At 62.1% G+C, this 230,686-nt stretch carries 200 protein-coding genes, 1 tRNA gene and 3 pseudogenes (1 of these 204 cut by a window edge); 103 read left to right on the top strand and 101 right to left on the bottom strand.

Annotated elements, in window-relative coordinates; genetic code table 11:
* The 4 genes and pseudogenes from ACR0LD_RS16745 to ACR0LD_RS16730 all read right to left on the bottom strand — a co-directional run.
* Positions 1 to 901 carry the 5' portion of a carbohydrate kinase family protein gene (locus ACR0LD_RS16745; protein WP_170367402.1) on the bottom strand. The gene continues 26 nt to the left of window position 1, outside the view, so 901 of the gene's 927 nt are visible here — the first part of the coding sequence; the start codon lies at positions 899 to 901; its stop codon lies off the left edge, out of view.
* Between the two features lie 39 nt (positions 902 to 940).
* Complete coding sequence (locus tag ACR0LD_RS16740; protein WP_480638238.1) at positions 941 to 1,921, bottom strand: glucokinase; 981 nt, start codon at positions 1,919 to 1,921, stop codon at positions 941 to 943.
* A 48-nt stretch (positions 1,922 to 1,969) separates the two neighbouring features.
* Positions 1,970 to 3,268 (bottom strand): annotated as a pseudogene (locus tag ACR0LD_RS16735) (GH1 family beta-glucosidase); the annotation flags it as partial.
* 2 nt (positions 3,269 to 3,270) lie between these two features.
* Positions 3,271 to 4,302, bottom strand: a complete 1,032-nt coding sequence (locus ACR0LD_RS16730; protein ID WP_480638089.1) for a LacI family DNA-binding transcriptional regulator — start codon at positions 4,300 to 4,302, stop codon at positions 3,271 to 3,273.
* Positions 4,303 to 4,533: 231 nt separating this feature from the next.
* Between ACR0LD_RS16730 and ACR0LD_RS16725 the strand changes: the two genes are divergently transcribed.
* The 9 genes from ACR0LD_RS16725 (at position 4,534) to ACR0LD_RS16685 (ending at position 15,683) form a co-directional block, all read left to right on the top strand.
* Complete coding sequence (locus ACR0LD_RS16725) at positions 4,534 to 5,802, top strand: ABC transporter substrate-binding protein (protein WP_480638087.1); 1,269 nt, start codon at positions 4,534 to 4,536, stop codon at positions 5,800 to 5,802.
* 63 nt (positions 5,803 to 5,865) lie between these two features.
* Complete coding sequence (locus ACR0LD_RS16720) at positions 5,866 to 6,873, top strand: carbohydrate ABC transporter permease (RefSeq protein ID WP_170359279.1); 1,008 nt, start codon at positions 5,866 to 5,868, stop codon at positions 6,871 to 6,873.
* Between the two features lie 11 nt (positions 6,874 to 6,884).
* Positions 6,885 to 8,033 carry a carbohydrate ABC transporter permease gene (locus ACR0LD_RS16715; RefSeq protein ID WP_480638085.1) on the top strand — a complete coding sequence of 383 codons (1,149 nt, stop codon included), beginning with the start codon at positions 6,885 to 6,887 and terminating at the stop codon, positions 8,031 to 8,033.
* Positions 8,034 to 8,042: 9 nt separating this feature from the next.
* Entirely contained in the window at positions 8,043 to 9,698 is a 1,656-nt protein-coding gene (locus ACR0LD_RS16710; protein ID WP_480638083.1) for an alpha-glucosidase, read from the top strand.
* A 3-nt stretch (positions 9,699 to 9,701) separates the two neighbouring features.
* Positions 9,702 to 10,784 (top strand): ABC transporter ATP-binding protein, encoded by a 1,083-nt coding sequence (locus tag ACR0LD_RS16705; protein WP_170372742.1) that lies wholly within the window; start codon positions 9,702 to 9,704, stop codon positions 10,782 to 10,784.
* A 351-nt stretch (positions 10,785 to 11,135) separates the two neighbouring features.
* The gene (locus tag ACR0LD_RS16700; RefSeq protein ID WP_170341827.1) at positions 11,136 to 12,260 is read left to right on the top strand and encodes an extracellular solute-binding protein; all 1,125 of its coding nucleotides are present in this window, start codon (positions 11,136 to 11,138) and stop codon (positions 12,258 to 12,260) included.
* Between the two features lie 124 nt (positions 12,261 to 12,384).
* Complete coding sequence (locus tag ACR0LD_RS16695; protein ID WP_170341232.1) at positions 12,385 to 13,497, top strand: ABC transporter ATP-binding protein; 1,113 nt, start codon at positions 12,385 to 12,387, stop codon at positions 13,495 to 13,497.
* 12 nt (positions 13,498 to 13,509) lie between these two features.
* Complete coding sequence (locus ACR0LD_RS16690) at positions 13,510 to 14,430, top strand: ABC transporter permease (RefSeq protein WP_170391631.1); 921 nt, start codon at positions 13,510 to 13,512, stop codon at positions 14,428 to 14,430.
* A complete protein-coding gene (locus ACR0LD_RS16685) occupies positions 14,427 to 15,683 on the top strand; it encodes an ABC transporter permease (RefSeq protein WP_170359288.1) in 1,257 nt (418 codons plus the stop codon). The genes ACR0LD_RS16690 and ACR0LD_RS16685 overlap by 4 nt, the downstream gene beginning before the upstream one ends.
* Positions 15,684 to 15,725: 42 nt before the next feature.
* Here the strand turns inward: ACR0LD_RS16685 and ACR0LD_RS16680 are convergent, their stop codons facing one another.
* The 10 genes from ACR0LD_RS16680 to ACR0LD_RS16635 form a co-directional block, all read right to left on the bottom strand.
* Positions 15,726 to 17,645 (bottom strand): beta-galactosidase, encoded by a 1,920-nt coding sequence (locus ACR0LD_RS16680; protein WP_480638080.1) that lies wholly within the window; start codon positions 17,643 to 17,645, stop codon positions 15,726 to 15,728.
* Positions 17,642 to 18,502, bottom strand: coding sequence for an SMP-30/gluconolactonase/LRE family protein (locus ACR0LD_RS16675; protein ID WP_170452783.1), 861 nt, complete (start codon positions 18,500 to 18,502; stop codon positions 17,642 to 17,644). Before ACR0LD_RS16675 ends, ACR0LD_RS16680 begins: the two co-directional genes overlap by 4 nt.
* Positions 18,499 to 19,104, bottom strand: coding sequence for a 2-dehydro-3-deoxy-6-phosphogalactonate aldolase (locus ACR0LD_RS16670; RefSeq protein ID WP_480638078.1), 606 nt, complete (start codon positions 19,102 to 19,104; stop codon positions 18,499 to 18,501). Before ACR0LD_RS16670 ends, ACR0LD_RS16675 begins: the two co-directional genes overlap by 4 nt.
* Entirely contained in the window at positions 19,101 to 19,994 is an 894-nt protein-coding gene (locus ACR0LD_RS16665; protein WP_170391636.1) for a 2-dehydro-3-deoxygalactonokinase, read from the bottom strand. Before ACR0LD_RS16665 ends, ACR0LD_RS16670 begins: the two co-directional genes overlap by 4 nt.
* Positions 19,995 to 19,998: 4 nt before the next feature.
* Positions 19,999 to 20,766, bottom strand: coding sequence for an SDR family NAD(P)-dependent oxidoreductase (locus tag ACR0LD_RS16660; protein WP_480638076.1), 768 nt, complete (start codon positions 20,764 to 20,766; stop codon positions 19,999 to 20,001).
* Entirely contained in the window at positions 20,766 to 22,472 is a 1,707-nt protein-coding gene (locus ACR0LD_RS16655) for an IlvD/Edd family dehydratase (protein WP_480638075.1), read from the bottom strand. The genes ACR0LD_RS16660 and ACR0LD_RS16655 overlap by 1 nt, the downstream gene beginning before the upstream one ends.
* A gap of 55 nt (positions 22,473 to 22,527) precedes the next feature.
* Positions 22,528 to 23,868 carry an alpha-glucosidase/alpha-galactosidase gene (gene melA / locus ACR0LD_RS16650; protein ID WP_170367391.1) on the bottom strand — a complete coding sequence of 447 codons (1,341 nt, stop codon included), beginning with the start codon at positions 23,866 to 23,868 and terminating at the stop codon, positions 22,528 to 22,530.
* Positions 23,869 to 23,890: 22 nt separating this feature from the next.
* Positions 23,891 to 24,739 carry a carbohydrate ABC transporter permease gene (locus ACR0LD_RS16645; protein ID WP_093963150.1) on the bottom strand — a complete coding sequence of 283 codons (849 nt, stop codon included), beginning with the start codon at positions 24,737 to 24,739 and terminating at the stop codon, positions 23,891 to 23,893.
* A gap of 1 nt (position 24,740) precedes the next feature.
* Positions 24,741 to 25,664, bottom strand: coding sequence for a carbohydrate ABC transporter permease (locus ACR0LD_RS16640; RefSeq protein ID WP_093963149.1), 924 nt, complete (start codon positions 25,662 to 25,664; stop codon positions 24,741 to 24,743).
* A 91-nt stretch (positions 25,665 to 25,755) separates the two neighbouring features.
* Positions 25,756 to 27,015, bottom strand: coding sequence for an ABC transporter substrate-binding protein (locus tag ACR0LD_RS16635; protein ID WP_480638072.1), 1,260 nt, complete (start codon positions 27,013 to 27,015; stop codon positions 25,756 to 25,758).
* A 142-nt stretch (positions 27,016 to 27,157) separates the two neighbouring features.
* Between ACR0LD_RS16635 and ACR0LD_RS16630 the strand changes: the two genes are divergently transcribed.
* From ACR0LD_RS16630 to ACR0LD_RS16605, 6 genes are all read left to right on the top strand, one after another.
* The gene (locus ACR0LD_RS16630; RefSeq protein WP_170367390.1) at positions 27,158 to 27,952 is read left to right on the top strand and encodes an IclR family transcriptional regulator; all 795 of its coding nucleotides are present in this window, start codon (positions 27,158 to 27,160) and stop codon (positions 27,950 to 27,952) included.
* On the top strand, positions 27,949 to 29,007 hold the full coding sequence (locus ACR0LD_RS16625) for an ABC transporter ATP-binding protein (protein ID WP_170367389.1): 1,059 nt from the start codon (positions 27,949 to 27,951) through the stop codon (positions 29,005 to 29,007). The genes ACR0LD_RS16630 and ACR0LD_RS16625 overlap by 4 nt, the downstream gene beginning before the upstream one ends.
* Before the next feature lie 170 nt (positions 29,008 to 29,177).
* On the top strand, positions 29,178 to 30,137 hold the full coding sequence (locus ACR0LD_RS16620) for a dihydrodipicolinate synthase family protein (RefSeq protein ID WP_480638069.1): 960 nt from the start codon (positions 29,178 to 29,180) through the stop codon (positions 30,135 to 30,137).
* Positions 30,128 to 31,063: a 4-hydroxyproline epimerase gene (locus ACR0LD_RS16615; RefSeq protein WP_170359311.1), complete on the top strand. Its 936-nt coding sequence runs from the start codon at positions 30,128 to 30,130 to the stop codon at positions 31,061 to 31,063. The genes ACR0LD_RS16620 and ACR0LD_RS16615 overlap by 10 nt, the downstream gene beginning before the upstream one ends.
* Positions 31,060 to 32,298 (top strand): NAD(P)/FAD-dependent oxidoreductase, encoded by a 1,239-nt coding sequence (locus tag ACR0LD_RS16610; RefSeq protein WP_170367387.1) that lies wholly within the window; start codon positions 31,060 to 31,062, stop codon positions 32,296 to 32,298. Before ACR0LD_RS16615 ends, ACR0LD_RS16610 begins: the two co-directional genes overlap by 4 nt.
* 7 nt (positions 32,299 to 32,305) lie before the next feature.
* The gene (locus ACR0LD_RS16605; protein ID WP_480638067.1) at positions 32,306 to 33,331 is read left to right on the top strand and encodes a trans-3-hydroxy-L-proline dehydratase; all 1,026 of its coding nucleotides are present in this window, start codon (positions 32,306 to 32,308) and stop codon (positions 33,329 to 33,331) included.
* Here the strand turns inward: ACR0LD_RS16605 and ACR0LD_RS16600 are convergent.
* Complete coding sequence (locus ACR0LD_RS16600; RefSeq protein WP_480638065.1) at positions 33,328 to 34,344, bottom strand: Ldh family oxidoreductase; 1,017 nt, start codon at positions 34,342 to 34,344, stop codon at positions 33,328 to 33,330. The two genes, ACR0LD_RS16605 and ACR0LD_RS16600, sit on opposite strands and share 4 nt — an antisense overlap.
* A gap of 132 nt (positions 34,345 to 34,476) precedes the next feature.
* On the opposite strand from ACR0LD_RS16600, the gene ACR0LD_RS16595 reads away from it, so the two are divergent.
* The 4 genes from ACR0LD_RS16595 (at position 34,477) to ACR0LD_RS16580 (ending at position 37,666) form a co-directional block, all read left to right on the top strand.
* Complete coding sequence (locus ACR0LD_RS16595; RefSeq protein WP_480638063.1) at positions 34,477 to 35,166, top strand: GntR family transcriptional regulator; 690 nt, start codon at positions 34,477 to 34,479, stop codon at positions 35,164 to 35,166.
* Between the two features lie 66 nt (positions 35,167 to 35,232).
* On the top strand, positions 35,233 to 35,802 hold the full coding sequence (locus tag ACR0LD_RS16590; protein ID WP_170452817.1) for an RNA polymerase sigma factor: 570 nt from the start codon (positions 35,233 to 35,235) through the stop codon (positions 35,800 to 35,802).
* Positions 35,799 to 36,530 carry a hypothetical protein gene (locus ACR0LD_RS16585; RefSeq protein WP_480638061.1) on the top strand — a complete coding sequence of 244 codons (732 nt, stop codon included), beginning with the start codon at positions 35,799 to 35,801 and terminating at the stop codon, positions 36,528 to 36,530. Before ACR0LD_RS16590 ends, ACR0LD_RS16585 begins: the two co-directional genes overlap by 4 nt.
* A gap of 56 nt (positions 36,531 to 36,586) precedes the next feature.
* Positions 36,587 to 37,666 carry a helix-turn-helix domain-containing protein gene (locus ACR0LD_RS16580; RefSeq protein WP_480638059.1) on the top strand — a complete coding sequence of 360 codons (1,080 nt, stop codon included), beginning with the start codon at positions 36,587 to 36,589 and terminating at the stop codon, positions 37,664 to 37,666.
* On the opposite strand, the gene ACR0LD_RS16575 is transcribed toward ACR0LD_RS16580, so the two are convergent.
* Entirely contained in the window at positions 37,639 to 38,529 is an 891-nt protein-coding gene (locus ACR0LD_RS16575) for a LysR substrate-binding domain-containing protein (RefSeq protein ID WP_480638057.1), read from the bottom strand. The genes ACR0LD_RS16580 and ACR0LD_RS16575 overlap by 28 nt on opposite strands.
* Positions 38,530 to 38,635: 106 nt before the next feature.
* On the opposite strand from ACR0LD_RS16575, the gene ACR0LD_RS16570 reads away from it, so the two are divergent.
* Positions 38,636 to 39,514 carry a phytanoyl-CoA dioxygenase family protein gene (locus ACR0LD_RS16570; protein ID WP_480638055.1) on the top strand — a complete coding sequence of 293 codons (879 nt, stop codon included), beginning with the start codon at positions 38,636 to 38,638 and terminating at the stop codon, positions 39,512 to 39,514.
* 37 nt (positions 39,515 to 39,551) lie between these two features.
* Here ACR0LD_RS16570 and ACR0LD_RS16565 read toward each other — a convergent pair whose 3' ends face one another.
* On the bottom strand, positions 39,552 to 40,856 hold the full coding sequence (locus tag ACR0LD_RS16565) for a UDP-glucose dehydrogenase family protein (protein ID WP_170367380.1): 1,305 nt from the start codon (positions 40,854 to 40,856) through the stop codon (positions 39,552 to 39,554).
* Positions 40,857 to 41,017: 161 nt separating this feature from the next.
* Between ACR0LD_RS16565 and gmd the strand changes: the two genes are divergently transcribed.
* Both gmd and fcl read left to right on the top strand, forming a co-directional pair.
* A complete protein-coding gene (gmd, locus tag ACR0LD_RS16560; RefSeq protein ID WP_170367379.1) occupies positions 41,018 to 42,142 on the top strand; it encodes a GDP-mannose 4,6-dehydratase in 1,125 nt (374 codons plus the stop codon).
* 10 nt (positions 42,143 to 42,152) lie between these two features.
* Positions 42,153 to 43,130 carry a GDP-L-fucose synthase gene (gene fcl / locus ACR0LD_RS16555; RefSeq protein ID WP_480638052.1) on the top strand — a complete coding sequence of 326 codons (978 nt, stop codon included), beginning with the start codon at positions 42,153 to 42,155 and terminating at the stop codon, positions 43,128 to 43,130.
* A gap of 33 nt (positions 43,131 to 43,163) precedes the next feature.
* Here fcl and ACR0LD_RS16550 read toward each other — a convergent pair whose 3' ends face one another.
* The 8 genes from ACR0LD_RS16550 to ACR0LD_RS16515 form a co-directional block, all read right to left on the bottom strand.
* Complete coding sequence (locus tag ACR0LD_RS16550) at positions 43,164 to 44,240, bottom strand: DUF2793 domain-containing protein (protein WP_480638051.1); 1,077 nt, start codon at positions 44,238 to 44,240, stop codon at positions 43,164 to 43,166.
* A gap of 256 nt (positions 44,241 to 44,496) precedes the next feature.
* Complete coding sequence (locus ACR0LD_RS16545; protein ID WP_480638050.1) at positions 44,497 to 45,933, bottom strand: mannose-1-phosphate guanylyltransferase/mannose-6-phosphate isomerase; 1,437 nt, start codon at positions 45,931 to 45,933, stop codon at positions 44,497 to 44,499.
* Between the two features lie 72 nt (positions 45,934 to 46,005).
* A complete protein-coding gene (galU, locus tag ACR0LD_RS16540; RefSeq protein ID WP_093963131.1) occupies positions 46,006 to 46,899 on the bottom strand; it encodes a UTP--glucose-1-phosphate uridylyltransferase GalU in 894 nt (297 codons plus the stop codon).
* Positions 46,900 to 47,117: 218 nt separating this feature from the next.
* Complete coding sequence (locus tag ACR0LD_RS16535; RefSeq protein ID WP_480638048.1) at positions 47,118 to 48,923, bottom strand: ABC transporter ATP-binding protein; 1,806 nt, start codon at positions 48,921 to 48,923, stop codon at positions 47,118 to 47,120.
* A gap of 1 nt (position 48,924) precedes the next feature.
* Positions 48,925 to 49,854 (bottom strand): ABC transporter permease subunit, encoded by a 930-nt coding sequence (locus tag ACR0LD_RS16530; RefSeq protein ID WP_480638046.1) that lies wholly within the window; start codon positions 49,852 to 49,854, stop codon positions 48,925 to 48,927.
* 12 nt (positions 49,855 to 49,866) lie between these two features.
* Entirely contained in the window at positions 49,867 to 50,790 is a 924-nt protein-coding gene (oppB, locus tag ACR0LD_RS16525; RefSeq protein ID WP_093963128.1) for an oligopeptide ABC transporter permease OppB, read from the bottom strand.
* Between the two features lie 68 nt (positions 50,791 to 50,858).
* Entirely contained in the window at positions 50,859 to 52,487 is a 1,629-nt protein-coding gene (locus ACR0LD_RS16520) for a peptide ABC transporter substrate-binding protein (RefSeq protein WP_093963729.1), read from the bottom strand.
* A gap of 418 nt (positions 52,488 to 52,905) precedes the next feature.
* Positions 52,906 to 54,141, bottom strand: coding sequence for a lytic murein transglycosylase (locus tag ACR0LD_RS16515; RefSeq protein ID WP_480638043.1), 1,236 nt, complete (start codon positions 54,139 to 54,141; stop codon positions 52,906 to 52,908).
* 139 nt (positions 54,142 to 54,280) lie between these two features.
* Here ACR0LD_RS16515 and ACR0LD_RS16510 point away from each other — a divergent pair, with 139 nt between their 5' ends.
* From ACR0LD_RS16510 to ACR0LD_RS16495, 4 genes are read left to right on the top strand one after another with little or no spacing between them, the layout of a single operon-like run.
* The gene (locus tag ACR0LD_RS16510; protein ID WP_480638041.1) at positions 54,281 to 55,243 is read left to right on the top strand and encodes a cytochrome ubiquinol oxidase subunit II; all 963 of its coding nucleotides are present in this window, start codon (positions 54,281 to 54,283) and stop codon (positions 55,241 to 55,243) included.
* Positions 55,240 to 57,330, top strand: coding sequence for a cbb3-type cytochrome c oxidase subunit I (locus tag ACR0LD_RS16505; RefSeq protein WP_480638040.1), 2,091 nt, complete (start codon positions 55,240 to 55,242; stop codon positions 57,328 to 57,330). Before ACR0LD_RS16510 ends, ACR0LD_RS16505 begins: the two co-directional genes overlap by 4 nt.
* Positions 57,327 to 57,959, top strand: coding sequence for a cytochrome c oxidase subunit 3 (locus tag ACR0LD_RS16500; RefSeq protein WP_170341891.1), 633 nt, complete (start codon positions 57,327 to 57,329; stop codon positions 57,957 to 57,959). Before ACR0LD_RS16505 ends, ACR0LD_RS16500 begins: the two co-directional genes overlap by 4 nt.
* Positions 57,952 to 58,278: a cytochrome o ubiquinol oxidase subunit IV gene (locus ACR0LD_RS16495; protein WP_244952445.1), complete on the top strand. Its 327-nt coding sequence runs from the start codon at positions 57,952 to 57,954 to the stop codon at positions 58,276 to 58,278. The genes ACR0LD_RS16500 and ACR0LD_RS16495 overlap by 8 nt, the downstream gene beginning before the upstream one ends.
* A 7-nt stretch (positions 58,279 to 58,285) precedes the next feature.
* On the opposite strand, the gene ACR0LD_RS16490 is transcribed toward ACR0LD_RS16495, so the two are convergent.
* Together ACR0LD_RS16490 and ACR0LD_RS16485 are read right to left on the bottom strand one after the other, a co-directional pair.
* Complete coding sequence (locus ACR0LD_RS16490; RefSeq protein ID WP_170341325.1) at positions 58,286 to 58,648, bottom strand: fluoride efflux transporter FluC; 363 nt, start codon at positions 58,646 to 58,648, stop codon at positions 58,286 to 58,288.
* A complete protein-coding gene (locus ACR0LD_RS16485) occupies positions 58,645 to 59,016 on the bottom strand; it encodes a fluoride efflux transporter FluC (RefSeq protein ID WP_254430357.1) in 372 nt (123 codons plus the stop codon). Before ACR0LD_RS16485 ends, ACR0LD_RS16490 begins: the two co-directional genes overlap by 4 nt.
* Positions 59,017 to 59,240: 224 nt before the next feature.
* Between ACR0LD_RS16485 and ACR0LD_RS16480 the strand changes: the two genes are divergently transcribed.
* From ACR0LD_RS16480 to ACR0LD_RS16465, 4 genes are read left to right on the top strand one after another with little or no spacing between them, the layout of a single operon-like run.
* The gene (locus tag ACR0LD_RS16480) at positions 59,241 to 60,986 is read left to right on the top strand and encodes a thiamine pyrophosphate-dependent enzyme (protein WP_480434439.1); all 1,746 of its coding nucleotides are present in this window, start codon (positions 59,241 to 59,243) and stop codon (positions 60,984 to 60,986) included.
* Positions 60,987 to 61,010: 24 nt separating this feature from the next.
* A complete protein-coding gene (locus ACR0LD_RS16475; RefSeq protein WP_170359345.1) occupies positions 61,011 to 62,591 on the top strand; it encodes an FMN-binding glutamate synthase family protein in 1,581 nt (526 codons plus the stop codon).
* Between the two features lie 54 nt (positions 62,592 to 62,645).
* Complete coding sequence (locus ACR0LD_RS16470; RefSeq protein ID WP_480638036.1) at positions 62,646 to 63,191, top strand: RNA polymerase sigma factor; 546 nt, start codon at positions 62,646 to 62,648, stop codon at positions 63,189 to 63,191.
* Complete coding sequence (locus tag ACR0LD_RS16465) at positions 63,188 to 65,119, top strand: vWA domain-containing protein (RefSeq protein WP_480638035.1); 1,932 nt, start codon at positions 63,188 to 63,190, stop codon at positions 65,117 to 65,119. The genes ACR0LD_RS16470 and ACR0LD_RS16465 overlap by 4 nt, the downstream gene beginning before the upstream one ends.
* A 17-nt stretch (positions 65,120 to 65,136) precedes the next feature.
* Here ACR0LD_RS16465 and ACR0LD_RS16460 read toward each other — a convergent pair whose 3' ends face one another.
* Genes ACR0LD_RS16460 through ACR0LD_RS16445 form a run of 4 tightly spaced genes read right to left on the bottom strand, consistent with a single transcriptional unit; the run spans position 65,137 to position 69,053 of the window.
* Positions 65,137 to 65,793 (bottom strand): ABC-type transport auxiliary lipoprotein family protein, encoded by a 657-nt coding sequence (locus ACR0LD_RS16460; protein WP_170365932.1) that lies wholly within the window; start codon positions 65,791 to 65,793, stop codon positions 65,137 to 65,139.
* Entirely contained in the window at positions 65,790 to 67,106 is a 1,317-nt protein-coding gene (locus ACR0LD_RS16455; protein WP_480638033.1) for an MlaD family protein, read from the bottom strand. Before ACR0LD_RS16455 ends, ACR0LD_RS16460 begins: the two co-directional genes overlap by 4 nt.
* Before the next feature lie 5 nt (positions 67,107 to 67,111).
* On the bottom strand, positions 67,112 to 67,927 hold the full coding sequence (locus ACR0LD_RS16450) for an ABC transporter ATP-binding protein (RefSeq protein ID WP_170341340.1): 816 nt from the start codon (positions 67,925 to 67,927) through the stop codon (positions 67,112 to 67,114).
* Between the two features lies 1 nt (position 67,928).
* Complete coding sequence (locus ACR0LD_RS16445; RefSeq protein WP_170444979.1) at positions 67,929 to 69,053, bottom strand: ABC transporter permease; 1,125 nt, start codon at positions 69,051 to 69,053, stop codon at positions 67,929 to 67,931.
* Positions 69,054 to 69,250: 197 nt separating this feature from the next.
* Between ACR0LD_RS16445 and ACR0LD_RS16440 the strand changes: the two genes are divergently transcribed.
* The 12 genes from ACR0LD_RS16440 (at position 69,251) to ACR0LD_RS16385 (ending at position 84,476) form a co-directional block, all read left to right on the top strand.
* Positions 69,251 to 70,786, top strand: a complete 1,536-nt coding sequence (locus ACR0LD_RS16440; RefSeq protein ID WP_480638030.1) for a sulfatase-like hydrolase/transferase — start codon at positions 69,251 to 69,253, stop codon at positions 70,784 to 70,786.
* Positions 70,787 to 71,006: 220 nt separating this feature from the next.
* Positions 71,007 to 72,692: an aspartate-alanine antiporter gene (aspT, locus tag ACR0LD_RS16435; RefSeq protein WP_480638028.1), complete on the top strand. Its 1,686-nt coding sequence runs from the start codon at positions 71,007 to 71,009 to the stop codon at positions 72,690 to 72,692.
* A gap of 20 nt (positions 72,693 to 72,712) precedes the next feature.
* Complete coding sequence (locus ACR0LD_RS16430) at positions 72,713 to 74,329, top strand: bifunctional aspartate transaminase/aspartate 4-decarboxylase (protein ID WP_480638026.1); 1,617 nt, start codon at positions 72,713 to 72,715, stop codon at positions 74,327 to 74,329.
* 116 nt (positions 74,330 to 74,445) lie between these two features.
* Entirely contained in the window at positions 74,446 to 75,426 is a 981-nt protein-coding gene (bioB, locus tag ACR0LD_RS16425; protein WP_480638024.1) for a biotin synthase BioB, read from the top strand.
* Positions 75,423 to 76,553 carry an 8-amino-7-oxononanoate synthase gene (locus ACR0LD_RS16420; RefSeq protein ID WP_480638022.1) on the top strand — a complete coding sequence of 377 codons (1,131 nt, stop codon included), beginning with the start codon at positions 75,423 to 75,425 and terminating at the stop codon, positions 76,551 to 76,553. The genes bioB and ACR0LD_RS16420 overlap by 4 nt, the downstream gene beginning before the upstream one ends.
* Positions 76,550 to 77,170 carry a dethiobiotin synthase gene (bioD, locus tag ACR0LD_RS16415; RefSeq protein ID WP_480638020.1) on the top strand — a complete coding sequence of 207 codons (621 nt, stop codon included), beginning with the start codon at positions 76,550 to 76,552 and terminating at the stop codon, positions 77,168 to 77,170. Before ACR0LD_RS16420 ends, bioD begins: the two co-directional genes overlap by 4 nt.
* A complete protein-coding gene (gene bioA / locus ACR0LD_RS16410) occupies positions 77,167 to 78,453 on the top strand; it encodes an adenosylmethionine--8-amino-7-oxononanoate transaminase (protein ID WP_480638018.1) in 1,287 nt (428 codons plus the stop codon). The genes bioD and bioA overlap by 4 nt, the downstream gene beginning before the upstream one ends.
* Positions 78,450 to 79,067 (top strand): pimeloyl-ACP methyl esterase BioG family protein, encoded by a 618-nt coding sequence (locus ACR0LD_RS16405; protein ID WP_170367358.1) that lies wholly within the window; start codon positions 78,450 to 78,452, stop codon positions 79,065 to 79,067. The genes bioA and ACR0LD_RS16405 overlap by 4 nt, the downstream gene beginning before the upstream one ends.
* Entirely contained in the window at positions 79,064 to 79,822 is a 759-nt protein-coding gene (locus ACR0LD_RS16400) for a methyltransferase domain-containing protein (RefSeq protein WP_480638017.1), read from the top strand. The genes ACR0LD_RS16405 and ACR0LD_RS16400 overlap by 4 nt, the downstream gene beginning before the upstream one ends.
* A 107-nt stretch (positions 79,823 to 79,929) precedes the next feature.
* A complete protein-coding gene (locus ACR0LD_RS16395) occupies positions 79,930 to 81,795 on the top strand; it encodes a PAS-domain containing protein (protein ID WP_480638236.1) in 1,866 nt (621 codons plus the stop codon).
* Complete coding sequence (locus ACR0LD_RS16390) at positions 81,795 to 82,496, top strand: response regulator transcription factor (protein ID WP_170359365.1); 702 nt, start codon at positions 81,795 to 81,797, stop codon at positions 82,494 to 82,496. Before ACR0LD_RS16395 ends, ACR0LD_RS16390 begins: the two co-directional genes overlap by 1 nt.
* 213 nt (positions 82,497 to 82,709) lie before the next feature.
* A complete protein-coding gene (locus ACR0LD_RS16385; protein WP_170445006.1) occupies positions 82,710 to 84,476 on the top strand; it encodes an ABC transporter ATP-binding protein in 1,767 nt (588 codons plus the stop codon).
* Here the strand turns inward: ACR0LD_RS16385 and ACR0LD_RS16380 are convergent, their stop codons facing one another.
* From ACR0LD_RS16380 to ACR0LD_RS16360, 5 genes are all read right to left on the bottom strand, one after another.
* Positions 84,477 to 85,787, bottom strand: coding sequence for an HlyD family type I secretion periplasmic adaptor subunit (locus tag ACR0LD_RS16380; protein ID WP_480638014.1), 1,311 nt, complete (start codon positions 85,785 to 85,787; stop codon positions 84,477 to 84,479).
* Positions 85,771 to 87,918 carry a type I secretion system permease/ATPase gene (locus ACR0LD_RS16375; RefSeq protein WP_480638013.1) on the bottom strand — a complete coding sequence of 716 codons (2,148 nt, stop codon included), beginning with the start codon at positions 87,916 to 87,918 and terminating at the stop codon, positions 85,771 to 85,773. The genes ACR0LD_RS16380 and ACR0LD_RS16375 overlap by 17 nt, the downstream gene beginning before the upstream one ends.
* A gap of 2 nt (positions 87,919 to 87,920) precedes the next feature.
* Entirely contained in the window at positions 87,921 to 89,258 is a 1,338-nt protein-coding gene (locus ACR0LD_RS16370; protein ID WP_480638011.1) for a TolC family protein, read from the bottom strand.
* Complete coding sequence (locus ACR0LD_RS16365; protein WP_480638010.1) at positions 89,245 to 90,069, bottom strand: SapC family protein; 825 nt, start codon at positions 90,067 to 90,069, stop codon at positions 89,245 to 89,247. Before ACR0LD_RS16365 ends, ACR0LD_RS16370 begins: the two co-directional genes overlap by 14 nt.
* Positions 90,070 to 90,133: 64 nt before the next feature.
* Positions 90,134 to 93,958 carry a beta strand repeat-containing protein gene (locus tag ACR0LD_RS16360; RefSeq protein WP_480638008.1) on the bottom strand — a complete coding sequence of 1,275 codons (3,825 nt, stop codon included), beginning with the start codon at positions 93,956 to 93,958 and terminating at the stop codon, positions 90,134 to 90,136.
* Positions 93,959 to 94,187: 229 nt separating this feature from the next.
* Here ACR0LD_RS16360 and ACR0LD_RS16355 point away from each other — a divergent pair, with 229 nt between their 5' ends.
* Entirely contained in the window at positions 94,188 to 96,227 is a 2,040-nt protein-coding gene (locus tag ACR0LD_RS16355) for a dockerin type I domain-containing protein (protein WP_480638007.1), read from the top strand.
* A 5-nt stretch (positions 96,228 to 96,232) separates the two neighbouring features.
* Here ACR0LD_RS16355 and ACR0LD_RS16350 read toward each other — a convergent pair whose 3' ends face one another.
* The 3 genes and pseudogenes from ACR0LD_RS16350 to ACR0LD_RS16340 form a co-directional block, all read right to left on the bottom strand.
* Positions 96,233 to 97,540, bottom strand: coding sequence for an HlyD family type I secretion periplasmic adaptor subunit (locus ACR0LD_RS16350; protein ID WP_170367349.1), 1,308 nt, complete (start codon positions 97,538 to 97,540; stop codon positions 96,233 to 96,235).
* A pseudogene (locus tag ACR0LD_RS16345) lies at positions 97,537 to 99,261 on the bottom strand (type I secretion system permease/ATPase). Before ACR0LD_RS16345 ends, ACR0LD_RS16350 begins: the two are co-directional and overlap by 4 nt.
* Positions 99,262 to 99,462: 201 nt before the next feature.
* The gene (locus ACR0LD_RS16340; protein ID WP_093963099.1) at positions 99,463 to 100,338 is read right to left on the bottom strand and encodes a MurR/RpiR family transcriptional regulator; all 876 of its coding nucleotides are present in this window, start codon (positions 100,336 to 100,338) and stop codon (positions 99,463 to 99,465) included.
* A gap of 95 nt (positions 100,339 to 100,433) precedes the next feature.
* Here ACR0LD_RS16340 and ACR0LD_RS16335 point away from each other — a divergent pair, with 95 nt between their 5' ends.
* The 7 genes from ACR0LD_RS16335 to ACR0LD_RS16305 all read left to right on the top strand — a co-directional run bounded on the left by ACR0LD_RS16335 (position 100,434) and on the right by ACR0LD_RS16305 (position 108,318).
* A complete protein-coding gene (locus ACR0LD_RS16335) occupies positions 100,434 to 101,228 on the top strand; it encodes an N-formylglutamate amidohydrolase (protein ID WP_480638004.1) in 795 nt (264 codons plus the stop codon).
* A 16-nt stretch (positions 101,229 to 101,244) separates the two neighbouring features.
* Positions 101,245 to 101,763 (top strand): TRAP transporter small permease subunit, encoded by a 519-nt coding sequence (locus ACR0LD_RS16330; protein ID WP_170341388.1) that lies wholly within the window; start codon positions 101,245 to 101,247, stop codon positions 101,761 to 101,763.
* Positions 101,763 to 103,088 (top strand): TRAP transporter large permease, encoded by a 1,326-nt coding sequence (locus ACR0LD_RS16325; protein WP_170369364.1) that lies wholly within the window; start codon positions 101,763 to 101,765, stop codon positions 103,086 to 103,088. Before ACR0LD_RS16330 ends, ACR0LD_RS16325 begins: the two co-directional genes overlap by 1 nt.
* A 70-nt stretch (positions 103,089 to 103,158) precedes the next feature.
* On the top strand, positions 103,159 to 104,190 hold the full coding sequence (locus ACR0LD_RS16320; protein WP_093963096.1) for a TRAP transporter substrate-binding protein: 1,032 nt from the start codon (positions 103,159 to 103,161) through the stop codon (positions 104,188 to 104,190).
* A gap of 86 nt (positions 104,191 to 104,276) precedes the next feature.
* On the top strand, positions 104,277 to 105,629 hold the full coding sequence (locus ACR0LD_RS16315) for a glutamine synthetase family protein (RefSeq protein WP_480638002.1): 1,353 nt from the start codon (positions 104,277 to 104,279) through the stop codon (positions 105,627 to 105,629).
* 94 nt (positions 105,630 to 105,723) lie between these two features.
* Positions 105,724 to 107,106: an aldehyde dehydrogenase family protein gene (locus ACR0LD_RS16310; protein ID WP_480638001.1), complete on the top strand. Its 1,383-nt coding sequence runs from the start codon at positions 105,724 to 105,726 to the stop codon at positions 107,104 to 107,106.
* 66 nt (positions 107,107 to 107,172) lie between these two features.
* A complete protein-coding gene (locus ACR0LD_RS16305; protein WP_480637999.1) occupies positions 107,173 to 108,318 on the top strand; it encodes an iron-containing alcohol dehydrogenase in 1,146 nt (381 codons plus the stop codon).
* Positions 108,319 to 108,361: 43 nt separating this feature from the next.
* On the opposite strand, the gene ACR0LD_RS16300 is transcribed toward ACR0LD_RS16305, so the two are convergent.
* Entirely contained in the window at positions 108,362 to 110,329 is a 1,968-nt protein-coding gene (locus ACR0LD_RS16300; RefSeq protein WP_480637997.1) for a RiPP maturation radical SAM C-methyltransferase, read from the bottom strand.
* Between the two features lie 6 nt (positions 110,330 to 110,335).
* Positions 110,336 to 110,617, bottom strand: coding sequence for an Os1348 family NHLP clan protein (locus tag ACR0LD_RS16295; protein ID WP_170341400.1), 282 nt, complete (start codon positions 110,615 to 110,617; stop codon positions 110,336 to 110,338).
* A gap of 151 nt (positions 110,618 to 110,768) precedes the next feature.
* Here ACR0LD_RS16295 and ACR0LD_RS16290 point away from each other — a divergent pair, with 151 nt between their 5' ends.
* On the top strand, positions 110,769 to 113,645 hold the full coding sequence (locus ACR0LD_RS16290; protein WP_480637996.1) for an ATP-binding protein: 2,877 nt from the start codon (positions 110,769 to 110,771) through the stop codon (positions 113,643 to 113,645).
* 50 nt (positions 113,646 to 113,695) lie between these two features.
* On the opposite strand, the gene ACR0LD_RS16285 is transcribed toward ACR0LD_RS16290, so the two are convergent.
* From ACR0LD_RS16285 to ACR0LD_RS16220, 14 genes are all read right to left on the bottom strand, one after another.
* Positions 113,696 to 114,454, bottom strand: coding sequence for a maleate cis-trans isomerase family protein (locus ACR0LD_RS16285; protein ID WP_480637994.1), 759 nt, complete (start codon positions 114,452 to 114,454; stop codon positions 113,696 to 113,698).
* Positions 114,451 to 115,533 (bottom strand): pyridoxal phosphate-dependent aminotransferase, encoded by a 1,083-nt coding sequence (locus ACR0LD_RS16280; protein ID WP_170391480.1) that lies wholly within the window; start codon positions 115,531 to 115,533, stop codon positions 114,451 to 114,453. Before ACR0LD_RS16280 ends, ACR0LD_RS16285 begins: the two co-directional genes overlap by 4 nt.
* Positions 115,530 to 117,179: a hydantoinase B/oxoprolinase family protein gene (locus tag ACR0LD_RS16275; RefSeq protein WP_480637992.1), complete on the bottom strand. Its 1,650-nt coding sequence runs from the start codon at positions 117,177 to 117,179 to the stop codon at positions 115,530 to 115,532. Before ACR0LD_RS16275 ends, ACR0LD_RS16280 begins: the two co-directional genes overlap by 4 nt.
* A complete protein-coding gene (locus ACR0LD_RS16270) occupies positions 117,176 to 119,275 on the bottom strand; it encodes a hydantoinase/oxoprolinase family protein (RefSeq protein WP_480637991.1) in 2,100 nt (699 codons plus the stop codon). Before ACR0LD_RS16270 ends, ACR0LD_RS16275 begins: the two co-directional genes overlap by 4 nt.
* Positions 119,276 to 119,501: 226 nt before the next feature.
* Complete coding sequence (locus ACR0LD_RS16265) at positions 119,502 to 122,162, bottom strand: molybdopterin-dependent oxidoreductase (protein ID WP_480637990.1); 2,661 nt, start codon at positions 122,160 to 122,162, stop codon at positions 119,502 to 119,504.
* Positions 122,162 to 122,494, bottom strand: a complete 333-nt coding sequence (gene nirD, locus ACR0LD_RS16260; protein WP_480637988.1) for a nitrite reductase small subunit NirD — start codon at positions 122,492 to 122,494, stop codon at positions 122,162 to 122,164. The genes ACR0LD_RS16265 and nirD overlap by 1 nt, the downstream gene beginning before the upstream one ends.
* Positions 122,491 to 124,926, bottom strand: a complete 2,436-nt coding sequence (nirB, locus tag ACR0LD_RS16255; protein ID WP_480637986.1) for a nitrite reductase large subunit NirB — start codon at positions 124,924 to 124,926, stop codon at positions 122,491 to 122,493. Before nirB ends, nirD begins: the two co-directional genes overlap by 4 nt.
* A gap of 4 nt (positions 124,927 to 124,930) precedes the next feature.
* Complete coding sequence (locus ACR0LD_RS16250; RefSeq protein ID WP_480637984.1) at positions 124,931 to 126,610, bottom strand: ABC transporter ATP-binding protein; 1,680 nt, start codon at positions 126,608 to 126,610, stop codon at positions 124,931 to 124,933.
* A 5-nt stretch (positions 126,611 to 126,615) separates the two neighbouring features.
* Positions 126,616 to 127,698, bottom strand: a complete 1,083-nt coding sequence (locus tag ACR0LD_RS16245; RefSeq protein WP_068345377.1) for an ABC transporter permease — start codon at positions 127,696 to 127,698, stop codon at positions 126,616 to 126,618.
* Between the two features lie 72 nt (positions 127,699 to 127,770).
* Positions 127,771 to 129,138: a CmpA/NrtA family ABC transporter substrate-binding protein gene (locus ACR0LD_RS16240; protein ID WP_480637981.1), complete on the bottom strand. Its 1,368-nt coding sequence runs from the start codon at positions 129,136 to 129,138 to the stop codon at positions 127,771 to 127,773.
* Positions 129,139 to 129,432: 294 nt separating this feature from the next.
* On the bottom strand, positions 129,433 to 130,602 hold the full coding sequence (locus ACR0LD_RS16235; RefSeq protein ID WP_170367335.1) for an ABC transporter substrate-binding protein: 1,170 nt from the start codon (positions 130,600 to 130,602) through the stop codon (positions 129,433 to 129,435).
* Complete coding sequence (locus tag ACR0LD_RS16230) at positions 130,599 to 131,183, bottom strand: ANTAR domain-containing response regulator (protein ID WP_170367334.1); 585 nt, start codon at positions 131,181 to 131,183, stop codon at positions 130,599 to 130,601. The genes ACR0LD_RS16235 and ACR0LD_RS16230 overlap by 4 nt, the downstream gene beginning before the upstream one ends.
* Before the next feature lie 191 nt (positions 131,184 to 131,374).
* Positions 131,375 to 131,451 (bottom strand) — tRNA-Pro (locus tag ACR0LD_RS16225).
* Positions 131,452 to 131,556: 105 nt separating this feature from the next.
* On the bottom strand, positions 131,557 to 132,669 hold the full coding sequence (locus ACR0LD_RS16220) for a THUMP domain-containing class I SAM-dependent RNA methyltransferase (protein ID WP_480637978.1): 1,113 nt from the start codon (positions 132,667 to 132,669) through the stop codon (positions 131,557 to 131,559).
* 298 nt (positions 132,670 to 132,967) lie between these two features.
* Between ACR0LD_RS16220 and ACR0LD_RS16215 the strand changes: the two genes are divergently transcribed.
* Genes ACR0LD_RS16215 through nqrF form a run of 6 tightly spaced genes read left to right on the top strand, consistent with a single transcriptional unit; the run spans position 132,968 to position 138,827 of the window.
* The gene (locus tag ACR0LD_RS16215) at positions 132,968 to 134,311 is read left to right on the top strand and encodes a Na(+)-translocating NADH-quinone reductase subunit A (RefSeq protein WP_480637977.1); all 1,344 of its coding nucleotides are present in this window, start codon (positions 132,968 to 132,970) and stop codon (positions 134,309 to 134,311) included.
* Positions 134,312 to 134,316: 5 nt separating this feature from the next.
* On the top strand, positions 134,317 to 135,525 hold the full coding sequence (locus tag ACR0LD_RS16210) for an NADH:ubiquinone reductase (Na(+)-transporting) subunit B (protein WP_170359418.1): 1,209 nt from the start codon (positions 134,317 to 134,319) through the stop codon (positions 135,523 to 135,525).
* Positions 135,518 to 136,333: a Na(+)-translocating NADH-quinone reductase subunit C gene (locus ACR0LD_RS16205; protein ID WP_480637975.1), complete on the top strand. Its 816-nt coding sequence runs from the start codon at positions 135,518 to 135,520 to the stop codon at positions 136,331 to 136,333. The genes ACR0LD_RS16210 and ACR0LD_RS16205 overlap by 8 nt, the downstream gene beginning before the upstream one ends.
* Positions 136,333 to 136,986 (top strand): NADH:ubiquinone reductase (Na(+)-transporting) subunit D, encoded by a 654-nt coding sequence (locus tag ACR0LD_RS16200; protein WP_170341437.1) that lies wholly within the window; start codon positions 136,333 to 136,335, stop codon positions 136,984 to 136,986. The genes ACR0LD_RS16205 and ACR0LD_RS16200 overlap by 1 nt, the downstream gene beginning before the upstream one ends.
* Positions 136,986 to 137,594, top strand: a complete 609-nt coding sequence (nqrE, locus tag ACR0LD_RS16195) for an NADH:ubiquinone reductase (Na(+)-transporting) subunit E (protein ID WP_050603817.1) — start codon at positions 136,986 to 136,988, stop codon at positions 137,592 to 137,594. The genes ACR0LD_RS16200 and nqrE overlap by 1 nt, the downstream gene beginning before the upstream one ends.
* A 12-nt stretch (positions 137,595 to 137,606) precedes the next feature.
* Complete coding sequence (nqrF, locus tag ACR0LD_RS16190; protein WP_170341483.1) at positions 137,607 to 138,827, top strand: NADH:ubiquinone reductase (Na(+)-transporting) subunit F; 1,221 nt, start codon at positions 137,607 to 137,609, stop codon at positions 138,825 to 138,827.
* A 465-nt stretch (positions 138,828 to 139,292) separates the two neighbouring features.
* Here the strand turns inward: nqrF and tviB are convergent, their stop codons facing one another.
* The 6 genes from tviB to ACR0LD_RS16160 all read right to left on the bottom strand — a co-directional run bounded on the left by tviB (position 139,293) and on the right by ACR0LD_RS16160 (position 142,997).
* Positions 139,293 to 140,576, bottom strand: a complete 1,284-nt coding sequence (gene tviB, locus ACR0LD_RS16185) for a Vi polysaccharide biosynthesis UDP-N-acetylglucosamine C-6 dehydrogenase TviB (RefSeq protein WP_170448160.1) — start codon at positions 140,574 to 140,576, stop codon at positions 139,293 to 139,295.
* 22 nt (positions 140,577 to 140,598) lie between these two features.
* Positions 140,599 to 141,612 (bottom strand): GDP-mannose 4,6-dehydratase, encoded by a 1,014-nt coding sequence (locus ACR0LD_RS16180; RefSeq protein WP_260066455.1) that lies wholly within the window; start codon positions 141,610 to 141,612, stop codon positions 140,599 to 140,601.
* A gap of 113 nt (positions 141,613 to 141,725) precedes the next feature.
* Positions 141,726 to 142,181 carry a hypothetical protein gene (locus ACR0LD_RS16175; protein WP_480637972.1) on the bottom strand — a complete coding sequence of 152 codons (456 nt, stop codon included), beginning with the start codon at positions 142,179 to 142,181 and terminating at the stop codon, positions 141,726 to 141,728.
* A complete protein-coding gene (locus tag ACR0LD_RS16170) occupies positions 142,168 to 142,506 on the bottom strand; it encodes a hypothetical protein (protein WP_480637970.1) in 339 nt (112 codons plus the stop codon). The genes ACR0LD_RS16175 and ACR0LD_RS16170 overlap by 14 nt, the downstream gene beginning before the upstream one ends.
* A 21-nt stretch (positions 142,507 to 142,527) precedes the next feature.
* Positions 142,528 to 142,716, bottom strand: coding sequence for a hypothetical protein (locus ACR0LD_RS16165; protein ID WP_480637968.1), 189 nt, complete (start codon positions 142,714 to 142,716; stop codon positions 142,528 to 142,530).
* Entirely contained in the window at positions 142,710 to 142,997 is a 288-nt protein-coding gene (locus tag ACR0LD_RS16160; protein ID WP_480637966.1) for a hypothetical protein, read from the bottom strand. The genes ACR0LD_RS16165 and ACR0LD_RS16160 overlap by 7 nt, the downstream gene beginning before the upstream one ends.
* A 158-nt stretch (positions 142,998 to 143,155) precedes the next feature.
* Here ACR0LD_RS16160 and ACR0LD_RS16155 point away from each other — a divergent pair, with 158 nt between their 5' ends.
* The 3 genes and pseudogenes from ACR0LD_RS16155 to ACR0LD_RS16145 form a co-directional block, all read left to right on the top strand.
* Entirely contained in the window at positions 143,156 to 143,956 is an 801-nt protein-coding gene (locus tag ACR0LD_RS16155) for a metallophosphoesterase family protein (protein ID WP_480637965.1), read from the top strand.
* A gap of 116 nt (positions 143,957 to 144,072) precedes the next feature.
* The gene (locus ACR0LD_RS16150) at positions 144,073 to 144,360 is read left to right on the top strand and encodes a sugar transferase (RefSeq protein ID WP_480637963.1); all 288 of its coding nucleotides are present in this window, start codon (positions 144,073 to 144,075) and stop codon (positions 144,358 to 144,360) included.
* A 344-nt stretch (positions 144,361 to 144,704) separates the two neighbouring features.
* Positions 144,705 to 144,956, top strand: a pseudogene (locus ACR0LD_RS16145) (hypothetical protein); the annotation flags it as partial.
* A gap of 221 nt (positions 144,957 to 145,177) precedes the next feature.
* Here ACR0LD_RS16145 and ACR0LD_RS16140 read toward each other — a convergent pair.
* The gene (locus ACR0LD_RS16140) at positions 145,178 to 145,447 is read right to left on the bottom strand and encodes a hypothetical protein (protein ID WP_480637961.1); all 270 of its coding nucleotides are present in this window, start codon (positions 145,445 to 145,447) and stop codon (positions 145,178 to 145,180) included.
* A gap of 105 nt (positions 145,448 to 145,552) precedes the next feature.
* On the opposite strand from ACR0LD_RS16140, the gene ACR0LD_RS16135 reads away from it, so the two are divergent.
* Both ACR0LD_RS16135 and ACR0LD_RS16130 read left to right on the top strand, forming a co-directional pair.
* Positions 145,553 to 146,308, top strand: a complete 756-nt coding sequence (locus tag ACR0LD_RS16135; RefSeq protein WP_480637959.1) for a GNVR domain-containing protein — start codon at positions 145,553 to 145,555, stop codon at positions 146,306 to 146,308.
* Positions 146,305 to 146,577, top strand: coding sequence for a hypothetical protein (locus ACR0LD_RS16130; RefSeq protein WP_480637957.1), 273 nt, complete (start codon positions 146,305 to 146,307; stop codon positions 146,575 to 146,577). Before ACR0LD_RS16135 ends, ACR0LD_RS16130 begins: the two co-directional genes overlap by 4 nt.
* Before the next feature lie 4 nt (positions 146,578 to 146,581).
* On the opposite strand, the gene ACR0LD_RS16125 is transcribed toward ACR0LD_RS16130, so the two are convergent.
* Positions 146,582 to 147,106, bottom strand: coding sequence for a CBS domain-containing protein (locus ACR0LD_RS16125; protein ID WP_170439634.1), 525 nt, complete (start codon positions 147,104 to 147,106; stop codon positions 146,582 to 146,584).
* Positions 147,107 to 147,231: 125 nt separating this feature from the next.
* Here ACR0LD_RS16125 and ACR0LD_RS16120 point away from each other — a divergent pair, with 125 nt between their 5' ends.
* From ACR0LD_RS16120 to ACR0LD_RS16090, 7 genes are all read left to right on the top strand, one after another.
* On the top strand, positions 147,232 to 147,417 hold the full coding sequence (locus ACR0LD_RS16120) for a hypothetical protein (protein WP_170439636.1): 186 nt from the start codon (positions 147,232 to 147,234) through the stop codon (positions 147,415 to 147,417).
* Positions 147,418 to 147,483: 66 nt separating this feature from the next.
* Complete coding sequence (locus tag ACR0LD_RS16115; RefSeq protein ID WP_480637955.1) at positions 147,484 to 148,509, top strand: FAD:protein FMN transferase; 1,026 nt, start codon at positions 147,484 to 147,486, stop codon at positions 148,507 to 148,509.
* Positions 148,510 to 148,524: 15 nt separating this feature from the next.
* Entirely contained in the window at positions 148,525 to 148,770 is a 246-nt protein-coding gene (gene nqrM / locus ACR0LD_RS16110) for a (Na+)-NQR maturation NqrM (protein ID WP_093963352.1), read from the top strand.
* Positions 148,771 to 150,438: a sulfatase-like hydrolase/transferase gene (locus ACR0LD_RS16105; protein ID WP_480637952.1), complete on the top strand. Its 1,668-nt coding sequence runs from the start codon at positions 148,771 to 148,773 to the stop codon at positions 150,436 to 150,438.
* A gap of 92 nt (positions 150,439 to 150,530) precedes the next feature.
* The gene (gene gpmI, locus ACR0LD_RS16100) at positions 150,531 to 152,048 is read left to right on the top strand and encodes a 2,3-bisphosphoglycerate-independent phosphoglycerate mutase (protein WP_480637950.1); all 1,518 of its coding nucleotides are present in this window, start codon (positions 150,531 to 150,533) and stop codon (positions 152,046 to 152,048) included.
* Positions 152,045 to 153,178: a murein hydrolase activator EnvC family protein gene (locus ACR0LD_RS16095; RefSeq protein WP_480637948.1), complete on the top strand. Its 1,134-nt coding sequence runs from the start codon at positions 152,045 to 152,047 to the stop codon at positions 153,176 to 153,178. Before gpmI ends, ACR0LD_RS16095 begins: the two co-directional genes overlap by 4 nt.
* Positions 153,179 to 153,184: 6 nt before the next feature.
* Positions 153,185 to 154,531 carry a S41 family peptidase gene (locus ACR0LD_RS16090; protein ID WP_093963348.1) on the top strand — a complete coding sequence of 449 codons (1,347 nt, stop codon included), beginning with the start codon at positions 153,185 to 153,187 and terminating at the stop codon, positions 154,529 to 154,531.
* Between the two features lie 54 nt (positions 154,532 to 154,585).
* Here the strand turns inward: ACR0LD_RS16090 and ACR0LD_RS16085 are convergent, their stop codons facing one another.
* The 3 genes from ACR0LD_RS16085 to ACR0LD_RS16075 all read right to left on the bottom strand — a co-directional run bounded on the left by ACR0LD_RS16085 (position 154,586) and on the right by ACR0LD_RS16075 (position 157,355).
* Positions 154,586 to 156,112 carry an MFS transporter gene (locus tag ACR0LD_RS16085; RefSeq protein ID WP_480637946.1) on the bottom strand — a complete coding sequence of 509 codons (1,527 nt, stop codon included), beginning with the start codon at positions 156,110 to 156,112 and terminating at the stop codon, positions 154,586 to 154,588.
* 110 nt (positions 156,113 to 156,222) lie between these two features.
* Entirely contained in the window at positions 156,223 to 156,582 is a 360-nt protein-coding gene (locus tag ACR0LD_RS16080) for a hypothetical protein (protein ID WP_170341510.1), read from the bottom strand.
* 11 nt (positions 156,583 to 156,593) lie between these two features.
* Positions 156,594 to 157,355 carry a DUF6478 family protein gene (locus ACR0LD_RS16075; RefSeq protein WP_480637944.1) on the bottom strand — a complete coding sequence of 254 codons (762 nt, stop codon included), beginning with the start codon at positions 157,353 to 157,355 and terminating at the stop codon, positions 156,594 to 156,596.
* A gap of 245 nt (positions 157,356 to 157,600) precedes the next feature.
* Here ACR0LD_RS16075 and ACR0LD_RS16070 point away from each other — a divergent pair, with 245 nt between their 5' ends.
* Genes ACR0LD_RS16070 through ACR0LD_RS16055 form a run of 4 tightly spaced genes read left to right on the top strand, consistent with a single transcriptional unit; the run spans position 157,601 to position 163,856 of the window.
* The gene (locus ACR0LD_RS16070; RefSeq protein WP_170391501.1) at positions 157,601 to 160,681 is read left to right on the top strand and encodes an ABC transporter transmembrane domain-containing protein; all 3,081 of its coding nucleotides are present in this window, start codon (positions 157,601 to 157,603) and stop codon (positions 160,679 to 160,681) included.
* 1 nt (position 160,682) lies between these two features.
* Positions 160,683 to 161,582, top strand: a complete 900-nt coding sequence (locus ACR0LD_RS16065; RefSeq protein WP_170391502.1) for a CPBP family intramembrane glutamic endopeptidase — start codon at positions 160,683 to 160,685, stop codon at positions 161,580 to 161,582.
* A 58-nt stretch (positions 161,583 to 161,640) separates the two neighbouring features.
* Entirely contained in the window at positions 161,641 to 162,585 is a 945-nt protein-coding gene (accD, locus tag ACR0LD_RS16060; protein ID WP_480637941.1) for an acetyl-CoA carboxylase, carboxyltransferase subunit beta, read from the top strand.
* Complete coding sequence (locus tag ACR0LD_RS16055; protein WP_480637939.1) at positions 162,582 to 163,856, top strand: bifunctional folylpolyglutamate synthase/dihydrofolate synthase; 1,275 nt, start codon at positions 162,582 to 162,584, stop codon at positions 163,854 to 163,856. The genes accD and ACR0LD_RS16055 overlap by 4 nt, the downstream gene beginning before the upstream one ends.
* Before the next feature lie 39 nt (positions 163,857 to 163,895).
* On the opposite strand, the gene zapE is transcribed toward ACR0LD_RS16055, so the two are convergent.
* The gene (gene zapE, locus ACR0LD_RS16050; RefSeq protein ID WP_170371708.1) at positions 163,896 to 164,954 is read right to left on the bottom strand and encodes a cell division protein ZapE; all 1,059 of its coding nucleotides are present in this window, start codon (positions 164,952 to 164,954) and stop codon (positions 163,896 to 163,898) included.
* Positions 164,955 to 165,099: 145 nt separating this feature from the next.
* On the opposite strand from zapE, the gene ACR0LD_RS16045 reads away from it, so the two are divergent.
* A complete protein-coding gene (locus ACR0LD_RS16045) occupies positions 165,100 to 166,341 on the top strand; it encodes an MFS transporter (RefSeq protein ID WP_170371711.1) in 1,242 nt (413 codons plus the stop codon).
* A gap of 2 nt (positions 166,342 to 166,343) precedes the next feature.
* On the opposite strand, the gene ACR0LD_RS16040 is transcribed toward ACR0LD_RS16045, so the two are convergent.
* The 6 genes from ACR0LD_RS16040 to mbfA all read right to left on the bottom strand — a co-directional run bounded on the left by ACR0LD_RS16040 (position 166,344) and on the right by mbfA (position 171,846).
* Positions 166,344 to 166,964, bottom strand: a complete 621-nt coding sequence (locus ACR0LD_RS16040; protein WP_480637936.1) for an HAD family hydrolase — start codon at positions 166,962 to 166,964, stop codon at positions 166,344 to 166,346.
* 73 nt (positions 166,965 to 167,037) lie between these two features.
* Positions 167,038 to 167,493, bottom strand: a complete 456-nt coding sequence (locus ACR0LD_RS16035) for a YaiI/YqxD family protein (protein ID WP_480637934.1) — start codon at positions 167,491 to 167,493, stop codon at positions 167,038 to 167,040.
* On the bottom strand, positions 167,490 to 168,959 hold the full coding sequence (sthA, locus tag ACR0LD_RS16030; RefSeq protein ID WP_093963338.1) for a Si-specific NAD(P)(+) transhydrogenase: 1,470 nt from the start codon (positions 168,957 to 168,959) through the stop codon (positions 167,490 to 167,492). Before sthA ends, ACR0LD_RS16035 begins: the two co-directional genes overlap by 4 nt.
* 3 nt (positions 168,960 to 168,962) lie before the next feature.
* Complete coding sequence (fghA, locus tag ACR0LD_RS16025; protein WP_480637932.1) at positions 168,963 to 169,796, bottom strand: S-formylglutathione hydrolase; 834 nt, start codon at positions 169,794 to 169,796, stop codon at positions 168,963 to 168,965.
* A gap of 101 nt (positions 169,797 to 169,897) precedes the next feature.
* Entirely contained in the window at positions 169,898 to 170,827 is a 930-nt protein-coding gene (locus ACR0LD_RS16020) for an AEC family transporter (RefSeq protein ID WP_480637930.1), read from the bottom strand.
* 44 nt (positions 170,828 to 170,871) lie between these two features.
* Complete coding sequence (gene mbfA, locus ACR0LD_RS16015; RefSeq protein WP_480637928.1) at positions 170,872 to 171,846, bottom strand: iron exporter MbfA; 975 nt, start codon at positions 171,844 to 171,846, stop codon at positions 170,872 to 170,874.
* A gap of 127 nt (positions 171,847 to 171,973) precedes the next feature.
* Between mbfA and ACR0LD_RS16010 the strand changes: the two genes are divergently transcribed.
* Positions 171,974 to 172,591 (top strand): TetR/AcrR family transcriptional regulator, encoded by a 618-nt coding sequence (locus ACR0LD_RS16010; RefSeq protein ID WP_170435732.1) that lies wholly within the window; start codon positions 171,974 to 171,976, stop codon positions 172,589 to 172,591.
* A gap of 9 nt (positions 172,592 to 172,600) precedes the next feature.
* On the opposite strand, the gene ACR0LD_RS16005 is transcribed toward ACR0LD_RS16010, so the two are convergent.
* From ACR0LD_RS16005 to ACR0LD_RS15950, 12 genes are all read right to left on the bottom strand, one after another.
* Complete coding sequence (locus ACR0LD_RS16005) at positions 172,601 to 173,440, bottom strand: EamA family transporter (RefSeq protein WP_480637925.1); 840 nt, start codon at positions 173,438 to 173,440, stop codon at positions 172,601 to 172,603.
* 175 nt (positions 173,441 to 173,615) lie between these two features.
* Positions 173,616 to 174,251, bottom strand: coding sequence for an urease accessory protein UreG (gene ureG / locus ACR0LD_RS16000; RefSeq protein WP_170359481.1), 636 nt, complete (start codon positions 174,249 to 174,251; stop codon positions 173,616 to 173,618).
* Positions 174,248 to 174,901: an urease accessory protein UreF gene (locus ACR0LD_RS15995; protein ID WP_480637923.1), complete on the bottom strand. Its 654-nt coding sequence runs from the start codon at positions 174,899 to 174,901 to the stop codon at positions 174,248 to 174,250. Before ACR0LD_RS15995 ends, ureG begins: the two co-directional genes overlap by 4 nt.
* Positions 174,885 to 175,331: an urease accessory protein UreE gene (locus ACR0LD_RS15990; protein ID WP_170359485.1), complete on the bottom strand. Its 447-nt coding sequence runs from the start codon at positions 175,329 to 175,331 to the stop codon at positions 174,885 to 174,887. The genes ACR0LD_RS15995 and ACR0LD_RS15990 overlap by 17 nt, the downstream gene beginning before the upstream one ends.
* Before the next feature lie 14 nt (positions 175,332 to 175,345).
* On the bottom strand, positions 175,346 to 177,055 hold the full coding sequence (gene ureC, locus ACR0LD_RS15985) for an urease subunit alpha (RefSeq protein WP_170359486.1): 1,710 nt from the start codon (positions 177,053 to 177,055) through the stop codon (positions 175,346 to 175,348).
* Positions 177,055 to 177,360, bottom strand: a complete 306-nt coding sequence (locus ACR0LD_RS15980; RefSeq protein ID WP_480637921.1) for an urease subunit beta — start codon at positions 177,358 to 177,360, stop codon at positions 177,055 to 177,057. The genes ureC and ACR0LD_RS15980 overlap by 1 nt, the downstream gene beginning before the upstream one ends.
* A complete protein-coding gene (locus ACR0LD_RS15975; protein WP_480637919.1) occupies positions 177,357 to 177,515 on the bottom strand; it encodes a hypothetical protein in 159 nt (52 codons plus the stop codon). The genes ACR0LD_RS15980 and ACR0LD_RS15975 overlap by 4 nt, the downstream gene beginning before the upstream one ends.
* 11 nt (positions 177,516 to 177,526) lie before the next feature.
* Entirely contained in the window at positions 177,527 to 177,829 is a 303-nt protein-coding gene (locus ACR0LD_RS15970) for an urease subunit gamma (protein ID WP_005976933.1), read from the bottom strand.
* Position 177,830: 1 nt separating this feature from the next.
* Positions 177,831 to 178,592 carry an urease accessory protein UreD gene (locus ACR0LD_RS15965; RefSeq protein ID WP_480637916.1) on the bottom strand — a complete coding sequence of 254 codons (762 nt, stop codon included), beginning with the start codon at positions 178,590 to 178,592 and terminating at the stop codon, positions 177,831 to 177,833.
* Positions 178,593 to 178,909: 317 nt separating this feature from the next.
* Positions 178,910 to 180,889, bottom strand: coding sequence for a bifunctional 2',3'-cyclic-nucleotide 2'-phosphodiesterase/3'-nucleotidase (locus ACR0LD_RS15960; protein ID WP_480637914.1), 1,980 nt, complete (start codon positions 180,887 to 180,889; stop codon positions 178,910 to 178,912).
* Between the two features lie 223 nt (positions 180,890 to 181,112).
* Positions 181,113 to 181,832 (bottom strand): glutathione S-transferase family protein, encoded by a 720-nt coding sequence (locus ACR0LD_RS15955; RefSeq protein ID WP_170435745.1) that lies wholly within the window; start codon positions 181,830 to 181,832, stop codon positions 181,113 to 181,115.
* Complete coding sequence (locus tag ACR0LD_RS15950) at positions 181,819 to 182,427, bottom strand: NAD(P)H-dependent oxidoreductase (protein WP_480637912.1); 609 nt, start codon at positions 182,425 to 182,427, stop codon at positions 181,819 to 181,821. The genes ACR0LD_RS15955 and ACR0LD_RS15950 overlap by 14 nt, the downstream gene beginning before the upstream one ends.
* A 128-nt stretch (positions 182,428 to 182,555) precedes the next feature.
* Between ACR0LD_RS15950 and ACR0LD_RS15945 the strand changes: the two genes are divergently transcribed.
* Positions 182,556 to 182,921: a winged helix-turn-helix transcriptional regulator gene (locus ACR0LD_RS15945; protein ID WP_170359492.1), complete on the top strand. Its 366-nt coding sequence runs from the start codon at positions 182,556 to 182,558 to the stop codon at positions 182,919 to 182,921.
* 4 nt (positions 182,922 to 182,925) lie between these two features.
* On the opposite strand, the gene ACR0LD_RS15940 is transcribed toward ACR0LD_RS15945, so the two are convergent.
* Positions 182,926 to 183,939 carry a LacI family DNA-binding transcriptional regulator gene (locus ACR0LD_RS15940; RefSeq protein ID WP_170365805.1) on the bottom strand — a complete coding sequence of 338 codons (1,014 nt, stop codon included), beginning with the start codon at positions 183,937 to 183,939 and terminating at the stop codon, positions 182,926 to 182,928.
* A gap of 246 nt (positions 183,940 to 184,185) precedes the next feature.
* Between ACR0LD_RS15940 and ACR0LD_RS15935 the strand changes: the two genes are divergently transcribed.
* The 6 genes from ACR0LD_RS15935 to ACR0LD_RS15910 all read left to right on the top strand — a co-directional run bounded on the left by ACR0LD_RS15935 (position 184,186) and on the right by ACR0LD_RS15910 (position 190,055).
* Complete coding sequence (locus ACR0LD_RS15935) at positions 184,186 to 185,454, top strand: ABC transporter substrate-binding protein (protein ID WP_480637909.1); 1,269 nt, start codon at positions 184,186 to 184,188, stop codon at positions 185,452 to 185,454.
* Between the two features lie 102 nt (positions 185,455 to 185,556).
* On the top strand, positions 185,557 to 186,402 hold the full coding sequence (locus ACR0LD_RS15930; RefSeq protein WP_170341551.1) for a carbohydrate ABC transporter permease: 846 nt from the start codon (positions 185,557 to 185,559) through the stop codon (positions 186,400 to 186,402).
* A complete protein-coding gene (locus ACR0LD_RS15925) occupies positions 186,399 to 187,238 on the top strand; it encodes a carbohydrate ABC transporter permease (RefSeq protein ID WP_480637907.1) in 840 nt (279 codons plus the stop codon). Before ACR0LD_RS15930 ends, ACR0LD_RS15925 begins: the two co-directional genes overlap by 4 nt.
* Before the next feature lie 21 nt (positions 187,239 to 187,259).
* Positions 187,260 to 188,300, top strand: a complete 1,041-nt coding sequence (locus ACR0LD_RS15920) for an ABC transporter ATP-binding protein (protein ID WP_170341571.1) — start codon at positions 187,260 to 187,262, stop codon at positions 188,298 to 188,300.
* A gap of 10 nt (positions 188,301 to 188,310) precedes the next feature.
* Positions 188,311 to 189,588, top strand: coding sequence for an amylo-alpha-1,6-glucosidase (locus tag ACR0LD_RS15915; protein ID WP_480637905.1), 1,278 nt, complete (start codon positions 188,311 to 188,313; stop codon positions 189,586 to 189,588).
* A gap of 44 nt (positions 189,589 to 189,632) precedes the next feature.
* A complete protein-coding gene (locus ACR0LD_RS15910) occupies positions 189,633 to 190,055 on the top strand; it encodes a GNAT family N-acetyltransferase (protein WP_480637903.1) in 423 nt (140 codons plus the stop codon).
* A gap of 17 nt (positions 190,056 to 190,072) precedes the next feature.
* On the opposite strand, the gene ACR0LD_RS15905 is transcribed toward ACR0LD_RS15910, so the two are convergent.
* Genes ACR0LD_RS15905 through ACR0LD_RS15890 form a run of 4 tightly spaced genes read right to left on the bottom strand, consistent with a single transcriptional unit; the run spans position 190,073 to position 194,233 of the window.
* On the bottom strand, positions 190,073 to 191,056 hold the full coding sequence (locus ACR0LD_RS15905; RefSeq protein WP_480637901.1) for a glycosyltransferase family 4 protein: 984 nt from the start codon (positions 191,054 to 191,056) through the stop codon (positions 190,073 to 190,075).
* A gap of 14 nt (positions 191,057 to 191,070) precedes the next feature.
* The gene (locus ACR0LD_RS15900; RefSeq protein ID WP_480637898.1) at positions 191,071 to 192,057 is read right to left on the bottom strand and encodes a glycosyltransferase family 2 protein; all 987 of its coding nucleotides are present in this window, start codon (positions 192,055 to 192,057) and stop codon (positions 191,071 to 191,073) included.
* A gap of 20 nt (positions 192,058 to 192,077) precedes the next feature.
* Positions 192,078 to 192,998 carry a glycosyltransferase family 2 protein gene (locus ACR0LD_RS15895; protein ID WP_480637896.1) on the bottom strand — a complete coding sequence of 307 codons (921 nt, stop codon included), beginning with the start codon at positions 192,996 to 192,998 and terminating at the stop codon, positions 192,078 to 192,080.
* A complete protein-coding gene (locus ACR0LD_RS15890; RefSeq protein WP_480637894.1) occupies positions 192,995 to 194,233 on the bottom strand; it encodes an oligosaccharide flippase family protein in 1,239 nt (412 codons plus the stop codon). Before ACR0LD_RS15890 ends, ACR0LD_RS15895 begins: the two co-directional genes overlap by 4 nt.
* 195 nt (positions 194,234 to 194,428) lie before the next feature.
* Here ACR0LD_RS15890 and ACR0LD_RS15885 point away from each other — a divergent pair, with 195 nt between their 5' ends.
* Complete coding sequence (locus ACR0LD_RS15885; RefSeq protein WP_480637892.1) at positions 194,429 to 195,658, top strand: polysaccharide biosynthesis/export family protein; 1,230 nt, start codon at positions 194,429 to 194,431, stop codon at positions 195,656 to 195,658.
* Here the strand turns inward: ACR0LD_RS15885 and ACR0LD_RS15880 are convergent.
* The 4 genes from ACR0LD_RS15880 to ACR0LD_RS15865 all read right to left on the bottom strand — a co-directional run bounded on the left by ACR0LD_RS15880 (position 195,648) and on the right by ACR0LD_RS15865 (position 201,151).
* Complete coding sequence (locus ACR0LD_RS15880; protein ID WP_480637890.1) at positions 195,648 to 198,206, bottom strand: hybrid sensor histidine kinase/response regulator; 2,559 nt, start codon at positions 198,204 to 198,206, stop codon at positions 195,648 to 195,650. The two genes, ACR0LD_RS15885 and ACR0LD_RS15880, sit on opposite strands and share 11 nt — an antisense overlap.
* Before the next feature lie 61 nt (positions 198,207 to 198,267).
* Positions 198,268 to 198,768, bottom strand: coding sequence for a putative pterin-binding protein (locus ACR0LD_RS15875; protein WP_254429389.1), 501 nt, complete (start codon positions 198,766 to 198,768; stop codon positions 198,268 to 198,270).
* Between the two features lie 100 nt (positions 198,769 to 198,868).
* A complete protein-coding gene (locus tag ACR0LD_RS15870) occupies positions 198,869 to 199,756 on the bottom strand; it encodes a UTP--glucose-1-phosphate uridylyltransferase (protein WP_170365786.1) in 888 nt (295 codons plus the stop codon).
* 21 nt (positions 199,757 to 199,777) lie between these two features.
* Complete coding sequence (locus ACR0LD_RS15865) at positions 199,778 to 201,151, bottom strand: WecB/TagA/CpsF family glycosyltransferase (protein WP_480637888.1); 1,374 nt, start codon at positions 201,149 to 201,151, stop codon at positions 199,778 to 199,780.
* 253 nt (positions 201,152 to 201,404) lie between these two features.
* On the opposite strand from ACR0LD_RS15865, the gene ACR0LD_RS15860 reads away from it, so the two are divergent.
* From ACR0LD_RS15860 to ACR0LD_RS15850, 3 genes are all read left to right on the top strand, one after another.
* Positions 201,405 to 202,019, top strand: coding sequence for a response regulator transcription factor (locus ACR0LD_RS15860; RefSeq protein WP_170341595.1), 615 nt, complete (start codon positions 201,405 to 201,407; stop codon positions 202,017 to 202,019).
* 115 nt (positions 202,020 to 202,134) lie between these two features.
* Entirely contained in the window at positions 202,135 to 203,616 is a 1,482-nt protein-coding gene (locus ACR0LD_RS15855) for a GumC family protein (protein ID WP_480637886.1), read from the top strand.
* On the top strand, positions 203,613 to 204,896 hold the full coding sequence (locus ACR0LD_RS15850; RefSeq protein ID WP_480637884.1) for an O-antigen ligase domain-containing protein: 1,284 nt from the start codon (positions 203,613 to 203,615) through the stop codon (positions 204,894 to 204,896). The genes ACR0LD_RS15855 and ACR0LD_RS15850 overlap by 4 nt, the downstream gene beginning before the upstream one ends.
* Here ACR0LD_RS15850 and phoB read toward each other — a convergent pair.
* From phoB to ACR0LD_RS15820, 6 genes are all read right to left on the bottom strand, one after another.
* Positions 204,881 to 205,564 carry a phosphate regulon transcriptional regulator PhoB gene (gene phoB, locus ACR0LD_RS15845; protein ID WP_170341606.1) on the bottom strand — a complete coding sequence of 228 codons (684 nt, stop codon included), beginning with the start codon at positions 205,562 to 205,564 and terminating at the stop codon, positions 204,881 to 204,883. The two genes, ACR0LD_RS15850 and phoB, sit on opposite strands and share 16 nt — an antisense overlap.
* The gene (gene phoU / locus ACR0LD_RS15840) at positions 205,564 to 206,292 is read right to left on the bottom strand and encodes a phosphate signaling complex protein PhoU (protein WP_254433987.1); all 729 of its coding nucleotides are present in this window, start codon (positions 206,290 to 206,292) and stop codon (positions 205,564 to 205,566) included. Before phoU ends, phoB begins: the two co-directional genes overlap by 1 nt.
* On the bottom strand, positions 206,289 to 207,086 hold the full coding sequence (pstB, locus tag ACR0LD_RS15835) for a phosphate ABC transporter ATP-binding protein PstB (RefSeq protein ID WP_093963750.1): 798 nt from the start codon (positions 207,084 to 207,086) through the stop codon (positions 206,289 to 206,291). Before pstB ends, phoU begins: the two co-directional genes overlap by 4 nt.
* A 19-nt stretch (positions 207,087 to 207,105) precedes the next feature.
* On the bottom strand, positions 207,106 to 208,410 hold the full coding sequence (gene pstA / locus ACR0LD_RS15830; protein ID WP_170341613.1) for a phosphate ABC transporter permease PstA: 1,305 nt from the start codon (positions 208,408 to 208,410) through the stop codon (positions 207,106 to 207,108).
* Between the two features lie 11 nt (positions 208,411 to 208,421).
* Positions 208,422 to 209,798, bottom strand: coding sequence for a phosphate ABC transporter permease subunit PstC (gene pstC, locus ACR0LD_RS15825; RefSeq protein WP_244952436.1), 1,377 nt, complete (start codon positions 209,796 to 209,798; stop codon positions 208,422 to 208,424).
* 66 nt (positions 209,799 to 209,864) lie between these two features.
* Complete coding sequence (locus ACR0LD_RS15820) at positions 209,865 to 210,902, bottom strand: substrate-binding domain-containing protein (RefSeq protein WP_170391531.1); 1,038 nt, start codon at positions 210,900 to 210,902, stop codon at positions 209,865 to 209,867.
* A gap of 303 nt (positions 210,903 to 211,205) precedes the next feature.
* Between ACR0LD_RS15820 and ACR0LD_RS15815 the strand changes: the two genes are divergently transcribed.
* A complete protein-coding gene (locus ACR0LD_RS15815) occupies positions 211,206 to 211,868 on the top strand; it encodes a L,D-transpeptidase (RefSeq protein ID WP_480637880.1) in 663 nt (220 codons plus the stop codon).
* A gap of 4 nt (positions 211,869 to 211,872) precedes the next feature.
* Here the strand turns inward: ACR0LD_RS15815 and ACR0LD_RS15810 are convergent, their stop codons facing one another.
* The gene (locus ACR0LD_RS15810) at positions 211,873 to 212,145 is read right to left on the bottom strand and encodes a hypothetical protein (RefSeq protein ID WP_170444648.1); all 273 of its coding nucleotides are present in this window, start codon (positions 212,143 to 212,145) and stop codon (positions 211,873 to 211,875) included.
* 248 nt (positions 212,146 to 212,393) lie between these two features.
* On the opposite strand from ACR0LD_RS15810, the gene ACR0LD_RS15805 reads away from it, so the two are divergent.
* From ACR0LD_RS15805 to ACR0LD_RS15730, 16 genes are all read left to right on the top strand, one after another.
* The gene (locus tag ACR0LD_RS15805) at positions 212,394 to 214,904 is read left to right on the top strand and encodes a heavy metal translocating P-type ATPase (RefSeq protein ID WP_480637877.1); all 2,511 of its coding nucleotides are present in this window, start codon (positions 212,394 to 212,396) and stop codon (positions 214,902 to 214,904) included.
* Between the two features lie 13 nt (positions 214,905 to 214,917).
* Positions 214,918 to 215,304, top strand: a complete 387-nt coding sequence (gene cueR / locus ACR0LD_RS15800) for a Cu(I)-responsive transcriptional regulator (protein WP_093963300.1) — start codon at positions 214,918 to 214,920, stop codon at positions 215,302 to 215,304.
* A 177-nt stretch (positions 215,305 to 215,481) separates the two neighbouring features.
* A complete protein-coding gene (locus tag ACR0LD_RS15795) occupies positions 215,482 to 216,147 on the top strand; it encodes a Crp/Fnr family transcriptional regulator (protein WP_480637875.1) in 666 nt (221 codons plus the stop codon).
* A gap of 96 nt (positions 216,148 to 216,243) precedes the next feature.
* Positions 216,244 to 216,459: a YgaP family membrane protein gene (locus tag ACR0LD_RS15790; RefSeq protein ID WP_170359531.1), complete on the top strand. Its 216-nt coding sequence runs from the start codon at positions 216,244 to 216,246 to the stop codon at positions 216,457 to 216,459.
* Position 216,460: 1 nt separating this feature from the next.
* Positions 216,461 to 216,892 (top strand): YeeE/YedE family protein, encoded by a 432-nt coding sequence (locus ACR0LD_RS15785; RefSeq protein WP_170365772.1) that lies wholly within the window; start codon positions 216,461 to 216,463, stop codon positions 216,890 to 216,892.
* A gap of 4 nt (positions 216,893 to 216,896) precedes the next feature.
* Positions 216,897 to 217,334, top strand: coding sequence for a DUF6691 family protein (locus tag ACR0LD_RS15780; RefSeq protein WP_480637872.1), 438 nt, complete (start codon positions 216,897 to 216,899; stop codon positions 217,332 to 217,334).
* A gap of 85 nt (positions 217,335 to 217,419) precedes the next feature.
* Entirely contained in the window at positions 217,420 to 218,304 is an 885-nt protein-coding gene (locus tag ACR0LD_RS15775; protein WP_260066749.1) for an MBL fold metallo-hydrolase, read from the top strand.
* Positions 218,305 to 218,319: 15 nt separating this feature from the next.
* A complete protein-coding gene (locus ACR0LD_RS15770) occupies positions 218,320 to 220,002 on the top strand; it encodes a bifunctional protein tyrosine phosphatase family protein/NAD(P)/FAD-dependent oxidoreductase (RefSeq protein WP_480637870.1) in 1,683 nt (560 codons plus the stop codon).
* A gap of 65 nt (positions 220,003 to 220,067) precedes the next feature.
* On the top strand, positions 220,068 to 221,804 hold the full coding sequence (locus ACR0LD_RS15765) for a SulP family inorganic anion transporter (protein WP_480637869.1): 1,737 nt from the start codon (positions 220,068 to 220,070) through the stop codon (positions 221,802 to 221,804).
* Between the two features lie 88 nt (positions 221,805 to 221,892).
* Positions 221,893 to 225,453, top strand: coding sequence for an AAA family ATPase (locus ACR0LD_RS15760; RefSeq protein WP_480637867.1), 3,561 nt, complete (start codon positions 221,893 to 221,895; stop codon positions 225,451 to 225,453).
* Between the two features lie 30 nt (positions 225,454 to 225,483).
* Positions 225,484 to 225,741, top strand: coding sequence for a DUF4242 domain-containing protein (locus tag ACR0LD_RS15755; RefSeq protein ID WP_093963294.1), 258 nt, complete (start codon positions 225,484 to 225,486; stop codon positions 225,739 to 225,741).
* A gap of 105 nt (positions 225,742 to 225,846) precedes the next feature.
* Positions 225,847 to 227,262 (top strand): FAD-binding oxidoreductase, encoded by a 1,416-nt coding sequence (locus ACR0LD_RS15750; RefSeq protein WP_480637865.1) that lies wholly within the window; start codon positions 225,847 to 225,849, stop codon positions 227,260 to 227,262.
* Positions 227,263 to 227,367: 105 nt separating this feature from the next.
* The gene (locus ACR0LD_RS15745; RefSeq protein WP_170365764.1) at positions 227,368 to 228,183 is read left to right on the top strand and encodes an ABC transporter substrate-binding protein; all 816 of its coding nucleotides are present in this window, start codon (positions 227,368 to 227,370) and stop codon (positions 228,181 to 228,183) included.
* 1 nt (position 228,184) lies between these two features.
* Positions 228,185 to 229,018: an amino acid ABC transporter permease gene (locus ACR0LD_RS15740; protein WP_170369582.1), complete on the top strand. Its 834-nt coding sequence runs from the start codon at positions 228,185 to 228,187 to the stop codon at positions 229,016 to 229,018.
* Positions 229,018 to 229,749, top strand: coding sequence for an amino acid ABC transporter ATP-binding protein (locus ACR0LD_RS15735; RefSeq protein WP_170359545.1), 732 nt, complete (start codon positions 229,018 to 229,020; stop codon positions 229,747 to 229,749). The genes ACR0LD_RS15740 and ACR0LD_RS15735 overlap by 1 nt, the downstream gene beginning before the upstream one ends.
* A gap of 96 nt (positions 229,750 to 229,845) precedes the next feature.
* Positions 229,846 to 230,686, top strand: an 841-nt coding sequence (locus ACR0LD_RS15730; RefSeq protein WP_480637862.1) for an amidohydrolase, incomplete at its 3' end; no start/stop codon positions are given.

Here is a 230,686-nt window from a genome sequence, read left to right as displayed (position 1 = left end):
TGGCCCCGGCCCGGGATACGGTGACGGCGGCGACCTTGCCGCCCAGTTCCAGCGCGGCGCGCAGGTCGTCGGGCGAGATCGCGCGGAGCGCCTGTTTGGTCAGCAGCCCGGCGCGGTGCAGTTGCGCCAGCACTCCGGCGTTGAACGTGTCGCCCGCGCCCACCGTATCGACCACCTGAACCGGCGTGACCGGCACTGAAACCGTGCGGCCATCGGCCAGATACCCGGTCGCGCCCTGGCTGCCGCGCGTGACGATCACCACGGCGGGACCGGCCTGCAGCAGCAGCGGCACCTTTTCCTCCAGCGTTTCGGGGCCGGGGACGATCCAGTCCAGATCTTCGTCCGAGACTTTGACGATGTCGGCCTGCGCGATCATCCGGTTCAGCCGGGTGCGATAGCGGGTCTGGTCCTGGATGAAGCCGGGGCGGATGTTGGGGTCGATCATCACCGCGCGCTCGGCCCCGTGACGGTCCAGCAGGGCGGCATAGGCATCGGCGCAGGGCTCGCAGGCCAGGCTGATGCCGCCGAAATACAGCGCCGAGGTCGCGGTCAGCTGGTCCGGCATGTCCTCGGGGCGCAGCATCCGCCCGGCCGAGTTTTCATCGACGAAGGAATAGGTGGCGTGCCCGTCCTGCAGTTGTACGAAGGCCAACGTGGTCGGACGGTCCGAAAGAACAACCTGCGAGCCATCCACATGACTGTCTTTCAGGGCCTGCGCCAGTTGCTGGCCGAACATGTCGCGCGACAACCCGGTCAGCATTCCGGCAGGCGCACCCAGCCGGCCCAGGGCGATGGCGGTGTTGAACACCGCGCCACCCGAATGCGGCACGAAACCTTGCGCGCCCGAAACCGTCGGTTCCGCGATCATGTCGATCAGGGCCTCGCCACAGCACAGGATCATGTCCCGGCTCCTTCCTTCTGCAAAGATCTGGCGGTGAGTTTACCGCGCGAGCGCATTTTTGCAGAAGTTGTTAGCGCCAACAATGCCAAATTCAGCCTGTTCCGACACATAAACGCCAAAGCCTTGCCGCAGCGCGTCGAACCGGCCGCCGGCGTTGAAGGCCGCCAGGAAGTCGTCGCCGAACAGCCAGCGGTTCTTCTCGGCCACGCCGCCCACAAGGAAGACGCCGCCGGTGGGCATCACGGTGACGGCCATGTCGCCCATCACGGCACCCAGATGGGTGGTGAAGATCTGCGCGGCGCGCATGGCGAGCGGATCGGACCCGTCGCGCGCGGCCTGCAGGATGTCCCTGGCGGGCAGGGCGGGCGTGTCGGGCTGGCCCGCGGCCATGCCCACGGCGCGGTACAGGATCGGCAGGCCCGTGCCGCTGAGGAACATCTCTGCCTCGAGCGTCAGGCTGTCGCCAAAGAAACACTCGGACGCGATCCGGCGGGCGGCTTCGAACACGTCCACCTCGTCGCGGGTGCGGGGCGACAGGCCGACATGGCCGCCCTCGCCCGTGACGGTGTGATAGTGGCCTTCGGAATACAAAAGCGCGCCGACGCCCAGCCCGGTGCCGGGGCCGACCACCAGTCGGGTGCCCTTGGGCGGGGTCGGGTCGCCCTGCAGGGCCTGCACGTCATCGCCGGTGATCTCGGCCACCGACCATGCGGCGGCGGTGAAGTCGTTGATGACAAAGGTATGGTCCGCGCCGGTGGCCGTGGCGATGTCGGCCTCGGACAGGTCCAGATTGGCATTGGTCAGACGGATCGTGCCATTGCGCACCGGGCCCGCGCCCGCGGCGACCACGGCGCGCGGCGGCGTTCCGATCTCGGCGCATAGGTCGTGCAGGGCGGCCAGAAACTCGGGCAGGGAGCCGGTCGGCGATTTGCGCAGATCGGTGAGGGTGCCATTGGTGACGACCCCCAGCCGCGTGTTGGTGCCGCCGATATCGGCCACCAGGTTCCAGTGGTCGTGCATCGCGCCCCTGGGCTGCGCCATCGGAACCGAGACCGGATCGCCCTGGGCCAAAGCGGCCTGCATCGCCCGGAACGAGGCCTTGGGGCGGCGTTCCAGCGTGTCGAAATCGACATCGACCAGGCCGAACCGCTTTTCGAATCCCAGCGCCCATTCGTAGTTGTCCAACAACGACCAGATGAAATAGCCCTTGACCCGAACGCCCTGATCCAGCGCGTCCTGCACCGCAGCCAGATGCTGATTCAGATAGTCGATGCGGTCGTCATCCTGCTGCCGCTCGGGGCTGGCCATGCCGTTTTCGGTGACATAGATCGGCAGATCGCCCGTATAGTCCCGGGCCGTACGGGTCAGGAACCGGGTCAGCGCGCTTGGCTCGATCTCCCACCCCATCTGCGTCTTGGGCAGGGGGCCGGGGACCTCTTGCAGGCTGGGCCAGGGCGTGTCGGCGGGCGCGATCAGCTTGCGGGTATAGTAGTTCAGCCCGCACCAGTCGACCGGCGTGCCGATCGTGTCGAAATCATCCTGCCACCCGTCGGGCAGGTGGGCCTGCAGCCCCTGCAGGACATTCTCGGGGTAGGCCTTGTTGAAAACGCCGCCCAGGAAGAACCGGTTGTAGATGCCGTCGTACAGATCGGCGGCTTCGCGGGCCTCGGGGGTGTCATCGGCAGGTTCGGCCCATTCAAGGTTGAACACCGCGCCCAGGTTCGACATGCCAAGGCCCCGCATCGCCTGAATCGCGCGGCCGTGGGCCAGAAGGACGTGATGCATGGCGCGGGCCGTGGCGCGGATGTCGCGCAGGCCGGGGGCATGGTGGCCTTCGAAATGGCTCAGCCAGCTGACGCACCAGGGCTCGTTTATCGGGGCGACGCTGTACATGCGGTCGCCGATGCGGCCCATGATGATCTCGGTGAAATCGGCGAACCAGTGGGCGATGTCGCGGTTGCGCCAACCGCCCAGATCAGCCAGCGGCGAGGGCAGTTCCCAATGATACAGGGTGGCGCAGGGGCGGATGCCGCGTTCCAGCAGGGCGTCGGCCAACCGGTCATAATAGTCCAGCCCGGCCTGATTCACCGGCCCGCGCCCTTCGGGCAGCACGCGCGCCCAGCTGGTGGAAAAACGATAGCAGTCGAACCCGGCCTCGCGGATCAGGTCGAAATCCTGTTCGTACCGGTGCAGGTGGTCGCAGGCGAGATCGCCGTTTTCGGCGCGCACCACGTTGCCGGGCGTGGCCGCGAAACTGTCCCAATGGGTCGGGCCGGCGCCGCCCTGTGCGTGGCCTTCGATCTGATAGGCAGAGGTTGCGACACCAAAGAGAAAGTCTTTGGGGAAATCAGCGCGGGTGTATTTCATGTTCAGAACCTGTTGGGGGCGGGACCAGTCGAGCCGCCGACTACCAGTTCGGCCTCGAGCAATCTAGTCTTGGCCGGGTCGTGGGGCGCGCGGATGCGCTCGATCAGCATCTCGGCGGCCAGTTCGCCGGCGTGGCGCACCGAAGACCGGGTGGCGGTAAAGATCGGAACGTCCTGCCCGTTCTTCATATAGGACAGGTCGTCGTCATGTGCGATCACCGACACGTCGCGGCCCATTTTCAGCCCGGCCTCGTCCAGCGCGCGCCGCACCCCGATCGCCGAGATCATCGACGAGGTCAGGATCGCGGTCGGCGGATCGTCCAGCCGCAGCATGTCGCGGGTTTCGTGATGGCCATAGACTTCGGTCATCTCGGCGCTGCGCATCAGGGCCGGGTCGGGCGACAGACCGGCTTGTTTCAGCGCCTCAAGATACCCGTCGCGGCGCCTTTGGGCAAAATCCATGTCTTCCAGACCGTTGATCAGCGCGATCCGCCGGTGGCCCAGGTCGATCAGAAAGCGGGTCGCACGCAGGAACGAGCTTTTGTTGTTCACGTCGATCCAGTCATAGGGCACGCTGACGCCGGTCGACCGGCCATGCACGATGAACGGCACCTGCATCCGAGTCAGAACCTCGATCCGCGGCTCGTTCACCTTGGGGCCCTGCAGCACCACGCCGTCGACCGCACCGCGTTGGAACAGGCTGCGATAGGCGTCTTCGATCGAGGTGTCGTCGGCATTGGTGAACATCATGTCGTAGCCGTGCTCGGCATATTTCTTGACCGCGCCGGCGACGAAATCGCCGAAGATCGGGTTCACCATCTCGTGGCGCGACGAGCTGGGGATCACGTGGCCGATCACCATCGAACGACCCGTCGCCAGCCCCTTGGCGCGGGCGTTCGGCCGATAGCCATGTTTGGCCGCCGCCGCCTGAACCCGCATGCGAGTCTCTTCGTTCACCTCTGGGTAACCGTTCAGCGCGCGGCTGACCGTTGTCTGTGACAGACCCAGGATCTGAGAGAGCTGTTTGAGGTTCATAGCGGTTTCAAAAGGCTTTCAATGCTTGTGTGCGCCCTGTTGTGTGGGGATTTGCGGCTTGCGTCAAGTTGTTTTGCCATTCTTCGCTATATGTCAAGAAAACATGGACACGGACGGCCCATGTCAAAATCTAGCCATTGACAGGGCCAACATGTTAGCGGATAACGGCCGCATTCAAAGCGCTTTGAAAACTGAGTCTCACACGCGCGGATACAGTTGGGAGGAAAATCAATGAAACACTCGCTTTTGGCAGGTGCGGCCACGTTTGCCCTGATGGCGGGCGCGGCCCAGGCCGAAAAGGTCACCGTGTTCGGCCCGTGGCTTGGCCCGGACCAGGAGAATGTCGAAAAGGTGCTGGACGGCTTTGCCGCGGCCACCGGTCATGAATATGCCTATGTCGGGTCGGACAGCTTCGAGCAGCAGATCCGCATCGACGCCGAGGCCGGGTCGGCCCCGAACATCGCCGTGTTCCCCCAGCCGGGTCTTGCAGCCGATATGGCCAAGGCCGGGTTTCTGACACCGCTTGCTGACGGGACCGCCGACTGGATCCGGGACAACTATGCCGCGGGCCAGTCTTGGGTCGATCTGGGCTCCTATGCCGGCCCGGACGGTCAGGACCACCTGTACGGCTTCTTCTACAAGGTCGATGTGAAATCGCTGGTCTGGTACGTGCCCGAGAACTTTGAGGACGCGGGATATGAAGTTCCAACCACGATGGAAGAGCTCAAGGCCCTGACCGACCAGATCGTCGCCGATGGCGACACGCCCTGGTGCATCGGTCTGGGGTCGGGTGGCGCAACCGGCTGGCCTGCGACCGACTGGGTCGAGGATATGATGCTGCGCACCCAATCCCCCGAGGATTATGACGCGTGGGTTGCCAACGAGCTGAAGTTCAACGATCCCAAGGTCGTGGCCGCGATCGAGGAATTCGGCGCATTCGCCCGCAATGACGACTACGTCGCCGGTGGGGCCGGTGCGGTTGCAACCACGGATTTCCGCGACAGCCCCAAAGGCATGTTCAGCTCGCCGCCGCAGTGCTACATGCACCGTCAGGCCTCGTTCATCCCGGCCTTCTTCCCCGAAGGCACGGTCGTGGGTGAAGATGCCGATTTCTTCTACTTCCCGGCTTATGAAAGCAAGGATCTGGGCAGCCCGGTACTGGGCGCTGGCACCCTGTGGGCGATCACCAATGACAGCCCCGCAGCGCATGACCTGATCGCCTATCTGCAGACGCCCGAGGCGCATGAGACCTGGATGGCGCTCAGCGGCTTTTTGACCCCGCACAAGGGTGTCGATACCTCGGCCTTCTCGGATCCGACCCTGAAGAAGATGAACGACATTCTTCTGGGTGCGACCACCTTCCGTTTTGACGGGTCTGACCTGATGCCGGGCGCGGTTGGCGCAGGCACGTTCTGGACGGGCATGGTCGACTATGCCGGTGGCAAACCCGCGCAAGACGTGGCGGACGAGATCCAGGCGTCTTGGGACGCGATCCAATAAAGCCATGAAACCGGGCAATCCGACCTCAGGGTTGCCCGACCCATTGTCGCCAGGGAGGGTGACATGCATCCCGCATTGCAAGGTCTGCTGACGATCGCCATCGGCGTATCCGGCTGTGTTGGTTACTTCTACTTGTCCAACCAGTTTCTGGACAAGATTCTGTTCCCGCCGCGCGGCCCGAACGCCGGACGCAACATCAATCGGGCGAACATGGTCCGGCCATGGTTGTTTCTATTGCCCGCTCTGGTCGCGCTGGGGCTGTACCTGGCCTACCCTGTGGTGGAAACGCTACGCCTGTCCCTGACCGACCGGGTGCCCGGCGGCGGATACGAGTGGGTGGGTCTGGACAACTACGCCCAAATGATGGGAGAGCCCAAATTCTGGGAAGCGATGCGTAACAACATGCTGTGGCTGATCGTGGTCCCGGCGCTGTCGACAGCATTTGGCCTGTTGGTCGCCCAGCTGACCGACCGCATCCGATGGGGCAATGTCGCCAAATCTCTGATCTTCATGCCGATGGCGATCTCGTTCGTGGGCGCATCGGTGATCTGGAAGCTTGTCTATGACACCCGTCCGGTCGAGCAGGACCAGATCGGCATGCTGAATGCCCTGTACATCTTCTTTGGCGGAACCGACCCGCAGACCTGGCTGACGATCCCGTTCTGGAACAATTTCTTCCTGATGATCGTGCTGGTCTGGATTCAGACGGGCTTTGCCATGGTGATCCTGTCGGCGGCCCTGCGCGGCATTCCCGAAGAAACGGTCGAGGCCGCCATTCTGGATGGCGCCAGCCCGTTCCAGATCTTCTTCAAGATCAAGGTGCCGCAGATCAAGACGACGATTCTGGTGGTGTGGACCACGATCACCATCGTCGTGCTGAAGGTGTTCGACATCGTATTCGCCATGACCAACGGCCAGTGGGAGACACAGGTCTTGGCCAACTACATGTTCGACAAGCTGTTTCGCGCCAATGACTGGGGCGTGGGTTCGGCCTCGGCCATGGTCATCATGCTGCTGGTGACGCCGATCCTTGTCTGGAACGTGCGCAACGCGCGCAAGGAAATGGAATAGGAGGGCGCGTCATGAGTGAGATCGCAGGAACCCGCCCGGCGCTCAGATGGGCCGTACATGCCTCGGTTCTGTTTCTGGTGGTGCTGTGGGTGGTGCCCACGCTGGGCCTGTTCATCTCGTCGTTTCGCACGGCGGACCAGATCGCGACCAGCGGCTGGTGGCGGGCGATTTTCCCGTCCGAGCAGAACCTGACGCTGCGCAGCGCCGCGCCCGACACCCAGGTGCAGGAAAACGGCCTGTATGTGATCGAGGGCAACCTGTTCGACGCCGGAACCAAGGCGCGCATCTCGAAATGGGGCATCAGCTCGCGCGAGATCGATGCGTTTGAGCCGGGCCAGACAGCCGACCTGCGCAAGGGCGGCACGATCACCGTTCAGGCCAATGGCGACTACCGGATGGAGAACACCGAGGAATTCACCGGCAGCCGTGGGTCGCGCGTCTTCGTGACCGCCGAATTGCCGCCCGAATTCACGCTGGACAACTACCACAAGGTCCTGCTGGCCGAGGACAGCACTGACAGCATGGCCAAGGCGTTCTTCAACACGTTGACGGTCACGATTCCGGCCACGATCATTCCGATCCTGGTGGCGGCTTTCGCGGCCTATGCGCTGGCCTGGATGGATTTCCCGGGCCGCGCGCTGTTGATCGCCGCGGTGGTCGGTTTGTTGGTGGTGCCCTTGCAGTTGGCGCTGATCCCGCTGCTGAAATTCCACCTGAACATCGGCATCGGCAAAGGGTATCTGGGCGTCTGGCTGGCCCATACCGGCTTTGGCATGCCGCTGGCGATCTATCTTCTGCGCAACTACATGGCCGGGCTGCCCCGCGACCTGATCGAGAATGCGCGGGTCGATGGCGCCACCGAATTTCAAATCTTCACCAAGCTGATCCTGCCGCTGAGCTTTCCGGCGCTGGCCTCGTTCGCCATCTTCCAGTTCCTGTGGACATGGAACGACCTGCTGGTGGCCAAGGTGTTCCTGATCGACGCATCCGGCGAGACCACCGTGATGACCAACAGTATCGTCGAGCTTCTGGGCACGCGGGGCGGCAATTGGGAAATCCTGGCCACGGCCGCATTCGTGTCGATCGCGGTGCCGCTGGTCGTCTTCTTTGCAATGCAGAAATACCTGGTCCGCGGATTGCTGGCCGGTTCAGTCAAATAAGGGCGTGTGATGAACGTGCAGAACAACGTGGACCTCAAGCACTCAACCAAGACGGCGTCCGACTGGTGGCGCGGCGGAGTGATCTATCAGATCTACCCGCGCAGCTTTCAGGACAGCAACGGCGACGGCATCGGAGACCTGCGGGGCATCACCCAGCGGCTGGACTACATCGCCGGTCTGGGGGTCGATGCGATCTGGATCTCGCCCTTCTTCAAGTCGCCGATGAAGGATTTCGGGTACGATGTCAGCGACTATCGCGCCATCGATCCGATGTTCGGCACGATGGAGGATTTCCAGACGTTGCTGGACCGCGCCCATGGTCTGGGTCTGCGGGTGATGATCGACCTGGTTCTGTCGCATACCTCGGACCAGCATCCGTGGTTCGTCGAAAGCCGCAGCAACCGCGAAAACCCCAAGGCCGACTGGTATGTCTGGGCCGACCCCAAGCCTGACGGGACCCCGCCCAACAACTGGCTGTCGATCTTCGGCGGCTCGGCCTGGCAGTGGGATACGCGCCGGCAGCAGTATTACCTGCACAACTTCCTGACCTCGCAGCCGGACCTGAATTTCCACAACCCCGATGTGCAGGACGCGCTGCTGGACGTGGCGCGGTTCTGGCTGGACATGGGCGTTGACGGGTTCCGACTGGACACGATCAACTTCTACTTCCACGACGCGCAACTGCGCGACAACCCGGCGCTGCCGCTGGATCAGCGCAACGCAACCATCGCGCCGATGGTCAACCCCTACAACCATCAGGACCACCTGTATTCCAAGAGCCAGCCCGAAAACATCGCCTTCCTGGAACGGCTGCGCGCTTTGACCGATCAATATGACGGCCGCGCCTGTCTGGGCGAGGTGGGCGACGCACAGCGCGGGCTTGAGATCATGGGCGAATACACCCGTGGCGACAAGCGTATGCACATGTGCTATGCCTTTGAATTTCTGGAAAAACGCCGCCTGACGGCAGAATACACCAAGCATGTGTTCGACCAGCTTCTGTCCAAGGCCGGCGACGCCTGGCCGTGCTGGGCGTTCTCCAACCACGACGTGCAGCGCCACGCCTCGCGCTGGGATCTGGATGAGGCCGGCATCCGGCAGCACGCGGTTCTGATGATGTGCCTGCGCGGCTCGGCCTGCCTGTATCAGGGCGAAGAGCTGGGCTTGCCCGAGGCCGACGTGCCCTTTGAGCACCTGCAGGACCCCTATGGCATCGAGTTCTGGCCTGAATACAAGGGCCGCGACGGCTGCCGCACGCCCATGGTCTGGGCTGCGCAGGACGAACAGTCGGGCTTTACCACCGGTGCGCCCTGGCTGCCCGTCAGCACCGCGCAGGCCGAGCGCGCCGTGGACCGGATGGACGCCGACCCGCAGTCGATGCTGAACCACTATCGTCGTGCCATCGCCTTGCGCCATGAATATCCGGCGCTGATGTCGAGCACCCAGTCCGACATGCGCGAAACCGGCCCGATCCTCAGCTTCCTGCGCGAGGATGACACCCAACAGGTGTTCTGTGCCTTCAACCTAGGCGATGGCACCGCGGAAATCGACCTGCCCGAAGGCAACTGGCGCTGCATCGGTCAGGATCTGGGCGCAGTCGAGGCGCAGGGCCGCGCCACGCTGGCGCCCTCGCAATTCTGCCTGATGGTCCGAGAGAAAGGGTAACCCATGTCCGAGCTCAAGCTGACCGATGTCGCCAAGACCTATGGCAATGTCGATGTCCTGAAGGACATCAACCTCGAGATCGAGCGCGGCGAGTTGATCGTGTTCGTCGGCCCCTCGGGCTGCGGCAAGTCCACCCTGCTTCGGATGATCGCGGGGCTGGAACGTATTTCGGGCGGAACGCTGGAGATCGAGGGGCAGGTGATGAACGATGTGCCCCCGGCACAGCGGGGCATCGCCATGGTGTTCCAAAGCTACGCGCTGTATCCGCACATGACCGTGCGCGAGAACATGGCCTTTGCCCTGAAAATCGCCAAGATGCCCACCGATCAGATCGACGCGGCGGTGAACCGCGCGGCGCAGATCCTGCAGTTGGAACCGTTCCTGGACCGGCTGCCCAAGGCCCTGTCGGGCGGTCAGCGTCAGCGGGTCGCCATCGGCCGGGCCATCGTGCGCGACCCCAAGGTCTATCTGTTCGACGAGCCGCTGTCGAACCTGGATGCCGCCCTGCGGGTGGCCACGCGGATCGAGATCGCGCGCCTGAAAGAGGCGATGCCTGACAGCACGATGATCTATGTCACCCACGACCAGGTCGAGGCAATGACCCTGGCCAGCCGGATCGTGGTTCTGGCCAACAAGGGTATCGCGCAGGTCGGCACGCCGCTGGAACTGTACGAGACGCCTGACAATGAATTCGTGGCCCAGTTCATCGGCTCGCCCGCCATGAACCTGCTGCCGGGCACGATCACCGGCACCGGTGCCACCACGACCGTCGCGCTGGACTGTGGCGGCACGGCAGTTTCGGCCATCCCGACCCAGGACGCCGACGCCGGCAAGAAGGTCAACGTGGGTGTGCGCCCCGAGGATCTGGTGGTCGCCGACGGTGACCCCATCCTGACCGGGACCGTGGACTTTACCGAAGCATTGGGCGAGGTGACGTTGCTCTATTTCGCGAAAGCCCCCGGCGCCGAGTCGGTGATCGGCAAACTGCCGGGCATCCATCGTGGCTTGCGTGGCCAGACGGTTTCGGTGACTGCCGCGCCGGAGAAGATCCACCTGTTCCATGACGGCCGGTCAATGCGCAAATAGCTCGGACCGCGTCGTGATTCTGGTCTGAATTTGTCGCAAATCGATTTTTGCGGCCGAAATGATGCGCATCGATTAGGCGGATGCGCAAAAAATTCGCGTGATCTCCCTGTGTGACTTGAGGCCAGTTCCGATGCGCCGTTAGGTATCGTCGGCCCTTTTGATATATGATCCTCGCGTGAATTCCCGCAGAGTCGCGCGCTGTTTGGGCGGGCTCCGGGCTTGGGCTTCCAAGGGAACTGGACCTAAGAATTTCGCAAACTGTCACTTTTTGGACTGACGGGGCGATCGCAAAACTCTAACGTGACGCACGGATAAAAAACAAAACTCAGTCCAAACACGGGAGAAACACGAATGACCAAATCGTCAAACTTCAGCCGTCGTACGGTGTTGAAAGGGGCCGGCGCCGCAGCGCTGGCGGCACCTCTGTACAGCAAAAGCGCCCTGGCATCTTCGGGCGAAGTCAACATCCTGATGTGGTCGGATTACCTGCCGCCCAGCTTCATCGAAGAGTTCGAGACCCTGACCGGGATCAAGGTGAACTACACCGGTATCGGCTCGAACGAAGAGATCATCAACAAGATGAAGGCCACCAAGGGCCAGGGCTTTGACATCGTTTCGCCGACCAACAACCGGTCGCTGCAGTGGGAGCCGCTGGAGCTTCTGCAGCCGTTCGACATGAACAGGGTTCCGATCGACAAGGTCAACCCGGCGATGGCCAAGATCGGCACCGATGCCTGGAACTTTGGTGACAGCGGCGCGCATTGGCTGCCGCATATCTGGGGTACCGAAGGTATAGCCTATCGGACCGACCTGTGGCTGCCCGAAGGCGACGCTCCGTCCTATGGTGACGTCTGGTCGGAAGAAAACGCCGGCAAGACCATGGGTCGCGCGCATTCGATGATGCTGGGCGCAGGCCTGTACATGGAGCGCATCGGCGAGATGGAGCCCGGCTCGGTCTGGGCCGCATATGGCGACGAAGACACCATGCGCAAGGTCTGGGGTCAGATCACCGACTGGTGCATCGCCCGCAAGGACCGGATCAAACTGATCTGGAACGATGCCGACACCCAGAAGAACGGCCTGCTGAACGAAGGGGTTGTCGTCGGACAGACTTGGGATGGTCCGCCGCTGGCACTGAAATCCGCTGGCGAACCGGTGCACTACCAGGCTCCGGTCGAGGGTGCGATGGCTTGGGTCGACGGTATTTCGATGCCGACCGGCGCAACCAATATCGACCAGGTCTACGCCTTCATCGACTTCGCCTATCAGGCCAAACCGGCCGGTGTCGCGATCGACAGCCACGGCTACAACTCGCCGGTTCTGGGTGCCGACCAGTATTCGGGCGACACCTACAAGAAGAACTTTGCCGAGGCCTATCCGGGCGACTCGCTGGCCAACCTGAACCCGTGGCCTGCCGAAGCACCTTGGTACGCCGAGACCCGGACCGAGTTCGTCAACAAGTTCAAGAGCGCCTGATCGCCTTGAGATCGCGCCCCTCGCGTTGTCGCGCGGGGGGCCTTTGGACCCCGCACGCGTTTGCCCCGCGTGACGGACAACGATGCGGTGCGGCCTGAAGCTGCATCACAGGGAGATACCAAAAATGAGTGCAGGGATCGGAGTTGATCTGGAAAACCTGTGGATCCGCTTCGGCGATTTTGTCGCTGTGCGAGATGCGAACGTGAACATCAACGGGGGCGATTTCTTTTCGTTCCTGGGGCCCTCGGGCTGCGGCAAGACGACGATTCTGCGCGCGGTGTCCGGGTTCCTGGAGCCCAGCGAAGGCAATGTGCTGATCGGTGGAAAGAACATGAAGGGCATCGGGCCGAACAAGCGTCCGACCGCGTTGATATTTCAGAACCTTGCACTGTTTCCGCTGATGAAGGTCTGGGAGAACATTACCTTTTCGATGGAGATCAAGGGCGCCAGCGCTGCCGAGCGCCGCAAGCGCGCGGATGAGCTGCTGGACATGATCGCGCTGCCGGGCCAGGGCGACAAGCTGCCCAGCGAATTGTCGGGTGGCCAGCGCCAGCGTGTCGCCATCGCGCGCGCCCTGTGCGCCGAACCGGACGTGCTGCTGTTGGACGAACCGCTGTCGGCGCTGGACCTCAAACTGCGCCAGCACATGCGCACTGAGCTTCGCGAAATTCAGCAGCGGGTGGGCATCACCTTCATCTACATCACCCATGACCAGGGCGAGGCTCTGACCATGTCGGACAACATCGCCGTGATGCGCGCTGGCGTGATCGACCAGATCGCCGATGGCAAGACCATCTACAACGACCCGACAACCGCTTTTGCCGCCTCGTTCGTGGGCGAAAACAACGTCTTCCGCGGCAAGGTCAAAAGAGTGATGGGCGAAGAGGCCCTGATCTCGACCAACCGGTCCGGCGATCTGGTGGCCCGGATCTCGACCGCCAATCAGGGCAAGTTGGCCGAAGGTGACGACGCCATGATGTTCATCCGACCCGAGGCGTTCTCGATTGCGCCCGAGGGGACGAGCGGCGATCACTTCGTCACGGCGCGGGTAACCCACGAGGAATTCGAAGGCAACGTCTTCAACATCTTCACCGAAGGAGAGGGCGGCAAGGAGATCAAGGTCTCGATCCCGAACCACGGGCAGTCGTTCAAAGATCACACCGGGCAGAACATCACGCTGGAATACGAAACCCGCAACGCGGTTGTCGTTCCGGCGGGTGAGCTGGCTGCGGAATAAGGAGGCCCGACGATGCCTGGCTTCCTCAGGGACTTCTTCAACCGCAACGGTTTCGGCATGGGGCTCGCGATTTTGGGGCTTGTCCTGTTCTGGACGATCGGCCTGATCATCCTGCCGCAGCTGTCGATGCTGGACTTTTCCTTCCGTCCCAACCTGCCGCCCCCGGAAATCGGTGGCCCCAAGGACGTGTACACGCTGGAGAACTACAAATATTTGATCTACGGCCCGGAAGGCGGTAGCCAGTCCTACAACGCCGTTGATCTGCGCGTTTTCTTCCGGACGTTGATTGCCGCGGTCTGCGTGACGGTTTTCAACCTGATCATTTGCTATCCGATTGCTTATTACCTGGGTCAGTCCAAGGGCAATCACATCCGTATCTTCGCGATCATGCTGATCATCCCCTATTGGATCAACGAGATCCTGCGTGCCTTTGCGCTGCGCATCATCTTCGGAGAGACGGGTGTTTTGAACACGCTGTTCGTCGGATTGGGGATCTGGGACACGCCGTTCGATTTCATCCGCAACGACATCGCGCTCTATGCGGGCCTCGGCTACGCGTACATCCTGCTGATGATCTTCCCGATGTACAACGTCATCGAAAGCCTGGATGGAAACCAGATCGAAGCCGCGCGCGACTTGGGCGCTCCGTGGTGGCGGATCCACTGGAGGGTGGTCATCCCCTATGCCAAGCCTGGCATCAGTTCCGGCTGTACGATGGTGTTCATGCTGTCGGCCGGTGCGCTGGCCGCACCGCAAATCCTGGGTGGGCCGTCCAGTCTGTGGTTTACGCAACTGATCTATCAGCAGTTCAATGACAACAACGACTGGCCACAAGGCGCGGCCTACGCCATCGTTCTGCTGGTCACCTGTATCCTGTTCGTGCTGGCAATGATGCGCCTGTTCAAGGTGAACATGGGGGATATCGGGAAATGAACATGTCCTTCCTCCGTATCAGCATCTGGGTCTATCTGGCGATCTTCTTCGCCTACCTGCTGGGTCCGCTGGTGATCATGTCGATCACCGCCTTCAACTCGTCCGGTTTCCCGCGCATGAGCCCGTGGGAATGCCTGACCTTCCAGTGGTTCGGCGAGTTGTTTCAGGACCAACGCATCCTGAACGGCATCAAGAACTCGTTGATCATCGGCGCGGGAACCGTGGTTCTGTCGGTGGCGATGGGCTTGGCCGGAGCGCTGATGCTGACCCAGATCTGGCCCAAGCTGCGCGCCACCTACTATACGATCATCATCGCACCGATCCTGATCCCGGGCGTTGTTCTGGGTATCTCGACGCTGGTCTTCTGGGACCGGATCAACCGGATGCTGGGGCTGGGTGCCGACAGCTTTTTGTCGAACGGCATTTTCCTGACCGTGATTGGCCAATCCACCTTCATCGCCAGCTATTGCATGTTGGTTCTGGTGGCCCGGCTGCAGCGATATGACCTGGCGCTGACCGAGGCGGCACTGGACCTTGGCGCAACGCATGCACAGGCGTTTCGCAAGATCCTGCTCCCGTTCATGCGCCCGGCGATTGCTTCGGCGGCGGTGCTGGCGTTTCTTGCCTCGTTCGAGAACTACAACACCACCACCTTCACGTTCGGCGAATATCCGACACTGACAATCGAACTGGCTCAAAAGGTGCGCTACGGCATTACACCTGCGATTTCGGCGCTGGCCTTTATCATCGTGGCGCTGACCGTGTTTTTCGCCCTGTTGAACGAAGCCAAGTTGAAGCGTCAGGAACTGGTCGCCGCCGCGCGCAAGGAAGCCACGGTCGAGGAGCTGGCGGGCAAGATCAAACTGCCCAGCTTTTTCTCGGGGAACATGGCGGCCGTGCTGCTGGTCATGTTTGCCGTGGCAACGATCACTGTCGTCGGGACGGCCATGGCCTACAACCCGGCCCAGTGCATCGCGGACGTCAAGGAAGAAAAGCGTCTGGAAGCCGAGCAGCGCATTCAGGAATTGCGCAAGCAACGCGAGGAGCAGCGCAAGCAGCGCGAGGCCGAGCAAGGCGACGCGCAGCAATCCACGCCCAAACCGTCGAACAACAGCGGTTTTGGCAATGTGTTCGCTCCGAACACATTGGGTGGTCAGGACGACGAAAGCTCAGCCGAGTCTGACGATCAGCCTTCGGGCAACAGTGGGTTCGGCAATGTCTTCGATCCAAACAGTCTGAAGACCGACGAGTAGGAAGAAGCGCCTACCAGAGCACCACATCCGCCCGGTTCAGGTTCATTCCTGGCCGGGCGGATTGCGTTTCAGGATGGCGACTCCGCAGGCAGCGATGCTGTGGCCGTTCCAATCCACCGGTGTGGCGTTGTAGTTGATCAGGAAGTCATGGGTCGCGGTCTCGCGCCGCCGCAGGCCGGGCGCCATCTGGTGCAACGGCAGCCCGACTTTCTGCGCCGCCATCTCAACGATCCGGTCCCAAAGGCCTTCGTCCGGGAACCCGGCCAGGTACCAAAGCTGGTCACTGCCCTTGAGCGCCGGAGTCCCGTCTTCGAAGGTCAACAGATCGGGCGCGTGGCCGGTCAACCGCTCGACCCAGTGTTGCGCCGCTCCGCCGCCCTGAACCGGGCGGGTGATCTCGGGCGGTAGGGATTCCACCAGCGCCACGTCGCAGTCCAACGCCTGCAGGCCGGGGCGGCCTTGGGCCGGGATCTGGAAATCAGCCGTGATTGCTCCGGCGCGCGGGCCCAGAACCGTCAGTTTCGCAGCCGCCCGCAGGCGGTCGGCCAGCGCGTCGTCCAGCGTGGCCAGACCGGGGGCGAGGATCAGATCATAGTCGGCGTCGTCCAAGCCCGAGGCCGGCACGACATCGACCGACAGCCCGGCGCGGCGCAGTGCGCGATAAGCGGAAAACACCAGCCGAAAATAGTTGAACCCAGCGCCCTGCGGCTGTGTCGCCCAGGCCCAGTCCGACGGATAGTCGAACAGGATGGCCACCCGCGCCTGCACCGGTTCGACCGTTCCCAGCGCGGCCAGATCTTCGGCCGTCTGCTGCGCCTCGGCCAGACCTGGTGCAGGGTGGTTGTTCGGCGTCAGCAAGCCCGCGTGCATCTGTTCCTGCGCAAAAGGCGCCTGCCGCCAGCGGAAATAGCTGACCACCTCGGCCCCGTGGGCCACGGCCTCGAGCGACCAGAGCCGCACCATGCCCGGCAGGGGGGCCGGGTTGTAGGGCGCCCAGTTCACCGGTCCGGGCTGCTGTTCCATCACCCACCAGCGGCCGCGCCCGACGGCGCGGTACAGATCGTGGTGAAAGGCCTGCATGTCCGGGTCGCCCTGCTGCAGATAGGCCGCCTTGTGCGCCGCGTCGGCCTCGAGCCGATCGGACAGAAACCCGATCGGGTAGCTGTCCCAGGTAGCGATATCTAGATCGGCGCCCACTTCGAAATGGTCGAAATCCAGAACCCGGCCCATGTAGTTGTGCAGCAGCGGCGCGTCGGTCAGGGGCCGCAGCGCCTGAACCTGGGCCCGGTTGAAGGCCACCACCTGATCCGAGCTGAACCGGCCGAAGGCCAGCACATGCGCGGGGTTGGGTTCGGTCACGGTCAGGTTGGGCAGGTCGATCTGATCGAAATCGCCGTATTCCATAGACCAGAACACATTGCCCCAGGCCGCGTTCAGCGCCTCGACCGAGCCATAGCGTTTGGCCAGCCAGCGGCGGAAGGCCTGCCGCGCAGGCTCGCTGTAGCTGACGGTGGTGTCGTGGCAACCATATTCATTGTCAATCTGCCAGGCGGCCACATGCGGGTTGCGGCCATAACGTTCGCCCATGATCCGGGCGATGCGGACGCATTCCTCGATGTATCCACGATGGCTGAAACAGTAGTGACGGCGTGAGCCGAACTTGCGCGGCTGCCCGTTTTCATCCACCGCCAACATGTCCGGGTGCCGGTCCAGCATCCAGCGCGGCGGCGTGGCGGTTGGGGTTCCCAGCACCACTTTCAGCCCGGCCGCACCAAGGGTCTCGATGGCCTGATCCAGCCAGTCGAATGTCAGCCGGCCCGGTTCCGGCTCCATCCGGCTCCATCCGAATTCGCCGATCCGGACCCAGCGCAGGCCGGTTTCGACCATGCGCGCGGCATCTTCGGCCCACATCGACTGGGGCCAATGTTCAGGGTAATAGCAAACGCCAAGTTCGGGGTTCATAGGATGACTCTGTGTTCTGCCTGACCTTGGCCCGCGTTTTCGGCGGCAAAGGTCATTCCGTTGGTGGGGTGCGATGCGATGGTGTCCGCATCCAGCCCTTCACGGGCCGAGGTGCAGAACAGCGTCGTCAGATCCGGTCCGCCGAAAGCGGGGCACGAGGTATGGGCCGCCGCGAAACGCACCGCGCGCAAGAAGGTTCCGCCGGCGTCATAGGCCGCGACCCGCGCCGCGCCCCATTGCGCGAGCCATAGGTTGCCCGCGGCATCGACGACCGCGCCATCGGGGTTCAGCCCCTCGGTGCGCAGGTCCAAAAACACCGCGCTGTCACCCTCGGGCCAGCCGGTTTCCGGGTTCAGTGCCCAGCGGCGCACCTGCCCGGTGGCCGTGTCGCAGAAATAGGCGCAGGACCGGTCGGGCGCGAAACTGATCGCGTTCGAGATGGTCACGTCCGGAACCAGCTGCCGCAGCTCACCCCGCCAAAAACGATAGATCGCCCCCGCGCCCGGTTCCGCGCGCTTGCCCATGGTGCCGATCCAGAAACCGCCCCACGGATCAGCCCGCCCGTCATTCGAGCGGGTCACCGGGTTGTCGGCCTCGAGCGCGACGATGCGGTCCTTGTGACCGGTCTCAAGCCCGAACCGCCACAGTCCAGTTTCCGACGCGATCTGCAGCGTGTCGCGGTCGATCCATCCTGCGGCCGAGACGTGCTCGGCGAAATCCCAGCTTTGCGGTCCATTCGCGTCGCGGGTCATCAGGCGCTTGTTGACGATGTCGAACCAGAACAGCTGTTGCCGTTCGGGGTGCCACAGCGGGCCTTCGCCCAACGCGCACGGGCGGTCGTCAAAGACCTGGCTCATCGCGCGGCCTCGTCAAAGGCGGCGACGATCTGGCGGGCGTTTTCGGCGATCTGGTCCACGGACATGCCGGGTTTGAACAGGGCCGAGCCGATGCCGAAACCGTCGGCCCCGGCCTTGAGCCAGTCGCCGAAATTCCCGGGCCCCGCGCCGCCCACGGCATAGACTTGCGTGCCTTTGGGAAGGATCGGACGCATCGCCGCCAGCCCCACCGGTCCGGCCATCACCCCGGGAAACAGTTTCAGCCCGGTGGCCCCGGCGCGCAGGGCGGTGAAGGCCTCGGTTGGGGTATAGACTCCGGGCCAGCTTTGCAGGCCCAGATCCACCGTGCGCGCGATCACTTCGGCATCGCAATTGGGTGACACGATCAGCTTGCCGCCCACGGCGGCCACCTGTTCGACCTCGTCCACGGTCAGAACGGTTCCGGCGCCGACCAGCGCGCGGTCGCCGATCGAACGGGCCAGACGGCCGATACTGTCCAGCGGGTCGGGCGAGTTCAGCGGCACTTCGATCCGGTCGATGCCGGCGTCCAGAATGGCCTGGCCGACGGCCTCGGCCTGCGCTGGGTCAAGCCCGCGCAGAATGGCGATGATGGGGCGGCTCATGCGGTTTGCCTCGTGAGGGTGCGGGCCTGCAGCAGACCGGCCAGCGTGGCCTGGGTCGCGTCGGCGGTTTCGACGAACGCGCCCTGTTGCTGCAGCGCGGTGGCATAGATGTTCGACAGGGCCTCGGTCCCGATGATGGCCAGTTGCTGGCCCAACCAATAGGGGCGGGTGGCGGCCAGTTCGGCACCGATCAGAGCGCCCGACAGGCGGGCCCGTGCGGTGGCCGGATCCTGCCCGTGCAGCAGATCGGCGGCGCGCAGCCCGAACAGCCGCCCGGCCAGCTGCTCGGGCTTTGACAGCGTGTCCGCCACGGCCGTGGCAAAGGCGTCGTCGTCCCAGCCATCACCCACCGAGTGTTTCAGCACCGAGTGCTGGCCCAGCAGGTCGAACAGCTCGCCCGTCATGAAGGTGCGGAAGCTGACGACCTCGCCGGCGCTGACCTGCACCCATTTGGTGTGGGTGCCGGGCAGGCAGATCACGCCATCCCAATGCGGGCGCGTGGACAGGTAGCCGGCGATCTGGGTTTCCTCGCCACGCATCACGTCGGCGGGGTCGTCCTGTTTTAGGCCGGGTACCACGAAGGCGCGGATGCGTGGATCGGTGCCGGGCACGCGGACCGGAACGGTCGAGATCGGCTTGGCCGGCACCGCCACATAGGGCGCCTCGACCCAGCCTTGCCGGGCACCGACCATGCCGCAGGCGATCACGTCGACGGGCGCCGCGCCCAGCCAGCCCTGAACCAGCGTCAGCAGCGCGTCCTGGAACTGATCCCGGCCCAGCGTCGCCATGCCCCGGTCGCATTGGGCGTGGTCCAGCACCGTGTCGCCCTGCATCGCCCAGGCGCGCAGATGCGAGGTGCCCCAGTCTACTGCGATCCACTCGGTGTTCATGTGCTTACCCCGTTGTGACCACGCCGCCATCGACGACCATGCATTGCCCGGTCATGGCGCGGCTGGCCGTCGATGCCAGGAACAGCGTCGGCGCGATCATGTCGTCCGGGCTCAGATGTTCCTTCAGGCACTGTCGATCCATATGCGCGGCCAGATCCTCGGGCGTGGCCCACATGTCCAGTTGTTTCTGCGTCAGCACCCAGCCGGGCGCCAGCGCGTTGACGCGGATGTTCTTCGGCCCCAGCTCGCGCGCGAGCGAGCGGGTCATGCCGGTGATTCCGGCGTTGGCCGTCGTATAGATCGGATAGCCCGCATTGCCCATCATGTAGCTGATCGAGCTGAAGTTGATGATCGACCCGCCGGTCTCGGCCATCTGGCGCGCGGCCTGCTGGCAGGCAAAGTAATAGGCTTTGAGGTTGACCGCGATCATCCAATCCCAGAACTCGGTCGTAGTTTCCTCAAGGCTGTGGCGCTTGTCGTTCGCGGCATTGTTGACCAGTACGTTCAGCGGACCGTGGGCCTCGGCGGCCTTGGTCATGGTTTCGTGCAGCAGCGCGGTGTCGGTCATGTCGCCCTGCAGGAACAAGGGCGCGCGGCCGTGCTTGGCGCGCATCTCTTCGACGAACGCGCTGGCGTCGGACCGGCCGATAAAGGCGACCTTTGCGCCCTGGGCCAGGAACCCATCGGTCAGGGCCGCGCCCACCCCGGACCCGCCGCCGGTGATGAAGACGGACGCGCCGTCGAGGTCATGGAAAGTTGCTGGCTGGGTCATCAATGGCTCTCTCTGGTCACAAGGCGGGTGTCCTTGCCCACCAGGAAATCAAGGTCAGCGCCGCGATCGGCCTGAAGGACATGGTCGATATACAGCTTGGCATAGCCGCGGGTGTAATGCGGGTCGTCGGGCTGCCAATCCGCGCGGCGGGCGGCCAGTTCCTGTTCGTCGACCAGCAGTTCCAGCTCGCTCTTGCGGGCCGAGACGCGGATGCGGTCGCCGGTTTTCACCAGCGCCAGAGGACCGCCCGCCTGCGCCTCGGGGCTGACATGCAGGATCACTGTGCCGAAGGCAGTGCCCGACATGCGGGCGTCGGAAATGCGGATCATGTCACGCACGCCCTGTTTCACCAGCTTGGCGGGGATCGGCATGTTGCCGACCTCGGGCATGCCCGGATAGCCCTTTGGCCCGCAGCCCTTGAGCACCAGGATGGTCTCGGGCGTCACCGGCAGGTCGTCGCGGTCGATATTGGCTTTCAGGTCTTCGATGCTGTCGAAGACATAGGCTTCACCTTCCGTTTCAAGCAGGCTGTCGGTGGCGGCCGAGGGTTTCACGATCGCCCCGTTCGGCGCCAGGTTGCCGCGCAGAACGCGCAGCCCGGCGGCCGGTTTTACCGGGTCGTCGAAGGAATGGATCACGTCGCGGTCAAAGCATTCCGCGCCCGCATAGTGGGCCGAGATGTCCTTGTTCAGAACGGTTCTGGCCGGGCGCAGATGCGATTTCAGCTCGGACAGGACCACCGGCATCCCGCCGGCATAGCAGAAATCCTCCATCAGGTACTTGCCCGAGGGCATACAGTTGACCAGCAGCGGAATGTCCGAGCCGATCTCGAAATCCTGCAGGGTCAGGTCCACGCCCACCCGGCCGGCCAGTGCCAACAGGTGCACCACGGCGTTGGTGGACCCGCCCACCGCGGCATTGGCCAGGATGGCGTTCTCAAACGCCGCTTTGGTCAGGATGTCCGAGGGTTTGAGGTCCTCGTCCACCATCTCGACGATGCGCTTGCCGGTCATGTGCGCCAGCGCCATGCGGCGGGCATCGACGGCGGGCAGGGCGGCGTTTGTGGGCAGGCTCATGCCCATCGCCTCGACCAGCGACGCCATGGTCGAGGCCGTGCCCATGGTCATGCACACGCCCTTGGACCGGCTCATGCCGGATTCGGCGTTCATGAAATCCTGCAAGGTCATCTCTCCGGCGCGCACGGCTTCCGAGAACTTCCAGACATCGGTGCCCGAGCCGATATCCTTGCCGCGGTACTTGCCGTTCAGCATCGGCCCCGAGCTGACCACGATGGTGGGCAGATCGACCGAGGCCGCGCCCATCAGCTGGCCGGGCGTGGTCTTGTCGCAGCCGCCCAGCAGCACCACGCCGTCAATGCCATAGGCGCGGATCGATTCCTCGACATCCATGGCCAGCAGGTTGCGGAACAGCATGGCGGTGGGCTTCATCTGGGTTTCGCCCAGCGACATCACCGGGAATTCGACCGGAAAGCCTCCGGCCTCCCACACGCCGCGCTTGACGCCTTCGGCGAGGTCGCGCAGGCCCGAGTTGCACGGCGTCAGTTCCGACCATGTGTTGCAGATGCCGATGATCGGGCGTCCGTCGAACGCATGATCGGGAAAGCCCTGGTTCTTCATCCACGACCGATGGATGAACCCGTCCTTGTCGAGCTTGCCGTACCAGTGCTGTGAGCGGCGTTTCTTCATGTCTTTGTTTCTTTTTCGTATTGGGTCGTGGTTCTCTTGTGTGTTTACCGGATGATCAGGCCGCGCGGGCCGGACGGCACCAATCCGGCAGCCAGTCGGCATGGGCGGTCAGCAGGTCACTGACCAGGCTGCGGATCTGGCGCAGGTCCAGTTCGGCGGCGGTGTGCGGGTCCATCATGGCGGCGTGGTAGATGTGTTCGGGGTTTTCCTCGACCAGGGCGCGCACGGTCAGTTCCTGCACGTTGATCTGGCTGCGCATCAGGGCGACCAGCTGCGGCGGGATGCCGGTCACGACCGAGGGCTGCACGCCGTTGCTGTCGACCAGGCAGGGTGTTTCGACTGCGGCGCCGAGCGGTAGCTGCGGAATCTGCCCGGTATTGGGCAGGTTGCCATAGGCGACATAGGGCGTGTCGGTGACGATGGCGTTCATCAGGTCGGCGGCGAATTCGTGGCTGCGGATCACTTCAATGTCGCGCCCGTCGGTCAGGGTCTTGGCCTGTTCCTTCCAATTCGCGACCTGCTCCTCGCAACGGGTGGGGTATTCGTCCAGCGGGATCTGGAATTGGTCGATCAGGTCCTGACGTCCGTCCTTGATGAACCACGGGACGTACTCGGCCAGGTGTTCCGAGCTTTCGGTGCAGAAATAGCCCAGGTGATCCATCACCTCGTACCGCACCTTGTTGGGGCAGCGCGGCATCAGCAGCGGCGCCTTGGGCAGCTGGCCCGCGTGATAGCCCCGGCGCAGCGCCGGATACAGGTCGCGGCCCTGATGTTCCAGCCGCAGGAAAAACGCCACATGGTTCACGCCCGCAACGCGATAGCGGATTTCATCCTTGGGCAGGTCCAGGTCATGGGCCAGTTCCTCGACCGTGTTCTGGACCGAGTGGCACAGACCCACATGTTTCAGTGCCGGGAACCGTTCGGCCAGCGCCCAGGTGTTGATGGCCATCGGGTTGACGTATTGCAGCAGCGTGGCATTCGGGCACAGTTGCGCCATGTCGCGTGCCACATCCCACAGGACCGGCACGGTGCGCAGGCCGCGCATGATGCCGCCCACGCCCAGCGTGTCGGCGATGGTCTGGCGCAGGCCATATTGCTTGGGGATCTCGAAATCGGTGACGGTGCAGGGTCTGTAGCCGCCGATCTGGAAGGCGGTGATGACGAAATCGGCCCCGTCCAGCGCCGCGCGGCGGTCGGTATGGGTGGACACGGTCGCGCCGGTCCCGACCGAGCGGATCATGGCGCGGGCCACGGTTTCGCTTTCGGCCAGACGCTCGGGGTCAATGTCCATCAGGGCAAAATGGCTGTCGGCCAGTGACGGGGTCAGCAGGGCATCGCCCACGATATTTTGCATGAAAATCGTGGAACCTGCACCGATGAAGGTGATCTTGGTCATGACTGTAAACCTTGACTAGGCGTTATTTTACGGCACCGAGGGTCAGACCCGCGATGAAGTGTTTCTGCATCAGAAAGAACATGGCCACCGGCGGCAGGGCCGCGACGATCGAGCCGGCACTCATCAAGTGATACGCTGCGCGGAACTGCGCGTTGAAGCTGGTGATGCCGGCGGTGACGGGTTGGCTCTCGGCCCCCTGGGTCAGCACGACGGCCCAGAAATAGTCATTCCAGATGAAGGTGAAGATCAGAACGCTGAGCGCGGCGATTGCGGGTTTCATCAGCGGCAGGACCACGTACCAGAAGATGCGCCATTCGCTGATGCCCTCGACCCGGGCGGCCTCGATCAACTCAAAGGGCAGGGCGCGGATGAAGTTGCGCATGAACAGGGTGCAGAACCCCGTCTGGAACGCAATGTGGAACAGTACCAGCCCGGTTTTCGTATTGTAGAGCCCCAAGTCCAGCGTCAGGTCGCGCACCGGCACCATCAGGATCTGGAAGGGTACGAAGTTGCCGGCCACGAACATGAAGAAAATCCACAGGTTCGACTTGAACTTGTAAATCCCCAGCGCGAACCCGGTCATGCAGCTGAGCGCCACCGCGCCGATCACCGTGGGAACCGTGATCAGGAACGAGTTCAGCAGATAGCGCGGCATGTCCGAGTTGAAGAAGACCTGGCCATAGTTTCTGGCGCCTTCAAAGCTGGAGGGCAGGCCCCAGTAGTTGGCGTTGGTGAAATCCGCCTCGGGCTTGATGGAAAACAGGGCCACCGCCAGCAGAGGGCCGAGCCACAGCAGAAGGGCGACCGGCAGCATTGCCTGATAGGAAATCTGCGCCGCGCGGGGTTGTTTTTCGATCGGTTTGGGAAACATCTCAGTGCCCCTTTTCTTCGCGGTACATCGACCACAGGAAGTAGGCGATGAAGCACAGCATGATCAGGAACAGGATCACGGCGATGGCCGCGCCATAGCCCATGCGGAACCCGTACTCCGACAAGGCGACCTCGAACATGTAATAGGCCAGCACGCGGCTTGACCCGAACGGCCCGCCCTGCGTCATGATCGAGATCAGGTCGAACGAGCGCAGCGCGCCGATAATGGTCACCACGAAGGCGATGAAGGTCGCCGGGCGCAGTTGCGGCAGGATGATATGCCACAGCATCCGCCCGCCCTTGGCGCCGTCCAGCCGGCCGGCCTCGATCTGTTCGGGGTCCACGGCGTTCAGGCCGGTCAGATACAGGATCATGCAATAGGCGGTCTGCGGCCAGAGGCCCGCGAAAATGATGCCGTAGGTTACGAAGCGTTCATCACCCAGTACGTTCAGCGGACCCAACCCGACCAAGCCCAAAAGCTCGTTCAGCAGTCCGAAAGTGGGGTCGTAGAACCAGGTGAAGACCAGCCCGACTACGACCTGGCTGATGACGAAGGGAAAGAAGAACAGGGATTTGTACAACCGGATTCCCCAGACCGTCTGGTTGAGGAACAGCGCGATGAACAGACCAGCCGGGATCGCCAGCAGGTACATGATCAGCCAGATCAGGTTGTTCTTCAGCGAGACATAGAAGGCGTCACGATCGACCCATTCCCAATACAGGTCTTCATAGTTGCGCATTCCGACATATTCGGCCGCGCCCAGCCCGTCCCATTCGTAGAGCGACAGGTTGAAGGACTGGAATACGGGGATGATCACGTAGACCATGAAGAACAGCACGCCCGGAGCCAGAAACAGCCAGGGTGCGATACGTTGCTGATTTCTGTGGAACCAGCTTTCGTGTTCGGTGACGTCGACAGCGGTCATGGTCAATCCCGGTTTGGAATGGGCAGGACGGGATCGTGCCCGTCCTGCGTTTGGCTACGGCGTGGCCGGGGTTGCCCCGGCCACAACCCGATCAGTTGTCATAGATGCGCTGACGTGCGCGTTCCAGCTTGGCCAGGATGCTGTCCAGGTTGTCCGGCTTGACCATGAACTCCTGGAAGCCTTCCATCGACACTTTGGCCATTTCCGCCGGTGCGTCGCGATCCCAGAACTGGGCGACGCCGCCGGGGCTGTTGGTCGACAGCATCTTGAAGCCTTCCTGCAGGAACTTGTCGTCATCCACCGAGGATTTGGCGTTGACGGGCAGTTGTCCGAGGTTCTTGCCGTTGTTGATTTCGGTCTGCTCGTCAGCCGAAACGACAAAACGCAGGAACTCGCGCGCGGCTTCTTTGTTCGACGCGTTCGCCGGGATGTGGAACGTGTCGGTCGGCGCATCTTCGGCCAGCTCGACATCGGGGTTGATCGCGACGAACTGGTAGAAGTCCAACTGGTCGTCGGTCAGACCGGCCTCGCGCAGCGGAGCCACCGCGAAGTTGCCCATCAGATAGGCCGCTGCATCACCCTGAACCATGAAGGGCAGGGCCTCTTGCCAGCTGTAGGTCTGGTGGTTGTCGATGAACGCGCCCATGTCGATCAGCTGCTTCCAGTTGGCGAAGGTCTGCTTGACCCGGTCGTCTTCCCAGCTGACTTCGCCATTGGCCAGTTGCTGGTGGAAGTCGAAGCCGTTGGTGCGCATGTTCAGGTAGTCGAACCAGCCGCCAGCCGTCCACAGGAACTTGGTGCCGATGGTATAGCAGGCGCGACCCGAGTCGACGATCTTCTGGCAGTTGGCCAGCTCTTCTTCCCAGGTGGTTGGTTCGGACAGGCCCAGCTCGTCAAAGATGTCTTTGCGGTAGTAGACTCCCCACTGATAGTAGGTGTAGGGCACGCCCCACTGCTTGCCGTCGATGGTCATCGCGCCCTTGGTCGAGGCCAGGTTTTCGGCGATTTCCGGCTCGGCCCACAGGTCCGATACATCTTCGAACAGTCCGGCCTCGACATAAGGCTTCATGCGGTTGGCCGCGTACCAGGTCGCGACGTCGGGCGTGTCCGCTGTCAGGAAGTTGCGGATCTGGGTCTTGTACGCCTCGCGGTCGATGACCGTGGTCTCGATCTCCAGACCCGGGTGCTGTGCCGCGAACCGCTCGATCATCGCTTCCATCGTCGCGCGCGGCGCCGGATTCGATGTGTCGAGGAAGATTCGCAGCTCGCCGGTCAGTTCTGCCGAAACGGGCGCTGCAAGTGCCACACTGGCCGCCATAGCCGCCGCAGTGCGCTTGAACATGGAATGCATGGTTTCCTCCCTTAGCTTCCATTTTACGGTTCCAAATAGTGAAACCAAGTTTTATATATTGAAAACTACACATCGAATCGGCTAGGCTTGTCAATACCCTCGCGGCCCGTCCGCAAGGGGAAGTGGAGGAGAAATCAGACCCGTGGCAGGTGACGGAACCATCGGCAAGGCATGTGACGTGCTGGAACAGGTCGCGGCGTTCGGCCGGCCTGTGCGGTTTGCCGAATTGCTGGAAAGCAGCAGCTTTCCCAAGGCGTCCCTGTACCGGTTTCTGCAGTCGCTGACCAATCAGGGCATGTTGTCTTACGACCCAGACCGGCAGACCTATTCGCCGGGGCTGCGGCTGGTGCGGCTGGCGCATTCGGCCTGGACGCAAAGCTCGCTCGCGCCGATCGCGCGGCCGATCCTGGATGGGCTGAGCCTGGAAACCGGCGAGACGGTGCACCTTGCGCAGCTTGATTCCAGTCAGGTTCTGTATGTGGACAAGCGCAATGCCAAAAACCCGGTCGAGATGTATTCCGAGGCCGGAAAGGTTGGCCCGGCCTATTGCACCGGTGTGGGGAAGGCGATGCTCGCCTTTCTGGATGACGACCGGTTGGACAAGGCGATCTCGCAGCAAAGCTTTCACCGCTTTACCGACAAGACGCTGACCTCGGAGGCGGTGCTGCGGGCGGATCTGGCCCGGATCCGCGAACGGGGGTTCGCCATGGATGATGAAGAGCACGAGCCCGGCATCATCTGCGTGGCCTGTCCGATCCTAACATCGGGCGGGCGGGTACTGGGGGCGATCTCGATCACCGGATCGACCCAGCGCATGGATTTTGACCAGTTGAAGAAATGGGTCCCTCGGGTGCGGCGTTCGGCCGACCAGATCGGGTCCGAAGCCGAAGCATGGCGGTTCCCCGAGGGCCGCAAGGACAGGATGCAAGCATCATGACAGGCGTTACCCTGAAGGGCGCAATCAAGCGTTATGGCCAGACCCAGGTCATTCACGGCATTGATCTGGAAATCGAGGACGGCGAGTTCTGCGTTTTTGTCGGGCCGTCGGGCTGTGGCAAATCCACCCTGTTGCGGATGATCGCCGGGCTGGAAGAAACCACCGAGGGTGAAATCCGCATCGGTCAGCGTGACGTGACCCACATGGACCCGGCCAAGCGCGGTGTCGCGATGGTGTTCCAGACCTACGCCCTGTATCCGCACATGTCCGTGGCCGAGAACATGGGCTTTGGTCTGCGCATGAACGGTGTGCCCAAGGCCGAGATCGACAAGAAGGTCGCCGAAGCGTCGGAAATCCTGAAACTGGACCAGTATCTCAAGCGCAAGCCCAAGGCCTTGTCGGGTGGCCAGCGTCAGCGGGTCGCCATCGGCCGGGCCATCGTGCGCGGCCCCGAGGTTTTTCTGTTCGACGAGCCGCTGTCGAACCTCGATGCCGAACTGCGCGTGGAAATGCGGGTTGAGATCGCCCGTCTGCACCAGGAGATCGGCGCGACGATGATCTACGTCACCCACGACCAGGTCGAAGCTATGACCATGGCCGACAAGATCGTGGTGCTGCGCGATGGCCGGATCGAGCAGGTGGGCGCTCCGATGGATCTGTATCGGGACCCCGACAACCGGTTCGTGGCGGGGTTCATCGGCTCGCCCGCAATGAACTTTCTGGATTGCGATGTCGTCGAAGGAACGGTGCGCCACCCGGCTCTGACGGACTCGATCCCCGTCACCAATGGCGTGCCGACCGATGCCAAGAAGGTGGTCCTGGGAATCCGCCCGGAACATATTGCCGTGGATCGGTCCGGCGACACCTGTACCGTCGATCTGACCGAAGCGCTTGGCGGCGTCTCCTACAGTTATTTGCTGACGCCCAACGGTGACAAGTTGATCGTCGAAGAGCGGGACGACCAGCGCAGCAAAACGGGCGAACGGATCGGAATCTCGGTTCGGCCCGAACGCGCCATGCTGTTTGACCCGGAAAGCGGGATGCGGTTGCGCTGAACCGTTGTTCAATTGGAAAATGTAAACGCGCCGGGCCCTCTGCCTGGCGCGTTTTCCTTTTGCCAGACGAATCCTATGGATTTTGGATACAAAATCCGATACTGCGGGGTTGAGACAGGAAATCTGACCGCCCGGCGATGGACGCGGGCAACTTGGAAAGGATCGGCCACATGTCAACCGACGTCTTTACCGGCACCATGCCCGCGCTCATGACCCCTTGTACGCCCGACCGTCAGCCCGACTTTGACGCCTTGGTGCGAAAGGGTCAGCAGATGATCGAGGCGGGCATGTCCGCGGTCGTCTACTGCGGGTCGATGGGCGACTGGCCGCTGTTGACCGATGAACAGCGGATGGAAGGGGTCGAGCGGTTGATCGGCGCGGGCCTGCCCGTGGTGGTGGGCACCGGGGCGGTCAACACGCAATCCGCCGTGGCGCATGCAGCGCATGCGCAAAAGGTGGGTGCAGCTGGGCTGATGGTTATCCCGCGGGTCCTGTCGCGCGGCAGTTCGGTCACGGCGCAGCGCAACCATTTCAAGGCCATCCTGTCGGCGGCACCGGATATCCCTGCGGTCATCTACAACAGTCCGTATTACGGGTTCGCCACCCGCGCCGACCTTTTCTTTGCGCTGCGGGCCGAGCACTCCAATCTGGTGGGCTTCAAGGAATTCGGTGGCAAGGACGATCTGCGCTATGCGGCTGAGAACATCACCAGCCGTGATGACCAGGTGACGCTGATGGTGGGGGTCGATACGGCGGTCTACCATGGCATCGTCAATTGCGGCGCAACCGGCGCGATCACTGGCATCGGCAACGTACTGCCCAAAGAGGTTCTGCTGCTGACCGCTTTGTCGAAAAAAGCGGCTTCTGGCAGCGCCGAGGCCCGCCAGCGCGCACAGGAGTTGACAGAGGCCATCCACGTGCTGTCCAGTTTCGATGAAGGCCCCGATCTGGTTCTGTACTACAAGCACCTTCTGGTTCTGAACGGCGAGGATGAATACCGCTTGCACTTCAACGAAACTGACGCGCTGACCGATGCGCAGCGCCACTATTGCGAACAGCAGTACAGCTTGTTTCGCGCCTGGTTTGCAGACTGGTCAAAGCAAGGCGGGGTGATTGCCGCGTGCATGTGATCGACAGCCATACCGGCGGAGAGCCGACGCGCGTGATTCTGGACGGCGCGCCCGATCTGGGCAGCGGTCCTCTGTCCGAACGCGCAGGGCTTTTGGCGACCCAGCACCGCCCGTTCTGGCGCTCGGTCATGCTGGAGCCGCGCGGTCAGCCAGCGATGGTGGGGGCGCTGCTGGTGCCTTCGGTCGATCCGTCCTGCGTGACCGGGGTGATCTTCTTCGACGTGGATGCGGTGCTTGGCATGTGCGGGCATGGCACGATTGGGTTGACCGTGACGCTGGCCCATCTTGGGCGGATCGGTGTTGGCATCCACCGGATCGAAACCCCAGCGGGTGTGGTCACGGTGGAGCTGCACGATCCCAACACAGTGACAGTAACCAACATCGAAAGCCGGCGGGTGCATCAGGCCGTGACGATCGAGGTTCCGGATTTCGGGCCGGTTACAGGTGATGTGGCCTATGGCGGCAATTGGTTCTTTATCGTCGATCCCAGCCCGGTGCCGGTCGAGCCCGCGAACATCCGGCAACTGACCGATCTGGGCGTCGCCATTCGGCAGGCCTCGGTCGCGCAGGGCGTGGGCGGCGAAGCGGGCGAGCCGATCGATCATGTGATTTTTCAGGAGACCGCGCCGGCCTCCGGCGTCCACAGCCGAAACTTCGTTCTGTGCCCCGATGACGCCTATGACCGCTCGCCCTGCGGCACGGGCAGTTCGGCGCGGTTGGCCTGTCTGGCGGCCGATGGGCGCTTGGCGCCGGGTGAAGAAATCGTGCAGGCTAGCGTCATCGGCAGCCCCTATAGGCTGTCCTATCAGCCGGGTCCGAACGGCGGGGTGATCCCCTCGATCACCGGTCAGGCTTTCGTGATGGCCGAAAGCCGCTTGATTTTTGATCCCGCCGATCCATTCCGTTCGGGTATAGAGATCACATGAAGAAAGATGTCATCGTCATAGGTGCCGGCGTCGTTGGTATCAGCGCGGCGCTGGAATTGCAGCGTCGGGGTTACACGGTTCAGATACTGGACCGCGAAGGCGTGGCCGCGGGCAGTTCGGCGGGAAATGCCGGGGCGTTCGCCTTCCCCGAGGTCGAACCTCTGGCCACGCCGGGGATCATGAAAAAGGCCCCGAAATGGCTGCTCGATCCGTTGGGGCCGCTGTCGATCCCGCCCGCCTATGCCCTGCAGATCGCGCCGTGGATGTGGCGGTTCTGGCGGGCCAGCCGCCCCAGCCGGTACCAGGCGCTGGTCGCCGCGCAGGCCAACCTGATGCGCCTGTGCCAGGCCGCGACCGAACGGCAGATCGCCGATACGGGTGGCGAGGCGATGATGCAGCGCGACGGGCAGTTGCAGTTGTACGAAAGCGCGGCCGAGTTCCGCGCCGCCTTGCCCACGTGGGAGTTGCGTCGCCGGCATGGCATCGCCTTCGATCTGCTGGAAAGCCCCGAAGCGATCGCCGAGATCCAGCCCGGGCTCAGCCCGCGTTTTTCCCATGCCGGGTTCACGCCACACTGGTGGAATACCGTAGATCCCAAACGCTGGGTCGAGCATCTGGCACAGGTGTTTCGCGACCGTGGCGGGGTGATCGAAACGCGCCCCGTACGCGCGCTGGAGCTGTCGGACACGGGCGTCTGGGTGCGCTTCGACCAGGGTGCGGCGGATGCCAGCAAGGTGGTCGTGGCCGCCGGGGCGTGGTCGCACCACCTGACCCGCACGGTGGGCGACCGGATCCCGCTCGAGACCGAGCGGGGCTATAACACGACCCTGCCGCCGGGCGCGTTCGACCTGCGGCTGCACCTTGCCTTCTCGCGGCATGCTTTCGTGGCCACCAAGATTAACGGCGGTGTGCGCATCGGCGGCGCGGTCGAACTGGGCGGGCTTGACCTGCCGCCCAATTTCAAACGCGCCGATACCTTGCTGAACAAGGCGCGCCAGTTCCTACCGGGGTTGAAGACCGAAGGCGGGACGCAGTGGATGGGGTTCCGCCCCTCGCTGCCCGACAGCATTCCGGTGATCGGACGGTCTTCGAAATCGCCGAACCTGATCTACGCCTTCGGGCACGGCCATCTGGGCCTGACCCAGTCGGCGGGGACCGCCGAACTGGTGGGCGCGCTGATCGACGGCACCGATCCGTCCATCCCGGTCGATCCCTTCGCCGCCACCCGGTTCTGAGCGGGGGATGCGCAGCAGCAAGACCATCCACGTGATCTCGGCCCATGCCGAGGGTGAAGTGGGGGATGTGATCGTCGGCGGTGTCGCCCCGCCGCCCGGCGACACGATCTGGGCGCAACGCAGCTTCATCGCCCGCGACCAGACCCTGCGCAACTTCGTGCTGAACGAGCCGCGCGGCGGGGTGTTCCGCCATGTCAACCTGCTGGTGCCGCCCAAACATCCTGATGCCGACGCCGCCTTCATCATAATGGAGCCCGAGGACACGCCGCCCATGTCCGGCTCGAACGCGATATGCGTGGCGACAGTGCTGCTGGACGGGGGCATCCTGCCGATGACCGAACCGGAAACCCACCTGACGCTCGAGGCGCCGGGCGGGCTGGTGCGGGTGCGGGCCGAATGCCGCAACGGCAAGGCAGTACGGATCTACGTCCAGAACCTGCCCAGCTTTGCCGACCGCCTCGCCGCGCCGCTCGAGGTCGAGGGGCTGGGGACCCTGACGGTGGACACCGCCTATGGCGGGGACAGTTTCGTCGTGGTCGACGCCGCGGCGCTGGGGCTGCGCATCACCGAGGACGAGGCCGCCGACATCGCCCGTCTGGGGGTGGCGATCACCGACGCTGCCAATGCGCAGCTGGGCTTTGCGCATCCCGAAAACCCGGATTGGAACCACATCTCGTTCTGCGCGTTCTGCGGACCGTTGACTGAGGCCGAAACCGGCTTGACCGGCCGCTCCGCGGTGGCGATCCAGCCCGGCAAGGTCGACCGCTCGCCCACCGGTACCGCCGTTTCGGCCCGCATGGCGCTGATGGCCGCGCGGGGGCAGTTGCAGCCGGGCCAGAGCTTTGAGGCGGTGTCGATCATCGGCTCGCGCTTCACCGGCCGGATACTGGGCAAGACCCAGGTGGGAGACCGCCCGGCCATCCTGCCCGAGATCTCGGGCCGCGGATGGATCACCGGCATCCACCAGCACATGCTGGACCCCGACGACCCCTGGCCGCAAGGTTACCGCCTGCGCGACACCTGGGGGCGCTAGTTCAGAAGGGCCAGTAGGTCGCGATGCAGTTGCGCGGAAACCTCGGCATATCCCCGGGCGGTGTTGCGCGCGCGGGCGGCAAAGCGGCGCTGTGACGGCAGGCGCGCGCCCTGATCGAGGATATCGACGAACAGGCGCTCGGCCCGCGCGTCGTTGGCCTGTCGCCGCCCGTCGCTGAACTGGTCGGGATCGAAGGCGATGATGATGTCGCCGTGGTAAGGCGCGCCGCCCGTGCCTTGGGCGAACTCCATGCTCTCCAGGCTGGTCAGGTCATCGATCAGCGGGCCGGCCAGAAGTTCGATCATGATCGACAGGGCCGAGCCTTTGTAGCCGCCGAAGGTCAGCATCGCGCCGTCCAGCGCCGCTTGCGGGTCGGTCGTGGGGTTGCCGTCTTTGTCGATCGCCACGCCTTCGGGCAGGGGTTTGCCCGCGCGCTTGTACAGCTCGATCTCGCCGCGGGCGAAGGCGCTGGTCGCGAAATCGAAGGTGAACGGGTCTTTGCCCATGCGGGGCCAGCTGAAGGCCAGCGGGTTGGTGCCCAGGCTGCCGCGCGTGCCCCCCGCGGGCGCCACCCAGGAATGGCTGGGCACCATCGCCATGGCTGCAAGCCCTTGGGCCGACAGGGCTTCGACCTCGGGCCACAGCGCCGAGAAATGAAAACAGCGGTTGATCGCCATGGCCGAGATCCCGTGGGTGCGGGTCTTGTCGATCAGATGCGGCAGGCCAGTTTCGAAGGCCAGCAACGACATGCCGCCCTGCGCGTCGACGCGAACGATGGCATTGTCCGAGGGGGCGACCCGGGGCTGCGCATGGCCGTCGATCTTGCCGGCCTGCATGGTCTGGGCGCACATGAACAGGCGAAACAGCCCGTGCGACTGGCAATCGTCCATCTGGCAGGTGGTCAATAGTTCCGCGATCGCCTGCGCGTGGTCGGGGCCATAACCCACATGGGACAGAACCTTCAGGCTCAGATCGGTCATTTCTTCAGGCGTCAGCCGTACCGTTTCGCTCATGTTCCGTCCCTGGGTTTGATCTCGGTTGCCAAAGGGGTAGCGGGGAACCCTAGCCCTGTTCAACCCGATAGGCGGTTGGAAAAGCGCCTCGGGGCGGATATTTGTATCCAAAATGCAAATGCGGACAGACCCTTGGCAGCAAAACGCGCAATCACCCGTCAAAGCCTTCCCGATGCAATCGCGTCCGACTTGCGTGAACGCATTCTCAGCGGTGATCTGGCGGAAGGCGAGACCATCCGTCAGGAGGCATTGGCCGAAGACTATGACGTGTCGCGCATGCCGGTGCGCGAGGCGCTGAAACAGCTTGATGCCGAAGGACTGGTTCAGCTGACGAACAATCGCGGTGCGCGGGTCACGCGCCATTCCCTGTCCGAGATCGGCGAGATCTTCGACCTGCGGTCGCTGTTGGAGACCGACCTGTTCCGTCGGGCAATTCCGCAGATGACCCAATCTGACTTTGCGCGCTGCGAACAACTGCTGGAGCAGATGGAGGCGTCGTACGACGCCAACGACGTCAGCCGGTGGGGCGCGCTGAACTACCAGTACCATTCGGCCCTCTATGCGGCCGCGAACCGAAGCCTGACCAACGAGCTGCTGCACCGTGTGAGCCTGCAGTCGGACCGGTACATCCGAATGCATCTCAGTGTAATGCAACAACGCGAACCGGCCCGCAAAGAGCATCGCGAATTGCTGCGCCTTGCCCGGGATGGACAGGTCGAGCAGGCTTGTGGGCTTCTGTCCGCGCATATCGGACGAACCAAGGACCAATTGTTGGCACTGGTGGCTGCCAAGCGAGCGTCCGAGGAAGCGATCGGACGCTGACGCCAAGCGACCGGAAAGAAAGCGTTTTCAATTCTTCTCTGTCTGTGCCAGTTCTGGCGTCGCGGGATGCGTGCCGAAACATGGATCGACCAAGTGCCCAGTGATGACCTCAACAGTTCGGAACAGGCCGTGCGTCAGGCGATTGGGGCGTATTCCAGACGCGTCTGGCGGTTTGCGCTGGCTCTGTCGGGGGCGCAGGATGTTGCCGACGACCTGACCCAGGCCACTTGCCTGCGCGCGTTGGAGCGAAGCCATCAGGTTACGCATACTGATCGGTTGGATTCGTGGCTGATGACGATCTGCCGGTCAATCTGGTTGAACGAGCTGCGGGCGCGGACCGTGCGCAAGTCCCAGGGGTTGGCCGCAACGCCGGACGCCGAATTGATCGCGCCGGGTACCGACGCCGAAATGAATATTTTTGCGCGGGAAGTGTTTACACAGGTGATGCAACTGCCCGAGGCGCAACGCGAAACGGTCATGCTGGTCTTTGTCGAGGGCTACAGCTATCGCGAGGCCGCCGCGTTGCTGGAGGTTCCGATTGGTACGATCATGAGCCGGCTTTCCAATGCCCGCAAGAAACTGCAAGCTGCGATGCCGCAGGATGCCGGTGCGTCCGACCGACGGAGGGACTCATGACCTTTTCCGACGATACGCTAAAAGCCTATCTGCAAGGCTCATTGGGGCCTGAGGAGAGCGATGCCATCGAGGCCGCTGTTGAGAACGATCCGGAACTGGAGCAGCGCCTGATGGATCTGGATCCGATCGCGCCGGTGGTTCGCGAGGTGTTCCGTGACATTCCCGCCGCCGCGCCACAAGTTGAACTGCCGCCTAGGATTCCGGCTTCGGCTGGGCCCTGGCGCCTGTTGGGCGTCGCGGCTGCCGCGGCCGTGTTGGCCGTATCTCTGACCTTTTGGCTGACCCGCCCACAGCCGATGGGATGGGCAGAGCAGGCGGCCCTGTACCAGTCGCTTTACACGCCGGATTCGATTGCAACGCTGGTATACCCGCCGGCGCTCGTCGACGCCCAGATCTCATTGGCCGAAGAGAAATTGGGCCGCCCGCTGAACCGGGATTCGCTTGAAGGTTTGCCGGGGCTGGAACTGAAGGCCGCGCAGGTTTTGTCCTTCAAGGGCAAACCATTGGTTCAGATCGTTTTTGCCGACGCTGATGGCAATCCCTTTGCGCTGTGCGTGATCCGCCAAGGCGATGGCGCGCCGAATTCAGAGTTGAAGCAGGAAGTCCTGAGCGGGCTTGCAACGGCCCGGTGGGCGCGCGACGGATACGGATACATGCTGTTGGGGAACCGGCCGGACAACGATTTGACCGTGCAGCTGGATTACCTGGCCCAGACATTCGCCGGCTGAGCCGCCTTGCGCGAAACCTCTTGTGAACCGGTGCGATTGGCCGAACAATGCATGGTATGACGACCAAGGCCACGAACCCGGGCCCGGACGAGGACGATGTCCTGGACGGGCCGCGCAGTATCTATGACGTCGATCCGCCGGACGACGAAGACCTTTGGTTTCTGCCGCCCGAAGATGCAGCGGCGCCCGAGGACATGTTGCCGCCGGGTCCGCGTGCCGATCGGGGCGCTTTGTTCGACCCGCGGGACTGGCGCGCCGCCCAGGCAGAAGTGGCGCAGGGTTTGGCGGATCTGACCTTGACCTTCGGGGCGTTGGACGAGCGGTTGCGCAGTGGTCCAAAGGGATGGACCCACCGGCTGGCCCTGATGGACGTATCCGACCTGGGGTGGTGGACCGGTGACCGGATCAGTGTTGATCGGCTTGCCCTGTGGACCGGATTGCGTATCGGAGCCACCGGGGACGATGTGCAAGCATTGTTTCGGGCGGGTTGGGCGGTTCGGCGACTGACTTCGGGCGCAGGGCCGTCGGACGGCGGCTGGCAATCGGGACTGGCCGCCTTTCTGGACCGGATGGCTCAGGGGATAGACGAAGTCCCAGAGGCGGTCGCAGATTTGGCCGAAGTGATGGATAGCGCACAAGCTCTGCACCCTGTTACGCAGTCGGCCATTGCCTTTCACGCGTGGCGCGCGCTGTCGCAAGGAATGGGACAGGATACCGAAGCAGCGGTGATCGCTGCGCGGCATGCGGCCACGATGGGTCGGGGCGGGGCACTGTTCATGCCGCTGGCACTGTCGAGCCCCGGGGCGCTGCGCGGCATCGGCACACCAGAGGAAAAACTCAACGCTTGGGTTCGTGGGGCAGGGCAGGCGGCCTTGGCCGCGCTGCTGCATCTGGATCGCGTCAGCGCGTGGGAGGCCCGGGCACGCGAGGCCACCAAGGGTCTCAGCGGGCGGACGCCGCCGGTCCTGATCGATGTGCTGACCGCATGGCCCATGGTATCTGCGCCATTGGCCGAGAAGTTGACGCAGGCATCGCGTGCAGCCGTGCAGCGCAATCTCGACAAGTTCACCGAACGTGGGTTGATCCGCGAAGTGACCGGGCAGGGCCGTTATCGGGTTTGGGCTGCCGCGCTGTAGTCCAACAACCATTCACGGAACGCGCGCGCGGGTGGCCGCAATGTGGCCCGTGAAGGGTAGATCAGGTGGTAGGCATCCCGGCCCGGCACGGCCACCTCGGGCAGACATGGCACCAGGCCAGACATCCGCATGATCCGGTCAGACGCGGGCGCGCGGGCCAGGGCGATCCCGACCCCTTGCGCGGATAGCTCGGCCGCCATCACTGAGTTGTCCGCGAAGAAATACTGAGCCTGCCCGGTCGGCAGCAGCAGGGCTTCGAACACGTGCGGCCAACTGGCCCTGTGGGTCGAAACCTCGATCAACGGAAACCGGGCCAGATCCAGCGGAGTGCTGATCTGGTCGGCAATGTCAGGTGGCGCCACGGGAAAAAGGGTCTCGCTCAACAGCATGTCACCTTCGGCCCCGAACAGCGTCGGGTTGCCGAACACGATCTGCAGGTCGGTAAAACGATTGGCGAAGTCGGCGATCCGGTTCCCGGTCGTCAGGGACAGGTTGATCTGAGGATGGGATTTTTGGAACCGGGTCAGGCCCGCCGCAAGCACCCCTTGCGCGAACAACAACACGGATTGGACATACAGCCGTTGGTCCCGGGTCTGGCCGAACAGGCCGGTAGTGGCTGATTCCAGCATCACCAGCGATTGTTGCACGACCGGCAGGTACGCCCGCCCGGCCTCGGTCAAAGTGACGGCATGGGCATGGCGATGAAACAGCGGCGTGCCCAGACGAGTTTCCAGCGCCTTGACCTGTTGGCTGACGGCGGCGGCCGACATGTTCAGCTGGGCGGCAGCACGGGCAAAGCTTTCGGTGCGGGCCGCGGCCTCGAAAACGCGCAGCCAGTTGAGAGAGGGGATGCGGGTCGACATGGCAAGCAGGCTAAGCTGAACTTATCCTGACAGGCAAGGCTTTGCGTTCTCGTCGCAAGACCGGTTCGGCTAGCCTGTGCGTGAACCGATCCGAAAAGGTGCACCCATGCCCGACATCCAAGACCTGGCCCGGCACAAACTGACGCCATCGCAAGCAGCGCAATACTGGGAAGACGGTTTCCTGTTTCCGCTGGATATTCTGTCTGCTGACGAGGCAGCGCAGGTGCGCTCAGAACTCGAACAGATTGAACGCGACTGGATGGCCGCCAATCTGCCTCTGCCGCTGAATACCTACAAGCGCGTGAATTCACACCTCGTCATGCCGCTGGCGGCGCGACTGGCCATGGATCCGCGTATTCTGGATGCCGTCCAAGGCGTCTTGGGTCCGGACATCATGATCTGGTCGGCCGAGTTTTTCATCAAAGAGCCGCGCACCGTCCAGACAGTTGGCATGCATCAGGACCTGACCTATTGGGGGATGGGCGAGACCCCGGATCAGGTTACGGCCTGGCTGGCCCTGTCGCCGGCAACCGTGGAAAGCGGCTGCATGGATTTTGTCCGGGGCAGCCACAAGAACCCCATTCTTCCGCACAATGACACCTATTCCGAGACCAACCTGTTGTCGCGCGGGCAAGAGATTGCAGTCGAAGTGGCCGAGGAAGACAAAACCCATATCGAATTGGCGCCCGGGCAGATGTCACTGCACCACGGGCTGACCATTCATGGCTCGGGTCCGAACCGGTCGGACGATCGGCGTATCGGGATGGCCATCCGCTATATCAGCCCGAATGCGAAGCAGTTGGTGGCGGACCGCGACTACGCGATGGTCGCGCGGGGAGAGGACCGGCAGGGAAACTTCATCCATGTTGATCCGCCCGCCACCCTGTTTTCCGACGAGTCGCTTGCCCTGTACGAACAGGTGCGCCGCGATCTGGGCAAGGCGCTGGCAGCTGGGGCCAAGGCCACCGTTCCGCTCTATGATTGAGCCGGGTTCGAAACCCAAACGCCAGGGGATTGGACGCCTAGCGCCCAACCCCGACATAGGTTTCGAAACCGGATTTCTTGACCTTGTCGCGTGAATAGATGTTCCGCAGGTCGACCATGCGTGGAGATTTCATCTCAGCGGCCATCTGCGTCAGGTTCAGCGCGCGGAACTCGTTCCATTCGGTCAACAGCACCACTGCGTCCGCGTCCTTGGCTGCGGCATACGGGTCTTCGACCCACTCTACACCCGGCAGCAGAGCCTCACCCTCGGATCGGCCCTGAGGGTCGACCACGCGAACTTTGGCGCCGCCACCGATCAGGGCGGGCACGATGGTCAGTGATGGAGCATCGCGCATGTCGTCGGTGTTTGGTTTGAATGTCACCCCCAGAACCGCCACGGTCTTGCCGTTGAAACTGTCGTCGCAAGCTTCGCGGATCTTTTCGATCATGCGTTTTTTGACCTCGTCATTCACGCGCATGACGGTTTCGGTGATCTGCATGGGGAAGGCATGTTCCTGGCCGATCCGCGCAAGCGCCGCGGTGTCCTTGGGAAAGCATGATCCGCCGTAACCGGGGCCGGCATGCAGGAACTTGTTTCCGATGCGCCCATCCAAGCCGATGCCGCGCGCCACTTCCTTGACGTCGCCACCGACCCGCTCGCACAGACCTGCGATTTCGTTGATGAACGTGATCTTGGTGGCGAGAAAGGCATTTGCCGCATATTTGATCATTTCGGCGCTTTCCAGATCCGTGGTCAGGATCGGAAAATCGCGCAGGTAAAGTGGGCGGTAGATTTCGGCCATCACCTCGGCGGCGCGGTCGTTCTCGACCCCTACAACGACGCGGTCAGGACGCATGAAATCGTCGATCGCAGCGCCTTCGCGCAGGAATTCCGGGTTCGAGGCGACATCAAAGTCTGCCTTGGGGTTTGCCGCCGCGACAACTTCCTGAACCTTGCGGTTGGTCCCGACCGGAACCGTGGATTTGGTCACCACCACGGTGTAGCCATCCATCGCATGGGCGATTTCCTCGGCCGCTGCCATCACATAGGTCAGATCCGCATGGCCGTCGCCGCGGCGGGTTGGTGTCCCGACAGCGATAAAGACGGCATCCGCGCCTTTCACTGCATTCGCCAGATCGGTGGTAAAGCTCAGCCGGCCGGCGGCCACGTTCTTGGCCATCAGAACATCCAGTCCCGGTTCGTAGATTGGAACTTTTCCGTCCTGCAGCATCTGGATCTTAGCTTCGGCCTTGTCGACGCAAATGACGTCATGACCGAAATCCGAGAAGCACACACCCGACACCAGACCCACATATCCCGTGCCGATCATCGCAATACGCATTATTCAAATTCCCTTGTTACCAATGCCACCTCGGGCGGCCACACATTCGGAGAAACTTCCGCCGGTTTCAATGCCTGACGGTGGCCTCGGGTTGCATTCCATGACATCTTGCTGTTTTTGGGGCGACAAATGGGCGTCCATGAAACTGGTGGAACAAACTGATGACCAAAAAAGCGCTGATCACTGGAGTTACAGGACAGGACGGGTCTTACCTGGCCGAATTTCTGTTGGCAAAGGGCTATGAAGTTCACGGGATCAAGCGTCGGGCATCCTCGTTCAACACCCAGCGGATCGACCACATCTATCAGGACCCCCACGAGCCTGATCCGAAGCTGCGCCTGCACTACGGCGATCTGAGCGATACCTCGAACCTGACCCGCATCATTCAGGAGGTTCAGCCCGACGAAGTCTACAACCTGGGCGCCCAATCTCACGTGGCCGTCAGCTTCGAGTCGCCGGAATATACCGCGGATGTCGATGCCATCGGCACCCTGCGCCTGCTTGAGGCGATCCGGTTCCTGGGACTTGAGAACAAGACCCGGTTCTATCAGGCGTCCACGTCGGAACTCTACGGGCTGGTTCAGGAAACTCCGCAGCGCGAAACGACCCCGTTCTATCCCCGCTCGCCCTACGCGGTGGCCAAACTGTATTCGTATTGGATCACGGTCAATTATCGCGAGGCGTACGGGATGTATGCCTGCAACGGAATCCTGTTCAATCATGAAAGCCCGCGCCGCGGCGAAACCTTTGTCACCCGCAAGATCACGCGTGGTCTGGCCAACATCGCCCAGGGCTTGGAGAAGTGCCTTTACATGGGGAATATCGACAGTCTGCGCGATTGGGGCCATGCCAAGGACTACGTGCGGATGCAGTGGATGATGCTGCAGCAGGACAAGCCCGAGGATTTCGTTATTGCCACCGGCAAGCAGTATTCCGTGCGGCAATTCATCGAATGGTCGGCGGCCGAGCTTGGGCTCACCTTGGAGTTTTCGGGCAGCGGTGTGGACGAGGTTGCAACGGTGACGGCGATCGACGGCGACAACGCCCCAGCGCTGAAACCCGGTGACGTGATCATACGGATCGACCCGCAGTATTTCCGACCAGCCGAGGTGGACACTCTGCTGGGTGACCCGTCGAACGCCAAGGCCAAATTGGGATGGGAGCCGGAGCTGACCGTGCAGGAAATGTGCGCAGAGATGGTTCTGGAAGACCTCAAAACCGCCAAGCGCCACGCCTTGTTGAAAGAGCACGGGTTCGAATTGCCGGTCAGCCTGGAAAACGGCTGAGGAGGCAGAAATGCGCAAGATCTACATCGCCGGACATCGTGGCATGGTAGGTGGAGCAATCCTGCGTCAGCTCAAGGCGCGCCAGGCCGATGGCGAGCCGCTTGAACTGGTGACCCGAACCCATTCCGAATTGGATCTGACCGATCAGGCGGCCGTCCGTGCCTTCATGCAGGCCGAGCGCCCAGACGTCGTGATCCTGGCTGCTGCAAAGGTCGGTGGGATTCACGCCAACAACACGTATCCTGCAGATTTCATTTACGAAAATCTGATGATCGAGTGCAACGTGATCCATCAGGCTTTTGCGGCCGGTGTACGGCGTCTTCTGCAGCTGGGCAGTTCCTGCATCTACCCGCGTGAAGCAGCGCAGCCGATGCGCGAAGACGCGTTGCTGACGGGTGTTTTGGAGCCGACGAACGAACCATATGCGGTTGCCAAGATCGCCGGGATCAAGCTGTGCGAAAGCTACAACCGCCAGCACGGGGTCGACTACCGGTCGGTCATGCCGACCAACCTGTATGGGCCGGGCGACAATTTCCACCCTGAGAACAGCCATGTTCTGCCAGCACTGATCCGCCGCTTCCACGAAGCCAAACGCGACGGGCTGGACGAAGTGGTGATCTGGGGAACTGGGAAGCCGCGGCGTGAATTCCTGCATGTCGATGACATGGCCGAGGCATCGCTGTTCGTAATGGATTTGCCGCAGGACGTGTATCAGGCCAATACGCAACCCATGCTGAGCCACATAAACGTGGGCTGCGGGCAGGACGTTTCGATTGCCGAGCTGGCCGCACTGATCGCCGAAATCACCGGATATACCGGCCGGATCACGCAGGACACCACCAAGCCAGATGGTACGATGCGCAAGCTGATGGGCGTTTCCCGGTTGGCCAAGATGGGCTGGAAGGCACGCATAGGCCTCGAAGATGGTATCCGCGAGACCTATGCCTGGTTCCTTGATCAATCGACCGACGACCTGCGGGCCAAATAGGCACCCGGCCCAAAGACCGGGTGCGTTCGCTGATCAGAACCAGCGACCGATGGCCGAGACCGCCGGGGGTATTGCCGCCGGATCGGATACCGGCGACAGAACTTGCCACGCTACCTGCGTTTCGGTCGGCAAATCGAAGCTGATGAACCGTCCCAGGGCATTACCGCTGCCGCTTAGGGTTGGAGTACTGCCCACAGCAAAAGGCGCGGGGAAAGTCCAAGTATTCTGGGCGCTTGCAAACAGTGGCCCCTTGCCGACGGTACAGGCCACCGCGCTCGCCGCGAGGGTGCAGATCTGGGTTCCATCCGCGAAACGAACGAATTCGCCGTTCGCATTTGCGCCGCGTTCGATCACTGCGCCGGTCGGGGTCCCGCCAGACTGCGTCACCGGACCCACGAGGTTGCCGGGGCAATATCCGTAGTCGGCTCGCATCAGCCGTCCGGGTGTTACATCTTCAGGGGTGGCTTGAACGGCCGCGCCGCTGATCGTTCCCGATGTGGCATCCACGCGCACCGCCTCGGTCCAAGAGCCTCCGTCCGGTGAAACCTTGATGGAAAAATCGGTATTGCCCGCAAGGCCCATCTCGGCGTGACCGGTCCAGTTGGACTGAAACAGGAGGGAGGCCGTGTCAGTCGCGCTCGCCTTGTTGATCTTCAACTGGTGACCGCTCCCGTCATGGCTCAGCAATGTGGCGGGACCCCGAACCGACAGGCGATTGGTCGGATCGTATCCGGTTGCGACCCCGACCCCGGCAAGGTTCGCTGTATTGATCGGAGGATCGATCCATCCCCCGTTGTCCCAAACCTTGAGTGCGGCGCCGGCTTGGTCCCAAATGCGCCATCCGTTTGCCGGAGTGACAAAGACCCAAGCATTGTCCAACCAAGCCGCGAGTTGCCCAGGCTTCCCCGCCCAGGCGCCTGTCGGGCTGGCCCCCAAGCCGTAGATGGCACCTTGATCTGGTGCCGCAGGTGGAATGGTTTCATCCAGAGCCACAACACTCAGCTGCACGATCAGGTCCAGCTGCCGCAGCGCTTCGTTGTGGGTAACGTGTTTTTGCGCCTGTGAGGGTTGCAGAAACGGCAGATTCAAACGGGGGGTGTTTTGGGACACGGGCGGGATCCTCCTTGGGCCATCGATTCACGGAATTCGCTGCGCGCCACCCTGCCGCGGATGGGATGAATCCCCGCTTTCACGTGCGAACGACACAAAAAGGATTTGGTTACTTGTGGATTTCCAAATACGAAACAAAGCCGCCCTTTTGGGGCGGCTGTGGATATTTTTTAGTATGGAGGTCGGTCAGCTGATTCTGACCTGTACGCCCAAAGCGTGAACCGTTGGCGACCGGAGCCGAGGTGTTCAGCCAGGATCAGTTGCGGGCGTAGACATCCTCGTACCGGATAATATCGTCTTCTCCGAGGTAGGCGCCGGTCTGGACCTCGATCAGGACCATAGGCACCTTGCCGGGGTTTTCCATCCGGTGAACCGCGCCAAGGGGGATGTAGACAGACTGGTTTTCGCTGACCAGACGAACCTCGTCATCGATCGTGACCTTGGCGGTACCTTCTACGACGATCCAATGCTCGGACCTGTGGTGGTGGGACTGCAGGCTCAGGGCCGCGCCGGGGTTTACGTGAATCCGTTTGACCTGGAATCGTTCGCCCACGACCAGGCTCTCGAACCAGCCCCAGGGGCGATGGTCGACCGGCAGAGCTTCGGCCTGCGGTGCCCCTTTGGCCTTCAGGGCGGCCACGGCCTGTTTGACATCCTGTGCCTTGTCCATGCTGGCCACCAGAACGGCATCCGGCATGGCCACAGCGATCATGTTCTCGAGCCCCATGGCCACGACTTCTTGGGAGGCTGACTCGGACCGGATCAACACGTTGTTACAGTCGATCGTCGTCACCTCACCGGTGGTCGCAACGCCGTTTTCGTCGGGGCTGCTCAGCTCCTGGACGGCCGACCAGCTGCCGACATCCGACCAGCCGGCGGCATAGGGAACAACGCTCAGGTTTTTGGCCCGTTCCATGACCGCGTAGTCGATCGATATGTCTTCGACTTTCCCCCAGGCCAATGCGTCCAGTCGCAGAAAGCCAAGGTCGGCTTTCGCGTCCTCGACGGCAGTCTGCACCGGCGGCAACAGGTTGGGTGCATGATCCTGGAACGCAGCGATGATGTCGCGCACCGCAAACAGGAAAATGCCGGAATTCCACAGGTAACTGCCATCGGAGATCATGGCCTTGGCCCGATCCAGATCGGGCTTTTCAACGAAATGGTCCAATGCGACCGCAGCACCTGTCGCGTCGGGCGCAGCGCTGAGCTTCAGATATCCATATCCGGTTTCTGGCCGGTCCGGAGTGATCCCGAACGTCACCAGTTGGCGGTCCCTCTCGATGGCGGTCACACCTTGCGAAACCGCCGCGTGGAACGCGGATTTGTCGGGAACGACGTGATCGGACGGCGCCACCAGCATCAAAGCATCCGGGTCTACGTTCGACAGGTAAAGCGCGGCCGCTAAAACCGCCGGAGCCGTGTTGCGGCCCTCAGGTTCAATGAGGATCGGACCGGGGTCGACACCAATGGCGGTAAGCTGCTCGGTGACGATGAAGCGGAACGATTCATTCGTGAGTATCAGGGGCTTGGCGTACGGCGCGTCCTTGGGCCCTCGCATCCGGTCCGCACAGTCCTGCAACAGGCTGCTGTTGCCGACCAGCGGCACGAACTGTTTGGGATAGCTTTTTCGGGACAGCGGCCAAAGCCGGGTTCCGGAGCCGCCGCACAGAATGACAGGATAGATGGTGGTCATGACGAATGGGCTTTTCGGCTGGTTTTCTGACGTTTTATCGCAGTCATCACAGGATGGGTGAAGGACCGCCGCTTATTGGGCAGCCCGACCTGTGGCAACAATATCATTCAGATAGGCGCTCAGGTCGTCGCGCAGGTCATTCCGGGCCAGGGCAAAGGCCACGGTGGCCTGCAGGAAGCCCGCTTTTGATCCGCAGTCGAAGCGTTGACCATCAAAGCGGTATCCGAAAACCGGGACACCGTTGCCGATGTCTTCGGCGATGGCATCGGTCAGCTGGATTTCCCCGCCGCTGCCTTTCTTCATCTGATTGAGGTTGTACAGCACCGATGGCCCCAAAATGTATCGACCGATCACCGCCATGTTCGACGGTGCCTCGTCGGCCTTGGGCTTTTCGACCATGCCGCGGGCTCGGATCACCTTGCCGGAACTGTCGGCGGCGTCCAGTATCCCGTACGAGCTGGTTTTTTCGGGTGCGACCTCCATCGCGGCGACCATGTTGCCGCCGGTTTCCTCATAAGCCTCGACCATCTGCTGCAGGCAGGGTTTGTCGGCCGCAATAACGTCGTCCGGCAGCATGACCGCAAAGGGTTCATCGCCGATCAGACGGCGGGCGCACCAGACTGCGTGTCCCAGCCCCAGAGCCTTGTGTTGGCGGATATAGGCGATAGCACCGCTTTCCATGTTGGTATTCTCGAGAACCTCCAGCAAATCATCCTTGCCTTTGGCCTTCAGCTCCTGCTCCAGCACGAGATTGTGGTCGAAATAGTCTTCGAGCGCCGATTTCCCGCGTGATGTGACGAAGATGAACTCGGTAATACCCGCAGCGCGGGCTTCGTCGATGGCATATTGAACGAGAGGCCGGTCAACCAGCGTCATGATTTCCTTCGGAACGGATTTCGTTGCCGGAAGAAACCGGGTGCCCAATCCTGCGACAGGGAAAATCGCCTTGGTGACCTTGCGTGACATGTGACCTCTCAAATTCAAAAACTTAGCCGGCGGACGTGGTGCATCCGGGGCTTCCTCTTAGGCTGCGAAACCGGATCAATCAATGATGCCCGAAAAAACAGGCCGAAAACGACCGAAGGGTGCCATTTGGTCATGGCAAAGTCAAAACACCCAGTTCCAATAACTCTGCCCTAATGGGCAAGGACCCCGAAGCCGGTTGTCCGGCTTCGGGGACAGGATCAAGCGTTTGCCATGATCGCTTCCAGCGGATCATGCTCGGCCACGAAGTGCCCAGGCGCAATCTCGCTGAGCGCGGGAACATAGTCGGTCTGACCCGCCGCCAGACGGCTGGGCAGGAACCGCAGCGCCGCCTTGGGGTCCATGGGCGAGGGCAACTCGCCCGGCAGTTTCAGCCTTTGGCGGCTGCGCTCGACATCCGGGTCCGGGATCGGTACCGCCGAGATCAGCGACTGCGTATACGGATGAACCGGGTTCGCGCAGATCACCTCGCCATCGCCCAGTTCGACGATGCGGCCGAGATACAGAACCATGATCCGGTTCGACACCGCGCGCACCACCGACAGGTCGTGGCTGATGAAGATCATCGACAGGCCGAACTCCTGCTGCAGTTCCTTCAGCAGCTGCACGATCTGCGCCTGAATCGACACGTCCAGCGCCGAGACCGCCTCGTCGCAGATGATCAGCTTGGGCTTGTTGATCATCGCCCGTGCGATACCCACCCGCTGGTTCTGACCGCCCGACAGCTCGTGCGGGTAGCGGTTGATCATATTGGCGTTCAGGCCGACCCGTTCCATCATCTCGGCGACCATCTGCTTGCGCTCGCGCTCGGTCAGGTCGGGGCGATAGGTTTTCAGCGGTTCCGCGATCGAGGCGGAGATCGTCATCCGCGGGTCCAGGCTGGCCAGCGGGTCCTGGAACACGATCTGCAGGTCCTTGCGGTACTTGTTCAGCTCGGCCCGTTTCAGCCCGACGATCGGATGACCCAGCCAGCTGACATTCCCGGCGCTCGGCTCGATCAGCTGCAGCACGGCACGGGCGAGGGTGGACTTGCCGCAGCCCGACTCACCGACCACGCCCAGGGTTTCACCCTTGCGGATGTCAAAGCTGACGCCGTTCACCGCCTTCAACGGCACCTTGCGGCCAAAGATGCCGCCCGGAACGTGAATCGGGAAATGCACCTTGACGTCATCGACCTTCAGCAGCGGCGCCTCGTCGGTCTCCACCGCCTTGGGCGCGTCGCCCGCGTCGATGCGGGGCATGGCCTCGATCAGGGTGCGGGTATAGTCGTGCTTGGGCGCGTGAAAGATCTCGCGCGTGTCGCCGGCCTCGACGAACTCACCCAGGCGCATGACCTGCACCCGGTCGCACATGCGGGCCACGACGCCCATGTCATGCGTGATCAGGGCGATGGCGGTGCCTTCGTCCTTTTGCAGACGCACCATCAGGTCCAGAATGTCGGCCTGAACGGTCACGTCCAGCGCGGTGGTCGGTTCGTCGGCGATCAGCAGCTTGGGATTGCACAGCATCGACATGGCGATCATCACCCGCTGGCGCATCCCGCCCGACAGCTCGTGCGGGAACTGGTCCAGACGGCGCGCGGCCTCGGGTATGCGCACGCGGTCCAGCCATTCCAGGCACCGTTGCCGCGCGGCCGAACCCTGCAGGCCTTCGTGCACCTGCAAGACTTCGCGCATCTGCTGGCCGACCCGCAAATGCGGGGTCAGGGCAGTCAGCGGGTCCTGAAAAATCATGCCCACGTCATCGCCGCGGATCTGGTTCAGCTTGTTCACGGGCAGGTTCAGAATTTCCTGCCCGTTCAGCAGCACCGACCCGGTGGCCCGGCCCGCCGCCGGCAGCAGCCCCATCGCGGCCATGAAGGTCTGGCTTTTGCCTGACCCGCTTTCGCCGACGATGCCCAGGCATTCGCCCGGCGCGATGTCAAAGCTGATGTTCTTGACGGCCTCGACCACCCCGTCGGACGTGTCGAACTGAACGCTCAGGTTCTTTACGGAAAGCAGGCTCATGTCAGCGGTCCTTCGGATCCAGTGCGTCACGCAGGCCATCGCCGATGAAGAACATCGTTATGATGATGGTGACGTAAAATGCCAGGGGGTACATCAGTTGCCACAACGTGCCGTAACCCATGGTTCCGGCGCCCTCGGCGATCAGACGACCCAACGAGGTATAGGGCTCGGAGATCCCCAGCCCCAGGAACGAGATGAAGCTCTCCGTCAGGATCATCTCGGGCACCAGCAGCGAAGCATAGACGATCACAACGCCCAGCAGGTTGGGCAGGATGTGGCGGTACATGATGGTGAACTCGCTGACACCGGCGGCGCGGGCGGCCTCGATGAACTCGCGGTTCTTCAGGGTCAGGGTCTGGCCGCGCACGATCCGCGCCATGGTCAGCCAGCCCACCGCACCTAGCGCGATGAACAGCATGAAGAACGACCGCCCCGCCACGACCAGCAGCAGGATGATGACCAGCGTGGCCGGAATGGCCAGCAGGATGTCGACGAAGCGCATCATCACGCCGTCGACGCGCCCGCCGATATATCCGGCGGCGATGCCATAGCACGTGCCCACGATCAGCGCGGTGGCCGCCCCGATCAGACCCACCAGCAACGAGGTTGTGGTGGCCTGGATGACCCGGCTGTACAGGTCGCGCCCCAGATCGTCGACGCCGAAATAGTGCCCTGTCTCGATGGACGGCATACCCATGCCGGCCACGTCGCCCATGACGTTCCAGTCGATTTCCTCGTTGCTCCAGACGGCAAAGTAGGGCCCGATGATCGTGAACAGAACGATCAGGCCCAGGATGAACACGCTGGCCATGGCGGCCTTGTTGCGGACAAAACGCATCCGCGCGTCCTGCCAAAGCGAACGCCCCTGAATGACCGTGTAATCGGTGATGCCTTCGGCCAGATGGGCGGCTTTCTGAGATTTTCCAAGCATTTGCCAGCCCCCTCAGTAACGGATTTTCGGATCGAACCAGGCATAGGCCAGGTCGGTCAGCAGGTTCACCAGAACGGTCAGCACGCCATAGAGAATCGTGACCCCCAGCAGCACCGCATAGTCGCGCGACAGGGCCGAACCCACATAGGCCTGCCCCAGCCCGCCGGTCGAGAAGTAGATGTCCACAAACACCGAACCGGTCAGCACATAGACGAAGACCGGCCCCAGATAGGACACCACCGGCAGCAGCGTGGGTTTAAGCGCATGGCGCCAGATCACGGTTCTGGTTGGCAGGCCCTTGGCCCGGGCGGTGCGGATGAAGTTCGAATTCAAAACCTCGAGCATAGACGAACGCGTGATCCGCGCGATCGAGCCCATGTACGAGGTCGCAAGCGCGATGACGGGCATGATCAGGTATTGCCACTGGCCCCCGTTCCAGCCGCCGCCCGGCAGCCAGCCCAGCCACAGGGTGAAGGTCAGGATCAGGATCGGACCCATTATGAAGTTCGGCAGCGCCTGGGCGGCGATGCCCAGACCCACGGCGAAATAATCGATCCAGCTGTTGTGGCGGATCGCGGCGGCGATGCCCAAACTGACGCCCACCAGCGTGGCCACGAGGAAGGACAGCATCCCGTAGGTCAGCGAAATCGGAAAGCCCTGCGCGATGATGTCGTTCACGTCGCGGTCCTTGAACTTGAAGGACGGGCCGAAATCGAAATGCACCACGATGTTGTACAGGTAATCCCACAGCTGTTTCCACAGCGGCTGGTCCAGCCCGTAGCGCGCCTCGATATTGGCCAGAACCTGCGGCGGCAACGGCCGCTCCGAGGTGAAGGGCCCGCCGGGCGCGAAGTGCATCAGAAAGAAACTGGCGACGATCAGCAACAGGATCGTCGGAACGGCGATCAGCAGTCGCCGGATGACATAGGCAAGCATTTCATGCCCCCAATTATTGGCCCTGCCCCAGAGCATGTCCGGGGCAGGGCGCGATCAAAGGATGATGATTACTCGGCGATCTTGTAGAGGTTCTTCGAGTACCAGTTCTGCTCGACGTTGTTCACCGGCCAGTTCCCCACGTCGCTGTCCATCATGTAGACACCGGCATAGTGGTAGATCGGGATCACAGGGGTTTCCTGTGCGATGATCCGCTCAACCTCGGTGTACAGCGGGGCCGGATCGTCCGAGGTTTTGGCCTGAGCCAGCAGCTCGTCGACCTTGGCATTGTTGTACTTGCCGTCATTGTAGCCGGAATCCGACTGCAGCAGGTCCAGGAAGGTCGAGGCTTCGTTGTAGTCGCCGCACCATGCGCCGCGGGCCAGTTCAAAGTTCTGGTTGCCGCGCTCTTCCAGGAAGATCTTCCATTCCATGTTGGCCAGCTCGACCTGCGCGCCCAGCTTCTGCTTCCACATCTGGCTGAGGGCCACGGCGACTTTCTTGTGCGCCTCGGAGGTGTTGTAGACCATCGCGAAACTCAGCGGGTTGTCGGGACCGTATCCGGCCTCGGCCAGCAGTTCCTTGGCCAGCTCGTCGCGCTCGGCTTGCGTCATCGACGCCATTTCCACGACCGGCGGGGTGAACCCTGCGGTGGCTTCGGGGACGAAGGTATAGGCTTCGGGCTGACCGCCGGCCAGGATGTTCTCAGTGATGATCTTACGGTCAACCGCCAGCGACAGGGCCTGACGCACGTTCGGGTCCTTGAAGGCCTCGGGGCCGCCGTCGGACAGGTTGAACGTGTAGTAGTAGTTGCACAGGCGCGGGAAGCTGATCGCCTCGTTCGGGTATTCTTTCTTCAGGCGCGGAAACTGGCCTGCGGGCACCTCGGTGCGGTCCAGCTCACCGGCCAGATAGCGGGTCAGGGCCACGTTTTCATCGTTGATGACCAGCGCCACGACCTTGTCGATGATGGTGTTGTCGTTGTCCCAGTACATCGGGTTGCGCTCGCGCACCGAGCGTTCGTTGGGCAGGTGCTCGGTCAGGACATAGGCGCCGTTCGAGACGATGTTGCCGGGCTTGGTCCATTCATCGCCGAACTGCTCGATGACCTTCTGCGGGGCTGGGAAGGTGGTCGAGTGCGTGGTCATCTGCGGGAAATAGGGCAGCGGCGCGCTCAGTTTCACTTCCAGCGTGTGGTCGTCGATCGCCTTGACGCCCAGGTCGTCGACCGGCTTGTCGCCCGCGATGATCTCGGCGGCGTTCTCGATCGACATCAGTTCCATGAACCAGGCATAGGGCGAGGACAGGGCCGGATCGACGGCGCGTTTCCACGCAAAAACGAAATCATGTGCGGTGACCGGATCGCCGTTCGACCACTTGGCGTTGTCGCGCAGGGTGAAGGTGTAAACGTCCTTAGTTTCGTTGGTGGTATAGCCGGTGGCCACGCCCGGAACCAGGTTGCCGTCTTCGTCCTGGTTCATCAGACCTTCGAACAGGTCGCGGACAATCTCGGCGCCCGACACGTCCTCGACCACCTGCGGGTCGACCGAGCTGTGCTCGTCCAGCACGCGGTAGACGAAGGTCTGGTCATCGGCCAGCGGCTCGCCGGTGACCGGATGGGTGCCCGCGGCCAGCGCGGCTCCGGTGATGAAGGTCGAGCACAGCAGGCCCGCCACCGAGTTTCGAAGGATGGTGTTCATGATCTTCTCCCAATTATTGTGGCGGCGGTCTGCGCATCCATATGGGATGGCGTCCGGCGGCCCTGGTTGCCCGACATCCGCTGGGACCCGGTTCTTTTGAATTTTGGGTTGTGCCAATTCGCAAGGAACACTGCGTCGCAGCTTTCTGGATTGCAGTCGGTGAAGTGGATGCAAGAGCTTCCTCTCGCTGGCCGAGACCGTGCCACTATTTTGGGCAGGGTTAAAGCCTTCCCATGAGTGCGGATCGCCTAAAGGTAGAAAGAAACTTCGTGACGCGTGGTCGCTGAAATTTTGTAACGATGGCGTGTATCGTTGCGATATTTTCGTGCCCAGGCCGCCCGGATTGCAGCGCGAGGCGCGATCTGTTTCGGCAGTATTTCGCTGCTCGCTTTCGCCCGATCAGGCGAATCGCCAGCGGTCAGGGACGCAGCCGCGACTTCATCCCGGCTTCGGGGAAACAGGTGGGGGGCTGGTCGGTTTCTTCCTGCCAGCGGCCGATCGACCGGCGGGTTTTGTATCCCGGGAGCCCGTCGGCACCGCCCACGTCGTGCCCCATCGCGATCAACGCCTGCTGCATGGTCGCGATATCCGACCGGTAGAGACCGCCCACCTTGCCCCAGCGGCCTTTGAAATCGCCCACGCCATACTGAATGCGATCGCCCACATGGCCCACGAACAAGGCGTAGAGGTCGCTCATGTTGTAGTCTTTGAGAACGTAGAAATTGGGCGTTACGACAAAGGCCGGACCGTTCCGGCCAGCCGGCATCATCAGGTAGCCCTCGCCGCGCAGCTCGTGTTCGGGGAAGGGGCGGCCCGAGACGCGTGTGATGCCCATGGCGACCCAGTCGCGGATCGGGCGACCCTGATCGGGACCCTCAAGCGCGCAGGACACAGATGCCGGTACGGTCACCTCGAACCCCCAATCGCGGCCGCTGACCCAACCGTGCCGCGCGAGGTAGTTTCCGATCGATGCAATCGTGTCGTCAGCCGACCCCCATATGTCGGCCCGGCCGTCTGCATTGCCGTCGGCCGCGTGGTTCAAAAAGCTGGTCGGCATGAATTGGGGCTGGCCCAACGCGCCGGCCCAGCTGCCTTTCATCGCGCGGCCGTTCACGTGGCCAGCCTCGACGATCTGCAGCGCGGCGATCAGTTCGCTGGTAAAATAATCCGCGCGGGTGCTCATGAATCCCTTGGTGGCCAGCACCTGGATTGCGTCATGCCGGATCGGAACCTGCCCATAGCCGCTCTCGCGGCCCCAGACCGCAAGGATGATCCGGGCGGGAACGCCGGTCTGTTCCTCGACCCGGCGCAGCGTTTCCGCATGACGCTTGGCCATACGCCGACCGCCGGCGGCGGCACCCTGAACCGAATTTGCGTTGAAATACCGGCCGGGGGATCCGAACTCGGCTTGCCTTTGCTTTTTGGGCGTCCGTGCCGGAGAGCCCGGCGGAACAAGATCAGGAAGTTCCCAATTCAGGCGAACTCCGTCGGTTGCGCTGTCAAACGTGCGGAGCGATACACCCTGCGCCCGGGCCAACGGCCAGACCTGTTGCTGCAACCAGTCCTGAAACTGCCGCTCAACCGCGGCTCGGTCCTGCGCGATCGCTGCGCCGGAAAACGCGATCAGTCCAATCAGAATAAGCTGTAAACGCATGACACAATGACTGACCCGACCCACTGGTCAAGTCAACTCGATGGTGAGGTGGTTCCCGGCTGCCGGGGAAAAACCTTGTGAAATCTGCTGACTCTGCCGATAGTTGCACCAACCTGAAGTTTGATGAGGGCGATCCGGCGTGAGCGGAAACAGGACTATACCTGCGGTACTGACAGCGCTGATCGTGGTCGTATTGTGGTTGGGCACGGCGCAATCGGCTCTGGCCAGCGACAGTTTCATGGATCCTCATGGCCCTATTGCGGCGGTCCAAAAAACACACCTGGTGCGCGCGACCGCGTTGATCCTGATTGCGGTCATTCCGGTTCTGGTTCTGGTTCCCTTGATCGCTCTTCGCTATCGGCGCCGCGCGCAAAGCCCGGCTGCCTATCGGCCCAAATGGGATTTCTCGCCCATGCTGGAAACCGCGATGTGGGGTGTGCCGGTGGTGATCGTGGCGCTGCTGTCCTTTTATCTTTGGAAAGCAACCCACCGGCTGGACCCTTACGCGGCCCCGTTCGGCGATGAACCGGCCCTGCGTGTGCAGGTGGTGGGGCTGGATTGGAAATGGCTGTTCATCTACCCCGACCTGGGCATCGCGACGGTGGGTGAGTTCGGGGTGCCAACAAAACAACAAGTCGCCCTGACACTGACGACGGACACGGTGATGCAGTCATTCATGGTTCCCGCCCTGGCGGGGCAGATCTATGCCATGCCGGGGATGACGACCCAATTGCATCTCGTGGCTGATGCCCCCGGACAAATGCAGGGCGAAAACACCCAGTACAACGGGCGCGGCTTCACCAAGCAGAAGTTCCAGACGGTCGCGATGCCGCCGCCGGACTTCGACTCGTGGGTCGACCGGGTTCGGCAGAACGGTATCGTTCTGGATCCGGCAACCTATCGGACACTGGCCATGCGGACGGACCGGGACGAGGTTCAGGCCGCGCTTGGCACCGCGCAGATGCCCGATAATGCGCTGTATTTCCGCCTGGATGATGGCGATCTGTTCCACAGCATCCTGGGCCGGTATCACAACGGGCAACCTTTGCCGCAGGATCAGCAACCGGGAACCGCTCAATACGGGCAGGAGGACAAGCAATGACATCTGCCGAGTCCGGTTTCTTCGGCCGTCTGAACTGGGATGCCTTCCCTATCGCCGGGCTGATCCAAGACCCCAATACGAATGAAATCGTGGCCAATGCCGCGGCGGGCGTGGTGATCGTGGGGGTGGCCGCGGTTCTGGGACTGCTCACCTGGTTTCGCCTGTGGGGGCCGCTGTGGCGCGACTGGCTGACCAGCGCGGATCACAAGAAGATCGGCATCATGTATATCGTCTTTGCCATCGTCATGCTGGCGCGCGGCGTTCTGGAAGGCGTCGTGATGCGCGCCCAACAGGCGGCCGGGCCGGGCGAGGGGTTCCTCGAGGCCGAACACTTTGCCGAACTGTTCAGCACCCACGGCACGATCATGATCTTCTTCGTTGCGGTGCCCTTCGTGTTTGGACTGGCGAATTTCCTCGTCCCGCTGATGATCGGCGCACGCGACGTGGCCTTTCCGGTGATGAATCAGATCAGCCTCGGCCTGACGGTTTCGGCGGGCATGATGCTGATGGTCAGCCTGGTGGTGGGCGAGTTTTCCACTGGCGGCTGGACGGCCTATCCGCCCTATACCGGCGCGGCCTTCAATCCGGGCGTGGGGCCGGATTACTGGATCTGGGCGATCGTGGTGTCGGGCATCGGCACCACCCTGACGGGGATCAACTTTGCCGTCACGATCTACAAACTGCGCGCGCCTGGGATGAAATTCATGCGGTTGCCGATGTATTGCTGGACGATCATCTGCAGCTCGATCCTGATCGTGTTCGCCATGCCGCCCCTGGGGGTGGCGGCACTGTTGCTGGCCGCCGACCGGTATCTTGATTTCCATTTCTTCACCAATGACCTGGGCGGCAACATGATGAACTATGCCAACCTGTTCTGGCTGTTCGGCCACCCCGAGGTCTATCTTCTGGTTCTGCCGGCCTATGGCATCTATTCCGAAGTCTTCGCGACTTTCTCGGCCAAGCGGCTCTATGGCTACAACTCGCTGGTGATCGCGACCATGTCGATCGCGGTACTGTCGTTCACCGTCTGGCTGCACCATTTCTTCACCATGGGCCAAAGCGCCCTGATCAATGCGGTGTTCGGCATCGCCACGATGCTGATCGCCATACCCACCGGCGTCAAGGTCTATGACTGGATGGCCACCCTGTATCGCGGCCGCATCCGGTTCTCGGTGCCGATGCTGTACGGGCTGGCCTTTCTGATGCTGTTCGTGATCGGGGGGCTCAGCGGGGTGATCCTGGCCAACCCGACCGTTGACTATCAAGTGCACAATACGCTGTTCCTGGTCGCGCATTTCCACAACGTGTTGCTGCCGGGTGTCCTGTTCGGATTGCTTGCGGGCTACAACTACTGGTTTCCCAAGGCGTTCGGCTTCCGCCTGGACGAGGCTTGGGGGCGGATATCGGTCGTGCTGTGGACGGTGGGCTTCATGCTGACCTTCCTGCCGCTGTATTTCGTGGGCCTGATGGGTATGCCGCGCCGCTCCTACAGTTGGGAGGACCCGAGCTTTCACCCCTACATGATCACGGCCGTCATCGGCGCGCTGGTCATTCTGGCGGCCTTGCTGTCGGTCGTCGTGCAGCTGTGGGTCAGCATCCGCAACCGCGAACAGAGCCGCGTATCGGTTGGCGACCCCTGGGACGCCCGCACGCTGGAATGGTCGATCCCGGCCCCGCCGCCGCCCTACAATTTCGCGATCATCCCGCATGTCACGGACCGCGACGATTTTGCCGCCGCGAAAGAGCGTGGCGAGGCCTACCCGCACCCCGACCGGTACGAGGACATCACTATGCCACGCAACACCGGTATCGGTTTCGTGCTCTGCGTGCTCAGCGGTGTGTGGATGTTTGCGCTGGTCTGGTGGATCTGGTGGCTGGCGGCGCTGATGACCGTGATGATGATCCTGTCATTCATCCTGTGGACCTTTCAGACCGATACCGAAGAAGTGGTTTCAGCTGAAGACGTGCGCAGGCAGCACGAGGCCTGGCTGGACTTGGTCCGCAACGCGACCCCTGTGAACCGGAATCACGAAGGTGCGCCAGAAAACACCGGGCTTGCCCGACCGGATCTAAAGGCAGCGACATGAAGCCTGCACCAACCCACAGTTACCCAGGTCTGAACCTTGGGCGGCGTCATGCCAGCGCCCACAAGGCGACCGAAGTGGTGACCTTCGGTTTCTGGGTCTTTCTGATGAGCGACCTGGTCTATTTCGGGCTGATGTTCGGCGTCTACATCACCATGATCGACGCGCAGGCAGGTGGTCCTGGCCCGCACGACTTGTTCGATCTCTACAGCATCTTTGCCCAGACCCTGATCCTGCTGACCAGCAGCCTGACTGTTGGACTTGCCATGCTGGCGCTGAAATACAACCTGCCGCGCGGTCGGATCGTCCTGTGGTTCGGGGTTACGCTGCTGCTTGGGCTGAGTTTTCTGGTCCTCGAAATCCGCGATTTCATGTCGATGGCGGAAAAGGGTGGCATCCCGCAGCGCAGCGGTTTCCTGTCTGCCTTCTACGGGTTGGTGCCTCTGCACGGGCTGCATGTGGCGGCGGGCTGTGTGTGGCTGGTCGTTCTGGGCATTCAACTGCGGGTCATGGGGATGACCGACCTCGTGATTTCGCGCGTGGTGCGGCTGGCACTGTTCTGGCACTTCCTTGATCTGATCTGGATCGGCATCATCACCATCGTGTATTTCGGAGGGCTGACCTATGGATAAACGGTCCGAGATGCACAGGCGCGAGCGGCGCCGGTATGTGATCGGCTATGGCGGCTCGCTGTTGCTGACACTCACCGTGTTTGCGATCGCCTACTGGTTCGGCATCGAGACCAAGGGTGTCTACCTTGCAATTGGGCTGTTGGGTTTGGCGCAGCTGATTGTTCAGCTGGTCTATTTCCTGCATATCGACCGTCGCCGCAGCAGCCGCGAAGATCTGGATTTGGTCCTGTTCTCGACGCTGGTTCTTCTGATCATCATTCTTGGAACGGTCTGGATCCTGGGCAATCTGGCTATGCGGATGCACATGCCGGGCATGTAGCGACCGGCTAGCCCATCACCCACAGTCCCAGCCACAAGGCCAGCCAGCACAGTCCGAGGCTGAGCAGGATGTTTCCACCCGCAAGGACAATCGTCCGCTCGCGCTGCAGTTCAAGAGACTGGTAGGCAAAGCTGGAGAATGTCGTGAACCCTCCGCAAAAGCCGAAAACCAGGCGCTTTTCTTCTTCGGCCATCTCCACGGGCCCGCCCAGGTACCCGATCCAAAGCCCCAACAACAGGCTGCCCAATACGTTCACGACCAGCGTCGAGACCGGGAGGTCGTGAGTGATGGCCCGTGCGACCCAGTGACGAAGGACTGCTCCCAGTCCGCCGCCCAGCCCGAACACCGCATGCAGATACAGATCGGTCATTCGGCCGGCCCTCCTGAGCGGCGGCGGCGTCCGATCGCCTCGCCCAGAATGGCCGCGCCCAAACCACAGATGACTTCGGCCGCCAACGGCAAGATGACCGACCAGCCGTCGGTTTCGGCGATCCGTTCCAGTTCGGCGGCAAAGGACGAAAACGTCGACAATCCGCCGCAGAAACCAACGGCCCCGAGGTGCAGAACATGGGCATGCACCCGGCCCCGTATGGCGTAGAGCCATCCCAGAATGAAACAGGCCACGACATTGATGCCGAAGGTCGATGTCAGCAACGGCATCCCCGGGATTTCCAGCGCAAACAGTTCGCGTAGGATCGACCCAGCCGCCCCGCCGACAAAGACGGCGGCGTACATCATGGGCTTTCCCGAAACTGCCGCCTGAGTTTTGGCCAAGGACGCTTCTCCGCCTGTGGGGTTTGGATTTGGATAGCGGCTGTACCGCCCGGGTTCAACCGCCGCAACCAAGCCACCGCAAATCCGCCCGATGCTAGGGGTGGCCGTACAAAGGCTTGCAATCAAAGGGCAACCTGCCCACGATCTATCGGGACAGGCCCGATGGGGTCGGAACCAGAGGGCAGGTCATGACGTCGAATTCCGTATGCAAGGTATTGCTGGATATTCTCGCGGATGCCGGAGGGTGCCAGATCTTCGGCGTGACGGGCGATGCGCTCAACCCCCTGCTTGAAGCCATGCGCGGGGATAGCCGGTTCGAATGGATCGGGGTCAGGCACGAGGAAAACGCAGCCTATGCAGCCTATGCCCAGGCGCATCTGACCGGCGGGATCGGGATTTGTGCCGGAACCGTCGGTCCCGGCGCGCTTCACCTGATCAATGGACTGTACAACGCCCGGCGTGAGGGTGCAGGGGTCGTGGCGATCACAGGTCAGGTCGCTCATCGGGAGCGCGGGACCGGATACCACCAGGAAGTCAATCTTGAGAAAGTGTTCGAGGATGTCTGCGGCTACCAGGCCGTGATCAATTCGCCGGACCAGATGCCGCGACTGGCTCAGATCGCCGTGCAACGCGCCTTGATCAACCGCGAGGTCGTGCGGATCGAACTGCCCATCGACATATCCGAACAGCAGGTGCCCAGCTTGCACCAACTGCACCCGATCCTGAAAACGCCATCAACGCTGATCCCGCCCGAATCCGAAATCGACCGTGCGGCTGAGATCATCAACGCGGGCAGGAAAGTCGCTCTTTTCGCCGGCGTGGGATGCAGAGAAGCCAAAGACAAGGTTCTGGCTCTGTCCCAACGGCTGAACGCGCCGATCACGCATTCCCTCAAGGGCAAGGACATTTTTGACTATGATGATCCCAACGTGGTCGGGATGACCGGGTTGATCGGCAATCCCGGCGGGTATCATGCAGTGCGCGACTGCGATGTGCTGGTGATGTTGGGGACGGACTTCCCATACGAGTGGTTCCTGCCGGAAAACGCGAAAATCATCCAGATCGATCGCAACGTCGAACATCTGGGACGCCGCGCGCCCATCGCATCGGGATTGCTGGGAGATGTGGGCGCGACGCTGGATTTGCTCTTGCCAAAGCTGGCCGCAAAGGACGACAGGGCGTTTGCTGATCGTCAAGTCAAGCTGTGTACGAAATGGCTGGCGCAGCAAGACCGCGACTCCAGTCTCGAGCGCGACACCGAGCCACTCCACCCGCAGCTATTCGCGCGGCAGGTCTCCGACAAGGCTGCCGATGACGCGATATTTGCAATGGATATCGGCGAATGCACGGTCTGGGTGGCGCGTCAGACGCGGATGAAAGGCGGACGGCGCATGGTGGGGTCGTTCAACCATTCGTCACTGGGGTCCGGGTTGCCGTCGGCGTTGGGAGCCGCCGCGCTGGATCCGCAGCGCGAGGTTTGGGCGTTCTGCGGGGATGGCGGATTCGGCATGTCCATGCAGGATTTCGTGACTGCCGTGCGCTACGAGTGGCCCATTAAGGTGCTGGTCTTCAACAACCAGACGCTCGGCTTCGTGAAGATGGAGATGGAGGTGGCGGGTTATCCGCTGAACCCCGCTGCTACCGATCTGGTGAACCCGGACTTTGCGGAATATGCGAGGGTTTGCGGTGGGGACGGGGTCCGTGTGGAACATGCGGCTGACATCCCCGAGGCCGTCGCGCGCGCCAAAGCCAGCCGAAAGCCATTCATCATCGACGCCATGGTCACGCCCGGCGAGTTGGTCATGCCTCCGCATATCGATACCAAGATGGCCTGGGGATTCGGCATGTCGAAACTGAAAGAAGGCATCCTGCTGGCCAAGGGTGAACATGCGCAGTGGGACAACTGGGTCAAGGAACTCAAGGCCAACCTGTGACCGATTGGCCCAAGGGAGAGCAAGATGATCGTACGTCGAATATATTATGTCGTGACCTATGTGGTTCTGCCTTTGACCGTGGTCTGGGGTTTGTACTGGCCTCCGGCATTCTGGCTGCTGATTTTGCTGGTCCCTTACGCGTTGGTCGGGCTGTACGACATGCTGACCACCAAACACAACGTACTGAACAACTATCCGGTTCTGGGCCATTTCCGGTATATGCTGGAGTTCGTCAGCCCGGAAATCCGCCAGTATTTCGTGGAAACCAACGAAAGCGGGCGGCCCTTCAATAGGATCATTCGCGCGCTGGTGTATTCACGAGCAAAGGGACAGGTCGACACTCAGGCCTTCGGCACCCAGTACGATATCACCGAAGTCGGATATCACCGGGCCAATCACTCGCTTGCGCCCAAGGACGTTCCGGAAAGCGAAGAGCGTGTGATGCTGGGCGGTCCTCAGTGTGAAAAGCCCTATCTCGCATCGCGGCTGAACGTTTCAGCGATGAGCTTCGGGGCACTCAGCGCCAACGCGATCCGCGCCTTGAACGGCGGGGCCAAGGATGGTGGTTTCGCACACAACACGGGCGAGGGCGGGCTGTCGCCGCACCATCTTGCCGAAGGCGGCGATATCATCTGGCAGATTGGCACCGGATACTTCGGTTGTCGGACGGCAGAGGGCGGCTTTGACAAGGACAAGTTCGCCCAGAATGCCCAGAAGGATGTCGTGAAGGCGATTGAGATCAAGCTGTCCCAAGGCGCGAAACCGTCCCATGGCGGTGTTCTGCCGGCGGCCAAGGTCGATGAAGAGATCGCTCTTATTCGTGGCGTACCCGTGCATCAGGATGTGATTTCGCCACCCATTCACTCGGCCTTTGACGGGCCAACGGGCCTGATGCATTTCGTCCAACACCTGCGCGAAATGTCCGGGGGCAAACCCGTCGGTTTCAAGCTGTGCATCGGCAACCGGTCCGAGTTCATGGGGATCTGCAAGGCCATGCTGGAAACGGGCATTCTGCCCGATTTCATCACCGTAGACGGGGCCGAAGGCGGGACCGGCGCGGCGCCTGTGGAATTTACCAACCGTCTGGGCGTACCGTTGAACGAAGGGCTGATCTTCGTGAACAACTGTCTGCGCGGAGTAGGTCTGCGGGACAAGATCCGGGTGGTCTGTTCAGGCAAAGTGGCAACTGGTTATGACATGATCGAGAAATTCGCGCTGGGGGCTGACATGTGCAATGCGGCGCGGGCGATGATGTTCGCCGTGGGCTGCATTCAGGCCCTGCATTGCAATACGAACCGCTGCCCGTCAGGCGTCGCAACACAGGATCCCATTCGCGGGCGCGCGGTCAACGTGCCGCAGAAACGCAAGCGGGTTCACCGCTTTCATGACGCCACTCTGGAAAGCTTTCGCGAAATACTGGGTGCAATGGGGAAAGAGCGCGTATCTGACCTCGGCCCATCCGATATCTACCGCCGAATTGCCAATGAGCGCGAGTGCTCATACGCGGAACTTTACACCTTTATCGAGCCAGGTGCCTTGTTGAAAGACACAGTGCCGCAGGAATTTGCAGCGGATTGGCAGAAGGCGTTGGCGAGCCATTTCTGATTTTTTCTCGAATGGTCCAAGGATCCGCTCCTGTCCTGCGTCTGAATAGTCAGAATGAGCAAACTGACCTCGGATGAAGAACTGGCCCATGCGGCCGCCAACGGGGACGCGGAAGCGTTCGCGACGCTGCTTGGACGGCACTATGACCGCGTGTTCCGGCTGGCCTTTCGGCTGACCGGCAGCGCCGAGGTTGCCGAAGACCTGACGCAGGACATATGTGCCGCCTTGACCGCCAAAATTGTCGGCTTTCGAGCGAGTTCAAAGTTCACGACCTGGCTGTATCGGGTCGTCTGCAACGCGGCACACGATGCGCGGCGTCGAACGGCCAGCCGAAACCGTGCAGCAATCGGCTGGGGCGATGTGGAAAAGATGCGGCGCGCCGAAGCCGTCGAGACGGCCGAGGCCCTGTCATGGCTGCAACGGGCCATGCAGAGCTTGCCCGAAGATCTGCGCCAGACACTGGCGCTGACGCTGGATGATGAAATGACCCATGCACAGGCCGCCGACGTGCTGGGCGTGTCCGAGGGCACGGTCTCATGGCGCCTGTCCGAAGCCCGAAAGCGCCTGCGCGCGATCAAACAAGAGGAGCTTGCCCAATGAGTGATGAGCTCGATGATCTGAAAACACTGATGGATGCCGCAACGCCTGCACCGGATGAAAAGCGGCGGGCCGTCAATTTGGAACTGGCCAGAAAAAACTTTGCTGATCTCCAAGGATCCCGGCCCGGTACGCGTCCCAATGTCAAGCGAGGCCCGTTGGCCCGCGTGACAGAAGGAACCAAAGCCATGTTGAATGCAATTTCGACCCGCGGCGCGCTGGCCGCTACAACAGCCATCGCTGCCGTTGCGCTGATCATGATCGTGCCGCAGACACGGGACGGTGTGCTGTCCCCCAGGTTCGGTACCGAGACCCGGGTGATCGGCCAGCCGCAGGCGGTTCGGCCAACCGGTCGATCAGACGCTGAAACGGCCGAGATGGATCTCGAGGAACCCGTTGTCGAAGCGCCGATGGTTGTGGAAGAAGCCCGGGAACCTCTGGCAAAACGCAGCCTTCTTTCGCAAGGCCGCCTCGCCGGCAGCACAGTGGCCCCTTCGGTTTCGAGCGACGCTTTTCGTCCGCCAGCGCGACCCGAGCAGTCGTCCGAAGAATTTGCAAACGTCGAAACCAACTCACTCAAGGTCACCGCGGAAGAACCGGTTTCGACGTTTTCGATTGATGTCGATACCGCATCTTACGCCATCGTCAGGTCCTCGCTTCTGGCTGGTCACTTGCCCCCGCGTGACGCGGTGCGGATTGAAGAAATGGTAAACTATTTTCCCTATTCCTATCCGGCGCCGGACGGCGCGGTGCCGTTTCAGCCAAGCATCACGGTCATGCCCAGCCCCTGGAATACCGGTACTCGACTGGTCCATATTGGCATTCAGGGAACGCTTCCGGTGATCGAGGAGCGTCCGGCGCTCAATCTTGTCTTTCTCATCGACACCTCGGGCTCGATGCAGGACGCCAACAAGTTGCCCTTGTTGAAACAGTCCCTGCGCCTGATGTTGCCCGAGTTGCGACCCGAGGATCAGGTGTCGATCGTGACCTATGCCGGCAGTGCGGGCCAGGTTCTGGAGCCGACATCTGCAGCCGATCAGGCCAAGATCCTGCGGGCGCTCGAACACTTGGACGCGGGCGGATCCACAGCGGGACAAGCCGGGCTTCAGCAAGCCTATCAGGTTGCTGCAGACATGGCCGCCGAAGGCGAGGTGACGCGAGTCATTCTGGCCACGGACGGGGATTTCAACGTTGGCCTGTCCGATCCCGAAGCTCTCAAGGAGTTTGTCTCTGACAAGCGCGACAGCGGAACATATCTGAGCGTTCTGGGTTTCGGGCGCGGTAACCTTGATGACGCGACGATGCAGGCCCTGGCCCAGAACGGAAACGGACAGGCGGCTTACATCGACACGCTGGGTGAGGCCCGCAAGGTGCTGGTTGACCAACTGACCGGTGCGCTGTTTCCGATTGCCAACGACGTCAAGATTCAGGTCGAATTCAACCCTGCCCAAATCGCCGAATACCGCCTGATCGGATACGAAACCCGCGCTTTGCGCCGCGAGGACTTTTTGAATGACACTGTTGATGCGGGCGACATAGGTGCTGGCCACAGCGTGACCGCGATTTACGAAGTCACGCCGGTCGGCTCCAACGCAATTCGCAATGCACCGCTACGGTATGGAAACACCGCCCCCGCTTCGGGCAGTGATGAAATCGGCTATTTCAAGCTGCGGTACAAAACACCCGGCGACACGCGCAGCCAGTTGATCGAGCAACCGATCATGGACGGGCAGGGCCACCAGACGGACGACGTGAGGTTTTCCGTCGCGATTGCAGGTTTCGGCCAGTTGTTGCGCGGCGGCACTTACCTGTCCGACTGGAGCTATGATGATGCAATCGCGATGGGCAACACAGCCCGTGGGGCCGATCCTTTCGGGTACCGGACCGAAGCCGTGACCCTGATGCGTCTGGCGCAATCCCTGTCAAAATAAAGGGTGGGCAATCCGTGTCAGTTCAACGACGGGCGCGGATTGTTGGCAGCGTGCGAATGAATCTTCCGCACGCTCCACTCAACTGCGTCTCGCATGGTTTTGCCCAAGGCGGTGTCAAAAGCGGTAACAAGATCCGGCGTCTCGTCGCTGGTCGAGACAACGGCTTCCTGGAACGAGCTTGAAGCGATGATCTTGTCTTCGAACTCGTCGATGATCTTGATGTTCATTCGCACTTCGATTTTTACGGTTTTCGAGTTTTCGGTTTCTCCGACGACAATCCCTTGAAACTCGCGCAGGTCCGGAACGATGACGTAGTCGGCGCGCAGGCCGACCGTCGAACGACCCACGGCGGCGACGCGACCGCTGTTTTCAAAGCTTTCGACCATCAACGCCTGAACGATCAAAGGTGCTCGGTCCACCCACCGGGCACGCGGCAGATACTGGACCTGCAGGGGCGTCGGCTGCACGGCAATCTGGTCGGTGTTCACCGCAGCGGTCGCAGTGGGTTCCTGGATGACGATCTGTTTCTGCACCCGGGGCAAAGACTGCGAGAACGTGCTCTTGGGGGTCAGCAGATACAGGTCGTTCGGTTTCGAGGCCTGTTTCAACGTGCCCAGACCGGCACATCCGCCCAGCGTCGTGATTGCAAGGGTCAGAAGAAGGGGCCTGATCATTGACGGAACTCCGATGCTTGGGTGCCCAGAAGGAAACGCGCGGGGTCGCGCTCGACCTTGTCGACAAGACGGTCCAGGCTGATGACAAGGCGTTGGGATTCTTCCACGAAACGAACGAATTGAGGCAGTCCGACCCGCAGGAAGTCCGAAACCTGCCGGCGGTTTTGTTGAACGATGCCGTCGATCGTTCCCAACAGGTCCGATGCCGATTGCGACGCGCTCAGAACGTCCGCCGAAATCTGGTCGATCTTGTCGGTCACGTTCGTTACCGTTTCGGCCACTTTGGTGGCGGCGTTTCGGATGTCGCCAACAACCTGTGCAACGTCTTCGTCCATTACGCGATTGGCCGAGTCGAACGCGCGTTCTGCGGATGCCAGAGTTCCTTTCGCCGAATCCATGGCCGCGGTCACCGAGTCGAGCGTTTGGTTGGCGTTGGCAAATGTATTGTTGACGGTTGCCATGGTTACCGCGGCTTCATCCGACAACCCGATCAGGCGGTCCGCGAGTTGCGACCCGCGCTCGATGAAGGGGCGGACGTCGTCTTCGATGACCTTGTTTGCCGTGGCCAGCGTCTGGTTCGCGCTGTCCAGTGCGGTTTTCGCCGATTCCGAGGCCGTTTTGATGCTGTTCAGCGTATCAGTTCCGGTGGTCAGCGTGGTCTCTGCGGTATCGGCCAACTGATCCAGGCGTTTGGTGAAGGCCCCGATGTCCTTTGCCGCGCCGCCCAGATCGCTGGACAGGGATTCAAAATCGTTCAGGGTCTTGTCCAGCCGGCCCGAGGCCGAAGCCAGGTTGTCGAGAATGTCCGACACGGCCTTGCGATTGTTGTCATCCACCACTGCATTCAGGTTTTCCAGCAAGGTCACCGCCTCGTCCAGGACCTTGGGTGCGCCTTCGAACAGAGATTGGATGGCGCTGCGCTTGCTTTTGATGACACTGTTCTGCGGCAGCCGTTCGGCATCGGGCGACCCGCCCGACAGCTCGACATAGCTGACGCCGGTCACTCCCAGCGACTGCAACTGCGCGATCGTGTCCGTGGTCACCGGAATGCCTGCATCCACCTCAAGCCGGACCCTTACTTTGGACGGGTCATCGTCATCCAGGTCCAGCGAAATCACCTGTCCCACGGGCAGACCGTTGTAGCTGACGCCACCGGCGGCTGACAGACCCGACACGTTGTCGAACAGCACGTCATAGTAAGCGTATTGGCGCGTGACTTCGAACTTGGCCAGCCACAGGAAGAACCCGAACGCGCTCAGGATGCCCGCCAGTGTAAACGCGCCGATCAGGATATAGTTCGCCCGGGTTTCCATCGCCTCTACCTGTCCTGCCCCTTCTGTTGCGCCGCGCGGGCCCGGGGGCCTGTGAAGTACTCCTGCACCCAAGGGTGGTCGACCTTGGTCATGTCTTCAATCGGACCTTCCACCAGCACGCGCTTTTCTGCAAGAACCGCAACGCGGTCGCAGATCGCGTACAGGCTGTCCAGGTCATGTGTTACCATGAAAACGGTCAATCCCAAGGCCTGTTGCAATTCTCCGATCAATTCGTCGTAGGCCGCGGCGCCGATGGGATCCAGCCCGGCGGTGGGTTCGTCCAGAAACACGATCTCGGGGTCCAATGCCAGCGCCCGGGCCAGCGCGGCCCGCTTGCGCATTCCGCCTGACAGCTCTGACGGGAACTTGCCGCAACTCAGCTGTGGCAGCCCCACAAGGCTGATCTTGAGGCTGCCGAGCGCCCGCATCAAGCTCTCGCTCAGGCCGGTGTGTTCGCGCAACGGGGCCATGACGTTCTGAAGCACGGTCAGCGAGGAAAACAGTGCCCCGTCCTGAAAGGCCACGCCCCAGCGTTTCTCGATGCGGCGTCGGTCGGCCTCGGGACCGTTCAGCACGTCGACACCCAATACTTCGATACTGCCTGCCGCGGGTTTGTTCAGCCCGACGATGGTGCGCAGAAGGACGGACTTGCCGGTCCCGGACCCCCCGACAATGCCCAGCACTTCGCCACGCCAGACATCCAGGTTCAGGTCGTCATGCACCACCTGCGGACCGAACTGGTTGCGCAGATTGCGCACACGGATCACCGCTTCGCGCTGCGCGTCCAGCTTGGCGGTCGATGTCTGAGCGGATCCATCCATGTCAGACACCGATCTCGGAGAAGAAAATGGAAAACAGCGCGTCAATGGCAATGACCATGAAAATCGACTGAACAACTGACGCGGTGGTGCGTTGGCCGACGCTTTGGGCGGAACCCTTGACCTGCATTGCCTGCCAACAGGCGATTACCCCGATGACCATGGCAAAGAACGGCGCCTTGATCAGCCCAACCGCCAGGTGCCAGACGCTGGTGTTTTCCTTCAGGCGCGTAATGAACATTCCGGGGCTGACGCCCAGATCGATCCAGCTCATTAGGGCGCCGCCAAAAAGGCCGGCGATATCGGCCACGAAGCCCAGTATCGGCAGCATGATCAGCAGTGCAAGAACCCGTGGAATGACGAGCACCTCGATCGGGTCCAGACCCAATGTGCGCATGGCGTCGATTTCTTCTTGCACTTTCATCGAGCCGATCGAGGCCGTGAAGGCCGAGCCGGATCGACCAGCCACGATGATGGCGGTCAGCAGGATACCCAGCTCGCGCAGTACCGAGATCGAGATCAGCTCGACCACGAAAATTTCCGCGCCGAACTGTTTCAACTGGGTGGCCCCCTGAAAAGCCAGAACCACGCCGATCAGAAATCCCATCAACGCCACGATGGGCAGGGCCTTGAACCCGGTTTCCTCCATCTGTGACACGACCGCGGCGCGGCGCAGGCGCCACGGCATGATCATCGTGCGGCCCAGCCGGTGCAGGGTCAGGCCCAGAAAGCCGAGGATCGACATGGTGTCGCGCCCGGCGCCTACCGTTGATTGGCCTAGGCTCTCAAGCCAAGGCATGAAGCCTTTTGGTGGGGCTTCGGCGGGAGTGTCCTTGGGAATGTTCTCCGAGACGGTTTCCAGCAGCGCGGAATGTGCCGGTTTCAACCCGTCGAATGCCACGGTCGCCCCCATGGCAGCGCAGCGGTTTTTCAGGTCCGCGATCAGCCACGCGCCGCCGGTGTCCAGCGCATCGATGTCGGACATGTCGACCGTCACACGCGCCGCATCCGGACGGGTGGCGCGAAAGGCGTCTTCGACGGCGCTCAACGACTGTGTCAGCATTTCGCCAGACACAATCACGCGCGCTGTGCCGCCTTCCTGTTCGACTGCAATCGAGGGTTTCGTCATGCCGGTATCAGACGGGAAACCGTTCCGGGCCGCAATGGCTTTGTTCAACCGGGCGGCGATTTGGGTGCGGGGGTTACCGGTTTGCTCGGCCCCGGTCGCCCTAGAGGCGAGAATTGGCGCAAAACCGGTTGCCTGCCCGAGGGAACCCCGACACAGTCCGCACCGTCGAACACCAGTTTTCCAATGGGAATCACGGCATGAGCCAAGCAGGAAACGTTCTTTTCATCATCATCGACCAATTGCGGGCCGATTGTCTGCGCGGTGCTCTGGCTGATCATGTCAACCTGCCCAATCTGCGCGCCTTCATGGACGAGGCCGTTTCGTTCGACCGGCATTTTTCCGTAACCAATCCCTGCGGACCGTCCCGCGCCTCTATCCTGACCGGGCAATACGCGATGAACCATCGTTCGGTCCGCAATGGCACGCCGCTGCGCCATGACACTCCGAACATCGCGACCGAGATGCGAAAAGCCGGCTATCTGCCGATGCTGTTCGGCTATACGGACACCTCGGCCGATCCACGGGTTCATCATCCGAATGATCCGTCGGTGAAGACCTACGAAAATCCGATGCACGGGTTTCACGAAGTACTCGAAATGCGCCTTGAGGAGTCCTATCCTTGGCGTTCCTACTTGATGCGCCGGGGATACGAGTTTGAAGACTACTGGGATCTCTACAAGCCGGTTTCGCCGGATGGGTCGGCCCCAAAATTGAACGACCCGGCCCTCTACACGGCCGAGGACAGCGACACCGCATTTCTGACCAACGGTTTTCTGGACGGAATTGCCGCCTATCGGAACTCGGGATGGTTCGCGCATTTGACGTATATCCGTCCGCATCCGCCACTGGTGGCCCCCGCGCCCTACAACCGGATGTACGATCCGAACGCGTTGCCTTTGCCAACCCGTCTGCCCGGCCCCGAGGACGAAAAGGCCATACACCCGTTCTTTGGACCCGCTCTGGACTCGAATACTCCAAACGACTGCGTGCAAGGTTTTGCCGAGGTGGAGCCGACGGATGAGAACACGCAGACCCTGCGGGCCGTCTATCTTGGATTGGCAACTGAGGTTGACCATCATATCGGCCGGGTCATCCGCTTTCTCAAGGACAGTGGCCAGTACGATGACACACTGTTGGTGATCACCGCGGATCATGGCGAGATGCTGGGCGATCATTTTTCCTGGGGCAAAATGTCGGTATATGACGCGGCTTACCACACGCCGCTGATCATTTGCATGCCTGGCAACGCTCAGATGGCCGGCCAGCGTGTCGAAGTGCCGACCGAGTCAATTGATGTCGCACCCACGATCCTGGACTGGGTTGGGAAAGAGATCCCGAACTCGATGGATGGTCGATCCTTGTTGCCGCTGCTGCGTGGTGCCGTGCCACAGGACTGGCGCCGGTATTCCTTCAGTGAGCTGGACTTTGCCGATCCGCTGACGCCCACTCAGTTTCAGAGGGAACTAGGGACGGGTAACAGCGACTCGTGTCTGGGCATCCTGCGTGACGAACGCTTTACCCTGGTCGAGTTTGCAGCCGACCTGCCGCCGTTGTTGTTCGACCACCATGGTCGGGGCGAGGCCGCGAATGTCGCCGCAAACCCTGAGTACGCAGCTGATTTGGCGCGGCTTGGTCGTGAAATGCTGCGCCACCGTATGCGGAACATGGATCATTCCCTGTCCCTGCATTCCGTGACATCGCAGGGGCCGAAGTCAGTGCGCAGGTTCGATTGATCCAGGCGGCTGCCGACGATTTAACTAACCTGTGCCGCCGCTGGCGGACACAGTTCCGCGCGGCTCGGACGCCAAACAAATTCAGATAATTCAATGGACAAACGGTTTCCGTGGGGTATCGTGACCTTGGAAATTCCCGCGCTGATCGCACTCGTCCGGGCCTCCGGACAACTGACGTTCAGGGTGGACTGAGCGACGCAACAAACCCGAAAGGCGCAGTATGGTCGATTGGCTGGTCAATATCCTGCAAACCTATCCGGAACTGGCTGTCTTCCTCGCCATCGGCATCGGGTTTTTGGTCGGACCAATCAAGGTCATGGGGTTCAGTCTGGGTTCGGTAACGGGCACCCTGTTGGCGGCCGTCGTGATCGGGCAGGCACAGATCAGTATTGATTCAGCGGTGAAGTCCACCTTCTTCATCCTGTTCATCTTCGCAGTTGGTTACGGCGTTGGGCCGCAGTTCATTCGCGGTCTCAAGGTCGACGGCGCGCGCGAGGTGCTTTTTGCGCTGAGCGTCCTCGCCCTGTGTCTGATCGTGCCGGTCGTGTCGGCCAAGATCGCCGGGCTCGAGCTTGGCTACGCCGCGGGCCTTTATGCCGGCTCGCAAACGATTTCTGCGGCGATCGGAGTGGCGACGGACCAGATCAACCAGTTGGGATTGTCGGCCGAGCAGGCCACAACCTATTCCAACCAGATCCCGGTCGCCTATGCGGTGACATATATCTACGGCACGATCGGGTCGGCGATCATTCTGGCCAAGATCGGCCCGCGCCTGATCGGTGTTGACCTGGTGGCCGCCTGCAAGGAATACGAGGCCAAGCTGAGTGGCGGCGAAGATGTCGAGACCGGAGGCGGCATCGTTTCGGCCTATCGCGCGATCGAGGCGCGCGCTTTTGAGATTCCCGAAGGCAGCGAATTGCTCGGCCAGCCGGTCAAGGACCTGTTGCCCGGTGTCCGCGTCTATGCCGAACGCCTCAGCCGAGGTGGCAAGATCGTTGAGGTTGACGCGGACACGGTGCTGCAAGCGGGTGATGTCGTGATGTTCTCAGGCCGACGCGGTGATCTTGTCGGAGCGCTGGAGCCCAGCCTCAAAGAAGCCGATGCGCCCGAGCTGCTGAGTATCCCATCGGAAAAACTGGACGTTATGATCACAAGCAAGGACGTGCACGGCAAGACATTGGATGAGCTCAGCAAGATGCCTCAGGCCCGTGGCGTGTATGTGTCGAAGCTGACGCGCAATATGATTGATCTGCCGCTGCTGCCGGGCACGGTTCTGCATCGCGGTGACATTCTGACCATTCTGGGCAGCAAGCGCCATGTCGAGGCGGCCATCGCCGAAATCGGGTACGCCGACCGGCCCGTTGACACGACCGATCTGGCCTTTGTGGGCTGGGGCATTTTCATCGGGGGTGTCATCGGCACGCTTGCAATTACAATGGGCGGTTTTCCGATCAGCCTTTCTACCACTGGTGGCGCGTTGCTGGCCGGGCTGCTGCTGGGGTGGCTGCGCACCGTTCACCCGACCTTCGGTCGCATTCCCGCACCGTCGCTGTGGTTGATGAATACGCTGGGCCTGAATGTCTTCATCGCGGTCATCGGGATATCGGCCGGGCCCGGTTTCGTGGCCGGTTTGCAGCAGGCGGGTATCGCGCTGTTGTTATGGGGTATTGTGGCCACGTCTTTGCCGATGATTTTCTCGGTTTATGTCGGGCATTACATATTCAAGTTTCATCCCGCCATCCTGTTTGGCGCCTGCGCGGGCGCCCGGACCACGACGGCTGCGCTCGGCATGATCCAGGAGGCCGCACAAAGCCGGATTCCAGCCCTGGGCTACGGCATGCCCTACGCGATCGGAAACACACTGCTGACGATATTCGGGATGGTCGTCGTTTTGATCCTCAGTTGATTTTGGAAAGGTCTTGAGTCATGGACAGATTGAAGCTGCACGATTACGAAGCCCTCAGCCCCTTTCAGATCAAGGACGAGCTGATTAAGCTGGCCTCGGTCGAGGCGCGCAAATCCAACAGCGCCTTTTTGAATGCCGGCCGGGGCAATCCCAATTGGGTCGCCACCCGCCCGCGTGAAGCTTTCTTTGCGCTTGGCCAGTTTGCCGTTACCGAGTCGCGCCGCGTCATGAATCATCCGGCGGGCCTTGGGGGGATGCCGGCAATGGCAGGTTGCCATGACCGTCTGTTGGAGTGGGGCAGGGCCAATTCCGAGATGCCGGGCGCCGACACGCTTTTGGATGTGATCGACCACGCCATTCGGGCCTTCGGTTTCGACGCTGACGAATTCGTGCACGAACTGACGGACTCGATCATCGGCGACAACTACCCTGTTCCCGACCGTATTCTGAAGCACAACGCCGCCATCGCCCATGAATACCTGATGTGGGCCATGTGTGCCGGGCACCGTCCCGATGCGCAGTTCGACCTGTTTGCGGTGGAAGGCGGCACGGCGGCCATGTGCTATATCTTCAAATCGCTCAAGGCCAACCGGCTGTTGAACCCGGGCGACACGATCGCCCTGTGCACGCCGATCTTCACGCCCTACCTCGAAATGCCCGAACTTGAGGATTACAGCCTCGAGTCCGTTCACGTGGAAACGGACGAGGAAGATGGGTTCCAACTGACCGATGCTGCAGTCGAAAAGCTGAAGGACCCCAAGGTCAAGGCCTTCTTTCTGGTCAATCCGGGCAACCCGTCGTCGGTGGCCCTTAGCAATGCTTCTCTGCGCAAACTCGCGGATTTGGTCGAGAACCACAGGCCGGACCTGATTGTCCTGACTGATGATGTGTACGGCACTTTCGTACATGATTTCACCTCGGTCATGGGCTACATGCCCCGCAACACGATCGGTGTTTATTCCTATTCGAAATATTTCGGCTGCACCGGTTGGCGGCTCGGCGTGATCGCTGTCGCGGAGGATAATATCTTCGACGAAAAGCTCGCCGCGCACCCGGCCGAGATCAAGCAGAATCTCGACAAGCGTTACGGCACGCTCAGCCTGCACCCCAGCGAGATCAAATTCGTCGACAGGCTGGTGGCCGACAGCCGGGATGTGGCTCTGAACCACACCGCCGGATTGTCCCTGCCGCAGCAGGTCATGATGACGTTGTTCTCGCTCTGCGAGCTGGTCGACACAAAGAAAGCCTATCAGACCGCCTGTATCGAACTGGTGCATCGACGGTTCCACCTGCTGACCGAAGCCTTGGGGATCGAGGTCCAGCCGGGCGATCACTACGATGCCTACTACGGCATCATCGACTTCGAGTTCTGGCTGCGCAAATACGTCGGCGAAGAGGTCGTGGACTGGATCAAGAAGAACGTCCACCCGTTGGACATCGCGTTCAAGCTGGCCGAGGACTACGGGATCGTGCTGCTAAACGGCAGCGGTTTCGATGCGCCGAACTGGTCCGCGCGGGTGTCTTTCGCCAACTTGCCGGATGAGGCATATACCCAGATCGGCCGCGCTGTCCGTTCGGTCGCGCGCGGTTATGTGCAGGCCTATCGGGCGGCGAACAACAAGCCACTTCACGGTTGAATCACCGTTAGCGGTCACGGTCATTTTCTGCGCCTGTGACATCGCGGATGTTGCGTTTTTCGGCTTTATTGATAAACCCGGGTAAATCTGAATCATCGGGAATAATTATCTATAAAATGTCGGCTACATCGAACACCTGGACCCGCGAAACCGCTCAGGCCATCTATGACCTGCCGCTGATGGATCTTCTGTATCGGGCGCAGACCGTACATCGCGAGAATTTTGACCCCAACAAGGTGCAGATGTCGCGGCTTCTGTCGATCAAGACCGGCGGCTGCGCCGAGGATTGCGCCTATTGCTCGCAATCCGCGCGCAACGGCTCCAAGCTGAGCGCCTCGAAACTGATCGAGGTCGAACGCGTTCTGGCCGAGGCCCGCAAGGCCCGCGAGTCCGGCTCGACCCGGTTCTGCATGGGCGCCGCCTGGCGCGAGCCCAAGGCGCGCGACATGGATGCGCTGGTGGCGATGATTCAGGGCGTCAAGGCGATGGGCATGGAGACCTGCATGACGCTGGGCATGCTGGACGACACCCAGGTGGTGCAGCTGCGCGATGCCGGGCTGGACTATTACAACCACAACATCGACACGTCCGAGCGTTATTACCCCGAGGTCATCACCACCCGCACCTTCGCTGACCGGATCGACACGCTGAACCGCGTGCGTGAGGCGGGGATGAAGGTCTGCTCGGGCGGGATTTTGGGCATGGGCGAAAACGGTGAGGACCGGATCGACATGCTGGTGACGCTGGCCAACCTGCCCGAGCCGCCGGACTCGGTTCCGATCAACATGCTGATGCCGCAGGCCGATACTCCGCTGGCGGACGCCAAGCCGATCGACCCGATCGATTTCGTGCGCATCATCGCGCTGGCTCGGATCATGATGCCGAAATCCCATGTCCGCCTGTCCGCTGGCCGCAGCGACATGAGCGACGAGATGCAGGCCATGTGCTTCTTTGCCGGTGCCAACTCGATCTTTGCTGGCGACACGCTGCTGACCGCCGAGAACCCCGAGGAAAGCAAGGACGCGATCCTGTTCGCCAAGCTGGGCATCCAGCCGATGGAGGCGGAGTCCGAGGCCCGCGTGGACGCGGCCGAATGACAGCGACCGCAAGGCTGGGCAATGCGCTGAAGGTGCTGGAAACGCGCCATCGGCTGCGCAGGCTTGCGCCCCGCACGGGGCTGGATTTCGCGTCCAACGACTATCTGGGTCTGGCCGGGTCCGACGTTCTGAAACGTGCGGCGCAGGACGCGCTGGACCGGGGCGTTCCGCTGGGCTCGGGCGGGTCGCGCTTGCTGCGCGGCAACCACCCCGAGCACGAGGCGCTGGAAGCCGAGGCCGCCGCCTTTTTCGGCGCCGAGGCGGCGCTGTACATGGGCGGCGGGTTTCAGGCCAATCAAGCCATTTTCTCGGCTCTTCCCGCGGCCGGGGATCTGATCCTGCATGACGAGTTGGTCCATGCCAGCGCGCATGAAGGGATGCGCCTGGGTCGGGCCGAGACCCGTGGTTTTGCGCATAACGACATTTCGACGGCGCGCGCGGTGCTGGCCGACTGGCGCGCGCAAGGCGGCACGGGCCAGGTCTGGATCGCGGTCGAAAGCGTCTATTCGATGGAGGGCGATCTGGCCCCGTTGACCGCCCTGGCCGAACTGGCCCGAGCCGAGCAGGCAGTACTGGTGGTGGACGAGGCCCACGCCACGGGCGTCTTCGGCCCGAACGGGCAGGGACTGGCCCATGGGTTGGACGCCGAGACGTTGACCCTGCACACCTGCGGCAAGGGGCTGGGCGCCAGCGGCGGGCTGATCTGCGGACCGCGTGAAATGATCGACACCCTGATCAACCGGGCGCGGCCGTTCATCTTTGCGACGGCCCCGTCGCCGTTGGACGCCGCAATCGTGCGGGGCGCGCTGCGGGCCGTCGGACAGAACCCAGGCCTGACTTTGGCCGCCCGCGACCGGATGGCTCATGCCCACGCCGAGGCCGCGCGCCTGTGCGGTCTGACCGGATTTCACAGCCAGATCATGCCCGTCATCGTGGGCGAGGACGCGGCCACGATGGATCGCGCGGCGAAACTCCAGCAGCTGGGGTTTGACGTGCGCGGCATCCGCCCGCCCACCGTGCCGCGCGGCAGCTCGCGGCTGCGGGTCTCGATCACCGGCAACGTGGACGCACAGGACATCACGGCGGTGTTTCAGGCCATCGCCGAACAACAGGCAGGACCCGCATGACCACAGTGATCGTGACCGGAACCGACACCGGCGTCGGCAAAACCGTGTTTTCCGCCGGGCTGACCGCGGCCCTCGGCGCGCAGTACTGGAAACCCGTGCAATCGGGGCTTGAGGAGGAGACCGACAGCCAGATCGTGGCGCGCCTGTCCGGCCAACCGGTCCTGCCCGAGGCCTATCTGCTAAACCTGCCCGCTTCGCCGCACCTGTCGGCCGAGGCCGAGGGGGTCGAGATCGACCTTGACCGACTGACCCTGCCGCAGACCGATGGCCCGCTGGTGGTCGAAGGGGCAGGGGGCGTCATGGTGCCTCTGACCCGGCAGGCCTATTACCTTGACCTGTTGGCCCGCTGGCAGGCGCCGGTGATCCTGGTGGCCCGAACGGCCCTGGGCACGATTAACCACACGACCCTGTCGCTGATGGCGCTGCGCGGCGCCGGTTGCCCTATGGTCGGCGTGGCCTTCATCGGGGACCCAGAGCCCGAGGTCGAACAGACCATCATCCAGATGTCGCAGGTGCCCCACCTGGGACGCCTCGGCCGGATCGAGAATCTGACACCCGACACCCTGCGTCACGCCTTCGAGGCGATCGACATGGACACGATCCGAGGTGCCCTGTGACCCCGCTGGAATTTGACGCCCGCCACCTTTGGCACCCCTATACGAACGTGGCCGAACCGGGCCCGATGCATTTGATCGACCGGGCCGAGGGCGTGTATCTGTACCGCGAGGACGAGGCGAAGATGATTGACGCGATGTCCTCGTGGTGGTGCGCCATCCATGGACACCGCCACCCGGCGATCACCGCCGCCATGCAGCAGCAGCTGGACAGGATGCCCCATGTCATGTTCGGCGGTCTGACCCACCGGCCCGCGATTGATCTTGGCCGCAAGATGGTGGCCCTGCTGCCCGAGGGGCTGGACCGGATCTTCTATTGCGACAGCGGCTCGGTCTCGATCGAGGTGGCGATGAAGATGGCGGTGCAGTTCCAGATGGCCCATGGCCGCACCGACAAGGTCGAGTTCGCCACGATCCGCGGCGGCTATCACGGCGACACCTGGAAGGCGATGAGCGTCTGCGACCCCGTCAACGGCATGCACGGGCTGTTCCGCGGCGCGCTGTCGATCCAGCATTTTTTGCCGCGCCCCTCGGTACGTCTGGGCGACGATTGGCCCGAGGACCCGTCGCAGAACGGGCTCGACGCTCTGGAACAGTTGCTGCGGGACAAGGCGCACCGGCTGGCTGCGCTGGTGCTTGAACCGGTCGTGCAGGGCGCGGGCGGCATGTATTTCTATCACCCCGAGTTTCTGCGCCGGGCCAAAGCTCTGTGTCAGGCCCATGACGTTCTGGTGATCTTCGATGAAATCGCCACGGGTTTCGGCCGCACCGGAGAGTTGTTTGCCGCCACCCATGCGGAGGTAACGCCGGACATCATCTGCCTGGGTAAGGCGCTGACAGGGGGGCATATCTCGTTCGCCGCGACCGTGACCACCGAACAGGTGGCTTATGGCATCGGCAACAGCGAGGCTGGCGTATTCATGCACGGCCCCACCTACATGGCCAACCCGCTGGCCTGCGCTGCCGGCATCGCCAGCCTGGGGCTGCTGGAAGACGGCGGCTGGCAGGCCCGTGTGCGGGCCATCGAGGCGCAGATGAAGGCCGAACTGGAGCCAGCGCGCGGCCTGCCAGGCGTGGCCGATGTGCGGGTGCTGGGCGCCATCGGCGTGATCGAGATGGAGCACACGGTCGATCCACGCATCGCGCATCGGCGGGCGCCGGAAACCGGTGTCTGGCTGCGTCCCTTCGCGCGCAACATCTACTGTATGCCGCCCTATGTGATCTCGGGCGACGAGCTGAGCCGGGTGACGGCGGCCATGGTCGAACTCGCGCAGGGCGACGCATGAGGCGGCACTGGCTGACCCGTGACGGTGGAGCGCAGTTGACGCTGGTGTTCGGCGGGTGGGCGCTGGGGCCTGCGCCGTTTGCGCACCTGACCGGGGCGGCGGATGTTCTGCTGGTTGACGACTATCGCAACCTCGATGACGCCCTGCCCGAAACCGGCGATTATGACACGGTCCGCTTGCTGGCCTATTCCTTCGGCGTCGCGTCGGCTGCGCATTGGCTGGCGGGTCACGGGCTGACCTGCGCCCGCAAGGTTGCGGTCAACGGCACGCTGTTTCCGGCGGATGCAGTCCGGGGCATCGCACCCGAGACGGTGGCGGCCACGGCCGATGGCCTGAGCGCGGCCAGCTTTGCCCGGTTCTGCCGCCGTGCCGGGCTGGATGGCGCCGCACCCGAGATCGATTTTGCCGCCGCGGCCGAAGAACTTCGGGCCATCGCAGCGCGCGGACCTGCGCCCGATCCCGGGTTCGACCAGGTCTGGATTTCCGCCTCGGACCGCGTGGTGCCGACGGCTGCGCAGGAAATGGCCTGGGGCCAATCGGACACCGTGCGCCGCATTCCTGGCCCGCACCAGCCTTTCGCGGCGGGGCAGACCTGGGCGGAGTGGTTCGCATGAACGCCATGCCCACGGACCGCATCCGGCGCAGTTTCAGCCGCAGCTTCGACAGCTATCACTGCGCCGCTGGCCCGCAGGCCCGGATCGCCCGCGCATTGGCGCAGCGGCTGGTCGATCTCGGGGCGCCCCGCCAGTTTGGCACCCTGTTCGAAATCGGCTGCGGCACCGGCCATCTGACCGAGGCGCTGCACCAGCAGTTTTCGTTCGATCAGTCCACGCTCAACGACCTGATGGTCGAGGCCCGGGACACTGCGCGGCGATGGGGCGCGGATTTCCTGCCCGGCGATATCCGCAATGTGACATGGCCCGCGCGGCCCGACCTGATCGCCTCGGGCTCGACGGTCCAATGGCTGGACGATCCGGCGGCCGCGGTCCGCCGCGCCATGCATCAGGTCGCACCCGGTGGCTGGGTTGCCATTTCGGGATTCGGCCCCGACCAGTACGCCGAGCTGTCCGCGCTGGGGTCGGCCGCCCGCGCGCCCGGCTTGCGCGCCCCTGATGATCTGGCCGCAGGCATCGGCCCCGAGGTTGAAATCCTTGACCTGTGGCAGGATCGGCAACCGCTGTGGTTCGACACGCCGTTGGAGGTGCTGCGCCATCTGCGTGAGACAGGGGTGAACGGCCGTGCGGCGCAGGTCTGGACCCGCGCCGACCTGACCGATTTCAGCACGCGCTACCGCGCCGCGTTTTCCGGCCCCGAAGGCGTGCGCCTGACCTATCACCCCGTCTGGATCATCGCCCGCAAACCCGGCTAGGGGCCAACCGGTCGCATCCGGCCCCCCTACACCTGCCCGAAAACTGGTGATAGGCCTGTGCCCAGGGGAGGATCGGCTTGGACATTTCCGAACAGCGCATCAAAGAGATGACCACCGCAGGGCTGAACCTGATCGGTCAGGCCCTGTCGATCTATGACGACAAGCTGCGCCTTGTGGTTAGCAACAAGCGCTTTCAGGAAATGTTCGACCTGCCCGAAGCCTTGGTGCAGCCGGGCGCGCTGTTCAGCGACACGATCCATTTTCTGGCAAGCCGGGGCGAATATGGCCACGACCAATCGGTCGAGGATCTGGTCAGCGTCCGGGTCGAACAGGCCTTGGCTTTCGAGCCGCACTACATGGAGCGCGTGCGCCCCAACGGCCAGGTGATCTCGATCGAGGGCGCGCCGCTGCCCACCGGTGGCTGGGTTGCCGTCTATACCGACATCACCAGCACCAAGCGGGTCGAAGAGTTGCTGCGCAGCCGGTCCGAAGAGCTGTCGGATCAGTTGCTGAGCCATGCCGAAGAGCTTTCGGCCACCAACCGGCAACTGGCGGCCACGATCAGCGCGCTGGAAGAGGCCAAGCGCCAGCTGACCGAGATCGAAGCGCGCACCCGCATGACAACCGAGATGATGCCTGCCCATATCGCGCATCTGGATGCCGAAGGGCGGTACGACTATTCCAACCGGCGGCTCAGTTCGGTCCTGCCGGGGCGGCCGTCGGACATCCTGGGGCTGCACATCTCGCAGGCGCTCGGCGCGCACGCCTACGAGCGGGTCCGGCCGCATCTGCAACAGGCCTATGACGGTCAGGCCTCGGTGTTCGAATTCACCGAGGATCAAGATTCGCGCCGTATCCGTGTCTCGTTCACGCCCGATGGCACGGGCGGCGTCTATATTATGTCGGTGGACATCACCGAGGAAACGCAGGCCCGCGTGGCCCTGCAGCAGACCCGACGCCGGGCGATGGCCGCGCAGATGACCAGCGGGCTGGCGCATGATTTCTCGAACCTGCTGACCATCATCCTGGGCATGCAGGCCAAACTGGAAAAGATGGACCTGCCCGAAGACGCCGCCGAGCTTGTGGCCGCAACCCAGCAGACCGCACGACGCGGCGGGCAGCTGCTGAACCGCATTGCCGACATGACCGGCAACCGCACCCCGCAGCCGCAGGCCACCGACATGCGCGGCCTGCTCGAGGATCTGCGCGTGCTGGCCTCGCCTTCGCTTCCGCGTGGCGTGGGGCTGTCGGTGGTCAACAATCTGCCGGACGAGGCGCTGATGCTGGACCCGGGCATGGTGCAGGACGCGTTGTTGAACCTGGTGCTGAACGCCCGCGACGCCTGCGGCAGCAGCGGGCAGATTACCATCAGTGCCCATGCGATCGGCCGGATCTGGGTGGAAATCACCGTATCCGATACCGGTCCGGGGTTTTCGCCGGATGCGCTGGACAAGGCGCTCAACCCGTTTTTCACCACCAAGGGCAGCAAGGGGTCGGGGCTGGGCCTGCCGATGGTCTATGACACGGTCAAGCTGGCAGGCGGAGACCTGCAACTGCGCAATACGCCCTCGGGCGCATCCGTGATGCTGCGGCTGCCCTACCGGCCCGCTCCGCCTGTCCAGTCGGGCTTGGCGCTGCTGGTCGAAGACAGCGACGACTTGCGCCACCAGTTCCGCGACATGCTGGTCGATCTGGGCCTGTCGGTGATCGAGGCGACCTCGGCGGATGAGGCGCTGGTCCTGGCCACCAGCCTGGACGATATCTCGGTGATCCTGTCGGACATCCGGCTGGAGGGCGCTGCCACCGGCATTGATCTGGTCGAACGGCTTGCTCTGCCAATTCCGGTGATCCTGATGACCTCGCTACCCTATGATGACCCGCTGCACCGTCAGGCTCTTGCCAAGGCGCCGGTCCTGCGCAAACCCTTCACCCGCGCGCAATTGTCCGCGCTGATCCGAACCGAGGCCGCCTGATGACCCAACCCCTGGTGACCATTCTGGACGACGAACCCGAGATCCGCCGGATTCTGACCGAAGCGCTGGAGGATGCCGGGTTTAGAACGCAGAGTTTTGCCCGCGCCCGCGAATTCGAAGCGTCACTGAAACGGGTTACGCCGGATGTCTGCCTGGTGGACTTGTCGCTGCCGGATACAGACGGGTTGGCGCTGGTGCATCGGCTGGCGCTGGAACAGGGGGCGGCGGTCATCATCATCTCGGGGCGGGCACAGGTACAGGACCGGGTGACGGGGCTGGAGTTGGGGGCAGATGACTACATCACCAAACCCTTTGACCCGGCTGAGGTGGTGGCCCGCATCCGCGCCCGTCTGCGTGCGCCCAAGGCACAGCAACACCATTCGGATGTGGCTCGGTTCAACGGCTGGACTGCCTATTTCGATCGCTATGTGTTGCTGTCCGATACCGGCGCTGAAACACCGTTTAGCCATGCCGAAGGCGAAGTGTTGCGGTTGTTCCTGGAAAGCCCCAAACGCCTGATCAGCCGCGCGCAGATGCAGGAAACACTGGGTGGCGCAGCCGGTGAAAGCTTTGACAGGGCGATGGACGTGCGTATTTCGCGCCTGCGCACGAAGCTTGGTGAAGACCCGAAAAACCCGCGCCTTATCAAGACGATATACGGCGCGGGGTATATTTTTCTGGGGGATGTCGCATGGGATTGACCAATTCCGCCGGTTGAATTCGACTTGCACGACGCCGAACCAGACCACTGGTGACGCGGTCTGGTTTCTTGGGCTGCCTCTGGAAATCCGGCTGAAGTGACCTTAACTTCTGCCGGCTACACTTTGCGGTGCGGTATTGAAGCGCGTAACTATGGCAGCTTGCAAACTCTGCGCTGACGCGCAAGAAAGCGTCAGCTTGATTTGGAGACCCTTATGATCAGGAAAACCTGGGCCAAGTGGCGATCCGGCCATATCGGTCGGCTGGTGGGCGACAGCCTGCGGGCACAAGGCAAGAAATATGCGGTTGCCATGTTTGCCATGATGATCGTCGCCGCGACCACCGCAGGGACGGCTTGGATGATGGAAAACATCGTCGATGCCATGACGTCGCCTGACATGCGGTCTCAGGTTCATATCATCGCGTCGGCAGTAATCGTGCTGTTCCTGGTCAAGGCGCTGGCATCTTACGTCCAGTCCGTGTTTCTGGCTCGCGCCGGCAACCGCATCATCGCCGAGCAGCAGGAGAAGCTGTACAAAAAACTGCTTCGGCGTGGGGTGGATTTCTTTTCCAAAAGCGAGTCTTCGGACCTTCTGATGCGTGTGACCCGGGGCGCGTCGGCCGCGCGGACGCTGGTCGATGTGATCGTGACCACGTTCGTTCGGGATGCGCTGACGCTCGTGGGTCTCATTTTTGTGATGGTCTACCAGCAGCCTGTGCTTTCGGGGCTGTTTTTCATTGTTGGGCCGGTCGCGCTGCTGAGCGTGCGCTATCTTTTGAAAAGCGTCCGCTCGATCATGCAATCCGAGCTCAAGTCACTGGCCGAAATCATCCGGGTTCTGCAGGAAACATCGGCCGGGATTAAAATCATCAAGGTCTTCGCACTAGAAGATCGAATGACCGAGCGGATGAACTCTGCCATAAGAAGCGTTGAAAAACGCTCGAACGAAATTGCCAAGCTGCAGTCCATCGCCAGCCCAATGATGGAATTTCTGGCCGGTGTAGCAGTTGCCGGCGTGTTGGTCGTCAGCACAATGGGAATTGCCGGAACTGAACCGCCGACCGCGGGTCAGCTGATGTCCTTCATCACGGCGCTTCTGATGGCCTATGAACCGGCCAAGCGGCTGTCCCGGATGCGGGTGACCATCGAATCCACGTTGGTTCCGATCGAGATGATGTTCGAACTGCTGGATCAGGAAGACCCAATGCGCGAAAGCCCGCAACCCCAAGAGCTGCGGTCCGGTCCGGGCGAGGTACGCCTGCGGAACGTCACCTTTGGCTACAGCGGTGGTATGCCGGTGATCAATGGAATGAACCTGACCTTCGAGGCTGGAAAGACAACCGCTCTGGTGGGGCAGTCGGGTGGAGGCAAGTCTACCATCTTCGGCCTCATCATGCGGTTCTACGATCCTGACCAAGGCTATGTCGAGATCGACGGACAGAATTTGCAGGATGTCAGCTTTGCCTCGTTGCGGCGCAAGATTTCTTATGTTGGCCAGGATACGTTTTTGTTCTCCGCGACGGTCATGGAAAACCTCCGATACGCCCGTCCCGATGCGACCGAGGACGAGATTCGCGATGCGGCCAAAGCCGCGCATGCGCATGACTTCATCATGTCGCTGCCCAAGGGATACGACACCGAAGTCGGAGAGAACGGTGCGTTTCTGTCGGGAGGGCAGAAACAGCGTCTGGCAATTGCCCGAGCCATTCTTCGGAAGGCTGAAATTCTGCTGCTCGACGAAGCCACCAGCGCGCTGGATGCCGAGTCCGAGGCTCTGGTGAAGCAGGCGTTGGATAAGCTGACGGAGAACGTGACCACGATCGTCATCGCTCACCGTCTGTCGACCGTGCTTGAGGCAGACAAGATCATGGTTGTCCAGGATGGTCAGGTGATCGAACAGGGCAAGTTGGATGAGTTGATGGAACAGAATGGCAGCTTCCGCCGCCTGTTCGATCAGCAATTCAAGACACCGGCTGCATAATCAATCCCGCAAAGCCTGGTTCTTTACCTTGAGAACAGGCTGGATGAGATAGTCGAGAACGGTCTTCCGGCCGGCCAGAATGTCAACTTGTGCGATCATCCCCGGAATGATCTCTACCGCCAAGCCATCGGCGTCCAACAAGGTACCGCTGGTTCGGATTTCGACGACGAAGACTTCCTCGTCCTGCCGCTCTGACCGTGTAATCGTATCCGCACCGATGCGAACAATTTCGCCGTCCAGCGCGCCGTATCTGGCAAAATCATATGCGGTGATCTTGACCTTGACCTGCTGACCCGCGCGCAGGAATGCGATGTCGTCAGGACGGACGTAGGCTTCGACCAGCAGGTTGTCGTCCAGCGGAACGATTTCGACCAGATCCTCGCCGCTGCGGGCCAAACCGCCCAAAGTCGTGCGGTGGATTCGGTTTATGATGCCCCGGACTGGCGCACGAACCTGGGCGCGCGCCGCGCGGTTCTCCAACGCGGGCAGGGCGGGCTCAAGCGCCGCAAGCTGCGCAGTGGCAATGGCAAGATCGGTCAGTGCCGCGCTGCGAAACCGGCTTTTGGTAGCCGTGATGCGGTCATCGATTTCACTCAGCCCGGTTTCCAGACGGTTTGCAGCGGCCTCGGCTCTTACCTTGCGGCCCTTCCATTCCGCCTCGCTGCGTCGCAGGGCCAGCAGAGTTGTCGCAGGCTCCATCTTGCGGCGGACCAGAGGCTCCATCAAAGCGCGCTCTTCGGACAGGACATTGAGTGTTTCTTCTGCAGTGACCCGGTCCACCAACCCCTCTTCCAATTCGCGCTGCCTCTGCTCACGTTTGCGTTCCAGAATGGCGATCTCGTCGGCCAACTCCGATTTTCGGCCGAGATACAGAGCCGTTTCCGAGCGAACGACGTCTGGTGCTTGTTGCACAAGCTCGGGCTCGAACCGCAAATCGGATCCGTCGATTTCGGCCTGCAATCGCTTAATACGCGCCCTTAGTCCCAATGCCCGTTGCCGCTCGGCGTCCAGCTCGCTGCCGATTTGTGTCGCGTCCAATTCCAGCAGCAAAGCGTTCTTGTCGACGATCTGACCCTCTTGAACATGAACAGCTTGAAGAACCCCAGGTTCGGTTGCATCGATCACCTGAACGTCGCCAGAAGGCACAACGCGACCGTCCGCGCGAACCACATCGTCCAGTTCGGTGACGTAAGCCCATACGCCGGCGGTCAGCATGCAGCCCAACACGGCCAGCAGCAATACCGAACCGTGAAACCCCGAGCCGCCGTTAATCTCGCGGGCCAATTTTTCAAGGTCAGGATGCTGCGACATTCATGTGCCTCCGCGCGTCTTTGGCTCGTTTGGTGAGAACTGACTTGACGGCGTCAACGCCCACTTTGCCGTTTTCGATCACGATGACCCGGTCGACCAGTTCCAGCAGACTGGCCCGATGGGTAACGATGACCATAGTCGTATCCGCGGCCGCTGCCTTCAGCCGCTGAATGATGATTGCCTCGTTCTTGAGATCCGTCGCGCTGGTGGGTTCGTCCAGCAACAGGACGGGCGGCTGCCCGATCAATGCCCGGGCTAGGGCGATGGTCTGACGTTGCCCGCCCGAGAGCCCCTCGCCACGTTCGGCCAGCATCAGATCGTACCCGCTGGGATGCCGCGATACAAAGTCTTCGACGCCCGAAATGCGCCCGGCCCGGATTAGATCTTCGTCGCGCGGGCGGACCGCACCGGCCATAATGTTTTCGCGGACCGAGCCCGAAAACAGCCAAATATCCTGCAGGACCGACCCAATGTTGCGCCGAAGGTCCCCCGGATCAATCTGGCGGATGTCAATCCCATCCAAAAGAACCGAACCGATACGGGGCTGGTACAATCCCAGAAGCAGTCTTGCGATGGTGCTTTTTCCTGATCCGATCCGGCCGAGAATCGCAACTTTTTCCCCCGGTTTGATGTCGAAGGACACGCCTTTCAGTGTGTCCTCATCCTGGTCTGGGTAGGCGAAATACACGTTGTTGAACGTGATACGCCCTTTGAAGTTGGAGCGGCTGATCCAGGTGCGCCCCGACGGCCGCTCACTGTCGGCTTGCATCATTGCGTCTAGGTTCCGGTATGCACTGCGCGCCTGGTTGAACCGAGTCAGTGTTTGAGACAGCTGACCAAGAGGTGCCAAAGCCCGTCCGGTCAGCATCACTGAGGCGACCAAGGCGCCCATGCTGGTCAGGCCGTCCGCTATCAGAAAAACACCATAAAATACGATCAGGACCTGGGCCGCCTGCTGAGTGAAACCGGTCAGGTTCAATGCGAATTGAGTGATGGCACGCGACCGAACACTGTTGCCGGATTGTCGTTCGATCGCCTCTTCCCAGCGTCGCCGCATCGTGCCGGCCGCAGTGGTCGTCTTGATCGTTTCCAGACCGGCCAGAGTTTCGATCAGCACGGATTGCTTTGACTGGCCATCCAAAAAACTGCTTTCCGCCAAGCGGGACAAAAGCGGCTGAATGGCGAGCCCGGCGATCAGCACGACTGGTACGGCGAGAGCTGGGATCAGAACCAGCGGTCCGCCGACCATGTAGATCGTAAGCAAAAACAGACCGATGAACGGCAAATCAACCACCATGACCAGCGTAGCCGACGTGAAGAACTCGCGGAGTGTTTCGAACTCACGCACCGTGTTCGCCATGGCGCCGGTTGATCCGGTTCGGGACTTCATCTGGATATTCAGAAGTTGATCGAAAACACGCCGACCCATCAACATGTCCGCATTCTGTCCTGCCCGGTCGATGAAACTGGCGCGCAGGATTTTCAGCACAAAATCAAAAAACAGCGCGATGCCGACACCGATGGTCAATGCGACCAGAGATTCCACGGCTTCATTTGGCAGAACCCGGTCATAAACGGTCATGATGAAAACCGAGGTTGAAAGCCCCAGAATATTCGTCAGAGCCGCGGCCAGAGCAACCTGCAAGTACGACCACCGATTGGCCACAAGCGCTGATCGGAACCAGTGACGGCTTGGTTGGCTTGGGTTGTTTTTGATTTCCTCGGAGTATGCTCGACGAAACAACATCGCATAGCCGGAATAGACGGCGTCGAGCTGGCATTCATCCATCTCACCAATGCTGTCTCCAAGCTCTGGGTCGTGGATCAACAGACGGCCAGACTTCGAACAGCCATGGTAGACCACGGCCCGCTGGTCCTCGAGCAACAGTATCGCCGGCGCGAGGCTGGGATCAAACTCCGACAGCCGGCGCGGCCCGAAGCCCGCCTGCAATCCATGGTCATGGGCCAGTGCGATCGCGTCCTGCACCTTCAACCCACCAGAGACCGAGGATTGGGCCGCCAAAAGGCTGGCTTTGGTCAATGGCCGGCCAAGCTCTGCCGCCACATGCAGCAGACATTCCTCAAAGTTGGTGAGGGGCAGGGATGTAGGAGGCTGGCTGCGTTGGGTCATGGTCAGTTGCCCCATGTTCTGAGCTGGATGCCGAGCAGATCAATGATGTCGCCCGTAAGGCTGAGCGCGGCGTAGTTCGTTAGGAAGAAATTCTGCTCCGCCAGGATCAGTCGCTCTTGGGCGTTCACAAAATCGCGCTGCGCGTCCAGTATTTCGATTAGGCTGCTGCGCCCGATCTGGAATTGCTCTTGAGTGACGGCAACGCTGTCGGCATTTGCGGCAACTGCGATGCGGGCCTCGCGCAGACGCTGGGCGCCGGCCTTTTGGTCGGATCGAATGAAACCTAGCTCGCGCTGGATTTCCCGAACAAGAACCTCACGGGCATATTCCGCTTGTTTGACCCGCGCTTCGGCGGCGGCAATTGCAGCCCGCCGTTGACCGGTGCTGTCCAGCTCGTAGTTGACCGAGAGGTCTACGCCGAAATTAGCGTCCCTGCTGTCGTCCTGGTTGGCAAATGCCGAAACCCGCACGTCCGGCTGACGCCTCGCAGTTGCGGCAGAGCGGTCTGCCTGTGCCGCCAGAACCGCAGCGTCTGCGCGTCGAACCTGCGGGCTGTCCATCACGATGACGGCGTCGCTTCTCGACAGGTTGGGCGCTGGGACAGGGGGATCCAGTTTGCCTGGTGGGGTACCGAACACCTCTTGGAATCGCGCATTGGCACGATCAGCCTGAGCCCGGGCATCCGCCAACTTGGTCCTGGCATCCGCGACCCGAGAACGCGCCGTCAGAACGTCGGCAGCGGAACCGGCCCCTTGCGCGGCGCGGTCGGAGATCTGCTTCTCGATCTCCTCATGGCGGCGGACGTTTTCCCAAGCGATTTCAACGATTTTCCGCCGGTCGATGACCAACACATAGGTTTCAATTGCGGCAAGGGCCGTCGCGGCTGCGGTTTGAAGCTGATCGCCGCGGCTTTCGAGGACACGGGCCCGCGCCGCTGCCAAGTCTCCGGCGGCAGCTCCCCCGTCGTATACTAGCTGTGAAATCCGCAGATACGGTGATACATCCGCAATATCCGAATCCACCCGTTCCGATCGGGCATTCACGCCAAGTGACACCTGCGGAAGAAAGGCTCCTTCTGCCGCGTCCATATCGGCAAAGGCGGCGTCAACGCCGGTCTCGCTCTGTGCCAGGTTCGGGCTGGTTTCTACCGCGCGCCGTATTCTCTGGCCGAATGAACTGCGAGTCAGATGGCCCGACGGCTTTGTCGCGCCAGCGCCCGTTGATCCCTCTGAAAAAGCCATCTCAACCGGGGCAAGATCCGGAACCGGCTCACAAGCCGCAGTGAGCACGGCCACCAAACCGATCAGCAGAGGCAAGATGAGGCGATCAGATGTAGGCATATTTGGCCTCCGCATCCGACAAGTCTCGTTCCCGGGCAATGGCATCCAAGAATCTCACAAGGTCGGAGTCCCTGCCGTTTGCGGGAGTGCTGATCACCTTGGGAGAATGCGTCTGGCAGTGGTGCATCCACAGAAGATGGTTGAGCGAGACTTGATGAGCGTAAATCAACTGCATCGCTCCGCTAGATTGCAGAACCGCTGTCTGCGCCGGCCCAAGTTGGTTGAAGCGTCGAAAGTCCACGCTCATCCAACCGTCGGGCAACTCCGCATCCTTAAAACGGGTCAATTCGACGAATAGGCCCAATTCCTTTATCAGCGCGCAGGCACGTCGGGTTGCGTTGCGATCGGCCAGAAAGCTCTTCAAGAAGCCTTTCAGGGTTTCCAGTTCAAAGGAGATCGAGCCGTCCTTTGCGAAGAACGGGCTGCCGGATTGGTCACAGGACACGAGTCCGGTGGTTTCATCTACAACAAGCTTGCCTGAGCTGGTGCGCGATCCTGCTTCGCCACCGACCAGTTCGATCGAAAACGGATGGCATCTCAGCAAGGAAGGAACATAGGTGGCCCGCCAGCGTCCTTGGTCCGAAACAAATGGTGTTTCCGGAGAAGCTGCGGTCGCCAGAATAGCATGCGGCGATACCCCGCCCCCCGAGGATCGAAACGCAATTGGAAAAGCGGCGGCGGCTTCTGAGACTTCCGCACTTACGATCTCGCACTCCAATCTGCAGCGCGCGAAATCGTAGGATGTAAATCTGTGCCACGAGCGATCGGAATGTCTGTCGAAAGTGACGGGTACTGGGCCGTTCTGTGCCATTGATGTCTCCGCTGGTCCGTTAAGAAAGGGCCGGGGCGGCCCCACCTTTTCATGCTTGTCAGGATCAACTTGACGCGCCGGTCGGATCGGTATGCAGGATGTTGTCGCTGCTCAGACCGCTCAGATCACCTAGGCCGTCAAACTGCGCGACCGTGCTGACCGTGGCAGAGGTTGGGGCGGAATAGTCCACCTTGACCAGCACACTGTCAGTTCCATCGCTGGCCAGCAGATAGATCTCATCTCCGGCTTGAGCCCCGGTAAGCGTTTCGGCGGCGGCTTCCAGAGTATCGGTTGTCAGATCGGTGAGTGTGGTTGTCAGCCCAACAAAACCTGTGTCGGCCGCGATCATGTCGCCGAGCGCCAGTGTTTCGACACCTGTTCCATCACCGCGAAGCGATGAGACATCCAACCCGCTGAACATAATGGCGTCGGCCATGTCGGCTGCAGGCCCCAGGGTGAAACCCGTTACGATGTCGGTGCCGTTGGCCGTCGGGTCCGCTTCGAAAACGATAAGATCTCGGCCAGCGCCGGACAGATCGATCACATCGTCGCCGTCCCCACCGCGGATGACATCGTCGATACCCGTGGCCGCCAATGTGTCTGCGCCGTCTGTTCCCAATACCCAATGGGTCGGGCCACCGTCGGGCGTGTTGATCGTCAACTCGATCGGCTTCGTGGGGTCCAGCACCGTCATTGTGAACGTGACGACAGGCTGGGTCAGGTCGCTGAAGCTGGTCGCGGCCCCGCCAAAACTAATTTCCGCCGCCCCGTTCGGGTTTGCCAGAAACAGATCAAAATCGGTGTTTTCGACATCGGATCCCGTGTCATAGGTCACGACCGCGGGGTCAAAACCCAAGTTGGCCGTGAAAGCCAACCCACTGGATATGTCCCGGTCCGCATCGGCATGTATTTCCAAGGTTATCGTCGACCCGCTCCGGCCTGCCTCGGAAATGAAATAGGCGGCTGGAACGTGAGCCGTCGCCTGGTCTGTCGCGGGTAGGGGGTTCGGTCCTCCGGAAACCGTCGCTGAAACCGAAAAATTCAAAAAGTCACCCGCCGTTGTACCCGAAAACGCCGTGGCAGGTACGTTCAAGCTCCACGTGCCGTTGGCCGCAACCGTGGCTGTGCCGACCGAGACCGAGTTCAACATCACCTCAACGGTTTGTCCCGCGCCGAGACCTATGGATGAACCGCTGACCGTCAGGCCGCTGGATTGCGCGTCACTCAGCGAAACCGCGTCGTTAGTACCGACCTCATTCAAGGTCAGGATGGGTCGGTAGTCGGTGGTCACCGAGGCTGCCGCCTGAGTAGCGGGGTTACCAGCGATGTCCGAAACTGATGCGGTGATAGAATAGGTTGTTCCGTCGGAAAGCGCGTTCAGATCAGCTGTAGTAATGGTGGTCGACCAGACCCCACCCATAGCGGTGGCAGTATAGGTCTGCCCGTTCAGCCCGACAGTAATGGTTTGCCCATCTTCGGCTGTCGTTGTCCCCGATACTGTCAGGTCGCTGTCCTTCTCGGTGACGTCTAGAACCGATCCAGTTCCCAGAGGGTTCAGTGCGATGGTCGGGGCGCTGAAATCGGTGTTGAACCCAGTCGAAGTCGTCTGTGTATTTCCGGCTGCGTCGCTGACTGACGCGGCAACTGTGTAGGATTCGGCATCTTGCAGGCCGCTCAGGTTGAGGGGTGAAGCGGTGTAGGTCCACGCGCCACTCGTCACTGTAGCGGTGCCTGAGACATCCACAGTCCCGTCCGCTCGGTGAACCTGGATCGAGACGATCGTGCCATCAGGCGCGTTGGAAATACCAGAGACCGTCATTCCGCCGGATTGCTCTGCCAGGTTCATGGTGCCCCCGGCCGATACCGTCGAGATTGACAGAGTGGGGGCCGTAAAGTCCGTGTCGAAGCTGCCAGTGGCCTGTGTGGCCGGGTTCCCCGCACGGTCCGAAACATCGGCGGTCACGGTGACGGTGGTTCCGTCGGAGAGGCCGGCCAGATCGGCTGCGGGAACGCTGACACTCCAGTTTCCACCTGAAACGGTGGCGCTGTAGGTTTGGCTGTTCATTCCTATGGTCACGGTCTGGCCGTCTTCGGCGGTCGTCGTTCCGGATATGCTGAGGTCGGTTCCCTGTTCGACCGCGTTCATGACCACGCCGTCCGAAAACGTGTCGATGCTGATCGTTGACGCGGTCGCGTCTTTGGAAACTCCTGCACTCGCCTGCGGGGCCACGAGGCCATCGGCATCCGTCACGTCGGCGGTGATGGCGAAAGTTGCGCCGTCGGCAAGGGCAATCAAATCCGCGCTCGGCACGGTCACACTCCACGTCCCTCCGGACACAGGGCCCGTGTAGGTCTGACCGTCCAAAGTTACCGTGACTGTCTGGCCATCGGTGACATTCCCGGTCGTGCCGCTGATCGTCAGATCCGCCCCGACTTCGGCTGCGTTCAACACCGCACCGACGGATAGATGCGAAATCGAGATGGACGGTCCGCTCAGGTCCACGGGCACCGAAACCGCAGCAGGCGTGGCCGGGTTTCCGGCGGCATCGCTGATCGCGGCACTGATGCTGATGGGGCTGCCACTGACCAGAACGCCGAGGTCGGCTGCGGGAACGGTCACACTCCAAGCACCGCCTGAGGCGATGCCGCTGTAAGTCTGACCATTGAAGGTCAGCACAACCGGTTGGCCATCTTCGCCGGTCGTCGTGCCGGTAATCGTCAGGTCCGATCCGACGTCTACAAGATCAATCTGGCCGCCTGCGACAGGGTCTATTGTTATGGCTGGGGCGGAAAAGTCAGTATCAAAGCTGTTGGTGGCTTGAGCCGCCGGATTGCCTGCCCGATCCACCACATCAGCGGTCACAGTGACGGTCGCGCCATCGGGCAGAGACGCCAGATCGGCGGCCGGAACCGTGACGCTCCAAGTGCCGCCGGACACGGTTGCGGTATAGATCTGACCGTTCAACCCCACAGTCACCATCTGACCGTTTTCCGCACCGGTCGTACCACTGATTTCCAGATCTGACGCGCTCTCGGCCGCATTCATGACCGCCCCGTGGGAAAATCCTGTGATCGCGATGTTCGGAGCGACGGTGTCGATGTTGTACGTGGCTGTTTCGACAGCGATCTCACCTCCGGCTCCATCCAGGTGTCGGATCGTCACGGATGTGACCCCCTGAGGCAACCCTGCCGCCTCGACTTGGCTCAGCGAAACGCTCCAACTGCCGTCCGGCCCCGCTGAAACGGTTTTGGTGACCGACCCGATGGTTACCTCGACCGAAACGGTGCCATCAGGTGCTGTCGCCTTGGCGGTGGTGCTGTTGAGCGAATTTCCCTGCAACTGTGACAGGTTCAGACTGGGCGGGCGTGACGATTCCGCGGGCGTCGCGGCATCTTCGCCGCCACCGCCGCCAGCGGCGGCCGCACCGGCCAGACCCAAACCACCCAGCACCGCGTCTGCGGCTCCCATGCCGCCACCACCAGCTGCCGCTGCCCCGGCGGCTTCAGCGGCCACTGCAAGCTGCGCGACTTCAACGGCCACGTCTTCGGCAATCATGATCGAACCGTTGTCCAGAACGTGCACGTTTTCCGCGGAAACCAGGACTGTGCGACCGTCCAAAAGCTTCAGTTGGACGTCACCGTTGGGCAGCAGTTTGACCGACTGGACACCGGGCAGGACATCGGCAAACTGAAATGTGCTCAACTCCTCCTCAGTGGCTTGGGCCAGCGCCGGCAAGGCCAGAAGGGCAGAGGCCAAACCACCGCCGACGCCCGATCCGGCCCATCGGCGCAGACGCGCTTTGACCCATCTGCGGACATGCTTCTCATGCCCTGCATCTGGTGAGTCCTTTTGGATGGAGACTTCGTGCGAAACAGGTTTCATCGTCATCATGTCCTCACAATTGGTGGCCGCGGATACCCGCGCGGCAAGACCGAAGAAGCCAAGTTCTGTTCTTCTTTCCTGCTGCCGAGTTATTCATGCGGTCGGACCTTGAAAAATTGAGTTAATCTGGAGCCGAATTCCTCGTTTTCACCACAATTTCGTTCTCGTCTTTGCCTTGGCACCGCGTCACCCTTGAAAGGACTGCCAGCGATGGCATTGGGGGTGATCTGAGTTGATGCTTCAGTTCGAAAGAGTGGTTGCAACGGGGAGTCCGGCGCTCGATTCAGGTATCGGCGATACGGCTTTAAAAACGCTTAACGGTGTTACGTATCTGTACAGCACGACCCGGGCTGGCGGCGGCATCGTGGTCTGGCAGCTTGTGGACGGTGGCGCTCCGCAATTCCACGACGATCAGTATTTCAGCGGCACCATATCGTTGCAGGTCGGCAGCCTTGGCGCTCTGGTCGCATTGGGCGCAAGCGACCTGTTGGCACTGGACGTTGATACCGCCACGGTCCTTGTCGGGTACGAGGTGAATACGGATGGCACGATCGGGGCGCTGCAGGAAACGGCAGCGATTCCCGGAGGCGGAGATGTCACCGCATTGGTCCAGTACTCGGTGGGGGCGGTCGACTACCTGACGGTGGCCCATCAGGATAGTGGGCTCATCGGCACCTACGTGGTGAACTCGAATGGTTCGCTCAGTCATGTGGGCTCGGTCGCGGGTAATGCCGGGGCGATGCAGGCCGCGGCGGTGGGCAGCAACCAGTATGTCGTCACCGCCAATGCCGCCGACAATTCGATCCGGGTGTTCAGCGCCGATCAGGGAAGCGGGACGCTGATCGAAGTGGACAACACGGCAACCCAAACGCTTGGGATCAGTTCCCCGACAGCGGTGGAAACCGTTGATGCGTATGGACACATCTGGATATTGGTGGCCGGATCCAGCAGCAACTCCATCAGTGTGATGGAGCTGCGCGCAGACGGAACACTGGTTCCACAGGATCATGCGTTGGACACGTTGGGTACCCGTTTTGGCGCAGTTCAGGACATGAAGGCCGTCGAAGTCGATGGACGTGTCTTTGTCGTTGCCGGTGGCGGAGATGACGGAGTGACCCTGCTGACGATGACCCCTGATGGCAAGCTGATCTACCTAGACAGCTTTGCGGATACGCTGGATAGCGGTCTTCAGAATGTTGAAACCATCGAGGTGGCCCATGTTGGCGACGACCTTCAGATCTTTGTGGCATCGCAGCAGGATGCAGGGCTAACCCAGCTGACAGTGTCTCTGGACTCCTTGGGCAATGTCATCGAGGGGAATGGAATCGTAACTGGAACCGCTCAGGACGACATGCTGAGCGCCGGCGTTCTGGACACTGATTTGCAGGGCGGTGCCGGTGACGACATTCTGATTGCCGGTCGCAGTGAAACCACCATGCAGGGCGGTTCCGGCGCGGACATCTTCGTTATGCGATTCGGCAGTGGATTGACGACGATCACGGATTTCGAGGCCGGAACCGATCGGTTGGATCTGTTCGACTACCCGATGTTACGCAACCCCGGGCAGCTGACCGTGACGTCAACGGCACAAGGGGCTCGGATTGAGTTCATGGATGAAACCGTCGAGTTATTTTCGGCCGACGTTGGCACACTCACCAGCGCCGAAATCTTCGGGTCCGGTTTTAAGGGGCCGGATCATATCCCCGTTGACTTTGGCGTGCTCACGGGGCCCGAGGCCTCGGCCGGTGTGACGGGTCCAGTCACGGTAGAGTCTTCCGGTTCAAACCCCGCGCTGAGCGATGCTGAGATCGTGTTCAAGCCAGTTGGAAACAGCCCGATATCGGTACAGGCCGACGATCATGGCCAATTCGATCTTGATTTGCCATCAGGTTCGTTGCCGGGTCATGTGGACATCATCAAGTCCTATTCACATGCTAGCGGAGAGATCACGGCCCTCGATGCGCTGCAGGTTTTGCGGATAGCGGTCGGTTTGGGACCAACCTGGGGACCCGCAGCCCCCGAAAACCTCATCGCGGCCGATATCACCCGGGATGGCACCGTCAATGCACTGGATGCCCTGGCCATCCTGCAGGTTGCCGTTGGGTTGCCCACCGCACACGAGCCGGAATGGGTCTATCTGGACCAGAACGCCGATCTTTCCTCAATCACGCCCACGAATGTCGACTATCAAACCGGCGCTGCGATTGTGGCTCTGGATGGGGTGTTCAGTGTGGACATGACGTCGATCCTGCTTGGGAATCTCGAAGCGGTGTAGGCTGGCTATTCGCGGAACGACCTGTTGAAATAGTCCGCCATCGGTTTGACCAGGTATGAAAGCGGCGTACGCTCGTCGGTCTTAATCAGGGCCTCAACTGGCATGCCGGGCAGGAGTACCTGTCCGTTCAGACGCTCTAACTCGCTCTCAACGGGAACAACATCGGCGCGATAATAGGTGAATCCGGTTTGTTCATCCTTGAGCGTGTCTGCCGAAACATTGATGACCCGACCTTCGATTTCCGGTGTCTCACGCTGATTGAAGGCCGGAAAGCGCAGGGCGACAGGTTGGCCGACGTGCAACTGGTCCACGTGTATTGCTCCGACGCGGGCGGCCACCACAAGTGGCGTGTTTTGGGGGACGACATACATCATAGGTTCCGCTGGCTGGACGACCGACTGCACCGCAAAGACCTGGCTGCCGAAAACGGTTCCTGAGACCGGGGCCCGGATGTCGAGACGCGCCAACCTTTCATTCAAGGATAACCTACGTTGGGCCAATTCGACGACCTCGGACTGTACCTGCCGCAACTCGGCAATGGCCTCTTCCCGACGAGCGGCGGCCAATTCGACGACCTGTAATTCCGTGGTGGCAATCTGTCCATTCAAGCGAGCAACTGCAGCTTCCAGGCGCCCAATTTCGCCGGTCAGGCTGGCTTCTTCACGTTGAAGGGCTGACACTCGGCTGGCTTGGGTCAACCCGCGTGTCAGAAGGTTCTGCTGATCCTCCAACTCGTTTCCAATCAGCTCAAGCTGCCTGCGCAGGGCCACCAGCTGCGCTTTCGTCCCGTCGATTTCGCTTTCGATCTGAACCCTTTGTTTGCCCAGTTGATCGATCTTCTTGGACAGGGTTTCCAACCGAGCGGAATACAGCCGGGTCTGTCCATCAATCAATTCAGGATCGATGAGTTCCGCGGCGGCCAGCTTTTGCATCCTGTCGGAAAGCGCGTTCGCGTCTGCCCCGTCTCTTTCTGCCTCCAGCCGAACCTTCCGCGCCAATAGTTCGAACAACTGCGATTCCACGATGACTTTTTCCGACTTGAGAAACGTGTCATCGAACCTGAGCAGCAAATCACCCTGCTCGACCCGGTCGCCATCACGAACCAGAATATCGCCCACGACACCGCCATCCGGATGTTCCACAACTTGCCGATTGCTTTGCACCTCGACAACGGCTTGGGTCACGATTGCACCTGCCAGATGGGTCCTGACGCTCCAAACCCCAAGCCCGCCGACCAGAATGGCCAACGCGGCGAATCCAACAAGAGCGGGGAAAGTGATCCGCCATGGCGGCGGGCTTGAAACCTCGGTCATGCTTCACCCGCTTTGCGAAACTGTTTCTGGATTGCACCCGCATTTTGGACCATGGCGTTCAACACTTCGTCACGGCTGCCGAAATTGGCGATCCGACCCAATTCGACCACGGCCAGGTGGTCGCACTCTGAAATCGCCATCGGTCGGTGCGTCATGATGATCACGGCGCGCTCGGCCGCTTTGAACTCCCGGACTGCCGCATTCAGGGCATCGGTGCCCTCGGTGTCCAACGCCGAGTTCGGTTCATCCAGTACCAGCAGGACAGGATCGCCGTACAATGCCCGGGCCAGCCCTATCCTTTGCTGCTGGCCTCCGGATAGCTGACTGTTGGCTCCTTCCAAGACGGTATCATAGCCTTTTTCAAGTGAGAGGATCAGGTCATGTGCATTGGCCTACTTCGCTGCCGCAACAACAGCCAGTTCATCAGGGTTCAGCGACATGCGAGCGATATTCTCGGCCACCGTTCCGTTGAAAAGTGTGACATGCTGCGGAAGATAGCCGATGTGGCGCCCCAACTCATCAGGGTCGTATTGATCCAGAGTTGCGCCGCCCAATCTGATCTCTCCGGCAGCAGGTGTCCAAAGGCCCAACAGCGCTTTGGCGAGCGTGGTTTTTCCCGAACCGCTTTTGCCGATCACTCCAAGGGCACGGCCGGGCTCCAACACGAACGAGGCGTTTTGGATAGTGGGGGTTTCGGATCCAGGGGGTATGATCGTCAGGTTCCGGACCGACAAACGGGCTTCCGGTGTGGGCAGGCGGGTTCTGGAGGGTTCGACAGGGACATGGGCCAAATAGTGGCTAAGCGATGACCAGGCGCTACGGGCCCGCTCGATCGCGCCCCATTGTCCAACGACCTGCTCAATCGGCGCGAGTGCGCGGCCCAAAAGGATAGAGCCTGCGATCATCGCACCGGCGGTCATTTCGTTTTGCAGTACAAGCCAGGCTCCCAAGGCGAGCATAGCCGATTGCAGAAACAGCCTGAGCGATTTGGTCAGTGAGGTGAAGCTGCCAGTCCAGTCGCTGGCGGCAATACTCTGGGACAGCGCGGCCGATCTTTGTGTCAACCAACGCCGCGTTATGTCCTTTCGCATGCCTTGGGCGCGAATGACCTCGGCTGCCTGGCGTGCATTTTCGGACATTGAATTCGCCAACGCGGACGCAGCCTGGGCCTGAGCCACTTTGCGATGGGTCATCATCTGGTTCAGGATTGCGATCACGATCAGCACCGCTCCGCCTGTTACGGCCAACCATCCGAGCAGTGGATGAAAAAGAAAGATCGCCGCGAGGAAAACGGGTGTCCACGGGATATCCATGGCCGCTAGCAAAACGGGCGAGGAGCACAGCGTTTGAATGGCTTCCAAATCGCGCAGCGCTCTTGCCGGAGCTGCACGGATTTGCGGCACCAGTGCATCGCGCAAGGTTGCATCGAACACACGTTGGTCCAGAGTCGACTGAAACCGGGCACCAAATCGCGCGACAATGCGACCGCGCGCAAAATCCAGCATGGCCATCAGAGCGTACAGCAGCGCAACCAGCAAAAATAGTGCGGTCAACGTTTCAACGGCGCGAGACCCCAAAACGCGGTCATAGACCTGGAGCATGAACAACGGCCCCGTCAGCATCAGCAGGTTGACGAAGATGCTGAACAGGAACGCAATCCCGAGAAACGTAACCCCTCGGTTCCGTGCATCCCTGACTTCGTCGGTGCGCAATGCATCCATTGAATTGCGGCGTTCCACTGGCTCGGCCTCTTGGTTTTTCGACCACTTGCCCGGGTCGTTTCGCCGCGATGTCCGTCACTGTCGGACCCAACCCACCAGACAAAGAGTCATCAAGGGTTGGAAGCAGGTTTCAGACTCGCGTTGGCCGACACCCTACAGGTCGCGGTCCAATGGAACAATGGGATTGAAGGCAGCCAAGGCTCACGCCTCGTGGCTGCGGAAAATCCGTGTGGTCGAGAAATAGCGTTCCAACTCCTCGATACGCTCTTTGCTTTCTTCCCAGCGGGCTTCCTGAACCTCGGCGATCAGGGTTTCCGAAATGAGTTGAAGTGCGATCGTTGAATCCCAGCTTGATGGAGCTTCGACCAGAGCGTGAAAGGTATAGTTGGCCGATTTGCCGATGGGCGACCCCCATTGGTCGGTGAACAGCACGACGGTCACCCCGCGATCGGACGCAACTTGTGCCAGCTTTTCCAGATGCGCCTCGTAGCGGCGGATGTCGAAGATGACCAGAACCGAGCTTTCGTCCATGTCCAGCAGGTATTGCGGCCATACGTTGGCCGAGTTGCCCAGCATGGTCACGTTGGGCCGGATGATCTGCATGTGGTTGAACAGATAGTCGGCGTTCGAGCGGGTGATGCGGCCGCCCACGACATACAAATGGCGCTCGGTATCGGCCAGCAACTGCGCAACCGCGTCGAACATCGACTTGTCCAGCCGCTCCAGCGTGTGGCGCATATTGGTCCATACGGCTTGGGCAAAACGCGTGATCGGATGTTCGGTTTCATCATCCACGATCCAGGCGTCGCGTTTCGAGATCGGCTTTTGGATCTGTGCCGCGACTTCTTCGCGCAACGCCTCCTGCAACGCCGGAAACCCATCGAAACCCAGTTTTCGCGCCATGCGAATGACCGTCGGGGTGGACACTTGTGCCGCCGCTGCCAGCTTGGTGATCGATTGCAGCCCACCCATCGGATAATCCTGCAACAGGACCGATCCCAGCTGCCGTTCCGAGCGGGTCAGGCCTTCAAGTTCGTCCTGAATGCGTTGTTTGACCGTTTTGGCGACAGAGGCCATCGGTGCCCTCATATTATTCAATTTGCTACAGGATATGAGCGATTGTAATTTTGTCTACAGAAATTTTCTTGACAGGCTCAAGGCCACTGTAACAAATGCTACGCATGCAGTCCAAGACCGAGTCATCTCTGTTATCCCCTCTGGAAGTGCCCGCCGCACGTGTGTTGAACGCGCGTGGCGTGGCGCGCGCGGTTCTGGTGTGCGAACACGCAAGCCGGTTCATTCCTGCGGCTTTGGATGGGCTGGGGTTGGACGACGTGGCGGCCCGTTCACACGCGGCCTGGGATATCGGGGCACTGGAGGTTGCAGTTGAACTGGCCGGCGCCCTGGATGCGCCTCTCGTACACTCGCGGGTCAGTCGGCTGGTCTATGACTGCAATCGTCCGCCCGAACGGGAAGACTCGATGCCGCCGCGCAGCGAGGTGTTCGCGGTGCCAGGCAATCATGGTCTGACCGCGGAACAGCGCGCCCAGCGAGTTCGCGACATTTATAAACCGTTCCGGGGTCTCTTGTCGCAAACGCTGGACCGCCGCCCAGAACCGCCTGTTCTGATTACGATCCACAGTTTTACACCAATCTACAACGGCAAGACCCGGGCGGTCGAACTGGGGATATTGCATGACTCTGATGACCGTGCGGCTCAGGTCATGCTGAACCATGCAGCGCATTGCGGGCTGAGAGTGGCGTTGAACGAACCGTATTCGCCAGAGGATGGTGTCACGCACACTCTGCGCGAGCACGGTATCGCGCGGGGCTTGCCCAACGTGATGATCGAGATCCGCAATGATCTGATCGACACGCCGACCGGGGTCAATCGGATCGTGGGGCTATTGACGCCAATACTGGCCGCCACGATCGAAACCTTTTCCGACGCAGGGCAGAACACATGAGGACAGGGGTGCAGGTATGAGCTTCATGCGGGGATACATTGCGGTCATTGACCGCATGAACCGCTGGATCGGGCGGGTCGTCATGTACGGCATCTTCGTGATGATGGGCATCCTGCTGTGGTCGTCGATCTCGAAGACCTTTTTCCTTCCGTCGCTCTGGACGCTCGAAGTCGCTCAGTTTGCGATGGTCGCCTATTACATCCTGGGCGGACCGTATTCGATCCAGATGGGTTCGAACGTGCGGATGGACCTTCTCTACAGCGAATGGTCGCACCGGCGGCGGGCCTGGACCGACGCATTCACCGTGCTGTTCCTGATCTTCTACCTCGGCGTGATGATCTATGGCGGGTTCGACTCGCTCAGCTATTCCCTGCAATATGGCGAGCGCAGCCCGACCGCCTGGCGCCCTTATCTGTGGCCGATCAAGGTGATCATGGTCGTGGGGCTGATCCTGATGCTGCTGCAGGCCATTTCCGAGCTGTTCAAAGATATTCTGCGCCTCAAGGGCGATGACATCCCGCGCGAGGTGATCTGATGTCGTATGAGTTGATCGCCATCCTGATGTTCTCGACCATGATGCTGATGCTGCTGACCGGTCAGCGCGTGTTCGGTGCCATCGGTTTCGTGGCCGTGGTGGCGGCGCTGCTGCTATGGGGCGACCGCGGCGGCTATGACATCGGGTTTTCGGCCGCGATGAAGCTGATGAAATGGTACCCGCTGCTGACGCTGCCGATGTTCATCTTCATGGGATATGTTCTGGCCGAGTCCAAAATCGCTGACGACCTTTACAAGATGTTTCATGTCTGGATGGGTGGACTGAATGGCGGGCTGGCCATCGGAACGATCGGGCTGATGGTGTTGATTTCGGCGATGAACGGGCTGAGCGTGGCGGGCATGGCGATCGGGGCCACCATCGCGCTGCCCGAGCTTCTTAAACGCGGTTATGACAAGAAGATGGTGACCGGGGTGATCCAGGCCGGGTCATCTCTGGGCATTCTCGTGCCGCCGTCGGTGGTGCTGGTTCTTTATGCGATGATCGCGCGTCAACCGGTGGGTCAGCTGTGGCTGGCGGGCATCCTGCCGGGTTTGATGATGGCTGGGATGTTCATCCTGTACATCGTGATTCGCTGCCGGATAAACCCCGAGCTTGGCCCGGCTCTGTCGAAGGAAGAGCGCGACGTGCCGATGGCGGAAAAGTTGCGTCTGCTGCGCGCGGGACTGCTGCCGCTGGCGATCTTCGCGGCGATGATGGTGCCCTTCGTCAATGGCTGGACCTCGCTGGTCGAAAGCTCGGCCATCGGTGCGCTGACGGCTTTTGCCGCCGCCGTGCTGAAAGGGCGGATGACGCGCAAGGTGTTCGAGGTCTCGGTCCGTTCGACCCTGGGCATCACCTGCATGTTCATGTGGATCATCCTGGCCGCGCTGGCCTTTGGTGCGGTATTCGACGGGCTGGGCGCCGTGCGCGCGATCGAGACCCTATTCACCGAACGGCTGGGTCTGAACCCCTGGGTGATCCTGATCCTGATGCAGTTGAGCTTCATCCTGATGGGCACCTTCCTGGACGACACCGCGATGCTGGTGATCGTGGCGCCGCTCTATGTGCCGCTGGTGGGGGAACTGGGCTTTGACCTGATCTGGTACGGGGTGCTGTACACGATCACCACGCAGATCGCTTATATGACGCCGCCCTTCGGCTATAACCTGTTCCTGATGCGGGCGATGGCCCCGCCCGAGATTTCGCTGCGCGACATCTACGGCTCGATCCTGCCCTTCGTGATGGTGATGACGCTGGCGCTGGCCATCATCATGACCTTCCCGCAGATCGCGCTGTGGCTGCCCGACTACATCTACAACAAATGACCCCGGACATACCGGGGCACCTGCGAGAGGTTGGTCTCTCGCCCATCGAAACCGACAACGGAGAGAGAAGATGACGAACAGACGCACATTCCTGAAAGGGGCCGCCGCAGCCCCGGCCGCCGCGCTGGCAACGCCCGCGCTGGCGCAATCCACGATCCGCTGGCGCATGCAGACCTATGCCGGCCCGGCATTGGCTGAGCATGTGATCGACCCGGCCATCAAGATGTTCAACCAGATCGCCGGCGACCGGATGCAGATCGAGCTGTTCTATGCCGACCAGCTGGTGCCCACCGGCGAGCTGTTCCGCGCCATGCAGCGCGGCACGATCGACGCGGTGCAGTCGGATGACGACTCGATGGCCTCGCCCACCGAGGTGACCGTGTTCGGCGGCTATTTCCCGTTTGCCTCGCGCTATTCTCTGGACGTGCCGGTCCTGTTCAACCAGTACGGCCTGAACGAGATCTGGGACGAAGAATATTCCAAGGTGGGCGTCAAGCACATCTCGGCCGGTGCGTGGGACCCGTGCCATTTCGCCACCAAAGACCCGATCAATAGCTTGGCGGACCTTCAGGGCAAGCGGGTCTTCACCTTCCCGACGGCGGGCCGGTTCCTGTCGCAGTTCGGCGTGGTCCCGGTGACCTTGCCGTGGGAGGACATCGAGGTCGCCGTGCAGACCGGCGAGCTGGACGGCATCGCGTGGTCGGGCATCACCGAGGACTACACCGTCGGCTGGGCGGACGTGACCAACTACTTCCTGACCAACAACATTTCGGGCGCCTGGGCCGGGTCGTTCTTTGCCAACATGGACCGCTGGAACGAACTGCCCGAAGATCTGCAGACCCTGTTCCGCGTCTGCACCGACCAGTCGCACTACTACCGTCAATGGTGGTATTGGGGCGGCGAGGCATCGCTGCGCGTCAATGGCGACAAAATGAAGCTGACCTCGATCCCCGATGAAGAATGGGCGCAGGTCGAAGCCGCCGCAGTGGCCTTCTGGGATGAGATTGCAGCCGAGTCCGAGACCAAGGCCAAGGTTGTCGAGATCATCAAGAAGTACAATGCCGACATGCAAAAGGCTGGCCGTCCCTACCGGTACGGCTAAGGTGAAACCGGCCTGCCCTCATACCGGGGGCAGGCCGTCGAAAACGTCAGTCCGGCAGGTGGCGCCGGCGCAGAAATAGGTGGCTCATGCTCAACTTCGACACGCTCAAGACCCAAGTTGCCGAAGGCTCGGTCGATACTGTTCTGGTCTGCATGGTGGACATGCAGGGCCGCTTGATGGGCAAACGATTCCACGCGGGTCATTTCGTGGCCGGGGCCTGGGAAGAAACCCATTGCTGCAACTACCTGCTGGCCACCGATCTCGAGATGGCGACGCCGGACGGCTATGCCTCGACCAGCTGGGAGCGCGGCTATGGCGACTATGTCATGAAGCCCGACCTCAGCACTCTGCGCCCGGTGCCGTGGCTGGAGGGCACGGTGATGGTGATGTGCGACGTGCTGGATCACCACACGCATGAAGAGGTTCCACACGCGCCTCGGTCTATTTTAAAGAAGCAGGTCAACCGGCTGAAGGCCATGGGCTATGACGCGATGTGCGCCACCGAGCTGGAGTTTTTCCTCTTTGAGAAGAGCTTTGACCAGATCCGCAAGGAGGGTTTCCGCGATCTGGAACCGATCTCGGGCTACAACGAGGATTACCACATCCTTCAGACCACCAAAGAAGAGCATGTGATGCGGCCGATCCGCAATCACCTTTGGAATGCGGGCATTCCGGTCGAAAACTCCAAGGGCGAGGCCGAGGCCGGGCAGGAAGAACTGAACATCAAATACGCCCCGGCCATGCAGACGGCCGAGTATCATTCGATCGCCAAGAACGCGGTCAAGGAGATCGCGTGGCAACACGGCCATGCGGCGACCTTCCTGCCGAAATGGCATCATGACAGGGTCGGGAGTTCGTCGCATGTGCATCAGTCGCTGTGGGCGGACGGGCAACCGGCATTTTTTGACAAGGCCGATCCGCTGGGCATGTCGGACCTGATGAAAAACTACATGGCGGGCCTGCTGAAATACGCGCCCGACTATACCTGTTTCATGGCACCCTACATCAACAGCTACAAGCGGTTCATGAAGGGCACATTCGCGCCGACGCGCATCATCTGGTCGGTGGACAACCGCACCGCGGGGTTCCGGCTGTGTGGCGATGGCACCAAGGCGGTGCGGGTGGAATGTCGGATTCCGGGTTCGGACATGAACCCCTATCTGGCCATCGCGGGCATGCTGGCCGCAGGGATTGCGGGCATCGAGGAGGGGCTGGAGATGCAGCCGCCGACCAAGGGCGATGTCTATCAGGGGGATACGGGCATGATTCCGGGCAACCTGCACGCGGCGCGGGATGCGTTGCATGGGTCGTCCATGCTGAGGGCGGCCATGGGCAATGACGTGGTGGATCACTATGTACGCGCCGCCGAGGTCGAGATCGAGGAATTCGAGCGCGTGGTGACCGATTGGGAGATTGCCCGCGGGTTCGAGCGGGCGTAGAGGGCGGATGTGAGGGGCCAGCCCCTCACGCTCCCCGGGATATTTTTGGCCAGATGAAGCAGCGGGTCTGCTTTGCTTGAGGATGGAGTGACCAATGGGTCAGGTGTTGAAATGTATCTCGCCGATCGACGGATCGGTGTTTGCCGAGCGGAACACGCTGGATCGTGACGCGGCATTTGCCGCAGCGGGCCAGGCGCGGGCGGCGCAGGCGGATTGGGCAGCGCGGCCCCTGCAGGAGCGCATCGATCTGGTGATGGCCGGCGTTGCCGCCGTGGGTGCGATGAACGACGAGATCGTGCCGGAACTGGCCCGGATGATGGGGCGGCCGGTGCGTTATGGCGGCGAGTTCGGCGGTTTCAGCGAACGCGCGACCTATATGGCGGGCATTGCGCGCGATGCGCTGGCTGATATTGCCGTGGGCGAGGACGAGACGTTCAAGCGTTACATCAAACGCGTTCCGCATGGAGTGGTGTTCGTCGTGGCGCCCTGGAACTATCCGTACATGACGGCGATCAACACTGTGGCGCCGGCCTTGATCGCGGGCAATACGGTTGTGCTGAAACATGCCACGCAGACCCTGTTGGTGGGCGAGCGCATGGCGCGGGCCTTTCACTCGGCTGGCGTGCCCGAGGACGTGTTCCAGAACCTGTTCCTGAGCCACGACGTGACCAACGATCTGATTGCAGGCAAGGCGTTCGATTTCGTGAACTTCACCGGCTCGGTCGCCGGAGGGCAGGCGATGGAACGGGCCGCGGCCGGAACCTTTACCCCCGTCAGCACCGAGTTGGGGGGCAAGGACCCGGGCTATGTCATGGATGACGCCGATCTGGATGCGGCGGTCGAGACGCTGATCGACGGGGCCATGTTCAACTCGGGCCAGTGCTGCTGCGGGATCGAGCGGATCTATGTGCATGAGAGCCTGTATGACGATTTCGTCGCCAAGGCGGTCGAGATCGTCAAGGGTTACAAGCTGGGCAATCCGCTGGATCCGGAGACGACGCTGGGGCCGATGGCCAACGTGCGTTTTGCCGACGAGGTGCGCGCGCAGATCGCCGAGGCCGTGGCCGCCGGTGCCGTGGCGCATATCGAGACCTTTGCCGAGGATGACGGCGGCGCCTATCTCACGCCGCAGATCCTGACCAACGTCACCCACGACATGCGCGTGATGCGCGACGAAAGCTTTGGCCCGGTCGTAGGGATCATGAAGGTCTCCTCGGATGACGAGGCCATCGCCCGGATGAATGACAGCGAGTTCGGCCTGACCGCCTCGCTGTGGACGCGCGATGTGGCGCGGGCCGAACGCATCGGCGACCGGATCGAGACCGGAACCGTATTCATGAACCGGGCCGACTATCTGGACCCGGGTCTGTGCTGGACCGGGTGCAAGAATACCGGCCGCGGCGGGGGCCTGTCGATCATCGGATATCACAACCTGACACGTCCCAATTCCTACCACCTGAAGAAGGTGACGGGCTGAGGACGATTTGCCTGCCCCGGACCGACCCCCTCGCCGGGGCAGGCCTTAGACACAAGGAAAACTGACATGAGTCTTGTTGGAAACTGGTCCTATCCGACCACGATCAAATTCGGCGCGGGCCGCATCAAGGAACTGCCCGCGGCCTGCGCGGCGGCGGGGATCAAACGCCCGCTGCTGGTGACCGACCGCGGCCTTGCCGATCTGCCGATCACCGCCGCGACGCTGGACATTCTCGAAGCCGCCGGGTTGGCCCGGGGTCTGTTCAGCGACGTGGACCCAAACCCGAACGAAAAGAACCTCGAGGCCGGTGTGGCCGCCTACAAGGCGGGTGAACATGACGGTGTGATCGCGTTTGGCGGTGGTTCGGGGCTGGATCTGGGCAAGATGGTTGCCTTCATGGCCGGTCAGAGCCGGCCCGTCTGGGATTTCGAGGACATTGGCGACTGGTGGACCCGCGCGGATGCCGAGGCGATCGCGCCGATCATCGCGGTGCCGACGACGGCCGGCACCGGCTCGGAAGTCGGCCGCGCCAGCGTCATCACCAATTCGGAAACCCATGCCAAGAAGATCATCTTCCACCCCAAGGTGCTGCCGACCGTGGTGATCTGCGACCCTGAACTGACCGTGGGCATGCCGAAATTCATCACCGCCGGGACCGGACTGGATGCGTTCGCGCATTGTGTCGAGGCCTATTCCAGCCCGCATTACCACCCGATGAGCCAGGGCATCGCGCTGGAAGGGATGCGGCTGGTCAAGGAGTACCTGCCGCGCGCCTATGCGGACGGCACCGACATCGACGCCCGCGCCCAGATGATGAGCGCGGCCGCCATGGGTGCAACGGCTTTCCAGAAGGGGCTGGGCGCGATCCACGCCATGAGCCACCCGATCGGCGCGGTGTTCAACACCCATCACGGCACCACCAACGCGGTCTGCATGCCTGCGGTTCTGGAGTTCAATGCGTCTGTAATCGCCGACCGGTTCGAAGCAGCCTCAGCCTATCTGGGCATTTCGGGCGGGTTCGACGGGTTCCGGGCCTTCGTGCAGGAGTTCAACGACTCGCTGGGTATCCCGCGCAAGCTGTCTGATCTGGGCGTGACCGAAGATGCAATCCCGGAGCTGGTCAAGGGTGCGATCATCGACCCCTCGTGCGGTGGCAACCCAATCGAGTTGACCGAGGAAAACCTGACCGGATTGTTCAGGGTCGCTCTTTAAGTATTGGTAGGATCCGGGGAATTCATAGGCTCCGGGTCCGATCTCATTCCGCGGGTTGTGGTCCCGCTACCTGTGCACTTGTGAATGTTGCTGGAAATTGAGCGGCGAAAGCACGTTCTGGCTCATTGCGGATCTCGGACCAGGTCGGCGCCCGCTGGAAGCCAGGCGATCTGAGGGCCAGGGACAGCACGGATTTGTCCTCGACATAAATCAGCCCAAGCTTCTCAAGGCGGTCCATCGCAGAGTCAAAAGCGTCCACCCCGTACAAGTCGGATACCTGATCACCAAGAAGCGCCCTGCCGATGATCACTGGGCTCAGGTCAAGGATGGCCCGAGCCGCATCGTCCAATTGGTGAACAACGCGTTTGCCTGACGCTCGCCGGTCGATCACCGTGTTGCCCTCGACGTAGAGGGCTGAAGTACCGGCCTCGCTTTGCCATGCAGAAAGAGCATCCAGCGTCGACGCCGCGCGCTGCGCTGGCGGGCTTGGACCGTTGTCGACGATGTCGAAATGGTAGGCGAAATTCCAGACTTCTTCGGGCGGCAGGTCGAATATGAAGGAATACGGCTTCGCTGGTTCGACCTCGACCCCAAATGCCTCGGGGTGTTCAAAATACGGGCTGAACCGGTCCGCTCGCACCGGGCCAATCGAGCCGGGTGGTTGCAGGTGATGCAGCAGCGGAATAAGCTTTGCCATCCGTTCGAAGGCCTCGGGGCTTTCACCGGGAAACCCGTAGAGGAAACACCACTCGACAAAAACTCCGGCCTCGGCACACAGCTTCAGCGTCTGGATGTTCTGAATTCCGCTGACCCCTTTCCTCATATGCGCAAGGGTCGGAGTATCGAAGGTCTCGATCCCCGGCTGGATCTTTCGAACGCCGGCGTCGGCCAGACGGGCGATCACGGTCGGCGAGAGGTTTGATTTTACCTCGTAATGCATCAGGAATGGTCTCGTGTCCTGCGCAAGTTTCGGGATCAGGGTTTTGAGGTAGCGGTGATCCAGAATGTTGTCGACCACGACAAGATCCGGGCCATAGAGATCGGCAAGCGTGCAGAATTCGGCATAAGCCCGCTCGGCTGACTTGCTCCGGTAGGTCATCGATTGACCGTTCAATCCGCAGAAAGTGCAATGGTGTTTCGCTCCCCACCAGCAGCCACGCGATGTTTCGATCGTAGCAGATGGCACAAGGCGCTCTGATAGTCCCGCAGTGTTTTGAAATTGATCAAAGAAGGCGTTGAAGTCCGGTATGGGCAGCTTGTCCAGATCCGTGGTCAGGCGCGGTCGAGACTCCTCCAGCGGGTTATCCAATTGGCTCCGGTTCAGAAACCCCTCGACCACGGGCAAGGGTCTGCTTGGCCCCAAGGCTTTCAGAAACTCGGGAAAGGCATGGTCGCCTTCGCCAATGCAAACCGCGTCCAGTTCAGGATGTGCCTGTATAAGCGCGCGCCCGAGCGGCCCCTCGCAATTAGCGCCGCCCATCACTATGATCACGTCGGCTGACCGTTTCCGCACAGCCCGGGCCAGTGCGATCGAGGCCATGACCTGTTGGAACGACGACGTAATCCCGATCACGGTCGGGTTCTGTTCCATCACCGCATCGGCGCAACGTTCGACAAACGCTCCGGCTTGCTTTCGGGCTGCGATGGCGTTTTGCATGAACGCCAGCCACTCGACTCCGGATACATAGTCACCAAGCACCGTGGTCAGGTAGTCCATCGCGTCCAGATCGCTGCGCGGGTAGATAAGATCGCTGAATATCCATTCACCCAGCAGCGCCTGATAGCAGCGGCCATCAGACAGCATGAAATACTCATCGAGGCCGATCGCCTCGGCATAGTCGAAGCTGAAGTACTTCTCGGTCGTCGCAAAGTCGTTGTCCCGCGCCAGCTGCGCAAGAAGAGACATCCCAAGCCCGGGATGTTGCAGCGAAGAAAACGGCATGGACACCAGACACAGCTTATGCAGAGCTGCGCCTTGGTCCTGACTGGAGACGACCGCGCTTTCGCTCATGCGAAGTTACGCGCAGCGGGGCCGGATCACACCGTCGGACGTATCTTCGTAGGCATTCTTGATGTCTTGCATCGCCGACTTCAGGTCGGATTCACCGGAAAAGACGTTCCCAATCGCGGCCAACAGCTTGCGCGCCTCGCCATCCTGATCGAGCGAGATTCCCAAGCGGTTTACTACGCCTTCGGGGTTGTCGATGAATTCTTTTCGAAAGGCCTCGTCAAGGATGCCGCGGCCAATGATCTGCTGAACATCTTCCAGGGTCAAACCCCGAGTATGGTGGTCACTCATAATTGTTCCTTTCGCAATACAAGGCCAATTGTTAATAGTTTTTTTACTCAATATCAATGCCGTGGATGGTCCGCGCCACCCTTGCGTGGTGTCTGGAAAAAGGTCGGGATCAGAGACATACTGAACTCGGGCAGTCGGGGGGCGTTTGAACATGAGGAAACAGGTCCAGATCGAACCGACCGAGCGCAGAATGTGCACGGTTCTGTTCGCCGACATTGTTCGTTCGACCATGATGATCGGCAGTTTGGATCCCGAAGACGCCGTCAGCCATCTGGGCCCTGCCATCGAACTGATCATGTCGATCTGCGAAAAGTTTGGCGCAACGACGTTGTTCACCGGCGATGGCGCGCTCGCGGTTTTTGGATCACCGAACGCGGATGAGGATCACGCGGTCAAGGCAATAGCCAGCGCCCAGCGGATCATCGACCGCATCGGCAAGCTGGACGATCGGCAGTTGGATGTGCGGGTTGGCGTTCATTCCGGCGAACTACTGGTGGGCCAGTTGCAACACACCCTCGGGGAAGAGCAGGCCTTTCTAGGACCGGTCATGAACATCGCCAGCAAGATCGAGGCCGCCGCCAGAAAGAACGTGGTCACGGTTTCCGGTCAGGTTTTGGAGAATGCCGGTGATCTTTTCGACCATACCCATGTGGGCGATCTCGAGCTGGATGGGGGTGCGGGTCCGATCAAGCTGTTCGAAATCACCGGCCGCAAAGAACAGGTGTCGCGCTGGATGGCGCGGGCGCGCCGCGAACGTTCGCCATTTGTCGGGCGCGAAAGGGAACTGGCCGAGCTTGTTGCGGCGTGGAACCAGGCGCGTGACGGCAAAGGAAACTCGGTTCTGTTGTTGGGGGCGGCTGGCGTCGGCAAATCCAGGCTGCTGCATGAGCTGGTCGAGAACTGGCCCCTGGGCGCGCATCAGGTTCTGGAGTTCAACTGCTTTTCGCTGGATCAGGAAGCTGCGTATCTGCCGATCACCCGCGTGATCAATGCCCGTTTGGGACTGTCGGACACCAAATCCGATGCCGAACTGGACCAAAAGCTGTCCGAGGTTCTGGGCGGGACCAAGTTCCTGGATGCGCATACCCGATCGGCCCTGTATTCACTGTTCAGCCGTTTCCAAACGGAACCGGCGCTTTCGGCTGTAGATCCGTCTCGCCGACGGAGGCAATTGAACCAGATGCTGTCGCGGCTGGTTCTGTCGATGAAGCAGGACAAGCCCCTGCTTCTGTTGTTCGAGGATTTGCATTGGGCCGACCAGGGGACTCTGGACGTCATCGACAACCTGCTGGGGCAGGTGCGGGGAACGAATGTTCTGATCCTCCTGACATCGCGCAACGCGAACCTGTTCACGAACGACCCGATGGGCTTGCTCAAGGTCGTTCCGGTCGCCCCGCTGGGCGAGGCGGCCTGCAAGGACCTGATCACGCGCTTGCTGGGCCAGAGCGACATCGATGGTCAGTTGGGCTCATACATCGAAGCCATGAGCGGCCGCACACCGCTTTTCGTTGAAGAATTTGCCCACCACATGCGGGACCGCATGTCGCAAGCCGGGTTCAAGGACGGAGCGATGGACAGCCTGGGCGACATCGAGATCCCCGCCCGGGTTCAACCGTTGATCGCCTCCCGGATTGATGCCCTGCAAAGCGAGGACCGCAAAGCTCTGCAGCTGGTTGCCGTCGGCGGGTTGCAGTGGACGTGGGGCGTTCTCGCCGACACGCTTCAACGGCTGGGCTTCGACGCCAAAGCCCAGATTTCGACCTTGGTGGAACGCGGTTTTCTTGAACTGCCGGAATCTCAGGACGGCCAACAGCTGCGGTTCAGTCATGCGTTGGTGCAGAAGGTCGGGTATCGCAGTATTCCACGCCAGCGCCGCGCAAGGCTGCACCGTGCGATCTATGAAACTCTGCTGAGCCGCGGCACATCCGACGATCTGGACGTGGGACAGTCCATCGCCCGTCACGCGGACAAAGGCGAGTTATGGCTGGAGGCTGCCGAGGCTTATACGCGGTGCGGCGAGATGTCGATCAAGCTGTTTTCATTCGAGGCCGCCGTCTCATATTTCGAAAACGCCCTGCGGTGCATCGACCAAGTTCAAAAGCGGACCGGTACCCAGGTGGCTGTTGACCTCGGGCTACGCGCCCGACGCGGTCTGCGCGTTTCGCTGGTCGCCAGCGGCAACTTCAACCGCATCCTGACCATCTCACGCGAGGCGGAAGCCTTGTCCGACGCGTTGGGGGACACATCCGCGCGCGTTGCGTTTCAGGTCGACCAGGCGATCATGCTGACGATCTTGGCGGATGTGCGGCAAGCAATGGAGGTGTCTGAGCGCGCGCTGCGAACCGCAACCGACGCCGAAGATCCGCGCCTGCAGGCAAACGCGGCCTTTGCGCTGGCCCAGGCTGCGTGGTTTCACGGCAACTTCGCGGCCGCACGGTCGGCGATCGATCAACATGCGGATCTGTTCCAGACGGTGTTCCGTGTGGCCGAAGCGGGCACCACCGGGTCGATTTCGGTGCTTGGGCTTGCGACCCGTGCCAACGCCAACAGCATGATGCATCGGTTTGACGAAGCGGATGCAGGTATCCGCGAGGTGCTGTCGATCGCCGAAGAAACCGGCAAGGCCTATGACCTGAGTTTTGCGCTGATCGCGCGGGGGATCTGGTGCTGGCAGCGAAATGAACCGGCTGACGCCGCCATTGCGTTGCGCCGCGCCTTGCGCGTGTCTGACGATGCTGGAATCGATGTTCTGTGCTGTTTCGCAGCGGCTCCCCTGGCTCGGGTGCAGTCGGTGTTGGGTGAACTTCCGGACGCCCGGCTGGTCCTGAACCGAGGTCTCGAACTGGCGCGGGACATGGAAATGGAAGCCTTCGTCGCCTGGCTGCTGTCGGCCGAAGTGCAGGTTCTGGCGCAGGAAGGCAGAACGAAAGAGGCCAAGGAACTGCAATCCGATTTGAACGACCTGTGTGACCGCAACGGGTATTTCCAGCACGAGCAATCCAAGGCATTGAGGGCGTTTAAGATTTGAACACCCCAAAAAGCCTCGGCTGAAAATACTGCGCATTCTGGCGCTCGACCTCAGTCTTGCAGGTTCAGCGTCAGCCGGCCAAGTCCGGCCGGCGGCGTGGTGATCCCGGCCATTTGCATTGCCTGAAATGCCATCGCCTGATTTGAAGTGACGACGGGTTTGCCAACAGTTTTTTCAAGCCGGTCGATGATTTCCACGCTGCGCATGTCCGTACAGGACAAAACCAACACCTCGGCCTCGGGGCAGTCTGCAGCCAAACCCAGGTCAAACACCGCCTGCGGGGTCAGGGCGCCTTGGCCGTAATTGTCCAGCTGGCCTGTCACTTCGGACCGCGACACGGTTGAAATGCCAGTCTCGGCTAGGAACCGGATTGCCAAGTCATTGATGTCCGCGACATAGGGAGAGGCAAAGCCGATGCGTGTCGCCTCCAGCGTATGCAGTGCATGCACCAAGGCGCCCGCGGCCGTAACGGTCTGCGCCCCGCTGCTGGTCCTGATACGGTCGGCAAGTTCGCGATCGAAGGCCGGGCCATGGGTCAGCGTTGCCGAGGTACACCCATAAAGAATGACATCCGGCCGGACACCATGCAAAAGCCTGAGCGGCTCATCCAGATCGGCGGCGCCAAGACCGTGCATTTGGGCAGCATCGGGTATTTCTTCCTGATCATAGCCACCCATTCGGGCAAAGTGCAGTGAAACGCCCTCGGGCCGCAGCATCGTCATGTCGGGTTCGAGATTGGTGTTCGTGAACGGCACGAGAATACCGAAACGGGACCGGCCTCTGGATGGGTGGAAATTTCTCTGCGTCATGGCTGAAACTCCTCGGCCCAACGTTCCAGAACCGCGGCCATGAGTTCGAGGTCTGCAGTCTGACCGATGGTGGCACGTAGGCAATTGGCCAGTCCCGCGCCGGATTGCGGTCTCAGGAATATGCCTTTTTCCCTTAGGGCTTTGTCGGCTCTGGTCGCGGTGGATTGGTCCGCAAAGCGGATCAGAAGAAAGTTGGTATGACTTTTGGGAACGTCGAACCCGGCGGACCGAAGGCGATTGGCGAACCGGTCGCGCAGCTCGGCAGTGAGGGCACATGTCTCGCGCATGTAGCTCTGATCGTTCAGAGCGGCCAAGGCAGCCGCCTGTCCGCACACCGACACGTTGTTTGGGCTCATCACCTTGCGTATCTGGACGGCGATCTGCGGCGGGAACAGGCCCCAGCCCACGCGAAACCCGGCCAGCCCGTAGGCCTTGGACAGAGTTCGAAGAACGACCGTGTCCGCCCGCGCGACAAGGTCGAACATCGGCTCGTTCAGATCATCGGCGAACTCGCCATAGGCCTCGTCGATCACAAGCAGGGTGTTGTCCCGCAACCCTTCCCGAAGCCGCAGCAGATCGCGGCGGGAGATACGGGTGCCTGTCGGGTTGCCGGGATTGGCCACAAACACCAACCTGGTATCCGGTTGCACGGCCGCCAGAAGCGCGTCGACGGATACGCATCCGTCCACCTCGGCGGCAGTGTCGAAACGGGCGCGAGCCAACTGAGCCACGGTACGAAAAAACGGGTATGCGTTCGCAGGGGCAAGAACGGCGGCGTCTGGTCCGGCAAAGGCCAGCGCCAGACCCGCAATCAGCTCCATCGACCCGTTCCCGCACAACAGACCTTGCTCGGGCAGGCCATGAAGCTCCGCCAGTCGCGCACGCAGTGCCGTCCAGTCCGGGTCCGGGTAGAGGTGCCCGTTCGCGGCCGCCTCTGCGACGGCCTGTCCGACCAAGGGACTTGGCGGGCGCAGGCTTTCGTTCTGCGACAGCGAAACAAGGCGCTGTCCTGCCGGCGGATCCAGCTGAGCCAACGCATAAGGTGACATGGCAGCGACATGGGAAACGGGACGGATCATGGCTTTACCCCATAGACATGCTGCGCGGCCCGGGCGCTCACAAGCTCGTCCCGCACATCCTGTCGAACAGCCAAGGGTGACCTTTCATCGGGTGGCCCAAATCCGCCGCCGCCCGGAGTTTGGAAGATCAGCGTTTCGCCGCCGCCAATTCGCACCTCGCCCTTGCCCGGCAAGTCCGGGCCGTCGGGGCCGAGACGGATGCGACCGGGCGCGCCCGCCAGTCCGCCGTGCCGTCCCTTGGCTGGGTTTGCGATGCGTTCGACCGAAAGGAACAGCATGAAATCCTCGCCGGTGGAGGAGCGTATTTCGATGTTCTGCCCCAATCCGCCGCGGAGGCGACCGGGGCCACCGCTGTCCTGGCGCAATTCGCGACGTGTGATCAGGACAGGCGCGACAGCCTCGGTTGTCTCGATCTGGCTGCCCCAGACACCCGAGGGGAAGGCCGTCGCCGACAGGCCATCCAGGCTTGGCCTTGCGCCGGTTCCGCCGCTGAACACCAATTCCAGAGCAAACTGCGTGCCACCGCGGGAAACCGCCTCGGGTGCGTGGCGCAGAGGCAGGTCGTACATGCACGATGCGCCTTCGGCCGGCACGGCGTCCGGCAGAGCCTGCGACAGGCAGCCATAGACCAGATCCGGGGTCATCTGTCCCAACGTATGGCGCATGGCCACCGGAGCGGGTGGCTGCGCATTCAGGATGCAATCCGCCGGTCCCGTCACGTGGAATGGCGCCAAAGAGCCTGCATTGTTGGGGATGTCAGGGCCGATGATGCAGCGCAGGGCAAATACCGTATAGGCCGTTGCATAGTTGAGCGGCACGTTGATGCCTTTGCGCGACAGGCCCGATGTGCCCGAAAAGTCGATCAGAACCCGGTCATCCGCGATGGTCAGGGCCGCGCACAAGTCGATCTCGCACTCGTACCCATCGACGGTCAGCACATTGTGCCACGTGCCATTCGGCAGCGCCGAAATGGCCTCGATCGTGCCGCGGCGCGAGGTTTCGATGATGTAATCGGCCAGGCTGTCCAGAGTATCGATGCCAAACTCGACCATCATGTCGGCCAGACGCGCTGCGCCCGTTTCGCAGCACGCGATCAATGCGTAGATGTCGCCCTCATTGGCGATGGGCTCGCGCGAGTTGGCTTTGACGATATCCATCAGCAGCGCGTTCAACTGACCTTGGTCGACCAGTTTGCACGGCGGGATTCGAAGCCCCTCATCAAAGATATCCGAGCCTTCGGGACCCATGCCCAAACCGCCGAGGTCGACCAGATGCGAGGTGCAGACCGAAAACCCAACCACATTGCCACGATGAAAAACCGGCATCATCAGCAGGAAATCGTTCAAATGGCCGGATGCGATCCAAGGATCATTGGTCAGAAAAATATCGCCCGGCTTCATTTCGGAGCTGGAGTATCGCCCGCACAGGGTCTTAACCGCTTCGGCCATCGTATTGATGTGACCCGGCGTTCCGGTAACGGCCTGGGCCAGCATACGGCCGCGTACATCAAAAATACCGGCGGATATGTCGCCGCATTCACGAACGATCGGAGAAAAGGCGGCGCGGATCAGCGCCTGGCCCTGTTCTTCGACCACCGCTAGCAGCCGGTTCCACATGACCTGCAGACGGGTATTCGTCGTGTTCATTCGGCGTCCTCCTGTATCCGGTTGAGCCAGAGATTGCCGCCGCCATCGACGCTGGCCTGAAAATCCGCGCTGACGAATGTGGTGGTTTGAGGCTCGGCAATCAGCGCCGGTCCGCGCAGCCAATCGCCGGGTTCAAGACCGGATCGATCGTAGATACTGGCGTCGCACCAATGCCCGCTGACATCACAAAGAATACGTCGATGGTCGCACGGCCGCGCCGTGCGCTGTTGGGCTACGTCAGGAACCCGGCTGAGGGCAGGGGCGGGTGACGACACCTCGACCGACCAGTTGAGAATCTCGATCGCCATTCCCGGTACAGCGCGGCGGAACAACCGGCTGTACTCGGATTCGAAATCCCGGCGCAGGATTTCGATGTCTGCAGGCCCAAGTGCCCGATCCGGAAGCGCGATCTCGATCTCATGACCCTGGCCGTGGTACCGCATGAAGGCCTGTTTTCGGATCGACAACTCGGCTTCGGGTGCACCGGCGCGGACCACGGCCAGCGCCTCGGCTGTCATTCCGTCAAAAAAGGCGTTGAGGCCGTCGAGATCCGGCTGGTCCAGAGTGGCATAGCGCGACCGGACGATTTCGAAGGCGACCGGGGCATACAGAAATCCGACCGCTGACCCTACGCCCGGGTTCTTCGGGATCACGATTTGGTCGACCTGACACCGCCGGGCCACTCGCGTTGCGTGCAATGGCCCATTGCCGCCAAAGGCGATCATCACTCGGGTTGCCAACTCTTTTCCGGACTCGACCGCGTGCATCCGACCTGCGGCGGCCATGCTTTCGTCGACGATTTCGCTGAGACCACGTGCGGCCAGGTCCGGTGGCAGGTCCAGCGCGCTCCCGATTTCCACGGTGATGGCCTGTTCGGCGGCAGCTGTGTCAATCGTCAGTCGGCCTTCGGCAAACCGGCCGGGTTCGATCAGGCCCTGCACCACATCGGCGTCTGTCACGGTCGCCGCCCTGCCGCCATTGCCGAAGGCGGCAGGGCCTGGCTGTGCGCCGGCACTTTCGGGGCCAACCTGCAGGCGGCCCAGCCGATCGACCCTGGCAATCGAGCCGCCGCCTGCGCCGATTTCGATCATCTCGATCACGGGGACGCGCACCGGCATGCCTGAGCCTTTGATGAAGCGCGCGGCCCTTGCGATTTCGAACCTGCGCGCGGTCTGCGGGCGGAAAGCATCAATCAGGCACAGCTTGGCCGTCGTCCCCCCCATGTCAAAGCTGGTTACGGCGCGCGCACCGGTTTCAGCCGCGATCCGTGCGGCAAGGATGGCCCCACCGGCCGGGCCGGATTCGACCAACCGGATCGGCAGGCGGGCGGCCGTTTCCAATGTTGTCATACCGCCGCCGGCCGTCATCATGAGAATGGGACAGGTCAGCCCCTCTGCGGCGAAGCGGGATTGGAACTCGGCCAGGTACCCGGCCATCTGGGGCTGGATATAGGCGTTGGCGATGGTGGTGCACAGGCGGTCAAATTCGCGCGCCTCGGGGCTGACTTCGTGCGAGAGCGAGATGGCCAGGTCGGGGAGCGCCCTGAGCAACTGGTCCCGCAGAGCCAGCTCGTGCTTTGGGTTGGCATAGGAATGCATCAGGCATACCGCCACGGCCAGGGCGTCGCTATCCGCAATCCGGCGCACCAGATCGTCCATTCCGGCGACATCCAGCGATGCCAGTTCGTCACCACGTGCATCCATTCGCCCGCCGATCGTGAAGGCACGGGCGCGTGGGACCAGCAGGTCGGGCTTGACCAGATTGATGTCATACTGGCTGTAACGACGTTCATAGCCAATCTCGAGTATGTCCCGAAACCCGTCGGTGGTTATTGTCGCAACCGAGGCACCGCGCCGCTCGATCAGGGCATTGGTGGCCAGAGTGGTGCCGTGAATGAACCCGGAAACCTGCGGGAAACCGGCATTGGCGTCATCCAGAACGCGCTTTGCACCAATCAAGGCACCGACGGTTGGGTTGTCCGGTGTCGTCGGAGTTTTCGTCGTTGCGAGGATATTGGATTGCCCGTCCATCAGAACGGTATCGGTAAATGTGCCGCCAATATCGACGGCCAGCCGAAGCCCAGCGTGATTGTGCATAAAATGAAGCCATGGGCAGAAGTTTCAGATCGTTTCGGGCTGCTGGTTCAGCATCCGAAGACTGCGAAAAAACCCGTCCCTCGTCAGACGACGAGGTTGCAACCGGTTGCCCGGCGGCCTTGGGTAGCTTTGGTGCAGTCAATCACGGCTTGATCACTCTGGTTGTCGATCCGATGGAAAAATGCTGCCCATAGCGGGATCACCTGTCAACAGAAATGCGACAGGGTTAGGCGACGCCTCCCTGCAATTGACGGCTTAGGTTGTCGGCGGCATCCGGGGCATACCGGTCGATCAGGGCACCCAATTCAGGCCGGCAAGACCCGCAATTTGTTCCGGCGTTCAACGCCGCGCCGATAGCGTCGACACTGATCGCTTGCCCGCACGAGATCGCGTCAACGATCGTCTTCAACCCGACGCCAAAACAGGCGCAGATGATTGGTCCGGTGTCCTTGGCATCTGCGGGTGCGCGGCCGGTCAGAAACTGTGCGGGTGGTATGTCCGGCATCGACGCAAGATAGTCCCGCATCAGGGGCAGCGGGCGCGGCGACACGAACAGTGCCGCTTGCAGGCATCCGTTCTGCGACAACGCAATGCGAAATGAACCGCGGGCGGGGTCACCTGCCGTGACCGCGTCCGCATCGGTCAGCGCAAACCATTCGCGGGCGGTTTTTTCCCAATTCAGTATCCGGGCATGATCAGCCAGCTCTGTCCTGTAACCGTTGTCCGTTCGGACCGTCGCCCGGTAAGAGACCGAGGGGGTCAGGGGGTTCCTGGAGACTGCAAAGGCGTACCACGCCGCCTGCATGACCGAGATCGAAACGGGTGTGGCCTTGCTTTCGGGTTGTCCGGAGATCGGATCAGTGGTGCCGGGAACCAGAATGTCCACCCGGCCCGAAGGCGCCGTTTCCGCAGTCCAATGGATGGGGGCAAAGACGTGACCGATGCGAACATCTTGGGTGATGCGCGCGCGAAAAATACCACGCCCAGTGGGACTGGTGACCTCGACAAGATCTGCGCTGGATATCCCCTCGCGGGCGGCGTCCTGGGGATGAATGTCCACAAACGGCTCGGCCAGATGGGCGGACAGGCGGGCTGAAAGACCGGTCCGGGTCATGGTGTGCCATTGATCCCGTGTGCGTCCGGTGTTCATCACAAAGGGATATTGCTGTCCGGGTCGGGCTGCCGGACGCCGATGAGCAACGGGAACGATCCGGGCCTTCCTGTCGGAGTGAAAGAAGTGTCCGTCACCAAAAAATCTCCCACCTGCACCCTTGCGACCCAATGGCCAGCGGGTGGGTTCCAATTCGGCATAGCCCGCCTCGTCAATTTCGGAGAAGCCCGAAATGTCGAAGTCTTTCCCGAACTGCGCGGCGATTTGGGACATTGCGGCGTATTCCCGGAATATCTCGGCCGGTGAAGCGTAGTCGAACGCGGTTTTCCATCCCATGCGGCGGCCAACTTCGGCCAGGATGTCCCAATCCGGGCGCGCTTGGCCCGGTGACTGCAAAACGGCGCGTTGCCGGCTGATGGTTCGGTCCGAATTCGTGACAGTTCCGTTCTTTTCGGCCCACCCAGCGGCCGGCAACACAACGTCGGCCAGACGCGCCGTATCGGTATTCAACGTCAGATCACTGACGACCGTGAACGAGCAGGCGGCGATTGCGCGGCTGACCCTGTCAGCTTCGGGCATGGTTGCCGCCGGGTTGGTGTGGATGATCCAAAGGGCTTTGATCTGCCCATCTTCGACCGCACGGAACATGTCCACGGCCTTCAGCCCCGGAGACTGCGGTATTGCAGGCGCCTGCCAATACGCCTGAACCGCGGCGCGATGATCGGCGTTTTCGATGTCCAGATGGCAAGCCAGCGTGTTGGCCAGACCACCCACTTCGCGCCCACCCATCGCGTTGGGTTGGCCGGTGACCGAGAACGGGCCCATTCCCGGCCGTCCGATCCGACCGGTGGCCAGATGGCAGTTCAGAATGGCGTTGACTTTGTCGGTCCCGCTGGAGGATTGGTTCACTCCCTGGCTGAAGACCGTCACGACGCGCGGGGTATTGATCCATAGATCGAAAAATGCGGCGAGTTTTTCGGCAGTCAGGCCGGTTTCCGAGATCTGGTCGTTTCCGGCCGTTTCCAGTGCGGCTTCCAGACCCGAGGTTAGCCTCACGAAGTCCGGGTCCACGGCCCCGCGCCGATGAATCTCGGTCAGCAGCCCGTTGAACAGCGCCACGTCGCTGCCCGGATTCAGCGCCAGATGCAGATCGGCCTGATCGCAGCTGGCGGTGCGGCGCGGGTCGATCACCACGATCCGGGTGCCGCGCGCCTGCCGTGCCGCCAGAACGCGCTGGTACAGAACCGGGTGGCACCACGCCAGGTTCGACCCGACCAGCACCACCAGATCGGCCTGGTCCAGATCCTCGTAGGTGCCGGGCACGGTGTCGGTGCCAAAGGCCCGCTTGTGCCCGGCCACGGTCGAGGCCATGCACAGCCGCGAATTGGTGTCGATATTGGCCGATCCGATGAAGCCCTTCATCAGCTTGTTGGTCACATAGTAATCCTCGGTCAGCAACTGCCCTGAGACATAGAAGGCCACGCTGTCGGGACCATGCGCCGCGATCGTTTCGCGGAACCGGTCGGCCACCAACTGCAGCGCGTCGTCCCAGCCCACGTCCCGGCCAAAGGCGCGCGGGGCCAGCAGGCGGTGGCCCAGCCCGACCGTGTCACCGAGCGCGGTACCCTTGGAACACAACCGTCCGAAATTCGCCGGGTGGTCCGGGTCGCCCCGCACGGTCAGACCGCCGGCCCCGTCCGGGCGCAGCAGCACGCCGCAGCCCACGCCGCAATAAGCGCAGGTGGATCGCACCTCGGGCAGGTTCGAGCCGTCCATCACGCGGCGCTCCGTTCGGTGACGGCGCGGGCGTCCAGCAGGATGCGCCCGCCCTCCAGCCGAACCGGATAGGTGGTGATCCGGCCCTCATCCGCGCCTTGGGCCTCGCCCGTATTCAGGTCGAACACCCAATTGTGCAACGGACAGGTCACCGACTGGCCATGCACGATGCCTTCGGACAGCGGGCCACCCTTGTGGGGGCAGGCATTGCTGGCCGCGAACAGTTCGGCCTCGGCCGTGCGGAAGATGGCGATGCAGCCAAGACGGGTTTTCACCAGACGCGCGCCACGCAGCGGCACGTCGTCGATATGTCCGATGTCGATCCAGTTCATTCCGCGGCCTCCAGGGTGAAATCTGCAATCGGGGCATAGCTCGGCGCCTTGTCACGCACATGCTCGGCCCAGGGGTCCTTGCGATAGATGCTTTGCGACAGTTCGAACCGCGCGACCAATGCCCGCCTGTTTTCGAGGTCGTCGACCACATTGGCCCTGACCCAGTCCATGCCGACCTTGGCCAGCCATTTGTACAGCCGGTCCAGATACTTGCCGCCCTCGCGATAGGCCTGGGTGACGGCCATCACCACCTCGATCGCCTCGTCCTCGGTCGGGACCTGGCACAGCAGTTCGGTTTCCTTGACGTCCATCCCGGCCGCCCCGCCGATGCCGATCTGATAGCCCGAGTCCACGCAGACCATGCCGATATCTTTGCAGGTCGCCTCGGCACAGTTGCGGGGGCAGCCCGAAACCGCCAGCTTGAGCTTGTGCGGTGTCCACGATCCCCACAGGATCTGTTCCAGCTTGATGCCAAGGCCGGTGCTGTCCTGGGTTCCGAAGCGGCAGTGATCGGTGCCGACACAGGTTTTGACCGTGCGCAGACCCTTGGAATAGGCGTGCCCCGAGACCAGACCGGCCCGGTTCAGATCGGCCCAGATGGCGGGCAGGTCCTCGCCCTTGACGCCCAGCAGGTCGATGCGCTGACCGCCGGTGACCTTGACGGTGGGCACGTCGTATTTCTCGGCTGCGTCGGCGATGGCGCGCAGCTCGGCCGGGTTGGTGATGCCGCCCCACATGCGGGGCACGACGCTGAAGGTGCCGTCCTTCTGGATGTTGGCGTGTTTGCGTTCGTTGACGAACCGGCTTTGCGGGTCGTCCTGATACTCCAGCGGCCAGTCGGCCAGCAGGTAATAGTTGATCGCCGGCCGGCAGACATGGCAGCCATTGGGCGTTTTCCAGCCCAGCTCCTGCCAGACGGCGGCCTGGCTTTTCAACTCTTGCGCCTTGATCAGGCGGCGCACGTCCTCGTGGGTCAGATCGGTGCACCCGCAGATCGGTTGCGCCGCCGGGATCTGGAACTCATCGCCAAGCGTGACCTGCAGGACCTGTTCGACCAGACCCGTGCACGTTCCGCAGGATGCGCTGGCCTTGGTGCTGGCGCGCACGGCGGCCAGATCGGTGGCCCCGGCGGCGATCGCCTCGACGATGGTGCCCTTGCATACGCCGTTGCAGCCGCAGATCTCCGCCTCAGGCGGCAATGCTGCAACGGCTGAGCGAGGGTCCGCGGTGTCGCCTCCCTGATAGGCCGGGCCGAAGATCAGCGTGTCGCGCATCTCGTCGATGTCGGTGCCGTCCTTGATCAGGCCGAAGAACCAGCTGCCATCGGCGGTGTCGCCATACATGACCGCGCCGATCAGGCGGTCGTCTTCGATCACCAGCCGCTTGTAGACCCCGCGCGCCGGGTCGCGGAACACGATGTCATCGCGTCCCTCGCCCTCGGCGAAGTCTCCGGCGCTGAACAGGTCGCAGCCGGTGACCTTCAGCTTGGTGGCCAGTTCCTTGACCACGAAAGCATCCGGCTGGCCCAGCAGGGTATTGGCCACGACCTTGGCCTGATCGAAAAGCGGCGCCACCAGGCCGAACAGGTGGCCGTCGAATTCGACGCATTCGCCCACGGCCATCACATCCGGGTCCGAGCTTTGCATCTGCGCGTTCACCTCGATCCCGCGGGCAACGTCCAGCCCGGCATCGGTGGCCAGCCGAGTTTCGGGGCGGATGCCGACGGCCATCACCACCAGGTCGGCGGGCAGCGTCTCGCCGCTTTCCAGCAGCACCGCCTCGGCGCGACCCTCGCCCAGAATGGCCTTGGTCGAGGCCTGGGTCCGCACGGTGATCCCGCGGCGTTCCAGATCCTTGCGCAGCAGGTATCCGGCGGCTTCGTCCAGCTGCCGCTCCATCAGGTGGCCCATCAGGTGCACCACGGTAACGGTCATGCCGCGCTCGGCCAGCCCCGCCGCGGCCTCGAGCCCCAGAAGCCCGCCGCCGATCACCACCGCGTTGCCACCCTTGGCGGCCGCGTCGATCATCGCGTTGGTGTCGTCCAGATCGCGATAGGAGATGACGCCGGGCAGGTCCTTGCCCGGAACCGGAATGATGAACGGGGCCGAGCCGGTGGCGATCAGCAGCTTGTCATAGGGCACATGACCGTTTTCGCCCTCGACCACCTTCATCTCGCGGTCGATCTTCACCACATGCTCGCCAAAGCGGCAGGCGATGCCCCGTTGCGCGTACCAGTCGCCGTCATGGGTGACGATGTCCTCATAGGTCTTCTCGCCCGACAGAACCGGGCTGAGCATGATGCGGTTGTAGTTTCCGCGCGGTTCGGCGTTGAAAAGCGTGATGTCGAACACATCTGGCGCGGTCTCGGTCAGATGTTCAAGCACGCGGCCCGACGCCATCCCGGCACCGATCACGACAAGTTTCTGTTTCATGGGGTCACTCCGCTGCAATGGCCTTGGGGGCGGGCGATTTCGGCTTGGCGCCGTGTTCGTATTCTTCGAGAAAATCCAGAACTTCCTGCCGGTAGGCGTAATAGTCGGGATGTTCGAGCAACGCCTTGCGGGTGCGCGGGCGCGGCAGGTCCACGCGGGTGATCTTGCCGATCGTAGCCTGCGGGCCGTTGGTCATCATCACCACCCGGTCGGCCAGCAGGATCGCCTCGTCCACGTCATGGGTGACGCAGATCGCGGTGACCTTGGTGCGCGACCAGACCTCCATCAGAACCTCCTGCAGCTCCCAGCGGGTCAGGCTGTCGAGCATCCCGAAAGGTTCATCCAGCAGCAGCAGCTTGGGCGACAGGGCAAAGGCGCGGGCGATGCCGACGCGCTGTCTCATGCCGTTCGACAGGTCGCTGGCCTGCTTGTCCATCGCATCGGCCAGGCCGACGCGTTCCAGGTAGTATTCCACCACGTCCTGCCGTTCGGCCTGGCTGGCGTTCGGATAGACCTTGTCGACCCCGATCGCCACGTTCTCTTTCGCGGACAGCCACGGGAACAGGTTGGGTGACTGGAACACCACCGCGCGTTCAGGGTCGGCGCCTTCGACGTGGCGGCCATCCAGCTTGATCGCGCCCTTGGAAATCTCGTTCAGCCCCGCCGCCATGGTCAGCACCGTGGATTTGCCGCAGCCCGAATGGCCGATCAGCGAGATGAACTCGCCCTTGTCGATCTTCAGATCGAAGTCCTCGACCACGGTCAGCGGCCCCTTGGGCGTGGGATAGACCTTGTGCAGTTGCGAGAAATCCAGGAACCGGCTGTCGATCATGCCCTTCTGCGCCTCGGTCACGGCGGTGGGCACGCCGTGGATCGGCGTGACCTCGGGCAGGATGCGGGTGCCTTCGACCTTGGCCTCGATCCCCACATCCATCAGGTATTTGGTGACCTCGGCGCGCAGGCGCTTGAAGGTTTCATCGGTGTTCATCGCCGCCCGGTCGCGCGGGCGCGGGATCGAGACGCGGAACTCCTGCCCCAGCGTGCCGTCGGGGTTCAGGGCGATGATCCGGTCGGCCAGAATGATCGCCTCGTCCACGTCATTGGTGATCAGCACGCAGGTCTTGCGGTCGGCTTCCCAGATGCGCTCGATCTCGTCGGCCAGGTTGGCGCGGGTCAGAGCGTCCAGTGCCGACAGCGGCTCGTCCAGCAACAAGACCTCGGGGTTCATGGCCAGCGCTCTGGCTACGTTGACCCGCTGGCGCATCCCGCCCGACAATTCGGCCGGCCGGCGCGACGCCGCGTGACTTAGGCCGACCATCTTGACGAAATGGGCCACCTTCGCGGCCTTCTCGACCTTGGGCAGGCCCGGAAAGACCGTATCGACCGCCAGTCCGACATTGCCGCTGACCGTCAGCCACGGCATCAGCGAGTAGTTCTGAAAGATCACGCCGCGTTCCGGCCCCGGCCCCTTGATAGGCGCGCCCTTGAAGGTGACCTGCCCGCGGCTGGGCATGTCCAGCCCGGCCATCAGGTTGATCAGCGTGGTCTTGCCGGTGCCGGAAAAGCCCAGGATCACCAGGAACTCGCCCTCCTGCACCTGCAGGTCGATGCCGTTCAGAACATCGGTGCGCCCGGTGCCTTCGCCGAAAGATTTCGAGACGTTTTCGAAGCTGAGGATGCTCATCACGCTCACCGGTTGTTGGTAAAGGTAAACAGGGACTGCAGCGCGTACATCACCCGGTCCAGCAGGAAGCCGATGATGCCGATGGTGAAGACTGCCACCATGATCCGGGCCAGCGAGCTGGACGAGCCGTTCTGGAACTCGTCCCAGACGAATTTGCCCAGGCCCGGGTTCTGCGCCAACATCTCGGCCGCGATCAGAACCATCCAGCCCACGCCCAGCGACAGGCGTAGGCCGGTGAAGATCAGCGGCAGCGCCGAGGGCAGCACCAGCTTGGTGATCTTGGTCCAGGTGTTCATCTTCAGAACCTTGGACACGTTCACCAGATCCTTGTCGATCGAGGCCACGCCCAACGAGGTGTTGATCAGCGTGGGCCACAGCGAACACAGCGTCACCGTGATGGCCGAGATCAGGAAGGATTTCGCGAACCAGCCGTCATTGGTGACATAGACGGCCGAGACGATCATCGTCACGATCGGCAGCCAGGCCAGCGGCGATACCGGTTTGAACACCTGGATCAGCGGGTTCAGCGCCGCGTTTGCGGTGGGCGACAGCCCCGCCGCGATGCCCAGCGGCACCGCCACGACCGTGGCGATCAGGAACCCGAAGAACACGGTTTTGATCGAGGTCCAGATCTGCTGGTAGTAAGACGGCGCGCCGGTATAGGCGACCTGCTTGACCTCGTCTGCGCGGCCGGCCTCGATTAGCTTCTGGTTCCGCTTTTCGACCATCGCCTCGAACTTGGCGCGTTTGGCGGCCTTGGCCTGAGCGTCCTGATTCAGGTTGACCATTTCCTCCCAGACCTGCGCCGGGCCGGGCACCGCCCCAAGCGAGGTCTGTACCTTGGGGGCCAGCGTCGCCCACAGCAGCAGGAAGGCGCAAATCGACAGGATCGGTACGATCAGCAGCCGCCAGATCTCGGCCATCTGGGCGCGGGGATTGTCGCCGGCGGCGGCCTTCAGAACCGGCGTGGCCCAGCTGAGGCCCAGCACCTGGAACCATTTGTCGGCGGCGTTGATGCGGGTGAAAAGACGGGCGCGGCGCGCGTCCCGTGCGGCGTCTGCGTTGAATTCCGGATCGACCGTTGTCATCTGATGCGTCCTTGCGATGGCGGGGCGTTTCAGGGGCCCTGCCCGACCGCAGCCGGGCAGGGCGGTTCGGGGTCAGCCTTGAACTTCGGTCCCGACGACCTTCTGGTCGCCCTTCAGGCCGATCGGCAGGCTTTCGAGATAGGCGTTCGGCGCGCGGCCATCGAAGAGAATGCCGTCGATGATGTCCTCGGCCGGAGTAGGCGCCTTGTAGCCGTCGCTGTCCCAAGGGAAATCAGCCTCGTCCGCCAGGCCTTCTTCGACCAGAAGGCGCGCGGCCTGCAGATAGATCTCGGGCTTGTAGACCGACTTGGCGACCTCGTCATACCAGCTGTCTGCCTTGGCTTCGGGGATCTGCCCCCAGCGGCGCATCTGGGTCAGGTACCAGACCGCGTCGGAATAGAACGGATAGGTCGCGTTGTAGCGGAAGAACACGTTGAAATCGGGCACCTCGCGCTTGTCGCCCTTTTCGTATTCGAACGTACCGGTCATCGAGTTGGCGATCACTTCGTAATCGGCCCCCACATATTCCGGGCGGCTGAGGATCTCGACCGCCTCGGGACGGTTGGCGTTGTCGTTCTCGTCCAGCCACATCGCCGCACGGATCAGCGCCTTGGTCACGGCCAAGGTGGTGTTGGGGTATTCCTCGGCGAATTCGGCGGTGATGCCGAATACCTTTTCGGGGTTGTTCTTCCACAGCTCGTAGTCGGTGATGACTGGAACGCCGATGCCCTTGAACACCGCCTGCTGGTTCCACGGCTCGCCCACGCAATAGCCATGGATCGTGCCGGCCTCGAGCGTGGCGGGCATCTGCGGCGGCGGGGTGACCGACAGGAACACGTCCGCGCCGATCTGACCGGTCACGTTTTCAGGGCTGTAGTAACCCGGGTTCAGGCCTCCGGCGGCCAGCCAGTAGCGCAGTTCGTAATTGTGGGTCGAAACCGGGAACACCATGCCCATGTTGAAGGGCTTGCCCTCGGCCTTGTACTTCTCGACCACCGGAGCCAGTGCCTCGGCGCTGATCGGGTGCTGCGGGCGGCCATCGTCCATTACCGGGATGTTGGGTTTCATCTCCGCCCAGACCTCGTTGGATACCGTGATGCCGTTGCCGTTCAGGTCCATCGAGAAAGGCGTGATGATATGCGCCTCGGTTCCATAGCCGATGGTCGCTGCCAGCGGTTGACCGGCCAGCATATGCGCGCCGTCCAGTTGGCCGCCGATCACGCCGTCCAGCAGAACCTTCCAGTTGGCCTGCGCCTCGAGCGTCACGAACAGGCCCTCGTCCAGGAAATACCCCTGCTCATAGGCTACGGCCAGCGGCGCCATGTCGGTCAGCTTGATGAAGCCGAAGGTCAGCTCGTCCTTTTCCAGCTCCAGCATTTCTGCGGTGGCCGGCGCAACTAGGGCTGTCGTCGCAACAAGACTCAGAATGAGTTTTTTCATCTTTGTTCCTTTCGGTCCGGCCCAAACCGGGCTGGGTGGCGACCCGAGCAACGTTCGGGCCAAAAAAAAGCCGCCGACACACACCGCCGGAAGGAGAAGGCGGTTGGTCGAGCGGCTTTGCTCAGAAGTTTTGCCCAAGACATCGGGCGAATTCCTACGGTGGGCGACGTTGCCTGCCGTTGTCCTGATAAAGGCACCGGTGAGCAGATGAGTCATCCGAAATTGACGGCCATCAGGTGAAAATTCTGCAATGCAGCATAATTTGACGCTGCAGTGCAAAAAAATTAGGCGCACTTACTGGGAAGGCTCAAAAATCCGACTGTCGAAAAAGACGTTTTGCGGCAACATCAGCTTGCCGCCCGGGCCGGACACTAGCGTCGGATCGTTGCCGGCACCCTCGGGCTTTTCAGATTCGGCGGGCATGACAACACCGATTCCCTGCAGCTCGCGCCGATACAGGTCACTTTGGAACACATCGGCTGCCGTACGCTCGGCATCTGACGGATCCAGTCCATATCTTCGCGCCATGTGGTGCGCGATCCATTTGGCCTGACTGCGCCAAGGAAAGCCCGTTGCGCCTTCATGAAAAGTGACAAACCGGTCGACCTGACGCTGGTCTCCGCGCGCTGAAATCGCAAATTGTCCGGTCAATGCCCGGTCGACCAGGTCCGCGGGAACATCCAGATAGAGCCTCTGCGCCAGCATCTCCGACGCCGTGGTCAGGCTTTCGGGATTTGAAAGCCACCGGCCTGCCCGCCAGATCGCCCGCAGCAATGCGCCCGTCAGATGTGGTTCCGTCTGCGCCCATTCCGTTCGCACGGCCAGCACCTTTTCAGGGGCGCAGGACCAAATCGCGTTTCCCGGGAGCAGGAGCGCACCCACCCGGTCATCGACGGAAAACGACCCCCAGGGCTCACCCACGCAAAAAGCATCGATCTCACCGGCGGCCAGGGCCTGGGCCATCAGCGGTGGGGGAACGGTGCGGATCTCAACCTGGGTCGAGGCGAGTTCCGTGCCGCTGACCCAATATCGCAGCAGTTCCACATGCATGGAAAACGGAAACGGAACCCCGAAGGTCAGCGTTCCACCGGCCGCTTTTGCCAATGCCGCTCCGGCCGCAGTGGCGTCGCTGAAATCGAAGGCATAGCCATTTTCGCGCAGCCGCGCCTCCAGTTGGCGGCCAACGCCGATCACGTTTCCATTGACCGACAGGACCGATACGGCCGAAAGGGGCGTGACGATCCCCCCAAGCCCCAGCGCCATGGCCACCGGGACAGGGGACAGTAGATGTGCCGCATCAACATGTCCGAAGGCCAGCATGTCCCGCAACGAGGACCAGGACGGGGCGGGGCGCAGGTCCAGAGAGATGCCCTCGGCCTGATCATATCCCATCTCGTGCGCCACGATCAGGGGGGCCGCATCGACCAACGGCATATAGGCCGCTCGGAGCGAGACCGCCCTCATGACAACAGCCCCGAAGCGGTCACCAAAGCCTCGGCCACATCGGCCACCCGACGATTCTGATTCATGGCGGTCTTGCGCAGCAGGGCATAGGCTTCATCTTCCTGAATGCCCTTTGCTTTCATCAACAGCCCTTTCGCGCGGTCGATCACCTTGCGCTCTTCCAATGCGCGTCTGGTTTCGGCCAACTCGGTCCGCATCTGGCGCAGTACTTGGAAACGGGCGATGGCGGTGTCGATGATGGGCTTGACCCTTTCGGGATGCAGACCGTCGACGACATAGGCCGAGACACCTGCTTCGACCGCAGCTTTGGACAGGCCGCCTGCAGCCCCGGATACGAACATGGCAACCGGCCGCTCCATCGGGCCGGAGGCGGTTGTCAGTTCTTCAAGCATGTCCCGAGATGGATTGTCGATGTCGATCAGAACGACATCGGGATTGTGGACAGCAATCTTGCTCGGCAATTCAGACACGCCATCGATCACCTGCGCCTCGACGCTCCCCGCCGCTTTCAGGGCCTCGAGGATCGCATCGGCGCGGTCCGGGTTCTGTTCGACAACAACAACGGTCAACGTTTGGTTCATAACATCGAACTGACCAAGCAGGCAGAGCGAGGCAATGCCACCCTCGGAGCGCTGCGTTCAATTCCCTGGAAAGCGCCTATCTAGATGGCAGATCGTGCGCGGATGCCGAATAATTCAGCACGTTGCTGCCCCGGACAAATTTGGAGATACGACCAACCAACAAAAAGGCGCCGCAGGGCGCCTTGTTTTATTGGTCGGAGTGAGAGGATTCGAACCTCCGACCCCTGCCTCCCGAAGACAGTGCTCTACCAGGCTGAGCTACACTCCGACCGTGGCGCGTGATCTATACCCAGTGGATTTGATGCGCAAGAGGGATTCTGTGTGCTTTTTGTCCGAACTGACTCTGCCGCTTGGACCCGCAGGAATTGGCCGGTCAGGGCAGGGCCTCGGTTTGATAGAGGCGGATCTTCGTGCCGCCATGATCGACGATCGGACCCGGAGGCAGCAACGGCAGGCGGGTGGCGCGCGCCAGGGACTGGTTGCTGGTGACGACGCCGACACGCCAGCCTGAAAACCTGGACAACATCACTTTGCCAAAGCTGCCATACAGCGACCGCAGGCGTTTTTCGTCGCCGATGCGTGCCCCATACGGTGGGTTGACGATTACCAGTCCCGGCCCGCCCATGGGCGGTTTCAGGTCAGCGACTGCGCGTTTTTGGAATCGCGTCGCGCCGTCCACCCCGGCGCGGCTGGCATTGGCCTGCGCGGCCGCAATCGCCCCGTCATTACGGTCCGAGCCATGGAACACGGTATCTGTCTGCGTCGCGACCCAGTCGGCGCGGAGTTCTGCCCATGCCTTGGGGTCGAATCCGGCAAAGTCCTGAAAGGCAAAGGCTCTGTGGCGGCCGGGTGGCAGGCCCAGAGCGATCTGGGCGGCTTCGATCACGAAAGTGCCCGAGCCGCACATCGGGTCCAGTACCGGCTCAGATCCGTCAAAGCCGCAATTGCGCAGAAACATCGCCGCCATCGTTTCGCGCATAGGGGCCTTGGCCACCGCTTCCTTGTGCCCGCGCTTGTGCAGCGCTTCTCCGGAACTGTCGAGGGAAAATGTGCAGATGTCTTTCTCGATTCGCAGCAGAACACGGACCGTCGCCTCGGACGAGATCGGAGACCCCAACATGTCAGAGATTGCGCCTTCAATCCGTTGCCGTGCGGCGCCAGCGTGATAGATGCGGGATTTTCGGCTGGTGGCCTCAACCCGAACCGGGACGTCGGGTTTCAGAAAATCTCCCCACGGAAACTTTCGTGCCCGCTTGTCCAACTGAGCCAGGTGCACAGCTGGGAACGAACCCACCCGAACCAACACCTTGTTGGCCCCGCGCAACTGGAGATTGGCACGCCAGACCTCGCGCAGGTTGCCACGAACCGTGACACCTCCGGGTGCAAGTCGGGCCTCAGCGAATCCGGCCTCCTGCGCTTCGGCGAGGAGGGGAGCCTCCAGACCGGGTGTCGCGACCAGAAAAATCTCAAGATCGGTATTCTCCATTCCGGCTGCTTATATCAGCAGGGCCATCCGTGCGACACGAAATTTCCTACCAAGTTTTTGGTACTCCGCCCGTGGTTTCGGGTAAAAATAGCTACACGACGCGCGATTTGGGCGGTAACAGGTTTGCGTTTGGCCGCTTCGCCGCGTAAAGGGGCCGTAATCAGAGAGACGCCCGCGGATTTCGGCCGGTCCTCGTCGTTTTTACGACGGGCTTGACGAAACTCCGCGCTATTCAGTGCCCAAAGCAAAGGGCCCTGTATGACGGGCGCAAGAAAAAGGCTTGGAAGAACGTAGCGACATGCAAACTTTCAAACTGAAAAAGGGGCTGGACCTTCCGATCGAGGGATCGCCTGAACAGGTCATTCAGCCAGGGCCAGCATATTCTTCGGTTGGCGTGCTGGGTGGAGACTATATCGGGCTCAAACCACGGATGCTGGTGCAGGAAGGGGACAACGTCCAGCGCGGCGCGCCGCTGTTCTGCCACAAGGATGCGCCCGAGGCGATGATGGTGGCGCCGCTGACCGGCAAGGTCGTGGCCATCAACCGCGGCGCGCGGCGCGTGTTGCAGAGCGTCGTGATCGAAGTGTCGGACCCCAACGACCCCGGCGTCGATTTCTCAGGCGTGGGCGATGCCGAGACCGCGCAGGGTCTCACCACCAAACTGTGCGCCGCCGGCCTGTGGACCGCGTTCCGCACGCGGCCCTATTCCAAGATGCCGCAGCCGGGCACCGCGCCCGCCGCGATTTTCGTCACCGCCATGGACAGCGAGCCGCTGGCTGCCGATGCCGCGCTGATCATCAATGACGCGGCCGAGGCCTTTGCCGCCGGTCTGGCCGCCGTGGCCAAGCTGACCGAAGGCAAGACCTATCTGTGCCAGAAGGATGGCGACACGATCCCCGGCGCCGATCTGCCGGGCGTCGAGGCTGCGGCCTTCAGCGGCCCCCATCCGGCGGGCCTGGCCGGGACGCATATCCATTTCCTCGAACCCGTGACCGCCGCGAAAACCGTCTGGACCATCGGCTATCAGGACGTGATCGCCATCGGGCGGCTGCTGCAGTCGGGCCATCTGGACCCGAACGTTGTGGTGGCCCTGACCGGCCCTGGCGCGCGTCAGCCGCGTCTGATCCGCACCGTCATGGGGGCCTCGACCGAGGATCTGACCCGCGACGAGATCAATGTCGACGGCGAGGCCCGCGTCATTTCAGGCTCGGTCCTGTCGGGGCGTCACGCCACCGGGCCGTTCGCTTATCTGGGACGCTTCGCGCACCAGATCTGCATCATCCGCGAGGATCACGACCAGATCCCGATGGGCTGGATCCGTCCGATGCCGTCGAAATACGCGGTGCAGCCGGTTCTGGGTTCGGCCTTTGCCAAAAAGCTGTTCGCCTTCACGTCGAACCTGAACGGTGGCCGCCGCGCCATGGTGCCCACCGGTACCTTCGAAGAGCTCATGCCGCAGGATTACCTGCCGACGCAACTGCTGCGGGCGCTGTTGGTGATGGATACCGACACGGCGCAGGCCCTGGGCGCGCTGGAGCTGGATGAAGAGGATTTGGGCCTTGTGGGCTTTGCCTGTCCGGCCAAGTATGAATACGGGCTGGCGCTGCGCGACTGCCTGACCAAGATTGAAAAGGAGGGCTGATCCACATGGGTTTGCGCAGCTTCTTTGACCGGATCGAGCCGAACTTCACCAAGGGCGGCAAGTACGAGAAGTTCTTCCCCATCTACGAGATGGTGGAAAGCTTCATCTACACTCCGAAAACCGTAACATCCGTGGCACCGCACGCGCGGTCCTACGTGGATATGAAGCGGATCATGACCTATGTCGTGATCGCCACCATCCCCTGCATCCTGTGGGGCATGTACAATACCGGGTTCCAGGCCAACTCGGCAATCGCGACGCTGGGCCCGGAGTCGGCAACCGGTTGGCGCATCGCCGTCCTGCAGGCCTTGGGCATTTCTCTGGACCCGTCCAGCATCTTTTCCAACGTGATGCACGGGCTGATGTATTTCCTGCCGATCTACATAGTCACGCTGGTCGCGGGCGGCACCTTCGAGGTGATTTTCGCCACCGTGCGCGGGCATGAAGTGAACGAGGGCTTTCTCGTCACCTCGATGCTGTATACGCTGATCATGCCGGCCACCGCGCCGCTGTGGCAGGTGGCGCTGGGGATCATCTTTGGTGTGGTCATCGGCAAGGAAGTGTTCGGGGGCACCGGCAAGAACTTCCTCAACCCCGCGCTGGTGGGGCGCGCCTTCCTGTATTTCGCCTATCCCGCATCCATGTCGGGCGACGCGGTCTGGACCCCGGTCGACGGCTTTTCCGGCGCGACCGCGCTGGCCGTTTCGGCCGCTGACGGCTATCAGGCGCTGGCGGCCGAGGGCATCACATGGTGGAACGCCTTCTTCGGCTCGATCCAGGGCAGCTTTGGTGAGACATCGACCCTGGCATGCATGATCGGGCTGGCCTTCCTGCTGATGACCAAGATTGCCAACTACCGCCTGATCGTGGGCTGTCTGGCAGGGACCATCGGCTTTACCCTGCTGCTGAACCTGATCGGGTCGGACACCAACCCGATGTTCGCGATGCCTTGGTACTGGCACGTCGTGCTGGGCGGTTATGCGTTCGGTCTGGCCTTCATGGTGACCGAGCCGGTCTCGGCCAGCCACACCAATATGGGCCGCTATATCTATGGCGCGCTGATCGGGGTCATGGTCGTGATGATCCGGGTGGTGAACCCGGCCTTCCCCGAAGGCATGATGCTGGCCATCCTGTTCGGCAACGTCTTTGCGCCGCTGATCGACCACTTCGTCGTTCAGGCAAACATCAAACGGAGGGCGCGTCGCCATGTCTGATACGCAATCCCCTGAACCCAAAGGCGCCATCGCCCGGTTCCTGGCGGCCTCGCCGGACTCGGTTGGCAAGACGATCTTCATCGCGGTCGCCGTGTGCCTGGTTGCTTCGATGATCGTGTCGGCCGCGGCGGTCAGCCTGCGCCCGGTGCAAGAGGCCAACAAGCTCAAGGACAAGCAGATCAACGTTCTGCAGGTCGCGGGGGTCTATGAGCCGGGCATCGACGTGGCCGAGGCTTTTGCCGCTTTCGAACCTCATGTGCTGGAGCTGGCGACGGGTGAACTCGTCGACGACCAGTTCGACCCGGCCACGTTCGACGACATTGCCGCCGCCAGTGACCCCGAGTTGAGCGAGCCGCTTGCCGACGACCCTGCCGGCATCGGCCGCAAGGCGAAATACCGCGTGATCTACCTGCTGCGCGACGAAAACGGCGCGCTGGACAAGGTGATCCTGCCGGTCCACGGCTATGGGCTGTGGTCCACGCTCTATGGCTTCATCGCGCTCGAAGCGAATGGCAACGACATCTTCGGGCTGCAATTCTATCAGCACGGGGAAACGCCGGGCCTGGGGGCCGAGGTGGACAACCCGCGCTGGAAAGCCCTCTGGAGCGGCAAGAAGCTGCGTGACGATGCGGGTGATCTGCAGATCACGGTTGCCAAAACCATGCCCGCCGCAGGGCCCGACTTCTATATCGATGCGCTGGCTGGCGCGACCCTGACGACGGTCGGCGTCGACAACCTGGTGAAATTCTGGATGGGGGACGCGGGCTATGCTCCGTTCCTGGCCAAGCTGCAAGCAGGAGAGATCTGATGTCACAGACCAAGAAAGATCTGCTGGTCGACCCGCTTGTCGACAACAACCCGATCACGTTGCAGGTGCTGGGCATCTGCTCGGCGCTGGCGGTAACTTCGTCGCTGCAAGTGGCCTTCGTGATGTCGCTGGCGGTGATGTTCGTGACGGCGTTTTCGTCCTTTTTCATCTCATGCCTGCGCAACCAGATCCCCGGCTCGATCCGGATCATCGTGCAGATGGTCATCATCGCTTCGCTGGTGATCCTGGTCGACCAGATCCTCAAGGCCTATGCCTTCGAGATCTCAAAGACGCTGTCGGTCTTCGTGGGCCTCATCATCACCAACTGCATCGTGATGGGTCGAGCCGAGGCCTTTGCCATGAAGAACCCGCCCGTGGCGTCCTTCATCGACGGCTTGGGCAACGGCATGGGTTATGGCCTGATCCTGATGCTGGTCGGCGTCGTCCGCGAGCTGTTCGGCTCGGGCTCTCTGTTCGGGGTGACCATCCTGGAAACCGTGAACAATGGCGGCTGGTACGTGCCCAACGGCTTGCTGCTGCTGCCGCCGTCGGCCTTTTTCATCATCGGCCTGATCATCTGGGCCTTCCGCACGTGGAAGCCGAACCAGGTCGAGGAACGTGAATACAAGATCCAGCAGGTAGAGGCGCACTGATGGAAGGTCTCATCTCACTGGCCGTAAAGGCCATCTTCGTCGAAAACCTCGCGCTCAGCTTTTTCCTGGGCATGTGTACCTTCATCGCCGTGTCGAAAAAAATCTCAACGGCGCTGGGGCTCGGGATCTCGGTCATGGTCGTGCAGGCCATCACCGTTCCGGCCAACAACCTGTTGCTGAACTACCTGCTCAAGCCGGGTGCGCTGGCGTGGGCCGGGTTCCCGGATGTGGACCTGACCTTTCTCGGCCTGATTTCATATATCGGCGTGATCGCCGCGATGGTGCAGATCCTCGAGATGGTTTTGGACAAGTATTTCCCGCCGCTCTACAACGCGCTGGGTATCTTCCTGCCGCTGATCACGGTGAACTGCGCCATCCTGGGCGGCTCGCTGTTCATGGTCGAGCGCGACTACAACTTTGCCGAGGCCGCAACCTATGGCCTGTCCTCGGGCTTTGGTTGGGCGCTGGCGATCACCGCCATGGCGGGCGTGCGCGAAAAACTGAAATATTCCGACATTCCGGACGGACTGCAGGGCCTCGGCATCACCTTCATCACCGCAGGTCTGATGGCGATGGCCTTCATGTCCTTCTCGGGCGTCAAACTGTAAAGGGGCAGGGGCATGGAAACTTTCTCGCTCGGCGTTGTCCTTTTCACCCTGATCGTTCTGGCTCTGGTCGCGCTTATCATGGCGGCCCGGTCTCGGCTGGTTTCATCGGGCAACGTCAACATCACCATCAACGGTGAGAAAACCATCTCGGTTCCTGCCGGCGGCAAGCTGCTGCAGACGCTGGCAGCCGAAAAGCTGTTCGTTCCGTCGGCTTGCGGCGGGGGCGGTACCTGCGCGCAGTGCCGGGTGCGAGTGCTGGAGGGCGGCGGGTCGATCCTGCCAACCGAAGAAAGCCACATCACCAAGCGCGAGGCCACCTGCGGTGACCGCCTGTCGTGCCAGGTGGCCGTCAAACAGGACATGAAGATCGAAGTTCCCGAAGAAGTCTTTGGCGTCAAGAAATGGGAATGCACCGTCCGGTCGAACGACAATGTGGCGACCTTCATCAAGGAACTGGTCCTGGAACTTCCCGAGGGCGAGGATGTGAATTTCCGCGCGGGCGGGTACATCCAGATCGCCGCCCCGGCGCACAAAGTCGACTACAGCGATTTCGACGTCGCCGAGGAATACCGTGAGGATTGGGACAAGTTCAATCTGTGGCAGTACAAATCCACGGTTACCGAACCGATCGAGCGCGCCTATTCGATGGCAAACTACCCCAACGAAAAAGGTATCATCATGCTCAACGTACGGATCGCCTCGCCCCCGCCGGGGTCCGAAGGCATTCCGCCCGGGCAGATGTCGTCCTACATTTTCAACCTGAAGCCGGGCGACAAGGTTACGATCTCGGGTCCGTTCGGGGAATTCTTCGCACGCGAGACCGACAAAGAGATGGTGTTCGTCGGTGGCGGCGCGGGCATGGCCCCGATGCGCAGCCACATCTTCGACCAGCTCAAGCGTCTGAACACCAAACGCAAGATCACTTTCTGGTACGGTGCTCGTTCGCGCCGCGAGATGTTCTATGTTGAAGATTTCGACCAGCTGGCCGCCGAGAACGAAAATTTCGAGTGGCACGTTGCTTTGTCCGACCCGCAACCGGGCGACGATTGGGATGGCTACACAGGGTTCATCCACAACGTTCTGTTCGAGGAATACCTCAAGAACCACCCGGCGCCCGAAGACTGCGAATTCTACATGTGCGGTCCGCCAATTATGAACCAGTCGGTCATCAACATGCTGCTGGATCTGGGTGTTGATCGCGAAGACATCATGCTGGACGACTTTGGTGGCTAAGACAAAACCGGCGCAGTCTTGCGCCGGTTTCATTTTGTAACATCAAGACCCAAAACGCTGCGTATTGCCGTCAGTGGGTCAACGCGGTTGTCCCGCATGCAGCGTTCTACCAACGCCAACGTCCGTTCGACACGACGACGATACCCAAGGCCCCGCAGCCGGGGAAAACGCCGCCCTTGGCGGCTATCCAAAAATCCCAGCCAGATCACGTATCGCAACAGGAAATAGGCTCCGGCCCTGAGCCCACCCGACGAGAACGTGCTGCATTCCCCATCGCAATCAGCGCGGTGGTCGCTGCGCCATTCAGCGTGGACACAAAAGCAAGGACGCAGAGCACAGCGGACCAAGCACCAGCACGCCAGTCAGAAGACTGAACAGGCCGGCGGCAACCCACAGGGCCTCGGACCTTGCGGACAGAGGTCTCACAGTCAGAAAATGTCTCTCATTTCAGTGTGCTGGCGCGGGTCAGAGCCTCAAATCACTGGCGCTGCGCGGCAGGCAGGATTTGACGTCGAACAGGACATTCCGGGCCTTTCCGAACGCTCGGATTTCGGCCGGATCCATCGCAAGATATGCGTCATGGACAACCGCAAGGACGATACCGTCATAGGTGCCGGGCTTGGGGTGCTCCAGCAGGTCGATCCCATACTCGTCACGTGCGGCTTGCGGATCGGCATGGGGATCGTGAACGTCTACGGTCACACCGTAGCTCTGCAACTCGTGAACGATGTCGACGACCCGGGTATTTCGCAGATCAGGGCAGTTTTCCTTGAAGGTTAGCCCCATGACAAGGACCCGGGCGTCCGTCATCTCGATCCGCTCGCGGATCATCCGCTTGACCAACTGGGACACGACATATGCGCCCATTCCATCGTTCAGGCGCCGCCCCGCCAGAATGACCTGAGGATGATGGCCAACGGCCTCGGCCTTGTGGGTCAGGTAGTAGGGGTCGACCCCGATGCAATGCCCACCGACAAGGCCAGGGCGGAAGGGCAGGAAATTCCATTTGGTGCCCGCCGCCCGCAGCACCGCATCAGTGTCGATGCCGAGGCGGCCGAAGATCATGGCAAGTTCGTTCACCAGGGCGATATTCAGATCGCGCTGTGTGTTCTCGATCACCTTTGCAGCCTCGGCCACGCGGATGCTTTCGGCCTTGTGCGTCCCCGCCGTGATGATCCGCGCATAAAGCGCGTCCACCAGATCGGCGGCCTTAGGCGTCGATCCCGACGTGACCTTGCAGATATCGGCGATGCGATGCGCCTTGTCGCCGGGATTGATCCTTTCAGGACTGTACCCGACAAAGAAACCCACGTTGAAACGCAAGCCGGACTCCCGCTCGAGGATCGGGACGCAGTCTTCCTCGGTCGCGCCGGGGTAGACGGTTGATTCATAGATAACCAGATCACCAGGCTTCAACACCCGTCCAACCGTTTCTGAGGCGCGCAGCAACGGTGCAAGGTCTGGCTGTTTTTGTGCTGTGATCGGTGTGGGCACCGTCACGATATACGTGTCACAGTCCGCCAGATCAGCGGGGTCAGTGGTAAACCTAAGACCCCCGGCGGCGGACAGCTCGTCTTCGCTGACCTCATGCGTGGCGTCACTGCCCTGGCGCAGCGCGTCGATGCGCGTGGGATTGATGTCAAAGCCCAGAACCGGTCCGATCTTGCCAAAGGCAGCGGCCAACGGCAGGCCGACATAGCCCAAACCGATCACGGCGATCCGACGGGAATTGGGGTTCGTTTCAAGCATACGTCAGGTCCAGGTCACTCGATCATTTGCCGTGGTATTCGCGGAACCATTCGACAAACTGAGCGATTCCATCCTTGAAATCGGTCTGCGGACGATACCCGGTCAGGCGTTGCAGCAGGTTGGTATTGGCCCATGTCGCCGGAACATCACCCATCTGCATGGGCATGTAATTCCGGATCGCCTTCTTGCCCACGGCTTCCTCGATTGCTTCGACGAAATCCATCAGACGCACCTTGTCACCATTTCCGATGTTGACCACACGATAGGGCGCGACCGGCGAAAGGCTGTCACCCTCCTCGATATCCTCGGGGCTGTCCGGACGGACGGGGACCGCATCGATCAACAACCGGATCCCGCGCACCAGGTCGTTCACATTGGTGAAGTCGCGATACATTTCGCCGTGATTGTAGATGTCGATCGGGCGCCCATCCAGAATTGCATCGACAAACTTGTACAGGGCCAGGTCTGGACGGCCCCAGGTGCCGTATACGGTGAAGAACCGGAACATGGTCGTGGGCAGATCCCAGAGATGGGCATAGGAATGTCCCATCGCTTCGTTCGCCTTCTTGGTGGCAGAATAGATCGTCAATTGGGTGTCGGCCTTTTCCACCTCGGTAAAGGGCATGTCTTCGTTTGCCCCATAAACCGAAGAGGTAGATGCCATGAGCAGGTGACCGACCTTGTGCTGACGGGCCACCTCCATCACGTTGAACGTACCCACAACGTTTGAATCGATATAGCTGCGCGGGTGTTCAAGGCTGTAACGCACACCCGCCTGGGCGGCGAGGTGAACGATAACCTCGGGCTGGAATTCGTCTGCAACCTGCATGAGGCGTTCGTAGTTTTCCAACAGATCCTCGGTTGCCGAGAAGCCGGGCGTCTGCAAGAGCATCTGATGGCGGCGTTGTTTGAGAGTGACGTCGTAGTAATCCGTCATCCCGTCATAGCCATGGACCTGAAATCCTTCGGACAACAGCAGCTTGGCCAGGTGGAACCCGATGAAGCCCGCAGTGCCCGTAATCAATACCCGTTGCATGAAACCCTCGAACGCAAATCAATAATCCCGACCATCAGGGACCCTTTCGACCCGCCAAGGTCAAGGGGATTATCGGTCGGTGGGGCCTCATATCCGATGCAGGGCGGTGCGCGTCAACCATTTGCCGCGCCCAGCCCCGCATTGACCATCGAGGGCAGGAATTGATCCAGCGCCCGACCCCAGGTCGTGATCCGCTGTTCTTGGATGAAGACAATATCGTTGGGGCGCAGTTCCATACGGGCCGCAATCGACAATGCCGCAGGATTGCGCGCATCCAGGTGCCAGGCAGTGAACACACCGATTTCCTTAGGTTTGGGAGAGGCACGCAATACATAGATTTGCGACGCGTCTGCCGTTCTGATGCTGTAACCGCCTTCGCCGAACAAAGCGTCGGCCAGGCTCAGGTGCTGGCCGTAGGGCAGGGGAACACGAGCGTTCTTGCGGATCTCTCCCCCTAGATAGACATAGTCGCGCTGTTCGGCGCCCAGTTGACTGCGAACCGTGAAATTTTTGCGTGTCTCCGTCAGTTCGGCGCGGCGCAAACCGACCTCTTGCTCAAGTTCGGCCAAGGCGGCCCCGAGCCTGACGGTTCAGGCTGATGACGTCGATCTGATCGCGATAAAACGCAAGAGCCCGGTCCAGGTCATAGCTGGTATCGGCAAACACGGCGTCCCCGTTCAAAAGGACCAGTTGCCGGAATTCCGGTCGGGCCAGATAATCGCGCAATGGAGTCTGGTACAAATCCCCACTGCGGTAGCTGCGGATTGTGCCCAGCTCTCGATCGAGGGTCGCCAGGTCTCCGGCCGGCATGGCGCGTGTTCCACTCACATCCGCCGACATCAAGTCCGCGCCCAATCCCCGGCTTGAGACCAAAACTCCATCCAGAAAGGACATCGACACACCGTCCGCTAACTTCTAGGTTTGAACGTCACCGTTGCCATCGAACAGGGCCATCGTTGCGCTGACCGACAATTTGGGCAGCTCGGCCAGCATTGTGGGCTGGCCCTGACGATTCAGCATCGCGGGCATCAGAACCGAACGCGGGCCATCACCATCCGGAGTGCAGTCCGCCAGAACCAGCACAACGACGATGATCCTCACCATCGCCAAAATCGACCCCAATTGGCACGCAGATCGTGCCCGCGCAGCCCTCGGACCGTATCATCCAGACGCTCGCCAGCTTTCATCTGCATCGCAAAAGACCGTCCCGTTTGAACCGTGTGACCCAAAGCCGCTTCCAATTCAGGGATGGCATCGTCAGCGGTGATTTCAAACCGGATCGATGCACCACCCACGTTGCTGAGAAGAATATCCTGGTCCGCGGCCGCATCGTGGCGGTTTTCAACAGACCGCTGCGCGGCCGGTTTGTAAGTCATCGAAGGCATGGAAAGCTCCTGTTGTTTATCGGGGGCCACTCTGATGCCGAGGCCCCTTGCGTTGCGCGCCCGCCTCAATAACCTGTTGTTCACAACTACGGCGGTCGCGTCAGCCGGCCCTGTCCGCCATTGCTGCCTGGGCCACAGCGCGATAGGGAACAGGTCTAATGATAGGATCGTGGATCAGAAAACTCAGGCGGGGCACCGACGAGCCTGAGCAGGAATCGCTGCTGGAGACCCTGGCACCCGATCGGCGGTTCTATGTCGTTGGTGACATTCACGGACGGCTGGACCTGTTGCAGCAACTGCTGACCCGTCTCGATCCGGACATTCCTCTGGTATTTGTTGGGGACTATGTCGACCGTGGAGATTACAGTGCTCAGGTTTTGCATCACCTGCGGCATCTTTCGGAAAACGGCGAGCGTGAAGTGATTTGTCTGCTGGGCAATCATGAAGAGATGCTGCTTCGATTTATCGAGGAACCCAAGCGGACCAGTCGCTTGTGGCTGGGAAACGGTGGGCTTCAGACACTCGCGTCGTTCGGCCTGACGGGAATAACCGAAGCGACACTGGGCGAAGATGCTGTCCAAATCTCGCATCAGTTGCGGTCTGTGATTGGCGACCCGGTTCTGACTTGGCTCGAGAACCGGCCACTGACCTGGTCAAGCGGGAATGTCTCGATCGTCCACGCGGCCCTTGATCCGGCTCTGCCAATCGATGACCAACCGCGCCATGTCTGTTTGTGGGGGCACCCCAATTTCCCGCCCACCGCTCGATTGGATGGCCAATGGGTCGTGCACGGGCATACCATCGTCCCAGATCCAAAAGTCAGTGGGCGGGTGATTTCGATCGATACCGGCGCGTTTGCGACCGGTCGGCTCACGGCGGCAGACATCAGCCCGGGCATCGTCAATTTCGTATCAACCGGCCCCGGCAATGAAGCCTCGGACACCGCCGGTCGGGCATGATGGCCATGGTCAAATGATGATCTCTAAATACTCTATTAACATTAGCTCGGTATTTACCATTCCGCAGCGAAACTCTCGCTGAGCCTACGCGATATCAGACGCTCAGGGTGGGATGGATGAGCATCGATATTGTTGGTTCCCAAGCAGCTTTTTCCGGTTTTGCCGCGCCGCGCGTAGGTCTGACATTCAGTATCACCAAACGCTTCATGGATGTTACTGTTTCTCTGGCCCTGTTGCCACTCCTGGCGGTTTGCGCAGTCCTGTTGCTCGTCATGAACCACATTCTGAACCGAGGGCCCTTGTTGTTTTGCCAGATCCGCATGGGCAGAGGAGGAAGAGCGTTTGTCGCCTACAAATTCCGTTCAATGAAGCCTGGTCACGGTAAGATCAGGGGGCCCCTATAGCCCGGTTACCGCGCCCGGCTTGGCGTCCGCCCCGGAATCAGCGGCTATGCCCAGACCGAAGTCGGGCACGCACAAAGTCTTGAAGATATTCGGAAAAATTTTGGACCGACCACTACTACATCAATAATCCGAGCCTTGCATTCGAATTTTGGATTATTTGGCGGACGCTGCAGGCGGTTGCTGAGTTCAAGGGCAATTGACGCCAAGAAACGGTGACAGAACACAAGCACTTGCAAAGGCCTAACACGACCGACGAAAAACCTCATGGCGCGAACAGGCGCGAGAAAACCGTGGACGGTTTGGTTCTGCTGGCCTTTGCCCGGCTGTGATGGCCGGACAGATACACAATCGCCGGCTGCGCGGGTCTCGGTCTTTTGCTGGGATTGGGGATCTCGACCTTTGCGACGGAACCCCGCTTCCGGTCCGAAACGACGTTGGATCTGACACGCTCTGCGGGCTATTCCGACGTGCCGTCGCAAGCCATGACGGGGCTAGGCAGCGACATCTCCGCCATCAATACTCAAGTCGAAATCCTTGGCTCTGCTCGTTTGATGCATAGCCCGGCGCTGGAGCTAAACCTCCAGGATGATCCATAGTTCAATCCAGCCATCCTCGCATCGCGTTGGACCGTATTTTGGCAAAATCCGGCGAACCGGTCGGGCAGCGACGCCCTGGGCATCGTCGCGGAAAACGTCACACAGGTGGTATCTATTGAAAACGTCCGGAATTCAGATGCCATCCGGATCAGCGCAACAACCAACCAACCTCAGAAGTCGGCTGAGATTGCGGATGCCTAGGCCATGCTTTTTGTTCGGGATCAGATCAACGGAAAAGCCGAAGGGCTGACCGAAACTGTTTCATGTTTGTCGGACCGTTTGGCCGGGCTGGAGCAGGAAATCGCCCGGCAGGAGGACACCATCAAGGTCCTGCGGTCGCCAGCCCCGAAGCACTGGCCGCGAAGCTTTCGGAAACCCAAACAAGGTTGGCCAATCTGCAAAGCCGTCTTCAAGAGCTTGACCAACTGGACCAGACACTTGTTGACCTGGACCCCTAACACTTCAAAGGCGAGGTTCAGGAAGTCATTCATGGTCGCCTTCCCACCAGCCTTTCAAGGCAGGTTGCCACGAGGGACGCAGCAGCAAGGATAGCTCTCGCCGAACGTGTTTCAGAATTGATCGCCCAGAATGCCAGTGTGACAGCCGAACTGCGCCAGTTCGAGCGCGACGCCCGTGTAACCCGGTTGCTGCACGAAACCTTTATTTCCAGACTGGAGGAAGCCGCCGTCCAACAGGGCGCACAAACGCCGGACAGCCGCATAATTTCGACAGCCACTCCGGGTAAACAAGTTGCACCGCGTTCTGGTCTGATCATGTTTCTTGGGGTGATCGCCGGGGCGGCTTTGGGGCTGGGCATCATTCTTGTCCAGCGAATCCGGCAATCCGCGGTTCCGGCTGGGGCCGATCTGGAGATGGCCACCAGCGTACCGGTTCTGGGGCATTTGCGATTGGCACCGATCCGCCAGCACAGTCGGTTGGTCGGGTACCTATCGACAAATTCGACGTCGCCGCTATCGGAAGCGGCCAGAAACCTGCGAACGTCTGTGCTGTCACCAAATTCGGACGCTCAACCACAGGTCATTCTGTGCACCTCGTCGGTACCGGATGAGGGTAAGATCACGATGTCGATTGCCCTCGCGCAAAGCCTGGCGGGGCTCGGTCGATCTGTTCTGCTGGTCGAAGCCGACATCCTGAGCCTGTCTTTCAGGGAGTATTTTCCAGACAACCCGAACGGTGGGCTGGTCACAGCGCTGACCGGAGGGACACCCTTGGGCAACCTTCTACGTACCGACACCCGGTTGTCGGTCAATGTTCTGATGGGCGAGCGCAGCACACGCAGCGCCGCGGATATTTTTCGTCTTCTCGCTTTCATGACCTCATGCAGAGAATGAAGGCAGACTACGACAATACTCTGATCGGCAGCCCACCGATACTGGCCGTTCCTGACGCCCGGGTAATCGGGCAGGCCTGTGACGCGATCCTTCTGTCGGTTGCACCGGCCACCACGTCCCGCGCCCAGTTGGCACAAGCGCTGCGCGAGTTTTCCAGCGTGAACTTGCAGGTCACCGTGCTGGTCATCTCGGACCTGGGGTCTGCCCGAAAGCAGACCAAGGCAGGCGGTCAGTCCTATGGGGCATATGCCCGTTACTACGACGTGTGACGATCTAGCCGACGATCATCTGCTTCATGCGCAGGGCTTCGTATTCCAGCTCTTTCAGGCGGAAATGCACGACATCTCCGATGGTGATCATGCCGCAAAGCTTGCCGTCGCGAAGAACCGGCATGTGGCGGAACCGCCCCTCGGTCATCGTCTTCAGCACATCCATCAGCAGGTCGTCCGGTGTGCAGGTCCGCACATCGCGTGTCATCAACGCCTCGACCGACTGTGGCAGCGTCTGACCCGGAGTATCCGCCATGCGGCGAACGATATCCCGCTCGGACAGGATCCCCTGCAATGCTCCGTTCTGATCGGTGACGACAACCGCCCCGATGCGTTTCTCCTTTAGAATTTCGACCACCGAATGGATGGTGTCATTCGGCCGAACCGAAAACACCGCATCACCTTTTCCTTCCAGCAATTTGGCGACAGTGGTCTGAGTATGTGACAAATTCGACTCGGCGGACTGGCTGAACGTGCTTGACCCGGCCTTGTCGCCACGTGTCGGGGGCTGGTAAGAGCTTGGGGCCATGGGCGGTCTCCTCCTTCAACGCTACAGGCTGTCCTCACCACCTTATCGCAGCAGAGAAACCTGTATAGGGTGCAAATTCAAAAACCGGCGCAACCGCGCCGGGTCGCAAGGAAAAACCGGACCCCGTGACCCAACTTCATCTGTCTCCTGCGGTTGCCGCCCTGATCTTCCTTCTGGTCGTGATCTGCGGACATAATTTTCGCAAACTGTGGAAAGAACAGCCCCCGGGTTGGCAGAAACGCGCGTGGCTGTTTGGAGTGCCCGCTGCGGTCGGGCTGCTGGTCCTGGGCTTCCTGCCGCTGGCGCCCTGACGCAGGTTTGACTCTGGGTGGGGCCGCTGGCATATGCCGGGCAACACATTTCCAGGAGATCGCCCCATGCGCCGACTGCTTGCTCTGGCCCTGCCGCTTGTTGTTTCTGGCTGTCTGTTCGACGAGGAGCCCGAGATCGTCCGTCTGTCCGGCGAAACCATGGGCACGACCTATCACATCACCGCAATCGGCGAGGATCTGGACGAGGCGGCCCTGTCCACCTCCGTGGAGGAAACGCTGGCGCAGGTGAATGCCAAGATGTCCAACTGGGACCCGAATTCCGAAGTCTCGGTCTTTTCCGCCTCGGCCAGCACCGACCCGATGCCGGTGTCGAAAGAGTTCGCCTACGTGATCGCGGCGGCCAACCAGGTGCACGAGCAAAGCGGCGGCGTGTTCGACGTGACCCTTGGCCCGTTGATCGAGCTGTGGGGCTTTGGCCCGCGCAAGCCCGAAGACCCGGTGCCGTCGGATGCCGAGATCGCGGCAGCGCTGGAACAAGTGGGGCAGGCGCGCCTGCTGACGCTGGATGAACAGGCCGGGACGCTGGCCAAGGCGCAACCGGGCGTGGGGATCAACCTTTCGGCCATCGCCAAGGGCTACGGGATCGACGCCGTGGCCGAGACGCTGCGAGAGGCCGGCATCGAGAACTACATGGTTGAGATCGGCGGCGACCTGGTGGCCCGCGGTCAGAACGACAAGGGCGAGGCCTGGCGCATCGGCATCGAAAAGCCCGAAACCGGATCGCAGACCATCCAGTTCATCGTGCCGTTGGACAACCGCGGCATGGCGACCTCGGGCGACTACAAGAACTTCTTCGAACAGGACGGGGTGCGGTATTCGCACATCATCGACCCGATCACCGGACGTCCGATCACGCATCGGACGACCTCGGTCACGGTTCTGGCCGAAAATGCGATGATGGCCGATGCCTGGGCCACTGCGATGCTGGCGCTGGGGCAGGAGCGGGGGCTGAAACTGGCCGATCAGCTGGGTTTGGCGGTGTTTTTCATCTCGCGGGATGTGACAGGCGGCGAAGATGCCTATATCACGGTACAAAGCAGCGCGTTCAAGGATGCGCTGGGATCGAACTGAAGGGCGGGCCGGCCGATGAGCACCTTTATCCTCGCGTTTGTTCTGCTGCTGATCATCATGGTCGGCATGTCGCTGGGCGTGATGCTGATGGGCAAGACCATCAAAGGCAGTTGCGGCGGGCTGAACGCGATCTCGGGCGCCGACAAATGCGTGGTGTGCCAAAAGGACGTGGACCCCAACAGCCCTCTGCGTGACAAGCTGCAATGCAAGCGCGCCCGCCGGATGGTGGAACAGATGGAAAGCCAGGGCGCGCAGCACTGAATGGCCAAGGCCCGCAACATCCTGTTCATCATGTTCGACCAGCTGCGCTGGGATTACCTGAGCTGTTACGGCCATCCACATCTGCACACGCCCAATATCGACCGGCTGGCCGCGCGCGGCGTGCGGTTCACGCGGGCCTATATCCAATCGCCGATCTGCGGCAGCTCGCGCATGTCCACCTATACCGGGCGCTATGTGCAGTCGCACGGCGCCTCGTGGAACGGCATCCCGCTGAAGGTGGGCGAGCAGACCATGGGCGACCATCTGCGCAAGGCGGGGATGGACTGCTGGCTGGTCGGCAAGACCCATATGCGCGCCGACGCCGAGGGCATGGCGCGGCTGGGCTTGGAACCCGACAGCCTGATCGGCGCGCGCGTGGCCGAATGCGGTTTCGACGTGTTCGAGCGCGACGACGGGATGCGCCCCGAAGGTCCCGACGGGTTCTATGACCCCGACGGGGCCCGCGCCTATAACTCTTGGCTGGCTGACAAGGGGTATGACAGCGACAACCCCTGGCACGACTTTGCCAATTCCGGGCTGGACGAGGACGGCAACGTGCTGTCCGGCTGGTTCCTGAAAAACGCGCCGCAGGCCGCGAACATCGCCGAAGAGGACAGCGAGACCCCCTATCTGACCACGCGCGGCATGGAATTCATGGAAACCCATGACGGCCCGTGGTGCTGCCACCTGAGCTACATCAAACCGCACTGGCCCTATATCGTCCCCGAGCCCTATGCCTCGATGTACGGGCCCGGGCATGTTCTGCCCCCCAATCGCTCCGATGCCGAGCGGGCCGAGGCGCACCCCGTGCTGAGCGCCTTCATGCACACCAAGATCGGTCAGACCTTCTGGCGGCAGGATGTGCGCGAGGCCGTGATCCCCTCCTATATGGGCCTGATCAAGCAGGCCGATGACCAGATCGGGCGGTTGCTGGACTGGATGGACCAGACCGGCCGCATGGACGACACGATGATCGTGCTGACCTCGGACCATGGCGATTTTCTGGGCGATCACTGGATGGGCGAAAAGACGTTCTTCCACGACGCTTCGACCAAGGTGCCGCTGATCATCTACGACCCGTCCGAACAGGCCGATGCCACGCGCGGCACCGCCTGCGACGCGCTGGTCGAGTCGATCGACCTGGCCCCCACTTTCGTCGAGGTCGCGGGCGGTGCGGTGCCTGATCATATCCTAGAAGGCCACTCGCTGCTGCCCATCCTGCACGGGCGGGCGGCCGAGACCCCGCGCAAATTCGTGATCTGCGAATACGACTATTCGGCCTCGCCCATCGCGGAAACGCTGGGCGTTTCGGTGCGCGATGCGGCGATGTTCATGGTGGCCACGAAAAAATGGAAGCTGATCCATTGCGAAGGTGGGTTCCGCCCGATCCTGTTCGATCTGGAAAACGACCCCGGCGAGCTGACCGATTTGGGCGACAGCGCGGCCCATGCGGATGTAATCGCGCAGATGTACGACCATCTGTTCGCTTGGGCCCGGCGTCCGTCGCAGCGTACCACGCGCTCGACGGCCGAGCTGGTCGAGATGCGCACCAAAAGTCGCGGCAAGGGCGTGGTCCTTGGGGCCTATGACGAAAGCGACGCCCCGCCCGAGCTGACGGTCAAGTATCGCGGCCGCAAGGCGCGGCACTGGCAGCAGATCAGGAAATAGCCCGACGCGGGGCGCATCGCCGCAAAAGGCGGTTCACGATGCGGCGGGCAGGGGATAGAAGAACGGACAAGAGCAGTTATCGGAGATCCGACATGAGCGCACCCAAACCCGTCGTCCTGTGTATCCTTGATGGTTGGGGCCTGTCCGAAGACACGCAGGCCAATGCGCCCTATCTGGCCCAAACGCCCACCTTCGACGCGATCATGACCAAGGGCCCGCACGCGCGGCTGATCACCCATGGCCCTGATGTGGGCCTGCCCAGCGGCCAGATGGGTAATTCCGAGGTCGGCCATACCAATATCGGGGCCGGGCGGGTCGTGGCGATGGATCTGGGCCAGATCGATCTTGCGATCGAAGACGGCTCGTTCTTCGAAAATGCCGCACTGCAGGACTTCATCGCCAAGGTGAAGGCGGCGGGCGGAATCGCGCATCTGATGGGGCTGGTCTCGGATGGCGGGGTGCATGGGCACCTGAACCATATCGTCGCCGCCGCGACAGCGATCACCGAGGCGGGCGTGCCGGTGGCGCTGCACGCCATCACCGACGGACGCGACGTGGCCCCGAAATCGGCGCTGGACTTCCTGGCCGAGCTGGAGCGCCGCCTGCCTGCGAACGCGCGCGTCGTCACCGTCTCGGGGCGGTATTATGCCATGGACCGCGACAACCGGTGGGAACGGGTCGGACGCGCCTATGAAGCGATCATTAAAGGGCAGGGTGGGCAGGCCGATACCGCAAGCGCTGCGATTCGGGCCGCCTACGACCGGGGCGAAACGGACGAGTTCATCGCGCCCACGGTTCTGCCCGGCTACGACGGCGTCCGCGACGGTGACGGGTTCTTCTGCCTCAACTTCCGCGCCGACCGCGCCCGCGAGATCCTGCGCGCCATTGCCGAACCTGATTTCGCCGAATTCGACACCGGCCCGCGCCCGCACCTGCCGGCGCTGCTGGGCATGGTGGAATATTCCGACGGCCACAATGCCTACATGACGACCGTTTTCCCCAAGCGCGAGATCGTGAACACGCTGGGCGAATGGGTTGCCAAGCAGGGCCTGCGCCAGTTCCGCCTGGCCGAAACCGAGAAATACCCCCATGTCACGTTCTTCCTGAACGGCGGCAAGGAAACGCCCGAGCCCGGCGAAGACCGCTACATGGCCCCGTCGCCCAAGGTTGCAACCTATGACCTGCAGCCCGAGATGTCGGCCGGAGAGGTCACGGACAAGTTCGTCGAGGCGATCGAGGCGGGCTATGACCTGATCGTCGCCAACTATGCCAACCCCGACATGGTGGGCCATTCCGGTGACCTGCAGGCCGCGATCAAGGCCTGCGAGGCCGTTGACCAAGGCCTGTCCCGCGTGGTCGCCGCGCTTGAAAAGGCAGGCGGTGCCATGATCGTGACGGCCGATCACGGCAACTGCGAAACCATGATCGACCCCGAAACAGGCGGGCCGCATACCGCTCACACCCTGAACCCGGTACCCGTGGCGCTGGTTGGCGGACCCGAGGGCGCAACCCTGCGCGAAGGTCGCCTGTCCGATCTGGCGCCTACGGTGCTGGACCTGATGGGCCTGCCCAAGCCGCCGGAAATGACGGGTCAGAGCCTGCTGTCATGAGGCTGCGCGCGCTTCTTCTGGCGGCCCTGATGGCGGGGCAGGCGGTCCGGGCCGCGCCGGACCCCGCGCAGGCGGCACTGGAGGCAGCGCAGATGCTGGAACAGGCCTCGATCGCGCTGACCGAGGCCGAAACCGCCCGCGACCGCGTGCGTGCCCTGACCGAGACGATCCAGGCCTACGAGGCCGGGCTGGCCGCCATGCGCGACGGGCTGCGACGGGCGGCTTTGCGCGAAAGCCAGCTGACCGCCGAGTTGAACGCGCGCGAACGCGAAATCCGCCAGTTGCTGGGCGTGCTGCAAACCATCGAAACCACGGCGCCACCGGTTCTGATGCTGCACCCGGCCGGGCCGCTGGGGGCGGCGCGCACCGGGATGATGCTGTCCGAAGTCACCCCTGGCCTGAACACCAGAGCCCAAGCGCTGGCCCGGGATCTGGACGAGGTGCAGACCCTGCGCCGCTTGCAACAAAGCGCTGCGGACACGCTGACCGATGGGTTGGAAGGCGTGCAGAACGCCAGGACGAAGCTGAGCGAGGCCATAGCGGACCGTACCGACCTGCCGCGCCGCTTCATTGAAGACCCGGTACGGACAGCCATCCTGATCTCATCAACGGAGACTCTGGATGGTTTCGCCAGCGGTCTATCTGAGATATCGGATGGAGAAATCATAGCCTCGAACGCGGATGTGTCCCAACTGAAAGGACAGATTCCGCTGCCGACCCAAGGCGTCATACTCCATCGTTCCGGCGAAACGGACGCCGCAGGGGTCACGCGTCCGGGGCTTGTACTGGGAACCAGACCACGTGCATTGGTGCTGTCGCCCACAGCGGCCACGATCCGATACCGAGGGCCGCTTCTGGACCTTGGAAACCTTGTGATCCTGGAACCGCAGCCCGGTTTGCTTTTTGTCTTCTCCGGCCTTCAGGAGGTGTATGGGGCCCCCGGTCAGGTGATCTCCGAAGGAACACCAGTGGGCCTGATGCCCGGTCAAACACCAGAAATCGGCGCGATTTTGTCAACAAGCGGTGATGGCACTGGAACTGATCGTCCAGAAACGCTCTATATAGAGGTAAGAGAGAACAATAGCCCCGTGGATCCGGAATCATGGTTCCGGCCTGACAAGGATGGATAGACGAGTATGAAGAGATTTGTGATGGCCGGTCTGGCCGGCACCGTGGCAGGGATTATTGCGACTACCCAGATCGCCGGGCCACTGCTGGCGCAAGAGGCCGAAAACAAGGCCGGAGTGTATGAACAACTTGACCTGTTCGGAGATATCTTCGAACGGATCCGCGCCCAGTATGTTGAGGAAGTCGCCCCCGAAGAACTGATCGAGGCTGCGATCGACGGCATGTTGACGTCGCTGGATCCGCATTCAAGCTATCTTTCCCCGGACGACGCCGAGCAGATGCGCGTGCAGACGCGCGGTGAATTCGGTGGGCTGGGCATCGAGGTCACCCAAGAGGATGGCTTCGTCAAAGTCGTCTCGCCGATTGACGGCACGCCTGCGGACGAAGCGGGCATCGAGGCCGGCGATTTCATTACTCATGTGGACGGCGAAAGCATCCTGGGCCTGACGCTGGACAAGGCAGTCGACCTGATGCGCGGCCCGGTCGGTTCGGAAATCGTCATCACCGTCGTGCGGGAAGGCGAACCCGACCCATTCGATGTGACCATCATCCGCGACACGATCAAACTGACCGCCGTTCGCGCCCGCACCGAAGGCGCCAGCGTGGTGCTTCGTGTGACCACCTTCAACGATCAGACCTTCCCGAACCTGAAAGAGGGGATGGAAAAGCAGATCGCCGAAGCTGGCGGCATCGACAAGGTGAACGGCTTTGTTCTGGACCTGCGCAACAACCCCGGCGGGCTGTTGACCCAAGCCATCAAGGTATCGGACGCATTCCTGAACGAAGGCGAGATCGTCTCGACCCGTGGGCGCAATCCCGAAGATGGTGAACGCTTCAACGCAACCCCGGGTGATCTTGCCCAAGGCAAGCCGATCGTAGTGCTGATCAACGGCGGATCGGCGTCGGCTTCCGAAATTGTTGCAGGTGCATTGAAGGATCACCACCGCGCGATCGTCGTCGGCACCAAAAGCTTCGGCAAAGGATCGGTTCAAACCGTGATGCCGCTGCGTGGCGACGGGGCGATGCGTCTGACCACCTCGCGCTACTACACCCCGTCGGGTCGGTCGATCCAGGCTTTGGGTGTCAGCCCCGACATCATCGTGGAACAGCCCCGCGTCCGTCCCGAGGCTGAGGAAGAGGAAGAAAGCAACGCCCGCACCCGGTCCGAGGCCGACCTGCGGGGCAGCCTGAACAATGACAGTTTGACCGAGGATGAAATCCGCCAGATCGAGGAAGACCGCACCAAAGCGGAAGAAACCGCCGAACTGCGCAACGAAGACTACCAGTTGGCCTATGCGATCGACATTCTCAAAGGCCTGTCCGCCTTCAATCCGACAGAGCGGGCATCGCAGTAAGCTGCGCAAACAATGACCGAAGGGCCGCGGTTTTCCGCGGCCTTTTCTTTTGGCTCAGCTCTCGATTTTGTGCAGTTTCTTTTCATCAAGCATCAGCGCCAGAACCAGCCCTATCGACACCGACAGCGTTGAAAAGACAAAAGCCATGTCCATCCCGCTGTCAAAGGCCATCGACAACGCGGATTTGATCTTTTCGGCCTCGGGCGCGCTGAATTTCTGCATGACAGCCTGCGCGGTCTTGGTCGTCAAAGTACCGCCATTGATGGCTTTTTGATCGGCTAGGGACATGTCGATGCCAGCTTTGGCAAGGTGCTCGCGGAAGCTGGACAGGCTGACCATGTACATGATGGCCGTCGCGCAGGCGACCGAAATGGCGCCATAGACCAAGTGCACCATGAAGCTCAGACCGCCAACCAGGCCGGCGCGTTCGGGCTTGACGGCGCAAACGGCGGCGGTGCCCGACGGGCCAACCGTCAGTGTCGCTCCCAACCCGATCAGAGCCATCCCCGGAAGAATATGGAAATACCCCAGCCCTGCCGGCATCACGACGACACTGGCCGCGCCTATCGTAGCGCAGAGATACCCCCAGAACAGCAGGCGCTTGGGTCCGAAATCATTGTACAAGGTGCCAGAGACGATCGACCCGACCGCCAAAAGAACGGTCAGCGGCGCAAGGCCCAGAGCGGATTCAAACACTGACCAACCAAGAACCTTTTGCATATATTGCGGAAAATACAGCAATCCCACAAAGGCCGCCGAGACGTTGAACATGTTCAGCCCCAAGGTGATGCGAAATTGCGGATTTTGCATCATCTGCGGCAGCAATAGCGGTTCTTTCACCCGTTTTTCCACGCGTGGGAACAACAGAAACAGCGACGCGCTGAGGAAAAACAGAAACATCAGCGGAACCGACAGCCAGCCCCAGTCCGACCCGACATCAAGCGCGTACAGCAGCAGCAGGACAGCAAAAGAAAGGACACCCATTCCGGCAAAGTCGATGTGCTCACCCGTCTTGTGGGTCTTGTCACGCTGCATCAGCAGGACTGCCGTGGCCATCGAGATGCACGAGAAGACGACATTCGCCAGAAAGAACAGGCGCCAATCCCCAAGATTGACGACAAACCCGCTGATCATCGGACCAAATACGTTGCCCGTCGTGACACCGGCAAGGATCAACCCCATGACCATCGCACGGTGTTCCTCACGGGATACCCTCGTTGCCCCGAAGGCCAGCGTGCACGGCCACACGCATCCCGCGCCGATACCTTGAAGCGCGCGAGCGCCGATCAGGAAATCAAGGCTGGGAGATACGAAACACATGGCCGAGGCGAAAAGAAACAGCGACAATCCGATGATCATGATCTTGCGATGACCGTACATATCGCCCAGCCGACCGCCTGCGACCATCGTCATGGCGAAGAACAGCGCGTAGATGTTCAACACCCACTGAGTACTCGTGATATCGGCATCAAACGAGTTTTCGATCGCCGGAACCAGCATCAGCGCACCGGTAAAGTCTATGCCGATGCCAAACGCCGTTACCATCAGCGCTATGACCTTGATAATGCTGTCACGTTCCATTCGGCCCCCTGAGTTTCCTTGGCGGCTCAATCATGCATGAATTCAGCAAAAAAGATAGGAATGCGTCCAAGCAGGTTTCGATTACGTAGATCCTGCAGGCATTTGGCCGATCAACCCTGATCAGCGCTCAACCGACGCACCACGCGCTTCAGAAGATCAAGTTCGGCGCGCAGCAGGTCCATCTCGGCTCGGATATCGCCTACGGCCGGCGCGCCCGCGATTACGGTGATGTCGCCCACTTTTTCCTGTGAAGCGCTGTCGAGGATAATCACACTGTGGACACCTTCGGACAACAGGACCGTTGGTACGGGAACCCGAACATGCCAGCCACCTTCGGCCTCGGAAACCTCGATACCTTGCAGGACCTGATCCCGGTACCGGGCTTCAAGTTGGGGTGCGGTACTTCCTGAAAAGTGGCCTTCCCATACGCCGTCTTCGAACCGGATCGGGACGAGTTTTGTTTCCACCATGGCCTTTCCTTTCACAAGTCAGCGCGATGATGGCGGCACAGGGTCAAATCCCGCAGCACCACACGGTTCATACCAGGATCCTGGATGATAAGGTCCAGCCACATCTTCTCGATGCGACGTTCGTTCAAGGACAGATGCGCAAGATCAAAATCGATGTCGGATGTCGCATCTTTCGGTTCCAGCTTTCGCAGCACCTGCTCGGTATTCGGTCCATTCTGGATATTCAGCCTGGCAAAGACCTCGGCCGGGCGTTCACTGTCGACCGTCACATGGGTCCGGACCAGGTGTTGCCGCGTCAGACCCTCGGCGGCGCTGCCCGGAAGTTCGACAGACACGGAGAGGAACGAGCCTTGAAAGCTGAATACGTCGATCGCCAGGCTGAAAGGCGCCAGGTCCTTTTCCCCGCTGTTGCGCATTTGCCGGACTGCAATCTCGGCCAGCGGACAGTCATGGAAAAGCGCCACGCTGTCATCAAGTTGCGCCTTGCGACACAATGATACCAGGCCCGTAACGGGCAGGGGGCTGCCCCACAAATCCGGGCGCCAGGCCCAATCCGTGCCAAGCGGTCTGGGGAAATTCTGGGTGCCGATATGCGGGCGGGTCAGGCGCCCGTCCGCAATCTGAATCAGCCGATCAAGTTGGGCGCGAAGCACTCGCGCCTGATCACGCTGCTGGCGAAGCAGGGGCAGGTCTTCGTGCGGCGCATTCTGCGCCGTCCGTTTCCAGTGCCCAACTGCCTTGCGGCTGAAATACCGATCCAGAAGTCTGCTCATGTGCCCAGTGCTTGAAACTGCACCTCTTTAGTCGGATTCCGCGGGCGGAATAAACCCGCCTTCGACAGATAGCACTGCAAAATTCCCGAATTGTGAACGACGCCGGTCGTGCCGGCCGGATTTTTGCAAGATCACGCCGGGGCACGTTCTTGAAATAGCACGGGGCAAAGCTTACCGTCAGTCACCCGGTCGCCGTGGATCCTCCGCAACGGGCCGCAGTCCAAAAAACAAGACGAGGCCGGGGCATGGAACCCACCCTATTCGCGTTCATCTGGAAACATTCCAAGAAACAGCAATTCATTCTGCTGCTGTTGACCGTACTTTCGTTTCCGTTTCTCTATGCCTCGCTTGAACTGCCCAAGCAGATCATCAACGACGCCATCGGCGCGACCGGAAACACGGTAACGCTGTTCGGCACGAAGGTGACCCAGGTCCAATACCTGCTGATCCTGTGTTTTGCCTTCTTGGGAACCGTGCTGGCGGGCGGCCTCATGAAGATGCGCATCAACACCATGAAGGGGATCCTAGCCGAACGCATGTTGCGGCGGCTCAGATTCACCCTGATCAGCCGGATGCTGCGCTTCCCCAAACCGTATTTCTCGACCACAAGCCAGGGCGAGCTGGTGTCGATGATATCGTCCGAAGCGGAACCGATGGGCGGACTGATGGGCGACGCGATCGCCCAGCCGGTTTTTCAGTTCGGTCAGATGATGACGATTGTCACTTTCCTGTTCATGCAGAGCGTCTGGTTCGGGCTGGCCTCGATCGCGCTGATCCCGCTGCAAGCCTGGCTGATCCCGCGCCTGCAGCGTCAGATCAACCTTTTGAACAAGGACCGTATTCAGGAGATCCGTCACCTGAGCACCGAGATCGGCGAAACCGCCGCCGGTATCAGCGACCTGCGCGCGAACGGTGGTTGGCGCTATCGGCTGGCGCAGTTCAGTCATCGCCTCGGAACCTTGTTCGATATCCGGGTCCGGATCTACAACAAGAAATTCTTCATGAAGTTCCTCAACAACCTGATCACGCAGATGACGCCGTTTCTGTTCTATTCGGTCGGCGGCTATCTCGCGATCACGGGCGAAGTAACAGTCGGTGCGCTGGTTGCGGCGCTGGGGGCGTACAAGGACCTCAGCGGCCCTTGGCGCGATCTGCTGACCTATTACAATCAGGTTCAGGACATGTCGTTGCGCTGGCAGGTCGTCACCGAACGATTTGCGCCCGAGAACATGATCCCCGAAGAACTGTTCTATGGCGAGCCGGAGAGCATCCCGCACCTGCAGGGCGACATCGAATTGCGCAATGTCACGGTGCGCGACGAAGACGGCAAGTTGATCCTTGAAGACATCGACCTGACGATCCCAAAGGGCGCTCGGGTCGCCATCAAGGCCTCGCACGACTCGGAAAGACAGGCGCTGGCCCAGTTGCTGATCCGCGAGATTCTGCCGGTTCAGGGCGAGGTCCTTCTGTCTGGGCACAACCTTCGCGAACTCCATCAGGCGGTGATCGCCGCCCGTGTCGGCTATGCCCACTCGCGACCCTACTTGTTCAACGGCACGCTTGGGGACAACCTGCTGATGCCTTTGCGTCCCCATCCCCAGCACGAGACCGAAGCTCTGAAGGCTCCATCACGTTATCAGGTCGAAGCCGTGCGCGCCGGCAACTCCCCGGACCTGCTGGAGGACGAATGGGTCGACCCACGCCTTGCCGGGCTGCAGAGCATCGACGAGATCCGGGATTGGTGGTTCGAACTGGTCGAGGCGATGGGCATCGACGAATTCATGTTCCGGCGGACGTTGCGGTCGCAATTCGATCCCGAACTGCACCCCCATCTGGCCAAGGCGATCGTGGATGCGCGCGACAAGGTTGCAGCGCGTCTCAAGGAAAAGGGCTTGGACAAATACGTTTACCGGTTCGATCCGGACCGGTTCAACCCGGCCGTACCTTTGGGGGGCAACCTTCTGTTTGCCTCACCGTCGCGCAACATCTCACCGGACATCCTAGCCGGGGACGCTCGATTTCTTGCCATGCTGCGGGCCCATGATCTGGACAAGGACGCCCTAAGCATCGCGACGGCGGTCCTCAGCACGCTGCGGAAAACATTCGGCCGAGAAGGGACGGATCACCCGCTGTTCCTGCGTTTGGGCATGTCCAAGGACATGTACCACCGACTGCTCGACATCGACGAACGCCGCATGTCGAAAGGTGAGGCAACCCTGTCCGAACGTGAAATGGCACTGTTGCTGACGGTGCCGTTCATGCTGACCGCCGAACAGATCGGCCCCAGTTTCCCCGAGGAGTACAAGGAAAAGATCCTTTCGATCCGGCGCACGCAGGCCCAAAACCTGCACGCATCTTTCGACGGGCTGTTCATTCCCGTGGCACCCGAAACCTATGTTCCGCGCCTGACCGTCATGGAAAATGCCCTGTATGGCCGCGTGTCGCTGATGGCCGGGGCACATGCCGAAGAGATCGAGGATGCCGTAGCCGAAGTCCTGATCGAGGCCGGTCTCACCCGTCGCCTGGCGGCTATCATCTACGATCTGCCGACCGGTCTTGGCGGGGCCAACCTGCCCACGGTTTTCCAGGAACGTGCCGCGTTTTCACGGGCAGCGATCAAGCGGCCCGACATCCTGATCCTGGACAAGGTCCTTGCCAGCCACGATTCGGAAAGCCGTCTGCGTACGCGCCTCAAGCTGCGTGAGTTGCTTCCTGACTCGGTCATGATCTTCATGGAAGATCATTTTGGCCATCCCGAAGCCTATGACATGTACGTGGAAATCAAGGACGGCCGAATCGACGGTGTATCGCGTTCCAAGGTCGAGGCGGATGACGAACAACCCGAAGACTTCAGCCGAAAACTCAAGATCATTTCGGCAACCGAACTGTTTTCGAGGCTTGACGGAAAACACCAGCGTCTGCTGGCCTTTTCGGCGCAATGGTACGACGCGGCGGCGGGGCAGACCATATTCTCGCGCGGGCAAACGCCCGACGCTGCCTATCTGTGCATCTCCGGGCAGGCGAGCCTGGAATGGACGATGCCGGACGGCGAAAAGCGCAACATCTCCGTCGTCGAGCCAGGCCGTCTGATCGGCGACCTGTCGATCATCACCGGCGCGCCTCGGCAACTTGACCTCGTTGCGATGACCGACTGTTCGTTCCTGCGGATCGGCGCGGAAGAGCTGCGCGCCGTGGTAGAGGGTGACGCGGCTGTTTCGATGCGCCTTCTCGAAACGGTGGCCGGGTATCTGACAACTGTCTCGGAACGACTGTTGCTGTCGAACACCCCGTTGACACCCGAAGCCGAGACCGGGGCGGGCGGTTAGGATGCGCGACCCGCAGCCACACCCGGCCTATGCCCCGCACGAAATCCTGGTGGCGCCGGCCAGGGCTTATCCCGAACTCTGGCGGCTGCTGCTCGGGTTCGCGATCATCACGGTCGTCGTGCTGGCACTGAATCTGGTTCTCCTGGCCGCTGTAACCGCCTTTGGTTCGGCCGAACTGGTGTCCGGTTTCGAAGACGGGTCCTCGGCCCTGGCGCTGCTGGTCATCCTTTCCAGTTTTGCCTTTGCCACATTGGGCGTCGGATTGGCCGTGCGACAGGTGCAGCACCGGAAACTGATCTCCGTGGTTGGGGCGCCGATTCTGACTGTACGGCAATTCTGGCGGGTTCTGCGGGCGCTGGTCGTGCTGGGTGCCTTGCTTTTTGTTCTGCCCCCATACGATATGGGACCGCCCTTGGAGCCAAACCTGCCGGTTTTCAGGTGGCTGCTGCTGTTGCCGCTGGCGCTGGTGGCTGTCCTTATTCAGGTCAGCGCCGAAGAGATTCTATTCCGCGGGTTCCTGCAACAATCGCTGGCCGCGCGGTTCAGGGCCCCGTGGATTTGGATGGGTGTACCCTCCCTGATTTTTGCTGCCGGGCACTACGCACCTCTTGCCGCCGGTGACAATGCTATCCTGATCGCAGTTTGGGCCTTTGTCTTTGGCCTTCTTAGTGCAGACATCACCGCCAGAGCAGGAACGCTGGGACCCGCAATCGCCATGCATTTTGCCAACAATGTAACGGCTCTGCTGATCGTATCGTTGCCTGACGGCCTGGGGGGGCTGGCCCTCTATCATCTTCCGTTCGAAACATCGGACACCGGTATCCTGCGCCAGTGGCTTGTCGTGGATTTCGCGGTGATGATCGTCAGCTGGCTGGTTGCGCGACTTGCGCTCAGGCGCTGATTGCATTTCCTTCCGTAGCGTCTTATTTGACTGCAACCCGCATCAGCAAGGTTCCGACATGAACTGGATCACAAACTACGTCCGCCCCCGGATCAACTCGATCTTCTCCCGCCGTGAGGTGCCCGAGAATCTCTGGCACAAATGCGACGAGTGCGGAACGATGCTGTTCCACCGTGAACTGGCGGACAACCAGAACGTTTGTACCCAGTGCGGACACCACATGCTGATCACCCCGCGCGAGCGGTTCAAGCACCTGTTCGACGGCGGCATCTTCACCGAGGTCGCAGTGCCCGCGCCCAAGGAAGATCCGCTGCAGTTCCGCGATCAGAAGAAATACCCCGACCGGATGAAGGCGGCGCAGAAAAAGACCGGCGAGAAAGAGGCGATGCTGGTCGCCACCGGCGAGATCGGCCGCACCCCCATCGTGGCCGCGGCGCAGGACTTCTCGTTCATGGGCGGTTCGATGGGCATGTATGTCGGCAACGCCATCATCGCCGCCGCGCAAGAGGCGGTGAAACTCAAGCGCCCGCTGATCCTGTTTTCCGCCGCCGGCGGCGCCCGGATGCAGGAAGGCATCCTCAGCCTGATGCAAATGCCGCGTACTACGGTCGCGGTAGAGATGCTGAAAGAGGCCGGCCTGCCATATATCGTCGTTCTGACCCATCCCACCACCGGGGGCGTTACGGCGTCCTACGCGATGCTCGGCGACGTGCATATTGCCGAGCCGAACGCCCTGATCTGTTTCGCTGGCCCCCGCGTGATCGAGCAGACGATCCGTGAAAAACTGCCCGACGGCTTCCAGCGCGCCGAATACCTGCTGGATCACGGCATGCTGGACCGAGTCACCAAACGGACCGAGTTGCGGGACGAGCTGATCACCATCACCCGGATGCTGATGGGTCTGCCCCCGGCGGTCAAAGGCGATCTTCCCGCCCCGAACGAGGGCGCGGCCGAACAGCCTGACGCGCAGGCCAAGCCTGCCGACGACCAGCCCAAGAAATGACCGCGCCCACATCCGACGTCATCCTCGACCGGATGATGGCGCTGCACCCCAAGATCATCGACCTGACCTTGGACCGTGTCTGGCGTCTGCTGGAGGCTTTGGGCAACCCGCAGGACAAGCTGCACCCGGTGATCCACATCGCCGGCACCAATGGCAAGGGCTCGACCCAGGCGATGATCCGCGCCGGGCTGGAAGGGGCCGGGCTGACGGCCCATGCCTACACCTCGCCGCATCTGGCACGGTTCCACGAACGTATCCGCCTGGCGGGCGAGCTGATCTCGGAGCCCGACCTGACCGCCGTTCTGGATGAGTGCTACACCGCCAATGGCGGCGAGAACATCACCTATTTCGAGATCACCACCTGCGCGGCCCTGCTGGCGTTCTCCCGTGTACCCGCCGACTACACGCTGCTCGAGGTGGGGCTTGGCGGGCGGCTCGACGCCACCAACGTAATCGCAAAGCCCGCGGTCACGGTCATCACCCCGGTCTCGATCGACCATGAACAGTTCCTGGGCAACACGCTGGCCAAGATCGCCGCCGAAAAGGCCGGCATCATCAAGCGCGGCGTGCCCTGCATCGTCGGCCCGCAGCCGGAAGAGGCGATGGAGGTCATCGAGGCCACCGCCGCCCGCCTCGGCGCACCGCTGCTGGCTTACGGACAGCACTGGCACGTGCACGAGGAACATGGCCGCCTGATCTATCAGGACGAAACCGGGCTGCGCGATCTGCCGCTGCCAAACCTGCTGGGCGCCCACCAGATCCAGAACGCCGGCGCCGCACTGGCGGTCCTGCGCCATCTCAACCTGGGCGATGCCGCCTATGAGGCCGCAGTCACCCGCGCCGAATGGCCCGCCCGGATGCAGCGCCTGAAGACCGGCCCGCTCGTCGAACAGGCGCCCCAGGCCGAACTCTGGCTGGACGGCGGCCACAACGCCGCCGCCGGCGTCGCGTTGGCGGACGTCTTGGCCAAGCTGCCCCCGCGACCCACACACCTGATTTGCGGCATGCTCAACACCAAGGACGTAACCGGCTACCTCTCCCCGCTGGCCCAGAAAGCTGCCAGCCTGACCGCCGTTTCCATCCCGGGCGAGACCAATACGCTGAGCGCCGAAGAAACCGCCGCCGCCGCCAAATCGGTGAACCTGCCCGCGACGACCGCCAGCAGTGTGTCCCAAGCCCTCGACACCATCATCAAAGCCGACCCACAGGCGCGCGTGCTGATCTGTGGTTCGCTCTACCTCGCGGGCAACATCCTGCGCGAAAACGGCTGACCATTCATTGAGTCACAGCTACGCCAGCGGCAACGCTCGCTATTGTCCCCAGTCCTGCGCCTGCATCTCCCGCAGGCGCGAGGCTGTGCGCTCGAACTCGAAAACACCTTCCCCCTCGACATACAGCATCTCAGGCTCGGCGGCCGCTGAACAGATCAACCGCACCTTCGCCTCGTACAGCGCATCGATCAACGTGACGAACCGCTTCGCCTCGTTGAAGTTGTTGCGCGACAGGCGCGGTATGTCCTCGAGCACCAGCACTTTTACCGCATCAGCAATGGCCAAATAGTCCCCCGGCCCCAACATCCGGCCGCACAGATCATAGAACGAGGCCCGTGCCACACCATTGCGAAAAGCGGGCAACACTACCTCGCGCCCCTTGACATGCAGGGTCAGGGGTTCGGCCGGCCCACCGGACAGGTCGGCCCACACGGCCCGGATCTTCTCCCGCGCCTCGGGTCCGATGGGCGTGAAATAGACCGGCGAGCCCTCGAGCCGGTTCTGCCGGTAATCCGTGGGCGAGGTCAGTTCCCACACTTCGAGCTGCTGCTTGATGTGGTGGATGAAGGGCAGGAACAGCTGCCGGTTCAGGCCATCCTTGTACAGATCGTCGGGATGACGGTTGGAGGTGGTCACAACGACGACGCCACCCGCATGCAGCATGTCGAACAGCCGCCCGACGATCATCGCGTCGGTGATGTCGGTGATCTGCATCTCGTCAAAGGCCAGCAGGCGCACGGATTTCACGACCGAGGCCGCCACCGGCGCCAGTGCATCCTGCACGCCGGTTTCGCGCGCCTCATGCATGCCAGCGTGGATTTCCTGCATGAAGGCATGGAAATGGACGCGCCGGGCCGGAACTTCGCCCAGCGTTTCGACGAACATGTCCATCAACATGGACTTGCCGCGCCCCACGCCGCCCCACAGGTACAAACCCTTGGGCGGCGGCGGTGCCTTGCGGAACAGCCCGCGTTTCACCGGCGCGGCGAGAGCCGCCCGGATACGCTCGAACTGGGGCAGAACGGCCTCTTGCGCGTCGTCGCGGTTCAGGGTGCCATCGGCAACGCGGGCCTCGTACAACGAGATCATGTCGGTCATGGCCCGAGCCATAGCGCCCGCCCGCGCCGTTGGAAAGAAGGCATCCTCCGGCACGCATCAATTTTGGTTAATCGTGACCGCAAAACTCCTGAATTGACGAGCGAGCCCAAGCGGATACTGTCGGCGGGCTGAACCCGGAGGCCCAATGACCCCAACCGCCCGTCTGCTCAACCCGGTGCTGATCGTCGGATGCGTGATCATCACGGTCAGCTTCGCCGTGCGCGCCTCGTTCGGAGTGTTCCAGATTCCGATCGCCGAGGAGTTCGGCTGGCTGCGCACCGATTTCTCGCTGGCCATCGCGATCCAGAACCTGGCCTGGGGCATCGGCCAGCCGATCTTTGCCGCCATCGCCGAAAAGATGGGCGACCGGCGGGCGATCATTCTTGGTGCGCTGACCTATGCGGCGGGGATGGTACTGTCGGCTTGGTCCGTTACGCCCTTCGGGCATCAGCTTTATGCCTGGCTGGTGGGCTTCGGTATCGCAGGCACGGGCTTTGGCGTCGTGCTGGCGGTGGTCGGGCGGGCCTCGACGGATCAGAACCGCTCGATGTCGCTGGCGATCGTAACGGCAGCGGGCAGCTTCGGGCAGGTGATCGGTGCGCCGACGGCTGAATGGATGCTGACCTTTCTGCCGTGGCAGCAGGTGTTCATCATCTTCGCCATTGCCATTCTGGCCCTTGTGCTGACACTGCCCTTCATGCGCGCACCCGCGCAGGTCAGCAAGGCCGAATTGGAAGAAAGCATGGGCCAGATCCTGGGCCGGGCCTTCCGCGACCCGTCCTATGCGCTGATATTCTTGGGTTTTTTCAGCTGCGGCTATCAACTGGGCTTCGTCACCGCGCATTTCCCGGCCTTCGTGACCGAGATGTGCGGCCCGATCCAACCCGGCGGTGTCCTGCATGCGATGGGCATCACCACAACGTCTGCTTTGGGTGCGCTGGCGATCTCGCTGATCGGGCTCGCCAATATCGGAGGCACCCTTCTGGCCGGATGGGCGGGCAATCACTTCCCCAAGAAATACCTTCTGGCGGCGGTCTACACCGGGCGCACGATCGCGGCCGCGGCGTTCATCCTGTTTCCCATCACGCCTCTGACCGTGATCCTGTTCTCGCTGGTCATGGGGTCACTGTGGCTGGCGACGATCCCGTTGACCTCGGGCCTCGTCGCGCATCTTTACGGCTTGCGCTACATGGGCACGCTGTATGGCATCATATTCTTCAGCCATCAGGTTGGCAGTTTCCTGGGCATCTGGCTAGGCGGCCGCATGTATGACCTTTATGGCGATTACACCGTTGTCTGGTGGATCGGCGTGGCCATCGGCGCCTTCAGCGCGATCGTACACCTGCCGATCCGCGAAAATCGCCCCACGCAGCCCGCTGCCGCATAAGGTCAGGCGGCCTCGTCAGGGGAGAGCAGACCTTCGGCCACCAGCCTTTCGGCCCAGCCCTGCGGACCGTCGAAATGGTGGGTCTGCCAACCACGGCCACGGGCGGTTTCGATGTTGTCGATCCGGTCGTCTGTGAACAGCAGCGTCTCGGGCGGCAGGCCGCAATCCTGTTCGACCATCTGGTAGATCGGGGCATGCGGTTTCACCATCTTCATCCGCCCCGAGACATAATGCCGGTCGAACTCGTTCAGGAACGGATAGACGGTGGTTGCATAGTCGAAATTCTGCACCCCGAAATTGGTCAGCGCAAAGACCGGCACGTCCTTGGCTCGCAGCGCGCGCTGCAGCCGGACCGAATGCGGGATCTCGGGCGCGGCCAGTTCGATCCAGTTGTCGTGCCACATGCGGATCTCATTGCGCCATTCGGGGTATTTTTCGGCCCAGGCATAGATCGTTTCGGTGAAGTGATGCCCCTGATCGACCAAGTCGTTCATGCCGTGCAGGTCGACGGCCGAGAACATGGCGCGGCGCCGGTCGTCGCCGATCACGCGGTCATAATACCGCTCCGGCTGCCATTCGATCAGAACGTTGCCGATGTCAAAAACGACCGCTTCTACGGGCATGGGATTTCCTGTTCGCTTGTGTTGCGTTCGGGGCCGACTGAAACAACCCTCCGGGCGTGATGCAAGGCCAATCTCAGCCGCGCAAGGCGGCGCGCATCTCGCGCTCGAGCGCGTCCAGAAACCGCGATCGGTCGGCCTTGGAAAACGGTTTGCCACCGCCCCCGGCACCCAGCGGGTTGGCGGCGCGCAGATCCGCCATCAGATCGCGCATCGCCAGTTGCTGGCCGATATTTGCGGCGGTGAAGGCTTCACCGTTGGGACGCAGCACGCGCGCGCCGGTCTCGACGCATTTGGCGGCCAACGGGATGTCCGAGGTGATGACAATGTCGCCCGGGCCACTCCGCTCGGCGATCCACTTGTCGGCCTCGTCCGCGCCTTGCGCAACGGTCACGATCTGAACCAGCGGGTTGGCCGAGGGGCGCAGCCCGCCATTTGCGACCACGACCATCGGCACTTTGTGCCGCGTGGCGACGCGCTCGGCCTCGGCCTTCACCGGGCAGGCGTCGCCATCGACATACAGGGTCGTCACGCCTGCTTGGCCTTCTTGGGCGCCAACTTTGCTGGCTCGGGCGCATCGGATTTGCGCACCTTGAACTCGTCCGGGATCGGCATCCGGTTGAAGGCGTCGAGCCCGGCGATCTTGTAAGCCTCGGCCAGGGTCGGATAGTTGAAGGTGTTCTGCACGAAATAGTCCACCGTGCCCTTCAGGTTCAGCACCGCCTGGGCGATGTGGATCAGCTCGGTCGCGCCTTCGCCGACGATCTGCACGCCCAGCACCCGGCGGGTTTTCAGCGAGAACAGCATCTTCAGCATTCCGTGCTCAAGCCCCATGATATGCCCGCGCGACGTCTCGCGGAACCGGGCCACGCCCACCTCGTAGGGAATGCCACGTTCCTGCAGCTCTTCCTCGGACATGCCGCAGGTCGAGATTTCGGGCACCGAGTAGATGCCATAAGGGAACCAAGGGCTTTCGGGCAGGGTGGGGGTCTCGAGCGCGTGGCAGGCGGCCACGCGGCCCTGCTGCATCGAGGTCGAGGCCAGCGATGGATGCCCGATCACGTCGCCGGTGGCATAGATATGCGGCACCGAGGTCTGATAGGTCTTGCGGTCCACCGAAATGCGGTTGCGGTGGTCGGTTTCGATCCCAACCGCACCCAGATTCAGCGCCGAGGTGTTGCCCATGCGGCCCGCCGCGAACAGCAGCATCTCGGCCCGAACATGGCGGCCGTTTGACATGGTGATCTCGACATGCTTGCCGGCGTCCTCGATCTTTTCCACGGCCGAGCCCAGCCGCAGGTCCACCCCGTTTTCGCGGATCTGGTGGGTGAATTCCTGGATCAGGGTCTTGTCGATGAAATCCAGAAAGGTCTCGCGCGGTTCGATCAGCGTCACCCGCACATCCAGCGCCGAGAACATCGTGGCATACTCGACCCCGATCACGCCCGCGCCGATCACGCAGAGCGAACGCGGAATCTCGGCCATTTCCAGGAACTCGTCGCCATCGACGATGGTCTTGCCGTTAAAGGGCACATAATCGGGGCGATAGGTTTTCGTCCCGGTCGAGATCAGGAATTTCGCGGCCGTCAGGCGGGTGGTGTCGCCCGCATCGGCAGTGACCTCGATCTCGTGCGGGCCCACGAAACGGGCTACGCCGTCCATGGTTTCAACGTGGTTGCGGTTGAACTGGTGTTCCAGCACGTCAACCTCATAGTCCAGCGTCATGTGCAGCCGGGCCTTGAGGTCCTCGGCGCGGATCTGGTCCTTGACCCGGTACGAACGGCCGTAAAAGCTGCGCTCGCGCCAGCCAGACAGGTTCAGCACCGTTTCGCGCAGGGTCTTCGACGGGATCGTGCCCGTGTGCACCGACACGCCGCCCAACCGGTCACGGCGGTCAACTACCAGAACCTTGCGTTTCAGCTTGCCCGCCTGAATCGCCGCCGCGCGGCCCGATGGACCCGAGCCGATGATGATCAGGTCATAGTCGTATTTGCTCATCCCTCAGTCTCCGTACAGGGCTTCGGCGTGGAAGGTGACGTGGTCCTCCATGAAGGTGGACACGAAAAAGTAGGAATGGTCATAGCCGGGCTGCAACCGGTTCGTGGCCTGTTGACGGCGCTCGGCGATGGCCTGTGCCAAGGCCTCGGGGCGCAGCAGGTCGATGAACTGGTCGTTGGTGCCGGTGTCGATCAGGATCGGGCCGTCAAAGCCCTTTTCCTTCATCATCAGAGTCGCGTCATGTTTGGCCCAGGCGGCCGGGTCATCGCCCAGATAGGCACTCAGCTGCTTGCGGCCCCAGTCGCTGGCCGTGGGGTTCGAGATCGGCGCAAAGGCCGAGACCGAGCGGAACCGGCTCGGCAGGTTCATCGCCAGCGTCAGTGCGCCGTGGCCGCCCATCGAATGGCCGGTGATGGCCTGCCGGTCGCCGTCGATGGCGAAGTTTTCAACCAGCAGCGCGGGCAGCTCGTCAGCCACATAGTCCCACATGTTGAAATGCGGCGCCCACGGCGATTGCGTGGCGTTGACGTAGAACCCGGCGCCCTGGCCCAGGTCGTAATCCTCATGATCGGCGACCCCTTCGCCGCGCGGCGAGGTGTCGGGGAAGACCAGTGCGATGCCTTGTTCGGCGGCCCAGCCCTGCGCGCCCGCTTTGACCATCGCGTTTTCATGGGTGCAGGTCAGGCCCGACAGATACCACAGGACCGGAACCGGACCGTCCTTGGCCTCGGCCGGCAGGAACAGGCCAAAGGTCATGTCGCACTGGCACGCCGCCGAGGCGTGGCGGTACACGCCCTGCACGCCACCGAAACAGGCGTTTTCGGAAAGGGTTTCCATCTGGCATCATCCTTACGTTGGGTTCGTGCCATGGCTAACGGGCGAAGGCCCCGGCGTAAAGTCCGGGCACCAATGTTCGCACGCATTTTGAAGTCGCCGCGTCAGAATGCGGCAACCCACGCGATGACCACCGGCACGGTCAGAATGCTGACAATGGTCGACAGCAGAATGGCGGCAGATGCCCGGTGCGGCGCCACCCCATAGTGGGCCGCCAGCATATAGACATTGCCGGCCACTGGCAGGGCGGCGGCGGAGATCGCCACCGCCGCGGCAAAAGGATCAGTCGGCAGCAGCCACAGCAGCACCACGGCCACACAGGCCGGGTGCACGGCCAGTTTGCAAAAGCTGAGCCACAGCGCGATCTGAACCCGCTCGGCTGATTTGCTGGCCAGCGAAGCGCCAATGGCAAACAGCGCGCCCGGCGTGGCGGCGCCACCCAGAATGGTCAGAAAATCGTTCAACGGGTCAGGCACCGGCATCTGCAGGGCCGACCAGATCAACCCGGCCGAGATCGAGACGATCATGGGGTTTTTCAGCAGCCCGACTCCGATGAGCCGCAGCGTCCCAACTGTCAGCTTTCTATCCCGCCCGCCGTTGATCAGGATCACGATCAGAGAGGAAAACACCACCAGATCGACCGTCAGAACCAGCATGACCGGCCCGATTGCGGCTTCGGAAAACAGCAGGGCCAACATTGGCAGACCCAGAAAGCCCACATTTCCGATGGCGGCGCATTGCGCCTCGACCGCGGCGGTGGGGATGTCGAGCCCGCGCAGATAGGCGACCAACGTGGCCAGCGCGTATACGCCCGCCGTGCCGATCAGATAGCCCAGCATCAGCCGCGCGTTGAAGATCTCGGCAAAGGGCAGCGTGGCGGCAAAGCGGAACAGCATCGCCGACAACGCGAAATAGAACACGAACTTGGTCAGATAGGCCGTGGCGTCTTCGGTGAAGAACCGGCTGCGCCCGGCCCAGTATCCCAGGCCGATGATCGCAAAGAAGGGCAGGGTGCGCAGAAAGATATCGACCATGCGCAGATTGGTAACATAGAATTACCACATCGCAAGCAGGGTCATCACCCGCTGCCGATCAATATCCCGGCTGCCAGCACCAGCGCTCCGCCCAAAACGACCTGAAAAGCGGCACGGAAGAACGGAGTTTCCATATAGCGGTTCTGAATCCACGCGATCGCCCACAATTCGAAAAACACCACGATGAATGCAATGATCGTGGCCGTCCAGAATTCCGGGATCAAATAGGGCAGGGCATGGCCCAATCCGCCGACCGTTGTCATCACGCCGGACGCCAAACCCCGCTTGACCGGTGATCCACGGCCCGACAGCTCGCCATCGTCCGATGCCGCTTCGGTGAAGCCCATGGAAATACCTGCGCCCACTGACGCTGCAAGGCCCACAAGAAAGGTCGTCCAAGGGTCGTGCGTGGCAAAGGCCGTCGCGAAGATCGGCGCCAAGGTCGACACCGACCCGTCCATCAGCCCGGCCAATCCCGGCTGGACCCAGGTCAGGATGAATTGCCGGTGTGAAACCACCTTTTCGGCTTCTTTTTCATCGTGATCCAGGTGAGCTTCTTCCAATTCGGCGGCCGCGGCTTGATGCCCTGCTTCGGCCGCAGCCAGGTCGCCCAGAAGTTTGCGTGTTGCTGCATCGGTCGTGCGACCGGCAGCCGCCAGATAGAAGCGCTCCGCGTCGCGCTCCATCATCTCGGCTTCTTCGCGGATTCGCTCGATTCCGAGATTCTCGACCAGCCAGATCGGACGGCGGGCGTAGTACCCGGCGACGTGCTCGCGCCGGATCAGAGGGATCACCGGGCCGAACCGATCCTCGTGCAGAGCGATCAGGCGACGGCGGTGCTCGTCTTCCTCGGCAGCCATGCCATCGAAGATTTTGGCTGTCGCCGGATAGTCGGGGCGTAGCATTTCGGCATATGACCTATAGATCCGCGCGTCATCTTCCTCGGACGAAATCGCAAGTGCGATAACTTCCTGCTCGGTCAGATCCCTGAAGTGTTTGCGCTGAGTGAAAAACCGCATAGCCACCCTCGTTTTAGAATTATTCTAATCTACGCCGCGTAACGGAACTTTCAAGCCGAATTGAAAACCGTTGAAACTGAACTGACTGGTTTATAGATTTGTCGCAGCACCCAGCCAAGGAGACACCATGACCCAAGCCGCAACCATCGTGCGTACCGGACGGAAATTCGACCAGGTTCTGAACGGCGCCCGAGAGGTTTTCATGGCGGATGGGTTCGAAGGCGCCAGCGTCGATGACATCGCGCGTGCGGCGGGTGTGTCGAAGGCGACACTCTACAGCTATTTCCCGGACAAACGACTTCTGTTCTCCGAAGTGGCGCAGACCGAGTGTTGCCGCATGGCGGAAAACGTGCTGGCCATGATCGATGAAACCAAGCCGGTACGCGAGGCGTTGATGATCACCGCCACGCATCTGACCCGGTTTTTGGTATCGGATTTTGCGCAGCAGGTGTTCCGCATCTGCGTGGCCGAGCGTGACAGGTTCCCGGAATTGGGCAAGGCGTTCTACGAAGCCGGCCCCGCCAACGGTCAGCGCCAGATGGCCGAGTATCTGGAAAAAGCCGTGGCCAAAGGTGAGCTGGCGATTGACGACGTGCATTTTGCCGCCGAACAGTTCTCGGAATTGTGCAAGGTGCGCCTGTGGACGCTGGCGGCTTTGGGGATCCAAACCCGGTTCTCGGACGAGGAAATCGACGAAGTGGCCACCAACGCCGTTGACATGTTCATGGCGCGTTACGGCACTTGACGGACCGGCTCAGCCCGAAAGTCCAACCAGCGCCACGCCCCCCGCCATCAGGATGGCGGCCCCCAGCCTGCGCACCCAATAGCCTTCGTGCAGGAAGACGAACCCGATCAGGGCCGCAAAAATCACCGAGGTTTCCCGCAACGCCGAGACTGCCCCCAGCGGCGCGAAATTCTTGGCATAGAGCACCAGCCCATAAGCCAACATCGACACGAAACCGCCCAGGATACCGATCGCCCAGGTGCGCGCCGGAAGCTGTGTCAGAACCCGCCGCCGCCGAAGACCCACGAAGCCGGCGATGAACAGGTGCAGAAACGCACCCCAAGCCCAGTAGCTGAGCGTGTTTCCAGACAGCCGCACCCCGATGCCGTCCACAACCGAATAGACCGAGATGCAAAGTCCGGTACCCACCGCAAACCCCAGCGCCTCGCCGCCGACGCCTTGCCGAAGCGAGCTCCAACTGCTGAGTTGGATGCCGAACGCGATAAGGCCGATGCCGATCCAGGCTTGCAGGGGCAGAACCTCATCCAGCAACAGATAGGCCCAAAGCGCCACCAACGCCGGAACGATGCCTCGTGCGATCGGGTAGACCACGCTGAGGTCGCCATGCTGATAGGCTTTGCCCAACATGAAGTAATATCCGAAATGCACCACGGTGGACAAAAGGATGTAAACAAAGCTGTCGCCGCCCGGAAAGGGCAGGACAAGGATCATGACGCTGGCCGGGATCACATGCCCGAAGGCCACAAGGCCCAGCGTCGTCGTCCGGTCGCCCGCGGTTTTGACGATGGCGTTCCAGACGGCGTGCAGGATGGCAGCCGACAGAATGATCGCGACGACGAATGGGCTCACCGGCGGTCCTCAGGTGATGGGGCGGCCCCAAGAAGGATCGGCCCGGCTGCAACTTTCTCGCACCGGGCTATCGCAAGGACTGCGTCGGTGGTCGAGTCCGGTTACATCGGATTGCCTTGCAGGCGCAAGGTTCCAAAGTCTGGAACCGGAAACGCCCATAGTCGTGTTGTGGGTCTTACGCCGTTGCACGCCTTCCGGCGTCGATGCCGGCAATCTTGTCCAACAGATCGATGATTTCACTTGTTCCGCTGCCGCTCCGCAGGTTGGTGAATACGAAAGGACGATCGCCGCGCATCCGGGCCGCATCGCGCTGCATCACCGACAGGTCCGCTCCGACATGCGGGGCAAGATCGATCTTGTTGATGATCAGGATGTCCGACCGGGTGATCGCGGGGCCGCCCTTGCGGGGGATCTCTTCGCCCGCGGCCACGTCGATCACGTAGATCGTCACATCCGCCAGTTCCGGGCTGAAGGTGGCCGACAGGTTGTCACCGCCGGATTCGATCAGAACGATCTCGACCTCGGGGTGACGGCGTACCATCTCGGCCACCGCGGCCAGATTGATCGAGGCATCCTCGCGGATCGCCGTATGCGGGCAGCCTCCGGTTTCCACCCCGATCACCCGGTCCTGCGGCAGGATCTGCATCCGCATCAGCGCCTCGGCGTCTTCCTGCGTGTAGATGTCATTGGTGATCACCCCGATCGAGTGGGTGTCGCGCAGCGCGCGGGCGAGGGCGGCGGTCAGGCTGGTCTTGCCTGCACCGACCGGTCCGCCGATCCCCACCCGCAGAGGGCCGTTCATGCTGCTCATGTGCGGAAAATCCTTGGCTGTTGGGTTTCATGTTGCATGGCCGCGATCTCGGCCAGAAAGGCGGTGCCGGACAGGGCCGACAGATCGGCCTCCACCGCCGCGTGCGCCTGAATTGCGCACAAGGGCGCCATGTCTCGGACCACCCCTTGCGCAGCGGTCTGGCCCAAGGGCATCAACCGCTGCGCGGCCGAAACAAGATTGCTGATGAACGCATGCAAATACAGCCGCGCGGTCGGCTCCACCGGCAAACCGGCGTGGCGCGCGGCGCTGCCGATGGCGACGGGGTAGGTCAGATCCGCCAGTTCGATGCCCCAGACTGCAGACGTCACACCGCAGAAGGCCGCGCCCTGTTGCGCGGTCTCGAACCTGCGCTCGAAGGGACCGGCGAAGGCGCGGGCCATATTGTCAAGTTCGGCCACGGCCAGATCGGATTTGGCGCGCCAAGCGGCGGTCAGAAATAGAGCATCCGACCATCCCGCACCGTGTTCCAGCACGTCCTGCAGCCAGTCCCGCAGGCTGGCCGCATCGTGCACCGCGCCCGATTGGACCAAGCGTTCCAGCCCATGCGAATAGGCAAACGCCCCGACCGGGTAGGCGGGTGACAGCCATTGCGTCAGCGTCAGCAGATCAAGGTCAGTGGCTGTGGCCATGCGTCCGTCCGTGCCCATAGGCGCCACCTTCGGGGCTGAAGGGCGCGCGGATGTCCTGGACCGTCGCGCCAAGCTTCAACAGCATGTCGCGGATCACATGGTCGCGGCGGATCATCAGGCGGGCGGGCTCGATCTGGCAGGGAGTGTGACGGTTGCCTATATGCCAGGCCAGCCGGGTCAGATCGGGGCCAGTGACGGCGAACAGATCCTCTTCGGCGGCGACCACCTCGATCAGGCGGCCATCGGCCAGTTCGAACGCATCCCCCCCGTCCAGCGAGGTCGTCTGCGACAGATCCACCAGGAACTCTTCATTCTGTGCGGTGCGCAGCATCCGGCGGCGCAGAAAGCGGTCTTCGTAGTTTAGCGTCACGGTGCCATGGGTTTCGTCCCACTGCCCGTTGCGGCGGATTTTCTGTGATGTGGCAAGCATCAGGGCGTCCCTTCTCAGAACAGGAAATAGCGTTGCGCCATGGGCAGGGTTTCGGCGGGCTGGCAAGTCAGCAATTCGCCGTCGGCGCGCACCTCGTAGGTTTCGGGGTTCACCTCGATCTCGGGCAGGGCATCGTTCAGCCGCAGGTCGCGCTTACCGATCGCGCGTGTGTTGCGCACGGCTACGGTCTGCTTGGCCAGGCCAAGACGCGCGGCGATGCCGTCCTCCTGCGCGGCTTCCGATACGAAGGTCGCCGCGCTCTGTTCGACCGAGCGGCCATAGGCCCCCCACATCGGCCGGGAATAGACCGGCTGCGGCGTGGGGATCGAGGCGTTCGGGTCGCCCATCTGCGCACAGGCGATGGTGCCGCCCAACAGCACCATCTCGGGCTTCACGCCGAAAAAAGCGGGGCTCCACAGCACCAGATCGGCGCGTTTGCCCTCCTCGATGCTGCCGATATGGGTGCCAAGCCCGTGCGCAATGGCCGGGTTGATCGTGTATTTCGCGATATAACGGCGCACGCGGAAATTGTCGTTTTCGCCTGTTTCCTCCGGCAGGCGCCCGCGTTGTTTCTTCATCTTGTCGGCGGTCTGCCAGGTGCGGATCAGCACTTCTCCCACGCGGCCCATCGCCTGGCTGTCGGAGGCGATGATGCTGAAGGCGCCCATGTCGTGCAGAATGTCCTCGGCCGCGATGGTCTCGCGCCGGATGCGGCTTTCGGCAAAGGCCACGTCCTCGGGGATGGATTTGTCGAGGTGATGGCAGACCATCAGCATGTCCAGATGCTCTTCGACCGTGTTCACGGTAAAAGGCCGGGTCGGGTTGGTCGACGATGGCAGCACATGCGCCTCGCCGCAGATCTTGATGATATCGGGAGCGTGGCCGCCGCCCGCGCCCTCGGTATGGAAGGCGTGGATCGTGCGGCCTTTCATGGCGGCCACGGTGTTTTCGACGAAGCCGCTTTCGTTCAGCGTGTCGGTGTGGATCATCACCTGCACGTCCATCTCGTCGGCCACCGACAGGCAGCAATCGATGGCTGCCGGGGTGGTGCCCCAGTCCTCGTGCAGTTTCAGGGCGCAGGCCCCGGCCAGGACCTGTTCGCGCAGGGCCGCCGGTTGCGAGGCGTTGCCCTTGCCCGCAAAGGCCAGGTTCATCGGAAAGGCATCGGCCGCCTGCAGCATGCGTCCGATATGCCAGGGGCCGGGCGTGCAGGTGGTGGCCAGCGTGCCATGCGCCGGGCCGGTGCCGCCGCCCAGCATGGTGGTCAGGCCGGAATGCAGCGCATCCTCGATCTGTTGCGGGCAGATGAAATGGATGTGGCTGTCGAACCCGCCGGCAGTCAGGATGCGGCCCTCGCCGGCGATGGCTTCGGTGCCGGGGCCGACGATGATATCGACGCCGGGCTGCGTGTCGGGGTTGCCCGCCTTGCCGATCCTGGCGATGCGCCCGTCCTTCAGGCCCACATCCGCCTTGTAGATGCCCGTCCAGTCAACGATCAGCGCATTGGTGATCACGGTGTCCACCGCCCCTTCGGCGCGGGTGGCCTGAGACTGGCCCATGCCATCGCGGATCACCTTGCCGCCGCCGAACTTGACCTCTTCGCCATAGGTGGTCAGGTCGCGCTCGACCTCGATGATCAGGTCAGTATCGGCCAGCCGCACCTTGTCGCCCGTGGTGGGGCCGTACATGGCGGCATAGTCGGAACGTTTGATCCGGGCTGGCATCAGAGGTCTCCCATGACTGCACCGTTGAACCCGAAGACGCGCCGCGCGCCGGCGATCGGGATCAGCTGCACCTCGCGCCTTTGGCCGGGCTCGAACCGCACGGCGGTTCCGGCGGCGATGTCCAGCCGCATGCCGTGGGCGGCGGCCCGGTCGAAATCCAGCGCCGGATTGGTTTCGGCGAAATGATAGTGCGAGCCCACCTGCACGGGCCGGTCACCGGTATTGGCCACCATCAGGGTGATTGGCGCCGCGCCCGCGTTCAGCTCGATTTCTCCGGGGGCGGGGATGACTTCTCCGGGGATCATTTGCGCGCCGTCAGCCAGATCGCGACGCCGCCGATCGCCAGCAGCAGGACCAACACCAGCCAGAGGCCCGAGTCATGCGGGTGCAGGTGCGGCCCGTCATGCGCCAGCGCGGGCGCTGCCATCAGGGCGAAGGGCAGGGAAGCCAGGTGTTTCATCGTCATCTCCTTCAGCGGATGGGGTTGTGGACGGTGACCAGCTTGGTGCCGTCGGGGAACGTCGCCTCGACCTGCACCTCGTGGATCATCTCGGGGATGCCGTCCATGCACTGGTCGCGGGTGATGACCTGCGCGCCGGCCTCCATCATGTCAGCGACCGAGCGGCCGTCGCGGGCGCCCTCGACCACGGCATCGGTGATCAGCGCGATGGCCTCGGGGTAGTTCAGGCGCACGCCCCGGGCCAGGCGCTTGCGCGCCACCTCGGCGGCCATGGCGATCAGCAGTTTGTCTTTTTCGCGCGGCGAGAGTTGCATGTCAGATCATCCAGGGTCTTGGCAGGGAATTGCGGGTCAGCCGGTTCAGGATCGGCACAAGGGTCTGGCGCAGCGCGAAACCGTCGGGCGCCAGCAGGCGCATCAACAGCATGTCGTCACCCACAAGGCTGACGCCGCCGGTGTCAGGCAAGACTGCTCGGATCGGGTCCAGATGCGCAGCGGCATCCGAGCGGATCAGTATCAGGCTGCTGAGCGCGCCCGCGCCGTCGCCAACGCCCGGCCGGGCCATTTCCGCCGCCAGATCACCGATCAGGCGCAGCGCTTCCAGATGCGCCAGCCGGCCCGCACGCCAGATTTGGATGCGGTCTTGGAAGTGGGCCGCAGTAATCCGCTCGCCCATTGCGGCGCGTCCGAAGATCAGCGACTCCACCAGCAGCAGGCCGGCATCAGGGGCCAGATCGGCGCGCAGGCAGCGGTCGATCGAGCAACCATCGAAAAGGATCGTCTCCTGCGGCAGCCAGTTCAACTGGCCGCCTGCCGCCACGGTCAGATGCGTCCTAATCCGGCCCGGGGTTACTCCGGACGCGCGATAGGCGCGCTCGGCGGCCTGCGTGGTCAGGGTCAGATGTGCATCTGGCTGAGCGGTGGCGGAAAGGTCAAAACTGTCTCCGCCGGTGACGCCGCCGGCGGTATTGACCAGAACGGCCTGCATGTCCGAGCCATCACGCCGAGGAAACAGCAGCTTCAGCGACCCTTGCTGGCGCAGGTCCTGCAACTCGGTCCGGCCAGCGCGGCCAACCACGGACACAACACCCCGCCCAACAGCACGGGGAGGCGCGGCGATCGCTTGCGCGGGAGTTATTGCGGACAAAGAGGTTATCGGAAGCTCCGGGCAAAAGGACTGTCGGATGCGAAAGCACCACAGCCTTTTCCTGGTGTCAGTGCAGCACGGCAGAGGCAATTGGTTGAGAAAACTCGTTCGCCCTATTTCTGAGCATTTTTTCCCCTATCGCCTGAAAAATAAGCATCCCGCCAATGCGTGTGATAATCCGGCCTTCAGCCACAAACCAAGAGAAAAGGGCGGCCAGATTGGCCGCCCGATCCGGTGTCTGTCGCCGGTCAGAGCGTGATGCGGAAGGCCGCGAAACCGTCGGCCCCGTCGCCTGCGTCTTCCAGCGCCAAACCTTTGACGTCGCTGATGTAATCGCGCGCCTTGGGACCAGTTTCGAACAGAACCGTGGTGTCGCCCAGCGGTGCGAAGGACCAGTTGCCGTCGGCCTTGGGGTCGATCGTGCCTTGCTCGACGATATAGCGCACGATCACGTCGCGGTTGGTGTCGGGGGCCTCGAACACGATGGCGTCGCCCATCGCGCCCGGGAACGATCCGCCGCCCGAAGCGCGGTAGTTGTTGGTGGCGATGATGAACTCCATGTCGTCGGTCACCGGGGCACCGTTGAACTGCAGGTTCACGATGCGCGCCGCATCAGGGTTGACCTCTTCGCCCTTCGCGCCAAAGCGCGAGGGCTGAGACAGGTCGATCTGATAGGTCACACCGTCGATCACGTCGAAATTGTAGGACGGGAATTCGGGGTTCAGCAGCAGCGCATCCTTGGCGCCCGGCTCGATCTGGTTGAACATCCCGGCCGAACGCTCCAGCCAGCCGCGCAGTTGCGCGCCGTTCACCCGCACCGCGCGCACGGTGTTGGGATAGAGATACAGGTCGGCCACGTTCTTGATCGCCACATCGCCCACCGGCACGTCGGTATAGTATTCCGGGCCACCCCGGCCACCGGCCTTGAACGGCGCCGCGGCCGACAGGATCGGCAGACCCTCGTGCTCGGTGCCTTTCAGCATCTCCTCAACATACCATTTCTGCGCGATCGACACGATCTGGACCGAGGGATCATCGGCCACCAGCGCGAAATAGCTGTGCAGCGGGGCCGAGGTCTTGCCCACCGCGCGGCGCACATAGGCCAGCGTTTCCTCGTGGTCCCGCGCGACCGAGGCCAGCACCTTTGGGTCGTCATCGACCAGCGCGGTGATCGAGCGGTCTTCGTTGCGCTTCGAGATCGGCCGCGCCTCGGAGGTGGTGGAAACCACGCGCCATTCGTTGCCGTCGCGTTCCAGCAGCAGGTCGAGCACGCCCAGATGCGACCCCCAGAACCCGCCCATGACGGCCGGCTTGCCCATCAGCGTGCCCTTGTCCACGTCAACTCCGGCACGGTCGGCGAAGGTGGGCGAGGGGAAGACCAGGTGGTTGTGCCCGGTCACAAGCGCGTCGATGCCATCGACCCCGGCCAGCGGGACCGAGGCGTTCTCCATCCCGTCCGCGTGATCGGCCGCGCCGATGCCCGAATGCGACAGGGCCAGGATCAGATCGCAGCCTTGCTCTTTCATCTCGGGCACATAGGCTTTGGCGGTCTCGACGATGTCGCGGGCCTGCACGTTGCCTTCCAGGTGGCGGCGGTCCCAGTTCATGATCTGCGGCGGGGTGAAGCCGATGACGCCGATGCGGATCGGCTGCTTGCTGCCATCGCCCAGCTCGATCTCGCGATCGAGGATGACATAGGGCTGCACCAGTGTCTTGTCCGCGCGGGGGTTTGCGCCCTGTTCCTTGGCGATATTGGCCAGCACGATCGGGAACTGCGCCCCGGCCAGCGATTTTTCCAGAAAGCTCAGGCCATAGTTGAACTCGTGGTTGCCCAGCGTCGCGGCATCATAGCCCAACGTGTTGAACGCGTTGATGATCGGGTGGGTGTCGCCGTCGTTCATGCCACGCTCGTAGGCGATGTAGTCGCCCATCGGGTTGCCCTGAAGAAAGTCGCCATTGTCGACCAGCATCGAGTTTGTGGCCTCGGCCCGGATCTCGTTGATGATCGAGGCCGCGCGTGACAGGCCCACCGTATCGCGCGGCTTGTCGGCATAGTAGTCGTAGGGAAAGACGTGAACGTGAATGTCGGTCGTTTCCATGATCCGCAGATGCGCCTGGTTGCTTGCGGCGGCGGCAGAAAACGGGTGCAGGGAAACCATGGCGACGCCGGCCGTGGTGGTGGCCAGGAATTGACGCCGCGACATCGCGAATTTGCTGGATAGGGTCATGAGGCACCTCTCGAAATAAATTGGTCGACGCATCATCTGAACGTTTATGACGACAATGATGTGACAGCGCGGCCCGAGGGGATCACCCAGCGCGCCGATGGTTCAGACTGACCGCTTTTGACACCCGAGTAAAGCGTCCTCCCGGCCATCGACCTGCGCGCGGGCGGTGCGGCGCCCAAGGTGCTGTGGTGCGGGCCCGGGCTAGGGAGCCCGGGCCGCGGCCTCAGTCCTTTTTCACGTCACCGGCAAACCGCGCGGCGTTCTCCCGCGCAAAGGCGCTGGCATCAGCCGAGGCATCCCAGAACTGGGGATTGGCCTTGGGAATGGTCAGCGCCTTCTGCACTGCGGGGCGGGCATCGATGCGGTCGAACCATGCGTTCAGATGCGGAAGGTCATCGACCTGAACCCGCGCCCAGACATAGGCCCGCGCCCAAGGGAACAGCATCATATCCGCGATCGTGTATTGCCCCGCCGCGATCCAGTCGCGCCCATTCAGTCGATCATTCATCACCTCCATCAGGCGGCGGCTTTCGTCCACGTAGCGGCGGATCGAGAATGGTTCGGTATGGCCATTGGGGGCAGCAATGTGCTGGAAATACATGGCTTGGCCCATCATCGGACCCACATGCCCGACCTGGAACAGCATCCACTGCATCACCTCGGACTGCTGCATCGGATCTGAGGGCAGGAACTGACCGTATTTCTGCGCGAGGTGCCACAGGATTGCGCCGCTTTCGAAAATCGCGCGACCTTCGGCCCGGTCCTCGATCACCGGGATCTTGCCATTGGGGTTCAGCGACAAGAACGCGGGCGACTTTTGTTCCTGTTTGGAAAAGTCGATGGGCGTCAGGTCGTAGGGTACGCCTGCCTCTTCCAGGAAGATCACCGGTTTGTAGCCATTCATCGTGGCCGCGGTGTAGAGGTGAATGTCAGGCTGCGACATGCGCGATCTCCTCGAAAAGCTCTTTCAGATGCGCGTCGAACCGCTGGAAATCCTGTTCGATCCGGGGGTTCTTCATCACGTCGAAGGCCGCGAAGGTGGGCAGGGGCTGCATCGCCAGAAACTTGGCGTTCAGGTGCATTGGCCACAGCAGGTCATCGACGCTGGCCCCGGCAAAGAACGGCTCGGCCGGGTTGTCGAACGCCTCGCGCGGGGCGTTGAAGGTGACCGACAGCATGTATTTCGTCCCGTGCAGCAGGCCACCGGTGCCGTAATTGGCCTTGGGCGCCTCGGCGGTCCGGCCGTCGCCGGCCAGCAGCCGGCCGTCCATGCCCGCGGTGTAGACCTCGTCGAGGTACTTTTTGAACACCCACGGTACACCCATCCAATTCACCGGAAACTGCATGATGACCACATCCGCCCAGACATGGGCGTCAATCTCGGCATTGATGTCGTATCCTTCGGCAACCGTGGTCACGCGCACCTCGTGGCCCATGCCGGTCAGCGCGTCCTGCGCCCGTTGCACCAGCGACGCATTCAGGCGGCCAGGTGCGAATTCATGAGGCTGCGTACCGTTCACGATCAGGATCTTGCTCATGTCCATATCCTTGGTTTTGAAACTGCTTGCCCCTTGACTTCGGTCGGGGTGAAACCGAACTTGAGAACAGTAGTGATGAATTGCAACCAGTTTACTTTTTGTAACCTGTGACTGGACTGGAGAAGGTGATGCGTGCCCGTATCGAACAGGACGACCAAGGCAAGCGGCAAGCAGTGGATGCGTGCAGCGAACCATGCCCCATCGAGCGCGGCATGCGGATCATTGGTGGCAAGTGGACCGGGTCGATCCTGTGGCATCTCAAAGACGAGCCGGTACGATTCAATGACTTGGCCCGGATGATCGGTGGCGCCAGCAAAAAGATGATCGCCGAACGCTTGCGCCAATTGGAGCAACAGGGCCTGGTGCACCGCCAAGTGCTCGAAACCTCACCGGTTTCGGTGCAGTACTCCGTGACCGACCGTGGACGCACCGCGCTGGGTTTTCTGGACGAGCTGCGGAAGTGGAGTGAGACCTTGCCGGATACGCGCGCCTGACTCGTCAGCGGTCCTTCTGCAGCGGCCCCGTGGTTTCCCGTGCGATGAACCGGGCTGAAACTTCGGACACGATTACCGGCATGTCAGGGTCTTTTATCCTGTCCAGCAGAGTACGTGCGAGCTTGCGGCCCAACCGCTTTGGCGAAACCGCCATGGTACTGAGCGCGGGAATTGCGACCGAGGCATCCTCGGTATCGTCAAATCCAACAATCGAAACATCCCGCCCCGGCTGCAACCCAGCCCGCATCAGGCCGAAACACGCCCCCAAAGCGACCATGTCGCCATTGCAGACCACCGCCGTGACCTCAGGATGGGCGTCGTGTAATTTCAGCATCTCCTGCATACCCGCACGCTTGGTGTCAGGTGAGGGCCAGATGATCGGCGGCCCCAAAGACAAGTCCTGCAGCGTACGCTCATACCCGGCTATGCGCTGCTTTCGAACGGGGTTCATGCCGATGCCGCCGAAGAATGCGATGTGCCTGTGCCCCAGTTCCGCCAGGTGATTGGTCGCGGTCGCGGTCGCTTCGGCATTTCTGATGCCCACATGATCAAAATCAGGGCTGACATGGCGCAGAAAGGTCACCGTGGGCAAACCATGCGTGCGCAAGAGTTGAAGGGTTTCTGCGGTGGTCTCCAGCGCAGGCACCCACAGCAGGCCGCCGCGCCCGTTGCGGATGAAATCCCGCAATTGCTTGCCCTGCCGGTCCGCGTCGTCGCGCGTGTCCAAGATCGAAACCAGATACCCCTCGGCCTCCAGCAACTCGACCGCGCCGCTGACGACTTCGGCATTGAACGGGTTTGCGAACTGGTTCAGAACGAATCCGATTTCCCGGTTCTCGCCTGATCGCATCGACGCCGCCCGCGAGTCCGTGACATAGTGCAAGGCCTCGGCCGCCTGCAGCACTTTCTTACGGGTCTGCTCGGAAATCCGCCCAGTGCCGCGCATCACCTGGCTGACCGTCGGGATCGAGACTCCGGCGGCTTTGGCGACACTGGCGAGGGTAGGTTTGGCGGGCATTTCTCGGACTTCTGATATATCGTTGCATCATCAAAATGCCCAACTCACTAGGGCATTGCAACGAGCAATTCCCACAACTTACTAAAGTTCGGGCCAACCGATTGGAAAATATTCATTGACGGAAGATATATCGTTATACCATGCTAATGACATCGCCTGGGGTGAGTCGCCGCACGACAAGCACAGCAAACCGACCCCACCGGGCAGAACGGGCAAAAGGCCCAATCGAAACTCTGGGAGGAGTCCATGTCAATTCAATCCAAGCTGGTCGGTGCCGCATCCGGCCTTGTTCTGGCCCTGGCCACAAACGTGGCGCAGGCCGAGGTTCTGTTCTGGTCGACGCAGGCCAAGCCGGTCGAAGAGGCGCAGGCCATGCGCGAACAGGTTCTTTCAGGCTTCGAGGGTGGCGTGGACTACCAGCCCAATGACGGCGGCCCCTGGCTGACGCGTCTGCAGGCCGAATTGCAGGCCGGCTCGGGCACGATCGGCGTGCTGGGCGCGCTGCATGGTGACTTCTCGGCCATGAACCCCGACGATCTGGTCGACCTGGATGATCTGGGCATCGCCTCGGCCTCGGACACGTTCAACGAACTGGCGACGCTGGGGGCAGGCAGCCTGCAATACATCCCCTGGATGCAGGCCAGCTATATCATGGCGGCCAACAAAGAGGCGTTGCAGTACCTGCCCGAAGGCGCAGACATCAATGCATTGACCTATGACCAGCTGATCGAATGGGCCGCCAACGCCCATGAGGCAGCGGGCGAGCCGAAATTCGGCTTTCCGGCCGGGCCCAAGGGCCTGAAGCACCGCTTCTTCCAGGGCTATCTGTATCCGTCCTATACGAACGGCGTGGTGCGGACCTTTGCCAGCGACGATGCCGTGACCGCGTGGGAAAAATTCCGCGAGCTGTGGACGCATACCAACCCGGCCTCGACCAACTTCTCGTTCATGCAGGAACAGCTGTTGTCGGGCGACGCCTGGATCGTTTTCGACCACACCTCGCGTCTGGCGCAGGCCTTCAACGAGCGGCCTGATGACTTCGTGGCCTTCCCGGCCCCGGCGGGCCCGACCGGGCGCGGCTTCATGCCGGTTCTGGCTGGGGTTGCGATCCCCAAAACCGCACCGGACATGGAAGCGTCCAAAGCTCTGGTTGCCTACATGATGAAGCCGGAAACCCAGATCGCCACGCTGCGCGCGACGAACTTCTTCCCGGTCGTCGCGGTTGACCTGCCCGACGACCTGCCGCCAGCCGTAAAAGCCGCAGGCGACGCGGTCGCCAAGATGAGTGGCTCGGCCGATGCCAACCCCGGGCTGCTGCCCGCGGGACTGGGCGACAAGGGCGGTGACTTCAACCGCGTCTATACAGATGCGTTCGAGCGGATTGTACTGGGTGGTCAGGACATCCGCACCGTGCTGGACGATCAGAAAGGCGCATTGGAGGCGATCATGCAGGAGACCGGCGCGCCCTGCTGGGCTCCGGATGCACCCTCGGACGGTCCGTGCCCTGTCGAATAAGGGTCTGACCTGATCCTCGCACCGGGCCTGATGCAGGCCCGGTGTCCCCCCGAACTCTCTGCCCGAAACCACCGGAACTTCCGCAAGGAAAGGAGCGATCTGATGAACGCTCGTGTGTTGCCCTATGTGCTGATCCTGCCCGTGACGGCGTTTCTGTGCCTGTTCTTTCTGTATCCTTTCGTCCTGGTCGCCAAGCAGGCTTTCAACACCGGCGACGGGTTCACGCTGGACAATTTCCGGCAGGTGGTCGGGTACTGGAAATTCCCGATCTCGCTGCAGAATACGCTGCTGCTGGCGGCGGCGGTGGTTCCGGTGCAACTGGCGCTGGCGCTGCTGATGGCCACGATGGTCAACAAGATGCAGCGCGGACGCGACCTGGTGCTGTATGTCTGGACCATCCCGCTGGGTATCTCGGATCTGGCCGCAGGCATCATCTGGCTGGCGATCTTCGAACAGTCGGGTTTCCTGAACTCCATGCTTTCTGGGCTGGGCGTGGTGGACCGGCCGGTGAATTTCCTCAGCTATCAGCACCCCGGCGTGGTGTTCCTGGCCATCGCCCTGGCCGAGATCTGGCGCGCCACCGCGATCATGCTGGTGATCCTGGTGGCCGGGATCGGCCTGATCCCCAAGGAATACTACGAGGCGGCCGAGGTCTTTGGCGCCTCGCCCTGGAAACGCTTCACCCGCATCACGCTGCCGCTGCTGCGCCCGTCGCTGCAAACGGCACTGGTGCTGCGCGTGATCCTGGCCTTCGAGGTCTTCGCCGTGGTGCTGGCCCTGGGCGGCACCCTGTTCCCCGTCCTCATGAGCGAAACCTACGCCTATCAGTTCGACCTGCTTGACAGCGGCGCAGCGGCGGCGATGGCGCTGATCATCCTCGCCATCTCGATCGGGTTCACCCTGATCATCCTGCGCGCCCTGCGTGTCCCGAAAGGAGCCACGATATGACGACCGTCACGACCGATGTCGCCGCGCCCGATACGCGCCGGGCCGGACGCTATGTCTACATCGCCGCGGTGGTGCTACTGTGCGCCTGGGTGCTGGTGCCGCTGTATTTCCTGCTGATCAACACGCTGTCTTCGCCGGAAACGGTGAACAGCTTTCCCAAGCCCTTCATCCCCGAATTCGACCTGGGGAGCCTGGGGTTCTTTGCAGGCTTCGCGGGCATCCTGACCGCGCTCAAAAACTCGATCCTGGTGGCCGGGCTGACGATGATCATGTCGATCCTGATCGGCGCGCCGGCAGGCTATGCCCTGTCGCGGTTCGAATTTCGCGGGAAAGAGGCGTTCCGCCTGCTGATCCTGCTGACCCGCGCCTTTCCGCTGCCGCTGCTGGCACTGCCCTTGGCGGTGATGTTCATCCAGACCGGGCTGGATGACACGGTATTCGGCCTGTCGCTGGTGCACACCACGTTGGCCATCCCGTTTGCGGTGCTGATCACGTTCTCGCTGTTTTCCGGCATCCCGCTGGAACTGGAAGAGGCCGCCTGGACGCTGGGCTGCACCCGGCTGACCGCCTTCACCAAGGTGGTGCTGCCACTGATCCTGCCGGGGATCACGGCCTCGGCCATCTTCGCCTTCGTGATCTCGTGGAACGAGGTGTTCGCCGCCGCCGTCCTGACGATCGAGAACCGGACCCTGACGGCCTTTTTGCTGCAGAACCTCGACACCTCGCCGCTGCATCTGAAATTCGCGGGCGGTTTCATTCTGGTCGTGCCGGCACTGATCTTCATCTTCGCCGTGCGCAAATACCTGTTCGCCATGTGGGGCATCGCCAACCGCTGACAGCCCCAAGGAGTTGGAATAATGGCAGAAATTCAAATCAAGAATGTCGCGAAACGCTTTGGCAGCTACCAGGCGCTGCACGACATCAACCTGACCATCCAGGACCAGGAATTCATGGTTCTGCTGGGGGCCTCGGGCTGCGGCAAGACCACGCTGCTGCGGATCATCGCCGGGCTCGAGACCGCGACCGAGGGCGAGGTCTGGATCGGCGGGCGCCGGGTGGATCACCTGCCGCCCAAGGATCGGGGCATCGCCATGGTGTTCCAGAACTATGCCGTATTCCCGCATCTGACCGTGTTCGAAAACATCGGGTTCGGCCTGCGGATGCAGAAACTGCCCAATGACGAGGTCAAGCGCCGGGTCGAGCGCACGGCGGGTCTGATGCATATCGACCAGCTGCTGGGGCGCTATTCGGGCGAGCTGTCCGGCGGTCAGCGCCAGCGCGTCGCCGTGGCCCGCGCCCTGGCGATGGAGCCCGACGTGATCCTGATGGACGAGCCCCTGTCGAACCTGGACGCGCTGCTGCGGATGGAGATGCGGGCCGAGCTCAAAGGCGTTCTGGCCGAAAGCAACACCACCGCCATCTATGTCACCCACGACCAGGTCGAAGCCATGAGCATGGCCGACCGGATCAGCGTGATGCATCAGGGCAAGATCGTTCAGGCGGCCTCGCCGATCGAGGTCTACCGCAACCCGGCGGCCGAGTTCGTGGCCGGATTCATCGGCAATCCGCCGATGAACTTCCTGCCCGCCACTCCGACCAGAGACGGCAAATGGACAGTCGCGGGCCAGATCCTCGACGGGCCGTCCCGGACCACGCCGCTACATTTCGCCATCCGCCCCGAGGATCTGCGCCCGGCCGACACGGGCCTGGCCGCCACGGTCAAGGTGGTCGAACCGTTGGGCGCGCACCTTCTGGTCACCTGCAGCGTGGATGGCGCCTTGTTCCGCGCGGTTCTGGACAGCGATCTGACCGTCCGCCGCGGCGACACCCTGACCCTGGCCCCGCAGCCCGACCGGGTGCGCTGGTTCGACCCCGAAACAACCCTGGCCGTGGCCTGAGGAGCGCGCAATGAAACAGGATCTGATCGAACAGGCCCGCGCCGTTCTGGCCCGAAACGACCGGGGCGACTACACGGTGCCCACCCACGGCCTCTATCCGTTCCAGTGGAACTGGGACAGCGCGCTCAGCGCCCTTGGGTTCTCGCATTTCGACGAGGCCCGCGCCTGGCGCGAGATCGAGACCTTGTTCCGGCATCAGTGGGATGATGGCATGGTGCCGCATATCATCTTCCACGAGATGAATGACGGCTATTTCCCGGGGCCGGACGTCTGGGCCACGGGCCACGCGGTTCCCACCTCGGGCATCACGCAACCGGCGGTGGCTGGGTTCGCCGTGCGGCGGATCCATGCGCGGGCGAAGAACCGGGGGCTGGCCGATGCGCAGGCCCGCGCCCTGCTGCCCAAGATCCACGCCTGGCATCAATGGTTCTTCACGAACCGCGACCCGCAGGGTACCGGTCTGGTCGCCATCATTCACCCGTGGGAATCGGGGCGCGACAACTCGGTCGATTGGGATGCGGCGCTGGCCCGGGTCCCGACCGAGGGCGTGGCTCCGTTCCAGCGTCGCGACGTAGCCCATGCCAACCCGGCGCACAGGCCGACCGACGAAGAATACCGCCGCTATATCTGGCTGGTGCAACATTTCCGCGACCTTGGCTGGGACAATTCCAAGCTGCATGACGCCTCGCCGTTCCGGGTCGTGGACCCGGGATTCAACGCGATCCTGATCCGCTCGTGCCTTGACCTTGCTGCGCTGGCCGACGACTTGGGCGAGGCCGAGATCGCCAGCGCTTCGCGCGCCTTTGCCCAGGCGGGCATCGCGGCGATGGACGCCCTGTGGTGCGAGACCCGCGGGCAATATCTGTGCTTTGATCGGGCCACCGGGGCGCTGATCGACAGCCCCTCGATCGGCGGCTTGTTGGCGGCGTTCTGTCCCATCCCCGAGCACCGCGCGCAGGCCATCGCCCAGCGGTTGGACGCCATCGGAGCCGCAGTTCCGTATCTGGTGCCCAGCCACGACCCGGCGGCCCCTGAATTCGACGGACTAAGGTACTGGCGCGGGCCGGTCTGGCTGATCGTGAACTACATGATCGCCGATGGTCTGAAACGCGCGGGCCAGACCCGGATCGTGCAGCGGATCGTCGACGACAGCCTGCGCCTGATCGAGCAAAGCGGCTTTGCCGAGTATTACGACCCAGTCACTGCCGAACCCTGCGGCGGCAGCAGCTTTACCTGGACGGCCGCGATGGTGATCGAGATCCTGAACGCGGAAACCACCCCGGCATGAACGGCGCTGCACCGGTCCCCGCCCAATGGATACCGGACTGACCGATGGCAGGACCGTCCATTGTTTCCGCCCCCGGGCAAGCGGACTGGGTCGAGCAAGCCCTTCTTGCGGAATTGCGGGCCACTGCGCCCCAAGGGGTCAATGACAGCATCACGCTGATTGCGCAGGACGGCGAGGGCCGGGTTGGCGGCCTGCATGGCGCCACCTCCTATGGGTGGCTGCTGATCAAGTCCTTATGGATCGACCCGGCCCATCGACGCCGCGGTTTGGGTCGGCAGTTGCTGGACCACGCCTTTGACGAGGCGCGCCGACGCGGGTGTCATTCTGCGTGGCTGGACACATCCAACCCGGCCGCCACACGGTTCTATCAGGCTTCGGGCTTCGAGCCCTTTGGTCGCCTGGCCAACACGCACACGCAAAACCCGCCCGGACATTGCCGCTGGTTCTTGTGGCGCCCCTTGCCGTAGCCGTGGCCACGCCGCCCTCACAACCGTTTGGCCGGGTCGAACACCTGCTGCCACCGCTGTGCATAGCGGGATCTGTCAGCCTTGGGCGCCAGGACGGGAACCACCGGAGGCGTACCCGCCAGAATCGCCTCGATCGATTTGCGCCACGCCTTGGGATCGGACCCGCACGGGATCACGCCGCTTGCCCCGATCCGGTCACGCAGACCGTCGACCATGCTGACGATGACCGGACGCCGCGCCGCGCGCGCCTCATCCGCCACCAGCCCGTAGGCCTCCCATCGCGAGGGCATCGCCACCACGTCCACGACCCGATAGGCTTCGGCCGGGTCGTCGGCGTGGCCCCGAAACTCGATCCGCCGATCGCCTGCGGCCAAGGCTGCAAGGCGGTCGCGCTGGCTGCCTTCGCCGAAGATCACAAGCCGTGCATCGGGGTTGGGGCACATGCGAAATCCTTCGATCAGCAGATCGAAACCTTTCTGCGGCTCGAGCCGTCCGATCGCACCGATGACCCGGGCCGCCTCGACCGGCCCGGCTGCGCGCGCAACTGCGCTCAGGTCAACCTGCGGCGAGATCACGCTCAGCTTGGATGCCGGGGCCAACCGACGTTCGGCCATCCAGCCGGCCTGCGCCTTGCTGACGGCGATGACCTGATCGAACAACGAATAGGTCACGCGCAGCATCGCAAAGAACCGCCGCTTGTGCGGCACGTTCAAGGCGGTGAAAGACCGGGTATAGCTGTGTTCGACATGAACCAGCCGCGTGGTGGGATGCATCGCCCGCAAGGCCGAGAAAGCCGGCAGGCAGCGCCAGCCGGGGGCGATGTGGCACACGATGACATCGGCGTCGAAACTGCCCCAGCTGAAGGCGCTCCGTTTGACCGGGCGAACCTTTTGGTGGACTTCGTCGGCCAGTTCGGGCAGCTGCGAAAGATGGTCGAGCATACGCATGACCCCACCGGCCGTGGTGTCATCAACAAGGTGAAGAACGGTGATCTTGGACATTTGGAAACCTCGGTTCAGATGGAAGTCTGGCGGCGCATGAGGCGACCGGCTTGAACAACAGGCGCTGGCCCGACCGCGCGCAGGGCTGCGGCCGCGATGATGGTGGTCAACGTTTTGGCGGGTTCTTCGATCACGGGCAGGGCGCTGGTTGAAACCGACCGCTGCGCAAGCTCCCAGGCCTTGTGCGCATCCAGATTGCTGACCGCGCGGCGCGCGAGATAGCGCAGCTGATAGGCGCGCGCCGCCGCCTCGTGCCGGGCAAAGAATTCGGGGTTCAGCGGACGCAGCTTGTCAACCATCCGCTCCCACGCCTGCAACTGCCGGTCCAAGGCCGCCGACAGGCCGGTCGCATGGATCCGGTAGCGGGTCAGCAACCCCGGTACGCCTCCGATTTGCCAATCCGTCGTCAGCATCAGCCGCAGCCAGCATTCGATGTCCTCGGACTGACGAAAGGTTTCGTCAAAGACCCAGTCGCGCTTGGTTTCGAACGCCGGGCGGTAGGCCAGATCGAGCAAGGCGGATTTGCGCATCACCGCTGCTGATCCATTGCCGATCGGGTTGCGTTTCAGGACATGTGCCGCCGTCACGTCCCGCAGGCGCGGCGACTGGCGGACGCGCATCAACCGACCACCCTCGTCGACCATGGCACTGCCGGAATAGCTGATCGCAACGTCGGGTTCGGCCTGCAGGTGGCGCACATGGGTGGCCAGCTTTTCGGGCAGCCACAGATCGTCGGCGTCGCAAAAGCCAACGAACTCTCCCCGCGCGGCCGCGATGCCGGTATTGCGCGCCCCGGCGAGGCCGCGGTTTTCCTGCCGGATCACCCGCACTGTTGGGTCGGTCGCATGGGCGCGGGCAATGGCGTGGGTTTCGTCCTGCGAGCCGTCATCCACGATGATGATTTCGAAATCATCATGGGTCTGCGACAGAAGCGAGGCCAGAGTCTCGGCCAGGGTCGCGGCGGTGTTGTAGGCGGGAACGATGATGGATGCCTGGGGCATTTTGGGTCTCCTGGTTGGGATCAGCGGGCAAACAGCGCTTGACGGATCGGGCGGGGCAGGGCGGGGGCCAGTGCCGCGCCAAGTGCAGTGGGTACACCGCGGCGGATTGGGTTGAGAAAGCTGCGCGCGCTCAGCGCCAGTCCGGCGCGGGCATAGGCGCGGGCCATCGACGGTTCCGCGCCCAGACGCAGCGCGCGCCGGGCCAGATACCGCAAATAGATCGCCTCGGACGCGGGCGACGGCGCGACGCCGTAGCGGGCCGCCGTTGCAACCGCCCGTGCGCGCCCGGCCCGCATCGCCTCGAGGTCCGAAGACAGACCGATGCCGCTGGTCCGGTACCAGACCTGCAGGCGATCAACCCCGGTGATCACGTGGCCTTCGCCCGCCAAGCGGATCAGCAGCTCGAGATCTTCGTTGTGGACCGCTGCCGGGCTCAACCCGCCGACGGCAGCGAACACCTGGCGGCGCACTGCAAGGTTCGACATCGTGCACACCGCATTTTCCGCCAGCAGGTCCGGAATGGTCAGGGGATCGGTGGGAACCGTCGAGCGCGTCGGACAATCGCCGGGGGTTTCGGAAAAGAACCCGATCTGGCCAAAGGCCGCATCAATGCTGGTATCCGCAAACAACCGGTCCAGTTGGGCCAGCTTGTGGGTGACCCACAGGTCATCCGCGTCGCAGAACGCGAGGATGTCGCCCGAGGCCACTGCCGCACCATGGTTGCGCGCAGAGCTGGGACCGCGATTAGGATTGGCCTCAACCCGCACCCGGGTGTCCCGCGCGCAGAATTGCCGGACAACTTCGGTCGTCTGGCGCGAGGGCTTGTCGCCCACGCAGATGAGTTCGAAATCGGCAAAGCTCTGCCCCAGCAGGCTGTTCAGGGTGGCCGCAATGGTTGCCGCGTCATTGTGGAAGGGAACGATGATGGAAAACCGGGTCATTGGGCGCGCGCCTCCTGAGTGATTGCAGAACCCCGCGGCAGCAGCGCCCAAGATGCGGTCAGCATGATGGCGCTGCAGGTGCAGACATACCCGACGGCGACGGGCATCAAGCCCAGCGGCGCCATCAGGGCCGTGTTGGCGATCAGGCCCACGGCCAGAACCGTGCTGACCCGCAATTCCGTGACGGGGCGGTTTTCCGACCGCAGCCATCCGGCGACCGCCGACCAGATCACCGTCGGCAGGGCCGCCAGGCACAGAACCGACACCACCGGGGCGATCTCGGCCCAGCCCTGTCCCAGAAGCAGCGGCACATAGACCGGGGCCAATGCCGCCTGCAGCAAAACCAGCGGCGTCAGGATCAGCAGCGACAGGCCCAGCCCGTGGCGCAGCGCCCCATGCTTGTCCTCGGCCGCGCACAGATGCGGGAACAGAACGACCGAGAAGGCTTGCGTGAACGAAGTGGCCAGCCCAAGCCCCGCATTGAAAGCCATGAAATAGATGCCAAGCGCCTCTGCGCCCATCATCGCGCCCACCACCAGCTTGTCTGCCTGCAGGCGCAGAACCTTGACCAGTTCGACGCCCAGAACGGCCCAGCCGTAGACCACGAAAGGTTTCAAGGCTGCAAACCCGGCTTGACGATCAGGCGACCACCGACGCAGGCGGCGCATCAGCACCAGCCAGACAGGTGCAGTCAGCAGGCGCGGAAGGACCAGCGCCAGGGGCGAAGCCCAGACCACCGCCAGCAGCGCCGTCAGGGCGTTGGCCCCCACGACTTGCCCGCCGGCGATCGCGGCGGTCTGCTGCAGCTTGCCCTCGCGCATTGCCAGTGCGGCCTGAACCAGGCCCCCCGGCATGAACAGGTATTCCCCGGCCAGCACCGCCAGCAGCATCGCCAGCATGGTGTGGCCCATGATGAACACCGCCGCCGCGACCGCCAGTTGCAGCAGGCACAGCCCCGCGCACCAGACCCAGAAGATGCGGTGCGCCGTGTTGCACCGCCGCGCCAGCTCCTCGGACGGAGCCTGAATGATACGCTGGTTCACCCCATTCTCGGTCAGCGCCTTGAGGATGTCGCCCGCCGCCAGAGCTGCTGCGGCCAGACCGATCGCTTCGGGGCTGAGGGTACGGGCAACGGCCACCACGACGACCAGGCGCGACGCCTTGGCCGCCACTTCGGAGGCGGTGTAGGCCAAAAGATGCTGTAGGAAGCCTGATCGTGCAAAGCTGTGCGTCATGACGCCGTTATCCCGAAAAACAGTTGTTGGTTCTGTTGTACGGGTGGCTAGGGTCTGTGTCCCGGACGCGGTCGGACGGGGCAGGGGACCGTTCGGAGAGGGACCTATCCGAATGGGACAAACCGCCATCCCGATGCCGGACTGACGCAGGACGCGCGGCGCGGTTTATCTTCTGTGACAGATCAGGAGATGAAAATGACCATGAATTTCAAGACCTTCCTTATTACGGCCGTCAGCGCCTCGACCCTGCTGGGGTGCAGCAGCATGCAGACCCCGCGCAACATCGAAGCCGTATCGCGCGGCGAAAGTTATCAGGCGCAATATCGCGAACCCGGTCGTCGGCGGGGCGATACGCAATTGCTGCAGGCCGCCGCGATGAACGGCCAGACCTGCATGCCGCAGGCCGGCGATCAGGGCGCAAATGCCTATGCGAAATGGTCGCAACCGGCGCTCAGCCCCTTGCTGGGCGAGAAACTGTCGCGCAACGACATGGTCCAGATCACCATCGAAGGGGACGACCTGCTGAGCGACGCTTATGTCGTCTCACGTGACGGAGACCTCAAGCTGCCCTACCTGCCGCCCGTGCGCGCCCAGGGCCGCACCACCGAGCAGGTCGAACAAGAGGTGGCCCGCGTTCTGGTTGCGGCCCAGTTCTATGACATCGAACCCCGCGTGACCGTACGGGTCAGCGATTTCGCCTCAGTGACAGTGGGTGTCCGCGGCGCGGTGTTCGAGCCGCACTCGGTCGAGATCGGCGGCGTTCCGGGCGATTCCCTTGACCGTCGGCGCCAGGGCGCGCTGGGGGCCTCGACCGAGGGGCGCAACCTGTCGGTGGCGCTGCGGGCCGCGGGCGGGGTGCGGCCGGATGCCGATCTGTCGGCGGTCGAACTGCACCGCCAGGGGCGCATCTATCGCATGGATCTGCGTGGTGTGTTCGAAGGATCGGACCCCACCGACATCATGCTGCTGACCGGCGACCAGATCGTGGTCAACAGCCGTGGGTGTTTCCAAGACGCGCTGATGCGTCCCAGCCCGATCAGCCCGCCCGGCGTGACAATGTACATGTCGAACCTGACCCAACCCGCTGCGGGCAATGCAGAATCCGCCATCGGGCGCGACGTGCGTGAAGTGCCTTATGGCACCCGTTTCCTGCAGGCCGTGGTCGACAGCAACTGCGTCGGCGGGTCTAAGACGACAAACGCCAACCGCAGCGCAGTGCTGTTCACGCGCAACCCCGTGACCGGATCCTCGGTCGTGATCGAGCGCAATATCGAACAGCTGCTGCGGCGCGGAGACCGCGACGACTACGATCCCTATGTTCTGCCGGGTGATGCCGTTGCCTGTTACGACAGCAAAGTCACCGGAGTGACCGAAATCGCCCGGTCGCTGGGCATCGTCGGGGCTGCCGCGCTGCTCATCCCTTGATCGCACCGGGGGCGGGCAACACAGCCTTTGCCCGCTCCCAAACCTCGGGCAGACCGTTCAACAGAAGGGCGACCTGCTGACGTTCTGCTGATTTTGCGGCCATCTCGATCGCAATCAGCGCATCGCGGAACCCCATCGCACCAAAGGTCGCCGCGCTTCCCGCCAGCCTGTGACACTCCTGCGCGACCTGGTCCAGATCTGCTTCACCGGCCTCCAACTGGGCAAGCTGAGCGACGACGGCATCCCCTTCGGACAGGTATTTGGCAAGCAACCGGTCAAAGACGTCGGCGCCGAGGCTGGCGCGCAGATCGCCGATATGATCCGTTTCCTCCTCGGACCGGGTCGAAGCTCCGGGGTTGGTGACCACCGACAAGGCTTTGCGCAAGGCATCCAGGGCAATCGGCTTGCCGACAAAGGCGGTCATACCGGCGGCGCGGAACGCGTCGACCGCATCAGGCAGCACGTTGGCCGAAACGGCAATGATCGGTATCTCCGCCGAAGGCCCGCCCCCGCTGCGGATGTGGCGCGTGGCCGTCGGACCGTCCATGACCGGCATGCTGATATCCATCAGGATCACGTCGAACCGATGCGCAGCCGCCGCGTCCACGCCCAGTTGGCCGTTCTCGGCAACCGTCACCCCGTGACCGTCCAGTTTCAGCATGTTGCAGATCACCTCGCGGTTGATCTCGTTGTCTTCGACCACCAGCACGTCCAACGGCTGGACGTGCTGAACCTCTGGCTGGTCACTGTCAAGGTTGGCGTCCAATTCCGCGTCCTGCAGCGGCAGACGAACCCAGAACACGCTGCCCTCGCCGGGCGTGCTTTCAACGCCGATCTCTCCGCCCATGGCCTCAGCAAACCGACGTGCTATGCCCAGGCCTAGACCGGTGCCCCCGGTGGCCCGACCGATGCTTGGATCGCTGGTGTGAAAATCGTCAAAGATGACGTCGACCTCATCCGGGCCGATACCGATACCCGTGTCGATGATGCGGAATTCAAAGATGTTGACGCCGGCCGTTGGGCCAGGCTCGGTTACTTCGACCTCGATCGAGATCCGGCCGTTTTCGGTGAACTTGATGGCATTGCCCACAAGGTTCAGAAGAATCTGCCGTAACCTTTGGGCATCGGCGGCGACGCAGGGGCGCGCATCGCCCACCCATTGCCACGAGATGGAGTTCCCCCGCGAGGCAGCGTTGCCGCTTTGACCGTCCACAATCTCTTGCAGGATGTCGTTCAGGTTCGAGGGCTGCAACGCCACCGACAGTTTCCCGGCCTCGAACCGGGCGATGTCCAGAACGGTGTCGACGTGGCTCAGGAGGATCTGGCCCGAGATTTCCATGTTCTCGACAAACCGTGCCTGTTCCCGGGTCGTGCGGGTGTTTTTCAGCAGCGTGAGGTTGCCCAGCAGCCCGTTCAGCGGCGTGCGGATCTCGTGGCTCATCACGGTTAGGAAATCGGCCTTGGCCTTTTCGCCGGCAAGGGCCTGGTCGCGGGCATGGATCAGTTCCTGCTGCGCCGCCACCTGCTGCGAGATGTCGCGGACAAAGCCGATGACGATTTCCTGATCGCCCGCCCGGGCCGACTGCAGCGCCAGTTCGACCGGGAACTGCTCGCCATCCGCGCGCATCGCCTCCAACTGGACACGGCCTTTGCCGACGACATGGCGTTCCCCGCCAGACTGCATGCGCACCATGCCGGCGCGATGTGCCTCACGCAGATGCGGCGGCACGATCAGGTCACCGATCGAGCGCCCCCGGGCCTGATCCGCCGTATAGCCGAATATTGCCTCGGCGGCTGGGTTGAACTCGATCACGTCGCCCTTGGCATCGACCACGATCACCCCGTCCAACGAGGTGGAGAGGATCGTATTCATCCGTTCATTCGCCTGCCGCAGGGCCCGGCCGCGCCGCGTGGCGCGTCGGTTGACCACCAGAAGATAGGCGCTGACGGCGCCCAGGGTCAGAAGCAAGGCCCCCGACAGAATCGCCAACCGCAGCAGGTTTGCCGCCGTCTGGATGCGCTGCTGGTCCGACTCGGTGGCAAAATACGAGATGCCCGAAACGGCCAACGTGCGGACATGCGGACCGATCTCAAGGGCGGCGCGTTTCAGATCGTCCAGTTTTTCGGACAGCTCGGTATCCGGCGCGTCGATCAAGGGGATCGCGGCGTTCAGGTGCCGGGTCACCCGCTCCAACGGCAGGCGGAACCGGTCATCCTGACGCAACGGCTGGAATACGCGTGATTGGGCCAGTGTATCGACACGGCTGTAAAACAGATCGAACCGCCGGCGCACCAGATCCAACGTGCCATTTTGCGCGTCCTGCGCCGCCGACGCGGTTTCCAGAGCGTTCAGGTATGACAGATAGTCGACCTCGACCTGCGACAGCGTCCATTGGACATTGTCCGAAGGCGCCGCTCGCCGGTCGTTGAAATCGGTAAACACCTGCGCCGACAACCACGCCACCGCGACCAGACCCAACAAAACGCCGAAGCCGATGAGCCCGAAGACCCATCGGCGGCGCAAAACCTGCGTATCGGTATCGCTCAATCCGAGCCTCATCGATTGTTCACTGCGATTTACTCATTACTGCACTCACTCCGGTTGCAAGCTATTTAACGACCTCAAGACGATCGAGTTGCCAGATGCTGCGCGAATAGGTCACCTCGGTCTGGTATTTCGGGTCGCTGTCATAGGGGTAGACGATCCACAGCGGGCCTTTCTGCCGGCGCGACATCTCGGCGCCGTCCATCTCATAGGCGACGATCGGGTCGCTTTCGGTGACCGAGTCCATGGGGATTTCGACCGCATAGTCGTTGATCGCCGTGGCGCGGATCATGCTTCCATCGGCACCGACTGCTTGTAACACCACCGACAACGGTACGCCGACAAAGGTGTTCTCACCTTCAGTCCAGATCGTCGAGGTCGCAAAAGTCCGCGCGGGCAAGGATTTCAACATGTCCATGTCGAACCGCGCACCATCCTCGGCTCCGGACTGGGTCAGGTTGCCGGTGATCGTCAGAACCACGTCTCCGGTGGGTTCGGCCAGATCCTGGGCCTGTGCCTGGCCCAAGGTCAGAATCATTGCCAGGGCTACAAGTAAAATCCGCATTTCATTCTCCTAGTGTCCAACTGCACAAGATCAGAAAGCGTGACCGGGCAACAGTCGGGCATCGGGATAAGCACCTATCCAAACGGATAGGTGCCCGCCGTTACGCGGCCGGGCGCAGGTGGCCCATGCGCTGTGCCATGATCCGCTCAAACCCTTCGCGCAGCTCTGACCGCTGCAGGGCAAAGACCGCGGTGGCCTCAAGATATCCGGCGACCGACCCGCAGTCGAAGCGTTCACCCGCAAAGGCGTAGCCCGAGCAGCCAGCGGTTTGGATATCCGCAGCGATGGCGTCGGTCAGCTGGATTTCATTTCCCGCACCCGGTGCCTGGCCGGCCAGTCGATCAAAGATCGACGGCTGCAGGATATACCGCCCGACGATGCCGTAGTTCGACGGCGCCTGCTCGGGGCTGGGCTTTTCGACCAGGCCGCGCAGCTTTTGAACACGCCCGGCCTGCAGGGCGATATCGACGACGCCGTAGGACCCGATCCTGTCGGACGGCACGGATTGGGTCGCAACCATGTGGCCGCTCTGGTCACAATAGCTTTGGACCATCTGTGACAGGGCCGGGCGTCGGGCGCTGATGACGTCATCGGGCAGGATCACCGCAAACGGCTCATTGCCCACACACTCGCGCGCCAGCGACACCGCATGGCCCAATCCACGGGGCGCGTCCTGCCGGACAAAGCAGTATTTGCCATCCTCCAGATCGGCGCAGCGCAGGTTGTTCAAAAGCTCGGTCTTGCCACCATCCTTCAACTTGCGTTCAAGCGCCGTATTCCGCCCGAAATAGGCTTCGAGCGCGGTTTTCTCGGGTGACGTGATGAAGATGAATTCTTCAATCCCGGCCGCGCGCGCCTCGTCGACGGCATATTGGATCAGCGGGCGGTCGATCAGGGGCAGCATTTCCTTGGCCACGGTCTTGGTCGCGGGCAGAAACCTTGTGCCCAGTCCGGCGACAGGAAAGACGGCTTTGCGAATCTTGGTCATATCAATTCTCCTTGGGTTTTCTCAGTAGGCGCCGCGGCCGGACACGACGGCCCGCACGGTCATGGCAATCAGCATCAGGTCCAGAAGGGCCGAGCGGGACCGCACATAGGCGGTGTCCAGGTCGATCATCCGGTCAAAGTCGATGGCAGCCCGGCCCGACACCTGCCAGAGGCCGGTGATCCCGGGGCGGACGGCCAGGCGTTCAAGCGCGCGGGGCGGGTATTTGGCGACCTCCTCGGGCAGGGCAGGCCGCGGTCCGACGATCGACATGTCGCCCTTCAACACGTTGAGGATCTGCGGCAGCTCATCCAGCGAAAAGCGGCGCAGAACCTTGCCCACCCGTGTGACACGCGGATCGTGACGGGCCTTGAAGCACACGCCTGCGCGGTCGGACTGCGCCAGGAGGCTTGCCCTTTGCGCTTCGGCGTCTGTGGTCATCGAGCGGAACTTGTAGACGGTGAAAGGCACCCCGTTCCTTCCCACCCGTGTCTGCCGGAACAGGGCCGGGCCGCGGCTGTCCAGCCGGACAAGGGCGGCAATGGCCAGCATCGGCAGGGCCAGAACCGTCATGGCCGCCAGCGCGACGGTCAGGTCAAGAATACGGCTGGGCGTCAGCCCGCCAAGAACCTGGGCGACGCACCGTCCCAGAAATTCGAAATTTCCGATCAGATAGCGGCGGGCCATGCGGCGTGGCTCCATCGCCAACCGCCACGCCCATTCCATCCGAACCCGCCGTACGATCCCGGGCGCCCGCCGGACGTTGCCCGCCAGAAAGTCGAACAACGCGCCGACACCCAGCACCAGGTTCGGGTTCAGCCGTGCGCGGTGCCGCGCAATCCACAGTTCTTGCAACGGAACGCCCATGGCCACCAGCAGGATGTCTGCGCCGGACTGGTTGATCTCGTCCAAGGCTTCGTCCGTCCGTTCGATGCCCCCAAACCCGTCGCGGCAACCGGCAATCCTCAGGCCGGGCGCCATGTCTTGCAGGCGCGCTGCCGCGGCCTGTGCGGTGCCGGGCGTTCCGCCCAGCAGATAGACCGTCTGGCCCAGCTTGGCCGCGCGCCGGACCAGGCGCGGGACAATGTCGGTTCCGTTCAGGTTCTCGGCCAGGCGTTCGCCCTGCATCGCGGCGGCAAGCTCGACCCCGATCCCGTCGGGAAGGACGAGGTCGGCTTGCGTCAGGGCTGCTCGATATTGGTCATTCTTTGCCCGGACATTTGCGCAATGGGCGTTCAGGAAAAAGACGGTCCGGCGGTGACCATCCAAAAGCGTGGTGATGACCGGCCCGGATTCTGCATTCACCACCGGCTGCCCGAGAATATCGGTGATCGGCAGCGCCGTGCCGGGCGTGGTGTGTGCGCCGTCGAAAAGGGCGTGTGCGGCTTGAAAGTGCATGGAACTCTCCGAACATGAACTGAACTGTTGCTCTGAACCTGCCCGCTGTGCCGGGACCGCAACAGACGAGCATCGGGAGAGCACGCGGAGAAATCGGCTGACTGACACGGCCCGGATGCGGCACCGCGTGGAAATTGGGCCAGTTGCTCCTATCCGATCGGGTATCGGCCTGTCCGTTCGGTAGGCTTCACCGCCAATCATCAATGGTTTATTAACCTTTTCAGGTCTGGGTGGAGGCACATGGAGTTCATTGATGAAAGTTCTTATCGCCGACGATCACGAACTGGTTCTGGACACGCTCGTCGCCTTCATCGAGGCCGCGGGCGGGATCGAACCCACCACCGCGCCGGATTTTGCGACGGCAAAAGCCAAGATCGAATCCGAAGGTCCATTTGATCTGGTTCTGCTGGATCTGAACATGCCCGGCATGAACGGGCTGAGCGGGTTGGAAACCTGCATTGGCATGGATCGCGCGCGGCATGTGGCGCTGTTCACCGGCGATGCCTCGCGCGATCTGGCTGAACGTGCGCTCGAGCTGGGGGCAGCCGGGTTCGTGCCCAAGACCCTGCCGGCCAAGTCTCTGGTAAACGCCATCCGTTTCATGGCCATGGGTGAGCAATATCTGCCCGTCGGTTTCATGAGCGCCGAGCAACCGAACGACACCCACCCGATGGCCAAGAAACTGACCGAGCGCGAGCGCCAGGTCCTCAAAGGTCTGACCGAGGGCAAGTCGAACAAGGAGATCGCCCGCGATCTGGACCTGTCCGAGCCCACGATCAAGCTGCATGTGAAAACGCTGTACCGCAAAGTGGGTGTCAGCAACCGTACTCAGGCCGCGATGGCCGCGCGCGAGGCGGGCCTGTTCTGACCCGCGTCCATCCTTTCGGATAGGGGGCCTGTCCCAACCCGCCCCGGCCTAACCCCTTGCGCAGCGGACAGCCCAAGCCGCATCCGTATATCAATCCTGTAAGAGAGGATTTGATATGCCGAACCAGATTTCCGACAACCAACAAACGCTTGCGCCAAACCGCCCTTGGGACTGGGCGCGCATCAGCCGCACGGACATCCGGTCGCTGGGATGGCGCCGCGTTCTCAAGGGCGGGCGGCTGACCGATGCGGGACGGCTGCCGCGATACGTTGCGTTGTTTCTTCTGGGATCCAGCTGCATCTGGGCCCCGATCAGCGGGTATCTGGCAACCGCGCCGGTCAAATACGCATCCCACGCCTCGTTGATCCTGCCGGGGTCGGGCGCGTCGGCCTCGGTCAATCTGGCCAATATCGGGCAGGCCTCGTCCTACGCCAATTCGGCCTTTGCCAACGGGTCGATCAGCCCCACCGAAACCTACAAGCGGCTGTTATCGGCCGATCGCATTCTGGATGCGGCCGCACGCGCCGTCGGGGCTGAGCGCGATGCGTTCGGCAAGCCGCGCATCCGCCTGGTGGACCAGACCAGCTTGATCCATATCGAAATGGAGGCCGCCAGCCCGGGGGACGCGCAACGCCACGGCGATGCCCTTGTCGCTGCGTTCTTTGCCGAGATTGACGCCTTGCGCGCGGACGAGATCGCCACGCGCGAGGCCAGCAACAGCGGCGCAATCGACGCCTATCAGCGCTCGGTTCGTGAAACCCGCGCTGCGATCGAGCAGTTGCAGCGGCAGAGTGGGCTGCTCTCGGCCGCCCAATACCGTGAGCAGGTGGCCGCGAATGACCGCGCGCGCCAAACGCTGCGGGCCGAGGAAAGCACGCTGGCCCGGCAGGCCGAGCGGGTCGCGGCGCTTGAGGTCGCGCTTGATCTGCCGCCGGATGCCGCCGCGGTCACGCTGAAGCTGTACGCCGACGCGCAATACTTGTCATTGCTCAAGGATGCCTCGACCGGCGCGGCCAAGCTGGCGCAGGCCGATGCTAATTTCGGGCCGCGCCATCCGGTCTACCGCACAGCGCGGGATGAATATGAAGGCGCACGCAAGGTTGCCGTCCAACGCGCGGCCGAGGTGACCGGCCTGTCGGTCGATCAGCTCTCGGGTCTGGACCGCGCCCCCGAGGGAGAGCGTGCGCAGTTGCTGAGCGAGCTTGTCCGCGAAAACGCCCTGCGCGCGGGGCAGGAAAAGCACGTAAAAACCCTCGCCGCACAGGTCGCGGCCGAAACTGCGCGCCTGTCCGCGCTGGCGTCGATGGCGGCTGAACTTGAAGACCGCCAAAGGGATTTTGCCGTGGCCGAAGCCGTCTTTGCCTCGGCCATCGCCCGGTCGGAATCGAAAAAGACCGATGTCTACGCCTCGTACCCGCTGATCCAGGTGCTGGAAAATCCGTCGCTGCCGGAACGGCCGTCTTCACCCAACAAGAAGCTGTCGATCGCGGCAGGGATTGCCGCCACGTTGATGCTTCTGATCGGGCTGACGCTGGCATGGGTCCGCAACCCGCTGATCTCGCGGCTGTTGAAAGACGCAGGCGAGAACAAGGCATGAGCCAGGCCGCGCCGCAGAACCCGGCCGAGCGGCTTGTCTGGCGCGCGCTGGTCTGGACATGGCCGTTCTATGCCATCGGCGCGCTCTATGTCGTCGGGCCGGTACTGGGATGGTCCCTGGCGGGGTTGGCGGTGTTGGCTTTGTATCTGGGGCCGGCGATTCGTCCGGAGCTGCGGGCCACGGGGCCGGTTCCGGCGCTGGCTTGGCTGTGGATGGCCGGCATGTTGTTGATGCTGTTTGCACTGTGGGCCGGCCATCTGGATTGGGGGCTGGGGCTGGGCAAGACCATCAAGTCCTCGATCGGCTGGGCCAAGGGCTGGGCGCTTATTCCATTGTTCATCCTGGCTGGGGCCGTACTGCCGATCCGGCGCGAGGTTCTGGTGCGGGGCCAGTGCAATCTGGGGCTGTGGACCCTGTGCCTTGCGCCCCCGCTGTTGGCTGCACCTTATCTGGGCCTGCCCAGCCAGATCTTCACCTCACCGCTCAAGGCGGTCGGTGGGCCGGGGCCCGAGTATTTCTCGGTCTATCTCTATACAATCGACCCGGCCAGTTGGACGCCCCGGTGGCAGTTCTTCGCGCCATGGTCGCCATTTGCCGCCCTGCTGGGGGTATGCATGGTCCTGTTCGCGCTCGAAGAACGGCACCGGGGATGGATGGCCGTCGGGTTGAGCGCGGGTATTCTCATGATCTTGGCGTCGAAATCCCGTATGGGGCTGGTCGGGCTGGTGGCCTGCACGCTGGGGCCCCGCCTTTTGCCGCTGGTGGCGCGCAGCATCGGATGGTTTCTGGTGTCGGCTGTGGTGACGGCGTCCGCGGCCTGGGGGGCCGCCGCGATCGATCTGGGCAACCAGGCACTGCAGAATTTCAAATCGGCCCGCGCCGACAGCACCCGCGTGCGCGAAACCCTTCAACGCATCGCCTATGAGCGCTGGCAATCCGACGCGGTGCTCTTTGGTCACGGAACCGTTCAGCCCGGTGCGCATTTGGTCGAGTACATGCCCATCGGAAGCCACCACACCTGGTACGGACTTCTGTTCGTCAAGGGCATCACCGGCTTCATGGCGTTTCTTGTCCCCTTCGCCGTGCATTTCGGCGTGGTGATCACCGACGCGGTCCGCTCGGCGCGCGGACGCTTGCCGCTGGGCCTGCTGATGACCCTGCTGCTGCTGACCTTCGGCGAAAACATCGAGATCGAGGCCTATCTGCTCTGGCCTGCGCTGCTGATGCTGGGGTGCCACCTGCGCGAAATGACAGGGACCGGTGCTCAGCCGAGCGCGTAACCGGCCCCGCGTACGGTGCGGATCGGGTCATCCCCCCCACGCACCGTCAAAGCTTTGCGTAAACGCCCGATATGCACGTCGACGGTCCGGGTATCCACGTAGATGTCGCGCCCCCAGACCCGGTCGAGCAATTGTTCGCGACTCCAGACCCGGCCTGGCTTTTCCATGAAGGTCGACAGCAGCCGGAACTCTGTCGGGCCCAGCTTGATGTCCTCGTCCGCGCGGGTCACGCGGTGCGTTTCGGCATCCAGGACGATGTCATCGTATTCCAACCGCTCGCCCACGGCTGCGGGGCGGGTCCGGCGGAACTGGGATTTGACTCGGGCCATCAGCTCGATCACCGAATAGGGCTTGGTGACATAGTCGTCGGCACCTGTCTCCAGCCCGCGCACCTTGTCGACCTCTTCGGATTTTGCCGAGAGCATGATCACCGGAATGGCACGGGTCGCGGCCGTCATCTTCAGTTGGCGGCAAATTTCGATCCCGGAAACGCCGGGCAGCATCCAGTCCAGCAGGATCAGATCGGGCGGCACTTCCTTGATCTGCAACAGCGCCTCGTCACCGGTTTCGGCCTGGCGCACGTCAAAGCCTTCGGCCTCGAGGTTGTAGCAGATGATCTCGCGCTGCGCGGGCTCGTCTTCGACGACAAGGATCGATGGCGTTGGCATCACAGGACCTCGGTGGTTTCCGTTGGTGTCTTGTCGAGGCGCGGGCGGTCATCATCAGGCAACTGCCCACTGACAAGGTAGATGGTCTGCTCCGCGATCCCGGTAGCATGATCGCCGATCCGCTCGAGGTTTTTGGCCACGAAATGCAGATGCATGCCCGGGGTGATATTGCCCGGGTTCTCCATCATATGGGTCAGCAGAGCGCGAAACACGTTATTGTACATCGCATCCACATCAGCGTCACGTTCACGGATGGCCTGGGCCTTGTCCGCGTCCCGCTGGATGAAGCAATCCAGGGCATCCGCAATCATGCTCTGCACCAGCTGGGCCTGACGCGCTATGGCCGATTTGACTTCGTCCAAACTCGCCGAGTCCGCCAGGGTCACGGCACGCTTGGCGATGTTTTTTGCATGGTCCCCACTGCGCTCGAGCTGGTTGGCGATGGTGAAGGTCGCCAGGACCACGCGCAGGTCGATGGCCGTAGGCGCGCGCCGCGCGATGATGTTGGCGCTGTCGTTCTTGACCATCTCTTCCAACTCGTCGATGGCGCGATCGGCCTTGACGGTGCGCGCGGCGAGTTCGACATCCTTGTCGCACAGTGCCCGGATCGCGTCCGACAGGCAGTTCTCGACCAACCCACCCATGCGCATCAGATGCGCCTGAACAGACTCGAGTTCCTGATCAAAAGATCGGACGATGTGCTTGTCCTTCATGGCGTCCTGGGTCATCCGATTCTCCCGGTGATGTAGGATTCCGTGCGCGGGTCTTCGGGATTGGTGAAGATGTGCCCCGTGTCCCCGTATTCCACCAAGCTGCCGAGGTGGAAGAACGCCGTTTTCTGGCTGACCCGAGCCGCCTGCTGCATCGAGTGCGTGACGATCACCACGGAGAAGTTCAGCTTCAACTCGTCAATCAGTTCCTCGACCTGGGCGGTCGCGATCGGATCCAAAGCCGAGCACGGCTCGTCCATCAACAGGACCTCGGGTTCAGTGGCAACCGCGCGCGCGATGCAAAGGCGCTGCTGCTGACCACCGGACAAGCCGGTGCCGGGCTCGTGCAGGCGATCCTTCACCTCATCCCAGATGGCCCCGCGGCGCAGGGATTTCTCAACGATCTCATCCAGATCAGCCTTGGTTCTGGCCAGTCCGTGGATCCGGGGACCATAGGCTACGTTGTCGTAGATCGACTTGGGGAACGGGTTCGGCTTTTGGAACACCATACCCACCTTGGCACGCAGCTGCACCGGGTCGATCCGTTTGTCGTAGATGTCTTCGTTGTCGATCCGGATGTCGCCTTCGACCCGGCAGACGTCAATCGTGTCGTTCATCCGGTTCAGGCAGCGCAGGAACGTGGACTTGCCGCATCCGGACGGGCCGATGAAAGCGGTTACCGTTTTGTCAAGAATGTCGACCGATACGTCCTTGATTGCCTGGTTGTCGCCATAAAATACCTGGACGCCCTTCGCCTGAATTTTGATGGCGTCGACGGCGGTACTCGGCTCGATCTTGCTCATGTCGTTCATCATGATGACCCCTTTGCGCTTACCAGCTGCGCTCGAATTTGTTGCGAAGATAGATCGCGATTGCATTCATCGTGACCAGGAACCCCAGCAGCACCAGGATCGCGGCTGAGGTCCGGCTGACGAAGCCGCGCTCGGGGCTGTCAGCCCAGATGAAGATCTGCGTGGGTAGGGCGGTGGCACTGTCGAACGGGCCAGCCGGGGCCGAGGTGATGAACGCGTTCATCCCGATCAGCAGCAACGGAGCAGTTTCCCCCAAGGCCTGCGCCAGCCCGATGATCGTACCGGTCAGGATGCCGGGCATCGCCAGCGGCAGCACATGACCGAACACCACCTGGTGCTTGGACGCACCGATGCCCAGGGCCGCCTCGCGGATCGAGGGCGGCACGGCCTTCAGCGCCGCGCGGGTGGCGATGATGATCGTCGGCATGGTCATCAGCGCCAGCGTCATGCCACCCACGAACGGGGCCGAGCGCGGTAGCCCGAACCAGCCGATGAACACCGCCAGCGCCAACAGGCCGAAAACGACCGACGGCACCGCGGCCAGGTTGTTGATGTTGACCTCGATGAAGTCACTGACCTTGTTCTTGGGCGCGAATTCCTCAAGGTAGATCGCCGCGCCGATGCCCAGCGGGAAGGAAATCACGAAACACACGAACAGCGCCCAGAACGACCCGATCAGCGCGCCCTTCAGGCCCGCCAGTTCGGGGAACCGGCTGTCGGCATTGGTGACCAGGCCGGTGTTCAGCGGCTTGCTGATCACGCCTTCGGCCTTGAGCTGATCGAACCACGCAATCTCGGCATCGTTCAAGCGGCGGTTCTGTTCGGGCGTGTCGCGGTCGATGGTGCCCTTGTTGAGCTGGTCATACGGGTCAGATACCGGCACTGTCATCGTGATGGTCTGACCAATCAGCGCAGGGTCGGCCACCACCCGGTCGCGCAGATCAAACTGCGCTCCGTTGGACAGAATGCCCGACAGGGCCTTTCGGGTAGCCCGATCGCTGGTGTCCACCTCGGGCAGCAACTCGGACAGCGAGGCTTGCAACACGTCCTTGAAACCGCCCCGCGGCAGCTTTTCGGGCTCGATCTCCTCGGGGTCGACATAGACCTCGAGCGTGATCTTGGTCTGGGTGAACGCCTGATATCCGGATGATACAAGCGAGGCCACCAGGATAAACAGCATCAGAAATGCAAATCCGATGGCGCCCAGGCCAAGGCCCTGCAGTATTTTCTGCTTGCGGTTGCGGCGGGCCAAGCTGGCGCGCACGGCGTCGGCGGTGTCTCCGCCTTTTGGCGAATTGTTTTGTCCTGCGGTCAGGTCAGCCATGATTCTTGGCCTCAGTCATAGGCTTCGCGGTACTTGCGCACGATGCGCAGCGCGAAGACGTTGATGATCAGGGTGACGACGAACAGCATCATGCCCAAGGCAAAGGCTGCCAGCGTCTTGGGGTTGTCGAACGAGGTATCGCCGATCAGAAGCGTGACGATCTGCACGGTCACCGTGGTCACGCTGTCCAGCGGGTTGATGGTCAGCGAGGCGATCAGTCCCGCCGCCATCACCACGATCATGGTTTCCCCGATCGCGCGGCTGACGGCCAACAGGATGCCACCGACGATGCCGGGAATGGCGGCGGGGAACAGCACGTTCAGAACCGTCTCGGCCCGGGTTGCCCCCAAAGCCAGCGCTCCGTCGCGCAGAGATTTCGGCACGGCTGACAGGGCGTCGTCAGTAAATGACGAGATGAACGGGATCAGCATGATGCCCATCACGCTGCCTGCGGCCAGCGCCGTGTTGGGCGACACCGGAATGCCCAGTGAGGCTCCGAAACTGCGCATGGCAGGGGCCACGACCAGGATCGCGAAAAAGCCATAGACCACGGTCGGTACGCCAGCCAGAATCTCCAGCACTGGCTTGGCCACCGCCCGCAAGCGGTCGGGCGCGAATTCGTTCAGGTAGATGGCCGACAACAGGCCCACCGGCACCGCGAGGAACAAGGCGACCACGGTAATGACGATCGTGCCGAGGATGACCGGAAGCCAGCCAAAGGCACCTTCGGCCGCAATCTGGTCCTCGCGCAGAGGAATCTGCGGTTCCCAGTTCAGGCCGAAGAAGAACTCGGTGATCGGCACCATCTCGAAAAAGCGGATGGATTCGAACAGCAGCGCGGCAATGATGCCGACGGTCGTAAAGATGGCGACGGTCGAGCAGAAAATCATCAAGCCGGAAACGATGCGTTCCACACTGTGGCGGGCGCGGAATTCGACACCAACGCGCGACCGGGCAAATGCCACGATAGCCAGTGACAGAATGACAACGATCGACAGCAGAACCCATCCCGACATCTGATGCAGTTCAAGATACCGCTGGGCCGCGTCCATCTTCCACTGTTCCGGCTCGCCGAAGATCTGCCCGCGCGAGATCGACTTGATCTCGGCCAGCACCAATTGACGCCCGCCAGTGTCCAATCCGTCAAGGCTGCCGGCAGGCAGGCCCGACATGACCACATGGTCGATCACCGGCCCCTGCAAGATCAGCCAAAGTACGATCAGCACAAAGACTGGAACCAGCGTGGACAGAAAAGAAAACAGCCCGTGATAGCCGGGCAGGGAGTGCAGGGACGTCCCATCTGCGCGCAGACCGGCCGCAGCCCGTCTGTTCAGCAAATATCCAAGGATACTGACGCCCAACAGCGCCGCAAACACGAAAGTAGTCATCTGCCCCCCAGGCACAAAAATGGGCTGCCCGGTTTCGCGGCCGGACAGCCCTATGAATTGCAAATCTTACGACTTGGGTTCCATGTTCTGGCCGTCCAGGATTGCGTCCTGCAGCTCTTCACGGCGCTCGTCGGAAAGAGCAACCAGACCACGTTCGGCCAGGTAGCCGTCGGATGCCAAAGCATCATCCGACATGTATTCTTCCAAGAACTCGTCCAGGTTCGGGATCACGCCGCGATGCGCATTCTTTACATAGAAGTACAGCGGGCGGGACACCGGATAGGATTTGTCGGCGATGGTGTCGGCATTCGGCTCGACGCCTTCGATCGTGACCGGCTTCAGCTTGTCCAGGTTCTCGTACAGGAACGAGTAGCCGAAGATGCCCACGGCGTTCGGGTCCGCCTCAAGGCGCTGAACGATCAGGTTGTCATTCTCGCCCGCTTCGACGAAGGGTCCATCGGTACGCATGCGCGAGCAGTTTTCCTTGACCCATTTCTTGTCGAAGTCACCGCTCTTGACGAAGTCCAGCTCTTTGCAGCCTTCATGCATGGCCAGCTCGACGAACGCGTCGCGGGTGCCCGAGGTCGGCGGCGGTCCATAAGCCAGGATTTCCACGGCCGGCAGGTCGGGGTTGATTTCGTTCCAGGTCTTGTACGGGTTGTCCTTCCACTCGCCATCAACCGGCACCTGGGCGCCGAGAGCCATGTAGATGTCGGCCAGCGACAGGTCCCAATCCTGTTCATTGCTGCGCGAGATGGCGATCGACAGGCCGTCGAAACCGATCAGAGCTTCAGAGATGTCGGTCACGCCGTTCTTTTGGCACAGCTCGTATTCCGAGGCCTTCATGGCACGCGATGCGCCGGTGATGTCGGCAGTGTTTTCGCCGATGCCTTCGCAGAAGATTTTCATGCCGCCGCCGGTACCGGTCGATTCGACGATGGGCGAAGCAGCGCCCGTGTTGTTGGCGAACTGCTCGGCCACGGCTTGGGTGTACGGGAATACGGTCGACGATCCGACGATACGGATGGCGTCGCGCGCCGAGGCAGCGGACGCGGCGATCGCGGTGATTGCCAGAACCGAAGCGGTCAGTTTGATGGTGGTCATGGTCACTCCTGAGAATCAGCTTTGGCCGCCCCCTGCGGCCTTGTTGAGTGCAGTAGTCCGGGCGTGCGAAGCTTATGTAACGCTTTCGTAACAGTTTTATGACAACCCACCCGGGGCGGTTCAAAAACTCGTCTGATCCAGATGCGCGGCTTTCGGCAGCCGTTTGTGCACGACCTCAAAACACCAGTTGCGACAAGGTTTTGCGTCAAACGAACAAGTGAATGGACTCGGGGTCTGTTTCAGGGAATCGTTTAGTCCGATCTTTTTTCTTGCTGCCACGGCAAGGCGACTGGAGGTGCAGACATGCTGACCAGAAGACATTTTGTTGCGACTTCGCTTGCTGTTTTCTCGCAACCGATTCTTGGCGCGACATCGGCCGAAGCGTCGACCGCATCTCAATGGGCGGCTTGGGACAGGCAGGTGACGCCGGCCAACTATGACCCGGCCACCTCGAACCCTTGGGGGTTGAATCCCCGGTTTCTGCCGCAACGGGTCGAAACCAATCGGTCGCTGGTGCCCGGTGACATTCACGTGGATGCGGTCGCGCGCTACCTTTATTTCATCGAAGAGGGCGGAACCGCGATGCGATACGGCGTGGCGATCGCCCGTGGCAATCTCTACGAACCCGGGACCTACACGATCCGGCGCAAAGCCAAATGGCCGCGTTGGACCCCGACCGCAGACATGATCAAACGCGATCCGCAGGACTATGCGCAGTTTGCCGACGGAATGCCCGGCGGACCCAACAACCCCTTGGGCGCACGCGCTTTCTACCTGTTTCAGGGCAATCGCGACACATATCTGCGCATCCACGGAACACCCTATTCCCGGTCTATCGGCGGGCGGGCAAGCTCAGGCTGTGTACGTATGGTCATGGCCCATATTATTGGCCTGTATAACCGGGTGCAGCCGGGCGCGACGGCTCATCTTTACCCACCCGAAAGATTTGCGACTGCCAGCAGCTGATCCGTCACGCCCGGGCGCAGATCGGGCGGCCATCGGCGGTTCTCAGCGGTAGGTATGTCGTTTCGACCGGACCCACGTAACGGTACCAGTAACAACCGTCTTCGGGCATGATCCGAACGGCGGTCAGGTCCTGCCCCGGAGCGGCGATTTCGACCACGCCCTCGGGCACTTTGGCAAGATCACCGGGGGCTTTGTCGCCGGACATCGACGTGGTCTCGGTGCAGGCGGCAATCAGGGACAGCGCGCATAGCCCAATCAATGCTTTCTTCGTTGTCATGCCGCACCTTTCCGATTCCCAAGTGATTCTCTTTGCGTGATACCCTCGCATCCAAGCGATTCCGCTTCAATTCACCAAGGATCCGTCGCCATCCATCGTTGCCCTGTTGCCGACGGAGCACAGCCGCAACTGCTCTTGCCCTGACGGGATGGTTTGCTTGGTGTGCAGGGATATTCCGCAGAGGGCCTTGACCTTCCACTTGCTGGAACCCTTATGTACAGGGTCGACCGGATAATCGTGGTGACGACATGGCCAATATTTCACATGCCAAATTTCAGGTTCAGGGGATGAGTTGCGCGTCTTGCGTGGCCCGGGTTGAGCGTGCGCTCAGCGCGGTTCCGGGCGTCGACTTGGCTGCAGTAAACCCGGCGAATGAGAGCGTCCAGGTGGATTTCCATGCTCCGGCTGATGTCAAATCCATCGCACAGGCGATGGAGGACGCGGGCTATCCAGCCGTGACCAAGACCGTCACGCTCAACATCCAGGGCATGAGCTGTGCTTCATGCGTCGGCCGGGTCGAGAAGGCTTTGCTTGCCGGGCAGGGGGTGCTGGCGGCGTCGGTCAACCTCGCCTCGGAAAGCGCGACCGTCCAGTTTGCAACGGGCGCCACGACACCCGAAGCGATTGCTGCATTGGCCAACGCGGCCGGGTACCCGGCGACGCCGCGCAACTCGGCTCAGGCAGCGGCGCAGGATCGCAAAGCTGACGAAATCCGCAAACTGGCACTGCGAACGGGGTTTGCGGCGCTCTTGGCCTTGCCGGTTTTCATCCTTGAAATGGGCGCGCATGTCATTCCCGGCATGCATCATCTGATTGCAAGCACCATCGGTCTGCAAGCCAGCCACTACATTCAGTTCGTCTTGACGACACTGGTCCTGTTCGGGCCCGGTCTTCAATTCTACACCAAGGGCTTTCCAGCACTTGCCAAGGGTGCGCCAGACATGAATTCGCTGGTCGCTTTGGGCACGTCGGCGGCTTATGGGTTCTCGCTGATCTCGACCTTTGCGCCCGAAATCCTTCCGACCGGCACGGCCAATGTCTATTACGAGGCGGCCGCGGTCATCGTGGTTCTGATCCTGCTGGGCCGCTTTCTTGAAGCACGCGCCAAAGGCCGAACCGGCGAGGCGATCCGCAAGCTGGTCGGCCTGCAGGCCAAAACCGCGCGGGTCGAACGGGAGAACCGCATCGTCGAACTGCCTATTGATCAGATCGCAGTGGGCGATCTGGTTCACGTGCGGCCCGGCGAAAAGATCCCGGTCGATGGCTCGGTGCTGGGCGGCAGTTCGTATGTTGACGAAAGCATGATCACGGGTGAGCCGGTTCCGGTCGAGAAATCCTCTGACGCAACCGTCGTAGGCGGCACCGTGAACGGTACCGGAGCGTTGACCGTCCGTGCCGAAAAGATCGGAGCGGATACGATGCTGGCGCAGATCATTCAGATGGTCGAACAGGCTCAGGGCGCGAAGCTGCCCATTCAGGGCTTGGTTGACCGTATCACCCTTTGGTTTGTTCCCGCGGTGATCGCGGTGGCGGTCGTGACAGTCCTTGTTTGGTTGCTGTTCGGACCGGACCCGGCACTCAGCATGGCTCTGGTTGCCGGGGTCGCGGTGCTTATCATTGCCTGCCCCTGCGCAATGGGTCTGGCTACGCCGACATCGATCATGGTGGGCACGGGGCGCGCTGCGGAGATGGGCGTTCTGTTCCGCAAGGGCGACGCGCTGCAGATGTTGCAGGAAACCACTGTTGTAGCGGTGGACAAGACCGGCACCCTGACGGAAGGCCGCCCGGAACTGACTGATCTTGTGGTTGCCCAAGGGCTGGATGAGGACACCGTCCTGCGGCTGGTCGCAGCCGTCGAGGCCACTTCGGAACATCCGATCGCCACCGCCATCGTGCGCGCGGCCGAGACACGCGGCCTGAATCTGCCGAAGCCCGAGGATTTCAAGTCGATCACCGGCTATGGGGTTCAAGCGGTCGTCGAAGGGCACAGCATCCTCATCGGCGCCGATCGTCTGATGGAGCGCGAAGGCATCGACATCAGTGCGCTGTCAGATCACGGCGCGTCGCTGGCCGCCAAAGGCAGAACACCGCTCTACGCCGCAATCGACGGAACCGCTGCCGCCGCAATCGCGGTGACCGACCCGATCAAGCCCAGCACACCGGAGGCCATCGAAGCCTTGCACGCGCTGGGGCTCAAAGTGGCGATGATCACGGGCGACAACAGGGCGACGGCCGATGCCATCGCAGCACAGCTTGGGATCGACACAGTCGTCGCCGAAGTCCTGCCCGAAGGCAAAGTCGCTGCACTGGAAAACCTGCGCGTGAACGGCGGCAAGTTGGCTTTTGTCGGTGATGGGATCAACGACGCTCCGGCGCTGGCGGCCGCGGATGTCGGCATTGCCATCGGCACCGGGACCGACGTTGCGATCGAGGCCGCAGACGTGGTGCTGATGTCGGGCGATCTGATCGGCGTGGTCAACGCCTTCGATATCAGCCAGCGCACCATGCGCAATATCCGGCAGAACCTGTTCTGGGCCTTTGGCTACAACACGCTGCTGATCCCGGTGGCCGCGGGAGTTCTCTATCCCTTTGGCGGACCCTTGCTGTCCCCGGTTTTGGCGGCTGGCGCCATGGCGCTGTCCAGCGTGTTCGTCTTGTCAAACGCATTGCGGCTGCGTTGGGTCAAGGCGGCCCGGCCGCCGAGCGGATCCGACCGCAAACCGCAGACCATTGCACACGCACCCACACCCGCCGAATAGGAAAGGAGCCGCCATGAACATCGGGGACGTCGCCGAACGCTCGGGTTTGCCGGCCAAGACCATCCGGTATTATGAGGATATCGGTTTCATCAAACCCAGACGCTCGACCAATGGATACCGCCATTTCGACGAGAAAGAACTGCACAAGCTGGCGTTCATCGGGCGCGCGCGGTCGCTGGGGTTCACCATCGAAGACTGCCGCTCGCTTCTGGCGCTGTACGAGGACAAGCATCGCGCCAGCGCGGACGTCAAGCGGATCGCCAAACAGAACCTCGAAGAGATCGATGCCAAGATCGAAGGTTTGAAAGCCATGCGCGAAACACTGTCGCACCTGATCCAGGAATGCGCCGGAGATGACCGCCCGGATTGTCCGATCCTCAAGGATCTGGGTCGCGACTGACAGGATAGACCCGAGGCACCTTCGGGCGCTTTCCCTTGATCGCGACCACGGTTCTGTCCTAGGCCATGCGGCAGGTGCACAGGACGCGTTGTTACGAACGTATCGTCTAGGCCGGGCGAAAGACGGCAGAACCGTAATGATCTACGAGGGCTTTGGGCCACCCATGCAAGCAGCCACATGACAATCACTGACTGGACCCAGCGGTTCCACGGAACCAGCCACCTGCCCGATGCGGTACGCGCCCGGTTGCGCGCGGCCGCGCGGATCGTGAAGTTCCCGAACGGGGCCCAGGTGTTCGGGCCCGACAATGTGCCGGACAGCCTCATGTTTCTGTACGAAGGCCGGATCCGCGTTTCACAAAGCTCGGATACGGGGCGCGAAATCGTCTTGTATCGGGTCGAAGCCGGCGAAAGCTGCGTGCTGACCACGGCATGTATGCTGGCCGAAGAGGCCTATAACGCCGAAGGCATTGCTGAAACAGATGTCACCGCGATCGTCCTGCCCAAGCCTGCCTTCGACCGCCTAGCTGCGGAAGAGGACGCGTTCCGCGATTTCGTGTTCCAAGCCTATTCCCGCCGATTGATCGACCTTCTGCGTGTGGTCGATGACGTCGCCTTCGGCCGGATCGATGTCCGGCTGGCGGAACGTCTGCTTGCATTGGCCGATGCCGCGAACGAGGTGCAGGCCACACATCAACAACTGGCCAGCGAACTGGGAACCGCGCGTGAAGTTGTCTCGCGGGTGCTCCACGACTTCCAGAAACGCGAGTTTGTTTCGCAATCCCGGGGCAAGATAACGCTCACCGACACAACGGCTTTGCAGGCTTTGGCCCACAGCACCTGATTTTTCGGGAATCTTCTCGGCTTTCGTGACATTGTCACTGAAGAGACGCTCCTGGCGTCATATATGCCATTCAGAAACCTGAATATGGAGGGCGATATGACCAACAACGTCGGAACGATCGACCGCACGCTGCGCGCAGCTCTTGGGTTGGTCCTGCTGTACCTGGTACTCTTCAGCGGGCTGGCCCTGTTCGCCGCACCCCTTTTCAAATATGGCGCTGTGATCGTCGGCATCATCATGCTGTTGACCGCGACCATGAAATTCTGCCCAGTGTACACGCTTTTGGGCATCAAAACCTGCAGGACCAGATAATATGGAAACCGTATTCACGCCTTTTGCATCCTTTGGCGGCGGCCTGCTGATAGGCTTGGGCGCCGTGTTGTTGATGCTGGGCCTCGGCCGCATCATGGGCGCCACCGGTATCATGTCCGGTCTGGTCTTTCCTGACAGCGGGTCCGAGTTTTCCTGGCGTCTGGCGCTTGTTGCCGGAATGATCGTTGCACCGGGTCTGATCTACGTGCTGACCGGCTCCATGCCGGCCATCGAGGTGCCGATCAGCCCGCTGATGATCGTGGTCGGCGGAGTCATCGTCGGTCTGGGCGCCAGCCTCGGCTCGGGGTGCACCTCGGGTCACGGAGTATGCGGCCTGTCGCGGTTGTCGACCCGGTCCCTGGTCGCCGTTCCGACCTTCATGGCAACTGCCGCCATCACGGTTTTCGTGATCCGCCACGTATTCGGAGGGTGAGGCAATGAAACTGTTCCATACGTTCCTGACCGGCCTCGTCTTCGGCACAGGCATCGCGATCTCGGGCATGATGAACCCGGCCAAGGTGTTGAATTTCTTCGATCTGGCTGGAACCTGGGACCCCAGCCTCGCCTTCGTAATGGGCGGTGCGCTGGTGGTGACATTCATCGGCTATCGCCTGGTATGGCGACGCGCCGCGCCGCTCTATGCGGACCGGTTCCAGATTCCGGGCGCAAAGCGCATCGACATGAAGCTTGTCGGCGGCTCAGCCTTGTTTGGCGTGGGCTGGGGCATCGCAGGATTCTGCCCGGGCGCGGCAATTCCGGCCCTGGGCACCGGACGGTGGGAGGTTCTGCTGTTTCTGGGCGCGGTCGCCGCCGGGCTGGCCCTGGCGCGCATTCTGCAAGGGCAACCATTGATTACACGTTCGGCCAAGGCCTGAGCGTCAGAGAGGAGGCACGATCATGACCGACCAAAAGGCAATCGACACCCACAACCAGAAAATGGCTGACGCAATCGCGACACCAATTTCCGCATATCCGGTGGATCTGAGCGTCAAACCCAAGGTTCAGGGCTTCTACGACAAGGCCACGGCGACGATCAGCTACATCGTTTCGGATCCGACATCCAATGCCTGCGCGATCATCGACAGCGTGATGGACATCGACTATGCCGCTGGCCGGATCACCTTCGAACATGCCGACCTGCTGATCGCCGAGATCGAAAAGCAGGGCCTGAAACTGGAGTGGATCATCGAGACCCACGCCCATGCCGATCACCTGTCGGCGGCGCCCTACATCCAGCAGAAGCTGGGCGGCAAGATCGGCATTGGCGAGAACATCAAGATCGTGCAGGAGGTCTTCGGCAAGATCTTCAACGAAGGCACCGAGTTCCAGCGTGACGGCAGCCAGTTCGATGCACTGTTCACCGATGGCATGACCTACAAGATCGGCAACATGACCGCCTTCACCATGCACACACCGGGCCATACACCGGCCTGCATGGTGCATGTGATGGGCGATGCGGCGTTTGTGGGTGACACGCTGTTCATGCCCGATGGTGGTTCGGCCCGAGCCGACTTTCCGGGCGGAGATGCGGGAACGCTTTATGACTCGATCCAGAAGGTGCTGAGCCTGCCGGACGAAACCCGCCTGTTCATGTGCCACGATTACGGCCCCAACGGCCGCGACATTCGCTGGGAAACCACGGTGGCCGAGGAAAAGGCGCACAACATTCACGTGGGCGGCGGCAAGTCGCGGGACGAGTTCATCAAGATGCGCACCGAGCGTGACGCGACGCTGGCGATGCCGACCCTGATCATCCCGTCGATCCAGGTCAATATCCGGGCGGGTGACATCCCGACCGACAAGGACGGCAACCAGATGCTCAAGGTTCCGGTCAACAAGATCTGACCGCAGGAGACAACAATGGAAATCCGAAAGATTTCGGGCGCACTCTCGGTGTCGCCACAGGTAACGCTTGCCGATATCCCGGCGATCAAGGCCGCGGGCTTCCGCGCCATCATCTGCAATCGCCCCGACGGTGAAGGGTCCGACCAACCGACATTCGAGGAAATCGAGGCCGCTGCAGAAAAGCTTGGCATCGAAGCCCGGTACGTTCCCGTCCAGACTGGCCTGGTTCGGGATGAGGACGCGCAGGCCTTCGGTCAAGCCCTGACCGAACTGCCAGGTCCGATCCTGGCCTATTGCCGGACGGGCACGCGCTCGGCCACGCTTTGGTCGCTGCACGAGGCCGCGCAGGGCCGAGCCTTGCCTGACATCCTGACCTCAACCAAGGCTGCCGGATATGACATGAGCGGCGTGGCCCGCCGCATCGCCAATGGCGGCAAGACGCCCACCGACACCGGCGACGCGTCCTTTGACGTGGTGATCGTGGGCGGCGGGGCAGGGGGCATCGCCACCGCCGCCAGCCTGCATGCGCGTAAATCCGACCTGTCGATTGCCATCATCGACCCGTCCGACGTGCACTATTATCAACCCGGCTGGACCCTGGTGGGCGGCGGCGTGTTCACGCCGGAACAGACGGCCAAGACCATGGGCGCGCTGATCCCGCGCGGGGTCAAATGGATCAAGGCCGCCGTGGCCGCGTTCGAGCCGCAAAACAATGCCGTCATTCTGGATGGTTGCCGAGTGGTCAAATACGACCGTCTGGTGGTGACTCCGGGGCTTAAGCTGGACTGGGGTGCGATCGAAGGGCTGGAAGAAACGCTGGGCCGCAACGGCGTGACCTCGAACTATCGCTATGACCTGGCGCCTTATACTTGGCAGCTGGTCGAGGCGCTGAAGTCGGGTCGGGCGCTGTTCACCCAGCCGCCGATGCCGATCAAATGTGCGGGCGCGCCGCAGAAGGCGATGTATCTGTCGGGCGATGCGTGGGTTCGGCGCGGGGTTCTCAAGGACATCGACATCCAGTTCATGAATGCGGGCGGGGTGCTGTTCGGGGTCAAGGACTATGTCCCGGCGCTGATGGAGTACGTCAACAAATACGATGCCACGCTGAATTTCTTCCACAACCTGGTGGCGGTGGACGGGGCGGCGAAGACCGCCACGTTCAAAGTGGCCAAGCCCGACGCGCAGCCCGAGCAGGTGACGGTCGAGTTCGACATGATGCATGTCTGCCCGCCGCAGGTGGCGCCGGACTTCATCCGGGTGTCGCCGCTGGCGGATGCGGCGGGCTGGGTCGATGTGGATCAGACCACGCTGCGCCACAAGAGCTTTGACAACATCTGGTCGCTGGGCGACGTGATGAACGCGCCGAACGCAAAAACCGCGGCCGCCGCGCGCAAGCAGGCGCCGGTGGTGGCCGACAACATCGTGGCCGATATCGAGGGCCACGGCCCGGTGGCGGCCTATGACGGCTATGGCTCGTGCCCGCTGACGGTGGAACGCGGCAAGATCGTGCTGGCCGAGTTCGGCTATGGCGGCGTCCTGAAGCCCAGCTTCCCGAAGTTCCTCATCGACGGCACCAAACCCAGCCGCGCGGCCTGGTTCCTGAAGGAAATGCTGCTGCCGCCGGTCTATTGGTCCGCGATGCTGAAGGGCAAGGAATGGATGGCCAAGCCCGAGCCGCTGAACGTGGCGGCCGAATAGGTCGCTAGGGCTTCTTGCCCTGCGCCATCCAACACCCGCCCTGTGCCCTCTTGAACGTGGAACCGATGCACAACCTGTTGCGATACTTGCCAATTCTGGATTGGGGCCGCCGGTATGACCGGGCGGCGCTGTCCAATGACCTGATCGCCGCGGTGATCGTGACGATCATGCTGATCCCACAATCGCTGGCCTATGCGCTGCTGGCGGGGCTGCCGCCCGAGGCGGGTATCTATGCCTCGATCGTGCCGATCATCCTCTATGCGATCTTCGGCACCAGCCGGGCGCTGGCGGTGGGTCCGGTGGCGGTGGTATCGCTGCTGACCGCATCCGCCGTGGGGCAGGTGGCTGAACAGGGCACCGCCGGCTATGCGGTGGCGGCGCTGACACTGGCCTTTCTGTCGGGCGGGTTCCTGGTGTTGCTGGGTGTGTTCCGGCTGGGCTTTCTGGCCAACTTCCTGTCTCATCCGGTGATCGCGGGTTTCATCACCGCCTCGGGCATTCTGATCGCCACCAGCCAGTTGAAACACATCCTGGGGGTCAGCGCGCATGGCCATACCCTGCCCGAGATGCTGGGCTCTATCTTGGCGCATCTGGACCAGACCAGCAGGATTACGGTGGTGATCGGCGCACTGGCCACGGCCTTCCTGTTCTGGGTGCGCAAGAACCTCAAACCCGCGCTGCGGCGCACGGGCGTACCGCCGCTTTTGGCCGATGTGCTGACCAAGGCCGGGCCTGTGGTGGCGGTAGTGGCAACCACGATGGCGGTCTGGGCCTTCGGGCTGGACGCGCGCGGCGTCAAGATCGTGGGCGAGGTGCCCCAAAGCCTGCCTCCGCTGACCCTGCCGGGGCTGTCCTCGGACCTGATCGGCGCGCTGCTGGTGCCCGCCATCCTGATCTCGATCATCGGCTTCGTCGAAAGCATCTCGGTCGCGCAGACGCTGGCGGCCAAGAAACGTCAGCGCGTCGATCCCGACCAGGAACTGATCGGCCTGGGCGCGGCCAATCTGGGCGCCGCCTTCACCGGGGGCTTTCCGGTCACCGGCGGATTCTCGCGCTCGGTGGTGAACTTCGACGCGGGCGCCGAGACCCCGGCGGCCGGTGCCTTCACCGCCGTTGGGCTGGCGGTTGCCGCACTCTTCCTGACCCCGCTTGTCTATTTCTTGCCCAAGGCGACGCTGGCCGCGACGATCATCGTGGCGGTGCTTAGCCTGGTGGATTTTTCAATCCTCAAAAAGACCTGGGGCTATTCACGGGCCGATTTCACCGCCGTCGCCGCTACAATCGTCCTGACCCTGATGGCCGGCGTCGAAGCGGGTGTTGCCAGCGGCGTGGCAATCTCGATCCTTCTGCATCTTTACAAGACTTCACGTCCACATGTGGCCGAACTGGGGCTGGTGCCGGGCACTCAACACTTCCGCAACATCCTGCGCCACAAGGTCCAGACCGACCCCACGCTGGTCACGTTGCGGGTGGATGAAAGCCTGTATTTCGTGAATGCCCGCTTCCTCGAGGATCTGATCCAGTCGCGCGTGACCGAGGGTTGCGAGATCCGCAACGTGGTACTGATGTTCTCGGCGGTGAACGAGGTCGACTTCTCAGCGCTCGAAAGCCTTGAGGCGATCAACCACCGCCTGCGCGACATGGGTGTCGGGCTGCACCTGAGTGAGGTCAAAGGCCCGGTCATGGACCGCCTGAAGCAGTCGCATTTCCTCGATGAATTGAACGGGCAGGTGTTTCTGTCGCAATATGACGCTTGGCAAAGACTGACCGCGCCTGACCGGATCACGTGGGCCGCGGAATGAGTTCTGATCCCTGAGCCGCGTAATCATGATTATGTAAAGTTTATTCCTCACGCTTGATTGACGAATTGCAACCACGCATGATCCGTCAATGGGGTTCACGGTCAAAACATGGCTGAACGATCTTGGTCTGGGCCAATACGCAGAGACCTTTGCGGAAAATGACGTTGATGCACGCGTATTGCCTCTGCTGACCAATGACGATCTCCGAGAGCTTGGAGTCAGCCTCGGACACCGCAAGGTCATTCTGGCTGCCGCCCGCGTCCTGTCTGATGAACAAACGCCCGAGCAGCCAACATCTGACATCGCAGCAGCCGCAGCCGAAATACGGCCCGACACGGATGGGCAACCGTCGCGCGCTCCGGCCGAGCGGCGCCATCTGACGGTCTTTTTTGCCGATCTCGTCGGCTCGACCGAATTGACCAACCGGATCGACCCCGAAGACATGCGGATCCTGTTGCAGCGATACCAGGATGCCGTTGCAGGTGCTGTCAGCCGGTATGGAGGATATGTCGCAAAATACCTTGGCGACGGGCTGTTGGTCTTTTTCGGGTGGCCCCGCGCCTATGAGGATCACGCCATTCGGGCCGTCAAAGCTGGCCTCGAAGCCGTGCGAAGGGTCCGGCAGATGACGACGCCCGACGGAACCCCGCTTGCCGTGCGCATCGGCATCGCCAGCGGCGACGTGGTTGTCGGTGACGCGATCGGTGAAAACTCGTTCGAAGAAGGCGCCATGACCGGACCGGTGTTGAACTTGGCCGCCAGGTTGCAGGAAAAAGCCCCGGCAAACGCCGTCGTCATGCCCCGTGCAGACCTGACAGGGTCGTTGGATGGCGTGTTCGAGGTTTCATCCTTGGGCAGCGTGCCCCTGAAAGGCTTCGATGTCGCCCACGACCTGGTTCAGGTCATGGGTGAGCGCAGCGCCGAAAGCCGGTTCCATGCGGTTCGCGGGGATGGTGCCCACGGGTTACTGATCGGCCGCAGTTTTGAAAAGGGCATCCTTCTGCAATCCTGGAAGCACGCGCAGGACGGCAAAGGCGAAGTGGTCCTGCTGTCAGGCGAAGCGGGAATCGGCAAGTCGCGCCTGATCGAGGAGTTTCTGCAGGACGAAAGTGTGGTCCAAAAGGCCGACATCATCAGACTGAACTGCTCACCCTATCTGACCAGCAGCCCGTTTCACCCGGTTGCCGAACGGATTTCTCAGGATGCGGGCGTCGACCCGGATTTTGACGACGACAGGGTGCAGGAGAGTGTTCACGACATGCTGGCCCAGCGGCAAGGACTGGATCTGGACCTTGTTCTACCTGCCTTCGCCGCTTTGGTCGCCCCGCGCAGCACCTTGGCCCAGCAGGTCCTGCAACTGTCGCCCCAGGAACAGCGCGACCTGACGATCCAAGCGCTGATCACCACGGTAAAGGCCCGGGCCGTCCAACGTCCGGTCATCCTGTTTGTCGAGGATGCCCATTGGATCGACGCCTCGACCCACGCGTTGCTGGATCGTTTCAAAGCGTTGTGCGTCGACCTTCCCCTTCTGATCGTGATCACGCATCGCCCCGGCTGGGAAATGCAGAAGACCGAAGGGGACAGCCATGTGCAAACCCTGCATCTGGGGCGGCTTGATGCCGAGCAGGTCGCCCATCTGGTGCAACGTGTCTCGGGACGCGATCCGGATCCGGAATTGGTCGACCTGATTGTCGACAAAACCGACGGCGTGCCGCTTTTTGTCGAGGAACTGACCCGCGCCATACACGAAACCGGCGGGGTCGGTGTGAACGTGCCCTCGTCCCTCAGCGGAGCGTTGTTGGCCCGGTTGGACGCCGTATCGCCCGACGCCAAACAAACGGCTCTTGCCGCGTCCGTTATCGGTCGCGAGTTCGAACCGGCTCTGCTTGCCGCGTCGATGCCGGAAGCCCCGGCAGAGCTCGACACTTGTCTGGCTGAGCTGTGTCGCGCTGGACTGGTCTTTGAAAGCGGGCACCACAAAGGGCACTATGTATTCCGCCATGCATTGATCAGGGACACCGCCTATCAGTCCATGCTCAGCAGCACGCGCAAGGCCCAACACGCCAATGTCGCCCGCGCGCTGATGCAGTTGCGGTCGGCCGAGATTGAACGACGCCCCGAGTTGGCCGCCCGGCACCTGACCGAGGCCGAAGACTGGGCTGCCGCCTATGACCGGTGGCGCGCGGCGACAGAAATGGCCCTGTCACGGTCGGCCAGCCAGGAAGCCCTGGCCAATGCGACGGAAACCCTGAAGGCCGCGCAAAAACTCGGCGACGAAAAAAGCCCTCAGACGATCGTTGGAAACCTGCTGCTTGGGCGCAGCTACGACAGCGCAGGCAGGTTGCCGGAAGGAATCGCCAAACTGAAGGAAGCCTCGGACGCCGCCCGGCACTCAGGCCGGACGGACCTTGCTGCCGACGCGGCGCATCATTTCGCCGATTCATGCATGATGGCCGGTCAACGGCACGGCCAGGCGATCAGCCTGTGCTTCGAGGCATTGGACAGCCTGCCGCCGACAGATGAGGTTCGGCGGTGTCGTCTGATGGCCCAGATCGCCCGCGCCTACATGTTCATCGGCGACTTTGCCGAGGGCACTAAATATGGCCAGCAATGCATGGAACTGGCCGCCCGGCTGGGCGATCACAAATCCCGGTTCGCCGTCATGATGACCCGCTTCGGCGCTCCCTTCGTGGCGCGCCAGGGCGAAGATCGGCTGAACTGGCGCAAGAACCTCGAATCCATGCACGAAGTGGCGGAAAAGCTTGGAAACATCGATCAGGGTCGCGACCGTACCCTGAGCCTGTTTGTCGGTGCCGAAATGGCGGACCGCCAGTTGGTCGACACCTCGTTGAAACTGCTGACCGAGATCTCGGACAAGGACAACCACCGACAGCTGTACTGGGTCCAGATCCATGCCCGTGCAATGGTGGCCATCCTGGATGGCGATTTTGAACGCGCCGAGACCTATGCGAGCGAAGCCGTCAAAATCGGGCGGCAGACACACGGCGCCCATGTCGAGGGTGTCTACGGCGTTCAGATGTTCACCATCCGGCGCGAGCAGGCCCGGTTGCACGAAGTGGCCCCTGTGATCAAACGGCTGATGTCCGACAGTCCCGGCGAAACCAGCTGGAAACCCGGTTTCGGCCTGATAGCCGCCGAACTGGGGTTTCGCGAGCCCGCCGAGCGTATTCTCAATGAGATCGCGGACACCGGTTTTGACCTGCCTCAGGATGCGATGTACTCGACCACCCTGTCCTATCTTGCGGATATCTGCGTGGCAGTCGAGAACACGCACCATGCCCAAACGCTGATCGACAAGCTGCTGCCCTATAGGGACCTGACGATCACGGCCGGCGCGACAACCGTCTGCACCGGATCCGCGGCCCGACGGCTGGGTGCGCTGGCCGCCGTGTTGGGTGATTGGGACACCGCCGACGAGCTGTTCGAAACCGCGATCCAAGTGGACACAGCGATGGCCGCGCCGCCGTGGATCGCCCACAGCCAAGCCGCGCGCGCCTGGGCTCTTCGCCGTCGCGGTCGCGCCCAGGATCTGCGCTCGGCCCTGTCGCTTGAGGCCGAAGCGTTGGCAACTGCCCGGGAATTGGGTATGGTTTCCCTTAGGTCAAAACTTGAAGGATCCGCGTCTTAGACTCCGAGCACATGCGCAGGGGGGTGCATAATGCCAAGGTACATCATCGAACGGAACTTCGCCGAACAGCTTGAGCTTGGCGACGATGACAAGGTAAAGATCAAGGAAATCAACGACGAAGAAGGGATCGAGTGGATTTTCTCGTTCCTGAGCGCGGACAAGCGGAAAACCTATTGCCTGTACGAGGCGCCGGACGCGGAAAGCCTGCGCAAGGCGGCCAAGCGTCTGAACATTCCGGCTGACGTCATCACGCCAGTTGATCGGATCGATCCCGGCATCTTCGCCTGAAGCGACCCAATTTGCATTGCGCGCCCTTCGCTCGAATGGGGCGCGCAACCCATTGCCCGAGGCAGCACCGCAGGAAACCTGTCCACCTGATCTGGAGGACTGATCATGTTTGACCTGATAACGCTGAACGGCAGCACCAAAACCGTGGACCAAGAAGCGCTGGACGCTTTGGACGCGTCGCTGCGTGGATCCGTCTTTCTTCCCGGCAGCCCCGAATACGATAGTGCCCGCACCACCTGGAACAGCATCGTCGACCGCAAACCCGGCTTTGTGATCCGGGCGCTCGGGGCCAGCGATGTGCAAAAGGCAGTGAATTTCGTGCGCGAGGCGGGGCTGATCATGTCCGTCCGCTCGGGCGGTCACCAGATCGCCGGACATGCCGTGGCCGATGATGCGGTGATGCTGGACCTGTCGCAGATGAAATCGGTGCATGTCGACCCGAAAGCGCGCACCGCGCGTGTGGCGCCGGGCGCGGTGTTGGGTGACGTGGACCGAGAGACGCAGGCGCACGGGTTGGTGGTTCCGACGGGCATCAACTCGACCACCGGGATCGCCGGGCTGACACTGGGTGGCGGCTTTGGCTGGACCACGCGCAAGTTCGGCATGACCATCGACAACCTGATCTCGGCCGAGGTGGTGCTGGCCGATGGCTCGATCGTGACCGCGTCGGAAAGCAGCCACCCGGACCTGTTCTGGGCCATTCGCGGCGGTGGCGGCAATTTCGGCGTGGTTACCTCGTTCGAGTTCCGCCTGCACCCGCTGGGGCCGCAGGTGCTGTCCGGCCTTGTGATCCACCCGCTTGAACAGGGTCCCGCCCTGCTGCCCGAATACGCCCGGATCGCCGACACCGCCCCTGACGATCTGACGGTCTGGACGGTGATGCGCAAGGCCCCTCCCCTGCCCTTCCTTCCCGAAGACTGGCACGGGCGCGAGGTGCTGATCTTTGCCGCCTGCTATGCAGGTCCCATCGAAAACGGCGAAGCCGCGATGGAGCCGCTGCGCGCCCTCGGGGACCCGATCGTGGACGTGATCTCGCCGCACGCCTTCGTCGACTGGCAAGCCGCTTTTGACCCCCTGCTGACCCCCGGCGCGCGAAACTATTGGAAAAGTCACGATTTTGATGCCCTGCCCACGGATGCAATCGCAGGGCTTCTGGACAGTATCTCGACCCTTCCGGACCCGTCCTGCGAGGTGTTCATTGCCCATGTCGGCGGTGCGATGGCCCGGGTCGAGGCTGCGGCGACAGCCTATCCCCAACGCTCGGCCCATTTCATCATGAACGTGCACACCCGTTGGGAAGATCCGGCCAAGGATGACACTTGCATCGCCTGGGCACGCGCGCTCTATGACCGCATGACGCCGCATGCAACCGGCAGTGCCTATGTCAATTTCATGCCAGCAGACGAGGCCGATCACCTGTCCGGCGCCTACGGGGCCAATGCCACGCAGCTGTCGCGCATCAAGGGGCGGTACGATCCCGGCAACCTGTTCCGGGTGAACCACAACATTCCGCCTGCGTGACGACTTGAACTTCTTGCAGTGTCTGGCATAGACCGCGACCAACTGGACAGGGTCGGCGGGCAACACTACCGTGGGCCCGACATTCCCAACAGGAGACCCAGATCCATGTCCAAGATGCTTTCGATCGCGGCCGCAACCCTTGCGTTCACCGCAACTTCGGCCCTTGCGGACGGGCACTGCGCCGCGGGCAAGACCCTGACCGAGGGCAAGTTCACCGTGGCCACCGGAAACCCGGCCTATTACCCGTGGGTGATGGATGACGCGCCCGAATCCGGCCAGGGCTTTGAAGCCGCCGTCGCCTATGCCGTGGCCGAGGAGATGGGCTTTGCCGCGGATGACGTGGTCTGGGTCCGGTCGTCCTTTGACGAGGCGATCCAGCCCGGCGCAAAGAATTTCGACGTGAACATCCAGCAATACTCGATCACGCCCGAGCGCGATCAGGTCGTTGATTTCTCGGCCCCCTATTACACCGCGCCGATGGCGGTTCTGGTCAGCGCAAACGCCGTTGAAACCCCGCCCACGCTCGAGGCGCTGAAGGGCCTGCAATGGGGCGCGGTCGGGTCGACCACCGCAGTGCCGAAACTGGCCAGCGTGATCCAACCGGATGCGGACCCGCTGCTCTATGGCGACAATGCCGATGTGAACGCGGCCATGACCGCCAACCAGATCGACGCCGCGCTGTTCGACCTGCCTACCGCCCTGTTCCTGAGCGCGGTGATGATCGAAGGGTCCAAGGTGATCGGCCAGTTCCCTGCTGATCAGGGCGACAACCCCGACCAGTTCGGCATGCTGATGGAGGAAGGCAACCCGCTGAAATCCTGCGTGGATGCGGCCATCGCCGCGCTGACCGAAAGCGGCAAGCTGGCCGAGATCGAAGCCAAATGGCTGCAGGACACAACGGGCGTTCCGCTGATCAAGTGACATGACACGAAACAGAACGGCGGGCCCGACCCGCCGCGAACTTTTTGAGGCGCAGCAGCGGCGGCGGTCGATCCGGATCGCCGCGACCAGCACCGTTCTGGTCGTCGTGGCGCTTATCGTGCTGGTGCCGCTGGCGCCGGGCTGGGCCAAGGTCCAGCAGAGCTTTTTCAACGGCGAGGTGCTGGTCAAGACCTTCCCGAAGCTGCTTGAAGCCTTCAAGATCAACGTGATGATCTTTGCCTGGTCGGCACCGGCGATCGCGGTGCTGGGGCTGCTGATCGCGCTGGCCCGCGACACCAAATCACCAGCGCTGTTCCCATTGCGCATCTTCGGCGCGGCTTTCACCGACATCTTCCGTGGCGTGCCTGTGATCCTGACCGTCTATCTGATCGGTTTCGGCATTCCCGGGCTGGGCCTGACCCGGCCATGGAACTCGCCCTATATCTGGGGATCGCTGGCGCTGATCCTGACCTATTCGGCCTATGTGGCCGAGATTTTCCGCTCGGGCATCGACAGCGTACACCACAGTCAGCGCGCCGCCGCCCTGTCGCTGGGCCTGACCGAAGGCCAGGTTATGCGCGATGTGGTACTGCCGCAGGCCGTCCGCAACGTCGTGCCGTCGCAGATGAACATGCTGATCGCGCTGCAAAAGGACGTGTCGCTGCTCAGTTTCATCGGCCCGGTCGAGATCTTCCGCCAGGCGGGCGTGTTCAAATCGCTGCTGGCGAATTTCACGCCTTACGTGGGCGCGGCGATCATCTTCCTGATCGTGACCATCCCGGCGACGCGCTATGCCGACCACCTTATGGCCAAGCAGATGCGGGAGCGGCGTTGATGTCGAAACTGAACCTGCGCAACGTCGTCAAACGCTTTGGCGACCGCACCGTCTGCGACGGTATCGACCTGACCGTTGACGAGGGGCAGATGGTCTGCCTGATCGGCGCTTCGGGGGCGGGCAAATCCACCGTTCTGCGCTGTATCAACCTGCTCGAACCGATCGAGGATGGCGAGATTCTGCTGGACGGGGTCGACATTTCGGTGCCGGGTCTGGATCCGCAATCGGTGCGCGCGCGCATCGGCATCGTGTTCCAGAGCTTCAACCTGTTCCCGCACATGACGGCGCTGGACAACGTGATGCTGGCGCCGCGCCGCGTGCGCGGCCGCACGCGCGCCGAGCTGCTGCCCCAGATCGAAGAGATGTTCGAACGCTTCGGGCTTGCCGACCGGATGCACAACTATCCCGACCAACTATCTGGTGGACAGCAGCAGCGCGTCGCCATCGTGCGCGCCCTGGCCATGCAGCCCGAGGTGATGTTGTTCGATGAGATTACCTCGGCTCTGGACCCGCAATTGGTGGGCGAGGTTCTGGACGTGCTGCTGATGCTCAAACAGCAGGGCATGACGATGGTGATGGCCACGCACGAGATGGGCTTTGCCCGGCAGGCCGCAGACAAGGTGTGTTTCCTGCAGAACGGCCGCATCGTCGAGGAAGGCCCGCCCGAGCAGCTGTTCGACCACCCGCAGCAGGACGCCACACGGCAATTCCTGGCGCGCGCGCTCAAGTAAACGCCGACGTCGGATCAGCAATTCAACATTGCACGGGCCGGACGCCAACTTCGTGCTAGACTCCAGCGCATTGCCATATGCTGCTGGAGGTTCGGAATGCGTCTTTTGTCCCTGTCTGCCGTGAGCGTTGCTGCCGGTCTGACCCTCGGCAACATGGCTTTGGCCCAACAGATCGCGGACACGATCTATACCGGTGGTCCGATACTGACGATCGATGACGCCAGGCCCACGGTACAGGCGGTCGCGGTCAGGGATGGGCGGATCATCGCGGTAGGTGAACTGGCCGAGATGCGCAGCCACCAGGGCGACGACACAACGATCTTTGATCTGGACGGGCGCGCAATGCTGCCCGGTTTTGTCGACAGCCACGGCCACGTGGTCATGGGCGGCTTGCAAGCCTTGTCGGCGAACCTGCTGGCCCCACCGGATGGCAAGGTCACCGACATTGCCAGCCTGCAGGCGGCGTTGTCCGCGTGGGCCGAGGCCAATGGTGACACGGTCAAAGCGATGGGGATGATCATCGGCTTTGGCTATGACAACGCACAACTGGCCGAACTGCGCCACCCTACCCGTTCCGAACTGGACGCGGTATCGCGCGACGTTCCGATCATGATCATCCACCAATCGGGCCATCTGGGGGTGGGCAATTCCAAGGCACTTGAACTGGCCGGGATCACCGCAGAAACCGAGAACCCGCCCGGAGGTGTGATCCGAAAGGACGAGGCCGGCGAGCCGAACGGCGTGTTGGAGGAATACGCATTTTTCGGCGCCTTGGTGCCCCTGCTTGGCAGTGTCGGCGAAGACGGGCTGCAGACTTTCGCGCGCGCCGGCAGCCGGATGTGGGCGCGCTTTGGCTACACCACCGCGCAAGAGGGGCGCACCTCGGGCCCGGCGGTTCAAGCCCTGCGCCGGGTGGCCGCGGACGGCGACCTTCCCA

This window comes from Ruegeria sp. BF8 (assembly GCF_056538625.1).
The sequence above is the reverse complement of the archived record's forward strand: the minus strand, read 5'-3'. Positions and strand labels throughout refer to the sequence as shown.

Coding starts and splice junctions, on each gene's coding strand:
- ACR0LD_RS16635 (WP_480638072.1), bottom strand. CDS start 27,015: ATGCATTCCATGTTCAAGCGCACTGCGGCGGCTATGGCGGCCAGTGTG.
- ACR0LD_RS15895 (WP_480637896.1), bottom strand. CDS start 192,998: ATGACCCGGTTTTCCATCATCGTTCCCTTCCACAATGACGCGGCAACC.
- ACR0LD_RS16710 (WP_480638083.1), top strand. CDS start 8,043: ATGAACGTGCAGAACAACGTGGACCTCAAGCACTCAACCAAGACGGCG.
- ACR0LD_RS16295 (WP_170341400.1), bottom strand. CDS start 110,617: ATGAGTGACCACCATACTCGGGGTTTGACCCTGGAAGATGTTCAGCAG.
- ACR0LD_RS16680 (WP_480638080.1), bottom strand. CDS start 17,645: ATGAACCCCGAACTTGGCGTTTGCTATTACCCTGAACATTGGCCCCAG.
- ACR0LD_RS16200 (WP_170341437.1), top strand. CDS start 136,333: ATGTCACAGACCAAGAAAGATCTGCTGGTCGACCCGCTTGTCGACAAC.
- ACR0LD_RS16570 (WP_480638055.1), top strand. CDS start 38,636: ATGCCCGACATCCAAGACCTGGCCCGGCACAAACTGACGCCATCGCAA.
- ACR0LD_RS15740 (WP_170369582.1), top strand. CDS start 228,185: ATGACACGAAACAGAACGGCGGGCCCGACCCGCCGCGAACTTTTTGAG.
- ACR0LD_RS16720 (WP_170359279.1), top strand. CDS start 5,866: ATGCATCCCGCATTGCAAGGTCTGCTGACGATCGCCATCGGCGTATCC.
- ACR0LD_RS16480 (WP_480434439.1), top strand. CDS start 59,241: ATGACGTCGAATTCCGTATGCAAGGTATTGCTGGATATTCTCGCGGAT.
- ACR0LD_RS15820 (WP_170391531.1), bottom strand. CDS start 210,902: ATGACCACCATCAAACTGACCGCTTCGGTTCTGGCAATCACCGCGATC.
- ACR0LD_RS16565 (WP_170367380.1), bottom strand. CDS start 40,856: ATGCGTATTGCGATGATCGGCACGGGATATGTGGGTCTGGTGTCGGGT.
- phoU (WP_254433987.1), bottom strand. CDS start 206,292: ATGACCCAGGACGCCATGAAGGACAAGCACATCGTCCGATCTTTTGAT.
- cueR (WP_093963300.1), top strand. CDS start 214,918: ATGAACATCGGGGACGTCGCCGAACGCTCGGGTTTGCCGGCCAAGACC.
- ACR0LD_RS15780 (WP_480637872.1), top strand. CDS start 216,897: ATGAAACTGTTCCATACGTTCCTGACCGGCCTCGTCTTCGGCACAGGC.
- fcl (WP_480638052.1), top strand. CDS start 42,153: ATGCGCAAGATCTACATCGCCGGACATCGTGGCATGGTAGGTGGAGCA.
- ACR0LD_RS16155 (WP_480637965.1), top strand. CDS start 143,156: ATGATAGGATCGTGGATCAGAAAACTCAGGCGGGGCACCGACGAGCCT.
- ACR0LD_RS15905 (WP_480637901.1), bottom strand. CDS start 191,056: ATGTCCAAGATCACCGTTCTTCACCTTGTTGATGACACCACGGCCGGT.
- ureG (WP_170359481.1), bottom strand. CDS start 174,251: ATGAGCAGCATGAACGGCCCTCTGCGGGTGGGGATCGGCGGACCGGTC.
- ACR0LD_RS15940 (WP_170365805.1), bottom strand. CDS start 183,939: ATGCCCGCCAAACCTACCCTCGCCAGTGTCGCCAAAGCCGCCGGAGTC.
- bioB (WP_480638024.1), top strand. CDS start 74,446: ATGTCGGCTACATCGAACACCTGGACCCGCGAAACCGCTCAGGCCATC.
- ACR0LD_RS16205 (WP_480637975.1), top strand. CDS start 135,518: ATGTCTGATACGCAATCCCCTGAACCCAAAGGCGCCATCGCCCGGTTC.
- tviB (WP_170448160.1), bottom strand. CDS start 140,576: ATGCTTGAAACGAACCCCAATTCCCGTCGGATCGCCGTGATCGGTTTG.
- ACR0LD_RS16485 (WP_254430357.1), bottom strand. CDS start 59,016: ATGATGTACGCCGCCGTCTTTGTCGGCGGGGCGGCTGGGTCGATCCTA.
- ACR0LD_RS16335 (WP_480638004.1), top strand. CDS start 100,434: ATGCTACGCATGCAGTCCAAGACCGAGTCATCTCTGTTATCCCCTCTG.
- gpmI (WP_480637950.1), top strand. CDS start 150,531: ATGAGCGCACCCAAACCCGTCGTCCTGTGTATCCTTGATGGTTGGGGC.
- ACR0LD_RS16520 (WP_093963729.1), bottom strand. CDS start 52,487: ATGAACACCATCCTTCGAAACTCGGTGGCGGGCCTGCTGTGCTCGACC.
- ACR0LD_RS15860 (WP_170341595.1), top strand. CDS start 201,405: ATGAAAGTTCTTATCGCCGACGATCACGAACTGGTTCTGGACACGCTC.
- ACR0LD_RS16585 (WP_480638061.1), top strand. CDS start 35,799: ATGACCTTTTCCGACGATACGCTAAAAGCCTATCTGCAAGGCTCATTG.
- ACR0LD_RS16245 (WP_068345377.1), bottom strand. CDS start 127,698: ATGACAACGGTCGATCCGGAATTCAACGCAGACGCCGCACGGGACGCG.
- mbfA (WP_480637928.1), bottom strand. CDS start 171,846: ATGCGGTTTTTCACTCAGCGCAAACACTTCAGGGATCTGACCGAGCAG.
- ACR0LD_RS16280 (WP_170391480.1), bottom strand. CDS start 115,533: ATGATCCGTCCCGTTTCCCATGTCGCTGCCATGTCACCTTATGCGTTG.
- ACR0LD_RS16495 (WP_244952445.1), top strand. CDS start 57,952: ATGGATAAACGGTCCGAGATGCACAGGCGCGAGCGGCGCCGGTATGTG.
- nqrF (WP_170341483.1), top strand. CDS start 137,607: ATGGAAACTTTCTCGCTCGGCGTTGTCCTTTTCACCCTGATCGTTCTG.
- nqrM (WP_093963352.1), top strand. CDS start 148,525: ATGAGCACCTTTATCCTCGCGTTTGTTCTGCTGCTGATCATCATGGTC.
- ACR0LD_RS16310 (WP_480638001.1), top strand. CDS start 105,724: ATGGGTCAGGTGTTGAAATGTATCTCGCCGATCGACGGATCGGTGTTT.
- ACR0LD_RS15850 (WP_480637884.1), top strand. CDS start 203,613: ATGAGCCAGGCCGCGCCGCAGAACCCGGCCGAGCGGCTTGTCTGGCGC.
- ACR0LD_RS16315 (WP_480638002.1), top strand. CDS start 104,277: ATGCTCAACTTCGACACGCTCAAGACCCAAGTTGCCGAAGGCTCGGTC.
- ACR0LD_RS16095 (WP_480637948.1), top strand. CDS start 152,045: ATGAGGCTGCGCGCGCTTCTTCTGGCGGCCCTGATGGCGGGGCAGGCG.
- ACR0LD_RS16725 (WP_480638087.1), top strand. CDS start 4,534: ATGAAACACTCGCTTTTGGCAGGTGCGGCCACGTTTGCCCTGATGGCG.
- ACR0LD_RS15855 (WP_480637886.1), top strand. CDS start 202,135: ATGCCGAACCAGATTTCCGACAACCAACAAACGCTTGCGCCAAACCGC.
- ACR0LD_RS16055 (WP_480637939.1), top strand. CDS start 162,582: ATGACCGCGCCCACATCCGACGTCATCCTCGACCGGATGATGGCGCTG.
- ACR0LD_RS16685 (WP_170359288.1), top strand. CDS start 14,427: ATGAACATGTCCTTCCTCCGTATCAGCATCTGGGTCTATCTGGCGATC.
- melA (WP_170367391.1), bottom strand. CDS start 23,868: ATGACCAAGATCACCTTCATCGGTGCAGGTTCCACGATTTTCATGCAA.
- ACR0LD_RS16275 (WP_480637992.1), bottom strand. CDS start 117,179: ATGAACACGACGAATACCCGTCTGCAGGTCATGTGGAACCGGCTGCTA.
- ACR0LD_RS15810 (WP_170444648.1), bottom strand. CDS start 212,145: ATGACAACGAAGAAAGCATTGATTGGGCTATGCGCGCTGTCCCTGATT.
- ACR0LD_RS16285 (WP_480637994.1), bottom strand. CDS start 114,454: ATGACGCAGAGAAATTTCCACCCATCCAGAGGCCGGTCCCGTTTCGGT.
- ACR0LD_RS15870 (WP_170365786.1), bottom strand. CDS start 199,756: ATGACCAAGATTCGCAAAGCCGTCTTTCCTGTCGCCGGACTGGGCACA.
- ACR0LD_RS16420 (WP_480638022.1), top strand. CDS start 75,423: ATGACAGCGACCGCAAGGCTGGGCAATGCGCTGAAGGTGCTGGAAACG.
- ACR0LD_RS16440 (WP_480638030.1), top strand. CDS start 69,251: ATGAGCCAAGCAGGAAACGTTCTTTTCATCATCATCGACCAATTGCGG.
- ACR0LD_RS16350 (WP_170367349.1), bottom strand. CDS start 97,540: ATGACCGAGGTTTCAAGCCCGCCGCCATGGCGGATCACTTTCCCCGCT.
- ACR0LD_RS15805 (WP_480637877.1), top strand. CDS start 212,394: ATGGCCAATATTTCACATGCCAAATTTCAGGTTCAGGGGATGAGTTGC.
- ACR0LD_RS15955 (WP_170435745.1), bottom strand. CDS start 181,832: ATGTCGCAGCCTGACATTCACCTCTACACCGCGGCCACGATGAATGGC.
- ACR0LD_RS15890 (WP_480637894.1), bottom strand. CDS start 194,233: ATGACGCACAGCTTTGCACGATCAGGCTTCCTACAGCATCTTTTGGCC.
- ACR0LD_RS16360 (WP_480638008.1), bottom strand. CDS start 93,958: ATGACGATGAAACCTGTTTCGCACGAAGTCTCCATCCAAAAGGACTCA.
- ureC (WP_170359486.1), bottom strand. CDS start 177,055: ATGCCAGCCCGGATCAAACGTTCCGACTATGCCGCCATGTACGGCCCC.
- phoB (WP_170341606.1), bottom strand. CDS start 205,564: ATGCCAACGCCATCGATCCTTGTCGTCGAAGACGAGCCCGCGCAGCGC.
- ACR0LD_RS16470 (WP_480638036.1), top strand. CDS start 62,646: ATGAGCAAACTGACCTCGGATGAAGAACTGGCCCATGCGGCCGCCAAC.
- ACR0LD_RS16690 (WP_170391631.1), top strand. CDS start 13,510: ATGCCTGGCTTCCTCAGGGACTTCTTCAACCGCAACGGTTTCGGCATG.
- fghA (WP_480637932.1), bottom strand. CDS start 169,796: ATGGAAACCCTTTCCGAAAACGCCTGTTTCGGTGGCGTGCAGGGCGTG.
- ACR0LD_RS16290 (WP_480637996.1), top strand. CDS start 110,769: ATGAGGAAACAGGTCCAGATCGAACCGACCGAGCGCAGAATGTGCACG.
- ACR0LD_RS16115 (WP_480637955.1), top strand. CDS start 147,484: ATGCGCCGACTGCTTGCTCTGGCCCTGCCGCTTGTTGTTTCTGGCTGT.
- ACR0LD_RS16620 (WP_480638069.1), top strand. CDS start 29,178: ATGTCAACCGACGTCTTTACCGGCACCATGCCCGCGCTCATGACCCCT.
- ACR0LD_RS15930 (WP_170341551.1), top strand. CDS start 185,557: ATGAACGCTCGTGTGTTGCCCTATGTGCTGATCCTGCCCGTGACGGCG.
- ACR0LD_RS15735 (WP_170359545.1), top strand. CDS start 229,018: ATGTCGAAACTGAACCTGCGCAACGTCGTCAAACGCTTTGGCGACCGC.
- ACR0LD_RS16675 (WP_170452783.1), bottom strand. CDS start 18,502: ATGAGCCAGGTCTTTGACGACCGCCCGTGCGCGTTGGGCGAAGGCCCG.
- ACR0LD_RS16580 (WP_480638059.1), top strand. CDS start 36,587: ATGACGACCAAGGCCACGAACCCGGGCCCGGACGAGGACGATGTCCTG.
- ACR0LD_RS16140 (WP_480637961.1), bottom strand. CDS start 145,447: ATGAATGACTTCCTGAACCTCGCCTTTGAAGTGTTAGGGGTCCAGGTC.
- ACR0LD_RS16070 (WP_170391501.1), top strand. CDS start 157,601: ATGGAACCCACCCTATTCGCGTTCATCTGGAAACATTCCAAGAAACAG.
- ACR0LD_RS16340 (WP_093963099.1), bottom strand. CDS start 100,338: ATGGCCTCTGTCGCCAAAACGGTCAAACAACGCATTCAGGACGAACTT.
- ACR0LD_RS16600 (WP_480638065.1), bottom strand. CDS start 34,344: ATGAGCGAAACGGTACGGCTGACGCCTGAAGAAATGACCGATCTGAGC.
- ACR0LD_RS16365 (WP_480638010.1), bottom strand. CDS start 90,069: ATGGCACAGAACGGCCCAGTACCCGTCACTTTCGACAGACATTCCGAT.
- ACR0LD_RS16045 (WP_170371711.1), top strand. CDS start 165,100: ATGACCCCAACCGCCCGTCTGCTCAACCCGGTGCTGATCGTCGGATGC.
- ACR0LD_RS16575 (WP_480638057.1), bottom strand. CDS start 38,529: ATGTCGACCCGCATCCCCTCTCTCAACTGGCTGCGCGTTTTCGAGGCC.
- ACR0LD_RS16380 (WP_480638014.1), bottom strand. CDS start 85,787: ATGTCGCAGCATCCTGACCTTGAAAAATTGGCCCGCGAGATTAACGGC.
- ACR0LD_RS15745 (WP_170365764.1), top strand. CDS start 227,368: ATGTCCAAGATGCTTTCGATCGCGGCCGCAACCCTTGCGTTCACCGCA.
- ACR0LD_RS15970 (WP_005976933.1), bottom strand. CDS start 177,829: ATGCAACTCTCGCCGCGCGAAAAAGACAAACTGCTGATCGCCATGGCC.
- ACR0LD_RS15765 (WP_480637869.1), top strand. CDS start 220,068: ATGCACAACCTGTTGCGATACTTGCCAATTCTGGATTGGGGCCGCCGG.
- ACR0LD_RS16390 (WP_170359365.1), top strand. CDS start 81,795: ATGACCCAACCCCTGGTGACCATTCTGGACGACGAACCCGAGATCCGC.
- accD (WP_480637941.1), top strand. CDS start 161,641: ATGAACTGGATCACAAACTACGTCCGCCCCCGGATCAACTCGATCTTC.
- ACR0LD_RS16150 (WP_480637963.1), top strand. CDS start 144,073: ATGAGCATCGATATTGTTGGTTCCCAAGCAGCTTTTTCCGGTTTTGCC.
- ACR0LD_RS16740 (WP_480638238.1), bottom strand. CDS start 1,921: ATGCACGACCACTGGAACCTGGTGGCCGATATCGGCGGCACCAACACG.
- ACR0LD_RS15770 (WP_480637870.1), top strand. CDS start 218,320: ATGGAAATCCGAAAGATTTCGGGCGCACTCTCGGTGTCGCCACAGGTA.
- aspT (WP_480638028.1), top strand. CDS start 71,007: ATGGTCGATTGGCTGGTCAATATCCTGCAAACCTATCCGGAACTGGCT.
- ACR0LD_RS16130 (WP_480637957.1), top strand. CDS start 146,305: ATGAAGGCAGACTACGACAATACTCTGATCGGCAGCCCACCGATACTG.
- ACR0LD_RS16445 (WP_170444979.1), bottom strand. CDS start 69,053: ATGACGAAACCCTCGATTGCAGTCGAACAGGAAGGCGGCACAGCGCGC.
- galU (WP_093963131.1), bottom strand. CDS start 46,899: ATGTCACGCAAGGTCACCAAGGCGATTTTCCCTGTCGCAGGATTGGGC.
- ACR0LD_RS15945 (WP_170359492.1), top strand. CDS start 182,556: ATGCGTGCCCGTATCGAACAGGACGACCAAGGCAAGCGGCAAGCAGTG.
- ACR0LD_RS16715 (WP_480638085.1), top strand. CDS start 6,885: ATGAGTGAGATCGCAGGAACCCGCCCGGCGCTCAGATGGGCCGTACAT.
- ACR0LD_RS16085 (WP_480637946.1), bottom strand. CDS start 156,112: ATGGAACGTGACAGCATTATCAAGGTCATAGCGCTGATGGTAACGGCG.
- ACR0LD_RS15910 (WP_480637903.1), top strand. CDS start 189,633: ATGGCAGGACCGTCCATTGTTTCCGCCCCCGGGCAAGCGGACTGGGTC.
- pstC (WP_244952436.1), bottom strand. CDS start 209,798: ATGACTACTTTCGTGTTTGCGGCGCTGTTGGGCGTCAGTATCCTTGGA.
- ACR0LD_RS16320 (WP_093963096.1), top strand. CDS start 103,159: ATGACGAACAGACGCACATTCCTGAAAGGGGCCGCCGCAGCCCCGGCC.
- ACR0LD_RS16605 (WP_480638067.1), top strand. CDS start 32,306: ATGCGCAGCAGCAAGACCATCCACGTGATCTCGGCCCATGCCGAGGGT.
- ACR0LD_RS15915 (WP_480637905.1), top strand. CDS start 188,311: ATGAAACAGGATCTGATCGAACAGGCCCGCGCCGTTCTGGCCCGAAAC.
- pstA (WP_170341613.1), bottom strand. CDS start 208,410: ATGGCTGACCTGACCGCAGGACAAAACAATTCGCCAAAAGGCGGAGAC.
- ACR0LD_RS15875 (WP_254429389.1), bottom strand. CDS start 198,768: ATGCGGATTTTACTTGTAGCCCTGGCAATGATTCTGACCTTGGGCCAG.
- ACR0LD_RS16450 (WP_170341340.1), bottom strand. CDS start 67,927: ATGGATGGATCCGCTCAGACATCGACCGCCAAGCTGGACGCGCAGCGC.
- ACR0LD_RS16090 (WP_093963348.1), top strand. CDS start 153,185: ATGAAGAGATTTGTGATGGCCGGTCTGGCCGGCACCGTGGCAGGGATT.
- ACR0LD_RS16705 (WP_170372742.1), top strand. CDS start 9,702: ATGTCCGAGCTCAAGCTGACCGATGTCGCCAAGACCTATGGCAATGTC.
- oppB (WP_093963128.1), bottom strand. CDS start 50,790: ATGCTTGCCTATGTCATCCGGCGACTGCTGATCGCCGTTCCGACGATC.
- ACR0LD_RS16170 (WP_480637970.1), bottom strand. CDS start 142,506: ATGTCCTTTCTGGATGGAGTTTTGGTCTCAAGCCGGGGATTGGGCGCG.
- ACR0LD_RS16430 (WP_480638026.1), top strand. CDS start 72,713: ATGGACAGATTGAAGCTGCACGATTACGAAGCCCTCAGCCCCTTTCAG.
- ACR0LD_RS16645 (WP_093963150.1), bottom strand. CDS start 24,739: ATGTTTCCCAAACCGATCGAAAAACAACCCCGCGCGGCGCAGATTTCC.
- ACR0LD_RS16265 (WP_480637990.1), bottom strand. CDS start 122,162: ATGGACGGCTCGAACCTGCCCGAGGTGCGATCCACCTGCGCTTATTGC.
- ACR0LD_RS15755 (WP_093963294.1), top strand. CDS start 225,484: ATGCCAAGGTACATCATCGAACGGAACTTCGCCGAACAGCTTGAGCTT.
- ACR0LD_RS16040 (WP_480637936.1), bottom strand. CDS start 166,964: ATGCCCGTAGAAGCGGTCGTTTTTGACATCGGCAACGTTCTGATCGAA.
- nqrE (WP_050603817.1), top strand. CDS start 136,986: ATGGAAGGTCTCATCTCACTGGCCGTAAAGGCCATCTTCGTCGAAAAC.
- ACR0LD_RS16530 (WP_480638046.1), bottom strand. CDS start 49,854: ATGCTTGGAAAATCTCAGAAAGCCGCCCATCTGGCCGAAGGCATCACC.
- ACR0LD_RS16700 (WP_170341827.1), top strand. CDS start 11,136: ATGACCAAATCGTCAAACTTCAGCCGTCGTACGGTGTTGAAAGGGGCC.
- ACR0LD_RS16370 (WP_480638011.1), bottom strand. CDS start 89,258: ATGCCTACATCTGATCGCCTCATCTTGCCTCTGCTGATCGGTTTGGTG.
- ACR0LD_RS16220 (WP_480637978.1), bottom strand. CDS start 132,669: ATGGAGAATACCGATCTTGAGATTTTTCTGGTCGCGACACCCGGTCTG.
- ACR0LD_RS16460 (WP_170365932.1), bottom strand. CDS start 65,793: ATGATCAGGCCCCTTCTTCTGACCCTTGCAATCACGACGCTGGGCGGA.
- ACR0LD_RS16375 (WP_480638013.1), bottom strand. CDS start 87,918: ATGACCCAACGCAGCCAGCCTCCTACATCCCTGCCCCTCACCAACTTT.
- ACR0LD_RS16210 (WP_170359418.1), top strand. CDS start 134,317: ATGGGTTTGCGCAGCTTCTTTGACCGGATCGAGCCGAACTTCACCAAG.
- ACR0LD_RS16010 (WP_170435732.1), top strand. CDS start 171,974: ATGACCCAAGCCGCAACCATCGTGCGTACCGGACGGAAATTCGACCAG.
- ACR0LD_RS16490 (WP_170341325.1), bottom strand. CDS start 58,648: ATGACCGATCTGTATCTGCATGCGGTGTTCGGGCTGGGCGGCGGACTG.
- ACR0LD_RS16670 (WP_480638078.1), bottom strand. CDS start 19,104: ATGAGCCGCCCCATCATCGCCATTCTGCGCGGGCTTGACCCAGCGCAG.
- ACR0LD_RS15785 (WP_170365772.1), top strand. CDS start 216,461: ATGGAAACCGTATTCACGCCTTTTGCATCCTTTGGCGGCGGCCTGCTG.
- ACR0LD_RS16160 (WP_480637966.1), bottom strand. CDS start 142,997: ATGCCTTCGATGACTTACAAACCGGCCGCGCAGCGGTCTGTTGAAAAC.
- ACR0LD_RS15935 (WP_480637909.1), top strand. CDS start 184,186: ATGTCAATTCAATCCAAGCTGGTCGGTGCCGCATCCGGCCTTGTTCTG.
- ACR0LD_RS16640 (WP_093963149.1), bottom strand. CDS start 25,664: ATGACCGCTGTCGACGTCACCGAACACGAAAGCTGGTTCCACAGAAAT.
- bioD (WP_480638020.1), top strand. CDS start 76,550: ATGACCACAGTGATCGTGACCGGAACCGACACCGGCGTCGGCAAAACC.
- ACR0LD_RS16535 (WP_480638048.1), bottom strand. CDS start 48,923: ATGAGCCTGCTTTCCGTAAAGAACCTGAGCGTTCAGTTCGACACGTCC.
- ACR0LD_RS15995 (WP_480637923.1), bottom strand. CDS start 174,901: ATGGCCACAGCCACTGACCTTGATCTGCTGACGCTGACGCAATGGCTG.
- ACR0LD_RS16240 (WP_480637981.1), bottom strand. CDS start 129,138: ATGAAAAAACTCATTCTGAGTCTTGTTGCGACGACAGCCCTAGTTGCG.
- ACR0LD_RS15975 (WP_480637919.1), bottom strand. CDS start 177,515: ATGAAACACCTGGCTTCCCTGCCCTTCGCCCTGATGGCAGCGCCCGCG.
- ACR0LD_RS15885 (WP_480637892.1), top strand. CDS start 194,429: ATGACCATGAATTTCAAGACCTTCCTTATTACGGCCGTCAGCGCCTCG.
- ACR0LD_RS16325 (WP_170369364.1), top strand. CDS start 101,763: ATGTCGTATGAGTTGATCGCCATCCTGATGTTCTCGACCATGATGCTG.
- ACR0LD_RS16455 (WP_480638033.1), bottom strand. CDS start 67,106: ATGGAAACCCGGGCGAACTATATCCTGATCGGCGCGTTTACACTGGCG.
- ACR0LD_RS15960 (WP_480637914.1), bottom strand. CDS start 180,889: ATGACCCTATCCAGCAAATTCGCGATGTCGCGGCGTCAATTCCTGGCC.
- ACR0LD_RS16165 (WP_480637968.1), bottom strand. CDS start 142,716: ATGGTGAGGATCATCGTCGTTGTGCTGGTTCTGGCGGACTGCACTCCG.
- ACR0LD_RS16250 (WP_480637984.1), bottom strand. CDS start 126,610: ATGAGCATCCTCAGCTTCGAAAACGTCTCGAAATCTTTCGGCGAAGGC.
- ACR0LD_RS16180 (WP_260066455.1), bottom strand. CDS start 141,612: ATGCAACGGGTATTGATTACGGGCACTGCGGGCTTCATCGGGTTCCAC.
- ACR0LD_RS16215 (WP_480637977.1), top strand. CDS start 132,968: ATGCAAACTTTCAAACTGAAAAAGGGGCTGGACCTTCCGATCGAGGGA.
- ACR0LD_RS16305 (WP_480637999.1), top strand. CDS start 107,173: ATGAGTCTTGTTGGAAACTGGTCCTATCCGACCACGATCAAATTCGGC.
- ACR0LD_RS16270 (WP_480637991.1), bottom strand. CDS start 119,275: ATGCACAATCACGCTGGGCTTCGGCTGGCCGTCGATATTGGCGGCACA.
- ACR0LD_RS16235 (WP_170367335.1), bottom strand. CDS start 130,602: ATGAGGGCGGTCTCGCTCCGAGCGGCCTATATGCCGTTGGTCGATGCG.
- ACR0LD_RS16500 (WP_170341891.1), top strand. CDS start 57,327: ATGAAGCCTGCACCAACCCACAGTTACCCAGGTCTGAACCTTGGGCGG.
- ACR0LD_RS16400 (WP_480638017.1), top strand. CDS start 79,064: ATGAACGCCATGCCCACGGACCGCATCCGGCGCAGTTTCAGCCGCAGC.
- ACR0LD_RS16695 (WP_170341232.1), top strand. CDS start 12,385: ATGAGTGCAGGGATCGGAGTTGATCTGGAAAACCTGTGGATCCGCTTC.
- ACR0LD_RS15750 (WP_480637865.1), top strand. CDS start 225,847: ATGTTTGACCTGATAACGCTGAACGGCAGCACCAAAACCGTGGACCAA.
- ACR0LD_RS15950 (WP_480637912.1), bottom strand. CDS start 182,427: ATGAGCAAGATCCTGATCGTGAACGGTACGCAGCCTCATGAATTCGCA.
- ACR0LD_RS15760 (WP_480637867.1), top strand. CDS start 221,893: ATGGGGTTCACGGTCAAAACATGGCTGAACGATCTTGGTCTGGGCCAA.
- ACR0LD_RS15790 (WP_170359531.1), top strand. CDS start 216,244: ATGACCAACAACGTCGGAACGATCGACCGCACGCTGCGCGCAGCTCTT.
- ACR0LD_RS16105 (WP_480637952.1), top strand. CDS start 148,771: ATGGCCAAGGCCCGCAACATCCTGTTCATCATGTTCGACCAGCTGCGC.
- ACR0LD_RS15865 (WP_480637888.1), bottom strand. CDS start 201,151: ATGCACTTTCAAGCCGCACACGCCCTTTTCGACGGCGCACACACCACG.
- nirD (WP_480637988.1), bottom strand. CDS start 122,494: ATGAACTGGATCGACATCGGACATATCGACGACGTGCCGCTGCGTGGC.
- ACR0LD_RS15900 (WP_480637898.1), bottom strand. CDS start 192,057: ATGCCCCAGGCATCCATCATCGTTCCCGCCTACAACACCGCCGCGACC.
- ACR0LD_RS15815 (WP_480637880.1), top strand. CDS start 211,206: ATGCTGACCAGAAGACATTTTGTTGCGACTTCGCTTGCTGTTTTCTCG.
- ACR0LD_RS15920 (WP_170341571.1), top strand. CDS start 187,260: ATGGCAGAAATTCAAATCAAGAATGTCGCGAAACGCTTTGGCAGCTAC.
- ACR0LD_RS16330 (WP_170341388.1), top strand. CDS start 101,245: ATGAGCTTCATGCGGGGATACATTGCGGTCATTGACCGCATGAACCGC.
- ACR0LD_RS16080 (WP_170341510.1), bottom strand. CDS start 156,582: ATGGTGGAAACAAAACTCGTCCCGATCCGGTTCGAAGACGGCGTATGG.
- ACR0LD_RS16020 (WP_480637930.1), bottom strand. CDS start 170,827: ATGGTCGATATCTTTCTGCGCACCCTGCCCTTCTTTGCGATCATCGGC.
- ACR0LD_RS16730 (WP_480638089.1), bottom strand. CDS start 4,302: ATGAACCTCAAACAGCTCTCTCAGATCCTGGGTCTGTCACAGACAACG.
- ACR0LD_RS16385 (WP_170445006.1), top strand. CDS start 82,710: ATGATCAGGAAAACCTGGGCCAAGTGGCGATCCGGCCATATCGGTCGG.
- ACR0LD_RS16655 (WP_480638075.1), bottom strand. CDS start 22,472: ATGAAGAAACGCCGCTCACAGCACTGGTACGGCAAGCTCGACAAGGAC.
- ACR0LD_RS16465 (WP_480638035.1), top strand. CDS start 63,188: ATGAGTGATGAGCTCGATGATCTGAAAACACTGATGGATGCCGCAACG.
- ACR0LD_RS15980 (WP_480637921.1), bottom strand. CDS start 177,360: ATGATCCCCGGAGAAGTCATCCCCGCCCCCGGAGAAATCGAGCTGAAC.
- ACR0LD_RS16515 (WP_480638043.1), bottom strand. CDS start 54,141: ATGCGTTTACAGCTTATTCTGATTGGACTGATCGCGTTTTCCGGCGCA.
- ACR0LD_RS16395 (WP_480638236.1), top strand. CDS start 79,930: ATGACCACCGCAGGGCTGAACCTGATCGGTCAGGCCCTGTCGATCTAT.
- ACR0LD_RS16660 (WP_480638076.1), bottom strand. CDS start 20,766: ATGACCCAGCCAGCAACTTTCCATGACCTCGACGGCGCGTCCGTCTTC.
- zapE (WP_170371708.1), bottom strand. CDS start 164,954: ATGACCGACATGATCTCGTTGTACGAGGCCCGCGTTGCCGATGGCACC.
- gmd (WP_170367379.1), top strand. CDS start 41,018: ATGACCAAAAAAGCGCTGATCACTGGAGTTACAGGACAGGACGGGTCT.
- ACR0LD_RS16665 (WP_170391636.1), bottom strand. CDS start 19,994: ATGAACACCGAGTGGATCGCAGTAGACTGGGGCACCTCGCATCTGCGC.
- ACR0LD_RS16355 (WP_480638007.1), top strand. CDS start 94,188: ATGCTTCAGTTCGAAAGAGTGGTTGCAACGGGGAGTCCGGCGCTCGAT.
- ACR0LD_RS16590 (WP_170452817.1), top strand. CDS start 35,233: ATGCGTGCCGAAACATGGATCGACCAAGTGCCCAGTGATGACCTCAAC.
- ACR0LD_RS16625 (WP_170367389.1), top strand. CDS start 27,949: ATGACAGGCGTTACCCTGAAGGGCGCAATCAAGCGTTATGGCCAGACC.
- nirB (WP_480637986.1), bottom strand. CDS start 124,926: ATGAAACAGAAACTTGTCGTGATCGGTGCCGGGATGGCGTCGGGCCGC.
- ACR0LD_RS16610 (WP_170367387.1), top strand. CDS start 31,060: ATGAAGAAAGATGTCATCGTCATAGGTGCCGGCGTCGTTGGTATCAGC.
- ACR0LD_RS16300 (WP_480637997.1), bottom strand. CDS start 110,329: ATGAGCGAAAGCGCGGTCGTCTCCAGTCAGGACCAAGGCGCAGCTCTG.
- ACR0LD_RS16505 (WP_480638040.1), top strand. CDS start 55,240: ATGACATCTGCCGAGTCCGGTTTCTTCGGCCGTCTGAACTGGGATGCC.
- ACR0LD_RS16475 (WP_170359345.1), top strand. CDS start 61,011: ATGATCGTACGTCGAATATATTATGTCGTGACCTATGTGGTTCTGCCT.
- ACR0LD_RS16230 (WP_170367334.1), bottom strand. CDS start 131,183: ATGAACCAAACGTTGACCGTTGTTGTTGTCGAACAGAACCCGGACCGC.
- ACR0LD_RS16125 (WP_170439634.1), bottom strand. CDS start 147,106: ATGGCCCCAAGCTCTTACCAGCCCCCGACACGTGGCGACAAGGCCGGG.
- ACR0LD_RS16065 (WP_170391502.1), top strand. CDS start 160,683: ATGCGCGACCCGCAGCCACACCCGGCCTATGCCCCGCACGAAATCCTG.
- ACR0LD_RS15795 (WP_480637875.1), top strand. CDS start 215,482: ATGACAATCACTGACTGGACCCAGCGGTTCCACGGAACCAGCCACCTG.
- ACR0LD_RS15990 (WP_170359485.1), bottom strand. CDS start 175,331: ATGCTTGCCACATCACAGAAAATCCGCCGCAACGGGCAGTGGGACGAA.
- ACR0LD_RS15925 (WP_480637907.1), top strand. CDS start 186,399: ATGACGACCGTCACGACCGATGTCGCCGCGCCCGATACGCGCCGGGCC.
- ACR0LD_RS16075 (WP_480637944.1), bottom strand. CDS start 157,355: ATGAGCAGACTTCTGGATCGGTATTTCAGCCGCAAGGCAGTTGGGCAC.
- ACR0LD_RS16545 (WP_480638050.1), bottom strand. CDS start 45,933: ATGACCACCATCTATCCTGTCATTCTGTGCGGCGGCTCCGGAACCCGG.
- sthA (WP_093963338.1), bottom strand. CDS start 168,959: ATGAGCAAATACGACTATGACCTGATCATCATCGGCTCGGGTCCATCG.
- pstB (WP_093963750.1), bottom strand. CDS start 207,086: ATGAACGACATGAGCAAGATCGAGCCGAGTACCGCCGTCGACGCCATC.
- ACR0LD_RS16405 (WP_170367358.1), top strand. CDS start 78,450: ATGAGGCGGCACTGGCTGACCCGTGACGGTGGAGCGCAGTTGACGCTG.